Below are 219,752 nucleotides of genomic sequence, written 5' to 3'. Positions count from 1 at the left end.
CGATCGGCCAGCGCCGAAGCCGACCGGCGCTCCACCGCCTCGCCCAGGCTGTTCATGAATTCGTTGGCGCCGTCGGGGATGAAGAAAACCACGCTGAGGTCGCGCGACCGCGCCATCAGCGAGGCATTGAGGTCGCGCGAAAAGCCCAGCTGGGCAATGGCTTCCTCGACCTTTTCGGCCGTCGCGGCTCGCACGCCCGGGCGGCCATTGAGCACCCGGTCGACCGTTGCCAGCGACACGCCGGCCGCTCGCGCCACGTCATGGACAGTTGCCCGCCGCCGCATCGTCTCTTCCGTCAAACCGCTTCCCCCCGGTCACGTACCTCGCCTGCACACTCCCCATGCCCCGGCCAAAGGTCAAGTGCAGCGTTGCGGCTGGGGGGCGAATAGCGCTACAGCTCCGCCCGGAGTGAGAGAGGGACGGGGACCGATCATGGCCATTGCAGTTTCAACCTTCGGGGAATTTGCCGGCAAGCGGGTGGACCAGTTCCGCCTCGTGAGCAATACCGGCGTGAGCGTCGACATTATCGGCTATGGCGTGGTCGTCCGCGACTGGCGCGTGCCGGTTGCCGGCGGCGAACGGTCGGTCGTGCTCGGCTTTGACACATTCGACGCCTATCCCGCCCACAGTCCGCATTTCGGCTCGCTGGCCGGGCGCGTGGCCAACCGCATTTCCCACGCGCGGTTCGAGCTCGATGGCGTGACCTACCAGCTGCCGCCCAATGCCGGCGACCTGCAATTGCATGGCGGCGCCGAGGGTCTGGGGCGCCAGGTCTGGCAGGGTGAGGCCGACAGCGCCAACAATTGCGTGCGGTTCACCCATTTCTCGCCCGATGGCGCCATGGGCTATCCCGGCAATGTCAATTTCGCCGCGACCTATACGCTTGAGGGCAACCGCCTGCGCCTCGAACTGACGGCCACGACCGACCGGCCGACCCCGATCAGCCTCGTCCAGCACCAGTATTTCAACCTTGGCACCGCCGACACGGTTCTGGACCATAGCTATCAGGTCAATTCCTCGGCCTATACCGAGCTGGGCGGCAATTTGGCGCCCACCGGCGCCATCCTCCCCTCCAGGGGCACGCATTACGACCTGCGGACCCCGCGGACCATGCGCGACGCTGCTGGCGCGCCTGTCGACTACGACATCGGCATGGTGCTCGATACCGGCCGCCGCCATGCCGACCCGATTGCCACCGTGGTCTCGCCCGAGCGCGACCTGACCCTGAAACTGTGGAGCGACCGACCCGGCGTCCAGGTCTATAATGGTGTCTGGACCGACGTGCCGGTGCCGGGCCTCAATGGCAGGGCCTATGGCAAGCATGCCGGCTTCTGCCTCGAGGACCAGTCCTTTGCCGATGCCGTCAACAACCCGCATTTTCCCAATGTCATCCATTCGCCCGAGCGGCCCTATAGCCATTGGTGTGACATCGAGATCGCGTGACGCTTTCGACACGGTGTCATCAAGGCGACGCCCGGTGCGAACAGTCTGCTGACAAATTCCGGCAGAACGGGTCGGCAAGTTCACGCCCGTGTGAACGAAGCGGACGCGGCGGAGACAAAGCATGGACAAGACCGAAAGACTTTTTTCCATCATGGATGCGCTGCGGCGGCACCGCCGGCCGATCACGGCTGCAGCCCTGGCCGAAGAGCAGAATGTCTCGGTCCGCACGCTCTATCGCGATATCCAGACCCTGATCGGCCTCGGCGCGCCGATCGATGGCGAAGCCGGTGTCGGCTATATGCTGAAGCCCGGATTTTTCCTGCCGCCGCTGATGTTCAGTCCCGAGGAACTGGAAGCCCTGGTGCTCGGTGCGCGCTGGGTCGAGACCCAGCCGGATGATGGATTGGGCGCTGCCGCGCGCAATGCCCTGGCCAAGATCGCCACCGCCTCGCCCGAGGATCTGCGCGACCGGATCAGCGATACCGCGCTCTGGCCCGTGGCACTCTGGGGTCAGCGCAAGCCCATCCCGGTCCTGGGCGACATCCGCCTCGCCATGCGCCAGGAAAAGGCTGTGTCCATCGATTATGAGGACGAGCAGGGGCGCCCGACCACCCGCACGATCTGGCCGGTGGGCCTGGCTTTTTATGAGGGAAAACAGACAATTGCGGCCTGGTGCCTGTTGCGGCAGGATTTCCGCAATTTCCGCACCGACCGCATTGTCTGCCTCACCATAACCGAGGAACGCTATGGCAAGCGCCGGGCAACGCTGGAGCGGGAATGGCGCGCCAGCTGGGTCCATGACCGCCGCCACCAGGATAGCGAAGCCAGGGACACCGGCGCCTAACGCATTCGTGCGTAGAGGCTTTCCGGCCTGATCGCATCGTCGATGCGGAAGCGGTGATCGGCCGGCGGATGGGCCCGCTGTCCGCATTCCAGGCGCGGGCAGATGCGACAGCCGACCCCGATGGGCACCACCTGCTGGTCGCTGGAAAGGTCCATGCCATCGGAATAGATCATCTCCCTGGCGTGAGAAATGGCACAGCCGAGGCCGACAGACAGGTAGCGTCGCGGCGCGTTATGGCGGTAGCCGCCCTTGGTAATGGTCCGCGCAATGCAGAAAAACTTCTGTCCATCCGGCATCTGGCTCACCTGCACATTGATCCGCTCGGGCGCAAGAAAAGCCGCGTAGATATTCCAGCGCGGACAGGCGCCGGAATGGCGCGGAATGTGAATGCCCGAGAGCGAAAACCGCTTGGAAATGTTTCCGGCAATGTCGGTGCGCACCAGATGCAGCGGAATGCCGGAAGCGCCCTTCCTTTGCAGCGTCGTCATGCGGTGGCAGACCTGCTCGAAACTGGCGCCGAAACGCCGTCCGAGCCGCTCGATATCGTAGCGATAGTCGCGGCAGGCCTTCAAGAACGGCGCATAGGGCATGATCAGCGCCGCTGCGAAATATGCCGACAGCACATTGCGCGCCAAAGCCGGCGCATCGCCTTCGGCCAGGCCCGATTGCGCAATGATGTCAGCGATTTCGGCCTCGGCCGCCAATTGCCCAACGTGCTGGGCGAGCAGAAAGTTGGCGCTTTCGGCCGGCAGCAGGTCGGAAATCAGCAGCTGCCGCCCCACCGCATCGAGTTGCCGGGCAATGCCCTGAGGCAGGGAGGCCAGCCGCACGTCGAGCCCGAAAACATTGAACAGATAGGTGCGGATGCCAGTCTCGAAACTGTCGCCGGAATTGTCGATGTCGGCGCGGACGCGCTCGGCATTGTCCTCAAGGGCCGGAAAGTGGTTGGCATTGTTCTGGAGGAAATCGGAAATGGCATCGGTGGCAAGGTGGAAGGGCTCGGGCTCTCCGCCCGTCGGCGGGGGTGGATTGCCGGACACGGCCAGCCGGTAGCGATCATAGAGTTTGAGCACCGCCCGGGCCGCTGCCGGATTGGCCTGGGCGAGGTCGCGGATTTCGAAATTGGTGAGGTCGCTGTCGGCAAAGATGTCGTCGCCAAAGGCCTCCATCAGGTCGCCGGCCAGCCGCCCCTCATCGCCATCAACCAGTTCTCCCGGCTCGACACCAAAATAGCCGGCGATGGAAAACAGCAGCGGCACCGTCACCTTGCGGCGATTGTGCTCGATCAGATTGAGATAGCTGGCCGAAATGCCCAGGGCCTGGGCCAGATCCGCCTGGTTGAGATGGCGCTGGCGCCTGAGGCGCTTGATGCGCCCGCCGATCTGGCTCTCAGCAGTGTCCATTTCCTCCCCCTGATTTACAGAACTTTACAGAGACCACATGAAATCTTGACCGCCGATTGACAGCTTTACTGCCGACTCACGAGTTATTTCTTGCATATCGAGCGTTGTTGTCAAATCTTTACAGACACCAACGAGGAGTAATTCCGATGTCCCCCGCAACCGAGCAGCGCGACGAATACGTCACCATCATCGCCCCAACGGCCAATGAGGCCATGGCCCAGTTCAAGGCGCGGGGTCTGGCCGCGCAGGGCTTCGCCATAACCGGGCGGATCGGGCGGCACCAGTTCACCCTGGTGGGTGGCGAAGATGCGCAGGAGCTGTTCTCTGGCGCCGGCATGATCGCCGCCACCTTCAGCCGCAGGGTCCCTGTCTAGGCCACCTGAATCCGCGCCAACCATCGGCGACGGACTTCAAAATCCAAGAATGTTCCACGTGAATCCGTGCCGCGCCCTGGCGTGGACCGGCGCAGCCATGTCCAAATTTGAGGAGACCGACATGCTCGACAAACCCCACCAGCCCGAAAGCTTCCCGACGCCGGACTATGCGCCAGACCGGTGGCACAATATTGCCCGCTCCTATACGCCGGCCGATGTGCGGCGACTGGCCGGCTCATTGCCAATCCGCCATTCGTTGGCCGAAAGCGGCGCCAAGAAGCTCTGGCAATTGCTGCATTCGGAAGATTTCCTCCCGACCCTGGGCACGTTTACCGGCAATCAGGCGGTGCAGCAGGTCAAGGCCGGTTTGAAGGCCATCTATCTCTCCGGCTGGCAGGTGGCGGCCGACGCCAATTCCTCGGGCAATATGTATCCCGACCAGTCGCTCTACCCGGTGGACAGCGTGCCGTCGGTGGTCAAGCGCATCAACAAGGCCTTGCAGCGCGCCGACCAGATCCAGACCATGGAGCAGGCCGACGGCGTCGCCACCACCGATCTCGACTTTTTCGTCCCCATCATTGCCGATGCCGAAGCCGGTTTCGGCGGGGCGCTCAACGTCTTCGAATTGATGAAGGCAATGATCGAGGCCGGCGCTGCGGCCGTGCATTTCGAGGACCAGCTCGCCTCGGAGAAGAAATGCGGGCATCTGGGCGGCAAGGTTCTGGTGCCGACCAGCCAGTTCATCCGCACGCTCAATGCGGCGCGACTGGCGGCGGATGTCATGGGCGTGCCCACGCTCATCATGGCCCGCACCGATGCGGAAGCCGCGCGGCTCATCACCTCCGATATCGACGTCTATGACAGGCCCTTCGTCACCGGCGAGCGGACCGCCGAGGGGTTTTACCGGCTCAAAGGCGGGCTCGACTGCGCCATTGCCCGGGGCCTTGCCTATGCGCCCTATGCCGATCTCATCTGGTGCGAGACCTCAAGGCCGGACCTGGCCGAGGCGCGCCGCTTTGCCGAAGCCATCCGCGCGCAGTTCCCCCAGCAAATGCTGGCTTATAATTGCTCGCCCAGCTTCAACTGGGCCAAGCATATGGGTGAGGCCGACATGGCCAAGTTCCAGCGCGAGCTGGGCGCCATGGGTTATAAATACCAGTTCATCACCCTGGCGGGCTTTCACAATCTCAGCCTCAGCACGTTCGAATTGGCCCGCAGCTACAAGGAAAGCGGCATGGCCGGCTATTCGAGGCTGCAGCAGGCCGAATTTGCCGCCGAGGCCGATGGCTTTTCCGCCGTTCGGCACCAGCGAGAAGTGGGCACCAGCTATTTCGATGCCGTGTCGATGACGGTCAGCGACGGCCAGAGCGCCACCACCGCCATGGCGGAATCGACTGAGGCAGCGCAGTTCCATTGATGGGATGAGGTGGGGCGGCGAAGCTGTCCCACCGATTCACGTGAAACATTATCCACAGGCTTATCCACTGGAGGCACTGAGGCTTCGCGTCACGAGCCGGACGCGAATGATAGCGCAATGGCTACCTGGCGCCTTGCAACAGTGATGAGAATTCTGACCAGAGGGTCTGGGTATCGATAAGGCCGCTGGCAAAGGCAGCAAGCCAGAGCAGATGCGTCAGCACGATCAACAGAGTTGCCGTTATGAAGCTCTGCTTGCGGGTTTTGTGTCGAAAGAGGGCCTGGCCCAGAAGTCCGCCGATCAGCCCGAAAAACAGATCAAACCCCAGCAGCGTTGTTTCGCTGGTGCGCCACTGGCCGGTTGCGGCGAAACGCTTGTCCGAGCCATAGGCGATCAATGACACCACGCCCATGACGGCATAGAGAATGGCCAGCAGTTGCGGCAGGCGCCCAAGCAGCACATTGGCGACAACCAGACAAGCAATGACCAAGGCTGCCAGAAGACGCCAGTCGGCAAGTGCGGGGCTTCCAGCCGCGGCTGCCCCTCGACGCTGTGGCGTCGAAACCCTGGCACCGCCCAGGATCTGCGCCGATTTGGCCTCGATCCGTCCATCTGTTCCGAACCCGCGCACGAAGCGGATCGTGTCGCCCTCCAGCGGGCGGTTCCGAGCCGCCCGCAATGCGGAAACATGGACAAAGACGCGCTCGCCGTCGTCGGCAGCGATAAAGCCAAAGCCGCGCTCGTCATTCCAGTGAATCAGGCGACCCTCTTGCGCCATGCTTGCCCCCCGATTTGCCGGCAGACATGCTAGACGCCTTCTCCTAACAAGGCGTCTTCTGCACCGCCGCTAGAAGAGCGACTGTCGCAGCGGCAGCTTTATCGGCGCGGGAAAACCGGTTGCCAGCTCGTCCCAGAACCGGTCCCGCAGCACTTCCGGGAAGACATGCCCCTGGGGTAGCGCGTCGCGGGCGAACCAGCCCGCCTCGCTGATGGATTCGCCCTCGGCCGGATTGGCGGACACGTCGATCTCGCCCGAGACATAGTCGGCCAGGAACCAGAATTTGACGATGCGGCCGGAAGTGTCCACCAGTTCGTCGATATAGGCCATTGTTCGCGCGCGCACCCGCAGGCCGGTCTCTTCAAACGCTTCGCGCTCGGCCGCCGCGTGCAATTCCTCCGCCCCTTCGACGCCGCCGCCGGGACCAGCCCAGAAGTCGTGGACGCCGCGTCGAAAGTGGCGAACCAGCAGGATGCGGTTGTCGCGCAGCGCCAGCACGCCGGCGGAAATGCGATGCTTCATAAGAGGTCCGATCAGGCGGCGCCGAAATTCAGCCGATAGCTGAGGGCCTCGGCAATATGGGGTCGGGCGACCTTATCGGAGGCGGAGAGATCGGCAAGCGTGCGCGCCACCTTGAGCACACGGTGATAGGCACGGGCCGAAAGGTTGAATCGCTCGGCGGCCTGCAGCAGCAGGGACTGGCTTTCCCGATCCGGCTCGACCAGTTTTTCGATCAGCGCCGAGGGCGCAGCGGCATTGGTCAGCACCTGGGGCTGGCCGGCCGCGGCATAGCGCCGGGCCTGTTTTTCGCGCGCGGCCGCAACGCGAAGCGCGACTTCATGCGAGCTTTCTGCCGGGGCGGCGGGCGCGATCATGTCGGCGGCGGACACGGCGGGAACGTCGATGCGGATATCGATGCGATCAAGGAAGGGTCCGGAGAGCCGGGCCTGATAGTCCCCGGCACAGGCGGCGCCGCGCTTGCAGACGTGGCCGGGCGTGCCGGCAAGGCCGCATTTGCACGGGTTCATCGCCGCCACCAGCTGGAAGCGGCTGGGATAGGCGACGCGGGCATTGGCCCTGGCAATGACCGTCTCGCCGCTTTCAAGCGGCTGGCGGAGGCTGTCGAGCACATTGGGCGCGAATTCGGGCAATTCGTCGAGAAACAGCACGCCATTATGGGCCAGGCTCGCCTCGCCCGGCCGCACTTTCAGCCCGCCGCCCACCAGGGCTGCCATGGAGGCCGAATGATGCGGGGCGCGGAAGGGCCGGCGATCGGAAAGGGCACCACCTGCCAGTTCGCCGGCTATGGACTGGATCATGGACACATCGAGCAGTTCGCGCGGCGAGAGGGGCGGCAGGATGGAAGGCAGGCGCGCCGCCAGCATGGACTTTCCGGCGCCGGGCGGCCCCACCAGCAGCAGATTGTGTCCGCCGGCCGCGGCCACTTCCAGCGCCCGGCGCGCCACCGCCTGGCCGCGCACATCCATCAGGTCCGGCAGGTCATCAGGTGCAGCCAGATGCCGGCCCGGCCGGGGCCGCGCCTGCAATTGATGGCCGGTCAGGTGGTTGGCCAGAGCAATGAGGCTGTCGGCCGCGATGATGTCGACATCCTCGCCGGCCCAGGCCGCTTCCGGTCCGGAGGGCGAGGGGCAGACAATTCCCATGCCCCGGGCGCTGGCCGCCATGGCCGCGGGCAGCACGCCCCCGACATGGGCAATGCGACCATCAAGTCCCAGTTCGCCCAGCGCCAGATAACCGTCCAGGGCATCGCGGGGAATGGCTCCCAGAGCCCCCATCAGCGCCAGGGCGATGGGCAAATCATAGTGGCTGCCTTCCTTGGGCAGGTCGGCGGGCGCCAGATTGATGGTGATGCGCTTGGGCGGCAGGCCAAGACCGGAGGCGGTGAGGGCGGCCCGGACGCGTTCGCCACTCTCGCGCACCGCCTTGTCGGGCAGGCCCACCAGCACCAGACCGGGAAAGCCGGGACCGATATGCGCCTGCACATCGACGGTCACGGCCTCGATCCCCTGAAACGCCACAGTCGTCACCCGCGTGACCATCGTGTGAGCCCCCATTTGCAGCGGAGGCTAGCAGAGTGACCGCGGCTTAACAAGAACGTATGGCGAACAAAGAATGGAGTGTTAACCATAGGGGATGCCACATTGGTTACCCTAAATCTCCGTTAACCGCGCCATGTTGAATCAAATGCAGTTTCAGTTCTGCGTTTCGAGTGTCTTTGCCCATGGCCTTCTCTGCCCGCCGCTCCGTCTCCGCTGCTGTTCGCGGCGCCGTTCTGAGCCTGACCGTGCTGGCGCTGGTCGCCTGCGGCAGCGTGGGCGGCCTCTACAATGCCATTCCGGGCGATAACCGCCCCCATGCCAAGGTGGACCGTGCCCGGGGCATGCCCATTCAGGGCATCGACGTGGCCCGCTACCAGGAGAATGTCGATTTCGCCAAGGCCCGCGCCGCCGGCATCCATTTCGTCTTCATGAAGGCGACCGAAGGCAAGGACTATATCGATCCCGATTTCCGCGCCAACTGGATACGGGCCCGCGATGCCGGCATGCCGCGCGGCGCCTATCACTTCATGACCTGGTGCTCGCTGGCCTCCGAGCAGGCGACCTGGTTCGCCCAGAACGTGCCCTTCGACCCCAGCGCCCTGCCGCCGGTGCTCGACCTTGAGTGGAACAATCATTCGAGCTGCAAGGTGAAGCCGAGCAAGGCCGATGCGCTCGAAAAGATCCGTGTCATGCTCGATGCGATGGAGCGCCATACCGGCAAGCTGCCGATCATCTATACCGACATGAATTTCCACCGCGACATTCTTGAAGGCGAGTATTTCCCCAATGCCTTCTGGCTGCGCTCCACCGCTGCCGAGCCGCATGAGCGCTACAACAACCGCCCCTGGACCTTCTGGCAATATACCCAGACCGGCGTGGTGCCGGGCGTGCGCGGCGAAGTCGATCGCAATGTCTATTACGGCTCGACCGAGGACTGGCTGATGTTCCTCTATACCGGCTGCGACCCGCGTGCCGTGGCGGCCCTGCAGGCCACCGGACGGTGCCTGCCGGCCAAGTAGGCGCCAGGGCTGAATTTGGCGCTACCCAAGGCCGGACGTGCCGCATAAAGTTGCAGCGCGTATGGGCTAAAGGGACAAGGCCAATGAATTTTCTGGGTGATTTTGGACTGGACGGGCTCAGCGTGGTGCTGATCGGGCTGGGCATCCTGGCGGTCATGGTGCTGTTTGCCGGCGCCAAGACCGTACCGCAGGGCTATAATTACACCATCGAGCGCTTCGGCAAATATACCCGCACGCTGAAACCCGGCCTCAACCTGATCGTGCCCTTCATCGACACGATCGGCAAGAAGATGAACGTCATGGAGCAGGTGCTTGATGTGCCGCACCAGGAGGTCATCACCCGCGACAATGCCACGGTGACCGCCAATGGCGTCACCTTCTACCAGATCCTCGATGCCGCCTCGGCCGCCTACGAGGTGACCCATCTCGAGCACGCCATCCTCAACCTCACCATGACCAATATCCGCTCGGTGATGGGGTCGATGGATCTCGACGAGCTGCTCAGCCACCGCGACCAGATCAATGACAAGGTGCTGCGCGTCGTCGATACGGCGGTGGCGCCCTGGGGTATCAAGATCACCCGCATCGAGATCAAGGATATCGACCCGCCCAAGGACCTGGTGGATTCCATGGGCCGGCAGATGAAGGCAGAGCGCGAGAAGCGCGCCACCATTCTCGAAGCCGAGGGCCGGCGCCAGGCGGCCATTCTCAAGGCCGAGGGCGAAAAGCAGGCGCAGGTGCTGGAAGCCGAAGGCCGCCGCGAAGCCGCCTTCCGCGATGCCGAAGCGCGCGAACGCGCCGCAGAGGCCGAAGCCAAGGCCACCCAGCTGGTGTCGGATGCCATTGCCTCGGGCAATGTGCAGGCCATCAACTATTTCGTCGCCAACAATTACATCAAGGCGCTGGAAGGCATTGCCACGGCGCCGAACCAGAAACTGCTGATGCTGCCGGTCGAGGCCGCCAGCGTCATCGGCGCCATTGGCGGGATTGCCGAGATCGCCCGCGAGACTTTTGGGGGCGACAAGCCCAACCCGGCGCGACCGTCGAGCCGGCCGCCCAGCTCGACGCCATCGACCTGACGGGAGGCCGGCATGCAGATCATTGCCTATCTGGGCGAAAATGCCCCCTGGAGCTGGATCATTGCCGGCCTCGTCCTCTTGGCGCTGGAGCTGGTCCTGCCCGGCGGATACCTGCTCTGGATGGGAATTGCCGGCATCCTGACCGGACTGATCGTGCTGTTCCAGCCGCTCGACTGGCCCGTGCAATGGCTGATCTTCGGCCTGTTGTCGCTGGCCTCGATCCTGATCTGGATCCGGGTGACGCGCCGCCGTGGCACAAGGACGGATCGCCCGCTGCTCAACGAGCGGGCCGCCCATTTCATCGGCCGCGAAGTGGTGCTCGACCGTCCGATCGAGGGCGGTTTCGGGCGCCTGGCGCTGGGGGACACGGTCTGGCGCATTGCCGGACCGGACCTGCCACAGGGCCAGAAGGTGCGGATCATCGGGGCCGAGGGCGCCGTCCTGCTGGTCGAGGCCATCTAGGCGCGCCCCGGCGCGGGGCAAGGGTTCGTTAACCATAAACTGAAAGGATGGCGGCGTGGGCCCGAAAGGGCACGGCCAAGGTCCGCGTGCCCGCGGCGTAAGGTGCGGAGCGGTGCGTGGCCCGGCGAATTCTGACAGTGCTGAGTGTGGTTCTGGCAGCGACGACGCTGCCGGGGCCAGCCCATGCCGATCCTTTCGTCATCGACAAGACCGGGCTCGACAATGACCGGCTGGCGCCTGGCCTCTATCCATCCGCGCCGATGCCCGAGGGCTTTGCCGTGCCGCCCGAACCCGCCCATCCGCCGCTGGAAATCGACTGGTCGGTAGGCCTCAAGGGGAGCTACACCGCCGCGAGCGCCGGCAATGGCTTCGTCACCACGCTCAAACCCGCCTTTACCGCCACCCATCAGGGCGTCCGCACCGATCTGGTGCTCGATGGCAGCGCCGAACTGGCGCGTGCGCCCGAGGGCAGTGTCGTCATCGACGCGCTGGGCCTCAAGCTTGATGGCACGACCATGCTCGACCGCGATACGACGCTGTCGGGCGTGGCAAGCCTGCGCCTGTCCCAGGACCTGCCCGGCATGCCGGGCAGCAATCCGCTGGTGGTCATGCCGCCACAGGTCCTGACCGGCGCCCTGGGCGGTGGCATCGACCGCGATTTCGGGCGCTTCACCCTTGGTCTCAAGGGCAATCTTGAGCGCACTCTTTACGGGCCGACGCGGCGAACCGATACCGGGTTCACCGACAATGAAGACCAGAATGTCTGGCAGGCCGATACCACGCTGCGCGTGGGCTTCAAGGCGACGCCGATCATCGAGGTGTTCGGCGAGGCCGGTCTTGGCCGCGACTGGTTCGACACGGCAGGGGTGGGCGGCATCAAGGCCGACGCCAGCAGCAGGACGCTGCGCGCCGGGCTCGCCGGCAACTGGAACGGCATCTGGTCGGCCAGCGCGTCGCTGGGCGTCGGCCAGCACGATTTCGACGCTGCGGGCCTTAGCGACATCACCACGCGTCTCTATGACGCCAGCATCACCTATTCTCCCGATTCAACCATCAGCGTCACCGGCACGCTGGCAACGACCGTCACGCCTGCTGGAGCCGATGTCGGGGGCACGGCGCGCGTGGCCCATACGGCAGACGTCGATGCCAGCTATACCGTCAATTCCTGGCTGCGCCTGCGGGCCTCGGCCGACTGGGGCCAGTCGCGCGTCGAAGGCAGTGGCGAAACCGAGCGCTCGCATGGACTTGGCGCGGGCGCCGATTATCGGCTCAACTCCCGCACCGCCCTGTCGGCGGACTATGGCTATGTGCATCGCGACAACAGCGTGAGCGGCCAGTTCAGCAGCCATACGGTCAGTGTCGGGGTGACGCTCAGGCGCTAGGCGTTCTAGAGCTTGTCGCTCAGATCGAGTTTTTTCAGCTCCTCGATGAAGCCATTGCGGATATCCGGGCGATCGAGGGCAAAGACCACATTGGCGGTCAAGAAGCCGAGCTTCGAGCCGCAGTCATAGACCTTGCCTTCATATTTCACGCCGGTGAAGCGCTGCTGGCCCATCAGGGTCTGCATGGCGTCGGTCAGCTGGATCTCGTTGCCGGCACCGCGTGTCTGCTCGGCCAGGAGGGCAAAAATCTCAGGCTGCAGGATGTAGCGACCGGAAATGAAGAGATTGGACGGCGCTTCTTCGCGCTTGGGCTTTTCCACCATGCCATTGATGGCAAAGCCGGTATCGGGACCCTCGCCGCGCACCACCACGCCGTAGGAGGACACATCCTCCCAGGCGCATTCCTCGACGCCGATGACATTGCCCGCGGTTTCCTCATAGGCGTCCATCATCTGCTTGAGCACGCCCGGCTTGGCCTGGAAAATCATGTCGGGCAGCAGCAGGGCAAAGGGCTGATTGCCGACGATGTCGCGGGCGCACCAGACGGCGTGGCCCAGACCCAGCGGCTCCTGCTGGCGGGTGAAGCTGGTGCGGCCGGCCGAGGGCAGGTCCTTGCGCAGCTCGTCGAGCGCGGCGCTCTTGCCGCGGCTTTCAAGCGTCGCCTCAAGCTCGAACTGGCGGTCGAAGTGGTCTTCGATGACCGCCTTGTTGCGGCCGGTGACAAAGACAAAGTGCTCGATACCGGCTTCGCGCGCCTCGTCCACCGCATACTGGATCAGCGGTCGGTCCACCACGGTGAGCATTTCCTTGGGCATGGCCTTGGTGGCGGGCAGGAAACGGGTTCCCAGACCCGCAACTGGAAATACGGCGGTACGGACGCGTTTGGACACGAAGCTTTTCTCCTTTGTGGACGCTGATCAGCCATAAAGCTAAATCAACATCTGGCACATATCGTTGCCGGCAAATAGCATTTCCCAAACGGAGAGACAAAGCATGACCGTCCTGGTAACCGGCGGCGCCGGCTATATCGGCAGCCATATGGTGCTTGATCTGGCAGATGCCGGTGAAAAAGTGGTGGTGCTCGACAACCTGGTCACCGGCTTTGACTGGGCCATTGATGGGCGGGCCATCTTCGAGCCAGGCAATGCCGGCGATGTCGACCATGTGGTCGGGCTGATCGAAAAGCACGGCATCACCGAGATCATCCACTTCGCCGGCTCCATCGTGGTGCCGGAATCGGTGACCAATCCGCTCAAATACTATGGCAACAACACCGCCACGTCGCGCAACCTCATCGAGGCGGCCGTCAGGGGCGGGGTCAAGCACTTCATCTTTTCATCCACGGCGGCCGTCTATGGCATGACGGGTCTCGCGCCGGTCGTCGAGGAGACCCCGCTCAACCCCATGTCGCCCTATGGCCGGTCCAAGCTGATGACCGAATGGATGCTGGCCGATGTCGCCGCCGCCCATGCCATGACCTATGGCGTGCTGCGCTATTTCAACGTCGCCGGGGCCGATCCTGCAAAGCGTTCGGGCCAGTCGACGCCCGAAGCCACCCATCTCATCAAGGTCGCCTGTCAGACGGCGCTGGGCAAGCGCGAGAAGATGGACATTTTCGGCACCGATTATGAAACCCCCGACGGCACCTGCGTGCGCGACTATATCCATGTGACCGACCTGATCTCTGCCCATGCATTGCTGCTCAGGCATCTGCGCGCCGGCGGCGAGAGCACGACGCTCAACTGTGCCTATGGCAGGGGCTATTCGGTGCGCGAAGTGGTCGATACGGTCCGCAAGGTCTCGGGCATCAATCTGCGCGCCGACGAGGGTCCGCGCCGCGCCGGCGACCCGGCCTCGATCACGGCGACCGGCGAAAAGGTCCGGAACCTGCTCGGCTGGGTGCCCCGGCATGACGATCTCGATGAAATCGTCGAGACCGCCTATAACTGGGAGCGTCACCTTCTTACCCGCAACCGCTAGGAGGGGTGTTCATGCGGTGGATGGCCCTGATCTGGCTGGCTTTGGCGTCACCGGTCCTCGCCCAGCCGCAGGACAGCTTTTCCAGCTTTCTCGGCCAGATCCGGTCCGAGGCCATCGCTTCCGGCGTCAATGGCGCATTCTATGACGCCATAACAGCCGATCTCACGCCTGACCCATCGGTTCCCAACCTCGTCGAGACCCAGCCCGAGTTTACCACCCCGGTCTGGGACTATCTCGATACCAGGATCAATGCCTCCCGCATCGAGCGCGGCAAGACCGCCATGGCGCGCAATGCCGATCTCTTTGCCCGTGTCGGCCAGGCCTATGGGGTCGACCCCTATGTGCTGGGCGCCATCTGGGGCATGGAGACCGATTATGGCGCGGTGCTGGGAAACGACAATCTGATCCGTCCCATTGTCCGCTCGCTGGCGACCGTTGCCTGGCAGCGCCGCAGCCGCTTTGTCGAGGACAAGGCCGATTTCATCGCCGCGCTGAAACTGGCGGCCCAGAATGGCGGCGTTTCGCCCCGAGGCTCGTGGGCGGGGGCCATTGGCCACCTACAGGTCAATCCGTCCAATGTGCTGGCCCATGGCACCGATGGCGATGGCGACGGGCAGGTCGACCTGCATGCCTCGCTTCCCGATGCCCTCGCCACCAGCGCCGTCTATCTCCGGCGCCTGGGCTACCAGCCCGGCCTCGACTGGGGGTTTGAAGTCGATGTGCCACCGGGCTTTGACTATCTGCTCGCCACCCGCGAGCAGTTGCGCCCGGTGTCATTCTTTGTCGAACGCGGCATTGCGCGGGTCGCCGGCCGGCCCTTCGCCGATCTGTCGACGCCAGTCTTTCTCTATGTGCCGGCGGGCAAGGACGGGCCAAAATTCCTGATGACCGGCAATTACCTGGTCTTCAAGGGCTACAATTTTTCCGACAGCTATGCGGTTGCGATCGCCCACCTGACCGACCGGCTGAAGGGCGGGGGAGGCTTTGTCACCCCCTGGCCACGCCAGACGCAATTCCCCAATCTCGCGCAGCGGCGGGAAATCCAGCAGGCCCTGGTGGCGCTCCGCCTCTATGACGGGGTGGTCGACGGCCGCATCGGGCCGATCACCCAGGCCGCCTATGCGCGCTTCCAGGCCATGCAGGGGGAGGTGGCCGATGGCTTCGTGACCCGCGCCAGCCATGCAGCCTTGCTGGCGGCGACGCGATAACGCTGGCTTGAGCGGCGTGGCCTTGGCCGCGCACCGGTGGTAGAAGGCGGGACAAGCGGATGCGGAAATGGGTATGAAGCGGCTTCTTCTCGCTGTTCTCGTGGGTATTCTGGTGCTGGCCGAGGCCGGCCCGGCGCTGGCGCAGCCGGCTGCCGACGATACACTCGTCCTCGCCCAGGCCGAACCGCGCCGCCGCACGCTGTTCGATCTGCTTTTCGGCGAAGAACCCACCTCGGCGCCGCAGGTCCAGCAAAGCGCCCCGCGGGCCCAGCCGGCAGCGGCCCCGGCGGCACCGCCGCCACCTCCGACCCCCGCTGTGAACAAGGCGCCGGATGCCACGCGGCTTGCCGTGTTCGGCGATTCGCTGGCCATCGATCTCACCAAGGCGCTGGAGCGCTTTTATGCCGAGGATCCGAACCTGGTGGTCATCGGGCAGGGCGTCAATTCCTCGGGCTTTGTGCGCGACGACTTCTTCGACTGGAATGCCGCCATTGCCGAGCAGATCGCCGCCGACAGTTTTGACATTGCGGTGGTCACCATCGGCATCAATGACCGCCAGGAAATCAAGGCCAATGGGCAGACCTACGAGCCGCTGAGCGAGGGCTGGACCAATGTCTACCAGTCCCGCCTCAACAGCTTCCTCGGCCAGCTGCGGGCGGCCCGCAAGCCAGTGATCTGGATGGGCCTGCCGCCGATGTCGCGCAGCCAGTATTCGGCCGCCATCAACCAGATCAGTGCGCTTCATCGCATGGCCGCCTTCTCGGGCGGCGCTGAATTCATCGACATCTTTGATCGCTTTGCCGACCAGGAGGGCAAATACGCGGCCTATGGGCCGGACGTGAACGGGCAGAATGCGCTGATGCGCAAGGATGACGGCATCCACTATTCGGCTGCCGGGTCCGACAAGCTGGCCTTCTATATCAGCCAGTCGATGCGCACCTTCTATCGCGGTGGCCGGGTCACCGTGGCCATTGTCGATCCTCTGCAGGGCACCGATGCGGCCAGCATGCTGCGCCCACCCTATCAGGGCCTGGGGCAGATTCGCCTGTTGGAAGTGGCTGGCGCAGTCATGCCATTGAGCCGTGCGCCGGAGCGGGCCGGTGATCTTCTGGTCAGCACCGAAATGCCCGAGCTGGCGCCCGCCTTCCCGCTTGAACAGCTCGTGCAGGCGCCGGTTGGCCGTGTCGATGCGTTTGGCGTGGGCAGGCAGCCCGGCGCCCCGGTCGACGACGCCGAGAACGGCAGGCCGCTTCAGTAGGAAGAAAGGCCCTCGGCGACCGGCATCAGCATCTCGGAACGGGCCGCGCCGGTGCCGGCGACGCTTGTCGCCATGATGGCAAAAATCAGCAGGGTCAGCGCAGCGGCAAGACGCATAGGGAATTGTCCCGTTGTGATTGCTGCGTATTCCTTGCGCCCGATGGCGGGCCGGCGCAATGACAGCGTTAAGACTTGCTTAACGCATAAAGTTGCTCCCATTTTCAGGGGCGTCAGGGCCTAGAAGGCGAGCAGGCCGCTGGCCTTGATGCCATCGAAGACGAACTGCACGGCCAGTGCCGCAAGCAGGATACCAACCATTCGGGACACCACGGAGAGGCCCGTGAGGCCGAGCAGGCGCTGGATCGGGATGGCGATGAGCAGGGTCAGCCAGCAGAGCGCCAGGATGACGACGATGGCGGCCAGCACCAGCCAGAATTCGAGATCGGATTGAGCGCCGGTGGTCAGAAGCACAACGGCGGAAATCGCGCCGGGACCGGCCATCAGCGGCATGGCCAGGGGAAACACCGAAATATCCTGGCTCTGGCGCGCCTCGACTTCTTCCTCTGTCGTGGTGCCTGTGCCACCCGAATGACGGGCAAACACCATGTCGATGGCGATCAGCAGCAAGAGGATGCCGCCAGCCGTGCGCAGCGCCGGAATGGTGATGCCGAAGACGTCGAGGATGACATTGCCCAGCACGGCGAAGAACAGGAGGATGCCCAGCGCCACCAGCACGCCACGGGTGGCGAAGGTGCGGCGCTGCTCGGGGGTATTGTCCTTGGTCAGCGCCGCGAAGATGAAGGCGATGTCGGCGACACCGACCGTCGCGAACAGCGTGGCAAAGGCAACGAGAAAGGCGTTCATCTTGGGGGTCCTGGCTCAGGTCCCAGCACTAGGACACTTTCCCCCGCCCGCCAACCCCCATGACTAAGCCGCTCCGTCAGGCGCGGCGCTTTTCAATCGCGTCCCAGATCATCACGGCAATATCGGGCCCGCCGAAGCGCTTGATCTCCCGAATGCCGGTGGGCGAAGTCACATTGATTTCAGTCAGATAGCCGCCGATGACGTCGATGCCGACAAAGATCATGTCGCGTTCCTTCAGCGCCGGCCCGATGGCGGCGCAGATTTCCTGCTCCCGCTCGGTCAGCGGGCTGAGTTCGGGGCGCCCCCCCACATGCATATTGCTCCGCGCCTCGCCATCGGCCGGAATCCGGTTGAGGCCCATGACCGGCTCGCCATCCACGATGATGATGCGCTTGTCGCCCTTGCGGACATCCGGCAGGTATTTCTGGATCATGAAGGGTTCGCGGTAATTGGCCTCGAACAGTTCGAGCAGGCTCGCCAGATTATGGTCACCCTCCTGGATGAAGAAGACGCCGGCCCCGCCATTACCGTAGAGCGGCTTGACGATGATGTTGCCGTGCTCCTTGCGGAAGGCGTGGATTTCGGCCCGGTCGCGGGTCACAAGCGTCGGCGGCATCAAGTCAGGAAATTCCGTGACGAGGATTTTTTCGGGCGCGTTGCGCACGGCCGAGGGCGGATTGACCACCAGCGTCTTGGGATGGATGCGCTCGAGCAAATGGGTGAGCGTGATGTAGTTCATGTCGAAGGGCGGGTCCTGGCGCATCAGCACCACGTCCTGGGTGGAAAGATCCACGCGGCGCGCTTCTCCAAGGGTAAAATGCTGGCCCTTTTCGGCATCGGTGACCGTAATCGGCTGGGCCAGCGCACTGACCCTGTTGTCGCGCATGGAGAGGGTGTCGGGCGTATAGTGCAGCAGTTCATGTCCGCGGGCCTGGGCCTCGAGCATCATGGCGAAGGTCGAATCGCCGCGCGGATTGATGGTGGCGACATGGTCCATCTGGACGGCGACTTTGAGCGACATGCGAACTCTCAGATAGCGGAAAAGGCATTGATGAGATGGCGCGGCCAGCGGCCCGGCGCAAGCAGAATCACGTCAAATCGGAAATCCCGCCCCGCCTCCTTCGGGTTTCTGGCCAGCCAGACCTGCGCTGCCCTTGTGATCCGCTCGCGATTGATGGCGGCAAAGGTCAACGCCTCGTCGGCATTGCGGGCCCGCTGCTTGACCTCGATGAAGATGATGGTCCCGCCCTTTTCAGCGACCAGGTCGATCTCGCCGAGGCCGGTTTTGAAGCGCCGGTCGCGAATATGATAGAATTTCATCTGCAGCCACAGCGCCGCCAGCGCCTCGCCGAAATGGCCCCGCCGATAAGCGGCAATCCGCCTGTCGCTAGGCGTTCTTGAGGGCGAGCGCGGCATTGTAGACATCCTTGCGCTTGAGACCGAAGCGGTCCGCGATCTCGTCCACGGCGGCGCGCAGCGGCTGGTCGGCCATGGCCGCAAGCAGGGCTGCCTGCCAGTCCTCGGCCGCCGGCGCACTGGGCTCGTCTGCGCCGGCCACAGAAATGACTGCCTCGCCCTTGGTCTGTTCGCCGGCAAAGTGTTCGGCCAGCGTCGACAGGTTTCCCCGAAAGGTGCGCTCGAAGCGCTTGGTCAGTTCCAGACTGACCGCGGCCTGGCGGTCGCCCAGCACTTCAGCCATGGCGGCCAAGGTGTCGGCCAGGCGACGGGGCGACTCGTAAAAGACCAGTGTTTCACGTGAATCGACGTATCTTTTCAAGGCGTTAACCCGCGCCCCGGCCTTGGGCGGCAAAAAGCCGTGGAAGGCGAAGGCGTCGGTGGGCAGGCCCGCCACGACCAAAGCCGAGAGCAAGGCCGAGGCGCCGGGGATGGGAAAGACGGGCAGGTTCCGGGCTGCCAGTTCGCGAATCAGCGGGAAACCCGGATCGGAGAGCAGGGGTGTTCCGGCATCGGAAATCAGGGCAATGGCTGCGCCGCCGGCAATGCGGGAGGCGATGTATTCGGCTTTGTCGCGCTCATTATGCTCATGAAAAGCCTGCCGCTTTGCCGAAATGCCAAAGTGATCGAGGAGCTTGGCCGAGGTGCGCGTATCCTCGCACAGCACCAGTTCCACGGCCGCCAGGGTTTCGAGGGCGCGCAGGGTGATGTCGCGCAGATTGCCGATGGGGGTCGCCACGACATAAAGGCCAGGCGCCAGGGCCGGGGCGGCGAAACGGGTGCCGGCGATGAAATAGTCGGTGTTCTGGTCGCCCATCGCCGCGCCTTTCCGATCTCAACTCTTGGTTAATCAATTGGGGGGAATTTGTTAACAGACTGTGAGCGCCAGGGAGCGCATTCGGTGACAAAAGGTGAATTTGCGTCACGCCTGACACGCCGCTCGATCCTTCTCGGGCTGGCGGGATCGCTCGCGGCCTGTTCTCCGGGCGCGATGCAATGGGGATCGCGCTCGTTCTCCCTGCCCTGGACCAATGGCGACGCCCCGTCCGGCACCCAACCCATACCCATGGCAACGACGCCATCGGATCGGTTTGGACGGGGGCCGGTGACGGTGGCACTGCTCCTGCCCTTGTCGGGCCAGCCGGCGCTGGCCCAGCTGGGGACCGCTCTGGCCAATGCCGCAAAACTCGCCATCGCCTTTATCGAAGCCAATCCCAACATCGCGGAAAACATCACCGTCTCGCTGCGCGATACCGGAGACAGTGCGGCCGGCGCGGCCAGTGCCGCCCAGGCGGCCGTGGCGGAAGGCGCGAAACTGGTGCTCGGGCCGGTGACCGCGGAACAGATCACCGCCGCGGCGGGGGTCACAAGGGCGGCCAATATCCCGCTGATCGGCTTTGCCAATAATGGCAGCATCGCCGGATCAGGTGTCTACGTGCTCAATATCCTGCCCGAGACCGAGATGAAGCGGGCGCTGACCTGGCTGATGAGCCAGGGCCGGCGCGGCCCGGCGGGCATCTTTCCGTCGACGCCCTATGGCGAGGCCCTTGCCGCCGCCTTCCGCACCCAGGCCATAGCGGTGGGGTTCAATCCCAGCGCCGTCTACACGTTTTCCGATGTGAGCGAGGCGCAGTCGATCATCGCCCAGGCTAAGCCGATCGTGGATCGCGGCATGCTCGACGCGCTGTTCATCCCCGACCGCGCCAGCGCCGCAACCTTTGCAGGCCTGCTGGCCCAGTCCGGGGTGCGGCCGGACGATGTGCAGCTGGTGGGTTCGGCCGACTGGAGCAATGACGCGGCGCTTCTCGCCAATCCGGCACTGGTGGGGGCGATCTTCCCTGCCATCGACGATGTGGGCCTCAATGCCATCAGGGCGGACTACCAGGCCCGTTTCGGAGCCACGCCACCACAGATGGCAACCATTGCCTATACGGCGACGATCCTGGCCAATGTGAACACGCTCTCCATGGCGACGCCGCCTTACAATCCGCAAGTGCTCACCAACCCGTCGGGCTTTGCCGGCCGGGATGGTCTGTTTCGCTTCAACGGCAATGGCCGGAGTGACTATGCGCTGGTGATCAAGAAGATCGGGGCAGGGGGTGTGGTGAGCGTCGCGGACGCGGCGAAGCTTTAGGGTCTCACGGATCAACTGGACCAAGCTGCAGCTAAATGCCCACCGTCACTGCCGGGCTTGTCCCGGCAACCCAACTCCGCCCGCATGGACCACCGGGACAAGCCCGGTGGTGACGCAGGAGGGGATACACCTGTTGTAGACGGGCCTGCTAGGCCGCCAAGTCCGCCACGACGGCGTCAAGCACCGGAAAACCCTTGTCGGTGACGCGGATATTGCCGTTGGGCAGGGTTTCGACAAAGCCATAGCCCTTGAGCGCCATGATCTGTTGTTCGGAAATGCCACGGCCGGAAATGGCCATGAAGCGGGAGGGGGAAATGCCTTCCTTCAACCGCAGGCCCATGACCAGGTATTCGTCGCCCTGCTCTTCCCAGGTCAGCACATCGTCGGTGACCATGCCATGGCCCTGGCTGTTGACCAGGTTCAGCCAGTCAAAAGGCATTTTCTCTGTCGCGGTGGCGTGGCGCTGGTGATTGACCATCAGGCGGCCATGGGCGCCCGGACCGATGCCGGCATATTCGCCATAGCGCCAATAGAGCATGTTGTGCCGGCTTTCCTGGCCGGGCACGGCATGGTTTGAAATCTCGTAGGCCGGCATGCCCGCCTCACGCGTCAGCTCCGCGGTCAGCTCGTAGAAATCGGCCGCCAGATCCTCGTTCGGCATTTTCAGCTTGCCCGCCTGATGCAGGTCGAAATAGCGCGTGCCCTGCTCGATGGTCAGCATGTAGAGGCTGATATGGCCCTGGGCCAGCCAGAGGCCCTCCTTGAGCTCGTCTTCCCAATCCTCAAGCGTCTGCCTGGGGCGGCCATAGATGAGATCAAAACTGGAACGATCAAACACCGACTGGGCGATGCGCACGGCCGCCACGGCCTCTTCGACCGTGTGGCGGCGCCCCAGTTCGGCCAGGGGACCAGGGCGCAGCGACTGCACCCCGAGGGACACGCGATTGACGCCGGCGGACCGGAATCCCCGGAACCGATCGACCTCGACCGAGGTCGGATTGGCCTCGAGCGTGATCTCGGCATTGCGGTCGATCTGCCACTCATTGGCGATGGCATCGAGAATGGTCCCGACGGCCTTGGGGCTCATCAGCGAGGGCGTGCCGCCGCCGAAAAAAATGGACTGTACCAGACGGCCGGGCGAGAGCGCCGCCATATGGGCGATCTCTTTCTTGTAGCCCTCGACAAAAGCGTCCTCGTCAAAGGCGCCGCGATGGACGTGGCTGTTGAAATCGCAATAGGGACATTTGGAGGCGCAGAACGGCCAGTGGACATAAATGCCGAAGAGGTCGTTGGGATTCTGGGCCATGCTCAATCCGTCCCTTCCTTCGTCATCACCGGGCTTGTCCCGGTGATCCATGGCTCCCCAAGGTGGATTGCCGCGACAGACCCGGCAATGACGACAGCGGAGAGTTCAGCGCGTGGCATCGCTGTCACCCATGTTCGATCTGGTTTTCGACAAACTGCGCAAAGGCTCGGGCGCGGTGGCTGAGGCCCTGCTGGCCCGGCGACCAGGAATGCTTGGTCTCGGCGGCCATTTCGCCAAAGGTCTGGTCGTGGCCGTCAGGCATGAACATCGGATCATAACCGTGGCCGATATCGCCGCGCGGGGGCCAGACCAGGGTGCCGTCGCAGCGGCCGACAAACAGCATGTCGCGCCCGTCAGGGTGGGCGAGGCAGAGCGTGGCATTGAACGAGCCGCGGCGCTGGCCGGGCGAATTGGCGCCGGCCGCCTGCAGCGCATCCTCCACCCGCTTCATGGCCCGGTTGAAATCGCGCGGCACGCCGGCCCAGTCGGCGGTATAGACGCCGGGATCGCCATTGAGCGCATCGACGCAGAGGCCGGAATCGTCCGACAGGGCCAGCATATTGGCGCCAGTTGCGGCGGCATGAGCCTTGGTGCGGGCGTTTTCGGCAAAACTCGTGCCGGTTTCCTCGGGTTCGGGCAGGCCGAGTTCACCGGCCGAAACCAGTTCGAGGCCAAACGGCTCGAACAGCTCGCGGAATTCCCTGAGCTTGCCCGCATTGTGGGTGGCGATGCAGAGGCGATCACCGGCCTTGAGGCGGGGAATGGTGGTCATTTGGCCTCCAGCGCGCGGCTGATGTCGTTCCAGATGGCGCAGTGATCCTGATTGAAGGCCCCCTCACCCGCCGCTACGCGGCGACCTCTCCCCCCAGGGAGAGGTGGAGCAGAGCCCCTTATTTCGCGCAGCGACACCTCTCCCTTTGGGGGAGAGGTCGGCCGGAGGCCGGGTGAGGGGGCCTTGGTCCGGAAAAACATCATGCGCCCAGGGCCGCTTTCTGCATGACACTGAGTTCACCAATGCCCTGTTCGGCCAGCGCCATCAGGCTTTCGAGTTCTTCGCGGGAAAAGGGCGCGCCTTCGGCGGTGCCCTGGATTTCCACGAACTTGCCCGAGCCGGTCATGACGAAATTGGCGTCGGTTTCGGCTTCGACGTCTTCGAGATAGTCGAGATCGAGCACCGGGGTGCCGCGATAGATGCCGCAGGAGATGGCGGCGACCGAGTCCTTGAGCACCTGGCCCTTGGTCAGCTTGCGCTCTTCCATCCAGGCAATGGCGTCGGCGAGAGCGACATAAGCGCCAGTGATGGATGCCGTGCGGGTGCCGCCATCGGCTTCGAGCACATCACAATCGAGCGTGACCTGGACTTCGCCCAGGGCTTCCAGATCAACCACGGCGCGCAGGGACCGGCCGATGAGGCGCTGGATTTCCTGGGTGCGGCCCGACTGCTTGCCGGCCGTGGCTTCACGGCGGGTGCGCGACCCGGTGGCGCGGGGCAGCATGCCATATTCGGCGGTGACCCAGCCCTGGCCCTTGCCGCGCAGCCAGCCCGGCACGCTGGTCTCGACCGAGGCCGTGCACAGGACCTTGGTATTGCCGAAGGCGACCAGGCATGAGCCTTCCGCCTTCATGGCGACATTGCGCTCAAGGGTTACCGCCCGCATATCGCTTGGCTGCCGTCCGGATGGCCGCATCATGATTCCAGTAATTGTTGCAGTTAACCGCCTCTTAACGCTCAACGCCATCGCTCACAAGCGTCGGGCGCTTGGCGGATGGGGACGAAGGCCTTAAATGAAGGGGCAGGGTTAAAGTCGAAGAGTTTAATCAAACCACCATGACACGACCGGCCGAAGACTTCCTCTCGGTGCTCAATTCCCGCAGCCAGGAAATTTTCCGGCGGCTTGTCGAGCGTTACCTCGACACAGGCGTGCCGGTCGGCTCGCGCGATCTGAGCCGCCTCCTGCAGGTTGAGCTGTCGCCGGCCTCTGTCAGAAATGTGATGGCGGACCTTGAAGATCTGGGGCTGATCGCGGCGCCGCACACCTCGGCCGGCCGCGCGCCCACCCAGCAGGGCCTGCGGTTTTTCGTCGATTCCATGCTCGAAATCGGCACGGTCAACGAAAACGAGCGCAGCCACATCGCCCGGCATATCGAGGGCACGGCGGGACACGCGCAGGTGGAAGACGTACTGGCCGAGGCATCGTCGCTGCTGTCGGGTCTCAGCCACGGGGCCGGGGTGGTGATCGCCACCAAGGCCGACATGGTGCTCAAGCATATCGAGTTCGTGCGGCTCGACGCCGCGCGCGCCATGGCAATCCTGGTGGGCGATGATGGGCAGGTGGAAAACCGCATTCTCGACCTGCCGCCCGGCTATACGGCCAGCGCTTTGCAGCAGGCCGGCAATTACCTGGCGAACTATGTGGTGGGGCGCACCCTGTCCGAGGCGCGCAAAGTGCTCAATGAGCGGCGCGATGAGCAAAGGGCAGAACTGGATGAGCTGACGCAGAAGCTGGTCGATGCAGGCATTGCCACGCTCGCCGCGCCCGGCGGCAATAATGCGCCCACGGTGATCGTGCGCGGCCGCGCCAATCTCCTCAACGACACCATGGCCAGCGACGAACTGATGCGCATGCGCCAGCTGTTCGACGAGCTTGAGAGCAAGGAGGGTCTGCTGGAGCTGCTTGGTGACGCCGAGCGCGGGCAGGGGGTGCGCATCTTCATCGGCTCGGAGAACAAGCTGTTTTCGCTTTCGGGATCGTCGGTGATCCTCTCGCCCTACAAGGATGCCAATGACCGGATCGTCGGCGTTCTCGGGGTCATCGGCCCGACACGGCTCAATTATGCGCGGATCGTGCCGGTGGTGGATTATACCGCCAATGTCATCTCCTCGATGATGGCGCGCAAGCGTGGCAAATGACGGCAACCATCGTCCAAGGCTTGAATTGAAAGCCTTGTTGGCCGATATGGCGGGCAAGAGATTTACCCAATTGGGAAAGAAGACCAGATGAGCGACGAGAACGCCGCCCAGGGCGACAAGCCGGAAACCGAAATTCCCGCCACCGAGACGCCTGAAGTCGATCCTGTCGAGGCGCTGCAGGCCGAAAATGCCGAACTGCGCGATCGCGTGCTGCGCAGCCATGCCGAGATGGAAAATCTCCGGAAGCGCACCGAGCGCGACGTGGCCGATACCCGTTCCTATGCCATTGCCGGCTTCGCCCGCGACATGCTGACCGCCACCGACGCTCTCTCTCGCGCGCTGATGGTGATCCCGGCCGAGGTGCGCGAGACCGCTGATGGTTCCCTCAAGAGCCTCATCGACGGCATCGAGCTGGCCGACCGCGAAATGCAGCGCCTCTTGGCCAAGCATGGCGTCAAGCCGATCGAGGCGGCGGGCCAGAAATTCGACCCGCACAAGCATCAGGCCATGTTCGAAGTGGCCAACCCCAATGTGCCCGAGGGCACGGTGGTACAGGTGGTGCAGGAAGGCTTTGCCATTGGCGATCGCGTGCTGCGCCCGGCCATGGTGGGCGTCGCCAAGGGCGGCGCGGCTGCCCCCGCTGGCGATGAGGGCATCGACAAGAGCGCCTGAGCTTTTGGAATTTTGGGTTTGGAAAGGGGCGCTGCGAGGCGCCCTTTTTTGTTGGACGAAGGGCCTGGCCGCGCGCTGGATGCGGCATATCCCCTAGGCCGGGGAGGGATGGGGTGGGGTGGGCCACGCGCACTGTGCTGACTGCCCCCACCCTGGTTTCGCTGCGGCCTGGCGGCCTAGCTTCACTACCCTCCCCACAAGGGGGAGGGAGAAGAAGTGTTATTCCAGAATGTCCCGGCTCATCACCCGCGCCACGCCAGCCTCGTCCATATCGGCCCAGGCTGTTTCCAGCGAGCCATTGGCATTGATGGCCCGCGTCGCGTCCTCGATGACGGTGACGTCAAAGCCGCCGGCAGCGCCATCGAGCGCCGTCCAGGCGACGCAATAATCCGTCGCCAGCCCCACGACGAACAACCGGCCGACATCGCGCTCGCCCAGATAACCGGCAAGACCCGTCAGCGTCTCCCGGTCGGCTTCCTGGAAGCCGGAATAGGAATCGATGCCGCGCCGAAACCCCTTGCGGATGATCAGTTGCGCGTGCGGGATTTTCAGATCCCTAGAGATTTCAGCGCCGCGCGTCGCCCAGACGCAATGGTCGGGCCAGAGCACCTGGGTGCCATAGTCGAGCTCGATCGTCTCGAAGGGCGCCTTGCCCGCATGCTGGCTGGCAAAGGAGATATGGTCTGCCGGATGCCAGTCCTGAGTGAGAACCACGTGGGAGAACTTTTCGGCCAGCTTGTTGATCAGCGGCACGATCTCGTCGCCGCCGGATACGGCGAGGCTGCCGCCGGGCAGAAAGTCATACTGCAGGTCGACGACGACGAGGACGTCGTCGGGCGCGATGGCAATAGTCATGTGGTCTCCCGGTCTACCCATTCAGCGCGGATCAGGCCGCGCACGGAATTGCCAAGCCAGATTGCATCGGCCGAGCGCAGATCGGCAAGGGCCAGAACCCGCTCTTCTGCCTTGCCCTCAGCGACGAGCTCGGCCCGCAGCGTGCCGGGCAGGAGACCGGAGGTGAGGGGGGGTGTCAGGAGCTTGCCGCCGATCTCGACGAAGAGATTGGTGAAACTACCCTCGGTGAGCTCATCCCGCTCGTTGAGGAACACTACTTCATCGAGGCCGCGCTCATCATGCGCCTTTTGGCGTGGGGCGTCGTAGAAGGCACGATTGGTGGTCTTGTGCGCGAGCCAGATCGATGCCGAGCTGAGCCGTTCAGCCGCAATGGCGAAGCGGAAAGTTGCCGGGCCCGGAGGCAGGGGCACGGCGGTGAGGTCAAGGCCGGAGGTCGAGAGCGTGAGGCGGACGCGCATGGGCCCGGTCCAGTCGCGGGATTTTTCCGCGAGGAAGGCGGCAGCGGCGTCACGGGACACCGGCAGGGCAAAATAGCTGGCCGATTCGAGGAGCCGCTCGAGATGGCGCTCGTGAAGGACAAATCCCTCATCCGGCGTCCATTTGAAGGTCTCGATCAGGGTGACCGGCGGGGCGGGATCGGAGAGAAATTTCAGCTTCAGCAGCGCCTCGTCATATTCGTCGCGGGCCGTGCTGTCCGCGACAATGCCGCCGCCAATGCCGATGGTTCCCTTACCCTGGGCGTCGATGACAGCGGTGCGGATGGCGACATTGAAGGCAAAATCGCCCGAGGGCGCGATATAGCCGATCGAGCCGGTATAGAGGCCGCGCGGTTCGGTCTCGACGGCGTGGATGATTTCCATGGCCCGCAGCTTGGGCGCTCCCGTCACCGAGCCGCAGGGAAAGAGGTTTTCGAGCACATCGCCCATGCCGATTTCGGGGCGTTTGCGCGCCGTGATGCCCGAGGTCATGGTGTGGAGGCTGGCAAAGGTTTCCACGGTGAAGAGGTCAGTCACCTGCACCGAGCCGGTCTCGGCAATCCGCCCCAGATCGTTGCGCAGCAGGTCGACGATCATCAGGTTTTCGGCGCGGTTTTTTTCGTCCGAGGCGAGGGCGGCGCGACCGGCCTGGTCTTCGGCCAGGGTCCGGCCGCGTTTCAGCGTCCCCTTCATCGGGCGCGCCTTGAGCAGATCGCCAGTGCCGGAAACGAAGAGTTCGGGCGAGCGGGAGAGCACGTGGTGGTCGCCGGCATGGATATAGGCGCCATAGGCGACGCGCTGGCTCGACGCGAGGGTGCGATAGAGGCCGAGCGGATCGCCTTCGAGAGCGAATCGCGCCCGCAGGGTCAGGTTGACCTGATAGGTATCGCCGGCGGCGATCAGGTTTTTCACCTGGTCGAAGGCGGCCTCATAGGCGGCAAAGTCGAGCGCGGGCCCGATATTGGTGGCGCGTCCCTCACCTGCCGAGGCCAGCATTGCCGCGATTTCCGATGGTGCGGGGCGCAACGGGGCGTCGTAGAGGCCGAACCAGAGCAGCGGCGTCTGGCTGCGCGCCGGCAGGAGCGGGGTCAGGCGCTCCTCGAACAGAAAACCCAGCTCATAGGCGAGATAGCCAGCAGCCCAGAGACCGTCGTTCTTCGCCTGTTCGACGCGCTGCAAGGCGGTGCGGGCCCCGGCGGCGTCATGAGCCACCAGCACCTGGCGCGGCTGCGAAAACAGCAGGCTCTGGCCATCGGGGTCGAGATTGTCGTGCAGGAGCACGGTGCCTGAGGTGATCATGCCCGCTGTTTAGCGATTTTTGCGGGCGCGCGATATGGGAAGGCTTGGCGGCGCGTCGCGGCGCCTTTTTGGCCCGCGTGATAAACTCCCCATACACGCGCTTGAAGCGTCAAACACACCCCCCTATATACCCCCCGAGGCCCCGCAGGGGGCGATTTGAAACCTACGAGGGACCCCGGCCCCTTTTTGGGCCAGGAAGCTGCTTTCGCTGAGAGGGCTTCGTGGCGGGTTCGCTGAAAGAGAGGCAAGAGTTATGGCAAAAGTTATCGGTATTGACCTCGGTACAACCAATAGCTGCGTGGCCGTCATGGACGGCTCCAATCCCAAGGTGATCGAAAATGCGGAAGGCGCGCGCACCACGCCCTCCATGGTCGCTTTCTCCAAGGACGGCGAGCGCCTTGTTGGCCAGCCGGCCAAGCGTCAGGCCGTCACCAATCCGGAAAACACCCTGTTCGCGGTCAAGCGGCTGATCGGCCGCCGCTTCGACGACAAGGTCGTGGCCAAGGACAAGGACCTGGTCCCGTTCAAGATCGTCAAGGCGGACAATGGCGACGCCTGGGTCGAAGCCAATGGCGAAAAGTATTCGCCCAGCCAGGTTTCGGCCATGGTCCTGCAGAAGATGAAGGAAACCGCCGAGAGCTATCTGGGCGAGACCGTCACCCAGGCCGTGATCACCGTTCCCGCCTATTTCAACGACAGCCAGCGCCAGGCCACCAAGGATGCCGGCAAGATTGCCGGCCTTGAAGTGCTGCGCATCATCAACGAGCCAACCGCGGCCGCGCTTGCCTATGGCCTCGACAAGAAGAACTCGGGCACCATCGCGGTCTATGACCTTGGCGGCGGTACCTTCGACGTGTCGATCCTCGAGATCGGCGATGGCGTCTTCGAAGTGAAGTCGACCAATGGCGACACCTTCCTCGGCGGCGAAGACTTCGACATGCGCCTCGTCGATTACCTGGCCGACGAGTTCAAGAAGGAGCAGGGCATCGACCTCAGGTCGGACAAGCTCGCGCTGCAGCGCCTCAAGGAAGCTGCCGAAAAGGCCAAGATCGAGCTTTCGAGCGCCACGCAGACCGAAATCAACCTGCCCTTCATCACCGCCGATGCCTCGGGCCCGAAGCACCTGACCCTCAAGCTCAGCCGCTCCAAGCTCGAATCGCTGGTCGACGACCTGATCCAGCGCACCATCGAGCCGTGCAAGCAGGCGATGAAGGATGCCGGCGTGTCTGCTTCGCAGATCGACGAAGTCGTGCTGGTGGGCGGCATGAGCCGCATGCCCAAGGTGCAGGAAGCGGTCAAGCAGCTGTTCGGCAAGGACCCGCACAAGGGCGTCAACCCCGATGAAGTCGTGGCGCTCGGCGCTGCCATCCAGGGCGGTGTCCTGCAGGGCGACGTCAAGGACGTGCTGCTGCTCGACGTGACCCCGCTCTCGCTCGGCATCGAAACCCTCGGTGGCGTCTTCACCCGCCTGATCGATCGCAACACCACGATCCCGACCAAGAAGAGCCAGACCTTCTCGACCGCCGAAGACAACCAGAATGCGGTGACCATCCGCGTCTTCCAGGGCGAGCGTGAAATGGCGGCCGACAACAAGCTGCTCGGCAATTTCGACCTGGCCGGCATTCCGCCCGCCCCGCGTGGCGTGCCGCAGATCGAAGTGACCTTCGACATCGACGCCAACGGCATCGTCAACGTCTCGGCCAAGGACAAGGGCACCGGCAAGGAGCAGCAGATCCGCATCCAGGCCTCTGGTGGTCTTTCGGACGCCGACATCGAGAAGATGGTCAAGGACGCCGAAGCCAATGCCGAAGCCGACAAGCGCAAGCGCGAAGCGGTGGAAGCCCGGAACCAGGGCGAATCGCTGGTCCACTCGACCGAGAAGTCGCTCAAGGACTATGGCGACAAGGTTTCGGCCGAGGACAAGGCCGCCATCGAAGCCGCCATTGCCGACCTCAAGTCGGTGCTGGACGGCGACGATGCCGAAGCCATCAAGGAAAAGACCGCAACCCTTGCGGAAGCCTCGATGAAGCTCGGCGAAGCCATGTACAAGGCATCGCAGGCGGAAGCCGAAGCCAAGGCCAATGGCACCCGCGACGAGGATGAAGACGACGTCGTCGACGCCGACTTCGAAGAGGTCAAGGACGACGACGACAAGAAGTCGGCGTAAGCGTCGGACTGAGTGAATGCGAAGGCCCCGGTGGTGACGCCGGGGCCTTTTGTTTTTGTGGAGGCAAGGGAAGAAAGATGGATTGCCTGGTCCTCGGGTCAAGCCCGAGGATGGACGGGCAATGACGGTTGTTGTGAGATCGCGTCCTATCCACACCGTTACCACCCGGCTTGTCCGGGTGGTCCATTTCGCGGCATGCTCGACCCATGAAGGGGTACGTTTACATCCTCGCGTCCAAGAAGAACGGCACGCTCTATACGGGCGTGACGTCAAATCCCTCGCGACGCTGGTTTGAGCCCCAGCATAGTCTGACTCCCGGATTCACCTCGCGCCATGGCGTCAAAACCCTGGTCTGGATCGAGCAACACGATCTGATCGTGGCGGCCATCCGGCGCGAAAAGGCCATCAAGAAGTATCCGCCGCAGTGGAAGATCAATCTGATTGAGACGGTCAATCCTGAATGGAAAGATGTCTCGGACTGGCTCATGGATACCTGATGCATCGCATGGATTGCCCGGTCCTCGGGTCAAGCCCGAGGATGGCCGGGCAATGACGGGGGGCATGAGATCAAGTTTCTTCCAGACCGTCGCCATTCGAGCCTAGCGCTCATAGCCTTCTCGCCTCCAACTGCACCGCTGACGCAATTGGCCTTGCGGGACGTCTCGAAGTTTCACGTGAATCCAAGTTTTGTTGATCCCATCCGTTCCCCTTGCTAATACCCCCGCGCCTGCCCATATGCGGGTGAACGGGCCGGCCTAGCCGGCCTTTGCCTATTCCCTAAGCGCGACGACCAGACCGGCGCGGCGAATTTGAAAGAGTAGACCTTGTCCAAACGCGATTTCTACGAGGTGCTCGGCTGCCAGAAAGGCGCCGATGATGCCGCCCTCAAGAGCGCCTATCGCAAGCTCGCAATGCAGTACCATCCCGATCGCAATCCGGGAAATGCCGAGGCGGAAAGCAAGTTCAAGGAAATCAACGAGGCCTATGACACGCTCAAGGACGCCCAGAAGCGTTCGGCCTATGACCGCTTCGGCCATGCCGCCTTCGATGGCGGACGCGGGCAGGCCGGTGGCTTCGGCGCAGATTTCAATTCCTCGATGTCCGACATTTTCGAAGACATCTTCGGCGACTTCATGGGCGGCGGCCGTCGCGGCGGAGGCGGCGCCTCAAAACTGCGCGGCTCGGACCTGCGCTATAATCTGGAAATCGAGCTCGAAGAGAGCTTTGACGGCCGCACGGTCGAAATCGACGTGCCAACACTGGCCGGTTGCGAAACCTGCGAGGGCACAGGGGCCAAGCCGGGTACCGGCACCCATACCTGCCGGCAATGCAATGGCCATGGCAAGGTGCGCGCGGCCCAGGGCTTCTTCACCATCGAGCGCACCTGCCCGGTCTGCCAGGGCCGCGGCCAGATGATGGACCAGCCCTGCACCGATTGCGGTGGACAGGGCCGTCGCCAGCAGAACCGCAAGCTCAGTGTCGACGTGCCCAAGGGCATCGAGGACGGCACCCGCATTCGTCTGGCCAATGAGGGCGAGGCGGGCCTCCGCGGCGGACCGCCGGGCGATCTCTATATTTTCGTCTCGATCCGGCCGCACCAGCTGTTCCAGCGCGACGGCGCCGATCTTTACGCCCGCGTGCCCATTTCCATGACCACGGCGGCTCTGGGCGGCGAGTTCGAAGTGCCGACGCTCGACAATGCGCGCGCCAAGGTCAAGGTGCCGGCCGGCACCCAGCCGGGCCAGCGCGTGCGCTTGAAAGGCAAGGGCATGCCGGTGCTCAGATCCAAGGATGTCGGCGATCTCTATGTGCAGCTCGACATCGAGACGCCGCAGAATCTTTCCAAGCGCCAGCGCGAACTGCTGGAGGAATTCGCCAAGCTCGAAACCGAGGAAACCAGCCCGACCTCGGGTGGCTTCTTCGACAAACTCAAGAAAATGTTCGAGGCTTGAGCCCGGCGCTTCGCGCCAGATCACGCCGGTGGCGTGATCTGATGGCTCAAGGCCATGAAGCCTATGGCTGAATGGCGGGTAGGCGCAAAAATCGCCCCGGTGGGGCGATTTTTCGCGATCAAGGCTACGAGACCCAAGGTCGAGTGGCACGAAGGCGCGGCACACTCGGGGCTCCGCGCTGCAGGTCTGGGGACCACCGCCGTGCATGACATCGTCCTGACCTTTGACGACAATTTCTGGGGCCCGGGCTATGCGACCATGCGCTCGCTGTGCCTCACCAGCCGAGACGCCAGCACGCTGCGCTTTCATGTGTTCCACACCGGCCTCAAGCCCGAGAACCGTGCACCCATCGAGTCCATCGCCGCCGACTACGGCGCCGAAGTCACGCTGATCGATCTCAAGCAGAGCGATATTCTGGGAGCGCGAATTGCAGCCTTTCCGCGCATCCGCATGAAGCGGCTCAATCCCATCGTTTATGTGCGCCTGTTCCTCAGCGAATTGCTGCCAGCGGGCACCGAGCGGGTTCTCTATATCGACGCCGACACCTTCGTGCGCAATCCGATCGAGGACCTTTTCGCCACGGATATGCAGGGCAAGGTGATCGCGGCCGTGCTGCAGCCGGACCGGATGCACTGCATTGCCGGCAAGGACCTGAAGACGCGCTCGGTGTTTTCGATGGCCGAGCCCTATTACAATGCCGGGGTCATGCTGATCGATCTCGGGCGTTATGCCCAGGTCGACTTCATCGCCGGCATCAAGGACCTGCCGCAGACAGAACTCGAACAGTTCTATTACGACCAGGATATCCTCAATTTCGTGCTGAAGGGCCAGTTCCTCGAACTCGATACGCGCTGGAACATGCAGAATCCGGAGCCGGCGCATGAGGTCTTCGACCCGCATATCCTGCATTATTCATCGGACAGCCGGCCGTGGTGGCCGTGGTCGCGCGTTGCCTTCAAGCGCACCTACCGGCATTTGATGACCAATGACCATTTCTACCGCTACCAGCGCGAGCAATATAAGCGGCTGGTCCGGCGCTGGCTGAAGCTGGGCTAGGGCAGGCTGCGCTCGGCGCCCTGCAACTCGATGACGAGATCCCCGACCGCCTTTTCGGCAGCCGCCTCGATATCGGCGAGGTCAGTGCCGTAGGGCACTTCGAGCCCGAGGCGCTTGCCGGGATCATCGGCCCAGACGAAGGACACAAAACTCTTTTTCTGCACCAGATCGTGGCTGAGATGGGTGATGGTCATCTTCGTGGGCATGCGGGATCTCCCAAGGACGCACAGGGTGGGCGGCCTCCCCGAAAGGAGGCCGCCGGGGCTCGATTATTCGGTCGGGAACTGGCTCATGTCCATCCAGGTATATTCCCAGACATGGCCGTCGAGATCGGCAATGGCGCGGCCATACATGAAGCCATAGTCCTGCGCCTCGCGCTGCTCGGTGCCGCCGGCTTTCAGCGCGGCGTCGGCAATGCGATCGACGTCTTCGCGGCTGTCGCGCGTGAGGGCATAGAGCGCGGCGATCTGGGTCCTGGCATCGGGGACCGGCTTGCCGGAAAATTCGCTGAATTTCTCGTGGGTCAGCAGCATCACATAGATGGTGTCGCTGATGACGATGGAAGCGGCGGTCTCGTCGGTGAACTGGGGATTGTGATCAAAACCCAGCGCCTTGAAGTAGGCCTTGGAGGCCTCGAGATCGCGCACGGGTACGTTGATGAAAATCGACGTGGACATGATGGTTTCCTCAATGATCTGATGAGCCTAGCGTCGTGCAATCGCTCTGCCAAGGCGACGAGGGAGCGGCGCCGGTTTCGACAGTGATTTCGTTTGGAGGCAGTATGAAGACGGCACTCACCCTTTCGGGGTCCATCCGCAAGGGGTCCTACAACCGCATCCTGCAAAAGCATATGGGCCGCAAGCTCGGCGAAGCGGGCGTCGCAGTGACCGAAATCGACCTCGGCGATTTCGACATGCCGATCTTCAACGAGGATCTCGAACCCGACAATGTGCCCGAGGCGGCCGCGCGGCTGGCCGAGATGTGGCGCAGCCACGACATCGTCTTCATCGCCACGCCCGAATATAATGGCGGCGTGCCACCGCTCCTGGTCAATACCGTGACCTGGCTTTCCCGCCAGAAGCCCAGCCCCTTCCGCCATGCCGTATTCGGCATTGGGGGCGTGTCGTCAGGAAAGTATGGCACCATATGGTCCCTGAGCCACCTGCGCGACAGCCTCACCAAGGTTGGCACATTGATCGTTCCGACGCTGCTCGGCATCGGCCCGGCCGAAGCCGCCTTTGACGAGAAGGGCGACCCGGTGGAACCTGCCATCATCCGCAAAGTTGAGCAGATGGTGAGCGAGCTCACTCATTTCAGCCGGGGATAGGATTGCGCGCGCTCTACCTCACCCATCCGCAGGTCCGGATTGACGCGGGCGTTCCCGTGCCGCTCTGGGGCCTGTCGGCCGAGGGCAGGGCGCGGGCCGAGGCCTTTGCGGGACGCGGCGTGGTGCCGCCCGGGGCCTGGGTATTTTCGAGCCGTGAAACCAAGGCACTGGAACTGGCGGACCTGTTGGCCGCCGTCGCCGGGACCCCTGTCATGTCCGATCACCAGATGGGCGAGAATGACCGCTCATCGACCGGCTTCCTGCCGCCGGCCCTGTTCGAGGCCCATGCCGACCGCTTCTTTGCCCAGCCACAGCAAAGCGCCGATGGCTGGGAACGCGCCATCGATGCGCAGGCCCGCATCGTCTCCACCGTGCGCACCGCCCTGCTGGCGGTGCCATCGGGCGTACCGGTAATCTTTTGCGGCCATGGGGCGGTGGGAACGCTGCTCAAGTGCCGCATCGGCAACCGTCGCATTTCGCGCGAGGAAGACCAGGGCCGGATCGGCGCCCATGGCGGCGGCAATGGCTTTCTGTTTGATCTGGCCGCCAAGCAGTTGCTCACCGACTGGACGCCGATGGAAGAGATCGGACCCGACTGGTTCGCCTGAAATTCAGCGCCCCGTCCAGGCCTCGAGGCCAAAGAGCTCGAGCGCATCGCCGAGCGCCGGGGCGAGGCGATCGAGCCGCTCGGTCTCGCCCTCGACATCACGCAGGCGCATCGGGCCGGCCATGGGCATGGCGGCGACCAGAGCCGAGCCGGCCTCGGTGATGGAGACATTGCGGGCGCGGCGATCCTCGGGGTTCGTGCGCACCTGGCACAGGCCCTTGCGCCGCAAGTCGTCAATGGCCTGGCCAAGGGTCGCGGCATGGGCCAGCAGCGCCTTGCGCAGGGCCGCCAGCGGAATGTGCGGACGCTCCGACACGATATGCAGCACCGCCAGTTGCAGCGTGGTAATGTTGTGTCGGCGCTTGAGATCGGTCTCAAAAGCCTTCAGCGCATTATCGAGCCGCATCCAGGCCACCATGGCCTTCAACGCCTGCTGCTGCATGTCAAAATCCTGAAAACGCACACGAAAGCCGCCTGATATGACGCCATAGCAAGCCGGAGCAAGACCATTATGGCAGCATAGGACCCACGAGAAGGCTTGCCCTTGCGGGCAAATTGTGAGAGCGGAGAGCAAATCAGCAGAAGGATGAAGACTATGGCTGGCCAGTTGATCGTGGGCCTCGACGTTTCGTCACGCGCGCGCGCCGAGGAGATTGTGTCGCTGCTGGGCGACAGCGTCGACTTCTACAAGATCGGCTACCAGTGCTTCTACGGCGCCGATGGCTTTGCCCTGGGCAAGGCGCTGATCGCTGCGGGCAAGAAAGTGTTCTTCGACCTCAAACTGCTCGACATCGACAATACGGTCGAAAAGGGCGTCGCGGCCTTTGCCGAAACCGGCGCTGCCATGCTGACCGTCCACGCCTATCCCAAGACCATGCTCGCGGCGCAGAAGGCCGCGGAAGGCTCGGGCCTTTGCGTTCTGGGCGTCACTGTTCTTACATCGATGGACGACAATGACGTCAAGGATGCCGGCTATGCCCGCGACGCGGCGGGGCTCGTGGCGCTGCGCGCCCAGCAGGCCAAGGAAGCGGGCATTGGCGGCGTCGTCGCCTCGGCGCAGGAAGCGGAAATGGTGCGCACTATCGTGGGCTCCAAAATGGCCATCGTGACGCCGGGGATTCGTCCGGCGGGCGCTGAACTCGGCGACCAGAAGCGCGCCATGACCCCGGCGGACGCGCTCAATGCCGGCGCCAGCCACCTCGTCGTGGCCCGCCCGATCATCGGCGCAGCCGATCCGGCCGGAGCGGCAAGGGCGATTTTGGCGGAGATGGAGGGGAAAACGGGGCAGCGGGTGAGCGTGGCTTAGGGAGGGCTCCTCAAGCCAACTCCTCGACCGGAAAACGGGTCGGGTTCCACAGGTGCCCAACCTTCCAGCGCTCGGCCTGAAGCCGCTCACAATCGCGCAGCAGGGCGGCGACAGCATGATGGTCTCGACTGCGGACAGCCGCGAGCAGGCCGGTGTGGTAGGCGTGGCGTTCGACGCTGTCCGGTCCCAAATCAAACATCCGCGCTGGCAGGTTCGGATTGGCCGCCCGACGCGTCACGACATCGTCAGCCAGGTCCTGTGCGAGTAGAGGCTCGGCTTCGGCCAGGTGGCCTAGAGCGGCCAAGGTTCGACCATAGCGGCCATTATAGTTGGGCAATGAGCTGGGTCCGAAAAACCGCGAACTGACTTTGCTGGTTTCTGCGACAAACGCCTCGATCGACGTAATCGTACTTAGGCCTAAATGAAGACCATCTTCGAGTGCGATCTCGAACTGATCCTGGAAGGAGGGTTGGTCGGACAGCGGTACATCCAACCTCCTGCTCCAGAAAAATGCTGGCACATAATGCATTTCGTACAAGGGATCGGCAAAACAATAGACGATTGCCTTCTGTTTTATGCTGGTCCGATCTACGAAGAAGCCCCGGATGAAATGATCCACCACAGGCAGGACAATCAGCCTGTCGATCTGAGTGAAATCAGGGTGGTGCGCCAGAAACGGACGCGTCCAGCGCTTGACCTCAACGAGGGTGGTCATTGGGCTTGATCTCAATAATGTAGATGGTGGCTTGGGGATACCGTATCGCGAGTCTCATCGCCTGCCGCAAAAGTTGAACGCCTTGTAGAAGAGCGTCGCCCGTTTTGATCTCGTAGTTGCATACTATTTCTGGTTGATCAGAAGGAATTCGTTCAATTACGTCCAAGCGGGTAGATGATCGTGCTCCGTAGTGGGTGTCCCCGCCCTTGGGATCCACTGACACTTCTGCATCTACGCCTTCATAGGCCGCAGGAAGGGCCGCTTGCTCGGTAAGAAACTTCAGTTTGACTAGGTGGTGGAAGCGAGTGCCAAAAGCACGAGGGGTCATGCTTCCCGTCATGCCGGACAGTTCGCTGGCCGCTTCGTCAACCCAACGTTGCACGTTAGGAAGTTGTTTGCACTGCTGTCGAAGCTGCTCTTCCGACAATGAATCAACCCGGATCGGAAGGGCAGGAATGCCCTTCAATGGGGTCCATGCTCTGAATACCAGAACTGGCGCATCGCCTTCCCCCAACCCCTGACTTGCCGGAGCAGCTTGATGGGCTAGGTAGAGCGCAATGAAGGCGGCTCCGAGGAGGTCAAACGTCCCTGCGTCCGAAGAACCGAGCATGGGGTTTGCTGAAAATACCGGGATTTCGGGATCGCGAAATGGATCGTCGATATCCGTCCGAAAGTCAGGCTCAAGCAGCGTGTCCATATCGCCCATGAAGGCGAGGCGACGCTGCGTATGCGTGATGCGTGGGCCCTTGGGAGTCCACTCTGACTGGAACAAGGGGGTGGGGCTCTCACCTTGATAGACCTTTTGACGTCCCCCTTCGCTGACGACTCGCAGCGTGCCGCCACCGGCAAGGGTGACGGTGCGGTCGACCAAGGTGCGCGAGAAGCGGGAACGGACTTCTGTTCCATCGCTTAGGGTAATGACGCTTTCCGCCAGCGTGCCGTCCGGCCGGCGGAGACTTTCCAGATGAGTCCACAGCGCGGTGCTCGTTACCGGCACTTCGGATGTATGCGTCAGTGGCTGCAAGGTGTCCGGAAGGGCTGGGTCGCCGAAATATGGCTCGGCCCAACACCGGCAGTTGGGCTCGCTCCCAGGATGACCGCCAAAAGGGGGATTGTTCCAAGCAAATATCTGGCCGTTGCGGAGGTTGTGGGCTGCTCGAACCCGATCGTCTGATGCCGTCCGCCAGACATAAAATCGTGTCGGCTTATTCACGGGGCGCGCGTTGGGATCAATCGCCTTGCTCTCCTGCTGGTCTGCCGGTCGCGGCTCTGCGACTCGACCGAAGCGGAGATATGTTTCAAATGCACGGCGCTGGGCCGTTCCGATCAATTGCTGTTTGCGCGTGCCAGAAGACATGGATCACCCCGTTTGAGCGGGATGATCGCATTGCAGCTAGATGGGTGGATAAGTCGGCTACTTCGCTGATGGGACACGGCGACTGTTGTTCATCGGACTGCGGTCCTGGCGATCCGGACTCGGACCGGCAACGTGGGCAATCGCCTCGCGACGAACCATCGCTACCCCGTCAACCCATGCCTTTGCGTAAGCTCCGCCAGGTCGAGCTGCGGACGGGCGCCGATGTGGGAAATGACTTCCGAGGCGGCGAGGCACCCGGTCTTCAGCGCCGATTCCATGGTCTGGCCGCGAGCGAGGCCGAGAAGAAAGCCCGAAGCAAAAAGGTCGCCGGCGCCGGTGGCGTCCACCACCTTGTCCACCGGGAAGGCCGGGACCGATACCACTTCGCCGTTGAACACGGCCATGGCGCCATCGGCGCCCATGGTGATGGCGGCCACTTCCGCATCCTTGGCGATTTCGCGCACCGCAGTGCCCAGGTCGTCGGTCTGGTAGAGCGACTTCAGCTCATTCACATTGGCAAAGACATAATCGATGGTCTTGGACCGAATGAGATCGAGGAACTCGGCGCGATAGCGATCGACGCAGAACGGGTCGGAGAGGGTGAAGGCGGCGGCGCGCTCGTTCTTGTGGGCATAGTGGGCGGCCAGCACGAAGGCCTTCTTGGCCTCGACCGGATCCCACAAAAAGCCTTCCATATAGGTGATGGCCGCGCCGCCGATCTCGTCGGGACTGATGTCGCGCTCGGTCAGTTCGTGGCAGGCGCCGAGATAGGTGTTCATGGTGCGCTCGCCATCGGGTGAGACGAAGATCATCGAGCGGGCGGTCAGCGCGCCATTCTTGAGGCGCGAGGTGTTGTAGTGCACTCCGATCTGGGTGAGGTCGGCATCAAAGACATCGCCCAGCGGATCATCGGCCACCTTGCCCACGAAAGCGGCGCGGCCCCCGAGCGAGGCCACGCCCGCGGCGGTATTGGCGGCCGAACCGCCGGAAATCTGCTGCCGGCCCAGCGGCATTTTCCCGTAGAGTTCCTCGGCCCGATCGGTATCGATCAGGTGCATGATCCCCTCTTTCATGCCTTCGCGCTCGATGAAGCCCGGCTCCACCGGGGCGATGATGTCGACAATGGCATTGCCGATGGTCAGCACGTCGAAGCGGGTCTGGGTCATGGGGGGAACGGTCCGGGTTTCTGGGACAAAAGGCCGTGGGCCGGTTTAGAGCATGAACGGGCAGGGGGCAATTCTTTTGGGCTTCCGCTCCAAACCCTTCAGCAAACACCGGACCGCCCTCGGACCTGATCCGAGGGCCAACTGCACCCACAGCGATGTGGCAGGTGGTCCTCGGGTCAGGCCCGAGGACGGCGCGGTGGTAGGGAAAGGTACGGGTTACAGGCTCGACAGAATTTCCGAGATCAGCGCCTCGGTGTCTTCGCCGGCACGCAGGGCGATCTGGCCGTCGAGCAGCAGGACGGCGAGGCCGTGCACCTTGGCCCAGGCGGCCAGCGCCTTGATGCGGCCAGAGGCGACATCGCCACCAATGACATGGCGCAGCGTATCGAAGGCGGCATCCGCCGCCATGGCCAGGCCCGGGCGACCGTCCTTCTTCAGCTGGGGCGAGAACATCAGCCGGAAGAGATTGGCGTTCTGCAAGGCGAAGACAACATAGGTTTTGCCCATGGCCGTCATCGGATTTTCCGGCCTTGTCGCCGCCACGGCTTCCATGCGCGCCGAAAAGCGCTGGAAGCCGGTGACGGCCAAGGCTTCGAGCAGGGCCGCGCGGCTGTCGAAGTGCCGATAGGGCGCAGCCGGTGAGACGCCCACGGCGCGGGCAAGGTCGCGCAGGCCAAGGCCCGCTTCGCCCTGCTTTTCGAGAATGACCAGCGCGGCCTCAAGCAAAGCCTGGCGCAAATTGCCGTGATGGTAGGGGGAATTGGACAATGTTGACATTGATTACATCATGATTCAAAGTGTAAGCATTGTCAACATGGGAGAGTGGCAGTGGATTGGGACCTGATCCTGGCCTCGGCGCATCACCTGGCGGTGTTCACGCTGGTCGCATTGTTTGCGGCGGAATTCGCGCTGCTGCGCCCCGGCCTTGCCGGCAGGCGTGTCGGCCAGTTGGCCCGGGTCGACGCCGCCTATGGTGCGGTGGCGGGGATTGTCATCGTCGTCGGCATTGTCCGCGTCATCTTCGGCGCCGTCGGCTGGGAATATTACGTCGCCAACTTCGCCTTCTGGGGCAAGATGGCAGCCTTCCTCATCATGGGCCTGCTCACCATTCCACCCACAATGGCATTCCGGCGCTGGCAGAAGGCGGGAGAGGGGATCACCGACTTTGCGCCGCCCTCCGCCGAGATTTCGGGCAATCGGCGGTTCCTGCATCTGCAGGCCGGCGTGCTGGTGCTGATCCCGATCTTTGCCGCCATGATGGCCCGGGGTTATGGGGCCTAACCCCTCACCTTCAGAACGCCATCACCTCCTTCGTCATTGCCCGGCTTGACCGGGCAATCCATGGACCACCCGGTCAAGCCGGGTGGTGACGATGAACATATGAGCCTGCCCCTCTACCGCCCCACCGGCAGCGGCGTCTTGGGTTCGAACAGGCACCATTGCCGGATCGGGCAGCGCCAGCATTCGGGTTTGCGCGCCTTGCACAGATAGCGCCCATGCAGGATCAGCCAGTGATGCGCATGCAGCATGAAGCGCTCCGGCACCTGCCTGGTCAGCGCCTTTTCCACTTCGAGCGGGGTCTTGCCGGGTGCAAGACCGGTTCGATTGCCGACCCGGAACAGGTGCGTATCGACGGCGATGGTGGGCTGCTTGAAATAGATGTTGAGCACGACATTGGCGGTCTTGCGCCCGACGCCGGGCAGCGCCTCGAGCGCCTCGCGGTCATCTGGGACCTCGCCACCATGTTTTTCGATGAGGATCTGGGAGAGGGCGAAGACATTCTTCGCCTTGCCCCGATAGAGGCCGATGGTCTTGATGTGCTCCGTGATCTGCTCGACGCCCAGGGCCACCATGGACGCCGGATCCGGGGCCAGTTCGAAGAGGCGCTTGGTCGCCTTGTTGACGCCGACATCGGTCGCCTGGGCCGACAGCACCACGGCCACCAGCAGCGTATAGGCATTAACATAGTCGAGCTCGCCCTTGGGTTCGGGCTCGATTTCATGAAAGCGCTCGAAAATGGCTTCGGCATCCGCCTTGCCCAGCATTTTCACTTTTTTAACTCTTGGCATTCTCTCGGACCCGATTTTCTGGCAGTATTTCGGCCAAGAGGCGATGCGATGCAAGTCACCACAACCACCCCGCTGTTTGCAGCAACCCTTCGTCCGGACCGGTCCCTGCGCATGGCCGGCGGCTGGATTGCCATGGTGCTGGCGGCCATTGTCGGCACGCCCTTTCTCATTGCCATGCCCGAATTCATGCTGCCGGGCCTTGTCGCCTATGGCTTGGCGGCCGGCGGTCTCGTGGGTTTTGGCCTGCGCCAGTCCCGCCAGCGCCAGATCAGCCAGCAGGTGACCCTCTGGCCCGATCAGCTCGAGGTGACGATGTCGACGCCCGGGACAGACAAGCAATTGCAGCGCTTCGATCCGTCGCTGGTGCGGCTGCGCCTCAAGCGCGACAGCTTTGAGCGGACCACCGGCATTTTCCTCGCCAGCGACGGCATGGAGATCGAGCTGGGGGCATTCCTCTCCAGCGCCGACAAGTCCAGCTTCGCCAAGGCCTTTGGCGGTGCCCTGCGGCAGGCCCGCCGGAGCCACTGATCCTGCACGTCATAAGTCAAAACCGGGTCGCGGCGAATAGGCGCGGGCGCTAGACATGTCCGCAGACGCAAGACGAAAGGCCCGGACATGAACCAGATCAGGACGCTCGCGCCAGACAGCGACTATGACACGATCCGCGCCGCCATCCGCTATCTCAGCGAGAACGGCCCCGATGCCACCGATCTCTCGCGTTTTTCCCGTGCCCTCGGCCTGACCGAACGCCAGCTCACCGATCTCTTCCGGCGCTGGTGCGGTCTCAGCCCCAAGAGCTTTGCGCAGGCCGTGGCGCTCGACCATGCCAAGAGCCTGTTGCGCGATCAGGTGAGCGTGCTCGACACCACTTATGAAGTGGGCCTCTCCTCCACCTCGCGGCTGCATGACCTGTTCGTGACCTACGAGGCCATGCCGCCCGGCGTGTTTCGCGCCGGCGGGGCGGGAATCGACATGGTGTGGGGCGTGGCGCCCTCGCCCTTTGGCCTGGCTGTGGTGACCGCCACCGACTACGGCATTTCCGGCCTCGGCTTTGCCGACGCGGATACCAGCATCGAAGACGCCTTTGCCGACCTCGCCAATCGCTGGCCCAGGGCGCGGTTCAGCCGCGACGACGCCCGTATCGCACCGCTGGTATCGGGAATCTTCGAGCCCGCGCGCTGGTCGGCCGAACAGCCGGTCCGGGTCGTCCTGATCGGCACCGATTTCGAGGTCAAGGTCTGGGAGACGCTGCTGAAAATTCCGGTGGGCAAGGCGACGACCTATTCGGACGTTGCCCGCACTATCGGCAGGCCCAGCGCCTCACGCGCCGTCGGCGCCGCGGTGGGCAAGAACCCGATCAGCTTCGTCGTGCCCTGCCACCGCGTGGTGGGGACGTCAGGGGCCCTCACCGGCTATCACTGGGGGGTGCCGCGCAAGCGGGCGATCCTGGGCTGGGAAGCCGGCGTGATTTCGGCGGCGCATTGAGGCGATAATGACCGCCGCGAATTACATTCGGGCAGTTCGAGGTTTCACGTGAATCGACGTGTTACCACCGCTCTCAGGCCCGCCCTCGGACTTGATCCGAGGGCCATTCCCAACGCCCGCGCGGTCATGAGTGGTCCTCGGGTCAAGCCCGAGGACGGTACCGTGGGTGGGGACAATATCTCCACCCCAGCTCGCTACCGGGTGGTCATGGCTACAGCGTCACACGTTCCACCAGCTTGCCATCCGGCCCGATCCTGTAGGTCGTCGGCTCGCCGGTGCCGATTTCGCGGGCGAGGATTTCGTCGGGGCTGAGGCCTTCGATAGCCATGACCAGAGCGCGCAGCGAATTGCCATGGGCGGCGACGAGCACGGTCTTGCCGGCTTTCAGCTGCGGCAGGATTTCGGCTTCGTAATAGGGCAGGGTACGGGCCGCGGTGTCCTTGAGGGACTCGCCTCCCGGCGGGGGCACGTCAAAAGACCGGCGCCAGATATGGACCTGCTCCTCGCCCCACTTGTCGCGGGCGTCATCCTTGTTGAGGCCCGAAAGGTCGCCATAGTCGCGCTCGTTGAGGGCGACATTGCGGGTGATCGTCACATTGAGAATGCCCATTTCTTCGAGCATCAAGTCGAGCGTGTGCTGGGCGCGGCGCAAAGCCGAGGTGTAGTAGAGGTCGGGCACGATGCCGGCCGCCTTCAGGGCCTTGCCGGTGGCCCGGGCCTCGCCTTCACCCTTTTCGGTCAGGTTCGGATTGCGCCAGCCGGTAAAGAGATTCTTGAGATTCCATTCGCTCTGGCCATGGCGAACGAGAATGAGCGTGCCGGTCATATCTTTGGTCCTTGGATCGGAGGTTCGAGGGCCTTGATCGGGCCCCAAAGGTTCAGTCGGTGAGGCCGAGCACGTCGGCCATGGAATAAAGACCCTTCTGCTGCCCGGCGGCCCACAGCACCGCCTTGAGCGCGCCATTGGCATAGATGGTGCGGTCCTGCGCCCGGTGGTTGAGCTCGATCCGCTCGGAGGGGCCGGCGAGGATCACCATATGGTCGCCGATGACATTGCCGCCGCGCAAAGTGGCAAAGCCGATCGTGCCGGCCTCGCGGGGGCCGGTATGGCCATCGCGCACGCGCACCGACTTGTCCCTGAGCGAAATCTCGCGGCCCCTGGCAGCAGCCTCGCCCAGCATCAGTGCCGTGCCCGAGGGCGCGTCGACCTTCTTGTTGTGGTGCATTTCGAGGATTTCGACATCGTAGTCAGGGAGCGCCCGCGCGGCTTTTTCGACCAGCACCGCCAGCGCCACCATGCCGGGTGAGAAATTCCCCGACTTGACGATCCGCGCTCCGGCGGCGCCGGACGCCGCGATCTCGGCATCATCCGCTTCCGAGCAGCCGGTCGTGCCGATGATGTGGATCAGGCCCTTTTCTGCCGCGAGTCGGGACAGCGCGACGCTGGCGGCAGGGGCCGTAAAGTCGATGATGGCATCGGCCTGATCGAGCAGGGCAGACGCATCGTCACTGACCAAAACGCCCAGCGCCTCGATCCCCGCCAGCGTGCCGGCATCCTTGCCGATGGCCGACGAGCCGGGGCGATCAATGGCGCCCACCAGTTCGACGCCATCATGGGAAGCAACGGCCGCGATATTGGCGGCGCCCATGCGCCCGCCGGCTCCGGCCACGATGATACGCAGGTTGGTCAATGCGAACTCTCCTCGAACTCCCTCGCCTATAGCAGCGCCACGAAGCGCCGCCAACCGGGATGCCGCCCGGGCCGGCACTGTGCTACGATTCGGCAAAGACCAAGAGAAAAGATGGACCTATCCATGACTCTTACCAATGTGCTGGCCGGTGTCGCTGTGGAGGACCTCGGCCAATCCCTCATCTGGTACGAATATCTCTTCGGCCGTCCGGCCGATGCCCGCACCATGGTCGACGTGGCCGAATGGAAACTGCCCGGCGGCGGCTGGGTGCATGTGATGAGCGATGCCGACCGGGCCGGGGCGAGCGTGGTCATGCTCATCGTCGATGACATTGCCGAGGAACTGGCACGGCTCGAACTGCATGGCATCAAACCGGTAGCCAAGGCGATCGGAGACTTTTTCAAGACGGCAAAACTGCGGGACCCGGACGGGAACCTGATCATTCTCAGCCAGCCGCAGCAGGGGACGTATTAAGCGCTCTCCAAAACACCGCGCCGCCCTCGGACTTGATCCGAGGGCCATTCTCAACATCCACCACGTGGACAGTGGTCCTCGGGTCAGGCCCGAGGACGGTCCTGTGGTTGGCGTAAGGCCCGCCATTCGAGCGTAGCTCTCATGGCCTTTTCGCCGGAGATCGCTCCACTGGAGCGCTCTCTTTTCGGCTCAAAGCCGCTTCAGCTTCACTTCCTCAACCCGATGATCCTTCCCCTTCTTGAGGATCAGATCGGCCCGGCCGCGTGTCGGCAGCACGTTTTCGAGCAGGTTGGGCAGGTTGATGGTCTTCCACACATTGCGCCCGAAGATCCCGGCCTCTTCCTCGCTCATTTCCGAAAACTTGCGGAAGAAGGAAGTGGGGTCACGGAAGGCGGTTTCGCGCAGGCGGAAAAAGCGCGTCAGATACCAGTCGCGCAGGTCCTCGACATCGGCGTCGATATAGATCGAGAAATCGATGAAATCGGAGGCGAAGAGGATCGGCTTGCCGTCGCGCGGCAATTCGCCGGGCTGGAGAATGTTGAGCCCCTCGACGATGAGAATGTCGGGGCGGTCGATGATGACTTGCTCGCCCGCCACCACGTCATAGACGAGATGGGAATAGACCGGCACGGCGACCTTTTCCCTGCCTGACTTGATATCGGCCAGGAAGTTGACGAAGCGCGCCCGATCGTAGCTTTCGGGAAATCCCTTGCGATGCATGAGGCCGCGATCCTCCAGCACCCGGTTGGGGTGCAAAAAGCCGTCGGTCGTCACCAGGTCGACCTTGGGGCTCGAGGGCCAGCGGCTGAGCAGCGCCTGCAGGATGCGCGACGTCGTCGACTTGCCCACTGCCACCGAACCGGCGACGCCGATGATGAAGGGCACCTTGTCGCCCGGCGTATTGAGGAAGCGCGAGGACACGTCGTGCAGGCCCTGGATGGCTTCCACATAATAGGAGAGCAGGCGCGAGAGCGGCAGGTAGACTTCTTCGGCCTCGGCCAGCGAGATCGGATCGGTCAGCGCGCGCAGCCGCTCGATATCGGCGGCATTGAGCGTCATGGGCTGACCATTCCTGAGGTCGCTCCACTGCGCCTTGGTGAAGGTGCGATAGGGGTCGAGGGCAGGCAAACGCTTGGCCATCAGGATTGAGTCTCCCGGCCGGCCTTTTCGGCCAGGCCCGACTGGGCGGTGCGGGCATCGAGCTCGGCCATGACTTCGGCCAGCGGCACGCCTTCGGCCTTGAGCACGACCAGCAGATGGTAGAGCATGTCGGCGCTTTCCTTGACGAGGTCAGAGCGGTTGTGGGTGACCGCCGCGATCACCGCTTCGGTGGCTTCCTCACCCAGTTTCTGGGCGGCCTTTTCCACGCCACGGGCGATGAGCCTGGCGGTGTAGCTTTCATCGGGCGAGGCGGCGGCGCGCTGGGCGATCCGCGCTTCGAGGTCTTCAAGGGTCATTCTGGTCTTCCCCAATCGTTCCGAGAGTCATTCCGGCTAGGGCTGGAATCCATGCGCCAAATTTCGATGCAGGACCGAAAGACGCGGACATGGACCCCGGCCTTCGCCGGGGTGACATCGTGTGTTGGTATGGCTTAGAGCAAAAATCCGCTGCGCCGTCACTAAGACCTAAGCCGCTCTTCCGGCGACGGCATCCATTCGCATCTGGATCCCGTGCTCGGTCATATAGGCCTTGGCCTGGGGGATCGTGAAGGTGCCGAAATGGAAGATGGAGGCGGCCAGCACGGCGCTGGCATGGCCCTCGGTCACACCCTCGACCAGGTGCTGCAGCGTGCCGACGCCGCCCGAGGCGATGACCGGCACCTCGACACTGTCGGCAATGGTGCGGGTCAGCCTGAGGTCGAAGCCCGACTTGGTGCCGTCCCGGTCCATCGAGGTCACCAGCAATTCGCCGGCGCCGCGCTCGACCATTTTCGCGGCAAATTCCACCGCATCGATGCCAGTCGGCTTGCGCCCGCCATGGGTGTAGATTTCCCATTCGCTCCGATTGTCGCCACCAAGCCTGGCATCCAGCCTCTGCTTGGCATCGACGGAAACCACGATGCACTGATTGCCGAACTTGTCGGCAGCGCGGGCAATGAAATCGGGATCGTTCACTGCGGCCGAATTGATCGCCACCTTGTCGGCACCGGCCAAAAGGAGCTTCCTGATGTCCTCGATGGTCCGGACGCCGCCGCCGACCGTCACCGGCATGAAGCAGTGTTCGGCGGTGCGCGCCACGACGTCGAAAATCGTGTCGCGGCCTTCATGGCTCGCGGTGATGTCGAGGAAGGTCAATTCATCGGCGCCGGCCGCGTCATAGGCCATGGCAGCCTCGACGGGGTCACCGGCATCGACGAGGTCGACGAAGTTGACGCCTTTGACGACTCTGCCGCCCGCCACATCGAGGCACGGAATAATACGGGTCTTGAGGCTCATGGAGTTTCTGCCTTCTGCATCCGCCCCCAGGCGATGCGATGGATGATGAGAATAACCAGCCAGACGATCAAGGCGCCGCCGCCCAGCGGCAACGTAGCCAGCGCAAACCAGCCCAGGACGAAGAGCGTGTAGAGTGTCGGACCCAGGTCGGCGCCCGCTACCATGCAGGTATTGATACCACCCTCATGGAGCACGCAGCCATTGGCGTCCGCAATTCCTCCGGCCACGAAGATCGAGATGACAGGCGCCAGCGCAAAGAGCAGAATCACCACCAGCAACAGCCCGTAGGCCCACCAGGGAAAGCGCGGCGGCCGGCCCGTCGTCATGCGCCCCGCAGCCTCGCCAGTGCTTCACGTGAATCAATGCGCCCGTCATAGAGGGCGCGACCGGAAATGGCGCCTTCGAGCACCTGGTACTCGGGGCGCGTCATGCGTTCGATATCGTCCATCGAGGCAAGTCCGCCCGAGGCAATGACCGGAATGGAGGTGGCGCGCGCCAGCTCCAGCGTCGAGTCCCAGTTGATGCCGGCCAGAATGCCATCGCGATCGATATCGGTATAGATGATGGCCGCGACGCCGGCGCCTTCAAAGCGCTTGGCCAGTTCGATGATGCTCAGTTCTGACGTTTCGGCCCAGCCCTCCACCGCCACCATGCCCTGCTTCGCATCGGTGCCCACAGCGACCTGACCCGGCCACTTTTTCGCAGCTTCCCTGACCAGGTCCGGATTGCGGACCGCGACGGTGCCGAGAATGACGCGGGCCAGACCCTTGTCGAGCCAGCTCTCGATATGGTCGAGCGTGCGGATGCCGCCTCCCAGCTGCACCGGGAAATTCACCGATCTGAGGATGGCTTCCACCGCGGCGCCATTGACGCTTTCGCCGGCAAAGGCGCCATTGAGGTCGACGACGTGGAGATATTCAAAACCCTGGTCCTCAAAGCTCTTCGCCTGGGCAGCCGGATTGTCGTTGAAGACGGTGGCCTGATCCATGTCGCCGAGCTTGAGGCGCACGCACTGGCCGTCCTTGAGATCGATGGCGGGGAAGAGGATCATTGGGGGCTCCGACTATTCTTCTCCCCCTCGGGGAGAAGGTGGCGCGCAGCGCCGGATGAGGGTGATGGTTCGGCGCGAGTGGAGAGTTCCCCCTCACCCGTCCCGGCCTGCGGCCGGTCCACCCTCTCGCCGAGGGGGAGAGGAACAGGATCGGCGCCCGCCTGAATCACGGCGCCCACCCCAAAAAATTCTCGATCAGCTTCAGTCCCAGCGCCTGGCTTTTTTCCGGGTGGAACTGGGTCCCGAAGATGTTGTCGCGGCCGACACAGGCGGTCAGTGCGCCGCCATAATTGGTGGTGGCGACGAGGTCGGCCGGTTCGTCCGTCTTGAGGTGATAGGAATGGACGAAGTAGGCGTGCAGCCCGTTCGGCCCCAGCGCGATGCCGTCAAGCAGCGCATGGGGGCGGGTGGCCAGGATGGTGTTCCATCCCATATGCGGAATCTTCAGAGCCGGATCAGACGGCGTGATCTTTTCGACCGCGCCGGGAATCCAGCCGAGGCCCTCGGTGACCACTTTTTCGCGGCCTTCGCTGGCCAGAAGCTGCATGCCGACGCAGACGCCGAGGAAGGGCGTGCCGCCCCTGATGACGCGCTCGCTGAGCACCTCGACCATGCCGGGCACGGCATCGAGACCTGCCTTGCAATCGGCAAAGGCGCCGACGCCGGGCAGCATGATGCGATCGGCCCTGCGCACGACATCAGGGTCAGCGGTGACGGTGATGAGATCACCCTTGCCGCGTTCGGCGGCGACGCGCTCGAAGGCATTGGCGGCCGAGCGCAGATTGCCCGCGCCGTAATCGATGATGGCGACAGAGGTCACGAAACCGTCTCCATGGCAGAGAGGCGCGCCAGGTCGGCGTCCTCGGCAAAACGATAGCCCGCCTGCTGATAGCCGCGGCGCCGAAGGGCGCGGCGGCGCGCGCCCGGCGCGGCAAAGCCACAGGCCAGCGCCAGCGCGATATAGAGCCAGATCACGGCATCGCCACCGATCCAGCCCTCGGCGAAGACCAGAGCGACGAGGCCGATGAGAAAGAAGGCCAGCTGGTCCCAGAGACGGTGGACAAGGGCGTGCACTGGCGGCAGCAGGGTCGCGAACCAGGAGAACTTTTCGGGCACGGCCTCGGGCAGCAGAGCGCTTTCCGGCTTCGGCGTGAGAATGGCGTAGAGGGTCAAGGGGACACTCCAAGGGCTGGATGTGGTCCACTTAGTGCAAAATGCGCGACGGGGGAAGGGTAGTGGAGCCGCGACACACTCGGTGCGCCCCTCTCCCTTGGGGGAGAGGGTGGGGTGAGGGGACCTTTGGCAAACGCCGGATTGAGGGAGGCCCCCTCACCCGGCGCTTCGCGCCGACCTCTCCCCCAAAGGGAGAGGTGAAGGGACTACAGCGTGCCCTTGGTGCTGGGCACCCGATCGGCCGCGCGCGGATCGATTTCGACAGCGTCGCGCAGGGCGCGGGCCACGGCCTTGAACATGGACTCGGCCAGGTGATGGTTGTTGTCGAAGTAGAAGTTTTCGATATGCAGCGTGATGCCGGCATTTACGGCAAAAGCCTGGAAGAACTCGCGGAATAGCTCGGTGTCGATCTCGCCGATCTTGTCTTTGGAGAACTCGGCCTTGAACACGAGGAAGGCGCGGCCGGAGACGTCCAGCGCCGCGCGGGTCAGCGTACCATCCATGGGCAGGTCGCAGCTGGCATAGCGACGGATGCCCTTCTTGGCGCCGAGAGCCTCCCTGATGGCCTGGCCGAGGGCAATGCCGACATCCTCCACCGTGTGGTGGAAATCGATGTGCAGGTCACCCTTGCAGGCCACGTCGATGTCGATGAGCGAGTGGCGCGCCAGCTGGTCGAGCATGTGATCGAAGAAGCCGACGCCGGTCTGCATGGCATGCTTGCCGGTCCCGTCGAGATTGATCGAGACGGAAATCTCGGTCTCGTTGGTCTTGCGGGCGATTTTTGCTGTGCGCATGGCGTCTCTCCGATTTCGGCGGGTGAGTAGCAGATAGGCACAGCGGCGTGAAGATTGGGTTTCTTCACCTCTCCCTCTGGGGGAGAGGTCGGATTGCGTAGCAAGCCGGGTGAGGGGGCCTCACCGGCAGCCTTGGTCAAAGGCCCCCTCACCCGCCGCTTCGCGTCGACCTCTCCCCCAGAGGGAGGGGTGGGCTTCGCCCCGGTTGCAATCGCTTCATGCCGCCCTAAATATCACTCAACAGTTCGGAGTATCTCCCCCTATGAGTGACAGTAATTTTCCCGGCTGGCATGGCACGACCATCGTTTCCGTGCGCAAGGGCAACAAGGTCGTGGTGGCTGGCGATGGCCAGGTTTCCATGGGCCAGACCGTGATGAAGCATGGCGCCAAGAAAGTGCGGCGCCTGGCTGGCGGCAAGGTGATCGGCGGCTTTGCCGGATCGACCGCCGATGCCTTTACCCTGTTCGAGCGGCTCGAAGGCAAGCTTGAGCAATATCCCGACCAGCTGATGCGCGCCGCCGTGGAACTGGCCAAGGACTGGCGCACCGACCGGTATCTGCGCAAGCTCGAAGCCATGATGATCGTGGCCGACAAGACCGATACGCTGGTGCTGACCGGCAATGGCGACGTGCTGACCCCCGATCATGGCGTCATCGCTATCGGCTCGGGCGGCAATTATGCGCATTCGGCGGCGCTGGCTTTGCACCAGGCCACCGAGCTCGATGCCGAGGACATTGCCCGCCGTGCCATGAAGATCGCCGAGGAAATCTGCGTCTACACCAATGGCAATGTGACGGTGGAAAGCATCGAGCTCTGATCCCGTGACCTTCTCCATCCGACGCCTCGGCCCCGACGACCTCAACGCCTATCGTGCCATCCGCCACGAGGCGCTGGCCAATCATCCGGAAGCCTTCGTCTCGACAGCCGAAGGCTTTGCGCAAAAGAGTGATGCCGAAATCCTTCAGACGCTCGACGCTTTGACGGTTTTCGGGGCCGTGTTGCCCGACGGATCGCTGGGCGGCATCAACGCGTTTTTGCGCAATGAAGGCGCCAAGGAACAGCATCGGGGCTGGATGATCCAGGTCTATACACGACCCGAACATCGCGGCACCGGCCTCTCCCGGGCGCTGGTCGAGCATCTGGTCGAACATGCAAGGCATCACGTGATCCAGATCCATCTCGGCGTCTGGTCGGAAAATGTCCCGGCCATCAAGCTCTATGAAAAGCTCGGCTTTGAAACCTATGCCACCGAGCCCCGCTATCTCTTCGTGAACGGTCGATACATCGACGAACACCTGATGGTGCGCTTCCTGGACCGCTGAGGTCCGACAGCAAGGCACGATCCAGACGCGTTCCCGAACCGCAATCCGGTTCCCATCTTGCTGGGAACGCTCAAACGAGTACCAAAATGACAGAAACCAATTTCTCCCCACGCGAAATCGTCTCCGAGCTCGACCGCCACATCGTGGGTCAGGCCGATGCCAAGCGCGCCGTTGCCGTGGCCTTGCGCAATCGCTGGCGCCGGCAGCAGCTGCCGCCCGATCTTCGCCGCGAAGTCAGCCCCAAGAATATCCTGATGATCGGGCCCACCGGCGTCGGCAAGACCGAGATTTCGCGCCGTCTGGCGCGGCTCGCCCAGGCGCCATTCGTCAAGGTTGAAGCCACCAAGTTCACCGAGGTCGGTTATGTCGGCCGCGACGTCGAGCAGATCGTGCGCGACCTCGTCGAGGCCGGCATTACCGTCCTGCGCGACAAGCGCCGCCGCGACGTGCAGGCGCAGGCCCATCACAATGCCGAGGAGCGGGTGCTCGACGCGCTGGTCGGTACCTCGGCCACGCCCTCGACCCGCGACAGCTTTCGCAAGAAGCTGCGCGACAACGAGCTCGACGACAAGGAAATCGAGATCGAGATGACGCCGGCAACGCCGCAGGGAATGGATATTCCCGGCATGCAGGGCGGCATCGGCATGATCAACCTTTCCGACATGTTCAAGCAGGCCATGGGCGGGCGCGGGGTCAAGCGCAAGATCAAGGTCAAGGATGCGTATGATCCGCTGATCGCCGAAGAGGCCGACAAGCTGCTCGACCAGGATCAGCTCAAGGCCGAGGCCATCGAGCTCGTGGAAAACCACGGCATTGTCTTCATCGACGAGATCGACAAGGTGGCGGCCCGCGAGGGCGGGGTGCAGGGCGGGCCGTCGCGCGAAGGCGTGCAGCGCGATCTCCTGCCGCTGATCGAAGGCACGACCGTTGCCACCAAGTATGGACCGGTCAAGACCGACCATATCCTGTTCATCGCTTCGGGGGCTTTCCATGTCTCAAAGCCCAGTGACCTGCTGCCCGAATTGCAGGGCCGCCTGCCGATCCGCGTCGAATTGAAGGCCCTGACGCGCGAAGACTTCATCGGCATTCTCTCCGACACCGAGGCCAGCCTCATCAAGCAGTATGTGGCGCTGATGGGCACGGAAGGGGTGACGCTGACCGTCAGTCCGGACGCCATCGAGGCCATTGCCGACGCGGCGGTGAAGGTCAATTCCACGGTGGAGAATATCGGCGCGCGGCGCCTGCAGACAGTGATGGAACGGCTGGTCGAGGAAATCTCCTTCGACGCGCCCGACAGGGCCGGCCAGACCATCGCCATCGATGCCGCCTTTGTCCGCGACAAGGTGGGCGTGCTGGCCGGGGATACGGATCTCAGCAAGTTCGTGCTGTAACCTGACGCATTTCCGGTGGGGCGTGCCCCAACGCATGTCCCACCGGGATGACGTCGCGTCCGGGGTGATAGCTGAGCTAGCGCTTCCTGCCGGACCGCTTCACCAGCTCATCGCGGAGAAACCTCAGGTCCTCGGGGTCCAGGCGCTCGATATTGTCGCGCAGGCGATTGGCCAGTTCGGTCGCCTCAGGCACGAGGCCGCCGGTATCGATGGTGACCTTGGGGTCGGAGATTTCGGCGAGGCGCTGCAATTCCTCTGCTTCGTCCCAGATGACGTTGAAATAGGCGATCATGCGGTGGAGCAGGAAACTGGTCGGCTGCCCCCGCTTGCCATGCTCGAGCGCCGAAAGGTATGCCGAGGACACGTTGAGGGCCGCCGCCATTTCCTTGAGGGAAATGCCGCGCGCCTCGCGCAGGGATCGCAATTTCGCGCCGAGCGGGGTCATGGACGCCTGAGGCGCACATACCACGCCCCCTCTCCGCCATGGCCGCGGGCGGCCACGCTCCAGCCCGAGATCAGATGCGCCAGGCCCGGTTCGCTGAGCCAGATCGGCAGCATGGTGCGCAGAATGCCGCGCTCGGTCATGGCGGCGATATAGTCATTGTCGGTTTTGGCGCCCTTGCCGGTAATGACCAGGATGGTCCGGTCGCCCCGCGCCGCCCGCGCGCCGATGAAGCGGCGCAAGGTATCGCGGGCTTCGGCCTGGGTCATGCCATGCAGGTCGATCCGGCCATCGATGTCGATGCGGCCGCGGCGCACCTTTTTGTGGATGGCCGGGTCGACAGCCTTCTCCACGACCTGGGACGGGGCGGCGGGTGCCTGATAGGCGGGCAGGAAAGATTTTCCGGGCTTGAGTGGCCTGGGCGGCGCCTTGACCAGCGGTACCGGATCAGGCTCGGGCACCGGCAGGACGCCGGACCCCAGCTTCAGCAGGCCCTTGCGGCGCAAGGGTTCCACGGTCTCGGCAACCGTGGTCCACAGATGGAAGTCGTGCGGCAGGCGCTTCGAATGGCGCTTGGACATGGGCGGGCCTGCCGGAAGAAATCAGTCGAGCTGGCTGGTGGCCACGACTTTCCAGTTCGGATCGCGCGATCTGGGGTTGCGCGAGAACGTCCATTCATCGGCAATGGTCTGGACCTGATCGGCATTGCCCTCGACCAGATTGCCATCCTTATCGCGGGTGGCCGAAACCACTTCGGCATGGAAATCGACGGTGATGTTGACATCCTTCTTGTCGAACTCGGCATCGACAATGGCAATCTTGGGGAGGCCGACAAAGGTGAAGTCGACCTTCTGGCCCGCAGCCTCGCGATCGGCAATGGCGCGCTGGAAGCTTTCGAAAATCGGCTTGTCGAGCAGGTTTTTCAGAGTCTGGCGATCGCCTTCGGCAAAGGCGGTGACGATCATCTCATAGGCCTGCTTGGCGCCTTCGAGGAAGCTCTTGGGCGAGAAGGTCGGATCGGCCTCGACCACGGCGCGCAGGCCGGCGGCAAGATCGGCATTGCCGGCAGCGGCCTGTTCGATCTCGGCTTCTGTCTTGCGGGCACGACGCTCATCATCGAGATCGGGCTGGGCCGGGCGCGGACGCAGCGGCACAACGGTTTCTTCGGCGCTTTCGGCCTGCTTTTCGGTGGGCGTGGAGCGGGTGCGATCCACCGGCGGGCGTTCATTGCCGGTACGGCTGCCCAGCACCGAGCGCAGCCGGAACAGCACGAAGACAGCAACTGCGATGGCAATCAGCGTCGGCAGATCGAGGAAATCGTCCATGAAATGGGCACCTTGCGCGGGAGGCGTCGACAAAAAACTACTGGATGGCGCTCGTTCTGCGCCGCGGCTGTCCTATATATAGGAAAACCTTTAGCCCAAAACCAGTTCACGTTGGGGCGAGTTGCGTTTTTGCCGCGCCCCGTTTTGCCAAACAGACAAGGATAGGATCTTGGCCCGCCTTATTGCCCTTGGATTTCTGATCCTGCCGCTGATCGAAATCGCGCTGTTCATCGTGGTCGGCCGGGCCATCGGCCTCCTGCCGACGCTGGGCCTTGTGATCCTTGCCGCCATTGCCGGGCGGGCTGCTGCTGCGACAGCAGGGAATGCAGGCGGTCCAGCGGCTGCGCAGCAATATGAGCGCCGGCACCATTCCAGGCCGCACCATGTTCGATGCCATGCTGATCGGCCTTTCCGGCATTCTGCTGATCCTGCCCGGCTTTCTCACTGATCTCGTGGCGCTGGCTCTGCTGGTGCCACCGGTCCGGGAATGGCTGTTCACGGCTTTGGCCGGCCGGGTCCAGGTGGTGGAAACCACCACGACCTATCGGCGCTACGGTCCCGCCGGGTCCGGGGGGCCCTATGGCCAGGACACCGAGACCAAGGCGATCGATCTTAAGGATGATGACTGGCGCGAGGACCGCGATTAGGCGCTTGGCTTGTTCGCATCCGCCAAAAGTGCTAGCCACACCGCCACAATTGCCTGAACTCGCCATTGAGAAGGACCAGATATAATGGCCGATGAAACCCAGGGCGCCGCAGCGCCGCAGACCGGCACCGCGCCCAGCATGAATCTCGTGGGCCAATATATCCGCGATCTCTCCTTCGAGAATCCGGGCGCGCCCGCGACGCTGCTGAGCGGCGGCGCAAACCCGGCTTTCAACGTCTCGATCTCGGTCGGCGTGAAGAAGCAGAATGACGAAATCTACGCGGTCGAGCTGACCCTCAACGCCAAGGCCAATCGCGAAGAAACCGTGCTGTTCAATGTCGAGCTCGTCTATGGCGGCATTTTCCGTTTGAAGAACGTGCCGGAAAACCAGCTCTCGCCGCTCCTGATGATCGAATGCCCGCGCCTGATCTTCCCGTTTGCCCGGCAGGTCCTGGCCAGCGTCACCCAGCAGGGCGGCTTCCCGCCACTGATGATGGAGCCGGTCGATTTCTCCGCCATCTATCGGCAGAACCTGGCCAAGCTCGCCGCCCAGAACGGCACGCCTGCCGCTCCCGCGGATTCCGGCCTGCCGAACTGATCGTTTTTCGATCGATAGACTGCAAAACCCCGGTTCGCGCCGGGGTTTTTTGTTTGTCCCGCTGCCTCCACACTCACCGCAGTCATCCCGGCGCAGGCCGGGATCCATGTGCCGATGCAAGAATGGACTCCGGCCTTCGCCGGAGTGACACTGTGTGTTGTCGTATCGTGGACAGGGTCGATTGATCGCGCGAGGCGACTACTCCGCCGCCTCGGCATATTGCGCCCAGATGGCGCTTTCGCCCATCTTGGCTATAAAGGCGGCATGCGCCTCGGCTTCTGCGGCACTGATCCGGCCGGGCAGGGCCACCGGCCGTGGCGCCACGGCTATGCGGGCCACGGTGACACCCACGGCGGCGGTCTCGATTTCGGCCACCAGCGCCAGGCTCACCTGCTTTCCACCGATCAGTTCCAGATAGACCTCGGCGAGAATCTCGCTATCGAGCAGCGCGCCATGCAGGGTCCGGCGGGAATTGTCGATGCCGTAATGCTTGCACAGCGCATCGAGGCTGACGCGGGCGCCCGGATGCTTCTTCCGGGCGACCATCACGGTGTCGATCACCTCATTGCTCAGCGCCTTGTGGCCGCTGATCTCGAGCTGATGATTGAGAAACCCCATGTCGAAAGGGGCATTGTGGATCACCAGCGTGGCATCGCCGATGAACTCGAGAAATTCGGGGGCCACGTCCTTGAACAGCGGCTTGTCGGCAAGAAATTCCTCGCTGAGCCCGTGCACGCGAAACGCCTCTTCGGGCATGGAGCGCTGCGGATTGATATAGACGTGAAAATTCTTGCCGGTCGGAATGTGGTTGATCAGCTCGACGCAGCCGATTTCCACCAGGCGATCGCCGCCCGTCGGCGAGAGGCCCGTGGTTTCGGTATCGAGGACGATTTCCCTGATCATTGGCCCTGCCGTTCGAGTTGCGCCACGAGTTCGGCGACCTGTTCCTCGATTTCTTCGCGCGATTGCGCGGTATCGAAGGTCCAGGTGGCCCGGCTTTTCTTTTCGGCCTGTGGCATCTGCCGGGCAAGCAGGGTCTCCAGCTTTTCCACGGTCATGCCCGGTCGAGCCAGAACCCGCTGGCGCTGGATGGCCTCATCCACATGGGTGACGGCAACGGCATCGAAGCCATAATCATGGCCACTTTCGAACAGCAGCGGCACTTCCACGGCGGCGGCGACATGCCCTTGGCGCTCGGCCGCATCGAGGAATTCTGAAATCCTGTCGCGCACCAGGGGATGCACTACCGCCTCGAGACGGGCAAATCCGCCCGGCTCGGCCGCAAGGCGGCGAGACAATTCGGCGCGATCGATGACGCCGGCTTTGGCGACACCGGGAAACAGCGCCTCGACCGGCGCGACGGCGTCGCCGGCATAAAGCTCCGCCACCGCCTCGTCTGCTGAAAACACCGGCACGCCCGCGGCTGCAAACGCCTTGAGCAGGGTCGACTTGCCCGTCGCGATCGAGCCGGTAATGCCGATCCGCTGCATTTATCAGTGATCCAGCGTTGCTTCGACCAGCGCCCGCAATTGCGGGGTGACTGATGGGGTGACGCCGAACCAGGCGGCAAAACCCGGCACGGCCTGATGCAGCAGCATGCCCAGGCCATCCACTGTGCGCAGCCCATGGGCCCGCGCTTCGCCGAGGAGCGGGGTTTCGAGCGGCGTATAGACAATGTCGGTGACCAGCGTGGTCTTGGGCAGAAGGCTCATGTCGAGCCAATCAAACCTTGTCCCATGCATGCCGATGGAGCTGGTATTGACGACAAGGCCAATACGCGGCGCCAGTTCGTCAAAGGCCTCAAAACCATGGGCTTCGAAGGGCCCGTCGATTTCCTCGATCAGGGCCTGGGCATTGGCAAGGGTGCGGTTGAGCACATGGACCTGACCCCCATTGCGCCGCCGCAAAGCCACGAGCACGGCCCGGGCGGCACCGCCGGCGCCGATGATCAGCGCATCCCTGGGGCCGTCCGACCAGGTCGGGGCATTGGCGTCAAGATTGCCCAGAAACCCCAGATAATCGGTATTGGTGCCATGCACCTTGCCGTCGCGGACGACGAGCGTATTCACCGCGCCGATCTTTCGCGCCAGGTCATCGACACTGTCGCAAAGGGCAAAGACCGCTTCCTTGTGCGGAATGGTGACATTGCCGCCGGCAAATTCACCCGCCCGCAGCTGCCCGAAAAAGCCCGGCAGGTCATCAGGCGCGACGTCGATGGCGTCATAGGAGCCGTCTATGCCATGCTCTTTGAGCCAGGTGCCATGAATGAGCGGCGAACGTGAATGGGCGATCGGATGCCCGATAACAAAGGCCTTGGTGGTCACGTCTGGTCCTGGGAGTTGAGAAGCTCGGGAGCGATATCGCGCAAAGCCGCAAGCAAAGGAAGCAGCGGCAGGCCCAGAATGGTGAAATAGTCGCCGCTGACGGTTTCAAAGAGCCTGATGCTCGGGCCTTCCAGCCGGTAGCTGCCGACCGATCCAAGGATCGCATCGCCTTCAAGGGCCACGACCTGGTCGCGTTCACTGTCGGAAAAGTCCCGCATGGTGAGCTCGGCAGTCTGCAGGTCGGACCAGAGCAGGGCGCCGTCCCGCACCAGGGTGACAGCCGCATGCAGGCGATGGGTCTTGCCGCGCAGATGCGCCAGCTGGGCACGCGCTTCTTCGAGCGATCCCGGCTTGTGCAAAAGCTGCGGCCCCAAAGACAGGGTCTGGTCCGCGCCGATCACAATCGCGCCGCGATGCAGCCCCGAAACCGCCTCGGCCTTGCGCCGGGCGAGGAGCAAAGCAACATCACGGGCATCGCCGCCGGCCCCCAAAGCCGCCTCTTCGAGCGCCCGTTCGTCGATCTGGGCCGTGACCGCGTCAAAAGCCAATCCGGCCTTGTGCAGCAAGGCTTTGCGGGTGGCGCTGGCAGAAGCAAGGATCAGCATGGGATGCAGTTTTTCCACACTGTCATCCCCAGCTCAAGGCCGATCTGTGAACTGGTCGGGTAAGTTCTGGACCACGGCAGACTTGTTCGACCTGGCCTTCAAACTGTTAACAGTTCCTTTCCGAGAGGGGATTCGGGACCCTGTGGAAAGCTCTGGTGAAATCGGCTTTTCGAGCCTGATCTCGTTTCCACCGCGGATTCACAGGCGGAATCGAATCGTTGACTCGGCAAAGGCCGGGCGCCTCACTTCTTAACGAGATATTAATGGTTAAGTCTTCGTGAACGGAAAATTTACATTCACACCCTATTAACCATTGCCTGCGCGCAAGTGTCACCGAAGGCGCCGATTGTGGGTGACGCTGAATTCCAGCTAAACACCCCCATAAAGATAAAGAAGCGAAGCTAAGAAAGACTCTTTATTGGGTTTGGAAGGGATGAACACATGGCCCCGGTGACCGAAAAGCCGTTGCTCGCAACCGTTCTGGGACAGAAGCAGAGCCGTCCACCCATATGGATCATGCGCCAGGCCGGACGCTATCTGCCCGAGTACCGGGAGACGCGAAGCCAGGCCAAGGATTTCCTTGAGCTCTGCTACACGCCCGACCTTGCCGTCGAGGTTACGCTGCAACCCTTGCGACGCTTCGATCTCGATGCGGCCATCCTTTTTTCCGACATCCTCGTCATCCCGGACGCCCTTGGGCAGAAGGTTCGCTTTGCCACCGGTGAAGGCCCGCTGCTCGAGGCTTTGGATGAGAAGGGGATCGATGCGCTTGAACCCCAGGGGGCCATGACGCATCTTGCACCCGTGCTGGAGACCGTGCGCCGGCTTCGGGCAGCACTGCCCCCCGAAAAGACCCTGATCGGCTTCTGCGGCGCGCCCTGGACCGTGGCCACCTACATGCTGGGGGGGCGCGGCTCGTCTGACCAATGGGTGGCGCGAAAGTTTGCGCTGGAATATCCCGCGGCCTTCGACAAGCTGATGGACATCCTGGTCCAGACCTCGATCGACTATCTTGCCGCGCAGCTGGACGCCGGCGCCGATGTGGTGCAGATCTTTGAAAGCTGGGCGCTCAATCTCGATGATATGAGCTTTGCCCGCAATGTGATGGAGCCCAATCGCCGTATCGTCGAGGGCCTGCGCCAGCGCGTGCCCAATGCGCCCATTATCGGTTTCCCGCGCGGGGCTGCGGGCAATCTCCGGCGTTATGCCGAGACGACAGGGGTCAATGCGCTGGGGATCGATTTTGCCACCCCGCTCGATTTCGTGCGCACGCATCTGCCCCAGGGCCTCACCGTGCAGGGCAATCTCGACCCGCTGCGTCTCGTCGTCGGTGGCGAGGCCATGGAAAGCCAGGCCCGCGCAATTCTCGCGGCCTTTGCCGATCGCCCGCACATTTTCAATCTGGGGCATGGGATCGTGCCCGAAACCCCAATCGCCCATGTCGTACGCTTGATCGACCTGGTCAAGAACGGCTAGGCCGTCACCGAACTGTTGAGGAGTTCGCCATGTATGAATGGGTCAAGGCGCTGCATGTCATCTCGGTCATCGCCTGGATGGCGGGGATGATGTATCTGCCGCGCCTCTTCGTCTATCACGCCGGATGCGCGGTCGGCTCGGATCGCTCGGAGACCTTCAAGGTGATGGAGCGCAAGCTCTATCGCGGCATCATGACCCCCGCCATGATTGCCACCTGGATTTTTGGCCTGTGGCTGGCCTTTGGCTTTGGGATTGTCGATTTTTCGCAGGGCTGGATGTGGCTCAAGGCCATCATGGTCATTGCACTCAGCGGCATACACGGCTGGCTCGGCACGCTGCGGCGCGCCTTCCAGGAAGACAGGAATACCAGAAGCCACAAATTCTACCGCGCCATCAACGAAATCCCCTTCGTCATCGCCGTGGTCATCGTCATTGCGGTGATCGTGAAACCGTTCTGATCGACGCGGCTCAGGCCTTCGAGCTCAGCCTCATGGCCCGCTCGCCTCAAATCTCTCTGCCGGAGCGACTTGCCCTGTCGAGACGGTTCGCAGTTTCACGTGAATCCCGCTCATTCGGATGTGCATGCCTTCGGAATTTATTCCGGCTCCAGTGCTAAGTCTTGAAACCGGCGCCGGATCAGGCTACATGGATGCAACGGCATCCCCTGATTGCGCGACCGCCCGGTTGCTGCGCGGAGGCCGAACTCCCCACCTTTTTCGTCCAGACTTTCGATCTTCCCTCAAGGGTCACGTCGCATACATGCAGAATATCAAGCTCAGTGAGCTCAAGGCCAAATCCCCGGCTGAACTTTTGGCCTTTGCCGAGGAACTCGAGGTCGAAAACGCTTCGACCATGCGCAAGCAGGAGTTGATGTTCGCCATTCTCAAGGAATTGGCGGCCCAGGACATCAATATCGTTGGCGAAGGCGTGGTCGAAGTGCTCCCGGACGGGTTTGGCTTCCTGCGCTCCCCCGACGCGAATTACTTGCCCGGTCCCGATGACATCTATGTCAGTCCCAGCCAAATCCGTCGCTTTGGCCTACGAACAGGCGACACGGTCGAGGGCGAAATCCGCTCTCCCAAGGAAGGCGAGCGCTACTTTGCTCTCCTGAAAGTTTCGACCATCAATTTCGAAGATCCCGAGGCGGTCCGCCACAAGGTCAACTTCGACAATCTCACCCCGCTCTATCCCGAAGAACGGCTCCGTATGGAGCTGCCCGATCCCACGATCAAGGATCGCTCGGCGCGTCTGCTCGATCTCGTGGCCCCGCTCGGCAAGGGTCAACGCGCGCTGATCGTTGCGCCGCCGCGTACTGGTAAGACCGTATTGTTGCAGAACATTGCACAATCGATCGCGACCAATCACCCCGAATGCTATCTGATCGTGCTGCTGATCGACGAGCGCCCGGAAGAAGTGACCGACATGCAGCGCTCGGTGCGCGGCGAAGTCATTTCCTCCACCTTTGACGAGCCGGCCTCGCGCCACGTCCAGGTGGCCGAAATGGTGATCGAAAAGGCCAAGCGCCTTGTCGAACACAAGCGCGACGTCGTTATCCTGCTCGATTCCATCACCCGCCTCGGCCGCGCCTACAACACTGTCGTTCCGAGTTCCGGCAAGGTTCTGACCGGTGGTGTGGATGCGAACGCCCTGCAGCGCCCCAAGCGCTTCTTCGGTGCCGCCCGCAATATTGAGGATGGCGGCTCGCTGACCATCATCTCCACGGCGCTGATCGATACCGGCAGCCGCATGGACGAAGTGATCTTCGAAGAGTTCAAGGGTACCGGCAACTCGGAAATCATCCTCGACCGCAAGGTCGCCGACAAGCGCATCTTCCCGGCCCTCGACATCACCAAGTCGGGTACCCGCAAGGAAGAACTGCTGGTCGAGAATGACACGCTCAAGAAGATGTATGTGCTGCGCCGCATCCTGAACCCGATGGGCACGATCGACGCCATGGAATTCCTGGTCGACAAGGTCCGCCAGACCAAGACCAATTCCGATTTCTTTGACTCGATGAATACCTGACACACGCTGTCGGTTGAACTAAAAGAGCGGCACGCAGAACAGCGTGTCGCTCTTTTCTTTGGACGGATGGGCATGACAACTGCCGACACAATCGTGGCCTTGTCGTCTGGCGCACCCCCCTCGGGCGTGGCGGTTATTCGCCTGTCCGGCCCGCAAACGGCACGCCTGCTCAGCCAGGTGAGCGGTGCCCTGCCTGAGCCGCGGAAACTGGTTTTGCGTCCCATCGGACAAGACAGCCTGCTCGATCGCGGCCTCGTCGCGTGGTTCCCGGCTCCACACAGCTTTACCGGCGAGGACTGCGCCGAACTGCAGGTGCATGGCTCGCCGGCCGGGGTGCGGGCGATATTGCGGTTGCTGACCAGCAATGGCGCCCGCCTGGCACAAGCCGGTGAGTTCACCCGCCGGGCCTTCGAGAATGGCAAACTTGACCTCGTGGAGATCGAGGGCCTGGGTGACCTGCTCGAGGCCGAAACGGAAAATCAGCGCCGCCAGGCGCTGGCCAGGTTCGAAGGGGGACTGAGCCAGCGCATTGATGGCTGGCGCCATGCGCTGCTTGACCTGCGTGCCGAAATCGAGGCCAGGCTGGATTTTTCCGATGAAGGCGACGTGGACGAAGCCCTGCCGCCCGAATTTGGTGCCAGCATTGATGCGCTCTACAGCGACATTGACGCGGCGCTCGCCGGCTATGCACAGGGCCTCATCATTCGCGAGGGTATCCGCGTGGCGCTTGCCGGGCCGCCAAATGCCGGCAAATCGAGCCTCTTGAACGCCCTGGCCAAGTCCGACATTGCCATCGTCACCGATGAAGCCGGTACGACGCGGGACGTCCGCCAGGTGCCACTCGATATTGGCGGCCAGCTTTATATCCTTCTCGATCTCGCCGGATTGCGCGAGACCGAGAGCAAAGCCGAAGCAGAAGGCGTCCGGCGGGCCAAGCTCGCGATCGCCGATGCCGATATCGTCCTCTGGCTGAGTGCCCCCGATACTGCCAATGACCTGGTTCCCCCAGACAATGCCATAAGGGTGGGGACCAAGGCGGATCTCGGTGCCATGGCGGGAGTGGATCTCTCGATCTCCACACGGACAGGGCAGGGGATGGACGGGCTTCTGGATCGCATCACGGCACAAGGCAATGGCCGGATGGCGGGCGAGCCGAGCCTGCTCAGTCACGAACGCGATCGTGTTGCCCTCATGGAGGCGCTTGACGCACTTCATAGCGCCACCCGGCAATTGGCAAGGCCGGAACTGGCGGCGGAAAATCTGCGCATGGCCTCCCAGTCGCTCGAACGCCTTGTCGGACGGCTCGATGCGGAACGGGTCCTCGATCGGCTCTTTGCGAGTTTCTGTATTGGCAAGTGATTCACGTGAAACACTGCCGCCCCGCGCACAAAGTGATCCACGTGAAACACACTCAGCTACCCCAGGCGCACATCGACAATTGATTCACGTGAAACATTGGCCTATGTCAGGCGCCTTGGAGAAATTGCCATGACTGACTATGCCGTCATCGTTGTCGGCGGGGGCCATGCCGGCTCGGAAGCCGCCGCGGCTTCGGCCCGGCTGGGTGTCCCCACGGCGCTGGTCACCCATCGCTTCGCCACGATTGGCGAAATGAGCTGCAATCCTGCCATTGGTGGATTGGGCAAGGGTCATCTCGTGCGCGAGATCGATGCCTTGGACGGGTTGATGGGTCGCGTCGCCGACCAGGCCGGCATCCAGTTTCGCGTCCTCAACCGCCGCAAGGGTCCAGCCGTCCGCGGCCCACGCGCCCAGGCCGACCGGAAACTCTACCGCGAGGCCATGCAGGCGGCGATCAGTGCGCAGCCCAATCTCGACGTGATTGAGGGCGAGGTCGACGATCTGGAGGTCACCGATGGAGTGATTTCCGGCGTGCGCCTGCTTGATGGGCGCCGATATGGCTCCAAGGCCGTGGTCCTCACCACGGGCACGTTCCTGCGTGGCCTGATCCATCGCGGCGAGGAAACCGTGCCGGCCGGCCGCCTGGGCGAAAAGCCGGTGCTCGGTCTCTCGACCCGCCTTGAAAATCTCGGCCTGCAGTTGGGTCGTCTCAAGACCGGTACGCCGGCGCGGCTCGAAGGCAAGAGCATCGACTATGCGGTGCTGGAGGAACAGCCGGGGGATACGCCGCCCGAGCCGTTTTCAGCGCTGACCACAGCGATCACGACGCCGCAGATTTCCTGCCATATCACCCGCACCACGGCGGAAACGCACAAGATCATTGCCGACAATATCCATCGCTCGGCCATGTATTCGGGGCGGATCCAGTCGCGGGGACCGCGCTATTGCCCGTCCATCGAGGACAAGATCGTCCGCTTCGCCGACCGCGACAGTCATCAGATCTTCCTCGAGCCCGAGGGCCTTGATGACAGCACGGTCTATCCGAACGGTCTTTCCACGTCACTGCCCGCCGATGTGCAGGAGGCGTTTCTCAGGTCCATGCCGGGCCTCGAGCAGGTGGAGATCATCCGCCCCGGCTATGCCATCGAATACGACTATGTCGATCCGCGCGAATTGCGCCCGACGCTGGAAGTGAAGAAGCAGCCGGGCCTCTACCTGGCTGGTCAGATCAACGGTACGACGGGCTATGAAGAGGCCGGGGCCCAGGGCCTCCTCGCCGGCGCCAATGCCGCCCTGGCATCGAAGGGCGCCGACCCCATGATCCTCTCGCGCACTGAGAGCTATCTTGGCGTCATGGTCGACGATCTGGTGACCCGCGGGGTGAGCGAGCCCTATCGCATGTTTACCTCGCGCGCCGAATTCCGCCTCCATCTGCGCGCCGACAATGCCGATCAGCGCCTGACGGATCTCGGGCTCCAAAAAGGTCTCGTCGGTGAGGCGCGTGAAGCGGCCTATCGCAGCAGGTCGGCAGCTCTGAGGGCCGGTCGCACCCTGCTGGATACGCTTTCCGCGTCGCCCAATGAAGCACGCAAGGCTGGACTGACCGTCAATGAAGACGGCAAGCGCCGCACGGCCTTTGATCTCCTGTCCTATCCGGATATTGAAGTTACAGATCTGGTGCGCCTCTGGCCGGAGCTCGGTGAGATTGCTCCATCCATCATGGAGCAGGTCGCCATTGACGCCCAGTATGCCGTCTATCTGGATCGACAGAAGGCGGATATCGAGAGCGTGCGGCGCGATGAGCAACGGGCGATTCCCGATGGGATCGATTATCTCGCTATTCCCGGTCTTTCCATGGAATTGCGCCAGAAACTGAGCCAGCATCGCCCGCAGACCATTGCGCAAGCCCAGGCCATGGATGGCATGACGCCGGCGGCCATCACCCTGCTGCTGGCGGTCATCCGGCGCGGCGATCTGCGCAAGGCCGGGTGATGCCCGATCTCGCTGCAATTGCGCCGTATGAGGCCCACTTCTTGCGCCCGCTGGGTGACGTTGCTACCGATCTGGAATCCTATGCCAAATTGCTGACCAAATGGCAGGCGGTGCAGAATCTTGTTTCACGTGAAACATTGGGACAGGTCTGGACCCGGCATTTTGCCGACAGCCTGCAGGTCCTTGCCCTCACGCGGCCTGAAGACAGGTTGTTTCTCGATTTCGGCAGTGGCGGCGGCTTTCCGGCGCTGCCGATGGCCATCGGCTCCAAGGGCACTGACCGGCATTTCGTGCTGATCGAGCCAACGGCCCGCAAGGTCAGCTTCCTGCGCACCGTTGCCCGCGAGCTCGATCTCAACGTCACGGTGATCGGTCGGCGCAGCGACCAGACGGATTCACGTGAAACAGGCGTGCCCGATGTCATCACCTCGCGTGCTTTGGCGGCCATGCCGCAATTGTGTGCCTGGATGGCCCCGTTTTTCGGCCCCAATACGCGGGCCCTGCTGCATAAAGGGCGGGAACATGTTGAAGAGCTCACGGAATTGGGTGCGCAGTGGCATCACAACGTGTTAATAACCAAGAGTGATACCGATCCGGGCGGCGTGATCGTTGAGATTACGAATTTGCACGGAAAATCAATAAGTTAGCGGCAGACGGAGGCCAATTTGGCACCCCGGATTTTGACTTTGGCCAATCAGAAGGGTGGCGTGGGCAAGACCACGACGGCCATCAACCTGGCAACGGCGCTGGCAGCCATCGGCGAACGCGTGCTGATCGTCGACCTCGATCCGCAGGGCAATGCGTCAACGGGCTTGGGCATTTCGCGCACCGACCGTGCGCTCTCGGCCTATGACGTCCTCGTCGGGGAAGCCAGCGTGCCGCAGGCCGCCATCATGACATCAGTCCCCAATGTGGCCATCGTTCCCTCAACCATGGACCTGCTCGGCGTCGAGTTGACCATTGCCGGCCAGGCCGACCGCGCCTTTAAATTGCGTAACGCTTTCAAGCAGTTGGACGAGTTGCGCATCAACGATCAGCCCGTGAGCTATATTCTCATCGACTGTCCGCCCTCGCTCAACCTGCTGACGGTCAATTCGCTGGTGGCTGCTGACGCCGTGCTGGTGCCGCTGCAATGCGAATTCTTCGCGCTCGAAGGCCTCAGCCAGTTGCTGCAGACCATCGAGCAGATCCGCTCGACGCTCAATCCGCGCCTCTCGATCCAGGGCGTGGTGATGACCATGTTCGACAAGCGGAACAACCTTTCCGAGCAGGTCCTCCACGACGTGCGCAGTGAAATGGGCGATCTTGTCTACGAGACGGTCATCCCGCGCAACGTGCGTCTCTCCGAAGCCCCCTCTTATGGCAAGCCCGCCTTGCTCTACGATTTGAAATGTGCGGGAAGCCAGGCCTATCTGCGCCTCGCGACCGAAGTCATCCGCCGCGAACGGCGGCTGGCCGCTGCCTAGGAGCCCAGAATGACCGATAAACCGACACGTCTTGGACGCGGCCTCGCGGCATTGATCGGCGACATGGCGGCCATGGAAGGCGCCCGCGTCACCGAAACAGGCTCGGGCGGCAAAAAACTTCCCGTCGATTTCATTATCGCCAACCGCGCCAATCCACGTCGCACCTTCGATGCCGAGCAGCTCGAGGAGCTGACCAATTCGATCCGCGAAAAGGGCGTGATGTCGCCGCTGCTGGTGCGGCCCACCGACGATCCCAATATTTTCGAGCTGATCGCCGGTGAACGCCGCTGGCGTGCCGCGCAGAAGGCGGGTCTGCATGACGTGCCGGTCATCGTCCGCGATGTCGACGACAAGGAAGCCCTTGAACTCGCCATTATCGAGAATGTGCAGCGCGCCGATCTCAATCCGCTCGAAGAAGCCATGGGCTATGGCCAGCTGATCGAGCAGTTCGACTATACCCAGCAGGATCTGGCGCAGGTGATCGGCAAGTCCCGCTCGCATGTCGCCAATACATTGCGCCTGCTGCGGCTGCCGGAAGACGTGCGGTCCATGGTGTCGAGCGGCACACTGACCGCCGGCCACGCCCGTACCCTGATCACCGTCGAGGATCCGGCGGCGCTGGCGCGCCAGATCGTGGACAAGGGCCTGTCGGTACGCGAGGCCGAGGCGCTGAGCCAGCAGCGCGACCTGCCGCGGAAAAAGCCCGTGGTGGACGTCGAGGCGCGCGATGCCGACACGCTGGCGCTGGAACGCAAACTCGCCGATGCCCTCGGGCTTAGCGTGGCGCTCAGTCATTCCGAGCGCGGCGGCAAGCTGGAAATTCGTTACAAGACGCTCGAGCAGCTCGACGACATCTGCCTGAGGCTCACGGGCCGCAGCAGCTAAGCGCTTGTTTACAAAGCTGTTCCACGTGAAACCGCCCTTTTTGGGCGGTTTTGTTTGTGCGATGGCCATGATTGTCGCAATTGGCGGGCTGTCCTGGCAATCCAGCTTGCGGCGTCATGGACCACCGGGACAAGCCCGGTGGTGACGATCGCCGAGAGACCAGCGCGGATCGGGAAGATTGCTAATGCGTGGCGGCCATCATGCAGAGGGCCAGTGTCGTACGGCGCAGCACGGCGTCTGCCAGTTGCGGGCGTCGCCGTGTGTCAGAAACGGCCTGCAGAAGCCGTTCTGTGGCGGTGGCGAGGCTAGGGTCAGTCCAGAGCCGCAATTGCTGTTCAAGGGCCCCCAAGCGCGAGAAATGCGGCTTTGGCTTGAGGCCTTCCAGCACCGATCGTGGCGATTTGCCGGCATCAACGTCAACCCGCCAGCGGCGCAGGTTGGAAAAGTGGGTGTTGAGCATGGCGAGCAATTGCTGCGGATTAACATTGGCCGCGAGAGCCCGGTTGAGCGCCAGTTCGAGCTTTTCGGCATGGCCGCCACCGGTAGAATCGAGAATGGCGTCGATGGCCAAGGCGCCATTGTCGGCACACAGCAACAAGACGTCCTCGCGCGTCAATGTCTTGCTGGCCGCCGCGTAGAGGGTGAGTTTTTCCAGCTCCCGGCGGGTGATTTCCCGGTCATTGCCGAGGATTTCGCGCAGCGTCGGCACCACATCGGCATCGGTGCGGATGCCGGCCTGGTTGAACGTCTCGCGCATCAGCGCCATCAGTGTTTCGTCGGTATCAGGATAGCAGGGCAGGGCCCGACCGAGTTTGGCCGCCTCGACCAGGGCCCGAAGCGCGTCCCGTGGGGGCAGGTTGTCGGCCTCGAGCACGATCGCCGTGCCGCCGGGATCGTCTCGCAACTCGGTCAGCGGCATGACCAGGGCCTTGGTGGCGTTGCGCACCCGGATAATGCGCTTGCCGCCAAACAGCGACACCGAGCGGGCTTCGAGCACCAGCAGTGACGGGTCGGCCTGCAATTCCGGCCCGTCGAAAATGGTGACATTGGCCGAAGCCGGGTCGTCGCCGCCAAAGTGCCGGATCAGCCGCTGTGCGGTCTCCCGCACCAGGCCGCCGTCAGGCCCATAGGCGAGGAAAATCCCCTCGCTGAGATCGGGGCGTGCTGAAAAGCGCGCCACTTCATGGGCCTTGAGCGCGGTCATCAGATCACGATGTTGACGATGCGGTCCTGCACGACCACGACCTTCTTGGGGGCCTTGCCCTCAAGGGCCTTCTGGACCACGTCCAGCGACAGGACCAGCTTTTCAACCTCGGCCGCCGCCATGCCCTTGGGCACTGTGATTTCGCCGCGGCGCTTGCCGTTGATCTGGATCGGCAGCGTAACCTCGTCGTCGACCAGCAGCGCCGGATCGACTTCCGGCCACAGCGCGTCCGCGACAAGTCCTTGTTTTCCAAGCATTTCCCAGCAGGATTCGGCCAGATGCGGCATCATTGGGTTGATCAGCTGCACCAGGCGTTCAACGCCTTCGATCAGCGCTGCCACCAGCGTCGGACCAGGCTGGCCATCGCGGGCCTTGGCCAGGGCATTGGTCAGTTCATAAATGCGGGCAACGGCGCGGTTGAAGCCCAGGCCCTCGATATCGGTGGCCACGCCAGCCACGGCGCGATGCACGATCTTGCGCAATGCCTTTGCATCAGCATCGTCTGACGCAACAGTGCCGGGAGATTGTTTGGCAATTTCGACCGCATCATTGACCAGACGCCAGACGCGCTGCTGGAAGCGGCTGGCGCCTTCGACGCCCGATTCGGTCCATTGCACGTCGCGTTCCGGCGGGGAGTCCGAGAGCATGAACCAGCGGGCCGTATCGGCGCCATAGGTGGCGACGATCTGATCGGGATCGACGACGTTCTTCTTGGATTTGCTCATCTTTTCGACCGAACCGATGGCAATGGGCGCGCCGGTCTGGATGTGCCTTGCGCTGCGCAGGTCGCCATTGGTGTCGAAGACCACCTCAGTGGGCGGCACCCATTCCCCCTTGTCGCCCTTATAGGTCTCGTGGGTCACCATGCCTTGCGTGAACATGCCCTTGAAGGGTTCGTCAAGCCCCACATGGCCGGTGGCCTTCATGGCGCGGGTGAAGAAGCGCGAATAGAGCAGATGCAGAATCGCATGCTCGATGCCGCCGATATACTGATCCACCGGCAGCCAGCGATTGGCGACATCGGGAATGGTCGGTGTTGCGGCGTCCGGCGCGGTGAAGCGGGCGAAATACCATGAGGAGTCTACAAACGTATCCATGGTGTCGGTTTCGCGGCGGGCCGCGGCGCCACACTGCGGGCAGTGGACATGCTTCCAGGTGGGGTGATGGTCCAGCGCATTGCCGGGCTTGTCGAAGCTGACATCCTCGGGCAGCACCACCGGCAGGTCCTTTTTGGGCACGGGAATGGTGCCGCAGACCTCGCAATGGATCACCGGAATGGGGCAGCCCCAATAGCGCTGGCGCGAAATGCCCCAGTCGCGCAGGCGGTAGTTGGTTTCCACCGTGCCCTGCGGCTTGCCGTCGACTGTTCGGCCAGCAAAATGCTCGGCGATGGCCTTCTTGGCCTCGTCGATGGAAAGACCGTCCAGGAAACCGGAATTGAAGATGGTGCCAGCCTCGACATAGGCTTCATGGCCCACCACAAAGCTTGCCGGATCTGCGCCGGGCGGCCGCACGACCGGCTTGACGGAAAGACCGTATTTGCGGGCCAGGTCGAGGTCGCGCTGGTCATGGGCCGGGCAGCCGAAAATGGCGCCGGTGCCGTAATCCATGAGGATGAAATTGGCGACATAGACCGGCAGGGTTTCGCCCTCGATCACCGGGTGTTTCACGCGCAGCCCGGTGTCAAAACCCTGCTTTTCCGCCTTTTCCAGCGTTTCGGTGGCGGTGCCGTGGCGATGGCATTCGGCGACGAATTCAGCCAGAGCCGGATTGTCCCTGGCCAGTTCCGTGGTCAGTGGATGGTCGGGCGAGAGGCCGATGAAGGAGGCGCCAAAAATCGTGTCGGGGCGCGTGGTGAAGACCTCGATGCTGGTGGTATCGGTCTTGTCGCTGGGCGCCAGTTCGAACAGCAGCCGCAGGCCCTCGGACTTGCCGATCCAGTTGCGCTGCATGGTGCGCACCTTTTCCGGCCAGCCGGTGAGGCCATCGAGGGCCTCCAGCAGGTCCTCGGCAAAGTCGGAAATCTTGAAGAACCACTGGGTCAGCTCGCGCTGCTCGACCACGGCGCCCGAGCGCCAGCCCTTGCCGTCGATCACCTGCTCGTTGGCCAGCACGGTCATGTCGACCGGGTCCCAGTTGACCTTGGACGACTTGCGGGTGATCAGCCCGGCCGCCAGCATGTCGATGAACATGGCCTGCTGGTGCTGGTAATAATCGGGCGAGCAGGTGGCGATTTCGCGCGTCCAGTCGATGGAGAGACCCATCGATTTGAGCTGGGCCTTCATGGCCTCGATATTCTGGTAGGTCCAGGTGCCCGGATGGGTCTTGCGCTCGATGGCGGCATTCTCGGCCGGCAGGCCGAAAGCGTCCCAGCCCATGGGGTGCAGCACATTCTTGCCGCGGGCGCGGTGGTAGCGTGCCACCACGTCGCCCATGGCATAGTTGCGCACATGGCCCATATGGATGCGCCCGGAGGGATAGGGGAACATCTCGAGGACGTAGTAGGGCTCGCGCGGATCGTCATTGGAGGTGACAAAGCTCTGGCGCTCGGTCCAGACCTGCTGCCATTTCGGTTCGCTTTCGCGCGGATTGTAGCGTTCGCCGCTCACGGAATTGTCGTCCTTGCAAGATTTGACGCTGGCGTGCCGCAAGGGGCGGCGCAGCTTGCGTTTATGGGGGATTTTGGCTACCCGGACCATCACCAGAAATCCCCTGCAAGGTCAACAGAAACGGGGCGCCGATATGGCCGACACGCTCGCCACTGCCAAACAGGGGCTTGATTACATCCGCACCCGCATGGAAAAGGCGCGGCGCCGTTTCGGGCCGCCGCCTGACCATGTCGAGCTGGTGGCCGTCTCCAAGACCTTCGACGCAGCGGCGGTCGAGCCCTTCCTGATCGCCGGACAGCGGGTCTTCGGCGAAAACCGGGTGCAGGAGGCCAGGGACAAGTGGCCGGCCCTGCGTGCGCGCTATCCCGAGCTGCAACTGCACCTCATCGGGCCGCTGCAGACCAACAAGGCGCGCGAGGCCGTGGCCCTGTTCGATGTCATCGAGACCGTCGATCGCGACAGGCTCGCCGGGGTGCTGGCCGAGGAAATGGCGCGGGCCGGACGAAAGCTGCCCTGTTTCGTGCAGGTCAATATTGGCGGGGAGGCGCAGAAAGCCGGGATCCCGATCGCCGAGGCTGTGGATTTTGTCACCCGCTGCCGCCACGTGCATGGGCTCGATATCGTCGGTCTCATGTGCATTCCGCCCGACGGGCAGCCGGCGGGGCCCTATTTTGCCCTTTTGGCGCAGCTGGGCCGGGCGGCGGGCGTCGCAAAACTCTCCATGGGCATGAGTGGCGACTTCGAGACCGCCATCGCCATGGGCGCGACCCATGTGCGCGTGGGCTCAGCCCTTTTCGGCAGGCGCTGAGCGGCTTTGGCCTGCTGCCTCCGCCTTTTGATCGCCCCAATCAGGGGTTCTGCTCCCTGGTGGCCGACGCAACTATTTTGCGCCTTATACGTTGCTTGCGGTTGAATAACACCGTTGTGATTGGCTGACTAAAAATGGGTCGCAATACTGTGATCGAGGTCAGTCCGAACGGAAAAAAGACCGGAGAATACAATGAACAAGCGACGCATTCTGGTCGTAGATGACGACGCGGACCTGCGCCAAACCCTGGTGGACCAGCTGCAAGGCGAACCGGATTTCGACATTCTCCAGGCCGGCACCGCCAATGATGCCCTCACTGCGGTGCGCCAGAACAATGTCGAGCTGACCATTCTCGATGTGGGCCTGCCCGACATGGACGGCCGCGAGGCCGTCAAGCTGATGCGTCAGGAGGGCTACAAGAGCCCGGTCCTGATGCTGACCGGGCACGATACCGATGCCGACGAAATCAAGGGCCTCGAAGCGGGGGCCAATGACTATCTGACCAAGCCCTTCCGCTATCCGGTGCTGCTGGCCCGTATCAACGCCGCCCTCCGGCAGCGCGACCAGAGCGAGGATGCGGTCTTCACCATCGGCCAGTACAGCTTCCAGCCGGCCGCCAAGGTGCTCGAGACCAATGATGGCAACAAGGTCCGCCTGACCGACAAGGAAACCTCGATTCTGAAGTTTCTGTACCGGCAGGGCCCCAAGACCATCACCCGCGATGTGCTGCTCAAGGAGGTCTGGGGCTATAATAACCGGGTCACCACCCACACGCTCGAGACCCATATCTATCGCCTGCGGCAGAAGATCGAGCGCGATCCTTCCAATGCACGGTTGCTGGTGACCGAGGATGGCGGCTATCGGCTTGTGCCTTGAGGGTGCAAAGTCTTTCAATTCGGCATCGAACCAGACTATAGCTTGATCGAGCAAGGCCGCGCGCATCCTGCGGGCGGCCAAAATGCATGCAGTCGATCGACCGGGTCTGGTTCTCATGAGAATGGATGATGCGGCCGGGGTTCTGGCCCGGGCCGATTTCTTCGACATCTGCGACGAAGAACAGCTGCGCATGCTCGGCTTTGCCGGTGACCGCAAGCACTTTGACGCCGATGCCGTCATCTACAAGGCCGGCGACGTGCCCGCGGGCGCCTATGTGCTGATCGAGGGCACGGTCAAGGCCAAGCATGAGGGTGCTGAGGCGGGCAAACCCTATGCGCTTAGCGAGCCCGGCAGCGTCATTTCTCCCACCGCCCTCATCATCGAAAAGCCGCGCCCGGTGACCTTCACCGCCGTCACCGATTGCGAATTGCTGTTCGTGCCGCGCACTGCCTTCATGAAACTGGCGCGGCAATATCCGGACCTGGCCCAGCGCGCCGCCCAGCGCATCCAGCAGGACCTGGGGCGCTACATGCACGCGCTTGAGCCGCTCAAGGGTAAGATGAAGGGCGCGTGATGGGCGTCCACCGATCGTCTAACTATTCCGATGCCGTCCTCGGGCCTGACCCGAGGACCTGCCGCCAGGCCATCAGGCGTTGAGAGTGGCCCTCGGATCAAGTCCGAGGGCGGCACGGTGGTGGGGCAGGGTCAGTGGGTGGACGGCGCCCTCAGACCCCTGCAAACCGCGCAATCACCGGCACGTGGTCGCTGGGCTGCGGGTCATAGCCGCGATAGACCTTGATGATTTCCGCGCCCACCGAGCGTTCCGCCACATCGGATGTCGACCAGATATGGTCGAGCCGCCGGCCTTTGTCCGCCAGTTCCCAATTGGCGCTGCGATAGCTCCACCAGGAATAGAGCTTTTCCTCATAGGGCACGTGCTTGCGCACGAGGTCGGTCCAGCCATGGCCGCCATGGAGGATGGCATTGAGCGCATCGGTCTCGACCGGTGTGTGGCTGACGATCTTGAGAAGCTGCTTGTGGCTCCAGACGTCGTTTTCATGCGGCGCGATGTTGAAATCGCCGGCGATCAGGTGGCCGCGCTGGAATACCGGCTCGGTGAACCAGGTGGTCAGCTCGCTGAGGAAGCCCAGCTTGTGCTTGAATTTCGGGTTGATCTCGGGATCGGGTTCATCGCCACCGGCCGGGATGTAGAAATTGTGGAGGGTAAAGGGCCCGTGGCCCATGTCGACCAGCGCCGAGACATGGCGCGATTCCGGGATTTCACAAAAGACCTTGCTCGAGACGTCGGTCAGCGGGAATTTCGAGACGATGGCGACGCCGTGATAGCCCTTTTGCCCATGCACGGCCATGTGCGGATAGCCCGCCTCGATGAAGGCATTGCGCGGGAACTGGTCATTGGTGCACTTGATCTCCTGCAGCATCAGCACGTCGGGCTGATATTTTGCGAGGAAGTCCAGCACCATGGGAAGGCGCAGGCGAACCGAATTGATGTTCCAGGTGACGATGGATTGAGTCATTGGCGTCCGGGTAGGTTTCCAGCGGCGGGCAGGGCCTGTTATGGCCAAGCCCGGGTCGAGGGTAAAGCCGGAAATGGCGCTTTGGCGCGGTTGCTGACGTGGGGTGGCAGGAGGGCTGCGTGTCCGGCAGTCACCCCACCCTCGGTCCCTCCCCATCAAGGGGAGGGAGGCGCAGGTGGGAGGTGCCCGTGTTCATCGTCTCCCTCCCCCTTGTGGGGAGGGCAAGCAGAGCTTGGCGACGTGAGGCGCCTAGCGGCGCTAGGGTGGGGGTGCTGAGCGTGAGGTGTTCCACGTGAATCCATACAAAACAAAAAGCCCGACCTTGCGGCCGGGCTTTTCAAATTCTGCGATCCAGCAGCGCTTATTCGCTCTTGGCTTCGCCTTCAGCGGCAGCGGCCTGCTCGGCGGCGGCAGCAGCGGCTGCGGCTTCCGCATCCTTGGCGGCCTGCTCGGCTGCAAAAGCCTCGGCAGCGGCGATCTTCTCGGCTTCGCGGGCTTCCTTGGCAGCGATGGCTGCGGAGCGTTCGCTGGCTTCGATCTTCTTGGTGCGCGAATTGGTCGATTCGAAAATACGGGCCGACTTACCGCGACGATCGCGCAGGTAGTAGAGCTTGGCGCGACGGACCTTGCCGCGCTTGATCACTTCCACCGAAGCGATATTGGGCGAATAGATCGGGAACACGCGTTCCACGCCTTCGCCATAGGAAATCTTGCGGACGGTGAAGCTTTCCATGATGCCGCCGCCGGAGCGGGCGATCACGACGCCTTCATAGGCCTGGAGACGTTCCTTGTCGCCTTCGCGGATCTTGACCCACACCTTGACGGTATCGCCATGGGTGAATTCGGGAAGGTCGCGCTTGGCGGCGAGTTCGGCCACATGCTCGGCATTGAGCTGTTCGATAATGTTCATGTTAGATCCGTTCGATCTTTTCTGAGGGACGACTCTTTGCCGGGCCTGTCGGCCCCGTCATCCGGTCTTGGTTGGTAACGGAGGGTAGTCTTCTTGGTCTTGTCCGGTGCCGGTCCGATATGCCGGCAACACGAATGGGCGGCTCATAGGGGAATTTTGCCGGAGAGTCCAGTTGTTTTGGGCGGATTGTCCGACCCACGGACCCAACTCTCCAACGTCACCACCGGGCTTGTCCCGGTGGTCCACTTGCTCAAGTCTGGATTGCCGGGACAAGCCCGGCAATGACGAAGGGTGAGGCGTCGCTGTTCGACTTGCCTCAGCGCTTCAGCAGATCCGGCCGCCTCGCTTTGGTCAGCTCCACCGACTGCTCGTGCCGCCATCTGGCGATCTTGCCGTGATCGCCCGAGGTCAGCACGGCGGGAATGTCGATGCCTTCAAAACTCTGCGGGCGGGTATAGTGCGGATATTCGAGAAGGCCATTTTCAAAGCTTTCCTCGTCGCGGCTGTCGAGCGCCCCCAGAACGCCGGGGATAAGCCGCACCACGGCCTCCAGCAGCACCATGGCAGCAACTTCCCCGCCGGCCAGCACATAGTCGCCTATGGAAATCTCCTCCAGTCCACGGGCGTCTATGACGCGCTGGTCGACCCCCTCGAAGCGGCCACAGACGATCACGACCCCCGGCCCGGTGGCCAGTTCATGGGCGCGGGCCTGGGTCAGCGGATTTCCGCGCGGCGACATCAGGATGCGCGGGCGCGGATCGCCTTCGGGGGAGACCGTGTCGATGGCTTTCGCCAGGATATCGGGTTTCAGCACCATGCCGGCGCCACCGCCCGAAGGCGTGTCGTCAACGGTGCGGTGCCGGTCGGTGGCAAAATCCCGCAGATGAGTGGCCTTGAGGCTCCAAAGTCCGTCGGCCATGCCGCGGCCGAGCACCGAAGCCCCCAGCGGTCCGGGAAACAGCTCGGGAAACAGGGTGATGATATCGGCCGAAAACATCAGTCGGGCTCTTCCTCGCCCGGATCGGCGTCGAGCGGCGGGCTGATGACGATGAAACCGCCGGAAATGCTGATCGTGGGCACCACGGCCTTGGTGAACGGGTAGAGGAACGTGTCACCCGAGCGCGGGTCACGCACTTCCAGGATATCGCCCGCGCCGTGATTGTGGAGGGCGCTGACCGCGCCGATCGACACGCCGGTATCGAGACGCGCGTCGAGGCCGATGAGATCGGCGTGATAGAAATCGTCCTCGTCGTCGATTTCGGGCAGCTGGCTGCGCGCCACATAGAGTTCGACGCCATTGAGCAGTTCAGCGGCGTTGCGGTCGCGCACGCCCTTCAACCGCGCGACCAGCACGGTCTTTTGCAGGCGGGCGCTTTCGATGGTGACGACAAGGCCGGGCCGGTTGGTTTCGAGCGGGCCATAGTCGGCAATGGCCTCGGGGTCCTGGGTGTGCGACGCGATGCGCACCTCGCCCTTGATGCCATGCGCGGCGCCGATCGTGCCCATCAGGATGCGGGAAGTGTCTTTGCTCATGGCCTGCTCGTCTTTTTCCTCTGGCTCCATAGCAGCGCGCACGCAGCGCGCAAGCCCTCTTCACCCTGCCGGGACCAGTTCGATCACGTCGTGAGTGGATTCAAACTGTGGCAGGGGCAATTCGAGCCGATACCGCACGGGCCCCTCGCCCGGGACACGATAGATGCAGCCCACCTGGTTGCGCTCGGGGTCGGCATCATAGGCCTTTGGCTGTTCGTCGCCATAGTGCAGGGCACCGCGATAGAACACTGCCTCACCCGTAGGGGTCAGGTCCCCCGAAAAGCGCTGCGAGCCGCTGGTCTTGTCGATACGGGTGCCGTCCCGGGAAATGGTGCAGCCGAAAAACTCATAGGCGGTCAGCGGCAGGAGGCCGCCCAGCTTGATGGTGCGGCAGCGATATCTTCCGTCGGGAATGGCGTCGACAGAGCGATCGCCAGCGGCAAAGAGGCCGGCAACCAGCGCCCGGTCATCGGCCGAGGGGGAGAGCAGAGCTTCGGCCAGGCCCTGGGAGCGGGCGCGGAAAAAATCGAAGATCCGGTTCGAATCCGCTTCGCTGACGGTGACGCCCGACGGCGGGTCGCAGGCCAGGGTCGCTGCGGGCTGCAGGGCCAGCAGGCCCGCCATGGTCAAAGCCAGCATGCGTCTTGAGCGGGCAGACATGGGAAATCTCCGTTTTGCCATCTGGCAGGGAACCATGCACGTCCCTGCACCCTTACTCAAGCTCACCCAGTACGGAGGATGCCATGCCCGAAATTCTCACCGACCGAGAAGCCATTCGCCAGTGGGTGGCGGCGCGCGGCGGCAATCCGGTGCTCATGGATATTCCGGACGGCAGCAAGACGCGGACCGTGCTGCAACTGTCCTTCGGGCAGGATTCGCTCAATGCCGACAATAACCAGGGCCCTGACCGGGTCGGCGGCTTCCAGCTGGTGAGCTGGGAAGAATGGTTCACGGCGCTCGACCAGGGTCACCTGGCCCTCAAGGTTTCCGACGATCCCGCCGGCGGCAACGAAGCCGAATACGAATTCGTCGAGCGCGACTAATCCTTCGAAAAGGCCGCTATGCCCTCGGCATCGGCCGCCTCTTCGAGGGCTTCCATATCCTCGTCGGAAAAGCCGAAATGGTGCCCGAGTTCATGCACCAGCACATGGGTGACGATCTCGCCCAATGTGTTGTCGTCATGCTCAGCCCAGTAGTCGAGAATGGCGCGGCGGTAGAGATAGACCGTATTGGGCAACTGGCCAGTCTGGGGCACGGCCCCGTCTTCGGTCATGCCGACGCCGGAGAAGAGGCCCATGAGCTCGAAGGGGCTTTCCATGCCAAAGCCTTGAAGAATGTCATCCTCGGCGAATTCGGCCACCGAGCAGGTGACGTCGGCCGCCAGGGATTTGAAGGGCTCGGGCAGATTGGCCAGGGCGTCGATCGCCATGGCCTCGAAATCGTCGAGACTGGGGGCGTAGCGGTCGTGCCAGCCGTTATCTGAATGGCCCATCCAAAGCGTCTCCATACCATCGTCATTGCCCGGCTTGTCCGGGCAATCCATGTCTCCGCGAGCGCTAAAGGATGGATCACCGGGACAAGCCCGGTGATGACGTCAATCCAGGGGCGGCCCCTTTAGCGCCACTCGCGGATATCGACGAAGTGGCCGGCAATGGCGGCAGCAGCGGCCATGGCGGGCGACACGAGATGGGTGCGGCCCTTGAAGCCTTGGCGGCCTTCGAAATTGCGGTTCGAGGTCGAGGCGCAGCGCTCGCCCGGCGCCAGCTTGTCGGGGTTCATGGCCAGGCACATCGAGCAGCCCGGTTCGCGCCATTCGAAGCCGGCATTCTTGAAGATGACATCGAGGCCTTCGGCTTCCGCCTGCGCCTTCACGAGGCCCGAGCCGGGCACGATCATGGCCGAGACATGGCTGGCGACCTTGCGATCCTTGATCACGGCGGCGGCGGCGCGCAGGTCTTCGATGCGGCCATTGGTGCAGGAGCCGACAAAGACGCGATCGAGCTTGATGTCGGTGATCTTGGTGCCGGGTTTCAGACCCATATAGTCCAGGGCCCGCCACTTGGAGGCGCGCTTGGTCTCGTCCTGGATATCGTCAGGGTTGGGGACTTCGCCCTGCACCGAAATGACGTCCTCGGGCGAAGAGCCCCAGGAGACGATGGGCGGCAGCTTGGCGGCGTCGAGGATGACGACCTTGTCGTAATGCGCGCCTTCGTCGGTTTTGAGCGTCTTCCAGTAGTCCAGCGCCATATCCCAGGCGGCGCCCTTGGGGGCGCGCGGACGGTCCTTCACATAGGCAAAGGTGGTCTCGTCGGGGGCGATCAGGCCGGCGCGGGCGCCGCCCTCGATGGTCATGTTGCAGACCGTCATGCGGCCTTCCATCGACAGCGAGCGGATGGCTTCGCCGGCAAATTCGACGACGTGGCCATTGCCGCCGGCGGTGCCGATTTCACCGATAATGGCGAGGATGATGTCCTTGGCGGTGACGCCGGGCGGCAGCTGGCCATCGACACGCACCAGCATGTTCTTGGCCTTTTGCTGGATCAGCGTCTGCGTCGCGAGCACGTGCTCGACTTCCGACGTGCCGATACCATGCGCCAGGGCGCCGAAGGCACCGTGGGTGGAGGTGTGCGAGTCACCGCAAACGATGGTCATGCCCGGCAGTGTAAAACCCTGTTCGGGGCCGACGATGTGCACAACGCCCTGCCTGACGTCGAAGGGGTCGTAATATTCGATGCCGAAGTCACGGGTGTTTTCCGCCAGGGCGGCGATCTGGATGGCGCTTTCCGGGTCCGGATTGGGCAGCGAGCGGTCGGTGGTGGGCACGTTGTGGTCGACAACCGCCAGGGTGCGCTCGGGATGGCGGACCTTGCGGCCGTTCATGCGCAGGCCCTCGAAGGCCTGGGGGCTGGTCACTTCGTGCACCAGGTGCCGGTCGATATAGAGCAGGCTGGTGCCATCGGCATTGTTCTGGACCAGATGGTCGTCCCAGATCTTGTCGTAGAGCGTGCGGGCCTTGGTCATTACAGTCGGTTCCGGGGCAGGAATGAATATTGGACAGGTTCTAAGCCCAAGCCGGGGCAGGGGTCAAGCACAACCGTACTCACGGGTACGGCAACGCTCAGGTGGCCGGGGCGTCGCGCAGCGTGCCGATGGCGAACAGGCCCGCAAGGCTGGTATCGAGCCCGATGCGATAGCGGCACCACAGGGCAATGCCCAGCTGGGCGATGACGCGCGAGCCCATGTTGAGCGCCGCGGCGCCGACCAGACCCCAGACCGGGATGACGAGGATCTGCAGCAGGAAGCCGATGCCCATGACGGTGCCGAAAATGGCGACATAGGGGCGTTCGTGACCGGTCATCATCATGACGATCTTGGAGGGGCCGGTAATGGCGTCGAACAGAAGGCCGAAGGAGAGCAGCATCAGGATCAGCCGGCCATCGGCATAGGTGGGGCCGAACAGGCCCAGAATCTCGGTGCCGAACAGGCCGAAGACGGCGAAAATGCCGAGCGAGAACACGAACCCCGCCCAGGAGCACAGCGCGGTGATGGCCTGGGCCTTGCGCATGTTGCCGGCGTGAAACTGCTCGGCCACCATGGGGGCGATGACCAGTTCGATGGCGAAGGTGAACAGCGTCATCAGTCCGGCCGTGCGGAAGGCGTTGAAATAGAGGCCCGAGCTTTCAAGGTCGAGCATCAGGCCGACGAGGATCACATCGGCATTGAGGGTGAAGGTTTCGATGAGGGCGCCCAGCAGCAGCCATTTGCTGAGCCCGCCCCATTTGCGCCAATGCGTTGCGATCGGGGCGATGCGGGGCATGATGGCATAGCCGCGTCGGGTCGCCATCCACATCTGCAAGCCCAGAATCCCCAGCAGCAGCCCCGCCGACAGCGCCAGCGCGTCGGGGCCGCTGAGCACCACGCCGAGCGAAAACAGCGCCAGGACCAGCGCCGGCAGGGCCAGGCGCCAGAAAATGTCGCGCGGCAGCAGCGCCGTCCAGAGCGAGCCCTGGGCGCGCAGCGCCGAGGAATTGTATTCGGACAGGGCCAGCGGCAGGATCAGGAAGGCTGCGCCGATAAAGTGCATGGCGGTCACGCCGGGCGCGAGGAAGGGCATATAGGCCAGCGTACCGAGGCAAAGCAGTGCGGCGATGAAAAGGCTCGCGCCGATGGTGATGCCCGAGCCGGAAGCCAGCGCATCGACGGCCCCGAACGCGTCGCCCTTGCTGCGCTTCTCCGCCCAGAGCCGCAGAATGGCCGTGGGCTGGCCGGCGCCGGCCAGAATGGCCAGCACCGTGGCCAGCGACAGGCCGAAGGCGAAATGGCCGTATTCGTCAACGGTCTGGGTGCGCGAGAGCACCACATAGGTCAGGTAGGTGAGGCCCGCCGTCGCCACCTTGATGCCGAGAGACCCGACCGAACGCAGCAGCCCGGCTTGCAACAAGCCGCTGAGATCGCTGGGTATCCTGAAGCGCATCGTTTCGCTGTGTCCCTTGGCGCCGCATGGGAAGACGGTGCCGCCAAGTGCACTATGCCATGTCCGCCCTTAGGAAGCTCTTACCTGCCTCCCGGGCGGTTAATGACATTTTCGTAAGGTCGAACCCGCGGGCAAGCGCAAAGCAATACCGGCACGCTCAGTGCCGGAAATGGCGCATCCCGGTCATCACCATGGCAATGCCGGCGGCATCGGCAGCGGCAATCACCTCGTCGTCGCGCATCGAGCCACCCGGCTGGATGACGGCGGTGGCGCCGGCGGCGACCAGCGCTTCAAGACCATCGGCAAAGGGGAAGAAGGCGTCGGACGCAACCACCGACCCTTGGGTCAACGCGCCCTCGAGCCCGGCCGCCTGGGCCGCGTCGATGGACTTGCGATGGGCGACCCGGGCCGAATCCACCCTGGACATCTGCCCGGCGCCGATACCGGCCGTGGCACCATCCTTGACGTAGATGATGGCATTGGACTTGACGTGTTTTGCGACCTTGGCGGCGAGTTTGAGGTCCACCAGTTCCTGTTTGGTCGGCTGGCGCCGGGTGACTACCTTGAGGTCGCAATCGTCGACATTCTTGTTGTCGCGGCCCTGGACCAGCAGACCGCCGGCAACCGATTTCACCAGCAGACCCCCGGCCTTGGGATCGGCGAGGCCGCCGGTCAGCAGCAGGCGGAGATTCTTCTTGGCGGCAATGATGTCCTGCGCTTCCGGCGTGGCTGACGGCGCGACGATCACCTCGGTAAAGACCTTTACGATTTCCGTGGCGGTTTCGGCGTCGATCTCGCGGTTGGTGGCGACAATGCCGCCAAAAGCCGAGACCGGATCGGTGCGCAAGGCTTTGAGGTAGGCGATCTTGAGATCACCGGCCACGGCCACGCCGCAGGGATTGGCATGCTTGATGATGGCGACGGCGGCGGTTTCGGCGGGGTCGAATTCGCTGACCAGCTCGAAGGCCGCGTCGGTATCGTTGATATTGTTGTAGGAGAGCGTCTTTCCCTGCACCTGGGTGGCGGTAGCGACGCCCGGACGGTTTTCGCCGGTTTTGTAGAAGGCAGCCCACTGGTGCGGATTTTCGCCATAGCGCATGACTTCGCTCAAAGTGCCGGCAAAGCTGCGATAATTCACATCGGCAAAGTCGATCTCGCGCGCGAACCAGTTCGAAATGGCGCTGTCATAGGCGGCGGTGCGGGCATAGGCCTTGGCCGCGAGGCGCTGGCGCATGTCGTAGGGAATGCCGCCGGCCTTGATGGCCTCGAGAATGGCAGGATAGTCGGCCGGATCGACGACAACGGTCACAAAGGCATGGTTCTTGGCCGCCGAGCGCACCATGGCGGGGCCGCCAATATCGATGTTCTCGATGATCTCGTCATAGCTGGCGCCGGAGGCGACGGTCTTTTCGAACGGGTAGAGATTGACCGCGACCAGATCGATGGGGCCGATCTCGTGTTCGGCCATCGAGGCCTGGTGCTGCGGATTATCGCGCACCGAAAGCAGGCCCCCATGCACCTTGGGATGCAGCGTCTTGACCCGGCCGTCCATCATTTCCGGGAAACCGGTCAGGTCGGAAATGTCGCGTACCTTGAGGCCCGCTTCATGGATCAGCTTGTGCGTTCCCCCGGTCGAGACCAGCTCGACGCCGGCTTCGGAAAGCCCCCGCGCAAAATCGGTCATCCCCGATTTGTCGAATACCGAAAGCAGTGCCCGCCCGACTGTTACCGTCTTGCCCATGGGAATCTCGTCTCGCCGTCAATGGAGGAATTTCGCGCGCTCGCTAGCACGAGACGGCGCAAAGGCCAATCTTTTTGCGCGGGCTGTAGGCGATGCCTTCCCCCTCGTCACCACCCGGCTTGACCGGGTGGTCCAAGCCGCCGCGAGGTGGATTGCCCGGTCAAGCATGTCCTCGGGCGGGACCCGGGGGCCGGGCAATGACGAAAGGTGGGATAAGCCGGGGCCCAGAAAGACTACTGCTGTTCCAGCGTAAAGATCCAGGCGATCTCGGTGTCTTCGGCGATATTGGTTTCGAGCACCAGCTGGCGCGTGCGGTGGAAGCCGAGATAGGCCGACTGGCGGACGCTGTCCTCCTCGCGGCACTGCGCCCCTTCCCAGAGGAAACTCCAGATCGCGCCATTGGGCAGCACCAGGCGCACGATGCCATCCCCGGCATTGCGTTTGACGCTAATGCCCGGGGCCAGGTGGAAGCGCAGGGCCAGAAGTCCCTGCGGCTCTGCCGTGGCGATGATGCGGTCCTGTCCGACCAGGGTCGTGCCTTCCGACAGGAGGGTCAGCCGGCGCTCGACTTCCGCTCCGAAGCGGCCGGCATAGCCGGCGCTGGTCATGGTCAGCATATGCTCGCTGGTTTCGAGCGCCATCGGTCTTTTCGGCTGGCTCCGGCCGCGATGCTGGGCGGCGCCCTCGGCGTCGATGCTGGGTGCCGAATGGGCAATGGCCTGACGGAACAGGGCCTGGCTTTCCGGCAGGTCGGACGGCGCAGGGCCGCAGGAGCCGACGATCAGCTCGCTGCCATGGGCAAATTCGAAGGCGAGGGCCCCATCATGGGCTTCGGCATCAAAGCCCGGAGGCGGGCGCAGCCCGCTATCGCCGATGATGACCGCTTCGCCGGCCCGGACAATGCCGTAGCCACCCAGGAGTCGCGAGCGGCGCGAGGCCGAGGGACCATTGGCCTGCACCGCCACCAGCACGTCATGCGGCACCTGTCCGCAGCCGTTGAAATAGACCGGCTCCCCGCTGGACAGGGTCAGCGCATCGAGCGCTTCATGCATGCGGTCGATCCGGTTGGCCAGTTCTGACATGGCCGGACTGCCATGCCGGCCCACGGCACGCCGCAGGCTTGCCAGTTCCACCAGAAGCGCCAGTTGCAGCTTCGGATTGCGTGAGAGATGCAGGCCGTCGCTGTCGAGCTGCCGGCCCAGGAGGGCCTCGAGCCGGGCCACATGCGTATCGATGTCCGGCACGTCGCCAATGCTGCAGACCTCGGCCCCGAGCAGGCCGATGGCAGCGAACAGGGCTTCGACTGCATCTGTGGCCAGTGCGCCGCGCACGCGCAGGCTCTGCACCTGGGTGGAAAGGCTGCGCTGGATGGTGCGCGCCTGGTCGGGGGTGGCGCCGTCCATCACCAGGGTCAGGTGCCGGAGCCAGTTGAGCACCCGCTGGGCCGTCAGGGTCAGGGTCCAGCTATCGGCCTCGAACTGGCCCTCGCGGCCGATCCAGTCGAGCACCAGCGTCCGGGCAAACAGTTTCTCGCCGGGGTCGCGCACGTCGCGAAAATGCCGCAGCCAGGAAAAGCTGTGCAGGTTATTCCACCAGTCGGGGTGGTCCACATCGAGCGAAAAGGGCGAGGCGCCGCCGGTTTCGAAGAGTTTCGAAGCCAAGAGGTAGCGGCCCGACATCATGTCGCGCACCGCCTCGCGGTCGGCCGGGCGGAAGTCTGGCAGGTCACCGGCATAGGCATTGTCGGTCTGGCCGCGCCAGGTCCAGCGCAGCAGCGGCAGTGTCACTACCGAATCAGCCAGGCCCAGCGCGACGCGCCGCCCGGTCGAAACCAGTCGCTCGCTCACGCTTGCCCTCCCGCCAGCTGCGGAAGGGCGTTCGTCCCGCCCAAAGCTGAAGTCACCGCCACTCTACCTCGTCGGCCGTTCCTGTGCCGGCCCGCACTCGCTATTGCCCTTTAGCCTGTTCGCTTGAATCGCGCCACGAAGAACCCGTCCATCCCGCCATGGCCACCACCCGGCGTCATGCCCGGATGGGTGCGCACCAGGCCCGCAGGCGTCACTGCCTGTTCGAGACCGGGCAGTTCGCCCTTGGCAATCGGGCTGCGTTCGAGGCCCGGCAGGGCCTCCAGCGCCCAGCCGACCTGGTCTTCACCCTCGGCGGCCTCAAGCGAGCAGACGCAGTAGATCAGCGTGCCGCCCGGCGCGAGGCACCGGTAAGCATTGGCCAGAAGGGCGCGCTGCAGCCGCACCCGGCCGGCAATGTCGCTGGCCGAACGGCTCCAGAGCACTTCGGGATGGCGGCGGAAAGTGCCGGTGGCCGAGCAGGGGGCGTCAAGCAGCACGCCGTCGAACGCGGCGGTCGGGCTGAAAGTGGCGGCGTCGGCTTCCACCACGGCCGGGTCATAGCCCAGCCGCGCCATATTGGTTTTCAGCCGCTCCAGCCGGCCGGCATCGCTGTCGAGCGCGGTGACCTTGTAGCCTGCCTTGCTCAGCTGCGCGGTCTTGCCGCCGGGCGCGGCGCAGAGATCGAGCACGGCGCTGCCGGGTTTGAGACCGAGCAGGCGGGCCGGCAGGGCCGAGGCGGCATCCTGTACCCACCAGCGTCCCTCGTCAAAGCCGGGCAGGGCTTCCACCGGCCGGTCGCGGCTTTCAAGGCGCACGGTGTCGGCCATGAGGCGGTCCGCGCCCAGGGCGGCGACAAGGTCGTCATCGTCGTCACGCAAGGTCAGGTCGAGCGGCGCGCCTTCGACCAGCGCATCGGCAAAGCGGGAGACCGCTTCCGGGCCATAGGCGGCCGTCCATCCGGTGGCGAGGGTTTCGGGCAGCAGCAGGGCTTCGTCCATCAGTCCATAGCGGGCCGAATTGGCCTGGGCCCGGCGCAGCACGGCATTCATCAGGCCCGAGAGATGGCGGGCCTTGGTGTCGCGCTTGATGGCTTCGACGGCGAGGAACAGGGCGCTATGGGCGCCGAGGTCGGGCAGGAAGACCAGCTGCCCCAGCGACAGGCGCAGCACCGCTTCAAACGTGCCCGACTTGGCCGGCATGCCCTTGTCGAGCAGGTCGGTGAGCATGGCATTGATCTGGCCGTGCCGCCGGAGGGCGGTGGTGATCAGCCTATTGGCGAGGGCGCGGTCGCGCCCATCGGCCAGATCGGAACTTCCCAGCGGAGCGAAATGCTCCCCAGCCAGAACAGCCTTGAGCCGCTGGGCAGCGGCGAGGCGGAGCTTGAGCCCCGCCGGTTCGGTGCGTTGCGCCAATTCGTCAACTCAGTTGCGGCAGGGCGCCGGTGCGGCGATGCCTTCTTAACCCCAGGGGCCCCGGACATTCCCGTCATCTTCGGTGCGTCCGGCGGTCGGTACACGCCAGCCGCCGCCGCTGTCGCGGCCGCTCGAAGCGGGGCGCGGGCGGGGCTGGGGCCTGCGTCCCTTATCGTCCACGCTCATCTCGGCGGCAAGTCTTTGCAGGGCTTGAATGCGGTTGCCGGTGTCGGGATGGGTGGAAAACAAGTTGTCCATGCGCTGCCCGTTGAGCGGATTGACGATATACATATGGGCCATGGCCGGGTTGCGCTCGGCCGCCACATTGACCTGCCGCCCGGCCAGGGTGGCGATCTTGTTCAGCGCCGAGGCCAGCGCCAGCGGGTCGCCCGAGATTTCCGCGCCATCCTTGTCGGCCTCATATTCGCGGGTGCGGCTCACCGCCATCTGCACCAGCATGGCCGCGACGGGGGCGAGGAAAACCATCAAGAGCGCGCCGACACCGCCCAGCGGATTGTCGCGGTTGTTGCCGCCGCCAAAGAACAGGCCGAATTGCGCCAGTGCCGAGATCGCACCGGCCAGGGTCGCCGTCACCGTCATGGTCAGGGTGTCGCGATTCTTGATATGGGCCAGTTCGTGCGCCACCACGCCCGCCACCTCGCGCGGCTCGAGCTGGCGCAACAGGCCCGCGGATACGGCAACCGCGGCATTGTTGGGGTCGCGGCCGGTGGCAAAGGCGTTGGGCTGGTCGGTCTCGATCACATAGACCGCCGGGGTCGGCAGCCCGGCGCGCCGGGAGAGCACATCGACCATGTCATAAAGCTCGGGCGCGCGGGAGCGCTCCACCGGGACGGCATTCTGCATGCGCAGCACCATCTTGTCCGAATTCCAGTAGGCAAAGAGATTGGTCGCCGCGGCGAACAGGAAGGCAATCATCATGCCGCCGGTGCCGCCGATGAAATACCCCACTGCCATGAACAGCGCCGTCATCCCGGCCAGCAGGACAAAGGTGCGGAAGGCATTGAACATTGTCGAACCCCTTGGGTTGGATCTTATCGCCAACTATGTTGTGTGCACACAGGTTCCGCGCAAGCGGCATGACGAAATGGTAATGGAATGGGCGATGAGTGACGACACCGATCCTGTCGAGCCGATCAAGCCGAAAGTGCTGACCCCGGCGGCGCAGCGGGCGCTGGCCGAAGCCGAAGCGCGGCGCAATGAAATCGATGCGGCTACATCGATGGCGCCCAAAGAAAAGGGCGGCCGCGGCGGGCTGGAACCCGGCCGCTATGGCGACTGGGAGATCAAGGGCCTCACCAGCGATTTCTGATTTTTGGGCCGCAATCTCACCCCACCCACGCAGCCGTCCTCGCGCTCGACGCGAGGACCATACGTCACGGCGCAACGTTCATGTCGTTGTGGGAGGCTCCCGGGTCAGGCCCGGGGGCGGAACTGTGGTTTGGACAATCGTTTCGTTAGTCCAAGAGCTTCGGACCTCAGCCGGGGAAGAAGTCGGTGATATTGTAGCCGGCGGCCGAAACCGCAAAGGTGGTCGCGACGGTGATGATCGAGGCGAGCAGGGCATATTCGATCAGGGTGATCAGCCGCTGCTGGCGCAGGTGGGATAGAACGCGACGCAACATACAGGTCTCTTCCGGTCTACGAAGACGGCGTCACCATGCCGTCAACAAGATGAATACAAGCTGAACGCCATCAACCCTTGAGCGATTCAAGGGCTGGAAGCAATTCACTTTCAATGGCTTGCGGCGTCAGCGGACCGACATGCTTGTAGACGATGACCCCATCGGCATCGACGAGGAAGGTTTCCGGCACGCCATAGACGCCCCAGTCGAGGGAGACGCGGCGGTCGCGGTCGCTGCCCACGGCGTCGTAGGGATTGCCCAGTTCATCGAGGAAGGCGACGGCATTTTCCGGGGCGTCGGAATGGTTGATGCCAAAAAGGCGTACGCCGGTATCGGTCTTGAGCCCCTCGAGCAGCGGATGCTCGTCGCGGCAGGGAATGCACCAGGAGGCAAAGACGTTGACCACTGTGGGTTCGCCGTCGAGGGCTGCAGCGTCAAAGCCCGGCACGTCGAGCCCGGCCACGGCAGGCAGGGAAAATTGGGGCACCGGCTTGTCGATCAGCACCGAGCGGACGAGGCTCGAATCGCGGTCGATCGAGGTGGCGAAGACCGCGACCAGCGCCACCAGCAGGATCAGCGGCAGGGCAAAGAACAGGTAGCGCATCAGCCGCGTCTGTCCCCGAGCTCGGCAAGCCGCGCCTTGACCCGGCGGCTGTCGATGACGACCCAGAGCACGAGAGCGGCGAGCCCGAGAAACACCCCGGCATAGGCGGCGATGATGAACTGGGCATGCTGGCCGAGATCGATCATGCGCTCTCTCCCCGTGCGGCCTTGCGTTCCAGCGTCGTCACCCGGCGGCGGCGCACTTCGGTGCGCATGGCCACCAGCTGCAGCGTGATGAACAGGAAGGTGAAGGCAAAGAACATGACGAAGAGAGGGGTCAGGATCGAGCCGGGCATGGTGGGCCCGTCGGCGCGGAAAACGCTGGCCGGCTGGTGCAGCGTCGACCACCAATCCACCGAGAATTTGATGATCGGCACGTTGATGGCGCCGACCAGGGTAAAGATGGCGACGACGCGGGCGGCGCGCAGCTGGTCGTCAAAGGCGCGCCACAGCGCCACGATGCCGAGATAAATGAACAGCAGGATCAGGGTCGAGGTCATGCGCCCGTCCCATTCCCAGAACGTACCCCAGGTCGGCCGGCCCCACATCGAGCCGGTGAACAAGGCCATGGCGGTAAAGGCGGCGCCCAGCGGCGCGGCTGATTTCATCGACACATCGGCCATGGGATGGCGCCAGACCAGCGTGCCGAGGGCCGAAATCGTCATCGCCCCATAGACGAACTGGCTGAGCCAGGCCGTGGGCACATGCACATACATGATGCGCACCGTGTCGCCCATCTGGTAGTCGGCCGGCGAATTGAAGAAGGCGAACCAGAGGCCGGTCGCAAACAGGGCCGCGGTGATGGCCACCAGCGGCCAGATCAGCGGCGTGGTCCAGCTCACGAACTGGCCGGGATGGGCCAGCCGGTTCCACCAGCTCATTTTGGGTGTGTCTTGGATGCCGTCAGAATTCATGGGGGCGCTCTACTCTTCTCCCCAGTCTATCGCAAGCGCGGCCGCAAAGGGAGAGAGGGCCAGCGCTATGAGACTGAGTGCCGCAAGGAACAGCATGGCGGCGCCGGCCTGGTCCGGTCCACCCAGGGGCGCAATGGCGCCGACGCCAAAGATCAGGACCGGCACGCAGAGTGGGGCGATGAGGATGGGCGCCAGGAGCCCGCCGCGCGGGATCGCTACGGTCACGGCTGCGCCAAAGGTGCCGAACGCCGCCAGGGCCGGGGTGCCGAGCAGCAGCGACCAGATGGTCCGCCAGAAGGTCTGCATATCCATGGCAAGGATCAGCGCCAGAAAGGGTGAGGCCACGATCAGCGGCAGAGCGGAGGTCAGCCAGTGCGCGATCACTTTTGCGGCAACGACGCTCGCCATGGACATGTCGGCCAGCCGGTAAAGCGCCAGCGTGCCCTCGTCGCGGTCGGGGCGAAACAGCCGGTCGAGCCCCAGGAGCATGGCGAGGAAGGCGGCGATCCAGATGACGCCGGGGGCGATGCGGGCCAGCAGCTCCCGGTCGGGTCCCACCGCAAAGGGCACGATGGCCCCGACAATGATGAAGAACAGCAGCAGGGTGAGGATGTCGCCCCCCCCAGCGAGGGCCAGCCGCAGGTCCCGCCGCAGCACGCTCAGAAAACCGCTCATGCTGGCCTGCCCATGGCGAGCGTGGCGAGACCGTCGACTGCGATGGGGTCATGGGTGGCCATGATCGCCATGCCGCCCGCAGCGAGGTGCTCGGCGAGCAGGGTTTCGAGCAGGACCTGCCCTTCGCTGTCGAGGGCGGCCATGGGCTCGTCCAGCAGCCAGACCGGGCGGCGCGAGACCAGCAGCCGCGCCAGGACCAGCCGTCGCTGCTGGCCGGCCGAGAGATAGCCGGCATCGAGTTGGGCAATTCTGCCCAGCCCGACGCGGTCAAGGGCCGCCATCGGGGAGAGTCCGGTGCGACCATTGATATCGGCCCAGAAATCGAGCGTCCGGCCGACATTGAGGCGGGGACGCACGGCATTCCTGTGCCCGCAATGATGCAGAGCCGGCCCGTCATCGGGGTCGTGACCGGCCAGCGCGACGCCGCCCGAGAGCGGGGCGAGGAGGCCGGCCAGGGTCAGCAGCAGGGTGGATTTGCCCGCGCCATTGGGGCCGCGCAACAGGAGCCCGCTGCCTGCGGGCACGGCAAAGCTCAGACCGCTGGCCAGCACGGTCTCGCCATAGCCCACGGCAAGGCCTTCAGCCTCAAGAGTTAATCGGCGATGGACTTGCCCTTCGATCATGACCCCATCTCGTATTGGACCCATGGTGGAACTGGCAAGGGCTCTGGTGATTGACTATACAGGGTGAGCTTAGAGTCATTCCAGAAAAGCGCGGTCCTGCAGGCCCCGGAACCGGAAGCGGCCGCGCCCCCAGAGCAGCATGAAGGGCGGAGCATCGTGACCTCAATAGACAGCTTCAAGTCGAAATCGACCCTCACGGTCGGTGGCCGGACCTATACCTATTACTCCATCCTCGAGGCCGAGAAGAACGGCCTGACCGGTGTCTCGAAACTGCCCGGCTCGATGAAGGTGGTGCTCGAAAACCTGCTGCGCTTCGAGGATGACCGCACGGTCACCAAAGCCGATATCGAAGCGGTCGCCGCCTGGCTCGTCAGCCGCAGTTCCGAACACGAAATTTCCTATCGCCCGGCCCGGGTGCTGATGCAGGACTTCACCGGCGTGCCGGCGGTCGTTGACCTCGCCGCCATGCGCGACGCCACCGCCAAGCTCGGCGCCGATCCGCAAAAGATCAATCCGCTGGTGCCGGTCGATCTCGTCATCGACCACTCGGTGATGGTGGACAGCTTTGGCACGCCCCTGGCCTTCGCCCAGAATGTCGAGCTCGAATATGAGCGCAATGGCGAGCGCTACGAGTTCTTGCGCTGGGGCCAGTCGGCCTTCGACAATTTCCGCGTCGTGCCGCCCGGCACCGGCATCTGCCACCAGGTCAACCTCGAATACCTGGCCCAGACGGTCTGGACCCGCGAGGAAAACGGCGAAACCGTCGCCTATCCCGATACGCTTGTGGGCACCGACTCGCACACGACCATGGTCAATGGCCTCGCCGTGCTCGGCTGGGGCGTCGGCGGCATTGAGGCCGAGGCGGCCATGCTCGGCCAGCCGATCACCATGCTCATTCCCGAAGTCGTCGGCTTCAAGCTGACCGGCAAGATCAACGAAGGCATCACCGCCACCGACCTTGTGCTGACGGTCACCGAAATGCTGCGCAAGCAGGGCGTGGTCGGCAAGTTCGTCGAATTCTACGGGCCCGGCCTTGACTATCTCAGCCTCGAAGACCAGGCCACCATCGCCAATATGGCGCCCGAATATGGAGCCACCTGCGGCTATTTTCCTGTCGATGCCGATACGCTCAAATATCTGTCCACGACCGGCCGTGATCCCGATCGCGTGGCCCTGGTCGAGGCCTATTCGCGCGCCCAGGGCATGTTCCGCGAGACCGCGACGCCCGATCCGGTCTTTACCGCCACGCTCGAGCTCGACCTTTCGACGGTGGTCCCGTCGCTCTCGGGTCCGAAGCGCCCGCAGGACCGCGTGGCTTTGAAGGATGTGTCCGCGGCCTTTGCCGCTGCCCTGCCGGAACTGTCGGGCGGGCGCATCGAGCGCACGAAACTGCCCGAGGACAGGCCGGAAAGCCGCTATGTCGACGAGGGCGCCACGGGCGTGCACGACATTCCCGAAGAGGCGGCCTTCCCGGTCAGGGGCACGGACTATCACATCACCGATGGCTCGGTGGTGATCGCGGCCATCACCTCCTGCACCAATACGTCCAACCCTTCTGTCCTGGTCGCCGCCGGCCTCGTTGCCCGCAAGGCGCGGGCGCTGGGCCTCCAGTCGCAGCCCTGGGTCAAGACCTCGCTGGCACCGGGCTCGCAGGTGGTCACCGATTATCTGACGGCTTCGGGCCTGCAGGCCGACCTCGATGCCATGGGCTTCAACCTTGTGGGCTATGGCTGCACCACCTGCATCGGCAATTCGGGGCCGCTGCCCCAGGCCATTTCCGACACGATCAACGAGAACAAGCTGGTCGCCGCCTCGGTGCTGTCAGGCAATCGCAATTTCGAGGGCCGCGTGAACCCGGATGTGCGCGCCAACTATCTCGCCTCGCCCCCGCTGGTCGTCGCCTATGCGATCCTGGGCACGCTCAATGTCGACATCGCGACCCAGCCGCTCGGCATGTCGAAAGACGGCAAGCCCGTCTATTTGAAGGATATCTGGCCCTCCAACCACGAGATTGCTGAAATCGTGCGCCAGCACGTCCATGCCGACATGTTCCGCGCCCGCTATTCAGATGTCTTCAAGGGCGACAAGCACTGGCAGGGGATCGCGGTCGAAGGCGGCGAGACCTATGGGTGGAATTCTGCCTCCACCTATGTGCAGAACCCGCCCTATTTCGAGGACCTGACCATGGAGCCCAAGCCGGTGACCGACGTGGTCTCGGCGCGGGTGCTGGCGCTGTTCCTCGATTCGATCACCACCGACCACATTTCCCCGGCCGGCTCGTTCAAACCCGCAACCCCGGCCGGAAAATATCTCATCGAACGCCAGGTGGCGCCCAAGGATTTCAATTCCTACGGCGCCCGCCGCGGCAATCACGAGGTGATGATGCGCGGCACCTTCGCCAATATCCGCATCAGGAACATGATGCTCGATGGGGTCGAGGGTGGCTTTACCAAGGGGCCATCAGGCGAGCAGATGCCGATTTATGACGCGGCCATGGAATATCAGCGGGCCGGAACGCCGCTCGTCATCTTCGCCGGCAAGGAATATGGCACCGGCTCGTCGCGCGACTGGGCGGCCAAGGGCACCAACCTGCTCGGCGTCAAAGCCGTCATCGCCCAGAGTTTTGAGCGTATCCATCGCTCCAACCTGGTGGGCATGGGGGTCATTCCCCTGCAGTTCAACGACGGTGAAAGCTGGCAGAGCCTTGGTCTCGATGGTAGTGAAACCGTCGATATATCAGGGGTGGAAGGCATTGAGCCGCGCGCTACGGTGCCGGTCAGAATCACCCGCGCCAATGGCGACGTGCTCACGATCGAGACCCGTTGCCGCATCGATACGGCCAATGAGCTCGATTATTTCCGCAATGGCGGCATCCTGCACTATGTGTTGCGGAGCCTCGTCGCCGCGTAAGCACTGCTTACATTGTCTCTACTGGCGGCCCTCTGTGGCCGCCATCTGCTTTAAGTTTTCCTCAAGCACGATGTCATCCCGGCGCAGGCCGGGATCCAGGTCAGTGGCTTTCCACGAGCACCATCGTCGCGAATGGCCGGCGCATGGATTCCGGCTTTCGCCGCAATGACGCATTGGTTGAGGCAATGTCGTGCCCAGGCGCTGTGCCCTTGCCGCCACGCCGTTTACCGTTCAGCCAGCTTCACCCGTATTTGACTAGGCAAGCTTTGAAAGCCCGGCTTACAAAGACGGCCATGTTTCTTCGCCGTTTTTCCGGTCTCATCGCCGCGCCTCTGTTCGTCCTCACCCTTGCGGGAGGTGCGCTGGCCGAAGGCGTGTCCCAGCCCAGGGCCGTGGTCGAGCTGTTCACCAGCCAGGGCTGTGCCTCCTGCCCGCCGGCCGATGCGTTGCTCACCAGCCTTGCCGAACAGGGCGACGTGGTGGCGCTGGCCTATCATGTCGACTACTGGGACTATGTGGGCTGGGAAGATACCTTTGGCGACAAGGGCTTTTCCGACCTGCAGCGCGGCTATGCCCGCAATTGGGGATCATCGCGCATCTTCACCCCGCAAATGGTGGTCAATGGCGCCCAAGGCGTTGTCGGCTCCAAGCGCGCCAAGGTGCAGGCGGCGCTGGCTTCGGCCACCTTGCCGCTGGAGGTGGCCCTGTCGGTGCAGGGCGACATGCTCAAGATCGACATTGCCGCCGATGCCAGCCTCGAAGACGCCAGCATCTATCTCGTGCGCTATCTCGACCGGGCGGAAGTCAGTATCGAGAAGGGCGAGAATGCCGGCAAGTCCATGGTCTATACCCAGGTCGCGGTCGACCGGCAGGTCGTGGGCATGTGGGAAGCGTCCGAAGGCGCGCAGCTGAAACTGCCGCTCGACAGGCTGGCGCCGGATAGCGAGGGCGGTGTCGCCATCCTGATCCAGCAGGAGAAGAACGGCCTGCCGGGCCACATCCTGGGCGCGGCCACCTATTCCTTCTGAGATCTGCCGCTCAAGAAAGACGCCCGCTCCGGGGGCGGAAGCGGGCGTAAATGACTTTGGGTCAACTCAAATAAGGTGTGGCTGGCAGTCGCGCCTTCGGTTTGGGGGCTCGGACAGCCCGACTGCCAGCCACTGGAGGCAATGGTTGAAGATTGCTGAGGCAATGGGGCGCGGAGAGGGACAAATCATGGCCGAATTGGGGAATTTCGCGCAGGCTTGCCAAGGCCGGCGAATGGGCCGATCATGACCGCGTTATGACAAGGTAGAGCGCGTGCAGGGTCCCCCAGACGAGAGCCGAACCAATCTGGCGCTGGTGCATGTGGGCGAGCCCGCAAGCCAGCCAAACCGGCCCGTCCAGCCCATCGTCGCCTTCGATCGCCGCGAGCTGATGCAGATCCTTTCCGTCTATGGCCGCAAGGTCGGGACCGGCGAGTGGCGCGACTATGCCATGGACTTTCTCAAGGACCGGGCCATGTTCTCCATCTATGCCCGCGTCTCGGAACGCCCGCTCTACGTGGTCGAGAAAAACCCCAAGCTGCGCAACAAGCAGGGCCAGTACATGGTCACCAACCAGCAGGGCCGGATCCTCAAGCGCGGCCAGGACCTGGCGCAGGTGCTGCGCGTGCTTGATCCTGATCTGATGGTCGTGGGTTAGGTTTTTCACCCGCCGGACCCGATCAATGTTGTGACCGGATAGGCTCCATTTCTAGCCGCTCGATTGCGTCGCCCATCGTCATTGCCCGGCTTGACCGGGCAATCCATCTTGCCGGCGTCTCGTATGGACCACCCGGTCAAGCCGGGTGGTGACGATGCCCAGGAAGTCGGGACAAGTCGCTAGAGCGCCTTCTGCAGGTGCACGATGTCGTGCCAGCGGTCGAATTTGAGGCCGACCTGCCTGTAATAGCCGACATGCTCGAAGCCGAACTTTTCGTGGATGGCAATCGAATTGGCGGTGTCGGCGGTGATCACGGCCAGCATCTGCCTGAAGCCAAAAGCCTTCGATTGCGCGAGCAATTCGGTGAGCATCAGCCTGCCAAGGCCCCGCCCGGTTTCCGCGGGGTCGAGATAGATCGAATCCTCGCAGGTGAAGCGATAGGCGGCGCGGGGGCGGTAGAAGCTCGCATAGGCATAGCCCACGACCCTGCCTTCGCGCTCGGCGATGATGACCGGATGGCCGAGCTTTTTCAGCCCCGCATATTTTTCGGCCATCGCTTCTTCGCCCGGCGCTTCGGTATCGAAGGTGATGGCGGTGTGCTCGACATAGTGCCGGTAGATGGTGGTGATGGCCGGTATATCGGACCAGGCAAAGGGGCGCAGAAGCGTGTCGGACATGGCTGTAAACGAAAAGAAGGGACCGCAGCCCTTGTAGGCTGCGGTCCCCGATGTCGTCCAACCAATTTCCTTGATCGCGTGATCAAGGATTTCAGGGATGCTTACTCGCGATTGCCGAACAGGCGGAGCAGCATCATGAACAGGTTGATGAAGTCGAGATAGAGCGAGAGCGCGCCCATGATGGCATTCTTGGCCATCACGTCGGCACCGTAGTGCTCGGAATAGCTTTCCTTGATCTTCTGGGTGTCATAGGCGGTCAGGCCCGTGAAGATCAGCACGCCGACAACCGAGATCACGAAGTCCATCATCGAGGACTGCATGAAGATATTGACGATCGAGGCGATGATGATGCCGATCAGGCCCATCATCAGGAAGTTGCCCATGCCGGTCAGGTCACGCTTGGTGGTGTAGCCGTAAAGGCTCATCGCGCCGAACGTGGCGGCGGTGATGAAGAACACCTTGGCGATCGAAGCACCGGTATAGACCAGGAAGATCGACGAGAGCGACAGGCCCATAATGGCCGCGAAGGCCCAGAATACGGCCTGGGCAGCGCCCACGCTGAGCTTGTTGATACCGAAGCTGAGCACCAGCACGAAGGCCAGCGGGGCCAGCATGATCACCCAGGACAGCGGGCTGCCGAACAGCAGAGCGCCCCACTGGGTCACATAGGTGCCGTTCTCGAGCTGGCCGACAGCGGCGGACGGATCCGCGGTGATGGCAGCCTGCGCCGCGAAGAAAGCGACAAGACCAGTGATGACAAGGCCGAGGCCCATATAATTGTAGACGCGCAGCATATAGCTGCGAAGACCTTCGTCGATGGCTACGGCCGAGCCGGCCCGCGCACCGAGGGTCTGACGGTCATATTCAGCCATTTTCAGGTTCCCTTTCCCAAAGAACGAAACGCGGTCTGTCACCGCAGGTGGGCATTTGGCATAGCCACTTGCGAGGGAATATGGGGACCGCTCGGTTGATTGACAAGGATAATCGGTCCGGTGCGACACATGGACTGGCCGGATAAGGCGTTTGTGTTAGGGTCGGGGGACGAATCGACCGCCAGGGAGGCTCATCATGCCCCGGCTCTTTACCGGCCTCGAAATTCCCGCCGATGTGGCGTTTGCGCTCTCGCTCAAGCGCGGGGGCCTGACGGGAGCCCGCTGGATCGACCCGGAAAACTACCACATCACCCTGCGCTTCATCGGCGATGTCGATGGCCATGTGGCCGACGATGTGGTCGACAGCCTCGATCGGCTCAGCAATTCCCTGCAGTTTTCCATCCGCCTCACGCATCTGGGCAGTTTTGGCGGCGACAAGCCGCGCGCCCTCTATGCCGGCGTGGAGCCGTCGGAGGTGCTCACCCGCCTGCAGGCGGCGCAGGAGCGCATGCTGCAGAAGGCGGGCCTGCCGCCCGAAGGGCGCAAGTTCGTGCCGCATGTGAGCCTGGCGCGCCTGCGCGGCACTTCGGCCGAAGAGCTGGCGCGGTTCATGGCCGAGGCGGCGCGGTTCGAGCCCCTCTGTTTCGTCCCCGCCCGCTTCGTGCTGTTCTCAAGCCGGGATTCAGTGGGCGGCGGTCCCTATCTCGTCGAGCAGAGCTATCCCCTGGCGGCCTGACGCCGTCCCGCTGGCGGCATCACGATCACGCCCTTGTTAGGGCCCGGTTAACCCTTTGCCCGCCACATGCCCCCCGTCCGGGCATGGGGTGCCCCAATCCCGCCGCCTTTGGCTTTCATTTGAAGCAAATGCCTATCGGCGCAGCGGGACACGATGGGTTTTTGAGATTTGGTAACCATGTTCGGGGCACACTGGACGGGCAGAACGCCCCACGAACGGCAGCGAGACAAGAGGAAGAATTGGCGATGACGACGAAAACCTGCGGCCTTGCACTCGGGCTTGCGGTAGCGACGATCATGGCTCTGGCACCGGCCGCCCAGGCGCAGCAGGCAACCGAGCTCGGCACCTTCAACGCCTGGTCAGCCTATACGGCTTCCGACCAGAGCGGACAGATCTGCTTCATTATCAGCGAACCGACATCGAGCGAACCGGCCGGCGCCAATCGCGACCCGATCAAGTTCCTGATCGTGCACCGCAAGGGCATGGGCTCGAAGAACGAAGTCCAGACCCAGATCGGCTACCCCTATAACAGCACCGACGCCAAGGCTTCGGCCTCGATCGACGGCAAGAGCTATGTCATGGCGGCCCGCGACTCGACCGCATGGCTGGCTTCGAGCAGCGACGAGCCCGCTTTCGTTTCCGCCTTCAAGGCCGGCAACCAGCTGGTGGTGCGCGGCACCAGCCAGCGTGGAACCAATACGGTCGACACCTATTCTCTTTCGGGTGCGACTGCGGCCATGAACGCCATCGACGCGGCCTGCCAGTAAGGGCTTGCCCAAGCCTTGCGAACATCTGTAACTGGGCAGAAGGCCAAGGCCTGCTGCCCGGTTTGCCCAAGAGTCACGAGTACCCGATGATCCGTCCTACCGCCCTGCCGCTCGCCACGCTCCTCGTTCTGGCCGCGCTATCGCCAGCCCAGGCGCAGTCGGCGCGGGTGCTGGGGGATTTCCGCGACTGGTCGAGCTATGCGGCCGATGATGGGGGCGGCACGGTCTGCTTTGCCATGACCAAGCCCAAATCCACCGAGCCGACGCCAGAAGGCTTTGGCGAAGCCTATCTCTACATCACCAATCGCCCCGGCGAGGATGTGGTCAACGAGTTCAATGTGGTGGCCGGCTACACGTTCCAGACTGGCTCCATGGCGGTGGCCAGCGTCGGCGGCCAGGATTTTTCGCTCTTCACCCAGGGTGACGCCGCCTGGCTCGACGATGCCGGGCAGGCCGCCAATCTTGCCGCTGCCATCCGCTCCGGCTCGACCATCCTGGTGACCGGCACCTCGGCTGCCGGCACCGAGATCGTCCAGACCTATTCACTCTCCGGCGCCACTGCCGCCCAGCAGGCCATCGGCGCCGAGTGCTGATCGAGCGCGAGGTTTGGTGGTTCGCGACGGTTTCCGCCTCACGAAGCCGTCCTCGGGCTTGACCCGAGGACCACTTGAGGCTGCCGCGATCGTGGTAGCTGGCGCTCGGATCAAGTCCGAGGGCGGCGCGGTGTTATGGTCCGCCCCGCACCCATCGCAAACCCGCCTCCCGCCACCGTGACTTTGCCTTGGGCCCGGGTCTGTGCTACAGGCCCGCACTTCCTGCATTCTCCGAGCCCCCGGTGTGCCTGCCATGAGCCACGCGCTGAACCTTGATCATTCGACCGCCATCCGTCCGGCTTCGGCCGCGCGGCCGTCGCTGATCGGCCTTTCCAAGGCGGGCCTCGCCGAAGCCCTGGTCAGCAATGAAGTCGTCGCGGAAAAGGAAGGCCGCATGCGCGCCTCCCAGCTCTGGAACTGGCTCTATGTCAACGGTGTCACCGATTTCGACCGCATGACCAATGTGGCCAAGCCGGTCCGCCAGAAATTGAGCGAAACCTTCAATCTCGACCGCCCGGAAATCGTCACCGAGCAGGTGTCGATCGATGGCACCCGCAAGTGGCTGTTCCGCTTCCGCGATCCGCAGAACCCCAATATGCCGCCGGTCGAGGTGGAAACCGTCTACATTCCCGAAAGCGACCGCGGGACACTTTGTGTCTCCTCGCAGGTGGGCTGCACGCTCACCTGTTCCTTCTGCCATACCGGTACCCAGAAGCTCGTCCGCAATCTCACCGCGGGTGAAATCCTCGGGCAGATTCTGATGGCGCGTGAGCGCCTCGGTGATTTCCCCGGCGGTTCACGTCCCGATGACGGCGGCCTCGTCCCCGGCGGGGAAACCCGCGCCATCACCAATATCGTGATGATGGGCATGGGCGAGCCGCTCTACAATTACGACAACGTCAAGCAGGCTTTGCTGATTGCCTCGGCCGGCGACGGCATGTCGATTTCCAAGCGCCGCATCACCCTCTCCACTTCGGGCGTCGTGCCCTATATCGAGCCGACCGGCCGCGAGATCGACGTCATGCTGGCCATTTCGCTCCATGCCGTGCGCGACGAGTTGCGGGACGTGTTGGTGCCGATCAACAAGAAGTGGCCGCTCAAAGAGCTGCTGGAGGCCTGCAGGAATTATCCGGGCCTTTCCAATGCCCGCCGCATCACCTTCGAATATGTCATGCTCGACGGCATCAACGACAGTGACGCGGAAGCCCGCGAACTGGTGCGGCTCCTGGCCGGCATTCCCGCCAAGATCAACCTGATCCCGTTCAACCCCTGGCCGGGTTCGAACTACGGCACCTCGCCCAGCTCGCGCATCGAGCGCTTTGCCGACATCGTCAACAAGGCCGGCTATGCCTCGCCGGTGCGCACCCCGCGCGGCCGCGACATCTTTGCGGCCTGTGGGCAATTGAAGAGCGAAAGCGAACGGCTGACCAAGAAGGACCGGGACGCGCTGCTGGCGCTGTAAGCACCTTTGCTTCTTCAACCCGCTTTCCGTCCTCGGGCTTGACCCGAGGACCGCTCGACACCGCGCCAGATTCTGAGTGGCCCTCGGATCAAGTCCGAGGGCGGCACGGTGGGTGCAAGGAGCGGTAAGTTACTCCCCCGCCACCCATTGCAGCGCCCACCGGCCCTGTCCGCTTTCGCCCAGCACATCCGCCAGTACCGGCAGCAGCACCCGCATCTCCTCTTCCAGCACATAGGGTGGGTTGATCACCACCATGCCGGTGCCATAGAGCCGTGGTGGCTGCGATGAGGGGCGGATGGTCAGCTCGATGCGCAGGATTTTTGGAATGCCCGTGGCCTTGAGCGCCTTCACAAAAGCCTCGACCTCTTCCATTTCCTTGACCGGATACCAATAGGCATAGGTGCCGCCGGGCCAGCGCTTCTGCGCCTTTTCCAGGCTCTGCACCATGCGCCGGAATTCGCCCTTTTCCTCGAAGGGCGGATCGATAAGCACCAGGCCGCGCCTTTCCTTGGGTGGCAGGTGGGTGCCAAAAATATCCCAGGCATCGAGCTGGGTGACGCGAGTCTGGAAGTCGCCGGCGAAATTTTCCCTGAGGCGGTCGGCATCGATGGGATGCAGCTCGAAAGCCATCAGCCGGTCCTGCGGGCGCAGCATGTGCCGCGTGATGAAGGGCGAGCCGGGATAATAGCGCAGCTTTTCGTCGGGGTTCTGGGCCTGCACCGCATCGAGATAGGGCGTTAGCAGCTCTGCCACTTGACCGGGAAGTTTCACGTGAATCAGCCGGCCGATGCCGTCCTGCCATTCGCCGGTCTTTTCGGCCTGGTCGCCCCTGAGGTCATAGATGCCCAGGCCCGCATGGGTATCGATCACCCGGAAGGCGGCCTCCTTCTTCATCAGATAGGCAAGGATACGGGTGAGAATGGTGTGTTTGACGACGTCGGCAAAATTGCCGGCGTGGAAGGCGTGACGATAATTCATGGGAGCGTGACCAAGAAAAGTTGCAGACTTTTCTGGTTCGGGAGCGTGACAAACATTGCTAGTGCCGCGCCTGCGCGGTCAGGATGGTTGCCGCAAAGGCAGTGAAAATGGCGGCAAAGCTCCAGTTGAGCGCCCGCTCCACCCATTTGCTGGATTTGAAGGCGGCGGCCAGCCGTTCGGCCAGCAACACCGTGGCGATGCCCAGCGGGATCGACACGGCAACGAATTCGAGCCCGAGAAAGATCAGCTTGCCTGTAGCGAAGGGGTCATGGGCGTCGACGAACTGGGGCAGGAAGGTCACGAAAAACAGCACGACTTTTGGATTGAGCAGGTTGATGCCGATGCCGGTCATAAAACTCTGGCGAACAGTCGGGGGCTTGCGCGCCGCTTCGGCCAGCCGCAACCCGCCGCCATGAAACACGGCCTGATAGGCGAGATAGAGCAGATAGACCGCGCCAGCGATCTTGAGCGCCAGGAACAGCGGCGGCGCGGCGATGATCAGGATGGAAATGCCAAAAGCCACCAGCATGGTGTGGACCAGAATGCCGGCCATGGCCCCGAACATCGCTGCCAGCCCATGGGCGCGGCCATAGTTTATGGCGCGCGACATCTGCAATGCCATATCGGGCCCCGGCGTGATGGCGAGCACCATGGTGGCCAGGGCAAAGGCGAGAATGACAGGCAGGTCGGGGATGAAGGCGGGCATGGCGGTCTCGGTGAAACAGACCCGGACAATCGCACTATTCGCCGGGCGAGGGTAGGGCGCTCAAAACCCGTTCATGCATCGTTCATCCGATGGGTCCAGGACCTAGACCGGGAGTTCGCGGCTGGCCTTGATCGTTTCCATCGGCACATCGGTCTTGACGCTCTGCACGCTTGGAATGCGCATCAGATAATCGGACTGGAAGCGCCAATAGGCATGGAGGTCCGTGGTGACAATCCGCATGATCGCGTCGCATTCTCCCGTCGTCAGGTAACACTCGGCCACTTCAGGAAATTTCCGCACCGTCTCGGCGAAAAGGTTGGTGGTCTCGGCGTCCTGGGTCTTGAACCAGATGCGAGCAAAGACCGTTAGTCCAAGTCCTAGCTTGGGGCCATTCAGAACCGCAACATATTGGTCGATAACGCCTTTTTCCTCGAGCAGCTTGACGCGCCGAAGGCAGGGCGAGGGCGACAGGCCCACCGCATTGGCCAGTTCAACATTGGACATCCGGCCATTGCGCTGCAATGCTCGCAAGATCCGGCGATCAATGGCGTCAAGCGTTTCTGGCACTTTTGGTCCTTATTGGTGATGATGTTGGCAGAACGTGCCAATACATCCGCCAAACATGCGATAATCGCAAGAGAATTGCGCATCTGGCAGCGTATCGTGGCCGCATCAAACTTGGGACGACGTGCAAATGGCAAATGAAATAAGAAAGGTTGTGCTGGCCTATTCGGGCGGGCTCGACACCTCCATCATCCTGAAATGGCTGCAGGAAACCTACAATTGCGAAGTGGTGACCTTCACCGCTGATCTGGGCCAGGGCGAGGAGCTGGAGCCGGCGCGTAAGAAGGCCGAGATGTTCGGCATCAAGGATATCCGCATCGAGGACCTGCGCGAGGAATTCGTGCGCGACTTCGTCTTCCCGATGTTCCGCGCCAATACCGTTTATGAAGGCCAGTACCTGCTCGGCACCTCCATCGCCCGCCCGCTGATCGCCAAGCGCCTTGTTGAAATCGCCCAGGAAACCGGCGCCGACGCCATTTCCCATGGCGCCACCGGCAAGGGCAATGACCAGGTCCGGTTCGAATTGACCGCCAATGCGCTCGACCCCTCGATCAAGGTTATCGCCCCCTGGCGCGAATGGGATCTGCGCTCGCGCACCCAGCTTCTGGCCTATGCCGAGGCCAACCAGATCCCGATTGCCAAGGACAAGCGCGGCGAGGCCCCGTTCTCGGTCGACGCCAATCTGCTGCACACCTCTTCCGAGGGCATGGTGCTCGAAGATCCCGGCGTGCCGGCCCCCGATTACGTTGCCCAGCGCACCGTCGATCCGGAAAAGGCCCCCGACCAGGCCGAGATCATCACCATCGGCTACGAAAAGGGCGATCCGGTCTCGGTCAATGGCGTCAAGCTCTCGCCGGCGACTCTCCTCACCAAGCTCAATGAGCTGGGCGGCAAGCATGGCGTGGGGCGTCTCGACCTCGTCGAAAACCGCTTTGTCGGCATGAAGTCGCGTGGCCTCTACGAGACCCCGGGTGGCACGATCCTCCTCGTTGCGCATCGCGGCATTGAATCGATCACGCTCGATCGCGGCGAAGCGCATCTGAAGGATGAGCTCATGCCCAAATATGCCGAGCTCATCTACAATGGCTTCTGGTTCTCGCCCGAGCGCGACATGCTGCAGGCCCTGATCGACAGGAGCCAGCACTACGTGACCGGCGAAGTGACGGTGAAGCTCTACAAGGGCTCGGCGACTGTTATCGCCCGTACCTCGCCGCACTCGCTCTACAATATGGACCTCGTGACCTTCGAGGAAGGCGCGATTGCCTATGACCACAAGGATGCGGCCGGCTTCATTCGGCTGAACGGGTTGCGGCTCAAGACCTGGGCGGCGCGCAACAAGAAGGCGCAGGGCTAAATTTCCAGGGGCGGGTCGCAAGGCCCGCCCCTGATGTTGCGGGGGGCAGCAATGGCCGGTCGGATCGTCATCCTCAACGGCGCCCCGCGCTCGGGCAAGTCGACCCTGGCCCGGGCTTTCCAGGCAGAGGCGCCGGGCCGCTGGATCCACTGGGGTGTCGACGCGTTCAATGCCAGCCTGCCGCCAGCGCTGCTGCCCGGCATTGGTCTCAGGCCCGGCGGCGAGCGACCCGATCTCGAGCCCCTGGTGGGTCAGCTCTATGGGGCCCTCTTTGCCCATATGGCGCGGCTGGCGCGCGAGGGTTTTGACGTCGTGGCCGATCTGGGGCTTCACCGCGCCTATGCCACCAGGCTCGATCCGCTGAAGATTATGCAGCTCGAGCTTGCGGGCCTTAAACCGCTGGTGGTCGGGGTGGACTGCGCCATCGAAACCATCATGGCCCGCCGCAATGCCGATCCGCAGGGTGGGTTGTATGTGTCGGGCGAGGGCGTGCCGGAACCGGTGCGGCGCTGGCAGGTGGCCGTGCACGAGGGCATGGATTACGCAATGCGGCTCGATATGGGCGTGCTGACACCCGCACACGGCGCTGAGCTTCTCAAGCAGGTTCTTCACGAAATCGATTGAGAATGCCACATTTAATCCCGCGTTAAGCCGAGATCACTAGCTTTTCGCGAGCGTCGCGAATTGGCTCTTTGGGAATGGGGTTGAATGCGGTCCGATGACGTCGGCAAAATGGGGGAAGTTGCCGAGGCCCTGCTCCTGGATGCAGCGCTGGAAAGCATCCCATATGGCTTTTGTGTCTGGTCCCCGCAATTCCGCCTGTTGATGTGGAACAAGCACTATCGCGACTTCTACGGATTTTCCGAGGATGCCATCCATCGCGGCATGACCCTTGAGGATGTGGTGCATCTTTCGGCGCGGCTGGGCAATCATCCAGGCCAGAGCGCCGACCATTTTTACGAGCACTATACCAGCGAGCTCCTGGCCAACAGGGGCGGCGCGCGCCACAAGGCGCAGGAAGTGGTGGCCGGCGGCCGCATCATCGAGACCGCCCATGTCTATTCGGACAAGCTCGGCTGGGTCGTGACCCATGAGGACATTACCGACGAGATCGCCCGTTCAGAGAGCCAGCAGAAGCGCAAGCTCGAGCTGGAACGGCAGAACATCCGACTCGATGCGGCGGTCAACAATATCTCCATTGGCCTGTGCATGATGGATGCGCGGGGGCGCCTCGTCATCTGCAACGAGCCCTATGCCCGCATTTACAACCTGCCGATCCAGCTCCTGAAGCCCGGTAGCCAGCTGGAAGACATTCTGGCGCATCTGTTTGACATGGGCATGTCGACCGGTGGCACCAAGGACGAATACATTGCCTGGCGCCGAGAGGTCATTTCGCGCCGCGAATATGGCAAGAACATCCACGAGCTCAACAATCGCACCATCCTGATGCAGCACCATCCGATGAAGGATGGCGGCTGGGTCTCGACCCATGAGGACATTACTGAGCAGCGCCAGGCCGAGGCCCGCATCCAGCATCTGGCCCGCCACGACGCGCTGACCGACCTGCCCAACCGCATCGAGTTCCTCGAGCAGATGGCGCGCGCCGAAGCCGGGCTCAAGCGCGATGAAATGGCGGCGGTGCTCTATATCGATCTCGACCACTTCAAGGCGGTCAACGATACGCTTGGCCATGCCGTGGGCGACGAGGTGATCAAGCAGGCGGCCGTGCGCCTCTGGGGCACAACGCGTGAAACCGATCTTCTGGCGCGTCTGGGCGGCGACGAATTCGCCCTGCTGCTGCGTCCCATCGACGGGGTGGACATGGCGGCCAAGGTTGCGGACAGGATCGTCAGGGCCATGCGCGCGCCGATGAATATCGGGGGCCAGCAGATCGAGATCGGCGCCTCCGTAGGCATTGCCGTGGGCCCGGGGGATGGCACCACGACCGACCAGCTGGTCAAGAATGCCGATTTGGCGCTCTACAAGGCCAAGTCCGAAGGCCGCTCCACCTATCATTTCTTCGAAACCGGCATGGATGCCGAACTGCAGCAGCGCCGCTCGATCGAGGCAGGTCTACGCATGGCCATGCAGCGCGATGAATTGCGCCTGATGTTCCAGCCGCTGCTGGGCCTCCATGAAAACCGGGTCATCTGTGTCGAAGCACTGCTGCGCTGGGATCACGATGACCGCACCATCTCTCCGGTGGAATTCGTGCCGGTGGCCGAGGAAACTGGGCTGATCGTGCCGATCGGCGAATGGGTGCTGCACGAGGCCTGCCGAACGGCGGCGACCTGGCCGGGCGATGTGCGGGTCGCGGTCAACCTTTCGCCGGTGCAGTTCCGCCACAAGAACCTGGTGGCCCAGGTCAAGGCGGCGCTGGCCGAGTCAGGACTCGCGCCCACGCGGCTGGAACTCGAAATCACCGAAAGCCTGATCCTCACCGACAGTGAAAGCACGATTGCGGCGCTGCACGAATTGCGTGGCATGGGCGTGCGCATCTCGATGGATGATTTCGGCACCGGCTATTCTTCACTGAGCTATCTGCGCAGCTTCCCCTTCGACAAGATCAAGATCGACCGCAGCTTCATGCGCGATCTGACCACCCGCACCGACAGCCAGGCCATTATCAAGGCCGTGATCGGCCTGGGCCAGGCCCTGGGCATGTCGACGACGGCGGAGGGGATCGAAACCGAGGAACAACTCGCCATGGTGCGCGAGCACGGCGTGTCGGAAGTCCAGGGCTTCCTGTTCTCGCCGCCACTGAAGCCCAAGGCGCTGGCCAATCTCCTGCATTCCGAGGCCGCCAAGGTTCCGGGGCGACGCAAGGCATCGTGAAGACGCTGCTTGCCGCCCGGCTCTGTGCCTGACACGCTCGGTACCATGCGCTCACGTCTTTATGATCGATTGCTGGCCGTAGCCCGCCGCACCGCCGGACCGGGGCTCGCCGAGGATGTGGTGCAGGATGCCATGGTGATCGCCCTGGAGGCGGGGCGCATGGATTTCGGCGATCCCGAAACCGCCCGCTGGCTTGGTGGCGTGGTGCGCAACCGGGCCCGCATGGCGCTGCGGTCGGTGCGCCGGGGCCGGCAACGTGATCGCTCCTGGCAGGACGGCCGCGCCGAGCCGGCGCTGGGGCAGGGCGCCACCCTGGCTGAAACGCTCGAGGGCCTCTCGCCGTCCCTCCGAACTTTTGCCGCCCTGGTCCTGACCGGCCACAACAGGCGCGAGATCGCCTATCTGCTTGCTTTGCCTGACACGGCGCTGCGCCAGCGGGTCACGGCCCTGCGCCGGCACCTGGTCAAGAGGGGGCTGGCAGCGCCGCAGGATCTGAACGGGCTCTATCTCGACCTGGCCTATGGCCGCATCCGCGATTGCCTGCTGCCCGCGCTGATCCTCCATGGCGGGGCTTTTGCCAGCCACGACCCGGATGGGCATTTATTTGTGGTGCGGCGCTCACAAAATGGCCCGGCGCGGCAATAGGTTGATGTTGGAACGCGAAAGGAATTCGCCATGGGATTGAAACCGAAGAAAGTCAGCATCGTCTTCTATGTCGCCGACATTGCGCGCACGGAGGCCTTTTACAACGACACGCTCGGGCTCCAGCTCGAGCGCATGGAAGGGGCCGAGCCCTTCTGGCTGCAGGGCGCCATCGAGGATGGCCCCGATCTCATCTTCTTTGAAATGGACGGCGTGCGGGGCAATACCCCGGCCATCGTCTTTGACCTCGACGAGGGCGGCATTGACGATGTCGTGGCCGAGCTGGCGCAGAAGGGGGTCAATATCGTCACCCCGGTCTCCGAGGCGCCGGGTGGCTGGAGCGCCGATTTTCTGGATCCGGATGGCTTTGGCCTGGGGCTCTGGCAATCGGGTGACCTGCCCAGAAGCGTGAAGTAGGAGGCCGAGGCCTCGCCGAACACCGGGCCGCCCTCGGGACTGACCCGAGGGCCAGGTTCCGCGTCCACCTGGCGCCACGGCGTTGCCCGGTGCAGCCCTCGGGTCAGGCCCGAGGGCGGCACAGCGTGCCTGGAGTGCCCGTGCAACCCCGCCCTGCAGATTGAAACCTTGTGAAATCCGCCCCTATCCTGTAAGAGCCGCGCAAACTGCCGGTCCTCCTCCAATGAGCCCGGCACCATCATATCGCATGGTTTGTTCTGACCAGCCCACCCGAGGTCTCTCCCGTGGGGCGGTTTTGCGGATCGTGCCAACAAGGCTCTGTTCATGTCCCTGCGCAATATCGCCATCATCGCCCACGTTGACCACGGCAAGACCACGCTGATCGACGTGCTGCTCAAGCAGTCCGGCTCTTTCCGCGAGAACGAACGCGTCGAAGAGCGCGCCATGGACAGCAATGACATCGAGCGCGAGCGCGGCATCACCATTCTGGCCAAGGTCACCTCGCTGCTCTGGAAAGACACGCGCATCAATATCGTCGACACGCCCGGCCACGCCGACTTCGGCGGTGAAGTCGAGCGCATCCTCTCCATGGTCGACGGCGTGGTCATCCTCGTCGACGCCGCCGAAGGCCCGATGCCGCAGACCAAGTTCGTGCTCGGCAAGGCGCTGAAGCAGGGCCTGCGCCCGATCGTGGCGATCAACAAGATCGACAAGTCCGACGAGCGTCACCTTGAAGTGCTCGACGAAGTCTTCGACCTCTTCGTGGCGCTCGATGCCACCTCCGAACAGCTCGACTTCCCGGTGCTCTACGGCTCGGCCAAGCAGGGCTGGATGGCCGCCGACCCCACCGGTCCCAAGGAATCGCTGGCCCCGCTGCTCGACAAGGTCGTGGAACATGTTCCCCAGCCAGCGGTCGAAGAGGGCGCGTTCCGCATGCTGGTCACCACCATCGAGCGCAATCCGTTCCTCGGCCGCATCCTCACCGGCCGCATCACCTCCGGCTCGGTCAAGGCCAATGATCCGATCCACACGCTCAACCGCGAAGGCAAGGAAGTGGAAAAGGGCCGCGTGTCCAAGGTCCTGGCCTTCCGCGGCCTCGAGCGCACGCCGGTTGATGTCGGCGAAGCCGGTGACATCGTCGCCATTGCCGGTCTCGTGACCTCGACCGTGGCCGATACGCTTTGCGCCACCTCGGTCACCAAGCCGATCGCCGCCAAGCCGATCGATCCCCCGACCCTCTCCGTCACCTTCCGCATCAATGACGGCCCGCTGGCCGGCCGCGAGGGCGACAAGGTGCAGTCCCGCGTCATCCGCGAACGCCTGATGCGCGAAGCCGAAGGCAATGTGGCGATCCGCGTCACCCCCGGCGACGACAACGACAGCTATGACGTGGCTGGCCGCGGTGAACTTCAGCTCGCCGTGCTCATCGAAAACATGCGCCGCGAAGGTTTTGAGCTCACCATCGGCCGCCCGAAGGTGCTGATGCAGGATATCGACGGCGTCCGCCACGAGCCGATCGAAGAAGTCATCATCGACGTCGATGACGAGCATACCGGCACGGTCGTGCAGAAGCTGACCGAGCGCAAGGGCGAATTGACCGACATGCGCCCGTCCGGCGTTGGCCGTACCCGCATCCAGCTCCTGGTCCCGACCCGCTCGCTGATCGGCTACCAGCCGGAACTCTTGTCCGATACCCGCGGCACCGCCATCTTCAACCGCCTGTTCCATTCCTTCGTGCCGTATAAGGGCGAATTGCCGGGCCGTCGCACCGGCGTTCTGATCTCCAACGGCACCGGCCAGTCCGTAGCCTTTGCCCTGTGGAACCTCGAAGATCGCGGCCCGATCATGATCGATGCCGGCGTCGACATCTATGAAGGCATGATCATCGGCGAGCACAGCCGCGAGAACGACCTCGAAGTGAATGCGCTCAAGGGCAAGCAACTCACCAATATCCGCACCACGTCCAAGGACGAAGCGGTGCGCCTGACCACGCCGAAGAAGCTCACTCTCGAACAGTCGCTCGGCTATATCGCCGAGGACGAATATGTCGAAGTGACGCCCAAATCGATCCGCCTGCGCAAGATCTGGCTCGATCCGAACGACCGCAAGCGCATGAGCCGCGCCGCCAAGTCGGCCTGATCCGGGACTGAGCGGCCTAACGCGATGTTAGGCCGCACATAATATCGTCGCGACGTCATTGCCCGGCTTGTCCGGGCAATCCATTTTCAGGACCAGAATGGCCCGCCGGGACTGGCCCGGCGGTGACGACGAGCGGGAGGCACTGCACGCATGACTGACTGGATCATCCAGATCATCACCGATTTCGGCTATTTCGGCATCTTCCTCGTCATGCTGGCGGAATCGATTTTTCCGCCCATTCCGTCCGAGCTGATCATCCCCTTTGCCGGCTTTGCCGCCGCCAATGGCGATCTCAATCTCTTCGGCGTGCTCTTCACCGCCACGTTCGGCGCCGTGGTCGGCATGCTGCCCTGGTATTTTGCCGGCCGGCTTTTCGGGCTCGACCGGGTCAAATGGCTGGCCGACCGCTACGGGCGGCTCTTCACCATGAATGCCGAGGAAATCGACGTCGCCGTCGGCTATTTCCGGCGCTTTGGCCCCATCATCGTGCTGTTCGGCCGTCTCCTGCCGATCATCCGCACCCTTATCTCCATTCCGGCGGGCCTCGCCAAAATGCCCCTGGGCCTGTTCCTGCTCGCCTCCACGACCGGCGCGCTGATCTGGAACACCTTCCTCACCATGGCCGGCTATATCCTGCACGAACACTACGACCTGATCGAAGTGGTGCTCGATCCGCTGAGCTATCTGGTGCTCGCGGCGGTGGTACTGATCTATCTCTTCCGCGTCATCACCTGGAAGCCCGCGCAGTCGCGCGGCTAGGCGGCGCAGACGGGTACCGGCGAATAGACATAATGTCCTCGTCATTGCCGGGGCCTGTGCCGGCAATCCAGCTCGTGGCGGCATCGACCACCGGGACAGGCCCGGTGGTGACGGTGGGTGAGAGATGGCGCTTGCACCGTTGCATCCTGCAAGTCTCTTGCATTCTGCATCACCCTCTTCGCCGCAAAATGCAAAATTTTACAATAACTTAATCTCTGAGCCCCGGATTTCCGGGCCCACGGCTCTGGCACGCTTCCTGCATTGATGCTGGCACCCGGATGAAGAGTTTCGCGTACCGGGTCCAAAGTCATCAGGGGCCTGCACCGCGTAATCTGGTGCAGGCCCCTATGCTTCGAGCCGACTCGAAGGGCGGCCTTTTACCCTTCTTGCCACCCGGCCTTGCTCCAGGGGCACGCAACCACTAGATAATTCGCACCAGTTTCACCGGAGACGCAAATGCGCGCCGTGCTCGACATCATCCTCATCCTGCTCAACCTCTATTGGTGGGTGCTGCTCATCATGATCATCATGAGCTGGCTGATCTCGTTCAACGTCATCAATACGCGCAATCAGTTCGTCGCCATGGTCTGGCAGGTGATCAACCAGCTGACCGAGCCGGTCCTCAAGCCCATCCGCCGCTTCATGCCCAATTTCTCGGGCCTTGATCTCAGCCCGCTGGTGGCCTTCCTCATCATCTTCTTCATTCAGTCGATCATCGGCTACTATATCTATCCCGCGGTCGCCCGCGCCGGGATCTAGCCGGATTGACCGGTCTGCCCGGCTTTGCGCGTCTGGGCGAAGCCGGGATCATCCTCTATCTGCGCGTCACGCCCAATGCCGGGCGCGACGCCATTGACGGCGTTGAGACGCGCGACGACGGCACCACCGTCCTGCGCCTCCGCGTCGCCGCCGTGCCCGACAAGGGTCGCGCCAATGCCGCCGTCATTGCGCTCCTTGCCAAGGCGCTGCGCCTGCCCAAATCCAGTCTCGCCCTCATCAGCGGTGAAACCAGCCGCCTGAAAAGCGTTCTGGTTGCCGGTGTGCCGGACGACCTCATCGCCGATGTCGTCGCTTTGGCCGGCTGAGGCCGCGACAAAACATCGCAATCTCCATTGCTTAACCAATTATTCCCGCTAATCTCGCCTCTCGGAGGGGGCCCGATGGAGGGCGGGGATTGGACTGGGCTTGCAGACCCGGCCGGTGCCAGCGCGGGCCCTCGGAGGAAATTTTTCGAGGGACTTCTTATGGATTTGGCACTTTGGCTGATCGTTGCTTGCGGCGGCCTGTCTATCGTCTATGGCGTGGTGACCACCCAGGGCCTGCTCAAGGCCGATGCGGGTTCGGCGCGCATGCAGGAAATCTCGGCCGCCGTGCGGGAGGGCGCATCGGCCTATCTCAAGCGGCAATACACCACCATCGCCATTGTCGGCGCGGTCATTCTCGTCGCCGCCTATTTTCTTCTGGGCATCTATGCCGCCATCGGCTTCCTGATTGGCGCGGTCCTGTCGGGCGCAGCCGGCTTTATCGGCATGAATGTCTCGGTGCGCGCCAATGTACGCGTTGCCCAGGCCGCCGTCGGCTCGCTGAGCAAGGGGCTCGATCTCGCCTTCAAGTCGGGTGCGGTCACCGGCATGCTGGTGGCGGGGCTCGGGCTCCTGGGCATCACGCTCTATTTCATGATCCTGACCTCAATGGGCTTTGAACCAACCAGCCGTACCGTCATCGATGCGCTGGTGGCCCTCTCCTTCGGCGCGTCGCTGATTTCCATCTTCGCGCGTCTGGGCGGCGGCATCTTTACCAAGGGTGCTGATGTCGGCGGCGACATGGTGGGCAAGGTCGAGGCCGGCATTCCCGAGGATGATCCGCGCAACCCGGCCACCATTGCCGACAATGTCGGCGACAATGTCGGCGACTGCGCCGGCATGGCCGCGGACCTCTTTGAAACCTATGTGGTGACCATCGTCGCCACCATGGTTCTGGCCGCCATCATCCTGCCCGAGCAGTTCAAGCTGATCGGCATGGTCCTGCCGCTGGCCATTGGCGGTGCCTGCGTGGTGACGTCGATCATCGGCACCTACTTCGTCAAGCTCGGAAGCGACAACAACATCATGGGCGCGCTCTACAAGGGCGTCATCGCCTCGGGCGTCCTGTCGCTGGTCGCCCTGTTGCCGGTGCTGTGGCTGATGTTCGGCGACATGAATGTCGCCATCGAAACCGAAAGCAAGGTGTTCACGCCCTGGAGCCTGTTCTGGTGCGGCGTCACCGGCCTCGTCATCACCGGACTGATCATCGTCATCACCGAATATTATACGGGAACGGGTCGCCGCCCGGTGAACTCGATCGCCGAAGCCTCGGTTACCGGCCATGGCACCAATGTCATCCAGGGCCTCGCCGTGTCGCTGGAATCGACCGCCCTGCCAGCGCTGGTGATCATCGCCGGCATCATCGTCACCTACTCGCTGGCCGGTCTCTTCGGCATCGCCTTCGCCGTCGCCACCATGCTGGCTCTCGCCGGCATCATCGTGGCGCTCGACGCTTTCGGCCCGGTCACGGACAATGCGGGCGGGATCGCGGAAATGGCCGGCCTCGACAAGGAAGTGCGCCACAATACCGACGCACTCGACGCCGTGGGCAATACCACCAAGGCCGTCACCAAGGGCTATGCCATCGGTTCGGCCGGTCTGGGTGCCCTCGTGCTGTTCGCGGCCTATACCGAGGATCTCAAGCACTATTTCACGGACTTGACCGTGAGCTTCGACCTCGCCAACCCCTATGTGGTGGTGGGCCTGCTCTTCGGTGGTCTCCTGCCCTTCCTCTTTGGCGGCATGTCGATGACCGCCGTGGGCCGCGCCGCCCAGGCCGTCGTGGTGGAAGTGCGTCGCCAGTTCAAGGAAAAGCCGGGCATCATGGCCGGCACCGACAAGCCCGATTATGGCCGTGCCGTCGACATGCTGACCAAGGCGGCGATCAAGGAAATGATCGTTCCGTCCCTGCTGCCGGTGCTGAGCCCCATCGTGGTTTATTTCGTCATCCTCTGGATCGCGGGCCAGGCCAATGCCTTCTCGTCTCTCGGCGCCATGCTGATGGGCGTCATCGTTACCGGCCTCTTCGTCGCCATCTCGATGACGGCGGGTGGCGGTGCCTGGGACAATGCCAAGAAGAGCTTTGAGGACGGCTTTACCGACAGCCACGGCGTTACCCACTACAAGGGCGGCGACGCGCACAAGGCCTCGGTCACCGGCGACACCGTCGGCGACCCCTACAAGGACACGGCAGGCCCCGCCGTCAATCCGATGATCAAGATCACCAATATCGTGGCCCTGCTCTTGCTGGCGGTGCTGGCGAATTTTGGCATGTAGGGCTCGATCCCCTCACCACCGTCACCACCCGGCTTGACCGGGTGGTCCATGCCGCAACGCATTGGATTGCCCGGTCAAGCCGGGCAATGACGAAGGGGGGAAGATCGAAAGCTTGAAGAGGCCCGGGGCGCGCTCCCGGGCCTTTTGCATTTTGCTCGAGAAAAAATGTCGAACCGGTATCGGATGCCTCGTCGCCTTCCCGAAACGGGCGGTAATGTGCGGCCCGGACCCTGGGAGACAATAAATGCGTAAAGTGACAGCCGGGCTTTTTCATTCCGTCGATGGCGTGGTCGAGGATCCGTTCAAGTTCCAGTTCGACAGCTTTGACGACAAGCTCGGCGAAATGCTGGGCGGGACCATGAGCAAGGTCGATACCGTGCTGATGGGCCGCATCGGTTGGTCGGAATGGGCCGGCTACTGGCCCAAGGCCGAACAGGATCTCGATTTTGCCAGTTTCATCAATGGCGTGCCCAAATTCGTCGCCTCCAACACGCTGACATCAGAGGATATGGCCCAGTGGTCCAATTCCACGCTGATCGACGGCGATGTCATTGATTTCGTGCGTCAGCTGAAAAGCCAGCCCGGCGGCGAGATTGCGGCCATGGGCGGCATTTCGCTGGTCCGCGAGCTGCTGTTTGCCGGGCTGATGGATGAGCTTTCGCTGATCACCCATCCGGTGGTGGCGGGCGAGGGCCGGCACCTGTTCGAGCCCGGCGATCCAACCACGCGCCTTGAGCTGGTCCGTTGCGATGTGACGCCCAAGGGCAATGTGGTGCAGGTTTACGCCAAGAAGGCGGTGTAGATTCATCGGTGCCTTCCCCTTCTCCCCTTGCGGGAGAAGGGGCCCGAAGGGTCACCGAATTCGCGAACGCGAATTTCGGTTGGGATGAGGGGTCGAGGGTCTACCAGCCAATAGAGAGGGCGCGGAGAGGACCCCTCACCCGTCTCGGCCTGCGGCCGATCCACCCTCTCCCCCAAGGGGAGAGGGGCTAAGCTCCGTGGCCGCAGCGATCTCTCGCAGCCGCGCCACCACCCGGTCTTTTTCCTGCGTCAGCCCCTTGTAGTCGAACTGTTCCGGCGTCAGCGCCAGGATCTGCCCGGCCAGCGACGCCGCAATGTGGGCGCCGTCAACATGCGTCTCCAGCCGTTCGATCGGATCAACCGAAATGCGGATGGAAAAGGCAATTGCCCCGGTCTCGGGCAGTTTCCTCAGCGTCTGGCGCTCGACCCGCAGAAAGACCGGATCGGCGCGTTCGCCTGTGCCAAACCGCCATTCGCCCGGCCCAGACACGTCTGGGTGGAATAGCCTGTCATCGCCATAGAGCGAAAAATTCCAGCGTATAAGAGGGGTTTGCGGCCGCATGGCGTCGAACATGCGGGCCATGATTTCAGCCTGCCGCGTGCCCGGGCCAAAGCCAGGCACTGGTGCATGAATGTCGGCCAGCACTTTTCCCACTTTTTCCGCCAGCAGCCAGGAGGAGGGGAAGCAGAGGCTGCCCGCCGTCAGCCGCCAGCCCGCTTCCGTGCGCTGGAGCAACAGCAGGTCGTCCTGCACCAGTTTTGCCGCCGTCAGCAGCGGGCTCTCTTCACCCGACAGCGCCACCGTCTCGCCTCGGGGAATGATCTGCAATCCGGCGCTGCTATGGCGCCATAGGTCTGGAAAGCGCTCGGGCAGATGACGGGCCAGCAGGGCGAGCAGTTCCGCCTGTGCCGCCAGGCTTTGAGCCTCCTGGGCAAAAACCGCTTCCGGTCGCTCGACCCAAAGCCGCGCCTTTTCGGCCAATTGGCTGGCCATGGCACCATCGGGCTCCAGCCAGTCCCCGACATCGAGCGGCTTGGTGCCGATACGAAACAGCGGCGCCGAGCCGTCATAGGGCGTGGGCATGCTCATGCTTTTTTTGGTCCGTCCAGCGCCAGGAGGGCGTCGATGACCTTCTTGGTCAGCGCGATGAACTGCTCGCCGTCTTCCGGGCTCAGCTGGTCAAGCACGCTGGCATTGATCGCCCGCGCCGCTGCTTCCACCTGCGGCAGCTTTTCTCGCGCCGCCGGGGTCAGCGAGACCAGCTGCGAGCGTCCGTCGGCAGGGTTGGGGCGACGGGAAATGAGCCCGTCGCGCGCCATGCGGTTGAGCGTTGCCGTCATGGTTGCCTGTTCGACCCCGGCGCGTTCGGCAATCGTCTTCTGGCTGGCCTCGCCGGCTTCCAGTGCCAGCAGCACCGGCATATGCGCGGGACTGAGGCCGATTTCGGCGAGGTGCCGTTCAAGCTGCCGCACCAGCAGCCGCCCGGCCCAGTTGGTCAGATAGCCCAAAGATGTGTCGCGATTGAGCGCCATTTACATTGTATGCTCAGTAATTATATAGTGTGCTAATTATATCCCCTGAACCGCGCACAGCAAGGCAGGACCGACAATGGGACTGAAAAGCTCCACAACGCATTATGGCGTCATAGCAGCCAGCATCCACTGGGTCTCCGCGCTGGCAATCATCCTGCTCCTGATCTCCGGCCTGGTCATGGGCGAGGAGAAGGAGCTGGTCTCCACGATCCTGCCTTTCCATCTGTCCCTGGGGATTATGGTGGGCGTGCTCACGCTTTTCCGCATCCTGTGGTGGGGGGCCTTTGATCGCCATCCGCGGCCCGTGGCCGGCATGAGCAAGCCGCAGGAATGGGCTGCCCGCATCGTTCATGCGGGGCTCTATCTCGCCATCCTCGTCATGGTCGCTTCGGGCATTGCGACCCTCATTCTCAGCGGCGGTCCCGGCGTGGTTTTTTCCGGCGGTGACCTGCCCGATTTCGACGACGTGCCACCCTTTGAGGCCCATGAACTGGTGAGCCGCCTGCTCATCGGCCTCGTCCTCGCCCATATCGGCGCCGCGCTGTTTCACCAGTTCGTCAAGCGCGATGGCCTGATCGGGCGGATGCTTGGAGCCCGCCCGCCAGGGCAAGTCCCCCCGGTGGAGGGTTTTGAGGGGAGAAGGCCATAGGCGCGATGGCCGAATGGCGGGATAGGCCGGATGCACGGCGCTTGGTAACGCCGGTTGCCTGATCAGGTCTGCCCATGACGGCGTGGCGGTATCGCCTTCTCTCCACACCGTCACCACCGGGCTTGTCCCGGTGGTCCATGCGAAGCATCAGCAAGGTGGATTGCCGGGACAAGCCCGGTAATGACGATGGAAATGTCTTCTCCGCACAGGTGAGGAACTCTCGGTCGGCTGCGACACCATCGTCATGTGTGGGAAGGCAAGCAGTGCTTGGTGACGCAATCGCCTGTGACCTCGGAAGGGGTGTCTTCGGCCCCAGCGACTCACTCCACCTTCATCGCCGGCATCTGCTGGCCGTTCTGGAACAGCGTCAGCGACCTAGCCTGGCCGTCCACCACGTCAAACTCCACCTGCGCATCCACCACGCGATAGAAAAATTCCGTCTCGCTTTCGGGAAACAGCTCGAAGCGGTTTTGCCCGGTGATCTGGGCGAAGAGACGCTCATTCTCGGCGGTGACAGTCATGACCACGCCGGGCGCCAGGAGGTAGTCGCCTGCATATAGGGGCAGCACGGCGGGATCGATTTCAACCACTTCGCGCGTTTCCGGCTGTTCATTGAGCGGCATGGCCGGATCGATGAGGTGCATGCCGATATCTTCGATCCCTGATGGGGTCACCATATTGGACAGCACGACGACGCCGCGGCCGCTGTCGCGCTCAATACCGGCAAAGCTGCGGAAGCCGCCGGTAATGCCATTGTGCCAGACAATTTCGCCCGAGCCGGTCGGGGTAATGAACCACCCCAGTCCAATGGCTTCGTCGCCACCCGCCGGGCGGGTGCGGGCCAGCATGGTCTCGAAGGCCGGGGCGAGCGGGGTTTCGACCTGGCCGCTGGCGGCGGCGATGAACTTGGCGAGGTCGCTGCTGGTGGTGAGCAGGCCCCCCACGGGGGAGAAGGCGTCAAAATCCCAGTGCGGCACGGCGGTCCCGGTGACGTCATGGCCGGTGGCCATGTCAGGCGCTCCGGCGCCGGTCAGGGCAAGCCGGGTCTCGGTCATTTCGAGCGGATCGAGAATTTCGGTCTGCAGCAGGCTCGCATAGTCCTTGCCGCTCACATGCTCGATGGCCTGGGCCAGGAGCGCCGTACCAGCATTGGAATATTCGAACTCTTCGCCAATCGGGCGGGTCAGCGCATAGTCGGCCAGCCACTCCATCAGAGCGTCGCCATCATAGCCGGAATAGGGATTGTCCAGCGCCCGTTCCATCAGCTCCGGTGGCAGCGGTGGCAATGCGGCCGAGTGGGTCGCCAGGTCGAAGGCGGTGATCGCCCGGTCTTCCCATTTCGGCAGCACCGTGCCTTCGGGCAGATAGTCGGTCAGTGGTGCGTCGAGGTCGATTGTCCCCGCATTGACCAGCTGGGCCAGCAGCAGGTTGGTAAAAACCTTGCTGATCGAGCCGGCCTCGAACAGGGTGTGCTCATCCACGGGCCGCTCGTCATCGGCGCCCCATTGGCCATGCGAGACAAAACGTGTCTCGCCATCGGCAATCAGGGCCACTGCCATGCCGATATTGGCTTTGTCGCGGTCGATCCGGTCGGCGAGAATCCGTGCCACATCGGTCGTCGGCGGGGGCGCGGCTTCCTGCGCCAGGACGGGCAAGGCGAGGAGCGCCGAGGCGGCGAGGGCGGCGAAAAACTGCATAAAAAGGCCTCCGGCAGTGTAGGGTCATGTTCCTACAACGCCGGAGGCCACGATGGGATCAGTGCGACTTAAGCGCGCTTGGCCATTTCGATGGAGTCGAGAATGACCTTGCGGGCATCGGCGAGGTTGCCGATCCGGTCGATCTTGGCCCACTTGCCGGGCTCGAGATCCTTGTAGTGGGTGAAGAAGTGCTTCACGCGCTCGAGCTGGATTTCCGGGAAATCCTGGATGTCCTGGATATTGTCATACATGCGGGTGAGCTTGCTGACCGGCACGGCGATGATCTTTTCGTCCTGACCGCCATCGTCTTCCATGAACAGCACGCCGACCGGCCGCGAGCGCACCACCGCGCCTGGTACCAGCGGGCGCGAGTTCATGACGATGACGTCGAGCGGGTCGCCGTCGCCGCACAGGGTGTGGGGCACAAAGCCGTAATTTCCGGGGTAACGCATCGGCGTATAGAGGAAGCGGTCGACGAACAGCGCGCCCGATTCCTTGTCGATTTCATACTTGATGGGCTCGCCACCAAGCGGCACTTCGATGATGACGTTGAGGTCGTCGGGCGGGTTCTTGCCGGTCGGGATCGCGTCGATATTCATTTTCACAACTGCCGTGAGGAGGGGATGGTTGTCGCGGGCCGTTCTGCCCACAAACCCCTCCAAACGCAAGGCACAATAGCGCCGCAGCCGGTCTGCTATTTGACCACGAGCACGGCAATGCTGGACCGGGCCAGCACTTCGGCGACCTGGCTGCCCAACAGCAAGCGATTGAGCCCGCGCCGTCCATGCGAGCCCATGACGATCAGGTCGACACCCTTTTGGCCGGCAAGTTCGAGAATGCCGTCGGCGGGGCGGTGGCGCGGCAGGTGCAGGGTCTCGGGCGTGATGCCGGCCTCCTGTGCTCTGTGGCGCGCCTTGGCCAGGAGGTCGGCGGCCTCGCTGGCATAGGCCTCTTCGAGCCGCGCGACGATGGGACCGGCATCGATCGTGCCAAAGCCGCCCGAACCAATGCCTGTCGCCACCGGGTCGGTGGCCGTCAGGATGGTGAGACTGGCGCCATTGAGCCGGGCAAGCTCCAGCGCCGCATCGAGCGCCTTGCTGGCCTGGTCCGAGCCGTCAGTGGCAACGAGAATGGTCTTGAACATGGGTCCGGTCTCCTTGTTTGGCGCAATCTGGCATGGTCATCATGGCGGCAAATTGATCTGGATCATCCTTTTCTGACGCCAGATTAACGCGAGGAGGGTTTCGGTCGTGCCAAAGGTTAACAGTCTGCTAGCAAATTCGCTTCTGGCAACGGTCATTCTGAGCGTTCCGGCCATGGCCCAATCCGGTTTTGTCAGCGCCTATACCGACCTCAATCTCGACCTGGATTGCCTTGTGCTGGAGGCCGATGATTTCGGCGTGTCCTGGTCCTGCCCGGGCTATAAGGGTTTTCCCCTGATGGTGGAGGAGGGTGACCTGCGCTTCTCCTTGCGCTACGGTTTCGAGCCGAAGAAAAATAGCGCAGGATTTCAGACACTTCCGCCCTTCAACCGGCTGGGCGAAAAGCTCGAATGGCGGCTTTCCAATGCCTCGGGGCGCTGGTTTCCAGTGGCCACGATCGTGCGCTATCACACCGCCCATCCCGAGACCGGCGAGGATTTCGGCCAGGTTCTGGTGGTCAGCCAGATTGCCGAGGGCAATAGCTGTCACATCGCCTATGTCGATGCCCGCGCCAATGCCCATGCCAACGAACTGGCCCAGCAAGCCGCTGATAAGGCAGGCGAATTCGATTGCCTGACCGACGAGGTCGAGATCATCGGAGACTTCGAGGCGTACTAGTCCTCGGTCGAGCGGCCGCGAATCTGGTTGCGCAAAATGGTCCTGTCGCGGCTCGAAACGCCGATCAGTTCGGCAATGCGCCAGACCATGTTGTCTTCGAGCTCGTGGTTCTTGCCATCGGCAAAGACCACGGTCCACATCATGCGGATGATCTCGATCCGGTCACCCATGTCGAGCTGGGTCAAGCCACTGGTAAACTTGTAGAAATCTACTGCCTCGGCGTCGCGCCGCGCGGCTTCCCGCACCAGCTTGTCGACGGCGGTTTCGTCGAGGTCATAATGGTCCATGAGCGCGCCGCGGATGGCCTTGCGTTCATCGTCCTGCATGGAGCCATCCACCGCCGCCAGATGCACGAGCAGGACCGCGACGGCCAGTTTGGGGTCGTGCAGGTCGGCCGGCGCCTCGGGCTTTCCGAAAAGGCGGGTCAGGGCCTCGAACATGGCGTCAGCCTCCGTCGGGGTCGGGCGAAAATGATGGATGCAAGCCGGGAGGCAGGCACCATCAGACTTAGCGATAAGAGGCGGTTTCTCAATGGGTTTTGTGTCCCGGTCGCGCGATCTTGACCGGGGCTGATGCAGCCGGGCCACACCGAAGAGGCGCAAAAGGGACTCGACTCTTCCCGGATTCGGAGTCTAGATGTTCCCACTTTGTTCACGTAGTTGGTCGCCCCATGCAGCCCCCGAACCAGCAACAGCGCCTAGCCGCGCTGCGGGATGTCATTGCCGATATCGAGCGCAAGCCGGCTCTGGCCGAAGCGCGGGCCCGCGTCTCGGACGAGGGGGGCGGGTTCCCGCTTTTGCCGGGCGGCCTGCTGCAGGAGGTGTGCACCGATGCCGTGCGCAATGGCGCGGCGAGCCTGGGTTTTGCGCTGGCACAGGCCAAGGCGCTGCTGACGCCCAGGCGCATGGCCGTGCTCTACCTGCAGCTGGAGCAAGATGCCCAGTTCTTCGGCCTGCCCTATGGCCCGGGGCTTGCCAGCTTCGGTTTTGACCCGGCGCAACTGGTCATCGTGCGGGCGGCCGATATGCGCGACCTGCTCTGGGTTGCCGAGGAATCCCTGGCCTGCCGGGCTGTTGCCGGGATCGTGGCCGATATTGGCGGCGTGCCCGAGGCGCTCGATTTCACCGTCAGCCGGCGCCTCAGTCTCCGGGCGGTCGAAGGCGGCACGTCGCTGTTTCTGTTGCGCTACGGGTCGGACCGTCAGGCCAGTGCGGCGCATCTGCGCTGGCGGCTGATGCCCGAGAGCTCAGGCAAGAGACCCTTTGACGAGCGCGCACCAGGTCGGGCGCGCTGGGGGCTCAAACTCGAAAAGGGACATGCGGGGCAAAAGCACAGCGAGTGGATCCTGGAGTGGACAGGAAATGAGTTCAAAACCATACCAGGCCGGTCTTTTGACCGGCACCAGCCCCAGGCTGGAACGTCGCTATCTCTGTCTCCATCTGCCCTCCTGGCCAACAGATTATCTCAAACGGCGTGATGCCGGCCTGCAATCGCCCCTCGCTCTTTACGAAAGGATCAGGGGCGGATTGCGCCTTGCTGCGCTCGACCAAGAAGCCTCGGCACAAGGCCTGCGCATCGGTCAGGCGCTGGCCGATGCCAGGGCCATTGTGCCTGATCTGACCGTGCTCGAACAGGATAGGGACCTGCTGGTTGCCGCCTTCGCCGATTTTGCCGACTGGCATTCCAATGCCAGCCCGCTGGTCGCCGTCATGCAGGACATGGCCCCGTTCGGCGATCTGGTCCTCGACATTACCGGGGTAGCGCATCTGTTCGGCGGCGAAGCGGAGATGCTGCGCATGCTGCTCAAGCGTCTGCGCAACCTCAACTATTCCGTCTCCGGCGCGATTGCCTCAACCATTGGCGGCGCCTGGGCGGTCAGTCATTTCGCCCGCAGCACGGTGGTCGACCCGCGGCACTTGGGCGCGGTGCTCGATGACCTGCCGGTGGCGGCGCTGCGGCTCGAGGAGGCGCAGATCGGACTGTTGGCACAGATGGGCCTCAAAACCATTGGCGCGCTGCGCCAGCGCCCGCGAAAACCCCTTTTGGCGCGGTTCGGGGCGTCGCTGATCCTGCGCCTCGACCAGGCTTTTGGCGATATCGAGGAACGGCTGACTCCCCGCCTGCCAGCGGCTGAACATTTCGTCGAGCGCAAGTTCTTCGAACCGATCTCGACCCTTGACGACGTGATGCTGACAACCGAGGGGCTGGCGCTCGACCTCTCCCAGATGCTGGAACAGGAAGAGATGGGGGCCCAGAGCTTCCACCTCTTCCTCTATCGCGTCGATCACAAGGTCATGACGCTCTCGCTCAATGCCGCAAGGGTGACGCGCGATGCAGCCCATATTGCCAGCCTGTTCCGTCACCGTTCGCAGCGGCTCGAAGAGGAAAACTACGATCCCGGCTTTGGCATCGACATGGTCCGGCTGGCCGCCAGTTCGCTCGACCGGCTCGATGCAAGCCAGCTGGGCGCCTTTACCACCGAGACCGGCGCCGGCGATCTCGAGCAGCTGACCGACCGGCTGGCCAGCCGGCTGGGTGTGGTCAGCGTGCTCAGGACCGAGCTGGTGGAAAGCCATCTGCCCGAACGGGCGGCCCGGCTGGTCCCGGCCCTGGCCGGCGGCCCCAGGCCGGGGGCGCGCGGTATTGGCCAGGAGCGGCCGCTGCGACTGCTGCCGCAGCCTGAACACGTTGCCATCAATGCCGAAGTGCCCGATGGCTTGCCAGCCTCGATGATCTGGCGGCGCCAGCACTATCGCCTGGTCAAGGCTGCCGGACCCGAGCGGCTGAGCGATGAATGGTGGCGCCGGGGGCAGCGGCTCAAACTGGTGCCGGAGCCGGAACCCAAAAAGCCGGAACCGGGCGAAACCCCCAAGCCGCCACCCTATACGCCCGACCTGCCGCTGTTTGATCCGATCACCGGCATGCGGGATTACTATGTCGTCGAGGACCAGGGCGGGCATCGCTTCTGGGTGTTTCGGCTGGGCCTTTACGGCGGGCCCATCCTGCCGCGCTGGTACCTGCATGGGTTCTTCTCATGAGCCGGGTCATTGCGCTCAAGCCCAAATCAGGCTCCCGGCCGCCCATCGTCCACGCGGATGTGGCCTTTGCAGAACTGGTGACGACCAGCAACTTTTCGTTTCTGCGCTCCGGCTCGCATCCCGAGGAGCTGGTGGTGGGCGCCATGCATCTGGGGATGACGGCGCTGGGCCTGTGCGATCGCAACAGCTTTGCCGGTGTGGTTCGAGGCTATGTGGCGGCGCGGGACAATCCCGGGATCCGGCCCGGATTCCGCTATCTCGTAGGGGTGCGGCTCTGCTTTTCCGATGGCACGCCCGATATCGTGGCCTATCCCCGCGACCGGGTGGCCTATGGGCGGCTGTGCAAGCTGCTGACCATCGGCAACAGGCGCGGCGAGAAGGGCAGTCCGGACCTGCGGTTCGATGATCTGTTTGGCGCCAGCGCTTCGGCCTCGGCCGGGGAGCTGGGTCCAGCAGACAATTTTGCGCAGGGCCAGCTGTTCATTCTCGTTCCCGACGAAGGCGATTGGGGCCGTACGGAACAGACGCTGCAACGGCTTACCTTGGAAGCCCCGGATCGTGTCTGGGTCGCGGGGGTGGCGCGCCTGGATGGCACGGATCGGGCGCGACTCAACCGGGTCGATCTGCTGGCCCGGCGCCATGGGGCGCGGATGCTGGCCAGCAATGATGTGGCCTATCACGAACCCGACCGGCACATGGTGCTCGATGTGGTGACCTGTATCCGCGAGCACGTGACGCTGGACGAGGCGGGATACCTGCTCTCGGCCAATGCCGAGCGCCATCTCAAGGCGCCTGACGAAATGGCCCGGCTGTTCGCTTCCCATCCGCAAGCCATTGCCGAGACGCAGCGCTTCATCGGGGCCATCAGCTTTGCGCTCAATCAGCTTGAATACAATTATCCCGAAGAGACGATCGGCAATGGGGAAACCGCCCAGGAGACGCTGGAGCGCCTGACCTGGATCGGCGCCGAGAAGCGCTTTCCGGAGGGGTTGCCGGCGGGCACGCGCGAGCAGATCGAGACCGAATTGCGGCTGATCGATGAAAAGCGCTACGCGGCCTACTTCCTGACGGTTCAGGATATTGTCCGGCATGCGCGCCATGATCTGGGCATCCTCTGCCAGGGACGCGGCTCGGCTGCCAATTCCACCGTCTGCTACTGCCTCGAAATCACCGAGGTGGACCCGCGCAAGGCCAATCTGGTGTTTGGCCGATTCATTTCCACCGAGCGGGACGAGCCGCCCGATATCGATGTCGATTTCGAGCACGAGAGGCGCGAGGAGGTGATGCAATATGTCTATCAGAAATATGGTGGCAAGCGCACCGGGCTGACGGCCAATGTCATCACCTATCGCTCCAAGAGCGCCATCCGCGAGGCGGCCAAGGTCTTCGGCATTTCCGACGATGTGGTGACAGCCTTCAACCAGCTGCATTGGGGCTGGGGATCGGGGGTGGACCTGAGAAGCGTTGCCAGTCTCGGGCTCAACCCGGATGATCCGGTGCTGGCGCAGATGTTCGAGGTGGTCAAGGTCCTGCGCGGCTTTCCGCGCCATCTCAGCCAGCATGTGGGTGGCTTCGTCATCACCCGCGACAGCCTCGAAAGCCTGGTGCCGATCGGCAAGACCGCCATGGACAGCCGAACCATTATCGAATGGAACAAGGACGACATCGACGCGCTGAAAATCCTCAAGGTGGATATCCTGGCGCTGGGCATGCTGACCTGCCTGCAGCGCGCCTTCGGCCTCATGGAAAAACATTATGACCGCAAGGTGGAGCTGGCCGAGCTGCAGAACGAAGAGTTCCGTGATCCCGAGGCAGCCAAGCCGGTCTATGAGATGACCCATCGCGCCGACACGATCGGGGTATTCCAGATCGAAAGCCGGGCGCAGATGACCATGCTGCCGCGGTTGAAGCCGAAAGTCTTTTATGACCTCGTCATCGAGGTGGCCATTGTCCGGCCCGGCCCGATTCAGGGCAATATGGTCCATCCCTATCTGCGACGCCGGCAGGGGATCGAACAGGTCGAGTATCCCAGTGAAGCCCTCAAGGGCGTGCTGCATCGGACGCTGGGCGTGCCGCTGTTCCAGGAACAGGCCATGCAGATCGCCATTGTCGGGGCCGGCTTTACCCCCGGCAAGGCCGACCAGCTGCGAAGGGCGATGGCTGCCTGGCAGCGCACCGGCAAGCTGGCCCAGTTCAGCGACGATTTTATCGGCGGCATGATCGGCAATGGTTATACGCCCGAATTTGCCAGGCAGAGCTTTGCCCAGATCCAGGGCTTTGCCGAATATGGTTTTCCTGAAAGCCATGCCGCCAGCTTTGCACTCCTGGTCTATGCCTCGTGCTGGCTCAAATGCCACTATCCCGATGTCTTCGTCTGCGCGCTGCTCAATTCCCAGCCCATGGGCTTTTACGCCCCCAGCCAACTGGTGCGCGACGCGACCGAACATGGCGTGGAAATACGGGCGGTGGACATCAACACTTCGGAAGTGGACACCACGCTCGAAGAGAATGGCTGGAAGCCGGCTGCCCATATCTGGTCGCGCCACGCGGTCATGGCCGACCACATTTATACCGAAAAGGCCGTGCGGCTGGGCTTCTCCATGGTCGAGGGGCTGCCCAGCAAGGACAGCGAGCGCATCGTGGCCGCGCGAGGCGAAGGCTATAGCTCGGTCCGCGACCTGTGGCTGAGGACCGGCATGGCCATTTCCAGCCTCGAAAAGCTCGCCCGGGCCGATGCCTTTGCCTCGCTGGGGCTCAACCGGCGCGAGGCCCTGTGGGCGGTCAAGGGTCTGGTGGGTACCCATGGGGCCGAAACGCTGCCGCTGTTTGCCGCCACGCCGCCATTGGAGACGCCGCAGGAAGAGCCCGCCGGCCTGCCGCTGATGGCGCCGGGCGAGGAGGTGATCCACGACTATTCGACCCTTTCGCTGTCCCTCAAGGGGCATCCAGTGCAGTTCCTCAGGCCCATGCTGATGGCGCGCGGCACGACGCGGGCCGGCAATCTGGTTCATGTTGCCAACGATATCGTGGTCGAGGTGGCCGGGCTGGTGCTGGTGCGGCAGCGCCCGGGCACGGCCAGCGGCGTGATCTTCGCTACGCTCGAGGATGAAACCGGAGTGGCCAATGTGGTGATCTGGCCAAAGCTGTTTGAGGATGACCGGCTGCGCAAGGTGCTGCTGAGCAGCCGCATGCTGGCGGTGCGGGGCAAGGTGCAAGCGGCGCATGGGGTCATCCACATCATTGCCCAGGACATGGAGGACCTGACCCCGCAATTGCTCGATCTCTCGCATGGCAAGGACTTTGGCGATCGGATCGTAGCCAGGGCCGACGAGGGCAAATCCGGTCCGCCGGGCAGCCAGAGCCGGGATCGGCGGAGCCTCAGCGAAGAGGATCTGGCGCGTCGCCGCGCTTATTCTGCCATGCCCAAGGGCCGTAATTTCCACTAGGCGGGGATGGGCCCGCCGTCACTCAGCAATGGTCAGGGCGTCGATCTGCCTGGCCAGCGCAATATCCTTTTCGCTCAAACCGCCCGCATCGTGGGTGGTGAGCTTTATGGATACCTTGTTGTAGACATTGGACCATTCAGGGTGGTGCCCGGCCTTTTCGGCCAGCAGCGCCACGCGTGCCATGAAGCCGAAGGCCTCGGAAAAGTCCTTCAACTTGAAATGGCGCATGATGGCGTCGCCTCCGCCGTCATAGGTCCAGTTGTCCAAAGACGCCAATGCTGCCTGCCGTGCCGCTTCCGTCAACCTGTCTGCCATGACTGTCTCCTTGGCCTGATATCCTTCAACGAGCCAGCGCGCGCTTGGCTCCCCGGCCATGCATGCAGCGTATGCCGAAAAATTAACTCGCCGTTCAGCCTGCACGCTGAAACGTTTCCGCCGCCGCCGAGCCAGGCAAGGGCTTGTTAATGCCTCGCACGCCCAATGGCGGTGTAATAGGGATTTTTCCGTGCTGACCACATCGGCTCGAAAGACAATGCCAGCTCTGGACTACGTGTCCATCATCCGCTCGGTCTATGGCGACCGCGGCGCGATGCTGGCCGGCTCCCTGGCCAGCGCTTTCGCCGCCGGCCTGACGGCCTGGAAGGTGCAGTCGATCCCTCTCTATGTCGTGGCGGGCCTGTTCCTGGTGCTCGGCCTCGTGCGCGACGCCAATATGCGCGCCTTCTGGAAGGCCTCGATCAGCGCCGACGATGTGGAAGCGGCCGAATACTGGGAAAACCGCGCCGTGGTCCTGGGCGCCCTCCTGGCCCTGGTCTATGGGCTCTGGTGCCTGGTCGCCATGCTCATCGTGCGCGATCCCTATGCCGAGCTGGTCAGCGCCTCGCTGACCATCGCGGTCATGGTGGGCATCTGCGCCCGCAATTTCGGGCTCGACCGTCTGGTCACCATCCAGATGCTGATGGTGATCATCCCGCTGTCGCTGGGTCTGCTGCTGCGCGCCGACATGTTCCATCCGGTGCTGGCCATCCTGCTGATCATCATGCTGTCGAGCTTCCGCAAGCTGGCTGCCGATATCCGGGCCATCCTGCTCAGCGCCGTGCATGGGCGGGTAGAAGCCTCGCGCCTGGCCGCCGAACTCGATATGGCCATCACCACGCTCGACCATGGCCTGTGCCTGCTCGACGACAAGGGCGCGGTCAGCGTTGCCAATGAACAGGCCCTGAAATTCTTCGCCCTGATCGGTGCGCCCAACCTGTTGCGGGCGCCGCTGACATCCTTGTTGCACCAGCAGCGTGACGCAGGCCGCCTGCCCGTGGCTGCCGTCGACCGCCTGCTCGACCTGATCGAGCGCCGCGCTTCGGGCAAGGTCGTGCTCTGGCTGCCCGAAGGGGGCACCTACGAGGTGACGGTCAGTTCGGGGCGCGACCGCTGCGTGCTGCTGTTCGAAAATATCAGCGAGCGCGTTGCCGCCGAAGAGCGCATCAACTTCATGGCCCGGCACGACACGCTGACCGGCCTGCCCAACCGCGCCTATTTCGGCGAACTGGTGGCCGAGGACCTCACGGCCCGGCGTCCGCAGAACCCGCCCGCCACCCATTCGCTGATGATCATCGACATCGATGACTTCAAGCATGTGAACGACACATTCGGCCATATCATGGGCGACCAGCTCCTGGTGGAAGTGGCGCAGCGCCTGCGCAATGTATTGACCGAAGATGCAGTTCTGGCGCGCCTGGGCGGCGATGAATTCGTCATCTATGGCGGTGCTACCGGCGATCAGGCCTCGGCGCGCAGCGAGCGCGTGATGCAGGCCTTTGCCCGTCCGTTCAACCTCGAAGGCGTGACTCTCAATGTCAATGCCAGCCTTGGCCTCGTGACCAGCGCTATGGCCGAGGACAGCCTTGACGATCTCATGACCAAGGCCGACCTGGCGCTCTATAGTGCCAAGGCCGAAGGCAAGGCGACCAGCCAGATTTTCCATGCACAGATGGATGTCGACTATCACTACCGCCAGCGCCTCAAGGGCGACCTGCGCGAGGCGATCAGCAATGGCGGACTGACCCTGGCCTTCCAGCCGCTGCTCGATATCGGCACGCGCAAGGTGGTGTCCTGCGAAGCGCTGGCCCGCTGGGACCATCCCGAGCTCGGTCCGGTTCCACCCTCGACCTTCATTCCGCTGGCCGAGGAAATCGGTGTCATTTCCGACATTACCGAATGGGTGATCGCCGAGGCCGTGCAGCAATGCAGCCAGTGGCCAGGCCAGGTCGGGGTTGCCGTCAACGTCTCGGCGCGCGATTTCCGCGCCATCGACCTGCAGACCGTGGTCGAACAGGCGCTGGCCCGCACCGGCCTTACGGCAGAGCGGCTGGAGGTGGAGGTCACCGAGACCGCCGTCATCGAGGAGCGCGACATTGCCGTGGGCGTGCTGTCGGGCCTTGCCGCACGCGGCGTCGGCATCGCTCTCGACGATTTCGGCACCGGCTATTCGTCACTGAGCTATCTCAGCGCGCTGCCCTTCTCCAAGCTCAAGATCGATCGCTCCTTCGTCGCCGACATCGCCGAAAAGCCCCGCGCCTTGCGGCTCCTGACCAATGTCGCCCGGCTTGGCCGCGATCTCGACCTGGTCGTGGTCGCAGAGGGCGTCGAGACCGAGGAACAGCTCAACGCCATGGTGGAGAACACCACGATCCAGCAGGTGCAGGGCTACCTCTTCAGCCGGCCGCTGCCGCAGCGCGATATTGCCGAGCTGATCACGCGCCTCAACGCGGCACAGGCGCCGGAAACAAAACGCCGACTTGGTTAACGCGCGTTAACATTCTGACAGTGCTACGATTTTAGCTCCTGCCGGGGCGCGACATCACGGCGGGTGCAGTTTTTTGCCCGTGCAATTATGGCTAACGAAAGGTTAAGTACCACCGCGTACTGGGGACAGATTGCAATGAGTGCGGCAAGCCAATCCACGGCCAGTGTGTCGCGTTTTGCGACAACACTGATCGATCTGCTCGATCGGATCGAATATCGGCGCGTGACACCGTCGGATCAGCTCGATCCAGTCTATAAACTGCGCTACGAGGCCTATCGGCGCGAAGATTTCGTGCCGATCAATTCCCAGCAGGTCACCCGCGACGAGTATGATGACGCGGAAAACTGCTACTGCTTCGGGGTCTATATTGACGGGGAACTGGTCAGTTCCATCCGCTTCCACCACGTGACCGCGGAGAACCGGACCTCACCCAGCCGCACGATCTGGCCCGAAGTGCTCGAGCCGATTCTCGATCGCGGTCAGGGCTATATCGACCCGAGCCGTTTCACCGCCGATCACGATGCGTCCCTGGCCCTGCCGGCGCTGCCCTATATGACCCTGCGCATCATCGCCATGGCCAGCGAGTACTTTCCGGTGCGCTATACGATTTCCTCGGTGCGGGCCGAGCATGCGCCATTTTACCGCCGCATCTTCGGGTCGGAACGGCTGGCCGACGAGCGGTTCTGGGGCGAACTCAAATTTCCGGTCTGCCTCTATGCGGCCGAAGTGCCCACGATTCGCGACCGTGTTGCCGACCGCTTCCCGTTCTTCATGTCGACGGCTGAAGAGCGGGAGCATCTGTTCGGCAAGGCGGCGACTGGCCAAGGCGCCATTGCGCCGACGGCCCGCATGGCGCATCGCCTGCGTCTGCTCGAAGCCGCGCAGTAAAAGGGACTGGTCTGTGGAAGAAGTGGTGCCGCAGAAGGGAATCGAACCCCCGACCCCATCATTACGAATGATGTGCTCTACCGACTGAGCTACTGCGGCGCCCCGGGACAGTCAGGTCCCGTCCGGATGGGCGGTCTTTTACTGGGCGTTTTCAACCGATGCAAGGGGCAAGGGCGTTTCGGCTGCGGGTAAGGCCGGCGTCGGCTCGGAGGTGGCCGGGGGAAGCGGGGCGGGACGGGTATTGCTGGCCACCGGCACTTTCCACTCAAAGGCGTCCAGCCGCCCTGTGACCGGGGAAATCGGTTCCCATTCATCGCTGACAATGCCATCGGCGGTCCAGGCGGGGTCGCGCGGGGCGCGCACGGCGCGGGCCAGCCATTCGCGCGCCTTGCCGTGGTCGCCGGCCTGACCTTCCTCGATTTCGGCCATCAGGCTGCACACGCCCTGCGTCGCCTCGGTGCCGATAAAGCCATGCAGGGCCGCCCGGGCGCGGGGCCAGTCATAGGCATCGATGGCAGCGCGGGCCATTGCCATGGCCGCAGCACGGTGGGCGGGCGGCATTTCAATGATTTCTCCCAGGCGCTTCAGCCGGTCGACGGCGGAGGCTCCGGGCTGGGAATGGGCATAGAGCGTTGCAACATCGGGGTGGCCGGTGGCGCGCCAGATGCGGCGCAACAGGCTCTGGGCGCGCCTTGCCTCGCCACGATTGGAATAGATGCGCGCCGCAATAAGGGCGCCGGGGACGAAATCGGGCAGCAGTTTCAGCGCCGTCAGCGCGTGGTCCAGCGCCGAATTGGGCTGGCTGGTCTCGCTTTCGCGTGCGCGGGCGGTTTCGATCACCGCCTGGCGGCGACGTTTACGGGCCTTTTCCTCGCGGCTGGTCGCGTGTTCGGCATTGACCATGGCGACGGCCTCGGCCCATTGGCCGCGCCGCGCCAGATCATCGAACACGGCCTGGCCGGCCCAGCTGGTGTCGGGGGAGAGGGCTAGGGTCTTGCGGGCAAAGGTCAGTGCCGCCTCTGGCCGGTTCTGCGCCCGGGCCTGATCGTAAAGACCGGTCAGGGCGGCCACGGCGGTCTTCTCGCTGGCGATCAGCGCGCGATAGTGCTCACGGGCGGCAGGCATGTCGCCCAGCGCCAGGTCGGCGCGGGCTTCCAGGAGCCGCGCCGCGCCATTTTCAGGCAGCCGGGCCTGAGCTTCGCGCGCCATGATGCGGGCGCGGGCCGGATCGCCCGATTGCAGGGCGATGACGGCGTCTGAAAGCGCCTCCACACCCTGTTCCCGCCGCTTTGCGGCCCGCCGGCGCGCGATCGCCCTTGGAGCGCCGATAATGCGGCGCAGGATGGCCCAGACCAGGATAACGAAGGCCGCGGCGGCCAAGAGAATGACGACCGCCGTTCCGAGGCGCGGCTGGATGCGATAGCCGCCGACATCGAGGGTCAGCGTACCCGGCAGGGCGATGACCCAGGCCGCAAGACCGGCAATGAGCAGACTGCCGATGATCCAGGAGGCGAGGCGAATCATGCGCCGCTCTCCCCGTTGAGCGCGGTGGCCCGCAACTGGGTGAGAAAGTCCTGCGCCTCGGCGAGCGTCTCGATATCGCCGCCCACAGTGCCTGACGCATTGCGCATGGTTTCGGGCAGGGCGGCAAATTCGTTCCGGGCGGTCACGAAGTCGCGCCGTTCGACGGCCGCTTCAAGCCGCGCAATGGTGGCGTCGGGCCCGTCGCCTTCGACAGCACCGGCCGGGCGCAGGGCGATGAGGCCGCGGAACCAGTCGGCCGTTGCATCCTGCCAGCTCGCCTGGGCATCGGCGGGGCGGCCGGCAAGCATGGCGGGCAGGGCCGCAACCAGCTCGACCTGCACCATTTCTGGACGCGGCAGGCCACTGGCGGCATGAGCCGCCACCGGTTCGGGCACGATCGTGTCGGGCAGGGCCTGGCGCAGGGCGGCCAGTTCGCTTTCATAGGGGCGACCGCTAACGAAGGCGGCATCGAGGCCCGAGAAAATCAGCGGCAGGCGCAAGGTTGCCGCATTGGCTCCAGCCGTTTCGTCAGCCGATTGGCTGATCTGGGCCATGGCTTGCTCGGACTGGGCGAGTTGAGCCCGGGTATCGGCCACTTCGGCCTTGAGCGTCGCCAGTTCGGTCTGCAGCGCCGCAAGCTCGCCGCTGGAGACGGCAGTGCCGGCTGTGGCGGCCAGGTCATCGAGACGTGCCGACAGCGCCGCGACCTCTTCGGCCAGGGCCGAATCCGCGGCAGCGGGCGCCGCCGCAGCGGGGGGCGTCTCTGTCTGGCTGGTTTCGAGCGCACCAACACGGCTGGTCAGGGTTGCCAGTTCGTCCTGCACCGTGCCGGTCACGGTCTCAAGTTCGGGAATGGCCGTGGCGAACTGGGCAAGGCGCGGATCGGCCGGCGCAGGTGCCTGTTCCGGGCTGGGCCAGAGGTCGAACCAGGCCAGACCGTAGGCCGCGCCGAGACCGATAAGGCCCCCGACAATGCCGGCAAGCCAGGCGCCACCCCCCCCATTGCCGGTTTCCGGCGGATCACGCGGCTTGGGTGGCGGGGTGCTGGATGCAGGCTTGCCTGCCGGCGTGGATGCCGGTGTCGAGGTCGAAGCGGTGCCCGGCTTGTCGGACAATTTGGCACTCGATGTCGAATCAGCGGGCTTGCCCGTCGCGCTGGGACGAGCCGTGCCCTCCAGAACCGGCGGTTTGACCGGGCCGGTCTTGCCCACCACCGTGGGCTTGGGATCGGTTGCTGGCATGTCCTTGCCGGTCGTTTCTGCCATGGCGCTTCCTTTGCGTTTGTCCGATCATGACCCAGTTTGCTCGCGGGCAAAAGCCAGCGTTGTCGCCAGCATGGCCTCTTCGCTGGGATGGTCGGCGAGGAGAACCCGGCTGTAATGCGAGCGCAGCAGGGGCAGGGCGACATTCTCAGAGAGACAGATAACAGGCAGTTTGCGCCTGTCGTCGGGAGAGAGAATTTCGGCGGTCAGGGTGCTGAAAATTTCGGCGGTCCGCCGCGAATACAAGAGTACCGCGGCATAGCGTGCGGTCGCGAGACCCAAGCGGGTGGGATCAGACAACGTGGTCTCGGCCACCATCTCGTAGACCGGCACGGTCACCGCCATCAGGCCGTGGGGAGCCAGCGCATGCGCCAGGTCGCCGCTCAGATGCTTGCCCGCAGGATAGAGCACCGGGCCGCCAAGCCGCGCCAGGGCAATGGTGGTGACCAGCGAATCGAGGGTACCGTCGGCGGCCGTGACCGCGGTAAATCCGAGGAGCCGGGCCTCGTGGGCGGTCCGATCCCCTACCGCAAAGACGGGTATGTCGAGCAGGGTGTCGAGGGCGGTGAGATCGGCAAGCGCCCGCAGGGCATTGGTGCTGGTGAGCGCCAGCGCGGCAAAACCATCGGGGCCGGGCAGATTGGCCTTGAGCGTCTGGCGCGTCATCAGGGGCGCGATGTCCGCTGCGATATCCAGGGCCGCGAGCCGCTCCTGCGTGGCCTGCGCATCCGGTTCAGGGCGGGTAATCAGCATGCGCATCAGCGGTTCCAGCGCTGGAGGAAATCAGGGCCGGCCTGGGCCAGGAGGTCGCGGGCGACGCTCCCGCCCAGTTGCTCTGGGTCGCTGCCTTGAGCCGTGGCGCGATAGCTCACCTGTCCATCAAGGCTCAGGATTTCGCCCTTGAGCGTGAGCAGACCGCCGGCCTCGCCCGAGAGCGCCCCGACCGGGGTCCGGCAGGACCCGTCGAGCACGGCCAGCATAGCGCGTTCGGCGGCAATGGCTATATGGGTCGGGGCGTGATCGAGCGGCGCGACGATGTCGGCAAGGCGCTGGTCTCCCGCGCGAATGGCCATGCCGATCGCCCCCTGGGCCGGGGCGGGCATGAAATCCTCGGGATCGAGGATGGCTGTGGCGCGATGCGCTTCGCCCAGCCGGTTGAGCCCGGCCAGGGCGAGCAGCGTTGCGTCGGCAACGCCGTCAAGCAGCTTTTGCAGGCGCGTATGTACATTGCCGCGGAAGGGCACGATCTGGAGGTCAGGGCGCAGGCGCAGCGCCTGGGCGGCGCGCCGGATCGAGGAGGTCCCGAAGCGCGCGCCCTCGGGCAGATTGTCCAAGCCCCCGACCGAGACAGAGAGAAAGGCGTCGCGCACGTCTTCGCGCTCGAGGAAGGCCGCCAGCACCACGCCTGGTGGCAGGCCGGTGGCGACATCCTTGCTCGAATGCACGCCCAGGTCGATCCGTCCGGCCAGGAGCGCCTCGTCGATTTCCTTGGTGAAGACCCCTTTTCCGCCAATATCGGAGAGCGTGGTATTCTCGGCCTGGCTGCGGTCGCCGCCGGTCGAAAACACTTCGATTTCGATCCGCTCCTCGGCCACGCCATGCGCTTTGCTCAGCAGTTCACGCACCAGTTTCGCCTGGGCCAGCGCCAGCGGGCTGCCACGTGTTCCGATCCGGGCGAAGGGGGCGGGCGATTGCATATTCGGCCAGTCCTAGTGTAGGCGGTAAAGACAGTTTTTGGAGTAGACCAGATCGTCGTGACCGGGCAAGCGCAAGCCATCATTCTGGGTATTGAAACCAGCTGCGACGAAACCGCCGCCGCCATTGTCGTGCGGGATCAATCGGGTCACGGCACAATTCGTTCCAATGTGGTGCGCTCCCAGCTTGACGAGCATGCGGCCTTTGGCGGCGTTGTGCCCGAACTGGCGGCGCGCGCCCATGTCGAATGGCTCGACCACATCATCGCCCAGGCGGTGGATGAAGCGGGTATCGCGCTCGAGGATGTCGACGCCATTGCCGCCACGGCAGGTCCGGGGCTGATCGGCGGCGTGCTGGTGGGCCTCACCACGGCCAAGGCACTGGCCGCCTCGCTGGGCAAGCAGCTCATCGCCGTCAATCACCTCGAGGGCCATGCGCTGACGGCGCGGCTGACCGATTTCGTGGAATTCCCCTATCTGATGCTGCTGGTTTCGGGTGGACATAGCCAGTTCGTGCTGGTGCGCGGCGTGGGGCATTACGAGCGCTGGGGCGGCACCATTGACGACGCCCTGGGCGAGGCGTTCGACAAGGTGGCAAAGCTCTTGTCCCTTGGGCATCCGGGCGGGCCGGCAGTGGAGCGGATCGCCCGCGAGGGCGACGCAAAGCGGTTTAAATTCCCGCGCCCGCTGCTGCGGGAGCAGCGGCTGGATTTTTCCTTTTCCGGCCTCAAGACGGCAGTTCGCCTGCAGGCAGAGGCACTGGCGCCGCTGACCGACCAGGATGTGGCCGACATTGCCGCAGGCTTCCAGGCGGCCGTGACCGAGATCGTCGCAACCCGCTCGCGCCAGGCGCTGGAGCGGTTCAAGTCCGAATTGCCCGAGGCACGGCCGCAACTGGTAGTGGCGGGCGGCGTTGCTGCCAACAAGGCCATCGCGGCGGCACTGGCCGCGGTCGTGGCCGAGACGGGTGCGCGGCTTGTGGTGCCGCCCATTGCCCTTTGTACCGACAATGGCGCCATGGTGGCCTGGGCCGGTGCCGAACGGCTGGCGCTGGGCGCCAATGACGCGCTGGACGTTGCGGCGCGGCCGCGCTGGCCACTCGATACGCCCGACATGAGGGTTTCCGATGATGCCGTTTGACAGCGTCGCGGTGATTGGCGGGGGTGCCTGGGGCACGGCCCTGGCGCAGGCCGCCGCCATGGCCGGGCGTCCGACCACTCTGGTGGTCCGCACTTCGGCACAGGCCGACGCTATCAATGCCAGTCGCAGAAATGAAGCGGCCCTGCCCGGGCAGGCGCTGTTGCCGGGTCTTACCGCGGTGTCGCGCTTTGGCGGTGCCGACATCGTGGTCCTGGCTGTCCCGGCGCAGGCCACCCGCACCCTGCTGTCGGGGCTCGATCCCGCGCTTCTCGCCGGTCGGCCCGTCGTGCTCTCGGCCAAGGGCCTTGAGGCCGGCACCCTGGCGCGACAGAGCGAAATCCTCGCCGACATGGCGCCCGAGGCCATCGGCTACGTTCTCTCGGGCCCCAGCTTTGCCGCCGACGTCGCGGCAGGACGCCCCACCGCGGTCACCCTGGCCGGAGACGATGCCAGCCTGACCTCGGACCTGGCGACGGCGCTGGCCGGCCCCACCTTCCGCCCCTATGCGGCGGATGACCGGATCGGCGTCGAGATCGCGGGGGCACTGAAGAATGTCTATGCGCTGGCCTGTGGTGCGGTCGAGGGCGCGGATCTGGGAGCTTCGGCGCGCTCGGCCCTGATCGCGCGGGGCTATGCGGAAATGGCACGCATGGTAACGGCCATGGGCGGCTCGGCCCATACGCTGACAGGCCTCGCCGGGCTGGGCGACCTCACGCTGACCTGCACGTCAGTACAGTCGCGAAATTACCAGTTCGGCATGGCGCTCGGCGCCGGACGCCGCACGGAGGACATTCTGGCATCTGGCGCCAAGCTCGCCGAGGGCGTTGCCACCGCCCCGGTCGCGGCCGCGCTGGCCAGAAGTCTTTCGGTCGATGCACCGCTGATCGAGGCGGTGGATGCCGTGGTTGCCGGCAAGGCCGATATTGCCACTATCGTTGCGGGCCTGATGGCCCGCCCGCTCAAGAGGGAAGCCTGAAATGCTCTATGCCATGATTGCCAAGGATGCGCCCGGGGCGCTGCAGACGCGTCTCGATACCCGTCCGGTGCATCTGGAGCACCTCAAGTCGCTGGGCAACAAACTGGTCTTTGCCGGCGCCCTGCTCAATGCCGAGGAGCAGCCGGAGGGCTCGATCGTGGTGTTCGAGGCCGAAACACTGGCCGAGGCTGAAGCGATGGCCGCAGCCGATCCCTTCGTGCCGGCGGGCGTCTTTGCCAGCTACGAGGTCAAGCGCTGGCGCATCGCCATCAACAATTCGGGCGCGGAGATCTGAGACAATGGCCTATTGGCTGATGAAGTCCGAGCCGGATGTGTTCTCCTTCGATGACCTCGTGGCCAAGACCGGCCGTGGCGAAGTGGAGGAATGGCACGGCGTGCGCAATTATGCGGCGCGCAACAATATGCGGGCCATGTCCGTGGGCGATCAGGCCTTCTTCTACCACTCCAATATCGGCAAGGAGATCGTGGGCATCATGAAAGTGGTGGCCAAGGCGCATCCCGATTCCACTGCCGAGCTCAACGCCAAGGGCGAAGTGGTGTGGGAATGCGTCGACGTGCAGTCGGTCGAGCCATTCAAGCGCCCGGTGACGCTGGCCGAGATCAAGGCCACCGAAGCCCTTTCCGAGCTAGAACTGGTAAAGCTGTCGCGCCTTTCGGTATCCAAGGTTTCGGACGCCGAATGGAAGCTGCTTTGCAAGATGGGTGGCTTGTAAGCGACCCGCAGGGGCAAATCGCTCCGGTGGAGCGATTTGAGCTTACAAGGCCATGAGACCTCAGGTCGAATGGCGGGCAAGCCGCGCTATTCAGCACCGTAAAATCAGCCTAGATTTTCTTCGCGCAGCTCATGCGCTTGGGGGATTTCGAGATGAATTTTCTAGCCGTCAACTGGCTGGCCGTGGTGCTGGCCGCCGTGGCCGCCTATGTCTTTGGGGCCGTGTGGTACATGGCTCTATCGAAACAATGGCTTGCCGCGTTGGGCAAGACCAAGGACCAGCTCCAAGTCGGCTATGCGCCGTTTATCTGGTCCTTTGTCGTCGAGCTAGTCATGGCCTATGTCCTGGCCCAGCTGACGCCGATGGCGATGGGCGAAATCTCGATCGGGAGTGCCGTGCACGTTGCTGTGCTTGTCTGGTTTGGCTTCGTCATCACCACGCTGATCATGAACCATCGCTATGAAGGCATGAAATGGTCGCTGACCGTCATCGACGGCCTGCATGTCCTGGGCGTGCTGGTGATCCAGGGCGTGGTGATCGGGCTTCTAGGCTAGATCGCTGCCGCTCGCCACGGGCGGAACCGTCACCGGTTCCGCTGCCGGCGCATATCTGTTGAGGAGCGGCAGCTGCGTCATGGAGAAGACCACGGTCAGCGGCATGATGGCCCAGACCTTGAACGCCACCCAGAAATCGGTCGGAAAATTGCGCCACACGACTTCGTTGAGCACGGCGAGCACGACGAAAAACAGACCCCAGTTGAGCGTCAGCTTCCACCAGCCCTCGGGCTTGAGCTTGTAGACGTCGCCGAAGACGTATTTCAGCAGCGATTGCCCGAAGACGAGGCCGCCCAGCAGCACCGCGGCAAAGAGGGTGTTGGTGATGGTGGGCTTGACCTTGATGAAGGTGTCGTCCTGCAGCCACAGCGTCAGGCCGCCAAAGACCAGAACCACGACACCGGTGACCAGCGGCATGACCGCGATCTTCTTGAGGATCAGCCAGGAGAGCGCCAGTGACAGGGTCATGGCCGCCATGAACCAGGCCGTCGCGACAAAGATGTCGGCGCGGCCATTCATGATGAAGAAAACGACCAGCGGGCCGATTTCCAGCGCCAGCTTGATGAGCTGGGGACGCAATTCATCCCAGTTGACTTCGGGTTCGGCGGTCTTGTCGGTCATTTTTTGTTCCATCGGCTCAATCTGATGAGTCGAGCCACGCGATGCAAGGGTGCAATACGAGACAAGAGTGGTGAGAATTTGTCGCGGGTGCTGAAGGAAAATGGATTGCCCGGACAAGCCGGGCAATGACGGGACGAGATATCCAGTCCTTCGTCATCACCGGGCTTGTCCCGGTGATCCACCCTCAAATGCTATTCCCTTCCCGCAATCGCCCGCGCAAAATCCCGGGCCTCGAAGGGTTCGAGATCGGCAATGCCTTCGCCCACGCCGATGAAATGCACGGGCAGGCCGAATTTCCGGGCAATGGCGACGAGAATGCCGCCACGCGCGGTGCCGTCGAGCTTGGTCATGACGAGGCCCGTCACCCCGGCGCGCTGGCCGAAGATTTCCACCTGCTTCATGGCGTTCTGGCCGGTCGTGGCGTCGAGCGTCAACAGCGTTGCGTGTGGCGCCTCGGGCTCGACTTTCTTGATGACGCGGATGACCTTTTCGAGCTCGTTCATCAGCTCGTCGCGGTTCTGCAAGCGTCCGGCCGTGTCGATGATGAGGACGTCGCGGCCCTCGGCCCTGGCCTGGGTCACCGCATCGAAGGCGAGGCCCGAGGCATCGGCGCCGGCGGGCCGGGCGATGACGGGCGCGCCGGTGCGCTGGCCCCAGACCTGCAGCTGCTCGATGGCTGCGGCGCGGAACGTGTCGCCGGCCGCCAGCATGACCGACTTGCCCTCGGCGGTGAATTTCTGCGCCAGCTTGCCGATGGTCGTGGTCTTGCCCGATCCATTGACCCCGATCATCAGGATGATGAAGGGCTTTTTCGCCGTATCGATGGTGAGGGGCCGCGCGACCGGGCGAAGGACCTTCTCGACTTCGGCGGCCAGCACCGAGCGCACATCCTCGCCCGAGACGTCGCGATCAAAGCGGTCGCGGCGCAGCGTCTCGGTGATGGCCATGGCGGTGTCGATGCCGAGATCGGCCTGGATCAGGACGTCTTCCAGCTCATCGAGCGTTGCCGCGTCGAGCTTGCGCTTGGTGAAGACCGAGGTGATGGAGGTGGTGAGATTGTCCGACGAGCGTCTGAGGCCCGAGGCAAGGCGCTGGAACCAGCCCTGCTGGGGCGCTGCAGGTTCCGGCACGACGGGTGCGGGCGTGATCGCGGTGACTGGAAGAGGGCCCGGGGCGACAGGCGCGGCACTGGCGCGCTGGTCTTCGATCTCCTCGATATAGTCAGGCGTGGTTTCCGGCGGGCCGGGCGGGGGAAGGTCCTCCGGCACGGGCTCGGGCGCGGGCGGCGGCACCGGGTCAGGCTGCGGCTCCGGCTCCAGGGGAATGGCGTCCGGGGTGATCGGGGTTGGCTCGGAGACGGCAGGCTCGGGCGTCGCCGGAACCGGTTCGGCTGCGGGCGTGACCGGTTCGACCGGCGCCTCGGGCAAGGCTTCCGGCGGCGCGGGAACGGGCTCTGGCGCCGGCTGGCTCCGGGGCGCCGGTTCCGGTTGGGTGCCAAACAGGCGCTGGAAGAAGCCGGGTTTCTTTTCAGTCATAGGGGTCCTGCTTCCTTCACGCCGCCGCCAGCAGCGGCTCGCCGGTGAGACCGGTCCTCGACAGGCCGGTCATGCGCATGCTGAGCAGGCGGCCAGGCTCGATCCCGGCAACGTGCACGGGAATATACTGTTCCGTCCGGCCGATATTGTTGCGTTCCACCAGCACGGTTTCGGTGCCGCCGAGCCTGCTTTGGCACAAGGCGGCCAGCTGACGCGCGCCAGCTTCGCGCAATTCGGTTGTCCGCTTGCGGGCCACTGCCTTGTCGACCTGCGGCATGCGCGCCGCCGGGGTGCCTGGGCGGGGCGAATAGGGGAAGGCGTGGATATAGGTCAGGTTCGCCTCGCTGATGAAGCGCAGCGAATTGGCAAACATCTCGTCTGTTTCGGTGGGGAAGCCGGCGATGATGTCGGCGCCAAAGACCATGTCCGGCCGGAGGCTGCGGAAGCGCTCGACCACGGCCAGGGCGTCGTCCCGCAGGTGGCGCCGTTTCATGCGCTTGAGGATGAGATCGTCGCCCGATTGCAGCGACAGATGCAGATGCGGCATGAAGCGAAGGTCGCTTGCCGCGTCGTAGAGCGCCGGATCGGCCTCGATACTGTCGATGGACGAAATGCGCAGGCGCGGCAGGTCCGGCACATGCCGCAGGATCGCCTGGACGAGCTGCCCGAGCGTGGGGCTGCCGGGCAGGTCCGGGCCATAGGAGGTGATGTCGACGCCGGTCAGCACCACTTCGGAATGGCCGCCGGCAACGAGCTGCCTGATCTGGTCGACGACCAGGCCCATGGGCACCGAGCGGCTGGGGCCGCGGCCAAAGGGAATGATGCAGAAGGTGCAGCGGTGGTCGCAGCCATTCTGCACCTGGACGAAGGCGCGCGTGCGCCCGTCCATCCCCTCGATCAGGTGGCCTGCGGTTTCCCGCACGCTCATGATGTCGTTGACCTGGACCTTGTCGTTGAGCACATGGCCAAAGACCAAGGGACGATAACTGTCGGCCTTGAGCTTGTCCTCATTGCCGATGACGAGGTCGACCTCGTCCATCTCGCCAAAGGCGCGGGCCTCGGTCTGGGCGGCACAGCCGGTGACGATGATGCGGGCCTCGGGATGGTCGCGGCGGGCCTTGCGCACGGCTTGCCTCGCCTGTTTCACCGCCTCCGATGTCACCGCGCAGGTGTTGATGATGATGGCGTTGTCGAGCCCGGCCTTTTCGGCCTCCTTGCGCATCACCTCGCCCTCATAGGCGTTGAGGCGACAGCCGAAGGTCAAGGTCTCGACCGCCATCACGCGGCCTCGCTGCGCGTCCAGGCGCCGGTCACCGGGTCGAGGCGGCCGCGCCATTCGAACTCGGCCGGCCCTGTGAGCGTCACATGGTCGTCGGCAAGCCATTCGACCACGAGGTCGCCGCCGGGCACGGTCACGGTGGCCTTGCGGCCGGTGCGGCGGGTGCGCGCCGCATTGACCAGGGCGGCGCAGGCCGCCGTGCCACAGGCCTCGGTCAGGCCGGCGCCCCGTTCCCAGGTGCGCAGGATGATGCGGTCTGGCGCCACGACATTGGCGATGGAAATATTGGCGCGCTCCGGGAATATCGGATGGTTTTCCAGCATGGGCCCGAAGCGATCGAGCGCATAGGACCAGACGTCGTCCTTGACCCAGAAGGTGGCGTGCGGATTGCCGATCGACATGGCCGAGGGCGAATGCAGGACCGGATCATCGATCGGCCCGATCTGCAATTCGATCTGGCGGGTATCGGCGAATTCCTCGGCCAGGGGTATGTCGTACCAGGCGAATTTGGGCGTACCCATATCCACGGTGATCTGCCCGTCCCCGGCCTCTTCGCCAAACAGGATGCCGGCCACGGTCTCGAAGGTAAAGCGCTGGCGGCCCTGCTCGGCGCTCAGGGTCTGGACGACGCAGCGCATGCCATTGCCGCAGGCCTGGGCGCGGGAGCCGTCGGAATTGATGATCTCGATATAGTTGGCGGTGCCGGGCGTGCGCGGGTCATGAATGGCCATGATCTGGTCGAACCTGGTTTCGGCACGGGCATTGATGGCAATGGCGGCCTCGGGCGTGACGCGGGACGTCGTGCCGCGCAGGTCGGCGACGATGATCTGGTTGCCCAGTCCGTTCATTTTCAAAAAGGGGACGTCGCTCACGGCGCTATTTCCGAAATTCCCAGCTGAAACACAGCCTTGCCGACCTATATGGCGGAACTGGCATCAAATTGCCAGACCGGGCTTGCCGCAAGCCGTTTCCGCCGCGGGCATGGCGCGCGCGATCCTGCTGACAGGAACCGGCGCCGGCCTGTGCGATTGTCCTCACATGAGCCAGAACATGTCACCCCGGATTGCCCAGGCCATCGCCGCCCTGCCGCTGCGGTTCGACCTGCGCGTGCTTGAAGTGGGCTGCGGGCCGGGCGTGGCGGCGCGGGAAATCAGCCGCATGCTGACATCGGGCGCGATCGTCGCCATCGACCGCTCCGCCAAGGCCATCGCGCAGGCGGAAACGGGATCGGCGGCGGAGCTTGCAAGCGGCAGGCTCGAATTCCGGCGGTCCGCCGTGGAGGACTTTGTGCTGGAAAAGGGTGAGGCGCCATTCGATCTGGTCTTTGCCATGCGGGTGGGTGCGCTGGATGGCCGCCATCCCGAGATCGAGACGCTGGCGCTGTCCCGGATCAAGGCGGCGCTAAAACCCGACGGGTTTTTATGCATCGACGACCGGGCGCCGGTGCGGGGCCGGGATATTTCCGGCATTTCTTGACTCCCCTGCCGGTTTCCCCTAAAGCCACCCCGTTCATCAGGCTTTTGCACCTGACCAGCCCACCGGGACCCCATACGGGTACCACGATCCCGGAGGCCAACATCCGCCAGCGCGTTGCGCCCGCGGGTGGGTTTTGCGTTTGCCGCGATGTGCCCCATATCTCATCGGACAAGCCCGAAGAGACAAGGAAAAAAGATGTTTGAGAGCTTAAGCGACCGGCTTGGCAAAATTTTCGATGGTCTTCGCGGACGCGGCGCGCTCAACGCAGCCGATGTCGATGCGGCCATGCGCGAAATCCGCCGGGCGCTGATCGAAGCCGACGTCAGCCTCGAAGTCGTCCGTGCCTTTGTCGAACAGGTGCGCGAGCGCGCCGTCGGCGCCGAGGTTACCCGCTCGATCACGCCGGGCCAGCAGGTCGTCAAGATCGTCAATGACGAGCTTGTTTCCGTGCTTGGTTCCGATGCCGTCAGCATCGATCTCAATGCCCCGGCGCCGGTGACCCTGCTCATGGTCGGTCTGCAGGGTTCGGGCAAGACCACGACCACCGCCAAGATCGCCAAGCGCCTGAAGGACAAGCAGCGCAAGAAGGTGCTGCTCGCTTCGCTCGATACCCGCCGCCCCGCTGCCATGGAGCAGCTGCGCGTGCTCGGCGAACAGGTGGGCGTCGATACGCTCCCCATCGTTATGTCAGAAACGCCGGTCGAGATTGCCCGCCGCGCCGAGCGCGAAGGGCGTCTGGGTGGCTATGACGTGCTCATCCTCGACACCGCCGGCCGCACCCATATCGACGAAGAGCTGATGGCCGAGACGGTCTCCATCAAGGAGATCGCAAAGCCCCACGAAATCCTGCTCGTGGTCGACGCGCTGACCGGCCAGGACGCGATCAATGTCGCGCGCAGCTTCGATACGCGTCTCGACGTGACCGGCATCGTCATGACCCGTGTCGATGGCGATGGTCGCGGCGGCGCGGCGCTCTCCATGCGCGCTGCCACCGGCAAGCCGATCAAGCTGATCGGTGTGGGCGAAAAGATGGATGCGCTGGAGGATTTCCATCCCAGCCGCATCGCCGACCGGATCCTGGGCATGGGCGATATTGTCTCGCTCGTGGAAAAGGCCGCCGAGCATGTCACGGCCGAAGACGCGGCCAAGATGGCCAAGAAGCTCAAGAAGGGCTCCTTCGACCTCGACGACCTGCGCGCCCAGCTCATCCAGATGAAGAAGATGGGCGGCATGGGTGGCCTCATGGGCATGCTCCCCGGCGCGGGCCAGCTCAAGAAGGCCATGGCCGGGGCCAATGTCGACGAAAAGGTCTTCGACCGGCAGATCGCCATCATCAACTCGATGACGAAAAAGGAACGGGAAAACCCGGACCTGCTCAATGCTTCGCGCCGCAAGCGCATTGCCGCCGGCGCTGGCGTCGAAGTCTCGGAAATCAACAAGCTTTCCAAGCAGCACCGCCAGATGGCCGACATGATGAAAAAGGTCGGCAAGGGTGGCATGGGTGCGCTGGGCGGCATGTTCGGCGGCAAGATGGGCCAGATGATGGGCGGCATGCCCGATCTCTCGAAGATGGACCCCAAGCAGCTCGAACAGATGGCCCGCCAGGCCGGCATCAATCCCGAGCAATTGAAGGGCCTGCCCTCGGCCGACCTTCCTGCGCAGAAGGCGCTGCCCAGCGACGTCAATGCGCTTCTGAAATCCTCCGGTCCTCCGGCTCTGCCCGGTCTTGGCGGAGCGCCCCGTTTCCCCGGCCTTCCCGGCCTGGGCAAGAAGAAATAACCCGAATTCAACAACTCGACTTAAACTGACAGGACTGCAAAATGGCTCTCAAGATCCGCCTTGCCCGCGCCGGCACCAAGAAGCGCCCCTTCTACCACATCGTCATCGCCGACGCCCGTTCGCCGCGTGACGGCCGCTTCATCGAGAAGCTGGGCACCTTCAACCCGCTGCTGGCCAAGGATGCCGAGAACCGCGTCGTGCTCGACACCGAGCGCGCCAAGCACTGGCTGTCGCATGGCGCCCAGCCGACCGATCGTGTCGAGCGTTTCCTCGACGCTGCCGGCCTCGTCAAGCGCGAAGCCCGCAACAACCCGAACAAGGGTGTCCCGGGCGACAAGGCCAAGGAACGCGCCGAAGAGAAGGCCGCCAAGGCCGCTGCCGCCGCTGAAGGCGCTGCCGAGTAAGATTGGCGATCGCCAAGTGAAAAGCCCCGGTGGAGACACCGGGGCTTTTTGTTATGTGTCAATGTCGTTGCTCATCGTCATTGCCCGGCTCGTCCGGGCAATCCATGGACCACCGGGACAAGCCCGGTGGTGACGAAAGAGAGCAGGGGCCAGTGAGCGCCTACTGCTTCAGCTTGGCCAGAATGGCCGCGCCCATTTCTTCGGTGCCGACGGTCTTGCAATTGGCCTGGGCGATGTCGCCGGTGCGCAGGCCATCGCTCAGAACGGCGGAGATGGCGCCTTCGACCTGGTTGGCCAGCTCGCCCATGTTGAACGAATAGCGCAGCGCCATGGCGAAGGACGCGATCATGGCGATGGGGTTGGCAATGCCCTTGCCGGCAATGTCGGGGGCCGAGCCGTGGACGGGCTCGTAGAAGGCCTTGCGCTTGCCGGTGACCGGATCGGGCGCACCGAGCGAGGCGGAGGGCAGCATGCCGAGCGAGCCAGTCAGCATGGCCGCAACGTCGGACAGGATGTCGCCGAAGAGGTTGTCGGTGACCATGACGTCGAACTGCTTGGGGGTGCGCACCAGCTGCATGGCGGCGTTGTCGGCGAGGATGTGGTGCAGTTCCACATCGGGATAGTCCTTGGCGACATTCTTGACGACTTCATCCCAGAGCACGCCGGACTTCATGACATTCTTCTTGTCGGCCGAATGGACCTTGGAGCCACGGGTGCGGGCGAGGTCGAAGGCGACGCGGGCAATGCGGTCGATCTCATAGGTCTCGTAGACCTGGGTGTCCACGGCGCGCTTCTGGCCATCCCCGAGATCGGTGATGGTCTTGGGTTCGCCGAAATAGACGCCGCCGGTCAGCTCGCGGACGATGAGGATGTCGAGGCCTTCCACCAGTTCGCGCTTGAGCGAAGAGGCTTCGGCCAGGGCCGGGTAGCAGATGGCGGGGCGCAGGTTCGCGAAGACGGCCAGCTCCTTGCGCAGGCGCAGGAGGGCGGCCTCGGGGCGGTGCTCATAGGGAACATTGTCCCACTTGGGCCCGCCTACAGCGCCGAAGATCACGGCGTCGGCGGCCTTGGCCTTGGCGACGTCCTCATCGGTGATGGCGACGCCATGCGCGTCATAGGCCGCACCGCCAGCCAGGCCGCTATCGGTCGAGAAGTCGGTCAGGCCCTCGGCATTGGTCCAGGCGATGAGCTTTTCCACCTCGACCATGATCTCGGTGCCGATGCCGTCGCCGGGTAGAAGGAAAAGGGAATGGGTGGCCATGGTGGAACTGCTCCTCGCCGTACTGGTGGGTACACCTTGAAATTGGAGCCGACATACAAGGTTTTCGGCCCTTCACGCAAGGACGGCTGAGGCAGAATCGTCCGATGTTGCCCTCTCAACGCGCCGATGGACCTGAGTGCTGCCGCAATGGGCGCAGACTTGCTAGATTGATGCCCTCGATGAAGCCCGGTCTCGCATGACGGCGGCAGATTTCCCGACCGCCGGATTGCCTGGGCAACAGGGGGTCACCATGGGCAAATCCATTCCGATACTGCCGCAGCAGAGGGGCCAGATGTTCGTCACCGATGGCGGCATCGAGACCCACCTCATCTTCAATGTAGGCCACAGCTTTCCCCATTTCACCGTGTTCGAGCTCAATGACAGCGCAGCCGGCCGACAGGTGATGCGGGACTATTACGCGCCCTATGTCGAGATTGCCCGCCGCGCCGGACAGGGCTTCCTGTTCGACACCAATACCTGGCGCGCCAATCCCGACTGGGGCGCGCGGGTTGGTTATGACGCGGCGAGGCTGAGGGCCGTCGACATTGCTGCCGTTCAGCTCTGCCGAGAGGTCGCCGCGGCGTTTGAGGCAGCGGGCGTGCCAACCGTGGTCAGTGGCGCCATGGGTCCGAGGCGCGATGCCTGGCAATATGACGGAGCCATGAGCGTGGACGAGGCGCTGGACTACCACGCCGGGCAGATCGCGGCTTTTGCGGAGGCGGAGGCCGATCTCGTCACCGCACTGACGCTGACCAATGTCCCCGAGGCCATTGGCATAGCCCGCCTGGCCGAGGCAGCGGGGCTGCCCTGCGTGCTCTCCTTCACCCTTGAGACCGATGGCCGCCTGCCCGGCGGTAAGCCGTTGGGAGAGGCGATCGAGGCGGTGGAAGAGGCGACCAATGGCTCACCGGCCTATTACATGATCAATTGCGTCCATCCGATCCATTTTGCCAGCACGATAAGGCATGCCGGCACCTGGGTGGACCGGATTGGCGGCTTGCGCGTCAATGCCTCGATGAAGAGCCATGCCGAACTGGATGAGAGCCCCGTGCTCGATATAGGGGATTGGCAGGATCTGGCGCAGCGCTATCAGCGCCTCTTGCCGCTCTTGCCCAATATCAGGGTGATCGGCGGATGCTGTGGAACCGACCACAGGCACATCGATGCCATCTGCCAAACCTGTCTTCCGGGTGCGCCCTGACCGCCAGCCGATCGGGCGCCTTCAGACAAAACCGTTCCGGTCAAACAGCACCCAGAAGGCGACGACATTGGTGAGGCCGTGGGCCATGCTGGTGTAAAAGACCGAGCCAGTACGCCAGGCGACCCAGGCCCAGAAGAGGCCGAGCGCGAAGGCGCCGCCGACAAGGGGCCAGCGCGCCGCCATCGAAGGTGATGCCGGCGCTCAGCGCCAGCGGCACATGCCAGAGCGTGAAGAGCGCCCATCCAAGCCAGAAGCCCAGGCGCGGGCGATCGCGGAAAGTGCTGAGGAAGCCGCCGCGCCAGGCGATTTCCTCGACCGGGCCGTTGATGGCGGCGATCAGCAGGGCCAGATACATGCCGCTCTGGCTCAGGATCGAGGTATTGGGGACGAAATTGACCGTGGCGACGAGCCCGACCTGGATCACGAGCAGAGGCAGGATCCACCAGTCGCGCCAGGCGAGTTTTTCCGAGAAGAGGCGTCCGTCATTGCCGGCCAGAGCGTGCCAGCCGATGACCGGCAGGCAGAAGAACAGCCAGTAGAAGGTGAGCGAAAAGAGATAGCCGGCGCGGCTATCCCACTGGGTCAGGCCAGGGACGATGAAAAACAGCGCCCCGATGAGGAGCGCTGCATGAGCGATGAGGACAAGCTGCCGGCGGGTCATGTTCTATGCCAGGCGCTTCTGGAAGAAGATGCGGCGCGATCCGGAAGGGTGGTTTTCGATGGTGCCGAATTCGACGAAGCCGAGACTGCGGTAGAAGTCCGGCGCCTGGAAGGCGAATGTGTCGAGCCACATGCCCCCCAGGCCCTGCTCGCGGGCCCAGTCCTCGGCCTTTTGCATCAGCATCCTGCCCCATCCCTGGCCGCGCAATTCGGCGGCAACCGAGACGAACTGGATGAACATCCAGTCGTAGAGGACATATCCAGTCAACCCGCCCAGGATCGACCCCGCTTCATCCCTGAGAAGGAAGCCATAGTCGCGGTAATTGCCGCCGGGACGTTGGGCCTCGGCGGCGGCGCCCAGGATCCCCACGACCGCCTCGATCTCGGAGGCGCTGGGCGCGTCGATGAATTCGAGGCGGGGCGTGGCGGTCACGAGGTGGCGGCCCCGAGGCGGGCGGTGACTTCGATCTCGATCTTCATGCCTTCCTCGATCATCTGCACGATGAGCATGGAGGCGGCCGGGCGGATGTCCTTGAACACGGGGCCAACGGCAGCCACGACTTCGTCGACCAGGCTCCGGTCGCCGACATAATAGACCACGCGGACGGTGTCCTGGATGGAGGAGCCGGCTTCCCTCAACGCCTTGTCGATAGTGGCGAGGGCATTTTTCGCCTGCTCGCCGACGCTTTCGGGCATGGTCATGGTGGCATAGTCATAGCCGGTCGTGCCGGACACATAGACCGTGTCTTCGTGCCTGACGGCACGGGAATAGCCAAAGGTGGCTTCGAACGGGGAACCGGTGGAGACGCGCTGGACCATCTTGGATCAACTCAGGGTTTTATGAAGGAAATGCCGGGTGAATCCGGGTGGATAGTCGGCGAGGCTGCCGAATTCGGTATAGCCGAGCTTGTGGTAAAAGCCCGGCGCCTGGAAGGAAAAGGTATCGAGCCAGATGCCGGTGCAGCCCGCATCGCGCGCGGCTTTTTCGGCCTCGCCCATCAGTTGTGCGCCATAGCCCTGGCCGCGCAGATGCGCGGGGACATGGAGCAGCTCGACAAACATGCGGCTATAGCCGATGCGGGCCGTGAGGCCGCCCACGGCCTTGCCGGTGGAGGGGTCGCGCAGGGCGATGGCGATGTTGCGGGGCGGACCGAAGCGGTGTCCGGTCTGCTCCCCGTTATAGGCGATGAGGCCTTCGAGAATGACTGCGCGCGTTTCGGGCAGCACATCGGGCTCGAAGACGATCTCCATGGCGCGCCCTAGAGCCAGGGACGCTCGGCGGCCATCTTGCCTTCGAAGGCCGAGATGGACGGGTCGGATTTCAGCGTGCCGGCAATGTCGTCGAGGCCTTCGAGCAGGATCTGCTTGCGGCTCGGGTCGATGTCGAAATGCAGCGTGCCGCCATCGGGACCCTTGATGGTCTGGGCCTCGAGGTCGATCGAGAGCGTGGCATTGGAGCCGCGCTCGGCATCATCGAGCAGAAGTTTCAGCTGCTCCGGGGTGACCACCAGCGGCAGGATGCCGTTCTTGAAGCAGTTGTTGTAGAAAATGTCGGCAAAGCTGGTGGAAATGACGCAGCGGATGCCGAAGTCGAGCAGCGCCCAGGGGGCGTGCTCGCGGCTGGAGCCGCAGCCGAAATTGTCGCCGGCAATGATGATCTGCGCCTGGCGATAGGCGGGCTTGTTGAGGACGAAATCGGGGTTTTCCGAGCCATCCTCATTGTAGCGCATTTCCGAGAACAGCGCGGTGCCGAGGCCGGTGCGCTTGATGGTCTTCAGGTACTGCTTGGGGATGATCATATCGGTGTCGATATTGATGATCGGCAGGGGCGCCGCGACACCGGTCAGGCTTGTGAATTTTTCCATTGGGCTCTGGACCTCACGAGGGCATTTGGCGCTTCCCGGTCGGCACATTCAGACCCAAGCGCGCTGTTGCAAGCGTCATCGCGCGAAAGCGGGGTTTTGGTCAAGGCCAAACCGTACCGAAGCGTACGGTTCCCCTTCTCCCCTTGCGGGAGAAGGTGCCCGAAGGGCGGATGAGGGGTCTGCGATTGTGTCGAAGGCGCGCAGTGCGTGGGGAGAACCCCTCACCCGGTTTGTCCGCTGAACGCGGACGAAACCACCCTCTCCCTCAAGGGGAGAGGGAAGGCGTTGTGATCAACCCGCGAGGCTCTCCCGCGCATTGACCCCCAGCATGATGTTGAGGTTCTGCACGGCGGCCCCCGAGGCGCCCTTGCCCAGATTGTCATAGACCGCCGCGATGACGGCCTGGTTGATTGCGTCGTTGGCAAAGACATGCAGGGTCAGTGTATTGGTGCCGTTATGCGCCTGCGGATCGAGCGCGGCGGTCTTGCCAAGGCTCGGATCGTAGGGTGCGACTTTGACAAAGCTGTCCGGGATGGCGGCATAGAAATCGCTCAGGGCCTCGTGCAGCTGCTTGCCGGTGGGAATTTCGGCCGACATGTCGGTGTGAAGGGGCAGCGAGGTCGACATGCCCTGGGCAAAATTGCCGACCACCGGTTCGAACAGCGGGGCGCGGCCGAGCTTGGCGTAATGGGCCATTTCCGGCAGGTGCTTGTGCGCGAAGGTCAGGGCATAGGGCATATACTGGCTGGCCTTGTCGCCCTCAGCCTCATAATCCTCGATCATCTGTCGTCCGCCGCCGGAATAGCCGGAAACGCCGTGATAGGAGAGTGGATAATCGCCGGGCAGCAGCCGCGCCTCGACCAGCGGGCGGGCGGCGGCGATGAGGCCCTGGGGCCAGCAGCCGGGATTGGCCACGTAGCGCGCCCTGGCGATCTCGTCGGTCTGGTCGACAGCCATTTCGGCAAAGCCATAGGCCCAGCCATCGGCGACGCGATGGGCGGTCGAAGCGTCGATGACGCGGGTCGTATCGTTCTCGATCAGGCGCACGCTTTCCCTGGCGGCGTCATCGGGGAGGCACAGGATGGCGACATCGGCGGCATTGAGCAGGCGCTTGCGCTCGTCCTGATCCTTGCGCTTGTCGTGGGCAATGGAGAGGACTTCGAGGTCGTGGCGACCGGCCAGGCGCTCGCGGATCTGCAGACCCGTGGTTCCGGCTTCACCATCGATGAAAATCTTCGCGACCATTGTTCCCTTGCCTCCTTTGTGCGGCGGGCTCGTAAATGGGGCCGGCCGGCCCGCTCGTCAAGACATTAGCGTCTGGGGCGAAAGAGGGTTCCCGGTGGCGGGATTGTCATTGCCCGGCACGGGTGGCAAAGATCGGTTCAATAGCATCCGCCGGAGACAGAGAGATGACCACGCCGCACAATCACGCCAAGCCAAGTGACTATGCCGAGGCGGTGCTGCTGCCGGGCGATCCGCTGCGGGCCAAGTGGATTGCCGAGACGTTTTTCGAGGCACCCAAACTGGTCAATTCGGTGCGCAATTGCCTGGGCTATACCGGCACCTGGAAGGGCAAGCCGGTCTCGGTGCAGGCGAGCGGCATGGGCCAGCCGTCGCTGGCCATCTATGTGCATGAGTTGATCAATGTCTATGGCGCCCAATCGCTGATCCGCGTCGGCACCTGTGGCGGGCTCAATGCCAAGGTCAAGGTGCGCGATGTCATATTGGCGCAGGGCGCCTCGACGGATTCGTCCATTGTGAAAGGCCGGTTCGGCGCCTTCAATTTTGCGCCCATCGCCGATTTTGGCCTCTTGCGCTCGGCGGCCGACAAGGCCGATGCGAAGGGGCTGAAATATCACGCCGGCAATATGCTCTCGTCCGATATTTTCTATCATGCCGACGGCTTTGCCGGTTACGACAAGCTGCCCGAGCATGGGGTGATCGGGGTCGAGATGGAGGCCGCGGCGCTCTATACGCTGGCGGCGCGGTTCGGGGTGAAAGCGCTGACCATCTGCACCATGACCGATTGCCTCATCACCCATGAAGAGATCGATGCCGAGGCGCGGCAGACGTCCCTGAAGGATATGGTGGAGCTGGCGCTCGACGTCGCGGTCGACGCATGAGCATTGCCGATCGCCTGGCCGGGGCCCTGGACCGGCGGGATGAACAGCCCAATATTGAGCTGGCCGAAGCGATCTTTGCGGGCAAGGATCGCGCCGCGGTGGGCGAGCTGGTGGAGCTGGTGCGCTCGGGCACGGCGCGGCAGCGCAATGACGCGATGAAAGTGCTCTATGAGGTGGGCGCGCGCGACCCCGAACTGATCGGCGGGCATTGTCCCGTATTCCTTGAAGCGCTGGGCAGCAGCACCAATCGGCAGGTCTGGGGCGCGATGAGCGCGCTCGATTCCCTCGCCGAAGTGCGGGCGAGGGAGATTGCGGCGGAACTGCCCAAGATTATCGCGGCGGCGGATCGGGGTTCGGTCATTGCCAAGGATCGCTGCAATTCCTTGCTGACCAAGCTGGCCAAGGCCGGCTATGCCGACAAGGCGGTGCCGATCATCGTCAATCGCCTCAGAAATGCGGCGCCGAACCAGTTTCCCACCTATGCCGAGCAAGCGGCGAGCGTGGTGACGCCGGAGGAAAAGCCGGGGCTGATCGCCACCATTGTCGAGCGATTGGCCGGTATCACCCAGAAAGCCAAGCGCGAGCGGATGGAAAAGCTGCTGGCCAAGCTCAACGGTTAGCTAAGAAGGAGGCCGGTTTGGCCATAGTCGCATTCGTGCTGGTGGCGCTGGTGGCGCTTATCCATATCTATATCGTGCTGCTCGAAATGGTGTGGTGGACCACGCCCCGGGCCCACAAGGCTTTTGGCCTGACGCCCGAATTTGCCGAGCAGACCAAGGTGCTGGCGGGCAATCAGGGGCTTTATAACGGCTTTCTCGTTGCCGGCCTGATCTGGGGCCTCGTGCATCCCGACCCGGCCTTTGCCTGGCAGATCCAGCTGTTCTTCCTCGCCTGCGTGGCGGTGGCCGGGCTCTATGGCGCCGCGACGGCGTCAAGGAAGATCCTGTTCGTGCAGACGGTGCCGGCAGTGCTGGCGATCATTGCGGTGGTGCTGAGGTGATACCCCCACCCTAGCTCTGCTACGGCCCCTAGGGCCGAGCGACGCTACCCTCCCCACAAGGGGGAGGGAGGGAATGAACACTGGCATTCGCGCCTGCGCCTTCCTCCCCTCGATGGGGAGGGATTGAGGGTGGGGTGACTTGTAGAGAAACCTACTGCGCCAGCGCACCGAGCACACGCACCCACGAGCGAATCCCGCGGTGGTAGCTTTCGAGGTCGTATTTCTCGTTGGGCGAGTGGATCTGGTCGTCGATATGGGCAAAGCCGATCAGCAGCGTGTCGAGGCCGAGGATCTTCTTGAATTCGCCGACGACAGGGATTGAACCGCCGGCGCCTGTTATGACCGCCTGCTTGTTCCATTCGGCGGTGAGGCCGGACAGGGCCTGGCGCAAAAATTCGCCATCTGATGGCACGGTGATGGCCGGCGAGCCGCCATGGGCGGTGAATTTTACCGTGCAATCGGGCGGCAGCATGTTCTCGACATGGGCGCGGAAGGCGGCGCGGATTTTTTCGGGCTGCATGCCCGAGACGAGGCGGAAGGAAATCTTGGCCGATGCCTTGGAGGGGATGACGGTTTTAAAACCGTCGCCGGTATAACCGCCGCTCATGCCGTTGATCTCGCAGGTCGGGCGGGCCCAGAGCATTTCGAGCACCGAGCGGCCCGCCTCGCCGGCCGGGGTGTTGAGGCCCACATCGCCGAGGAAGGCCTTGTCGTCAAAGCCGAGGCCGGCCCACTGGGCTTTGAGTTCGGGCGAGATTTCGGCAACGTCATCGTAAAAGCCGGGCAGGGTGACCGAGCCATCGGGGGCGCGGAGGCTAGCGATGATTTCGGCGACCACCTGATTGGGGTTGCGCGCGGCATTGCCGAACATGCCGGAATGGAGGTCGAGGCTGGCCGCCGTCACCTCGATCTCGTCGGCCACGAGGCCGCGCAGCATGGTGGTGATCGAGGGCGTCTGGCGATCCCACATGTCGGTGTCGCAGACCAGCGCAATGTCGGCTTTCAGCTCGGCGGCATTGTCCTGCATGAAGGGCGGCAGGTTCTTGCCGCCGCTTTCCTCCTCGCCTTCGAGCATCAGCGAGACGCGGATGGGCAGCGATCCGGTGGCGGCCTTCCAGGCGCGGCAGGCCTCGATGAAGGTCAGCATCTGCCCCTTGTCGTCGGAGGCGCCGCGCGCCACGATGACTTTCCGACCGTCCTTTTCGACGATCTGCGGATCGAAGGGATCGGTATGCCAGAGGTTGAGCGGATCGACCGGCTGCACGTCATAATGGGCGTAGAACAGCACATGCGGGCCGGGCTGTTCGGGACCATGGGCAACGACCACGGGATGGCCGGGCGTGGGGCGGGCCGAAGCGTCAAAGCCCAGGGCATTGAGTTCGGCGGCGATCCAGTCGGCGGCCTTCTGACACTCAGCCGCATAGGCCGGGTCGGTGGAGATCGACTTGATGCGCAAAAGGTGAAACAGACGCTCAAGGCTCTGATCGAGCCCCGAATCGACCTCTGCAAGCACGGCGTCGATGGTTGCGGGGCTGGTCATGGCATTATTCCTTGGGTATCGAATCCGTCAAATCGGGTTGGCGCACAATGGCGCGGCGGCCGGCGCACTGTCCAGTCCGTGGCCCTGGTCGTTATTGTCATACTAATGCGCCTGTGATTAGGTCGAACGAACTGCAACGAGATGGAGTGGCAATGGATAGGTCCGGTGGACGCGCACGGCATTCGGGCGACCTCATTGCCGCGCTTTCGGGCCGCAATCCGGCGCGGAACCTGCATTCGGATGTGCTGTGGGAATTGGGCCTCGCCATCGTTTCGGGCACCTATGCCGAAGGGGCAATCCTGCCCTCGGACAGCGAATTGCTCGAGCGCTTCGGCGTGTCGCGCACGGTGCTGCGCGAGGCGCTCAAGACCCTTGCCGCCAAGGGGCTGATCGAGGCGCGGGCGCGCATCGGCACCCGCGTCCTGCCGCGCAACCGCTGGAACCTGTTCGATGCCGACGTTCTGGCCTGGTTCTTCGAGCTGGGTCCCGATGTCTCCTTCCTCAGGAGCCTGGCCGAGGTGCGCATCGGCATCGAAATCGAAGCGGCGGCCCTGGCGGCGGAACGCTGCGGGCCGGAAGAGGCCGCGGCGCTGATCGGCTGGGTCGACCGCATGGCCGGCTCGGAAACGCCGGCTGACTTTGCCCGCTACGATCTCGAATTCCACAAGGCGGTGGCCGAGGCCTCGGGCAATCCCTTCATGGCTTCCATCAGCGCGCTGGTGGAAATGGCGCTGACCGCGGCCTTCACCATTTCCTCGCCGGTCAACGACCCGGAAGCCCTGGCGGTAACGGTCGGCGTGCATCGGCGCATCGCGGAGGCCATTCGTGACGGCGATCCGGCCGCGGCGCGCCTCGCCATGCGGGACGCCATCTCGCAGGGCTTTGATCGCGCTGCCGGTCGCATGGAAGCGCCTCCGGCCTGAAAGCTGAGCGGGTCTGATGCCGAACCAGTCGTCGCCGCTGATTGCTCCAGTGCTCCATGCGCTGTGCGTGGGCAAGGCCTGGCTCGAGCCGCCGGCCGTTGAATTGCGGGCTATGACGTCCTTCTGGGCGCCCACTTTTCCTTAGCGCCGTCGCCTGTGTGACCGCCGCCCTACAGGCCTGGGGCTCCTGCACAGCCATGTGACAGTCCGACGGGCGCGGCATGACCTAGCTGCATGGCTCCCATGCAACAACTTTTCCATCTAGGCGGCGTTGCGAGTTTGCCCAAGAACGGGGCGATTTTTGCATGGGTACCGAACTTGACGCGTCATAACGACAGCCTCCCAAATCGCCGTTCTGTTCTGGTGGGGGTAGGGTTCTTTCTCTTTCTTGCGTCCACGACATCGCTGACACGTCCCCTCCTGGCTCAGGAAGCCACGGAATTCGCCTTCGATTTCGACAGCTTCAGCGCCCGCCTCAAGGCCATGGCCAGCCAGCCGCACGTGCCGGTCTCGATCGAGATGCCGGCGGCGTTCCAGAACCTGGATTATGATGCCTACAGGTTCATCCAGTATCGGGGCGATGCCAGCAAATGGGCTGACAGCCCGGCCGGTTATCGCCTGCAGGCCTTCCATCCGGGCTGGCTCTACAACGAGCCCGTCAAGGTCTACGAAATCGACGGGGGTACAGCCCGCCCGGTGGATTTCGGGCCTGCCGACTTCACCTATCACGATCAGGCCGTTGGCGCGGCTGCCGCTGCGGAGCCGTTTCCGGGCGTGGCCGGGTTGCGCGTGAACTATCCGCTCAACCGGCCCGAGTCCCTGGACGAACTGGTGACTTTCCTCGGCGCGAGCTATTTCCGGGCGCTGGGTCGCGACAACATCTATGGCGCCAGCGCACGCGGTCTGGCGCTCAATTCGTGGATCGACGTTCCCGAGGAGTTTCCGCGCTTTTCCGAGATCTATGTCGAAAAGCCGGCGGAGAATGGACCATTGGTCGTCTATGCCGCGCTCGAAAGCCCCAGCGTCACCGGTGCCTATCGCTTTGTCATCACCCCTGCCAGCGATGCGGCACAGGAAAGCGTGATGGATGTCACCGCGCGTCTCTTCTTCCGCACTGATGTCAAGGAACTGGGCATAGCGCCGCTGACCTCGATGTTCCTCTATGCCGAGGCCAATCGTGGCGGTTTTGACGACTACCGGCCGCAGGTCCATGACAGCAACGGGCTTCTGCTCGAGCGGGAAAGCGGCGAAGTCATGTGGCGGGCGCTCAACAACAGCGCCTGGCTGGGCAATTCCTATCTGGCCGAGGCCAATCCCAGGGCTTTCGGGCTCTATCAGCGCGGTCGCGACTTCGAAGCCTATCAGGATGCCGGAGCCCATTACGAGCGGCGGCCCTCGATCCGTGTCGAGCCGGTCGGCGCCTGGGGGCAGGGCATGGTCCGCCTCATCGAAATTCCGGCCAGACTCGAGGCCGACGACAATATCGTGGCCTACTGGATACCGGCCGAGCCGGCGCTGGCCGGGCAGGAGCGCGAGTACAATTATCGCCTGATCTGGGGAAATCTCGATCCCGATGCCAATCCCGACATAGCCTATGTGGCCGAAACGCGCGGCGGCGTGGGGGGTGTCTCGGGCGTCGAGAACGAAGCAAGCCTCAGGAAATTCGTGGTCGACTTCAAGGGCGGTGCACTCGATGCCCTGCCGGCAGGCACGCCCATCGACATCCTGGCGACGGTGGGCGGCGGGACCATGCGCAATTCCGTACTCTCGCGTATCAATGCCAATGGCGCCTGGCGCCTGGTCATGGATGTCGAGGCGGAACCGGGCGCGACGCTCGAGCTGAAGGCCTATCTCGTCGGCCTGGGCCGAAAGCTCACCGAAACCTGGCTCTTTCAGTGGAGGCCGGCGGCATGAATTATCAGACGGATTTTCCCTTGGAGGCCGGTCTCCCTCACGCACCGCTGCACATGCCCAAGCAGCGGCTGGAGCCCAGCCGGACGCTGATGCAGGCCATTCGCGCGACGCTATGGCCATTCGCAGGTCGCTGAACGGCCCCGGCATGTTTCGCACCTCCTTGCTTCGTTGCCTGGCTTTGCTTGCAGCGTCGGGCCTCAGCCTGGCGGGGGCGTGGCTGTTTGTGCGCTTTACCGGAGAGGGTGGGCTGAACCTTCTGGACCTCTTGCGCGCCGCCCTGGTCGCCGTCAGCGGCTTCTGGCTGGTCTGGGGCAGCATGGCGGCGATCTTCGGCGTGTTCTCGCCCGAACGCCGGACGCAGTCCGAAGGGGGGCCGCTTTCATCGCGCATTGTCGTCCTTGTGCCGATCTACAATGAAGACCCGGTCGCCACCTTTTCCCGGATTGCCGCCATGAACCGTAGTCTGGTCGGTCTTGGCGCAGCCGCGCAGGTGCATTTCGCCATCCTGTCCGACACGCAGGCGATGGAGATTGCCGCCGAGGAAGTGGTGCAGTTCGAGCGCTTGCTGCACGAGCCGCAGGCAGAGGGCCGCATTTTCTACCGGCGACGCGAGCGCAATATCGGGCGCAAAGCCGGCAATATCGAGGATTTCGTGTCCCGCTCGGGCGGGGCCTATGATTTTGCGCTGATCCTGGATGCCGACAGCCTGATGGAAGGCGAGACCATCCTCGCCATGGCGCGGCGTCTCGAGGCCGATCCCGAACTGGGCCTGCTTCAGAGCGTGCCCACCATCATCAATGCCCGGACGCTGTTCGGCCGCTCCATTCAGTTTTCGGCGGCCTATCTCTCGCCCACTTTCGCGCGGGGCGCCGCGCAGATGCAGGGACGCGAGGGACCCTATTGGGGCCACAACGCCATGGTGCGCCTGTCGGCCTTCGCCGCCAGTTGCGGTTTGCCCGAGCTCAGCGGAACGCCCCCCTTTGGCGGGCATATTCTCAGCCATGACTATGTCGAGGCGGCCCTCCTGTCCCGCGCCGGCTGGAAGGTCGAGGTCGATCCCTCGCTCCGGGGTTCCTATGAGGAAGCCCCGGACAATCTCATCGAATATGCCAAGCGCGACCGCCGCTGGTGCCAGGGTAATTTGCAGCATGGGCGGCTATTGGCGGCGCCCGGGCTCAAGATCTGGAGCCGCTTCACCTTTGTGCAGGGGATCATGGCCTATCTCGCCTCCCCGCTCTGGCTGCTGCTGATGGTTGCCAGTCTTGCCGGCGCCATACTGCCCAACCTGCCGCCGGTCCTTACCGGCGTCGAGCCCGCGCCCGTTGCCCTCTGGGTGCTGGGTGTGGGCGTGGCCGCGATCCTCGTCGTGCCCAAGCTGATGATCCTGCTGCGCGGCCTGTTCGACGGATGCAACCGGCGCTTTGGCGGCACGCCACTGGCGCTGCTGTCGGTGGTCGGGGAAATCCTGCTGTCGACTATCCTCGCGCCCACGATGCTGCTCATGCAGACCCGTTCGGTGCTGCAGGTCCTCTTGCGGCTTGATGGCGGCTGGCCGGCCACTGAGCGCGGGCAGACCCTGGTGCCGCTGAGCGATGCGCTGCGCGCCAGCTGGTGGATGGTGACGATTGCCACGCTTGCACTGGGCACGATGGTGGTGGTGTCACCCGGGGTGGCGTTGTGGCTGGCGCCGGCCGCACTTCCCGCCATGGTGGCGCCGCTCCTGATCTGGGCTACATCCAGGCCGACGCGCCAGCGGCTGCCGTGGCTGTTCCGCACCGAAATGGAGGCCGCGCCGTCACCGGTCATCCTCGAGCAACGCGCGATCCTGGCGACCTGGGCTGGCGCAGACCCCGCAATTGCAGGTCGCGCCGCGCCGGCCGCGACGAAGAGGCTTTCCCATGTCACTGCCTGACATCGCCTTCCGTTCAACCGCCATGGGCGCCTGGCAGGGCCTCCGCGATGCTCTGGTGCCGCAGTACGCCAGCCGCCAAGGCGTACCTGCGGGACGCGATCCGCGGCTCGACATGTTCCGGGGCCTCGCTCTGGTGATGATCTTCATCAATCACGTGCCGGGCACGCTCTACGAGCACTTCACCAATCGCAATTACGGCTTCTCTGACTCCGCCGAGGCCTTCGTCTTCATGTCCGGCATGGCGGCGGGCCTTGCCTATTCGAGCGGTTTTCGCAGCGGCAGCCTGTGGCTGGCGGTGGCGCGGGTCTGGGCCCGTGCGCGGCAGCTCTACTTCGTGCACATCGCCATTACCATGCTGTGCCTGGCCATCTTTGCGGGGGCGGCGCTGTGGTTCGACATGCCGGTCCTGCTGATGAAGAACAATGTCGAGCCGGTGCTGCGCTATCCGCTGCAATCGCTGATCGGGATCCCGTTGCTCACCCATCAGCTGGGTTATCTCAACATCCTGCCGCTCTACACCGTGCTGCTGCTGGCGGCGCCGGTCTTCATCCTCATCGGCCTCAAGCGCCCCTGGCTGATGCTGACCCTTTCCATTGCCCTCTGGGCCCTGGCCGGACAATTCCGCATCAACCTGCCGAACTTTCCCAATGCGGGCGGCTGGTTCTTCAATCCCCTCTCCTGGCAGATACTGTTTGTCATCGGCTTGCTCTCGGGCATGGCCATGAAGAACGGCTCGAGCTTCATCGGGTATAACCGGGTGCTCTATGCGCTGGCGGCGGTGTTCCTGGTCCTGGTGCTGTTCTGGGTGAAAATCCCCGAACTGGGCGCTGCCGGGCGCGATGTGCTGGCCATGATCGCCGATGCCGGCGCACCCTATTACATTACCTGGTTCGACAAGACCTTCCTGGCCTTGCCGCGGCTCCTTCATGCGCTGGCGCTGTTCTACGTCCTGGGCCACATGCCGCTGATGATGGGCTTTGCACGCTCAGGCCTGGCGTCTCCGCTGCGGGCCATGGGCAGGCAGGGCCTGGCCGTGTTTGCCACGGGCACGGTCATCAGCATTTTCCTGCAGGTGGTGAAAGCGCCCCGCGAACCCGATCCGCTCTTTGACGGGCTCATCCTGGGCGCCGGATTGCTCGTGCTGCTGGGCCTGGCCCTTGTGCTCAACCACACGGTTGCCCTGCGACAGCAAGCGGCCGCAAAGACCCGTCAGGGCTGACGACCTGCTCGTGGCAGGGCGGCCCGCGCGCTCGACGCGCTGATCATGTCGGGTATGAAATGGTGGAGCTGAGCGGGATCGAACCGCTGACCTCGTCATTGCGAACGACGCGCTCTCCCAACTGAGCTACAGCCCCTCACCAGGGGCGTATATGGACAAAATCGCGGACAAGGGCAAGGGGGAGCCCGGGCGGAAGTGATCGCTCCGGGCGTGGGTTGGGGTCACACGAGCCTATACTGGATGAGACTTGCTGCAGTGGCACGAATGGCTTCGTCGGCGGGGATCAGCTTGCGGCCGAGCAGGGTCTCGGAGGGGCCGGCATCGAGGCGCTTGGCATAGCCGAGCTCGCCCAGATTGTCGCGCACATCGCGATCGAAAAGGGCATAGAGGCGCACGGCGAGGTCGGGCATTTCGAAGCGCGGGATTTTTCTGTCGGGATATTTTTCCCGCAACAGGCGCGCCGCATCGGCAAAATAGAGCGGCGCCACGGCCATTGGATAGCGCTTGCCGCCGGCACCTTGCGTGGTCATGGCGGCGACATGGGCGGCGGCGACGTCGCGCACATCGACCGGAGTAACGGGAATGCGCGGGGCGGCCGGCACCGAGCCATCGAGCAGGCGCTTGACCAGGATGGCGGACGTGCCGGGATCGTCGTCGAGCAGCGGCCCGAATATGGCGCCCGGATTGATCGTGGCAAGGTCGTCATGGCGGCCCGCAGCGTCCACCAGTTCCCAGGCGCGGCGCTCGGCCCGGGTTTTGGATTCCACATAGGCATTGATCGGACGGCCATCGAGCCTGGTCCAGTCGCTGGCGGTAAATTGCGGGGCGCTGGTCTTGTCGTGGCCATAGGCAATGGCAGCCATGGACGAGGTCAGGACCATGCGCTCGACCCCGGCCTTGAGCGCCGCGCCGATGGCGCGTTCGGTGCCGGCGACGGCCGGGCCGATGAGCTCGTTGCGGTCCTCGGGCATTTTGAGCACGAAGGGCGAGGCAGTGTGCTGCAGGTAGCGCACGCCGTCCATGGCCGCATCCCAGCCCTGGTCCGATGCGAGATCGAGCGTCACGTAGTCGAGCCGCGACGTGTCGGCGCCGGCGCGTCCGAGCGTTGCAGTGACCTTGGCGGCCTTGTCGAGGCTGCGGACGCTGCCGCGCACAGTGAAGCCAGAATTGAGCAGGGCCAGGGCGACATGGCCGCCCAGAAACCCGGAAATGCCGGTGAGAAGGACGGTATCGGCCATGGTTCACTCCTTGATTTGAACGAAATATACGAATATCGTTCAAATAGTTCAATATGCGGAGCGAATTTGGTGTCGGGACACTCGAGGCAGGTGGTGGGCAAGCGCGAGCGCATTCTCAGCGCGGCGAAGGGCCTGTTCCTGCGTCAGGGTCTGCGGGCCACGACCATGGAGGCCATTGCGCGCGAGGCGCAGATCGCCAAGCCCACGCTCTATGCCCAGTTCGCCGACAAGCACGCCATCTTTGCGGCGCTGCTCGAACAGCTGGTCGCCGACAAGCATGCCGCCTTCGACGCAGCGCTGGCTCATGATGGGCCGGTGACCGAACGGATCGGACGCGCTCTGGCGGCAAAATTCGGGGTGATTTCCGCCGCCCTGGCGGGCTCCGCCCATGCCGAGGAACTGTTCGTGGCCCATCACGAGGGCGCTGCGCTGTTCGAGCGTTCCAACCGGCGGATTGCCGAAAAGCTCACAATAGTGCTGGACGCGGCGGGGATTGCCGGGGCAGGGCACCTGGCCGTGCTGCTGCTGGCCGCCGCCAAGGGCGTCGCCGAGGCGGGAATCACCAGCGCCGCCCTTTCCGACGATCTGATGCTGCTGGCCGAGCGGCTGGTGGGGCCGGAAGTGGCGTCCTGACCCGGACACAACCACAATAGTCACCCCGGCGAAGGCCGGGGTCCATTTTGAAATCTGCGCATGGATCCCGGCCTTCGCCGGGATGACATTTGTGGTGCTCGAAGATATCAGGGCAGTGGTTTAGACCTTTGCCCAGGCGCCGGTCTTCTCGCTTTCAAAGATGGCGTCGATGACCCGCATCGAGGCAATGGCATCCTCGACGCCCCAGGGGAGCGAGGCCTTGCCCAAGACGGCTTGGGCGAAGGCCTCGGCCTGTTCGGTATATTGATCGCAGGCGGCCATCACTTCGCGCCGCGCCAGCGAGCCGTCGAAGGGCGCGCCGATGTCGACGGTGATCGCCGTGCGCTCATTGGGCGGGGCGTTGAAGGGAATGGTTATTTCGGCCTTGGCCCGGGTGCCAAAGATCTGCACCCGTTGGTGCGGCGTGGCCTGGTTGGAGCAGGTAAAGCTCAGCTGCCGGCCGCCCCCGAAATCGGCCATGACGCTGGCCAGACGGTCGGTGCCGAAATTTGGATCGCGCTCGACCAGAGAGACGACGCGCTCGGGCTCGCCCTCGAAGAAATAGCGCGCCGCGGTGATCGGGTAGCAGCCGATATCCATGATGCCGCCGCCGCCGATATCGGCCTTGTTGCGCACATTGTCGGGGTCGACATTGTGATAGGTGAAGACCGCGTTGATCGAGCGGATCTCGCCCAGTTCGCCCGAGCGGATGATCTCGCGGACGCGGTGCCATTGCGGGTGGAAGCGCACCATGAAGGCTTCCATGAAGATGATGTCCGCGGGAATGGCGCGCAACTGTTCGGCCTCGGCGGCAGAGAGGGCGATGGGCTTTTCACACAGCACATGCTTGCCCGCTCTGGCCGCCGCCAGGGTCATGGGGACATGGAGGTGATTGGGCAGCGGATTGTAGATGGCGTCGATCTCGGGGGCGGCAAACAGCTCCTCATAGGAGCCATAGGCCCTGGCGATACCCAGGCTGTCAGCGGCGGCGCGGGCCCTGGCTCCATCGCGCGAGGCGATGGCGACCACTTCGGAGCTGGGCGAGCGCTGGATGGCGGGCGTCACCTTCTGCATGCCGATATTGGCGGTGGAGAGAATGCCCCAACGAATTTTCCTGGTCACAAGATGCCTCCTCTGTCGGTGTCAGAGGGGTAGCGCCCCCGCCGCTCCGACCGCAAGGGGGTGGGGACAAAAACCGTTCACCGCAATGTCATAGCGCCGGCATTAACCCTCTTGCTTTCTGCCTCGGTTCCGCCTGAAAGCTCATGCTAGCCTCGGCGCTCTGGCCCGGTGGCGGGCCGCATGCATCCGGGGGCTCCCATGCAGCTCAAGCCCAATGCCTTCCGCCTGCACGAAACCGTGCGCGGCGTCGAAACCATGAGCCGGTTCGCACTGGCGGTGCTGGCCCTGGCCTCGGGTGTCTATACCTATCTCGGGGTGCGCGGCCTGCTCGACGGTTCGGCCAGCTTCGTGTTCTTTGCCGCCATCATCTATTCGGCGGCCGTCTCGGTGGCCATCTACGCCTTCTGGACCTTCATGATGCGCTTCGTGCCGCTGGTGGTCAGCGGGGTGCAGCGCCTGGCGCTGTTCGGCACGATGCTGGTGGGCTGCGCCATGATCATCGCCATGAGCTCCTGGCTCAATGCGGCGGCGCTGGCCGGTTCGGCGGCGCTCGAGCAGCATATGGCGGTGACCCTTCAGGGCTATGCCGAGGATCTCGACCAGGCCCATGCCAATGCGCTGGCCAGCCAGAGCCTGCTGCCCGATGTCGAGCGCGCCGCCGCCCGTTTCGCCGCCCTGGCGCAGGACGAGCGCGAAAGCGGCGCGCTGACCGGTACCCAGGGTTCGGGGAGCGTCGTGCAGCTGCTCTCGCAGATGAGCACGCAGATGACGCAGCTGGCGGGCACCATTTCGGGCTCGCGCGATGAAGCGGCCACGCTGTTCACGCAGGGGTCCGAGCGCCTCGCCAGCATGCGCGAACTGGTCTCGACGCCGGGCCAGATCGAGCCGCGCTCCGATGCCTTCCAGGCCGAGGCGGTGCAGCTTTCGGCCATTGTCGCTGCCCTGCAGCAGACCGACATCGCCGCCTCGGTGCGGCGTGCCGCCACGGATCTGTCTGCCGGCTTCATCGCGCCGGTTGCCGATGGACAGGTGGGCGATCTGGCGCAGAGGCAGAACCAGGTCATGGAAACGGTGCGCACTTCGGTCGATGCCCAGTCGGCCGCGCTGGTGGCGGCCGCCGATGAAATCCTCATGACGCCGGCGGTCGAGCAGCGGCGCTTCGTGCCGCTCTCCTCGGCCGAGGCGGTGCTGCGCTACTGGGTGGATTTCATTCCCTCCTGGGCCGGTGCCATTTCCATCGACCTCTTGCCGGTGGTGCTGGTTCTGGTGCTGATGATCGTCAACGACGCCATGCGCCAGGAGGCCGAAACCCTCAAGGAAGCCGAGACCATAACGGCGGCCGAAATGCTGCGGGCCATGGCGCTCTACAAGCGCATGGAGGCCGAAGGGGCCGCCGAGGCCGCGGCGGCGCTGACGCCGGAGATCGAGGAATTCGAGGCCAGGCCAGCCCAGGCTGACGACCCCGCCGCGGAGCGCATGGTTGCCGAGGACGGCACGGTCACGCCCATTGACGCGGCCCAGCGCAAGCGCGGCGAGGGACCGCGCCCGGCATGACGCATCCATTCTGTTCATCTGGGGCCCGTCACCCCACCCTCATTCCTTCTCACCTCAGATCCCTCCACCGGAGCGATCTGCCCTGCGGGACGGCTCAAAGCCCATCGAGGGGAGGGAGGCGCAGGCATCAGTCGCCGGTGTTCATCATCTGCCTCCCCATTGTGGGGAGGAATCAAGCGTGGGGGTTCTTTTCGCCTCTGGCAGGTTCGGTGCCATGAAGACCGAGGCCAATGCTCGGGCCCGGACCGATGATGGGCCGTTCTATCGCCATGTGGTGGCGCGGCTGGCGCGCATCGAGGATGGCTCGATCCTGCGCTTTGCCTTTTTTGCCCTGCTCGCGGGAACCATGGGCGTGCTCTATGTCGATTATCGCGAGCTCAATGACAGCGCCCCTGCTGACCTCACCTTTACCCCTCAGCCCATCCTGCCGCCTGCCACGTCCGAGGATGGCGGGGGGCGGCCCCGCCCGGATCTGACCACGGCGCCCGAGGTGCTGGACGAGCCGCTGGCCATTGCGCTGGGTGCCGGTGGCGTGCTCAGCCTCACGGGCACGATCGATCCGGGTTCGGCCGACCGGTTCGCTGCGGAAATCGCCGCCCGGGGCGAATATGTGTCAACCGTGCTGCTGGATTCCCCTGGCGGATCGGTCAACGATGCCCTCGAAATCGGTCGGATCGTGCGGGAAAGGGCGCTGGTGACCGAGGTGCACGATGGCGGGCTGTGCGCGTCGTCCTGTCCCATCATCTTCGCCTCCGGCAGCGAGCGGATCGCCGGCGCGGAGGCGGCCATCGGGGTGCACCAGATCTATGCGGCGGCGCTCAGCGCCAATCCGGTTGACGCGCTCAGCGTTGCCGGCGTGGCCATGGCCGATGCGCAGCAGGTGACGGCAGAGGTCGTCCGGCACATTACCGATGCCGGGATCGACCCGGCTTTGTGGCTGCATGCGCTCGAGACGCCACCAGACCAGCTCTACTATCTCACCGTCGAGGAGATGGAGCGTTATCGGCTCGTCACCCAATGGTCCGATAGTTGAGGCGCGGGGCGGAACCGGTGGAGGACCGGGCCGTTTCCCCGCGATAACAACAAGAGGAGGTGACGATGACCGAAGGCCATCTTTTGACCCGGCACCGGGATATCCGGGACTGGGTGAGCGACCGACACGGGCGGCCGGCCATTGCCCGGGTGCGCAACCGGTTCGGCGACGTGCGATCCCAGCTCAAGCTGCGTTTCGCGCGGGTCGAGGAGGGCGCCGAGGACGCCGAGTTGAGCCCGTGCTCGTGGACGGCCTGGCTGGCCGAACTCGATCGCCAGCAGCTCGCTCTCAAGGTCGAACCGTCAGGCGATTGTACCCTTGTGGCCCGTCAGGTCATGAACTGACGGATTTGCGCCGGCGCGCCGAAGGCAGCGGCAGCGCCGGTTCGCTCATGGCCAGGCGCACGCAATCGCGGCCGTCGGTCTTGGCCTGGTAGAGCGCGGCGTCGGCCCGGCGCAGCAGGTCGGGCAGGTGGTCGAAGGGCATGAGCTGGGCGACCCCGAAGGAAGCGGTGGGTGGCCCGGCAAGACCGGTTTCGGCCTCGGGCAGGGCCCTGAAGCCATTGCGCACGGTTTCGGCAAAGAGCTTGCCGGTGGCCAGGTTGGCGCCGGGCAGGAAGGCGGCAAATTCCTCGCCACCCAGGCGCGCCAGCACGGCACCGGGCGGAGCGCAATCGCGCATCACCCCGGCAAAGGCCGCAATCACCGCGTCGCCGGTGGCATGGCCGAATGTGTCATTGATCTGCTTGAAATGATCGAGATCGGCCACCACCATCACCGCCGGAACGCCGGATCGGGCGGCCAGGGTCATGGCCTTGTCGCCGCGATCCTCGAAGCCGCGGCGGTTGAGCAGTTTCGACAGCGCGTCGGTTTCCGAGCGGGCGGTCATGTCGGCCATGACGTCGCGCACGATGACCAGCAGGAGCAGCAGGCCATTGGTGATCAGCAGCAGCGCGCCCAGGGTCTGCGAATAGGCGGCATAGCTGGAGGCGAGATAGCCTTGCGGTGCCGCGCCGGAGCCGAAGACCATGGCCATGAAGGGCTTGACCAGGAAGTGCAGCGCCGAGAGCGCGAACAGCACCAATAGGGCAATGTCGAGCGCCCGCTTGTTGCGGTGGGTGAGCACGACCGCTACGCCGACCGCCTGCACCAGGGCATAGGGCAGCTGATAGAGCAGGTTGCGTTCAAGGCTGACCCGGGGCCAGTCGAGAATCGAGAGGTTGAGCAGGAGCGAGGCGATGACCACCACGGCCAGCAGAAGATAGGGCGGGCGCAGGCGGTAGTGGTGGCTGAGGCCGATCACCCCGCTGGCCAGTGCCAGAAGGAAGATGGCAAAGATGCCGAAGCTGACCGGACGGTGGTCCTGCTGATAGGGCAGGACGAATTCGAGCACCATGTTGAAGGCGCCAAAGCCATAGGAAAAGGCGAGCCAGCGGGCGCCCAGCGCCGAGCGCTGATAGGCCGCAACGACACCAAACGCCGTGGCGAAGATGCCGGCGACAAACAGGTTGATGGCGAGCACGAAGGCTGCGGCGCTCATGGGCGTAGTCCGGGGTCAGAATGGTCCAATTCTAGACCCCGGGGAGACAACGACACGTTAATTGCGAACTATGCGGTACGCCGCGGGGGAATGCCGAGGGCACCGGCAAGGAGCGCGAAGGAGCGCCGGCGCAGGGCATAGGAATGGATGGTGGTGGTGATCATCACCTCGTCCGCGCCCGCCGCCCTGGCCTTTTCGCTGATCTCTTCGGCCATGCGCTCGGGACTGCCGACCATCCAGAGCGCCGACTGGTGCTCGATGATCTGCTGCTGCTGGGGCGAGAGCTTGAAGGCGGACGCCTCCTCTGGCGGCGTCAGGTGCCGCTGTTCGCCGGTGAGGAAGCGCGCCCAGTTGACCGATTGCGAGGTGGCAAGGAATTCTGCTTCTTCTTCCGATGGGGCGCAGATCACCGACAGGCAGAGAATGGTCTTGGGCTCGGGAAAATCGGCCGAGGGCTGGAAGGCGCTCCTGTAGGCCGCAAAGGCCGGCGCGGCCGGGGTGTGGCTGAAATGGGCGGCAAAGGCATAGCCGAAGCCGATCTGGCCGGCGGCCTGGGCGCTGGCGCCCGATGAGCCGAGCAGCCATTTGGGCGGCAGGCAGACGCCGCCGGGCGAAACCGGGACGCGCGAAAAGGGATGGTCGGGCGGAAACCCCTCCTCGTCAAAGGCCATCAATTCCGAGAGATAGGCGGAAAATTCCTCGCCGCCACCCGAGCGCAGGGCCCGCATGGCGTAGCCGTCGCCGCCCGGGGCGCGGCCGATGCCAAGATCGATGCGCCCCGGATGCAGGGCTTCGAGCGTGCGATAGGCCTCGGCAATGCGCAGCGGCGCATGGTTGAGCAGCATGACCCCGCCCGAGCCGACCCTGAGGTCACGGGTCGCGGCGGCGGCGCTGCCGATGAGGATTTCGGGCACGGACGAGGCGATGGAGGGCATGCCGTGATGCTCGGCATACCAGAGGCGCTCAAAGCCCAGCTGGTCGGCTTCCTGAGCCAGAAGGATGGTTTCGGCCATGGCCTGCTGCGTGCTGGTGCCTTGGGCAATGGGGGCAAGGTCCTGCACGGACAGGGCGAAGGATGCGGACATGACGGACTCCTGAAGTCTTTGCCCCTTATATCGGTAGCTGCCGATGAATTGCCAGAGTGGAACCAAGTGTGTTTTACTGACTTACCCGTGTTCGATCCTTGATCGGGGGCAAGTGGTGCGGCGCGTTGTAGGGACATTGTTCGGACTGATCGTGCTCGGGCTGCCGCCTGCGGCTGCGCAGGATCTGCTGAGCCCACACCCCCTGGCCGGTGTCGTCGACGAATTGCGGATCGGCATTCACGCCTATGACGTGTACTATACCATGCTGCCCGTGGGCATGACCGAGTGGCAGGTGCGCGGGGTCGAAAGCCTCAGTTTCGACGTCCTGTTCACCTCACCCCAGATCGACGCCTTTGCCTGGATCGGCTCGCCGCGCCCCGAGATCGGCGCCACGCTCAGTCTGCGGGGCAAGGAAAACCTCGTCCATGCGGGCCTCACCTGGCAATTGCCTGTCTTCGATACGCCGGTTTATCTCGAGGGCACCTTTGGCGCGGCCCTGCATGACGGCGCGCTTTCAGGCGCCCCGGAGGGGGCCAAGAATTTCGGTTGCCGGGTCAATTTCTATGAACGCTTCGGCATCGGCATCCATGCGACGGAAATCATCACCGCAACGCTGACCTACGAGCACATGTCCAACAACGAGTTTTGCGGCGACAATGACGGCCTCTCCAATTTCGGCCTGCGCATCGGCTGGAAGTTCTAGGCGGCCTGGCCGGCTGAAAAGCCCGAGGCCCAGGCCCACTGGAAATTGTAGCCCCCCAGCCATCCGGTGACATCGACCGCTTCGCCCACAAAGAACAGGCCCGGCACGGAGCGGGCCATCATGGTCTTGGCGTCGAGGTCGCGGGTGTCCACCCCGCCCAGCGTCACTTCGGCGGTTCGGTAGCCTTCCGAGCCGACCGGCTTCAAATTCCAGCGGGCGATCTTTTCAGCCGCCGCCATGAGCTTCTTGTCCGAAAAATCGCCGATCATGCCGGGCATGTCGATCAGCTCGCCGACGAGCTGTGCGAGGCGCTTCGGAAGGCGTTCGGCCAGCACGGTCTGGACGTGCAGTTTCGGGCTGGATTTGCGGGCGGCCTTGAGGAATTCGAGCGCATCCGCGCCGGGCAGGAGGTTGACGCTGATGGCATCGCCCTCGCGCCAATAGGAGGAAATCTGCAGGATGGCCGGGCCTGAAAGGCCGCGATGGGTGAAGAGGAGAGCCTCCTCGAAGCCGGTCTTGCCATGGCTGACCACGGCATGCGTGGAAACCCCGGCCAGCGGTGTCAGCTGCGCCAGAGCCCCCGGCTCGAAGGTCAGCGGCACGAGGGCGGGGCGGGTTTCGGTGAGGCGGAGGCCGAACTGGCGTGCCAGGTCATAGGCAAGGCCGGTGGCGCCCATCTTGGGAATGGACTTGCCGCCTGTCGCCACGACGAGGCTCGCGCTGGTGACGCGGCCGTCGCCGACCATGACGTCGAATCCATCATCAGTCTTTTCGATCGTTCCCACCTGCCGCCCGGTCCAGATCGCAGCGCCGGCCGCGCGCAGGTCATTGGTCAGCATGGTGACGATCTGGGTGGCCGGCCCGTCGCAAAAGAGCTGCCCCAGGGTCTTTTCGTGAAAGGCAATACCCTGCTTCCTGACCCGGTCGATGAACATGTCGGGCGTGTAGCGCGAGAGGGCGGAGAGCGCGAAGCGCGGATTATCGCTGAGAAAGCGTTCCCGCCCCAGAATGTGTGTGGCGTTCACATTGGTGAAATTGCAGCGTCCGCCGCCGGAAATGCGGATCTTTTCGCCGGGGTCGCGGGCATGGTCGACCACCAGCACCTTGCGGCCGCGCTTGCCCGCCTCGATGCCTGCCATCATGCCGGCAGCACCGGCACCAAGGATGATTACGTCGAAATCGGGCATGTCTGTACTTTCACAGCGTCATCGCGCAAAGGCGCAGATGAAGACGTGTGTTTAGTCGAAGTGCCAGACCGTGCCAACCGTCACCTTGCTGGTCGTCGGGCCCGTCGTGCCCTTGAGGCCCGGTTCGCCGTCCAGACGGCCAAGCAGCAGCGCCTCGCCGCGCACGGACGCATTGCCCCAGAGCGCATATTCGACGCCGCCGCCAAAGGCATAGGCCCCCTTGCCCTCGACCAGGCCGAGGCCTGCCGCCGCATAGGCATGCAGCCCGTCCATCGGCACGACACCCAGATGCCCCAGGGCCAGCGCATCGACACCCGCATCGCCAGATGTATCGAAATTGACGCCCAGTTGCGCTTCGCCGCCGACCCGGAAAAAGTCGTTGAGCGCAAAATTATAGCCGGCCAGCGTGCCCATTTCGAACCGGCTCAGGTGCCAGCCATAGCCATAATCGTCGTAAAAGTTGAATTCGCTGTCGGTCAGCCCGCCGATATTGAGGCCTGCATAAGCGCCGGCAAAATCGGTGACCGGACCGGAATTGAAGCTGGTGCTGGCCGGGGGGCCGTCGAGCTGCCAGAGGGCGGCACCGGTGATGCGCATGGCCGAAATGGCCGGGACATTGTTGCCATTGGGCACCGCGCCGAGCTGGCCGATGCCGGCCGCTTCGAGCCGCGCCGCGATGGTCTCGGTGACCATGACCTCGGCGCCGAGGCCCGCTTCGAAGGCCCAGCTCTCGCCCATGCGCCCGGCCCCACCCAGGATATAGATGAGGCTGTTATCGCCGGCGGCAAAGCCGAGCCGGGCTATGGCCATGGCGCGCAGGTAGTTCGAGCCGGAAAAATCGGTGGCGATGGTGGCCTGTACCTCGCCGCCCAGCACCACGCCATCGGCGACCGGCTGGTTCCAGCCGACGACACCGCCGAATTCGGGACGGATTTCGGCGCCGGGGACGTTGAAATTGCTCTTGCGGGCGGAAATGGGTCCGAAGACCACGCCGGCATAGAGGCCCTCGAAGGGCGTCGGGGCGGTGAAGTCGCCGGCAAGCTCAGGGTTGAAATAGATCGCCGTATCCGCAGCCAGTGCCGTGCTGGTCGCCAGAGCCGCAACCACCGCCGTCAATACCAGATGCCGAACGCTCATTCTGTCCACCCCTTGCGCATGACACGATTGCGCAACATACCGCCTAATGTGCCATCAATATCCAAGGTTAACAAATCCATAGACGTTCGGCTGTTGCCGTTCCGCACCACTTCTTCCCACGCTTCAGTTGCCGCTTGCATCACCCCATGCGGAACGGAGCGGAGGCGGCAAGGCGAACGGCCTATGCCGCTCCTGCGCTTTAGCGTCCGCCCGACCGGCGCGGTGCGATTTGAACGGGCCGGTTCTGCAAATTCATTGACTCTTTCCTATTTGAGAGTATGAGAAGTCCTGCTTTTCATAGGAAGCATTCAGTCGTCATGCGCATCCGCAGCTTTATTGCCGCTCCTGCCACCACCCGGCTCCCTGCCGGGGGCATGCTCGCCATGACCAAAACCACCAAAACCGTCTGACGCTTTTCCCCGGGTCGCTCTCCCGCCGGGGAGAGGCCTAGAGATCAAGACCGCGATGGCCAGTGCCGATCGCGCGGGGGCGGAAATGGTAAGGGACCGGAGTTCCAAAATGGGTTATCGCGTCGCTGTCGTCGGGGCCACGGGCAATGTGGGCCGCGAAGTTCTCAACATCCTGGCCGAGCGCAAGTTTCCGGCGGACGAGGTCTTTGCCCTCGCGTCCTCCCGCTCGATTGGCCGGGAACTGTCCTATGGCGACAAGATCCTCAAGGCCAGGGACCTGCAGCATTTCGATTTCTCGAGCGTCGATTTTGCCATCATGTCGGCGGGCGGGGCGATTTCCAAGGACTGGGGCCCGCGCATTGCCGCGGCCGGCGCCATCGTCATCGATAATTCGTCCTACTGGCGCTATCACTCCGACGTGCCGCTGGTGGTGCCGGAAGTGAACGGGCATGTGCTCGATCGCTGGCTGGCCGACCCCAAGCGCAACGGCATCATCGCCAACCCCAATTGCTCGACCGCGCAGCTGGTCGTGGCGCTGAAGCCGCTTCACGATGCGGCCACCATCAAGCGCGTCGTGGTCTCGACCTATCAATCGGTGTCGGGCGCCGGCAAGGAAGGCGTCGACGAGCTCTGGAACCAGACCAAGGGCATTTTCGTCAATGACAGCCCGACCCCGCAGAAGTTCACCAAGCAGATCGCCTTCAACGTCATCCCGCATATCGATGTGTTCATGGAAGACGGCTACACCAAGGAAGAGTGGAAGGTGCTGGCCGAAACCAAGAAGATCCTCGATCCCAAGATCAAGGTGACCTGCACCGCCGTGCGCGTGCCGGTCTTCGTGGGCCATTCGGAATCGGTCAATCTCGAATTCGCCAATCCGATCAGCGCCGACGAGGCCCGCGATATCCTGCGCGAAGCGCCGGGCATTTCGGTGCTCGACAAGCGCGAAGCCGGTGGCTACGCGACCCCGGTCGAGACGGTGGGCGAATATGACACCTATGTCAGCCGCATCCGCGAGGATGTGACGGTGGAAAATGGCCTGGCCATGTGGGTGGTCTCGGACAATCTGAGGAAGGGCGCGGCCCTCAACACCATCCAGATCGCCGAAACGCTGATCGAAAAGGGCTACAAGGCCCGGGCCCTGGCGGCCTGATCGACGCGGCAATGCGCTCCGTTCGGCCTCCCCTTGGGGAGGCCGTTTGCTTTGGTGCATGGACGGATTGTGGATTTGCGCCCTTGAGAGGGCCAGGACCCGCGCTTAGAAGCGATGGCCTACCGGACGTTACGCCATGCCCCCGCGCGATCTTTTTCTTGTTCTCCTCGTCGTTGCCATCTGGGGCATCAATTTCGTCTTCATCCGCTGGGGTGTCGAGGATGTGCCCCCGCTCTTCATGACCGGGCTGCGCTATGTGGCGGCGGCCCTGCCGGCGGTGTTCTTCGTGCGCCGGCCCGACGTGCGGCTGGGGACCCTTGTCGGCTACGGCCTGGCCATCGGCGTGGCGCAGTTCGGCCTGTTGTTCATGGCCATCAGCCTCGGCATGCCGTCGGGCCTGGCCTCGCTGGTCATGCAATTGCAGGCCTTCTTCACCTTTGCCCTGGCCTTTGTGTTTCTGGGGGAGCGAATCAACCGGTTCCAGCTCCTGGGCGCGGTGCTTGCCTTTGGCGGCATTGCCGTCATCGGGCTGGAACGGCTCGAATTCCACCTGCTGCTGCCGCTCCTGATGTGTGTCGCCTCGGCGTTTTTCTGGGGCCTCTCCAATATCGTCGTCAAGAAAGCCGGGCGCGTCGACATGTTCAGCTTCGTGGTCTGGTCGAGCCTCGTCCCGCCCCTGCCGCTCTTTGCCCTCTCCATGCTGATCGAAGGGCCTGATGCCGTGGCCACCGGGCTCACAGAGATCAGCGGACTGGGCCTGGCCTCCATTGCCTTTAACGGCTATGCGGCGACGCTGGTGGGTTTCGGGCTCTGGAGCGTGCTGCTCAGCCGCTATCCGGCCAATACCATTGCGCCTTTCTCGCTGCTGGTGCCGGTGGCCGGCATGATCAGCGCGGCATTGCTGCTCGGCGAAGTCGTGACCGGGCTCGAAGTCTGGGGCAGCGTGCTGGTCTTTGTCGGCCTCATGGTCAATGTCTTCGGACCCCGCCTTTTCGTTCAAATACGGGGCGCCTGATGCCGTTTCGCCATATCCTGCTGGCCCTGCTCGTCGTTGCCATCTGGGGCTTCAACTTCGTCGTCATCAAACTCAGCGTCGAGGCCATGCCGCCGATCCTGGCGGCGGCCCTGCGCTTTACCGCGGCGGCCTTTCCGCTGGTGCTGTTTATCAAGCCGCCCAAGGCGCCGGCCTGGATCGTCATCGGCTTCGGCCTCAGCTTCGGCTTTGCGCTCTACGGTTTTCTCAATCTGGGCCTCGCCTGGGGCATGCCGGCGGGTCTCTCTTCGCTGGTGCTGCAGACCCAGGCCTTCTTCACCATGGTCATGGCCTTTGTGCTTCTGGGTGAGCGGCCGAGCCGGTACCAGGTGATCGGGGCGGCCATTGCCTTTGGCGGCATTGCCGTCATCGCGTCCGAACGGCTGGGAATGACCAATCTCCTGCCGCTGCTCCTGGTTATCCTCGCGGCGATCAGCTGGGGCCTGGCCAATGTGCTGACCAAGAAGGCGGGCAAGGTCAATGCCGTGTCGTTCACGGTCTGGGGGGCGCTGGCGGCGCCACTGCCGCTGTTCGTCCTGTCCCTTGCCATGGAAGGCTGGCCGGCCATTGCGGCGGCGCTGACGGCATTCTCGTGGAGCGACGCGGCGCTGATCGCCTTCCTTGCCTATCCGGCGACGCTGCTGGGCGGGGCGATCTGGAGCTGGCTCTTGGGAAGGCATCCGGCCTCGGTGGTGGCGCCCTTCACCCTGCTTGTGCCGATCACCGGCCTGCTGTCGGGCTATCTGGTGCTGGGGGAGACCATTACCGGCATCGAGATCGTCGGCGGACTGCTGGTCATTGCCGGGCTGGTCGTCACCCTGCGCAAGGCGAAAAAGAGCGAACCGGCCATCCGCCTCGACTGATCGTCCCCTCAAAAAGCCGCAGCCACCCCGGAAGGGGTGGCTGGCTGGACTGCCAATGTGAGCTTCCGGCGCCTAGGGAGCGCCGGAGGGGGCGCGCTCACGCCAGCAGGTGGCCGCCTTACTGGGCTACAGGGGCGGTCGCTGCGACCAGAGCATCATACTCTTCCGCAGACAGTTCACCATTGCCGTCGGTATCGGCAGCGGTGAAGGCCTCTTCGGTCAGATCAGGCCAGGCCACCTGCGCCTCGACCAGCGAAACGCCACCATTGGCATCGGTATCAACCGAGACGAAATCGGTAGCGGCCTGGGCCATTGCGGCGCCAGAAAGGCCAAGGGCGAACAGCGAGGTCAGAACGATCTTCTTCATGGGTATTGCTCCATGTTGACTTTGGGAGGTGGCGGCAAGGGAGGATCCTTTGCCGACGGGTCGCTCTCCGGCGGCCCGTGGGACAGACAATCGCCGCCCATTGTGGCTGGTCATGGCCGGCGGATGGGCGGGCTTGGACAAATCTCGGGGCGATTTTCGGGCGTTGCCAGAGGCTTGGTTTCAGGGCGCCAGCAAGTCACCGGCGCGTGATCGCAGAATGCAGGCGCCCAGCGGATCACGCTCTAGTGATCACGATTGCGGCGGCGCGGGTACAAGTCTGTGGCCAAATCCGGGATCGCAGTCACGCGGCATGGCTTTGCTGGCCGGACAAAGAAAAACCCCGGCCAAAGCCGGGGTATTCCGCGATCAATTCATCGTTGCGGCGGTTCACAAGACCGGGCGAATGAAATCGCCATCGCCATCCATGATCCACAACTCTCCGGTCGAAATATCGAACCAGGCGCCATGCACAGCCAGCTTGCCCTCCGCCTCGAGCGCGGCGACATAGGGAAAGGTCCTGAGGTTGCGGATGGAATTGCGGATCGAGATGCGCTCCAGCGCCGTCTGCCGCTCGGCCGGGGTCATCAGCGTGTTCTGGCCCAGCTGGCCGGGCAATTCGCCCAGCATGCTCATCCATTTGCCGATGAAGTCACCACTATCGAGCGGGGTCATGGCGGGGTCGAGCGCCGCCTTGATACCACCGCAGCGGCCATGGCCCATGACCACGATATTGGAAATGTGCAGGCCCTTGATGGCAAATTCGATCGCCGCCGAAGTGCCGTGCTGGCCGCCATCGGGCGCATAGGTCGGCACCAGATTGGCGACGTTGCGCAGAACGAAGAGTTCGCCGGGTCCGGAATCGAAGATCATTTCCGGCGCCGCGCGGCTGTCGCAGCAGGCAATGATCAGGGTGGAGGGCGTCTGGCCGGTTTCGGCCAGATCGCGAATGCGTTCCTTTTCACGGGCATAGCGCCCGGCCATGAAATTGGCGTGGCCGTCGAGGAGATGCTGAGGAAAGCTGTGCATGATGCTTCGATTACCGCTAAGAGGCTGCAAGATCAATCTCCGGCGACGCAGCCGGGCCAAAGGGGGCATGCATGCTGATCTACCGTTTTCTCACCGGCGAGGATGACAGCGCCTTTTGCCACAAGGTGACCAAGGCGCTGTCCGAGGGCTGGCAGCTGCATGGCGGCCCCACCTATGCCTATGATGCGGTGAGCAAAAAAATGCGCTGCGGCCAGGCGGTGACCCGCGTCGCCAAGGATCAGCCCTATGATCCTGACAAGAAGCTCGTGGATTTCTAGCGCCGAAGGTCAGCGACGCTGCAACGCCACATGCTGGAGCAGCAAAATCGTCTTGGCGTCGATGATGCCGCCATTGCGGGTCATCGCCAGGGCCTCGGCAAAGCCGAGTTCGACCAGTTCGATCTCCTCGCCCTCGGCTTCGAGACCCCCGCCTTCATGGCGGAATGTCGTCGCATCATAGGTGCCGACAAAGAAGCTGACTTTCTCGGTGAGCGAGCCCGGGCTCATATAGGCGTCGCAGACATGGATGATGTCGCGCGGCGCATGACCCGCTTCTTCCAGCGCCTCGCGGGCCGCGGCGGTGGCGGCATCGTCGCCGTCCAGCAGGCCTGCACAGGCTTCGAGCACGTCCGGCTGGTCGCCGCCCAGAAGGGCGGGCAGGCGGAACTGACGCACCAGCAGCACCGTGTCGCGTGAGGGGTCGTGCAGCAGCAGGGCGGCGGCGTGGCCGTGGTCATAGACTTCGCGCTCGAGGCGCTGCACCGCGCCATCGCGCCTCCTATAGTCGACCGTGTAATTGGTCAGGCTTCCCCAGCTTTGGGCCAGCAGCTCCTGCGATACGATGGTCACCCGCCCGGTCATGCGCCTCTCCTTGCTGCCACCGGCCATAGCCTGCCCGCAGGCCGCGGGGAAGATTTTTGTCCGGCATTGCGGGGTCGGGAAAACTGAACGGCAGCTAAATGCCCAGTTCACGCCAGCGTGAACTGGCCTCCTTTAGAAGGTGCTCCATCAGCGGCGGCCAGAGAGCGCGCCGCACCACAAAGGAGAATGACAATGACCAAGACCAAGCTGATCCTGTCCGCCACCATCGCCCTTGCCACGCTGCTCGGTGCCGCTTCCGCCCAGGCCGCCAGTCGCGACGTGACCATCGGCATGGGCACCTTTGCCAATCGCTGCGTCGACCAGGGCGGCGTGTTCGAGGCGGCAGCGCCCCTCCTCGTCTGTCACACTGAAACGGTGCGGGTCGATTGCGCCTTCGCCACCAGCCACGACGCCTATTGCAGCTGGCCCGGCATCGACAACCGCATCGCCGTCAACCGCCTGCTCGGCATGGCCGATGCGGACTATAGCTCGACCGCCAGTATCGGCGGCGTGAAGAAATCCGGTGGCGGCGGCATCAATCTTCCCGACCTGCCGCTCGACAATGGTGGTGGCGGTGGCGGCATCCAGCTGCCCGACCTGCCGATCAAGAACAAGTAAGCCAGAACCGCCGGGCCCTGGGGTCCGGCGGTTTCGTTTGCGTCTAGAACTCGTTCCAGTCCTCGGCAGCGGCCCCGCCGAAATAGGCCCTTGCGACCTTTTTGGTGGCGGGGCTCAGCGACCGGGCTGCCGCGGCCGGGGTTACGGACCGGACCGGGGCCGCACCGGCCAGAACAAAGCGCTCGACCAGCCGGTCGACCATGCCGGCCTGGCCCTCGGTCTGCTCGATCGAGGCGTTCATTTCCTCGACCAGCGCCGCATTGTGCTGGGTCATCTCGTCCATCTGGCGCACCGCGACATTGACCTCGGCAATGCCCGAGGCCTGGGCCTGGCTGTCGCTGGCAATGGTTTCCATGACGCTGGCGGTCTGGCGCACCCCGGCAATGATCTCGCCCAGGCGCCCGGCCACGTCGGCCACCAGCCGCGTGCCGTTGCGCACTTCGCCGGCGCTCTGTTCGATCAGCACCTTCACGTCGCTCGAAGCCTGCGCCGCTGATTGCGCGAGGCGCCGCACTTCCACCGCCACCACGGCAAAGCCCTTGCCGGCCTCACCGGCCCGGGCGGCTTCCACCGAGGCGTTGAGGGCCAGGAGGTTGGTCTGAAAGGCAATGTCGTCGATGAGGCCAATGATGCTGGAAATCTTGGCCGAGGAGGTTTCGATGGCGCTCATGGCCGATGTCGCCTGGTCCATCACGCCGCTGCTGGCCTCCACCACATGGGTCACCCTGTCGGTGCTGGTGCTGGCCTCACGCGCCCGCTCGGCATTGAGCGCCACGCTCGAGGCCATCTGCTCCATGGCGGCCGAGGTCTGCTCGATCGTGGCCGCCTGGCGGGTGGTGCGCTCGGAGAGGTCATTGGCGCCGGCAAGGATTTCCGCCGTGGCGGTCTTGAGCGCGCGGGAGGTGTCGCGCAGCTCGCCCACCATGCCGGCCAGCGTGTCGGCGACATTGTTGGTCGAGGTCTTGAGCCGCTCGAAGGCGCCGGCATAGGAGCCCGCCATGCGCTGGCGCAGGTCGGCCCCGGCCAGGGCGCCGAGCACCGTGTCGGCCTCGCCCAGAGCCGCTTCGATCGAGGCCAGCATGGCATTGAGATTGGCGGCGATGCGGTCGATTTCGGCATCGTCATTGTCGGCGTCGAGACGGGCCGAGAAATCGCCATCCAGCGCCCGGGCGATAACGGCGTCGAAGGCGGCCTGGAAACGGGCCATGGTTTCGGCACGGGCGAGGGTGCGGCTGGCGTCGGCCTGTTTTGCGATCTCGGCCTCGGCCACCTGGCGGGCATTGTCGCGGAAGGTTTCGAGGGCGCGGGCCATCTCGCCCAGCTCGTTGCGGGCCTTCGTGCCGGAAATCATGACATCACGGTTCCCGCCCGAAAGGGCCTGCATGGTCTTTGTGAGACCGCCAATGGCGCGGCCCAGCCAGCGCGCGGTCACCGCCGCCAGGACAATGCCGCCGACCAGTCCGACCAGCCCGACAGCGACCAGAATGATGAACTGGCGCTGCTGCTGCTCGGCAATCTGCGGCCCTAGCGTGTTTTGCGCCTCTTTGGCCCGGTCGCTCATCGCATTGTAGAGCTCGCTCATAGCCTGACCCAACGCCTGCAAGTGGGGCGTCTCGGCCGCAGCTTCCGGCGCAGTGCCGGCGGCGATGGCCGCCATCAGCCTGGTGAAGGTCGCGTCATAGGTCTGGGATTGCAGCGTCACCGTGTCGATGGCGTCGAGCGAGACCGGGTCGTGCAGGAAGAAGGCCAGTCCGTCGGCGTCGGTTGTGCCTACATCGAGGATCATTTCGCGCACGCGCTCGGCGCGCTGCGGGCTGGGGTCCTGCAGGTAAGTCGAAAAATCCTGCCGCAGCGTTTCCACGTCGCGCACATAGTCATTGATTTCCAGCGACTGGCGCGCCGCTTCGCGATACTGGGCGAACAGGCCTTCGGCCGAATACATCATGGCGGCGGAGGTCGCCGCGATCGCAAGGATGATGGCGACCACACTGATGAAGGCAGCATAGATGCGGCCTTTGACACTGGATAGGAAAGACATGGGCTAGTCTCCGGGTAGAATCATATATTCCGCCGCGGAAGCTAAAATTTGTTTACCATGATGGCTCGTGCCGTGCCGAAAGCTGAGGCCCGTGCGCCGATCCGCTCCTGCCTACCGGGGGCGCGCCGGATAGGCGGGGGAGATGCGGCCTTCGACCTGCCGAGGCGGTGGGTCAGGCCCGGGGTATGCAGGTCCCGGATTTGCCCCGTCCCCGATTTCGCCAACTTGGAGGCCGCGCGACGGCCGGCACCATCAAAGCGTCCGTCCTGCCCGGTCGCGTTGGCTGCATCCTGTCACCTGGCACGCCGGTCTGGGCCGCGAGTGCCCATACGTCCAGTGCCCCAGCATATCGCTGCATTGCCCTTCATGTCCGGCCTCATCGTTCCGTCATCACCGCCGCTCCGCGAACAGTGTGTGCGCTATGCGAACAAAGTGCGGAAAGCGCCGAAAGTTGTCGCTCAGGGCCGGGCCGGGCTTTGATTTCGTAACCATTGGGCGCTAAACACTCGAACCATTCCAAACTGGACGCGGCATGGCGCCGCATCGCAAGGCCCCGGATACGCCCCATGTCGGTCAGAGCCCGCCCCACTTCCCCGCATCTGCAGATCTATCGCTGGTCCATCACCATGGCCATGTCGATCATCCATCGCGCGACCGGCATCGCCAATTATTTCGGCATGGCGCTGCTGGTGATCTGGCTGGGTGCCGCCGCCGTGGGACAGGATGCGCTGATGGCGGTCAATGTCGTCTATGGCAGCTGGTTCGGGCAGCTCGTGCTGTTCGGCTTCACCTGGAGCCTCGTGCACCACATGTGCGGCGGCCTCCGGCACTTTGTCTGGGATTTTGCCGTGATGCTCGAACCGGGCCGGCGCCAGCAGATGGCCTGGGCCACAATCATCGCCTCGGTGATCATCACTATCCTGATCTGGACCTTCTTTGTGTGGATGGCCTGAAATGCGTGAACCCGTCCTGACCACGGCGACCATCGCCAATCCCAAGTCCCATTACGGCGACGCCAAGGCCTCCACCCGGCATTTCATCACCCAGCGCATGACTGGCGCCATCAACATCGTGTTCCTGGGCTTTTTGCTCTTTGTGGTGGTGCGACTGGCCGGCCAGGACCGCGCCGATGTGGTGGCGCTGCTGGCCAATTGGTGGGTCGGCCTTCCCTTTGCCGTGCTGATCGCCATTGCCACGATCCACATGCGCAACGGCATGCGCGATACGCTCGAGGACTATGTTCACGGCGCCATGTATCGCCTGGCCATGCTGCTCAACACGCTGTTCTGTCTCGCCCTCGCCCTTCTGGGTGCCGGCGCCGTGCTCAAAATCGTCTTCTGGGGTTGATCAAGATGGCCAAGTACGAACTGATCGACCACGAATTCGACGTCGTCGTGGTGGGCGCGGGTGGTGCGGGTCTCCGCGCTACGCTGGGCATGGCCGAGCAGGGTTTTAATACCGCCTGCATCACCAAGGTCTTTCCCACCCGCTCGCACACTGTCGCGGCCCAGGGCGGCATTGCCGCATCGCTGCAGAATATGGGTCCCGACAGCTGGCAGTGGCACATGTACGACACCGTCAAGGGGTCGGACTGGCTGGGCGACAATGACGCCATGGAATATCTGGCGCGCGAGGCCCCGGCGGCGATCTACGAACTGGAACACTACGGCGTGCCATTCTCCCGCACGCAAGAGGGAAAAATCTATCAGCGCCCGTTTGGCGGGCACATGACCGAATTCGGCGACGGCCCGCCGGTGCAGCGCACCTGCGCCGCCGCCGACCGCACCGGCCACGCAATCCTGCACACGCTCTATGGCCAGTCGGTCAAGAATGACGCGCAGTTCTTCATCGAATATTTCGCGCTCGACCTGATCATGGGCGAGAATGGCGAATGCCAGGGCGTCATTGCCTGGAAGCTCGACGACGGCACGCTGCATCGCTTCCGCGCCAAGCTCGTGGTGCTGGCCACCGGCGGCTATGGCCGCTCCTACTTCTCGGCCACTTCGGCCCATACCTGCACCGGCGACGGCAATGGCATGGTGGCCCGCGCCGGCCTGCCGCTGCAGGACATGGAATTCGTGCAGTTCCACCCCACCGGCATCTATGGCGCCGGCGTGCTGATCACCGAAGGCGCGCGGGGCGAGGGCGGCTATCTCACCAATTCCGAGGGCGAGCGTTTCATGGAGCGCTATGCCCCGAATGCGAAAGACCTCGCCTCGCGCGATGTCGTTTCGCGCTGCATGACGCTGGAAATCCGCGAAGGCCGTGGCGTCGGTCCCAAGAAGGACCATATCTACCTGCATCTTGATCACCTCGATCCCAAGGTGCTGCACGAGCGCCTGCCGGGCATTACCGAGAGCGCGAAAATCTTCGCCGGCGTCGACCTCACCCGTGAGCCGATCCCGGTCCTGCCGACCGTGCACTACAATATGGGTGGCATTCCCGCCAATTATCACGGCGAGGTGCTCAACCCGACCGCCGAGGACCCGAACCGCATCGTGCCGGGCCTGATGGCCGTGGGCGAAGCCGCCTGTGCCTCGGTGCATGGCGCCAACCGGCTGGGCTCCAATTCCCTCACCGATCTTGTGGTCTTTGGCCGCGCCGCCGCCATCCGTGCCGGCAAGGTGGTCGACAAGGCGAGCCCGGTGCCTGGTATCAACGCGGCGCAGGATGAAAAAATCCTCGCCCGCTTCGATCGCCTCCGCAATGCCAATGGCTCCCAGCCGACGGCAAAACTGCGCGACGAGATGCAGCGCACCATGCAGGCCGATGCGGCCGTGTTCCGCACCGATGCCTCGCTCAAGAACGGCGTTGCGGCAATGAGCGAAATCTATGCGCGCCTGCCTGACGTCAAGGTCACCGACCGCTCGCTGATCTGGAATTCGGACCTCGTGGAAACGCTCGAGCTTGAAAACCTCATGACCTGCGCCATGGCGACGGTGGTGTCGGCCGAGGCCCGGCACGAAAGCCGCGGCGCCCATGCGCATGAGGATTTTCCGAACCGCGACGACGTGGAATGGCGCAAGCATACCCTGGCCACGGTCGATGTTTCGACCGGTGCCGTGGCGCTCTCCTATCGCCCGGTCATTACCGACCCGCTGACGCCCCAGGATCAGGGTGGCATCGATCTGAAGAAAATCGCACCCAAGGCACGAGTGTACTGATGCGCCTCATTCTCGCTTCTGCTGCCCTTCTGGCTCTCGCCATGCCGGCCTTCGCGGCGCCGACGGCCGAGCAGAAGGAAGAATTCTACAAGGTCTGCGTCGGTATCTCCCAGAATACCGAGCTTTGCAGCTGCAAGGCCGAGGCGGCGATGACGCTGATCGACGAGCGGTTCATGGGCGTGGTCATCGCCTCGATGAAGGGCGGCTCGACGGCGCCCGAGGACGCGGTGCCGTACAATACCTACGTCGCCAAGTCGAACCAGGTCTGCAAGCCGAACTACTGATTTTTCGGGCGACCCCCAAGCGCCCGCTGAGAGGAATGAGAACATGGCCGAACTGACTTTGCGCAAGGCCGATCAGCCGCAAAAGGGCAAGACCTGGCCCAAGCCGCAGGGCGCCACGCGTCTGCGGGAATTCCATATCTATCGCTATGATCCCGATACCGAGGACAATCCGCGCATCGACACCTATTTTGTCGATCTCGACAATTGCGGGCCGATGATCCTCGACGCCCTGCTCTATATCAAGAACAACACCGATCCGACCCTGACGCTGCGCCGGAGCTGCCGCGAGGGCATCTGCGGCTCCTGCTCGATGAATATCAACGGGCTCAACACCCTGGCCTGTACCAAGGGCATGGATGACAGCTCGGGCCCGATCAAGATCTACCCGCTGCCGCATATGCCCGTGGTCAAGGACCTTGTTCCCGACCTCACCAATTTCTACGCCCAGCACCGCGCCATTGAGCCCTGGCTCAAGACCACTTCGCCCACGCCCGAAAAGGAATGGACGCAGTCGGTCGAGGCCCGCTCCAAGCTCGACGGCTTGTATGAATGCATCCTGTGCGCCTGCTGCTCGACCTCCTGCCCGTCCTATTGGTGGAATGGCGAGAAGTATCTCGGGCCCGCAGCGCTGCTCCAGGCCTATCGCTGGCTGATCGATAGCCGCGACGAGACCACGCAGGAACGCCTCGACAATCTCGAGGACCCGTTCAAGCTCTATCGCTGCCACACGATCATGAACTGCTCCAATGCCTGCCCCAAGGGCCTCAACCCGGCCAAGGCCATTGCCCAGATCAAGAAGATGATGGTCGAGCGCAAGGCCGCCTGAGCGGCGCGGGCGGTCCATCGTTTACCGCTATGCCTCCCTCCATCGTCACCACCCGGCTTGACCGGGTGGTCCTTGCGATGGCTCGGCAGATGGATTGCCTGCACAAGCCCGGCAATGACGTTGAACAGTCAAGCTTCGATCACGTCTGACTGATCCTCGGGTCAAGCCCAGGACGGCTTTGATGCTGGGGGACTGACCAAAACAAAAACGGCGGGACAAAGTCCCGCCGTTTTCATGTTTATCTCCAAACCCCTCAGCGCAGGGTGATCTTGCCCGCTTCGAACAGGGCCTGGCAGTCGGCCGAGTCTTTTTCGAGATCGCTGTCGAGCAGGGTCGAGGCCACGCCCGGGCCTTCGAAGCGCGGGTCGTCGCAGATATTGTCATTGGCATAGTCCGAGGAATTGTCGCCGAATTCCACGCCCGAGGAATCATAGGGTGCGCCGAGGACATAGTCGGGCGTAAACACCGGCTTGATGGTGATGTCGCCGCTGTCCACCAGGGCCTGGCAGTCGGTGGCATCGCCCATGACGTCGTCGCTGGAGAGCTTCTTGGCCATGCCGGCACCGGCAAAGCGCCAGTCGTCGCACTGGCCGTCATTGGCCCATTCCGACGTGTCCGAGCCGAAGTCGAAGAAGCCGCCTATGTCATTGACGGACTTGAGGGATGCATTGCCCGACAGGAAGGCGGCGCGGCAATCGCTGGCATCCTTCATGCGCTCGGAGTCCGAGGGGGTGGCGGCAACGCCGGCGCCGACAAAATCGGGATCGTCGCATTCCCCGTCATTGGGCCAGGCGCCGCTGTCATCGCCGAAGTCGATGCGCGCGGCCAGCGCTTCGAGCACGCTGCCTGAAGCGAGGGTCATGGGCACTTCGTCCGAGCCTTCACCGGCCAGGGTAATGGTGCCATCCTCGAAGGCGGTGCGGCAGTCGCTGGCATCGCGCAGGATGTTCTCGTCATCGAGTTCCCCGGCCATGCCGGCACCGGTAAAGCGCGGATCGTCGCATTCGAGATCGTTGGCCCATTCGGAGCTGTCATCGCCAAAGTCGATAGCGTCTGGAGTGGCCGTATCGCCCTCTTCGGCAAGGGTAATGGTGCCCGCCTCAAAAGCGGCCTGGCAGTCGGTGGCGTCCTTGCCGATATCGGCGTCTTCCAGTTCCTCGGCCATGCCGGTCCCGGCAAAGCGCGGATCGTCGCATTCGCCGTCATTGGCCCAGTCCGAGCTGTCATCGCCGAAATCCACGGCCGAGGCGTCGGCGCTGTCGCCGCTATCGGGTTCGGCCAGGGTGATCGTGCCGGCTTCGAAGGCGGCCTGGCAGTCGGTGGCATCCTTGCCGACATCGACATCCTCGAGCTCGGCCGCCATGCCCTCGCCGGTGAAGCGCGGGTCATCGCATTCGCCATCCTTGGCCCATTCGGAGGTGTCGTCGCCGAAGTCGATCTCGTTGGTGGGACCCACCGGCGGATCGCCGGCGATCTCGCCCGTTTCCGCCAGGGTGATCGTGCCGGCCTCGAAGGCCGCACGGCAATCGGTGGCATCCTTGGCGGTATCGGCGTCTTCGAGTTCGCTGGCCATGCCCTCGCCGGTAAAGCGCGGATCGTCGCATTCGCCGTCATGGGCCCATTCGGACGTATCGTCGCCGAAATCTACCGCGTCCGATGTCTGCGCCTGGCTGGGTGCCATGAGGCCGGCAACCAGGATCAGTGCCAGGCCGGTTGCGCCCAGACCCCTGCTGAATGCACGCATAAGCTGTTCTCCCTCAACCCGAAATGCCATTCCCAATAGCGTCATCTTATAGCGGCTTTATGGCGGCCAGAAGGGGGGAAAGCTATTGATCACGGGTGCGGTTGCGGCTTTCGCGGCGCGCAAACAGCCAGGACCCGCACAGCACCATGGCGGTTCCCACGGCATGAACCAGGGTAAAGTCCTCGCCCAAGATGACCACGGCCAGCACGATGGTGATGATCGGCCCGAATGAGGCGGTGGACGAGGTGGCGCGCGGTCCAATGCGGGAAATCGCGCCATTGAGCAGGAATGAGGGGAGCACCGTGCCGAAGACGCCCAGCATCAGGCCGAGCGACCAGACATAGGGGGTGAAGCCGGCGTAGGTCTGGGGCCCGTCGACGACAAGGCTCTGGCCGATGGCCAGCACGGCGGCGGTCGACATGCCGATGCAGGTGAACAGCGCCGAGCCCAGCACCAGCATCTGCCGCCGCGCCAGGTGCTGGTAGAGCGCGAAGGTCAGCGCCGAGCCCAGGACCAGCAGTGTTCCGAGGAACAGCCCCTCGGGCTGCACGGTGAGGTTCCAGGCAAAGATTACGGCCAGCCCGCCATAGCTCAGCAGCATGGGCGGCACGAGGTTCCAGCTCATGCGGTCGCCAAAGAACCAGACGCCGAAGAGCAGGACGAAGAAGGGATAGGTGAACAGCACCAGCCGCTCATATTGGGCCGGGACGAAAGCCAGGCCCGCAAAGTCGAGATAGCTGGAGAGATAGTAGCCCAGTGCGCCCACGGCCATGCTGGCAGCCAGAGTTCTGGCGGTCAGCAGCGCCCGCAGCTGGCCGTTACGGCGCAGGATCGAGACGAGGATGACCAGATAGACCGGCAGGGCCACCAGCATGCGCAAGGCCAGCGCTGCCTCGGTGGAGACGCCTTCGGCAAAGGCGAGCTTGATGAAGACGCCCTTGGTGGAAAACAGGGCCGCCCCGCCAAGGGCGAGGAGATAGCCCATGGTGTCGATGCGGGTGACGGGGCTGTCGGTGGGGGTGCTGGTCATGCGGCAAAGGTCCTTTGCGCCAGCAATAGGCCCGATCGGACGCCGTTCAAAGCCAACTACGCGCAATTCCGTCCAGCGGCTGAAATGACCGGCCTCCCACGGTTCCGCCCTCGGGTTTGACCCGGGGGCCACTGTGCACGCCCACAAATCCAGGAAGGAAACGACTGGCCCTTGGGTCAGGCCCGAGGGCGGCAAGGTGTTTTGCGAAGCAGCTGTTTCAGGAACTCCCCCTCAGCCGCGCGGATGGGCCTGGGCATAGCTTTCCAGCAATCGCTCGGTATCGACCTGGGTATAGATCTGGGTGGAGGAGAGGCTGGCATGGCCCAGCAGTTCCTGAATGGCGCGCAGGTCGCCGCCCTTGCCCAGCAGATGGGTGGCAAAGGAGTGCCTGAGCGCATGCGGGGTTGCCGAGGGCGGCAGGCCGAGCGCCGAGCGCAACTGCACCAGGCGCATCTGGATGAGGCGGGGCGAGAGCACGCCGCCGCGCACGCCGCGAAACAGCTTGTCTTCGGGCCAGAGCTTGAACGGGGCCAGCGACAGATAGGTGTCGATGCTCTGCCGTACCGGGACGATCAGCGGCACCATGCGCACCTTGCCGCCCTTGCCGGTGACCCGCAGCGTCGCGCTGTCGAGGTCGGCCTTGGTGAGCGAAAGGGCTTCCGAGATACGCAGGCCTGCGCCATAGCAGAGCGAAATGACGGCCATGTCGCGGGCGGCGACCCAGGGCCGGTCTTCCATTTCGTCGGTGGCCGAAATTGTCGCCTTGGCTTCGACCACGGTCAGGGCCTTGGGCAGCGAGCGCGGTATCCTGGGGGTACGGACGACGTTGAGCGCCTCGGTCGTCAGCGTGCCCTCACGTTCGAGAAAGCCGAAAAAACTCTTGAGCGCGGAGAGCACCCGCGCCAGCGAGCGCGAGCCGAGACTTTCGCTGCGGCGCTGGGCCATGAAGGCGCGGATGTCGGCGCCGCGCAATTGCCGGAGCGAATCAAGGCTCACCGGTCCGCCCATATGGCCGGCCAGAAAACTTATGAACTGGCCGAGATCGCGACCATAGGCCTCCAGGGTCCTGGGGGCCAGCCGCCGCACCGAACCCAGATCACGCAGCCAGGCATCAATCCGGCTGCGGACGAAGTCATCGGTGGCAAAGGCTGAGTCGGTCATGGGTGAAGCCTAGACCGGATCGGTGAACAATTCTCTAGCCGAAGGGCCGCCAGCCGGACCAGTCGCGTGGCCGTTCGCGCGGGTCGAGGCCCAGATCGGCATGGAGATGGCCCGGCACAAGGTCGGGGCGACGGCGTGTCCTGCTGCGGTGGATCAGCCAGTCATAAAGGCTCGCCTCGCGGGCAATGGTCTCCACACTGGCGTGAGAGGGGTGATGCATGTGCGCGTTCATGGTCGTTCTCCTCATCCGTCCGTGACAAGAACACTAGGTGAACATAGCGACAGGACATGTCAGCATGTGCAGGGCTCAGAATCGCTTGCATTGAGGCGCCAGCGATGCGAACAGAACAGGCAAAGATGGTGGATCGTCCTGACATTGTCGCAGTTATGGTGGGGGTGGCCGTGGAGGGCCCCTACAGCTATCGCGTGCCCCAGGGCATGGCGGTGGAGCGCGGCTCGATCGTCGCCGTGCCGCTGGGGCCGCGATTGATCCTCGGCGTGGTCTGGGGCCCACCCAGGGACACGATCGCCCACAATCGCCTGCGCGATATTGCCCATGCCTATGATGTGCCGCCGCTCTCCGAAGAGCTGCTGAAACTCGTCGAATGGGTGGCGCGCTATACACTGACCGCGCCGGGCCAGGTGCTGCGCGGCGTGCTGCGTTCGCCCGAGGCGCTGGATGCGCCAAAGCCGGTCATTGCCTATCGCCGCACCGGGCACGAGCCGGAAAAGCTGACGCCGGCCCGGCTGCGGGTGCTCGACTGCCTCATGGATGACATGGCCTGGCCCAAGCCGGCCCTGATCGGGGCGAGCGGGGTATCTTCCTCGGTCATCGAGGGCCTCGAGCGGGCAGGGGCGGTGGAAAGGCTGGAAATCCCGGCGCCGCCGGTGGTGATGCCGCCCGATCCGGACGACAATCCGGCAAAGCTCAATCCCGAGCAGCAGAAGGCGCTGGACCAGATCCTGGCGCTCGACGTCCATGGCTTTGGCGTGGCCCTGCTCGATGGCGTCACCGGCGGGGGCAAGACAGAGGTCTTTTTCGAGGCGGTGGCCGATACGCTGCGGGCCGGGCGGCAGGCGCTGGTGCTGCTGCCAGAGATTGCCCTGACCAATACATTCATCGACCGCTTCACCCGTCGCTTCGGCACGCGCCCGGCCGAGTGGCATTCGGACATGACGCCGGTGCAGCGCGCAAAGGTGTGGCGCGGCGTACTGGATGGGTCGGTGCGGGCTGTGGTGGGCGCCCGCTCGGCCTTGTTCCTGCCGTTCCGCGAGCTGGGGCTGCTGGTGCTCGATGAGGAGCATGACGGCGCCTACAAGCAATCGGATGGCTTTACCTATCACGCCCGCGACATGGCCATTGTCCGGGCCAATCTGGCGCAGGCCCGGGTGGTCCTCTCGTCCGCCACCCCTTCGGTCGAGTCGCGCAACAATGCCAATGCCGGGCGCTATGCGCACGTGACGCTGGAAAGCCGCTTTGCCCAGGCCGCCATGCCCGATGTCACGGCGGTGGACATGCGCATCAACGGGCCGGAAAAGGGCGAATGGATCGCCCCGATCCTGGCGCGCGAGGTGTTTGCGGCACTCGACCGGGGCGAACAGGCGCTGCTGTTCCTCAACCGGCGCGGCTATGCCCCGCTCACCCTCTGCCGCTCCTGCGGACACCAATATCAATGCCCGGATTGCTCGAGCTGGATGGTCGAGCACCGGTTTCGCGGCGTGCTGATGTGCCACCATTGTGGGCATGAGCGGAAAACGCCCAAGGCGTGCGATGAATGCGGCGATACCGAGAGCCTCGTGGCCGTGGGGCCGGGCGTCGAGCGCGTCGCCGAAGAGGCCGCGATCCGCTTCCCGGATGCGCGCCGGGTGCTGCTCTCGACCGATATGGGCAGCCACGCGCAGCTGCGCGAACGCTTTGCCGAGATCGAACGGGGCGACTATGACCTCATCATCGGCACCCAGCTGGTTTCGAAGGGCCACCATTTCGAAAAGCTCTCAGTGGTGGGCGTGCTCGATGCCGATCTCGGTCTCGCCCATGGCGATCCACGCGCCGCGGAAAAGACCTTCCAGATCCTGACCCAGGTGGCCGGCCGGGCCGGCCGTGCCTCAAAGCATGGCAAGGCGTTCCTCCAGACCTATCACCCCGATCATCCGGTGATGAAGGCGATGGTCAGTGGCGATCGCGAGGCGTTTTATGCGCAGGAGCTGCTGGCGCGCGAGGCAGGCGGCATGCCGCCCTTCGGCCGGCTGGCGGCGCTGATCGTCTCGGCCAGTGAGCAGCAGACGGCCATGGCCTTTGCGAAGGCCTTGCTCTCGGCCGCGCCCATGGCCGAGGGGGTGCGCCTCTTCGGTCCGGCCGACGCGCCCATCGCCATGATCCGCGGCCGCCACCGGGTGCGGCTCCTCGCCCAATCGGGCAAGGATTTCGACCTCTCAGGCTATATGCGCTTCTGGCTGGGCAATGCCGAAAAGCCCAAGGGCGACCTCAAGGTACAGGTCGACATCGATCCGATGAGTTTTATGTAGCGGCTAAAGGTGACGATCCGGATCCATGCCCTGGTGCAGGATACGCACGATCTCGATGACATCAGGGGCTGTCCGATAGTAAATAATGTGCGCGCCCGAGGGTAGCTTGCGCAAATGCGGCCGAACCTCCACTCGCAAACCAAGTGCGGGATTGTCAGCGATGGAAGCCATCTTATCGCTCAGCAAACGGTAATACTCGTCCGCTTGATGTTCCGACCACTGCTCAAGTGAATAGAGCCAGATGGCGTCGATATCCTGTCGGGCCCTGTCGGAAATTCTCAGCCGCGTCATCGCGGCAGATATTTCCGATGCAGCTCGTCGAGAAAGGCGTCACGATCAAAGGGAGTGAACGGCCCCTTTTCGCCTTCGTCCAGCGCCTGTTGCAGGGCCTTTACCTTCGCGTCATGCTCGAGCAGCCGCAGGCCGGCGCTCACCACTTCCGTTGCGGATTGATAAGTGCCGCTGCCGATCTGCTCTTCGATAAACTCGGCGTCGTGGTCGCTCAGCGATATGGATGCGTGGCGGGTCATTGCGCTCTCCTGCTGGTGGCAATGTAACAATGCCCCGTGCCCCTCACAAGTTCGGACGCCTGGTGCGGCCCGCTTTGCCTGGCTGTCAACACGCCGAGCCATCCGAGCGAAGGGCTTCATTCGAGCAGAGCTCTCATGGCCGTCTCCGCTCTAGCCGCGCCCTTCGAGCCCAGCTCTCACGGCCTTCTCGCCTCAAATCATGCCGCCGGCATGATTTGCCCCGCCGGGGCGGCTTCCCGCCACTCAGGCATGGCCTTCGCGGCCTTCTCGGCTCCAAAGGCTCCACCGGAGCCTTTGGTCCTCCGGACCGCCTTCGAAGTGCGACACTTTCGACATGCTTGAATCACCCCGGGGAACCTTGCGTGGCCGGCTTGGCCTGTGTTAGAGCGGGCGCAAATTTCCAGGGGTCCGGCTCGCGGCCCGTTTCCGAGCACGTCCAATCGTTCATAACCCGCCCGGGTTCCGGTCCACGGAACCAATACAAGGGTCGGTCAAAGAGAGGGTGAAGCGGCATTGGCAGCGCAGAATTCAGTGCTTACCCAGATAGCGCGGCCTTACGCGTCGGCGCTGTTCGATCTCGCCCAGAGCGAGAATCAGCTGGCCCAGGTTGAGACCGGGCTTTCCGATATTTCCAGGCTGATTGGTGAAAGCGACGATTTCTCGCGCTATCTCCGTTCCCCGGTGATCTCGGCCGACGTCAAGGCATCGACACTGGAAACCATCCTGGCCAAGGCCAAGGTGAATGCCCTTCTGGGCAATTTCCTGCGTCTGGTGGCCAAGAACGGGCGCCTGTTCGCCCTGGATACGATCATTGCCGTCTTCCGCGAGCTGGCTGCCGCCGCCCGCGGTGAAGCCACGGCAGACGTCACATCCGCTTCCCCGCTGAGCGATGCGCAGGCCAAGGCCTTGGCCGAGACGCTCAAGCAGAAGCTGGGCAAGACCGTGACGCTCAACCAGTTCGTTGATCCCTCGCTGATCGGCGGCCTTCAGGTGAAGGTCGGCAGCCAGATGATCGACTCATCCCTCAAGACAAAACTCGCTGCGATGAAGATCGCCATGAAAGAGGTCGGATAATGGACATCAAAGCCGCGGAAATTTCTGCGATCCTCAAGGACCAGATCAAGAATTTCGGCCAGGAAGCCCAGGTTTCCGAAGTGGGTCAGGTGCTCTCCGTCGGTGACGGTATTGCCCGCGTCTATGGCCTCGACAATGTGCAGGCCGGTGAGCTCGTCGAGTTCCCGGGCGGCATCAAGGGCATGGCTCTCAATCTCGAATCCGACAATGTCGGCGTCGTGATCTTCGGCAATGACCGCTCGATCAAGGAAGGCGACGTCGTCAAGCGCACCGGCGCCATCGTGGCCACCCCCGTGGGTCCTGGCCTGCTCGGCCGCGTGGTCGACGGTCTCGGCAACCCGATCGACGGCAAGGGCCCGATCGTGCACACCGAACGTCGCCGTGTCGACGTCAAGGCGCCCGGCATTCTGCCGCGCAAGTCGGTGCACGAGCCGATGTCGACCGGCCTCAAGGCCATCGACGCGCTGATCCCGATCGGCCGCGGCCAGCGCGAGCTGGTCATCGGTGACCGCCAGACCGGCAAGACCGCCATCATTCTGGACACTTTCCTCAACCAGAAGCCGGCACATGACGCCAATGCTTCGGACACCGAGAAGCTGTTCTGCATCTACGTCGCCGTGGGTCAGAAGCGCTCCACCGTTGCCCAGTTCGTGCGTCAGCTCGAAGAATCGGGCGCGCTGCAGTATTCGATCGTCATCGCCGCGACCGCTTCGGACCCGGCTCCGCTGCAGTATATCGCGCCCTTCACCGGCTGCGCCATCGGCGAGTGGTTCCGCGACAATGGCAAGCATGCCGTGATCGCCTATGACGATCTGACCAAGCAGGCCGTTGCCTATCGTCAGATGTCGCTGCTGCTGCGCCGTCCGCCGGGCCGCGAAGCCTATCCGGGCGACGTTTTCTACCTGCACTCGCGCCTGCTCGAACGCGCCGCCAAGATGAACGAAGACCACGGTCTTGGTTCGCTGACCGCGCTGCCGGTCATCGAAACCCAGGCCAACGACGTGTCGGCCTATATTCCGACCAACGTGATCTCGATCACCGACGGCCAGATCTTCCTCGAAACCAACCTGTTCTTCCAGGGCATCCGCCCGGCCGTGAACGTTGGTCTCAGCGTGTCGCGTGTGGGTGGTTCGGCCCAGATCAAGGCGATGAAGCAGGTTGCCGGCTCGCTCAAGGGCGAACTCAGCCAGTATCGCGAAATGGCCGCTTTCGCCCAGTTCGGTTCGGACCTCGACGCTGCCACGCAGCGCCTGCTCAACCGTGGTGCGCGCCTCACCGAGCTGCTCAAGCAGCCGCAGTTTGCGCCGCTCAAGACGGAAGAACAGGTTGCGGTGATCTTCGCCGGTGGCCAGGGCTACCTGGACAGCGTTCCGGTCAGCAAGGTGCAGGATTTCGAAAAGCACATCCTGTCCAACCTGCGCTCCAAGCATGCCGACCTTCTGGCGACCATCGCGGCCGAAAAGCAGCTCAGCGACGATACCCGCGCCAAGCTCAAGTCGGCTCTCGACGAGATCAAGAAGACCTACGCGGCCTGAAGCCTGAAGGAGACGACAGGCCATGCCGTCGCTAAAGGACCTTAAGAACCGGATCGACTCGGTCAGATCGACCCAGAAGATCACCAAAGCCATGCAGATGGTCGCGGCGGCCAAGCTCCGTCGCGCCCAGGATGCTGCCGAAGCTGCCCGCCCCTATGCCGAGCGCATGGGCAAGGTGCTGTCGAGTCTGGCGGCCGTCTATGACGGCCAGTCGGACGCGCCGGTGCTGCTGGGCGGCAATGGCAGGGATCAGGTACATCTGCTGGTCGTGGCGACCGGCGAGCGTGGTCTGGCCGGCGGGTTCAACTCGTCGATCGCCCGTCTCGCCCGCGACCATGCCCAGAAGCTCATCGCCCAGGGCAAGACCGTCAAGATCCTGACCGTGGGCCGCAAGGGCCACGACATCCTGCGCCGTCAGTATCCGGAACTGATCGTTGATACGTTCAACTTCCGCGAGATCAAGCAGGTTGGCTTCACCCAGGCCCAGCAGGTCGCCGACAAGGTGCTTGCCATGTTTGCCGCCGGTGAATTCGACGTCGCGACGCTCTACTTTGCCAAGTTCGGCTCGGTGATTTCGCAGGTGCCGACGGCCCAGCAGATCATTCCGGCCAAGCTCGACAGGGTGGAAGCCGAAGGCACTGTCAGCGCCTCGACCGTGCCCTACGAATACGAGCCGAGCGAAGAAGCCATCGTCGAGGATCTGTTGCCCCGCAACATCTCGGTGCAGGTGCTGCGCGCGCTGCTCGAAAACTCAGCCTCGTTCTACGGTGCGCAGATGTCCGCCATGGACAACGCGACCCGCAATGCCGGGGAAATGATCGGCAAGCTGCAGCTGAGCTACAACCGCCAGCGCCAGGCCCAGATCACCAAAGAACTCATCGAAATCATTTCGGGCGCGGAAGCGCTCTAACCGCATAGCGAGGACGAACAAATGGCAGACAAAAAGGCCGGTCGCGTATCGCAGGTCATCGGCGCCGTCGTCGACGTCGTTTTCGACGATCACCTGCCCGCCATCCTGAACGCACTTGAAACCACCAACAATGGCCAGCGCCTGGTCCTGGAAGTGGCACAGCATCTCGGCGAAAACGCCGTGCGCACCATCGCCATGGACACGACCGAAGGTCTGGTTCGCGGCGCCGAAGTGGTCGACCTGGGCAGCGCCATCACCGTTCCGGTTGGTGAAGCGACCCTGGGCCGCATCATGAACGTCATCGGCGAGCCGATCGACGAAGCCGGTCCGATCGTGGGCGAAGCCAAGCGCGAAATCCACCAGGACGCGCCCGCTTTCGCCGAACAGAACCCGGAAAGCCAGGTTCTGGTCACCGGCATCAAGGTCGTCGACCTGATCGCGCCCTATGCCCGGGGCGGCAAGGTGGGCCTGATGGGCGGCGCCGGCGTCGGCAAGACCGTTCTGATCCAGGAACTGATCAACAACGTCGCCAAGGCGCATGGTGGTTATTCGGTGTTCGCGGGCGTGGGTGAACGTACCCGCGAAGGCAACGACCTTTACCACGAAATGATCGAATCGGGCGTGAACAAGGACCCCAAGGAACATGGTGGCTCGGCCGCCGGCTCCAAGTGCGCCCTGGTGTTCGGCCAGATGAACGAGCCCCCCGGCGCCCGTGCCCGCGTGGCTCTGACCGGTCTCACCGTCGCCGAGCAGTTCCGCGATCAGGGCCAGGACGTGCTGTTCTTCGTGGACAACATCTTCCGCTTCACCCAGGCCGGCGCCGAAATGTCGGCTCTGCTGGGTCGCATCCCCTCCGCCGTGGGCTACCAGCCGACGCTGGCTACCGACATGGGCGCGATGCAGGAACGCATCACCACCACCAACAAGGGTTCGATCACTTCGGTTCAGGCCGTGTACGTGCCCGCCGACGACTTGACCGACCCTGCACCGGCCACCTCCTTCGCCCACTTCGACGCCGTGACCGTGCTCAACCGCGCGATCTCGGAAAAGGGCATCTATCCGGCCGTTGACCCGCTGGCCTCCAATTCGCGTATTCTCGATCCGCTGACCGTGGGCCAGGAACACTATGAAGTGGCCCGCCAGGTCCAGGCGATCCTGCAGAAGTACAAGGCGCTGCAGGACATCATCGCCATCCTGGGCATGGACGAGCTCTCTGAAGAAGACAAGATGACCGTGGCCCGTGCCCGCAAGATCGAGCGCTTCATGAGCCAGCCCTTCGACGTGGCCGAAGTGTTCACCGGTTCGCCGGGCGTGTTCGTGCAGCTCGAAGACACGATCAAGGGCTTCAAGGGCCTGGTCAACGGTGACTACGACCACCTGCCGGAAGCCGCCTTCTACATGGTCGGCACCATCGAAAACGCTGTTGCCAAGGCCCAGAAGCTGGCTGCCCAGGCGGCCTAAGCCGTGCCCACTGGGTTCGCCGCCAGCGGCGGACCCACTGCCTGACCCGAACCAGCAGGTTCGCTCCGTTAAGGGACCAAAAGAATGGCTGAAGGCCTCAAGATCGAGATCGTGTCGCCCGAGCGGCTGGTGCTGTCCGAAACCGTGCATTCGGTCACCGTGCCGGGCAGCGAAGGCTATTTTACCGTCATGGAAGACCATGCGCCCTTCATGACCACGCTGCGCTCCGGCTTCATCACCGTCACCAAGGACGGCGGTGCTGCCGAGATCTATTTCGTCAAGGGCGGCTTTGCCGACGTCTCGACGACGGGCCTCACCATCCTGGCCGAACAGTCGGTGCCGTTCTCCGAATTCGACCACGCGGATCTGCAGACCCAGATCAAGGCGGCCGAGGACGAACTGCAGCGCGCCGAGACCCCCGAGGACAAGTCCTATACCCAGGAATTCCTCTCCGGCCTCCTGAACCTGGCCATCGAGGCCCAGCAGCTGAACGGCACGCATATCCACTAAGCGTCGCTTTTCTCCCCAAATTCATGCGCAAGGCCGTCCGCAAGGGCGGCCTTGTTGCTTGGAAAATGGGCATGCCGCATAGCAAATAAGCAAGTCATTGATATTGCTCGATATTTGAGGTGTATCAACCTGTGCTTAACTCTTGAGGCGCACCCTGCTTCTGGAATTTCTGATAGCCGGCCAATGGCGGTCGGATCCGGGGGCACATCATGGGTTCACTCCTGCGCAATATGCGCCTGACTTTTGCCATTTCCAGCATGACGATCGGGGCCATTACCCTGGCCATCCTGGCGGTGCTCGGCGGCCTCTATGTCAGTCTCAGCGGCTCGGTGGCGCGGGATGAAGCCAAGGCCCTGACCGACACGACCCGCATTGCCGCGCAGATCCTGCAGGTCAACCTGCCCAGCCTCGAAGTGGGCTTTGACGAGACCGGCAATGTCGCGACGCTGACGGCGCGCAGCATGCCGCGCTTCCGCACCCATGATGTCATCGACGCCGTGGCCCGCGTGGCCGGGCAGCAGGTGGCAGTCTATGTCTATGACACCGAGGTCAGCCCCGACATGGTGGTGGGCAGCACGAGCGTCACCGACGCGGCAGGGGAGCGCCGCCTCGACCTTGCCCTTGTCGCCGGCGATCCGATATTCGACGCGCTTGCCGCCAACCAGCCGATGCGCTCGGAAGCGCGCCTTGAGGGCACCACCTATCTCCTCGACTACCACCCGATCGCCACCAGCGATGGCGTGGTGATCGGCGCGCTGATGGTCGCCGTCGACCGGGGACCGATCGTCGCTGTGCTAGCGAGCACCATGACCGTGCTGGGCGCCACGGCGCTGCTCGGCCTGCTGGTCACCGGCGTCCTGGCGCTGCTGCTGGCCCGCATGCTGATGCGGCCCATTCCGCTGCTGGCCGGCGTCATGGAGAGCCTGGCCGAGGGCCAGATCGATGCCGATGTTCCCTATACGGAACAGCGCAACGAGGTTGGCGCCATGGCGCGGGCCGTGGAAGTGTTCCGCGCCAATGCAGTGGAGAAGGCGGCGCTCGATGCGCAGGCCCGCCAGCATCTGGCCGAGGCCGCCGATCATACCGGGCAGCTGCAGGCCATTTCACGCAGCCAGATCGTCGCCGAGTTTTCGCTCGAGGGCGTCGTGCTCGCCGCCAACGACAATTTCCTGGCGCTGCTCGGCTATCGCCTCGAGGACATTGTCGGGCGCCCCAATGCCCAGTTCCTGTTCGACGTGGATCCCTCCAGCCAGACCTATCTGCAGTTCTGGCAGGACCTGGCCGCGGGCGCCTTCAAGAGCGGCGAATATCGTCGCCGCACCAGCGGGGGCCAGGAGGTGTGGATCCAGAGCACCTTTACCCCGATCTTCGACGCCGACGGCAATCCCTACAAGGTGGTGCAGTTCGCGACCGATGTCTCGGCCCGCAAGGTCTCGGTCGCGGCCATCGGCGCCGGGCTCAAGCAACTGGCCGAAGGCGACCTCACCAGCACTATCACCACGCCCTTCCCGCCCGAATTCGAGGATCTGCGTCTTGCCCTCAACGGTACGGTGGAGCGTTTTGCCGATGTGGTGGGCCAGCTGCGGCTGACGACGCGCTCGCTGCGCACCGCCAGCGGCGAACTGCTTTCGGGCGCCAATGATCTTTCCGAACGCACCACGCGCCAGGCGGCAACGATCGAGGAAACCTCGGCCGCCATGGAAGAGCTGGCGGCCACGGTCGCCAGCAATGCCGGCATGGCCGAGGAAGCCGCCGGCAAGGCCGAAACGGTGTCGAAGGCCGCAGCCGAAAGTGGCGCAGTGATGGGCGAGGCCAATGGCGCCATGGAGCGCATCACCCAATCCTCGGCCAAGATCTCCAGCATTATCGGCATGATCGACGACATCGCCTTCCAGACTAACCTGCTGGCGCTCAATGCCTCGGTGGAAGCCGCAAGGGCGGGTGATGCCGGCAAGGGCTTTGCGGTGGTTGCGGTGGAAGTGCGCCGCCTCGCCCAAAGCGCGGCGCAGGCGTCCTCGGAAGTGAAAGCCCTGGTCGAAAAGAGCGCCGACGAGGTCAAGGGCGGGTCGAGCCTGGTCAGTGCCGCCGGCGACCGCCTCAGGGCCATGCTCGACGCGGTCAGGGAAAACAGCGATCTAGTGCGTGCCATTGCCCGTGCCAGCCGCGAGCAGGCGGCCTCCATCGAGGAGGTCAACACGGCCGTGCGCACGCTCGACCAGATGACCCAGCACAATGCCTCCCTGGTGGAAGAGACCAATGCCGTCATCGAGCAGACCGAGGGCCAGACCCAGACGCTCGACCGCATCATTGATGTGTTTACGCTGGCGGAAACGGATGCCGCGCCGGTGGTTGCGACGGGCCGCAAGGCGGCTTAGCTCCCAACTCACTCCCCCTACCACCGCGCCGCGGGGCGGCACGGGGAGTGGTGATGGATTCAAGCTAAAGCGTAGGAGCGCTGCGTCAGTCCTAGCCCAAAGCCGCCTCGACCAGCGCCACGGCATGCAAAGCCGTGGTGTCGTAGGTGGGGAGGGAGGAGCTGGCGTCGTCAATCAGCATGCCGATCTCGGTGCAGCCCAGGATCACCGCCTGGGCGCCGCGCGCCGCCATGCGGTCGATGGCCGCCTGATAGACCTTTCGGGACTCGTCCCGGACGATCCCCTTGCACAGCTCGTCATAGATGATGCCGTTGAGATTGGTGTGGTCCACCTCCGGCACCATGACCGTTAGCCCGTGACCGATGAGACGGGCCTTGTAAAAATCCATCTCCATGGTGAAGCGCGTGCCCAGCAGGCCCACCGTGTCGAAGCCGTCGGCGATCAGCGCGGCGGCGGTTGGATCGGCAATGTGGACAAAGGGGATGGAAATCCCCTCCAGCATGGTCTCGGCCACCATATGCATGGTGTTGGTGGCAAGGCCCAGCACCTCTGCGCCTGCTGCCTGCAGGGAAAGGGCCACTCCATTGAGTTGCCGGCCGGCCTTGTCCCAGTTCCCGGCCGCTTGCAGCGCTGCAATCGGGGCAAAATCCACTGAATGCAGGATCAGCGGGGCTGAATGCAGTCCGCCACGACGGCGCGCCGTTTCGCGGTTGATCGCGGCGTAATAGTGGGCACTCGATTCCCAGCTCATGCCGCCGATCAGCCCGATGGTCTTCATGCCGGGATCAGGCATTGGCGAAACGCTGCGGGATGTCGGCAAAGGCCTTGACCACCTGGTCATAGGCCGGGCGCTTGAAGGGTACGATCAGCCCCGGCACGCGGCTCAGCTTTTCCCAGCGCCAGGCATTGAATTCGGGCGCGTGCTTGCCGCCGCCGGGCGTCGCCACGTCGATCTCGGCCTCGTTGCCGGTGAAGGCAAAGGCGAACCAGCGCTGTCGCTGGCCGCGATACTTGCCCTTGAAGGCGACGCCCAGGAGCTCGTCGGGCAGGTCATAAAAAATCCATTCGGGTGCTTCGGCAAGCAGGCTCACCGAGCTGATACTGGTTTCCTCGACCAGTTCGCGCAGGGCGGCGCGCAGCGGGTCCTCGCCCTTGTCGATGCCGCCTTGCGGCATCTGCCAGGCAAAGCCGGACGCGGCGGACTGGTCGGGGTCGCCTTCGGACTTGCGATGGCCGACAAAGACCTCGCCCCGGGAATTGAACACGGCAATGCCCACGCAATCGCGGTAGGGAAGGGCTTCACGGTCAGGCCGCTCGGTCATGGCAAATCCAGTGTGTAGGCGCCGCAGGGCAGCTGTGTCCGGGGCGCTATTTCATCAGGGCACTGGCCGGAACCAGGGCAATGCCCTTGGCATCGAGTTCATGTGCCCATTCGGACACGGCCTGCACCGATATGGGCAGGGCGCTTACAATACCAATGGCGCTGCCGGTTTCCATGGCCTGGGCCTCAAGGCTGGCAAGCGCGGAGAGAATGGATGCGCGCGCCGGATTGGCGTCGATGACGGCGCTGGCGCGTGAAAACGGCACGCGGTTGGCGGCGGCCAGCTGCTGGGCCACCGAACGGTTGGACGAGCCATCATCGAGATAGGCCAGGCCCCGCGCGCCAAATTCTTCCATGACCGGCGCCATGTCGGCGGCCGAGGCGGTGAGGCGCGCGCCCATATTGTTGATGACGCCGAAATAGCCGCCGAAGCGGGCCATCAGCCAGAACAGTTTCTCGAGATTATCGCGCGGCGCCTCGCCGGTGAGGATGGTATGGGGCCCCGGATCGTTCTGCGGGTAGTCGAACGGCTCGAGCGGCACTTCGAGCATGACTTCATGGCCGGCCGTGCGGGCGGCGGCGACGCTGTTTTCGAGGCTCCGCCCATAGGGGGCGAAGGCCAGCGTCACGTCGTCGGGCAACTGGTCGATGGCATCAAGCGACCCCTGTTCGTTGATCCCGAGCCCGGTCACCACAATCGCGATCATCGGCCCACCGGCGGCAAGCGCCACGTCGGCGGGACGGCGATAGGCGGCAAAGGGCGTGAGCCCCGTACCCGATATGCGCGGGATGGTGCCGGCGGAGGTTTCCTCGCTGAGATCGGGCAGGGCGCCGAAGCGACCGGGAATCTGGCCCGGGGTGGTGCCGGGCGCCGGTGCGGAGGGCGGGGTGCTGCCGGAGGGAAATTGCTGGGGATCGGCGGTGATGGTGGCCGGGCGGCTCTGGGCCGAATTGGCCACACTGTTGTTGTCGCGGGTCGAGGTGATGGCCACGTCCTGGCTGGGGCGGCCGCCCTCGGGGTCTTCCACGAGGAACAGGCGCAGGGCGACGCCGCCGATGATCAGGAAGATGATGATGAACAGGAGGCGCGCCAGCGGGAAGTGCAGACGGCCGGGACGACCATCGGGGCGGCGGCGGCCGGTCAGCGGCTTGGACAGGTCATTGGCCATTGGCGATCTGTTCATTCCCCGGCAGGGTTCGTGCGCAACATACGAAAATGCGGCGCGAATCATTGCGCCGCATTTCCAGTCTATCATGACCCGGTGTGGATCCGGGCCGGGCGCCCTTACTCGGCGCTGGGCGGGAAGGCCGGGTTGGTCTCTTCGCCCTTGAGCAGGCCGATGGCATATTGCAGCTGGGTGTCCTCGGCCTTTTCGGCCGGCACATAGACCGACGAGCCGACGCTCGATTCTTCCTGGCCCTCGATGGTGATGTGGCCCTCAAGGCCGGCTTCACCGATGATCTCGTCGCGGCCCTGGAATTCCTCGGGCACGACCTGCTTGATCTCGATGTCGGGGGTGATGCCCAGCGCCTGGATCGAGCGGTTGTTCGGCGTGTAGTAGCGCGCCGTGGTCAGGCGCATGGCGCCATCGGGGCCCAGCGAGATGATCGACTGGACCGAGCCCTTGCCGAAGCTGCGGGTGCCGACCAGGGTGGCGCGCTTGTGATCCTGCAGGGCGCCGGCGACGATTTCCGAGGCCGAGGCGGAGCCGCCATTGATCAGCACCACGACCGGCACGTCGGCGATCTTGTCGTCGAGCGGGTCGGGCACGGCGTCATAGCGGGCGCTTTCGCTTTCGGTGCGGCCACGGGTCAGCACCACGGCACCGCGGTTGAGGAAGGCGTCGGCGACATAGACCGACTGGTCCACCAGGCCACCCGGATTGTTCCGGAGGTCCAGGATGATGCCCTCGGGCGCCACGCCGTCGCGGGCCTCGTAGATGTCCTCGATGGCGCGCTCGATGCCGACAAAGGCCTGTTCGGAGAAGCGGCTCAGGCGCAGCAGGGCAATGTCGCCCTCGCCTTCGGTCCCGCCGCCTTCCATGCTCCAGCGCACCGCGCGCATGGAGATGATGCCGCGCTGCAGGGTGAACTCGATCGGGTCGGTCACGCCTTCGCGCAACACGGTGATGGTCACGTCGGTGCCGACAGGGCCGCGCATCTTTTCGACGGCTTCGTCCTGGGTCATGCCGTCGACCGGCTGGCCGTCGATCTCGTAGATCAGGTCGTTGGACAAGATGCCGGCGCGGGCTGCGGGCGTATCGTCGATGGGCGAGACGACCTTGATCAGGCCCTCTTCCATGATGATCTCGACGCCGAGGCCGCCGAACTGGCCCGACGTATCTTCGCGCATGTCGTCATAATCCTGCGGCGGCAGGTAGCCCGAATGCGGGTCGAGCGAGGTCAGCATGCCCTGGATGGCGGCGCGGATCAGCTCTTCCTCATCGGGCGGATCGACATATTCGCTGCGGATGCGATCGAAGATGTCGCCGAACAAGTTGAGGTCGGCATAAATGTCCAGCGGATCGGTCTGTTCCGCAGCGGCGCGCTCGGCGGCAGTCGGCTCGGGTGCCTCGCCGCTCGGATTGGGCTCGACCTGTTCTTCCTGCGGCACGGGTTCGGGCGCGGGCTCGGCCGGGGTCTGGGCCTGGGCGATCAGCACGGTGGCGGGTACCAGCACTGCCGCAGCAAGGGCGGCAAGGCGGATAGAGTTGAAGCGCATGGATTGGTTATCCCGTCTGTTCATTATTCGCCCACCACCCGGCCGGGTCGAAAGGCTCGTTGTTCTGTCTCAATTCAATATAGAGGGTCGGCTGTTCGTTACCAGCATTGGTGGTGACGGTCCGTCCAATTGTGCGTGATCCCATGGTCCCCAGCGGTTCACCCATCTGCACGAATTGTCCGATTTCGGCTGAAATCGCGTTCAGCCCGGCAAGCAGGGCCGTGTACCCTCCGCCCGTATTAAGAATGACGATCTGGCCATAATTGAGGTAAGGGCCCTTGTAGAGCACCCAGCCATCGGCCGGAGCCACCACCTGGGCATCGGCGCGGGTCACGATGGACTGCCCCTGCGCGAGGCCGCCGCGGCCGTCATTGGCGCCGTAGTCGACCACGGTGACGCCATTGGTGGGCATCGAAAGATAGCCTCGGGTCAGCGCAAAGGGCACGGCCGGCTGGGTCCGCGCCGCATCGGCAAAGGCCAGCTGGATGGCCTCGGGCGAAAGCTGCGGCAGGTTGGGATCGACGGCGGGCGCCGTATTGGCGCCATTGCTGGCGCGGGCCGACAGCGCCCCGATCAGCTCGCGCAGCGAGGTGGCGCGTTCGGCCAGGTCGAGCGCCGCGGCCTCTTCGGCCAGGAGTTCGGCGCTCATCTGCGTGACGCCCTGCTTGCGCGCCGCGATCAGGGTGGCAATGCGCAGCTGTTCTTCCTCGAGCACATCGTAATTGGCCTTGAGGGTCTGTTCCTCTTCCATGGCCGCCCGCTTGATTTCGGTCAGGGCCAGAAGGTCGGCCGAGACGGTATCGGCCCTGTCCTTGAGCTGGGGCAGGATGGAAGCCATCAGCATGGCGCCGCGGGCCGAGCCCAGGGCATCGTCGGGGTCGACGATCAAAGCGGGGGGCGGGTTGAGGGAAATCCTCTCGAGAGCCGCCAGCACATTGGCGATTTCGCCATCGGCGCCGTCGAGCCGGCCGCGCACTTCGAGTTCGCGCACGATCAGCTCGGAAATGCGCTCCTCGACATCGGCCACCTCGATCTCGGCCAGTTTTACCCTCTGCGCCGCGGCAATCAGGGCAGCGTTCTGCTGGGCCGTATCGCCTTCCATGGCCGCGATTTCGGCCTTGAGGGCGTCGATCCGCTCGCGGCTGAGGGTCAGGGATGCTTCCACCTCTTCGAGGTCGATGGCATTGCGGTCGGCCGGTTCCAGCGCGGGATTGTCCGTCGCCTCCAGCGCGGCATCGTCCGTTGCCTGCGCTGCCTCGCCCGTCGTTTCGGCTTGCGGCACGGCCGGGGCGTCTCCGTCGGCCGGGGGTGCAGCCTCGGCGGCGGGTGCCGCAGGGGTGGCAGCGGTGGGATCGCCGGGCAGGGACGGACGCAGCTCGAGAGCCTCATTGGCCGGTGCCGTCTCGGTCTGCGCCAGCAGGGGCCAGGCGGCAAGGGCGGTGACGAGGCTCCCCGCCAGAAGGGCGATTGCAATGCGAGCCGGCCGCTTGGGCATGGCGTCTCCTTGGAGCATGCCTCCCCGAGGGGCGCCCGAGACCTCGGCGCGGCATGCGAAAAACACTCTCTGGGGACTGCAGGCCCCGAATCAATCTGCGGCACTTTAGCAAGCACGCGGCAAACCACCGGTTAACATTGCTTAACCATGACAGGCCTGACGATGGGCTGAAGTCCTCAATGGCGGCGGCGTATAGGGATACGGGCGGCCAAAAATGAGGCGGGCGGCACAAATGCCCGCTCCTCGCGCGATTGTGCGCGGGCGCGGGTCAATCGCCGCGATGATAGGGATGGCCGGAGAGGATGGTGGTGGCGCGATAGAGCTGTTCGGCCAGCATGATGCGCACCAGCTGGTGCGGCCAGACCATGGGCGAGAAGCTGACCGTCAGGTCGGCCGCGCGCAGGAAATCGGCATCGATGCCGTCCGCCCCACCGATGACGAAACCCACGGCGGGACGCCCATCATCGCGCCAGCGCGCCAACTGGCTGGCAAAGGCTTCCGAATTGAGCCCCTTGCCGCGTTCATCGAGCATGACGGTCATGCCCTCGGGCAGGGCCGCTCGCAGCGCCTTTGCTTCCTCGGCCTTGCGGGCGGCGGCAGAGCCGGCGCGGGATTCGCTGATTTCGGTGACGTCGAATCCAACAAGGGCCAGCGGCTTGCCGCTGCCCGAGGCCCGCTCAAGGTAACGGGCCACAAGCTCGCGCTCTGGCCCGTTCTTCATCCGGCCGATGGCCGCAATCGCTATCCGCACGGATCAGTGCTGGTCGGCCGCGAAATCGGCCTGCCACATCTTTTCGAGGCTGTAGAATTCGCGCACTTCCGGACGGAAGATGTGCAGGATCACGTCACCCGCATCCACCAGCACCCAGTCGCAATGGGGCAGGCCCTCGACGCGCGGCTTGCCATAGCCGTTGTCGCGGAGCGCGGTGATCACCTGGTCGGCGACGGCGCCGACATGGCGCTGCGAACGGCCGGAGGTGACGATCATGTGATCGGCCAGCGACGACTTGCCGGTAATGTCCACCGCAACCGTTTCTTCGGCCTTGGCGTCATCCAGCACATCGAGAATGAGGTCGATCAGGGGTTTTTGCGCGCCGGCCACGGAGGCGGGCGAAGCGGGCGTTGTGGTGTTGGGCTGGGCGGCCATCAGAAACGGCCTTCCGCCCATGCGCGGGCATGGGTCATGCGAAAGTTAAGCATCCTTGGTTGTTGATCGGAATGTTGCGGCGTCGACTGAACGGCAAGCCGTCTGTTCCTGTTCCGGTGACAATGATCACACTTGGTCCCGAATATGCGCCTTTTGCGCGATTTTCGCAAGGTCGGGCCGGTCACGAAGCTGAATGAGACTTTCGTGACGCCCTGATGGCACTCGACGAGAGGCTCGATTGGCGACCCTGGAGGTAGATCCAGGCCGGGGCCATGCAATCGGCCAGAAGCGCCGCATCGCTCTCGTCGATCTGGGCATAGTCGAGCGTGGTCGCGGCGCGCGAGGCCAGCGCCCGCCGCGCCGCGCCGGGGCGGACATAGACGGCGATGGGCAGGCGGTCGGCAATATCGCGCCAGCGTTGCCAGCGATGGAAATCGGCGAGGCTGTCGGCACCCATGATCCAGACGAAGCGCCGGTCCGGCATGGCGGTGGTGAGGAAGTCGACCGTCTGCCAGGAATAGGCAAAACCCTTGGCGGCCTCGAAGCCGGTGACGCGGATACGCGGATTGCGGATCATCGCCCGCGCCGCCTCGACCCTGGATTTGAGCGAGGGCAGGGCGGAATTGTCCTTGAGCGGGTTACCCGGCGTCACCAGCACCCAGAGCGCATCGAGCTGGAGCCGCTGCAGCGTCTCTTCCATGACCAGCAAGTGCCCCTCATGCATGGGGTTGAAACTGCCGCCAAACAGCCCGATCCGCATGCCCGATGCGGATGGCGGGATCTCGGTAATGCCGGGAATGCGCAGGGGTGGACGCAGGGTCATCAGCGCGGCGCTTCTCCCCCTCTCCCCTTGAGGGAGAGGGTGGATCGGCCAAAGGCCGAGATGGGTGAGGGGTGCTCACCGTGTACGCCATGGTTGTGGCGGGACCGATGACCCCTCATCCGCCCTTCGGGCACCTTCTCCCTCAAGGGGAGAAGGGAAGAGGCCGCGCCTGTTGGGTCGGCGTCGCTCAAGGCCGCAGCTGCCCATTGCCGCGGACGCGGTATTTGAAGCTGGTCAGCTGCTCGACGCCGACCGGCCCGCGCGCATGCATCTTGCCCGTGGCAATGCCGATCTCGCCGCCAAAGCCGAATTCGCCGCCATCGGCGAACTGGGTCGAGGCATTGTGTACGAGGATGGCCGAGTCGATCTCGTTGAAGAACTTTTCGACGGCCGCCGGGTCCTCGGCGATGATCGCCTCGGTGTGGTGGCTCGAATAGTGCTCGATATGGGTAATCGCCGCCTCGACGCTGTCCACCACCTTCACCGAGATGATCGCATCCTCATATTCGGTCTTCCAATCCTCTTCACTGGCCGGCTTGGCCGCAGGGATCATGGCGAGGACAGTGGCATCGCCGCGGATTTCGCAGCCTTTTGCCACCAGTGCGGCGATGATGGGCTGAAGGTGAGTGGCCACGACATCCTTGTGCACCAGAAGGGTCTCGGCCGCGCCGCAAATGCCCGTGCGGCGCATCTTGGCGTTGAGCGTCACGCTCACGGCCTTTTCGAGATCGGCCGAGCGGTCGATATAGACATGCACGAGGCCCTCGAGATGGGCAAAGACCGGCACCCGCGCTTCGGACTGTATGCGGGCCACCAGCGTCTTGCCGCCGCGCGGCACGATCACGTCAATATTGCCGTCGAGGCCCTTGAGCATTTCGCCCACGGCCTGGCGGTCGGTGGTGGGCACAAGCTGTACGCATTCGACCGGCAGGCCGGCGAGATGCAATCCGTCAAGCAGGCAATCGACAAGGGCGCGGGACGAATGAAAACTGTCCGAGCCGCCGCGCAGGATGACGGCATTGCCCGACTTGATGCAGAGCGCGCCGGCATCGGCGGTGACATTGGGGCGTGATTCAAAGATCACGCCGATGACGCCGAGCGGGGTGCGCACGCGCTCGATATGCAGGCCGTTGGGCCGGTCCCATTCGGCAATCACCGTGCCGACCGGATCGGGCAGTTCGGCAATGGTTTTGACGGCGTCAATAATGCCGTCGATGCGCGCATCGGTCAGCAGCAGCCGGTCGAGAAAGGCTTTTGAAATGCCCTTCTGCTCGGCCGCCTGCATGTCGAGTGCATTGGCGGCCAGGATCTGCTTGCGATGCGCGTTGATGGCACCCGCCGCAGTCAGCAGGGCCGTGCGCTTCTGCTCAGGCGTCGCGATCTTGAGGGCATTGGCGCCGATGCGCGCGTTGCGGCCGATCTCGGCCATGGTCGCCGCAATATCGGCCGTGTTCTGCGCCAAGCTCATGACGTCACCTCTTCCTTTGCGCCCAGCAGCACCAGATTGTCCCGATGCACCATTTCCGAGCGATTGCCGACGCCCAGCAAGTCGCCGATCATGTCGCTGCGCTTGCCCATGACCAGGCGCGCATCGTCGCTGTCGAGGCCGACAAGGCCACGGGCGATTTCGCGGCCATTGGGATCGAGCACGGCAATGGTGTCGCCGCGCTCGAATTCGCCGGTAATCCTGACAACGCCGATGGGCAGCAGCGACTTGCCCTGGCTCAGCGCCCGCGCCGCCCCGGCATCGACCTGCACCGTGCCTGCGACAGCCAGCGTACCCATGATCCAGCGTTTGCGCGACTGCGCCCTCGTCGTCACCGGCTTGAACAGCGTGTGCAATCCGCCGGCGGTCAACCGGCGCAGCGGATGGTCCTCGGTGCCCTTGGCAATCACCATGGCGGTGCCGGCCAGGGTGGCGATCTTGCCGGCCTCCACCTTTGTGGTCATGCCGCCGCGCGAGAGGTGGCTCGCCGCGCCCCCGGCCATGGCCTCGATGGCGGGCGTGATGGCCTCCACAACCGGCAGGTGGGTGGCATCGGGGTCCTTGGCGGGTGGCGCCGTATAGAGCCCGTCAATGTCGGAGAGGAGGACCAGCAGGTCCGCCTCGATCATGGTGGCGACGCGGGCCGAGAGCCGGTCATTGTCGCCATAGCGGATTTCAGCCGTGGCGACGCTGTCATTCTCGTTGATGATCGGAATGGCGCCGAGGCCGAGTAGCGTCTGGATCGTGGTGCGGGCATTGAGGAAGTAGCGCCGCTCCTCGGTGATATTGGGGGTAATGAGGATCTGCCCGGTGACAATGCCGTGCTTGCCCAGAGCGTCGGCCCAGGCCTGGCTGAGGGCAATCTGGCCGGCGCTGGCGGCCGCCTGCGACTGTTCCAGCGTCAGGGCAAGGGCCGAAAGGCCGAGCAGGCCGCGTCCCAGCGCAATGGCGCCCGAGGAGACGATGACCACGTCCCGCCCCTCGGCCTTCAAGGCCGCAATATCCTCGGCAAGGTCAGCCAGCCAGCTGGCGCGCAGCTTGCCCTGCTTGTCGACGAGAAGCGCCGAGCCGATCTTGATGGTGATGCGACGATAATTGGCGAGGGGATTCATCTGGAGGGCGCCTGCACGATTTCTGTGGTGGACAGGCAGGTAACCCCACCCTTGATCCCTGCCCACAAGGGGGAGGGAAACGATGAACACTGACGCCGTGGCCCTGCACCTCCCTCCCCTTGATGGCGCGGGATTGAGGGTGGGGTGAGCCCTGGCACGCAGACCGCGGTGCTCAAGGCGTCCATTTGCCTTCCACCTTCTTGCGCTCGGCTTCGGCCTTTTCGGCCTTGTCGGCGTCGAGGACGTTGAGCACGTCGTAGAGCACCTGTTCGACGCCCTGTCCGGTGGCGCCGGCAACGAGGCGCACCTCGGCCTTCGAGGCTTTCTTCAGCGCCTTGACCTTGGCCTTGATCTCCTCCGGCGTCAGCGCGTCCACCTTGTTGAGCACGACGATTTCGGGCTTGTCGGCCAGCACGTCGGCATAGGCCGCCAGTTCGTAGCGCACCGCCTCATAGATATGGGCGACATCGTCCTGGGTGCCGTCGATCAGGTGGATCAGCACATTGCAGCGCTCGATATGCCCCAGGAACCGGTCGCCGATGCCGATGCCTTCGCTGGCGCCCTCGATGAGGCCGGGAATGTCGGCCAGCACGAATTCGCGCTCACCTATGCGGACCACGCCGAGGTTAGGATGCAGCGTGGTGAAGGGATAGTCGGCAATCTTGGGCTTGGCAGCCGAGACCGCCGCGAGGAAGGTCGACTTGCCGGCATTGGGCTGGCCGACGAGACCGGCATCGGCGATCAGCTTCAGCCGCAGCCAGATGCCCTTTTCGACGCCTTCCTGGCCCGGATTGGCCCGGCGCGGCGCCTGGTTGGAGCTGGTCTTGAAATAGGCATTGCCAAAACCGCCATTGCCGCCCTCGAGCAGCACCACGCGCTGGCCCACTTCGGTAAAGTCGGCTATCAGGGTTTCCTGGTCTTCCTCGAAGATCTGGGTGCCGACGGGCACGCGCAGGATAACGGGCTCGGCATTGGCGCCGGTGCGGTTCTTGCCCATGCCATGCATGCCGGTATCGGCGCGGAAGTGCTGCTGGTAGCGGAAGTCGATCAGCGTATTGAGGCCGTCGGCGCATTCGGCGATGATGTCGCCACCCTTGCCGCCATTGCCGCCATCGGGGCCGCCGAATTCGACGAATTTTTCGCGCAGGAAGCTGACGGCGCCGGCGCCGCCGGAACCGGACTTGATATAGACCTTGGCCTGGTCGAGGAACTTCATTTGTCTCTGGCCTTCCAGACGCTACGCGTCAGTTTTGTGTCGATATGCTCCAGCTCGGCATTCCGCGCAAGGCAGAGCAGGGTGGATCGACCCGTCTCGGTAAATCCCAGCCGTCGCTGGATGGCCAGCGAGGCATGGTTGAAATGAAAGACGCCCGAATAGATGGCAGGCGCGTCGGTCGCGCCAAAATACCAGTCTATGACGGCCGCGGCGGCTTCGCTCATGATGCCGCGTCCCCAATGGGGCTTGCCCAGCCAATACCCGATTACCGCGTTTTCGCCTATGGGCTGATAGCCGATATGGCCAACATAGCCCACGCCCGCAAGCTCGATGGCGAAATTGGCTTCACTGGGCAGGAGGTCGGCGCGCTGGGCGCGCAACCAGGCCCGCGCATCTGTCAGAAAATAGGGAAACGGCACCCGCGCCAGATTGCCCGCCACCTCGATATCGTTGAGGTAGCGCGCAATGGGCTCGGCATCCCCCTGTTGCGGCGGCCGCAGGATCAGGCGCTGGGTGAGCAGAGTGGGGGTCATGGGCGGGCACCGTGCTGTAGACGCGCTCTGTTTTCCCCTCGCACCTTGGGGGAGAGGGTGGATCGCGCGCAGCGCGAGACGGGTGAGGGGTTCTTTCCATCCTCACCCAGTTTGTGAAAGGGACCCCTCATCCGCCCTTCGGGCACCTTCTCCCTCAAGGGGAGAAGGAAGGTCGAGGCCGGTATCGTCATCCGCGCCACTCCATCACCGTGAGGGGCTTGCCGAAATGGCGGTCCAGCGTGCTGGTCGTGTGGTCGACCACGACAAAACCGGTCTTTTCCAGCACGCGGATCGAGCGGGCATGCGCGCTCACCACCTTGGCGCGCAAGGGGGCAATGTCGCGCGCCACTGCGAGAAGGCCGGCAATGGCTTCGGGGGCAAAACCCTGGCCCCAATGGGCCTCGCCCAGCCAATAGCCCAGTTCCGTGGGCGCATCGGCATGGGCATAAAGGCCGATCACGCCCATCAGCCGGTCGCTCGCCTTGTCGGCGATGACATAGGGATGGTGGCTGCGACGCTCGGCCTTGCCGAGAAAGTCGCGGCCATGCTGCTCCCCATAGGGCAGGGGGAGACCCGTAAAGAACAGCACATTGGCATTGTTGGCCTGTCGGGCCAGATCGTCGAGATCGGACACATGCGGCGCGCGCAGCGTGAGGCGGGCGGTCTCGATGGTGTCCGGAAGGCGGTCTCTCAGGGTCATCAAGGGAGGTCCACGCTGTCCGAGGGTGACGGCCGGTGGGCGATGGGTGCAGGAGCAATCATGTCCATCATCTGCCCTCCCGCCCGAACCAATTTTCCCGCGTCAACTGCGTCAGCACATGGGGCACATTGTGCTGGAGCGCATGGGAGAACCGCATGTCGCGTCCGGTTTCGACAAAGCCGAGCTTGGCCTTCAGGCGCAGCGAGGCGCGATTGTCATGATGGGCGCTGGACAAGATGGCATCGCCATTGGAGCGGGCAAAGTGCCAATCGATGACGGCGCTGGCTGCCTCGGTGCCAAAGCCCCTCCCCCAATGGGTGCGCGCCAGCCAGAAACCCAGTTCCTGGCCGATGGCGACGCAGCCGATGAGGCCCTTGCCGGGCAGGTCGATGATGAACAGCGCCCGCTCCGGATGGCCCGGGGGTGGGCCGCGCAGCCAGTCGCTGGCCATGGCGAGAGTAAACGGAAAGGGCAGGGGCGTCAGCCAGCGGGCGACGGCAAAGTCGCTCACGCCCAGGGCAAAGCAGGGCGCATCATCGGGCCGGGCCGGACGCAGGACGAGGCGGGATGTGTGAAGCTCGCTCATCTCTCCGAAAACTCCAGCCGCATGAGGGTCATGGTCTGGCCCGCCAGATTGTTTGTGGCCTCGATCCCGGTACCGGTCTCTACAAATCCCGCCTTTTTGAGGACATTGCGCGAGCCGGTATTGGTTTCGAGGGCGCGCGACCGGAGCGTGGTCGCCCCCGCCGCTCGCGCGGCCGCGACCACGGCTCTGGCCGCCTCGGTCGCATAGCCAAGACCCCAATAGGGTTCGCCCAGCCAATAGCCGAGTTCGGGCAATTCGCCCTCGGCAAGGTGAAGGCCAACGATGCCCAGCAGGTCGTCATCGAGCGTTATCGCGTAGCAGCACTCGGCAGCGCTGGGTACGATCTCGTTGATGAAGAATTCCGCATCGCTCAGGGCGTAGGGGAAGGGCAGCCGGGCCATCCATTTGTGGACGTTGATATTGTTGCAGAGCTGCGCAATGGCCGGCGCGTGGACCAGGGTCGGGGTGACCAATACCAGGCGCTCGGTGCGGATGGTGGTGGGCAGGCGATCCTTGATCGAAGTCGTGACGCTGGTCAATTGCAAATGCTCCGGGAAGAAAAAAGGGGAACCGGCTGACCGGTTCCCCTTCGCATTTGCTGTATTTTGCCAAACGCCAAGCCGGGGAACAGGTCTCCGGCTGGGTTGTCAGGCCTGCCGGGTTATTCGGCGGCCTCTGCCGGGACGACAGACACGTGAACTTTATTGTTCGCGCGGGTGCGGAACGCGACGGTGCCGTCGATCAGGGCAAAAATGGTGTGATCCTTGCCCAGGCCGACGCCGGTGCCGGTCGCCCACTTGGTGCCGCGCTGGCGGATGATGATGTTGCCGGCGATGACGGCTTCGCCGCCGAACTTCTTGACGCCGAGACGACGGCCAGCGGTATCACGACCGTTGCGGGATGAACCGCCTGCTTTCTTATGTGCCATAGTCTAGCTCCTTATTCCTTGTCGGCCTTGTCGGCCTTCTTGGCCGGGGCCTTCTTCGCCGGCTTTTCAGCGGCGGTGTCGTCGGTCTTGGCGGCGGCCTTCTTGGCGGCCGGCTTCTTAGCCGGGGCGGCAGCTTCGGCCTTGGGGGCCGCAGCCTTCTTGGCCGGGGCCTTTTCGGCAACGGCTTCGGTCTTTTCGGCCTTGGCAGCGGCCTTGATCGTCGGCTTGGCGCCGCCGGTCAGGATCTCGGTGATGCGCACCGTGGTCAGCAGCTGGCGGTGACCGTTGCGACGGCGCGAATTGTGGCGGCGGCGCTTCTTGAAGATGATGACGGTCTTCTGCTTCCTGGTCTCGACCAGTTCTGCAGCGACCAGGGCGCCTTCCACCAGCGGAGCGCCGATGGTGTCGCCAACCATGAGGACCTGGTCGAAGGTGACGATGTCACCGGCCTCGGCCTCGAGCTTCTCGATCTTGATGACGTCGTTGGCAGCAACCTTGTACTGCTTCCCGCCCGTCTTGATAACGGCGAAAGTCATATTCATGCCGAGCGGTTTTCCCGACCGGTCCCTATCTGTCGCGCTCTGCGGCGCCGCGGATTTCGTGCCAGTTCCGCGGGCTTTTTGAATGATGAGGGCTGAAGAATTCAGCCGGCAGCCTCGAGCAGCGTTTTCAAACAAAACCAGCGCACCGGACGGACCGGTGCGCAGATTGGTGGGCTTATCGGGGGAAAGCCCCGCAGAGTCAAGCGCAATGCGTCACCATGTGACGGCTGGTGCTAGCAGTGTGCTCACAAATTCGTCGCCCGTCAGGCGTTGGGATACCAGTTGCGAATCCGCACTTCCACGGCATCATCCACATCGGTTTCGAGCGGGCCCAGATCACTGTCGCCATAGTGATAGGGGTAGACGATGCCCGGCTTGAAGGTATTGATCGCCTCGACCGCCTGCTCCACCGTCATCGTATAGGGCAGGTTCATGGGCAGGAAGGCCAGGCTGATGCCTTGCAATCCCAGCATGTCCTCGGTCGGTTCGGTATCGCCGGCAATGTAGACCTGCTGGTCGCCGAAGGTCAGCACATAGCCATTGCCGACGCCGACCGGATGATACTGCATGCGGTCTTCGGTGGTGTTGTGGGCAGCCACGGCGCGGATGGGAATGTCGACAACCGTCCCCTCATCGCCATTGGCCATTTCCGTCGCCTTGGCCTTGAGGGCTTCGGGCAGCTTGGAAAAGACATCGCCATTGGTGATGAGCACGGCGTCGCCGGCAATGGACTCGAGCGTTGGCACGTCGAAATGGTCGCCGTGGCCATGGGTAATCAGAATGGCCGAAGGGGCCGGCAGGCCTTCGTAAAGGGCTGCTCCACCAACGGGATCGACATAGATCACCTTGCCATCCCATTCGAGCACGAGGCTCGCATGGTCGATGGGGTGGATGGTGACGTCGCCGGCACTGGTGGCAAGCGTATCGGCCATTGATGGCTCCTGGGCCAAGGCTGGAAGGGCCGCGAGATTGGCCGCAAAGCCGGCAAAGGGCAAGCCGGCCATGCCGGCAACGACATATCGACGGGTAACCATGGGCATAAGTCTCCCTCTCCTGATCAGTTCAGGCAAAGCGCCTCCGGCGCTGTCCGGTTGCACGCGCACGCAAAAGTGAGACGGGCCATTGTGAAAATTGCACCTTCCGGGACGCATAAGGGGTGTTGCAGGCGGCAAGATGCTATGTCATAAGCCGCCCCGTATCGACCAGCCGCGTCCTTCCCGGGGCGCTTTCGATCTCGCGGAGAGATGGCAGAGCGGTTGAATGCACCGCACTCGAAATGCGGCATAGGGGCAACTCTATCGGGGGTTCGAATCCCTCTCTCTCCGCCACTTACACCCCTGTATTTCCTGGTTTTAATCGCTCGACCTTTCCGGACCCGGGTCAGATCGGGTTGTTCTGCGCCATGTCGCCGAGGGAAAAGATCAGGTTGACGACCAGCCAGATCGAGAGAATGGACAGCGTGGCGCCCACGGCTCCGATGGCGACGCCGCACACCACTGCGGCACCGTCGTGGTTGAGTATGCCCAGGCAGATGATGGCCAGGCCCGCCGAGGGCACAATGTTCATGAAGGGTATGGGCGAAATATTGAGGAAGCCCAGAACCACGCCAATCACGGCAATGGCCGGCATGGCATGGCTTTCGGTCAGGATGCGCCAACGGGGCGAGGAAATGCGCGCGCCCCAGCCGACGATCATGGCGAGTACGTCGAGCAGCTTGCGGACAATCTTGATGGGCAGGCGCAGATGGCCGAACCAATGGGCAAAGCGCATGGGGCGCCGGCGCAGCATGGCGATGCTGATCACGAACATCGCCACGCCCATCAGGGAGTTATAGCCCGGAGGTCCGGGCAGAAAATTGAGAAGCGCGAAGACCATGATCGCCAGCACATGTGAATGGCGCCCGACCATGTCGAGAAGCTCGTCGCAGGTCAGGGTGGCATCGGGCTTTGCCGCATGTGCGCGCAGCTGGGCCACGATGCCATCGACGATCGGCACGATCGGGTCGGGCGCTGCCTTGATGGCATCATCGCTCATCACGATCCTCCGGCCTCAGCTCAGCGCCTTGGCCTTGATACGGTCGAATTCGGCCTGGGAGATCGTGCCTTCCTTGAGCAGGGTGCTGGCGCGGGAGATCTGTTCGGCCGGCGAGGTTCCGGCCACATTGCGAATATAGGTTTCCGCCTCGGCCCTGGCCTCCTGTTCGGCCTGGTACTGGCGCCGTCCCATGCTGCCGCCGCGGGCGATGAGATAGACCAGCGCAGTCAGCAACGGGATGAAGATGAGCGCAATGACCCAGACGGCCTTGGCGAAACCGTTCATCTCGTGGTCGCGGAACAGATCGACGATGATCTGGAACAGTACGATCAGATAGGTGATCAGGAAGAAGCTGTAGATGATAAGCCACAGGAATTCCCAGAAATTGCTAGACATTTAACACCTCTGTTAAGCGTTCAGTTGGGCCGCATGGCAGGCGATTTCATCCAGATGGCAGAACGGGCATTGAGGGGGCGCCGCCTCGGCCCCGACCCATTGTGATCCGGAAGGCAGTGGTTGCCCCGGCGCCATTGCAGGCACGAAGGGCTTAGCGGGCGGACGAATAGGAAACGCCGGCCTGGCGTCCAAAGCTGGGTTTTGGGCAACCTCCATCGTCTGGTTCATGGGATGATCGTTCCGTTGCTGAGGCCCACAGCGCCGAGCCCGCCGGCCACCACGGTGACGGCGAAGGCGATCACTTCGCGCGGCGAGAACAGCGGAGCCTGCTGCTCGCTCCTGGCCCAGAAGTAGAGGATGACCGTGCCGGGAACGAAGAGAACGGCGACCAGCAGGACATTGTGCAGGCCGGCCGCGAAAAACAGGAACAGAATGTAGGCCAGGGCGATCCAGGCGACGATCTGGTCGAGGCCCCTCAGATCGTCGTCC

General features: G+C 63.8%; 234 protein-coding genes, 3 tRNA genes and 1 pseudogene (2 of these 238 running past the window's edge). 109 read left to right on the top strand and 129 right to left on the bottom strand.

Annotated features, from left to right (window positions below):
- A protein-coding gene (locus MQW79_RS13040) for a LacI family DNA-binding transcriptional regulator (RefSeq protein ID WP_476584903.1) crosses the window boundary here: on the bottom strand, positions 1 to 284 show its 5' portion. It extends 745 nt beyond the left edge of the window; only the first 284 of its 1,029 coding nucleotides appear in the window; it begins with the start codon at positions 282 to 284; the stop codon falls past the left edge of the window.
- A 148-nt stretch (positions 285 to 432) separates the two neighbouring features.
- Between MQW79_RS13040 and MQW79_RS13035 the strand changes: the two genes are divergently transcribed.
- Entirely contained in the window at positions 433 to 1,443 is a 1,011-nt protein-coding gene (locus MQW79_RS13035) for an aldose epimerase family protein (RefSeq protein WP_476584902.1), read from the top strand.
- Between the two features lie 121 nt (positions 1,444 to 1,564).
- On the top strand, positions 1,565 to 2,287 hold the full coding sequence (locus MQW79_RS13030) for a helix-turn-helix transcriptional regulator (RefSeq protein ID WP_476584901.1): 723 nt from the start codon (positions 1,565 to 1,567) through the stop codon (positions 2,285 to 2,287).
- Here the strand turns inward: MQW79_RS13030 and MQW79_RS13025 are convergent.
- Positions 2,284 to 3,690: a helix-turn-helix domain-containing protein gene (locus MQW79_RS13025; protein WP_476584900.1), complete on the bottom strand. Its 1,407-nt coding sequence runs from the start codon at positions 3,688 to 3,690 to the stop codon at positions 2,284 to 2,286. The two genes, MQW79_RS13030 and MQW79_RS13025, sit on opposite strands and share 4 nt — an antisense overlap.
- A gap of 146 nt (positions 3,691 to 3,836) precedes the next feature.
- On the opposite strand from MQW79_RS13025, the gene MQW79_RS13020 reads away from it, so the two are divergent.
- Positions 3,837 to 4,064 (top strand): hypothetical protein, encoded by a 228-nt coding sequence (locus tag MQW79_RS13020; protein WP_476584899.1) that lies wholly within the window; start codon positions 3,837 to 3,839, stop codon positions 4,062 to 4,064.
- Between the two features lie 121 nt (positions 4,065 to 4,185).
- The gene (aceA, locus tag MQW79_RS13015; protein WP_476584898.1) at positions 4,186 to 5,481 is read left to right on the top strand and encodes an isocitrate lyase; all 1,296 of its coding nucleotides are present in this window, start codon (positions 4,186 to 4,188) and stop codon (positions 5,479 to 5,481) included.
- Between the two features lie 121 nt (positions 5,482 to 5,602).
- Here the strand turns inward: aceA and MQW79_RS13010 are convergent, their stop codons facing one another.
- The 3 genes from MQW79_RS13010 to MQW79_RS13000 all read right to left on the bottom strand — a co-directional run bounded on the left by MQW79_RS13010 (position 5,603) and on the right by MQW79_RS13000 (position 8,319).
- Positions 5,603 to 6,259 carry a DUF1294 domain-containing protein gene (locus MQW79_RS13010; RefSeq protein ID WP_476584897.1) on the bottom strand — a complete coding sequence of 219 codons (657 nt, stop codon included), beginning with the start codon at positions 6,257 to 6,259 and terminating at the stop codon, positions 5,603 to 5,605.
- Positions 6,260 to 6,328: 69 nt separating this feature from the next.
- Complete coding sequence (locus MQW79_RS13005; protein WP_476584896.1) at positions 6,329 to 6,781, bottom strand: NUDIX domain-containing protein; 453 nt, start codon at positions 6,779 to 6,781, stop codon at positions 6,329 to 6,331.
- An 11-nt stretch (positions 6,782 to 6,792) separates the two neighbouring features.
- Positions 6,793 to 8,319, bottom strand: a complete 1,527-nt coding sequence (locus MQW79_RS13000) for a YifB family Mg chelatase-like AAA ATPase (RefSeq protein ID WP_476584895.1) — start codon at positions 8,317 to 8,319, stop codon at positions 6,793 to 6,795.
- Between the two features lie 182 nt (positions 8,320 to 8,501).
- Here MQW79_RS13000 and MQW79_RS12995 point away from each other — a divergent pair, with 182 nt between their 5' ends.
- From MQW79_RS12995 to MQW79_RS12980, 4 genes are all read left to right on the top strand, one after another.
- On the top strand, positions 8,502 to 9,338 hold the full coding sequence (locus tag MQW79_RS12995) for a glycoside hydrolase family 25 protein (protein WP_476584894.1): 837 nt from the start codon (positions 8,502 to 8,504) through the stop codon (positions 9,336 to 9,338).
- 83 nt (positions 9,339 to 9,421) lie between these two features.
- Positions 9,422 to 10,417 (top strand): SPFH domain-containing protein, encoded by a 996-nt coding sequence (locus MQW79_RS12990; RefSeq protein WP_476584893.1) that lies wholly within the window; start codon positions 9,422 to 9,424, stop codon positions 10,415 to 10,417.
- A 12-nt stretch (positions 10,418 to 10,429) separates the two neighbouring features.
- On the top strand, positions 10,430 to 10,879 hold the full coding sequence (locus tag MQW79_RS12985; RefSeq protein WP_476584892.1) for an NfeD family protein: 450 nt from the start codon (positions 10,430 to 10,432) through the stop codon (positions 10,877 to 10,879).
- A gap of 116 nt (positions 10,880 to 10,995) precedes the next feature.
- Entirely contained in the window at positions 10,996 to 12,261 is a 1,266-nt protein-coding gene (locus tag MQW79_RS12980; RefSeq protein ID WP_476584891.1) for an outer membrane beta-barrel protein, read from the top strand.
- 5 nt (positions 12,262 to 12,266) lie between these two features.
- Here MQW79_RS12980 and galU read toward each other — a convergent pair whose 3' ends face one another.
- Positions 12,267 to 13,151: a UTP--glucose-1-phosphate uridylyltransferase GalU gene (galU, locus tag MQW79_RS12975; protein WP_476584890.1), complete on the bottom strand. Its 885-nt coding sequence runs from the start codon at positions 13,149 to 13,151 to the stop codon at positions 12,267 to 12,269.
- A gap of 103 nt (positions 13,152 to 13,254) precedes the next feature.
- Here galU and galE point away from each other — a divergent pair, with 103 nt between their 5' ends.
- The 3 genes from galE to MQW79_RS12960 all read left to right on the top strand — a co-directional run bounded on the left by galE (position 13,255) and on the right by MQW79_RS12960 (position 16,707).
- A complete protein-coding gene (gene galE, locus MQW79_RS12970; RefSeq protein ID WP_476584889.1) occupies positions 13,255 to 14,241 on the top strand; it encodes a UDP-glucose 4-epimerase GalE in 987 nt (328 codons plus the stop codon).
- An 11-nt stretch (positions 14,242 to 14,252) separates the two neighbouring features.
- Positions 14,253 to 15,449, top strand: coding sequence for a lytic murein transglycosylase (locus MQW79_RS12965; protein WP_476584888.1), 1,197 nt, complete (start codon positions 14,253 to 14,255; stop codon positions 15,447 to 15,449).
- Positions 15,450 to 15,522: 73 nt separating this feature from the next.
- Positions 15,523 to 16,707 carry an SGNH/GDSL hydrolase family protein gene (locus MQW79_RS12960; protein WP_476584887.1) on the top strand — a complete coding sequence of 395 codons (1,185 nt, stop codon included), beginning with the start codon at positions 15,523 to 15,525 and terminating at the stop codon, positions 16,705 to 16,707.
- On the opposite strand, the gene MQW79_RS12955 is transcribed toward MQW79_RS12960, so the two are convergent.
- From MQW79_RS12955 to rsmI, 5 genes are all read right to left on the bottom strand, one after another.
- Positions 16,701 to 16,823, bottom strand: coding sequence for a hypothetical protein (locus MQW79_RS12955; protein WP_476584886.1), 123 nt, complete (start codon positions 16,821 to 16,823; stop codon positions 16,701 to 16,703). The genes MQW79_RS12960 and MQW79_RS12955 overlap by 7 nt on opposite strands.
- Positions 16,824 to 16,943: 120 nt before the next feature.
- Entirely contained in the window at positions 16,944 to 17,570 is a 627-nt protein-coding gene (locus MQW79_RS12950) for a MarC family protein (RefSeq protein ID WP_476584885.1), read from the bottom strand.
- A gap of 76 nt (positions 17,571 to 17,646) precedes the next feature.
- Complete coding sequence (gene gshB, locus MQW79_RS12945; protein WP_476584884.1) at positions 17,647 to 18,591, bottom strand: glutathione synthase; 945 nt, start codon at positions 18,589 to 18,591, stop codon at positions 17,647 to 17,649.
- Between the two features lie 8 nt (positions 18,592 to 18,599).
- Entirely contained in the window at positions 18,600 to 18,986 is a 387-nt protein-coding gene (locus MQW79_RS12940; RefSeq protein ID WP_476584883.1) for a YraN family protein, read from the bottom strand.
- The gene (gene rsmI, locus MQW79_RS12935; RefSeq protein WP_476584882.1) at positions 18,958 to 19,842 is read right to left on the bottom strand and encodes a 16S rRNA (cytidine(1402)-2'-O)-methyltransferase; all 885 of its coding nucleotides are present in this window, start codon (positions 19,840 to 19,842) and stop codon (positions 18,958 to 18,960) included. The genes MQW79_RS12940 and rsmI overlap by 29 nt, the downstream gene beginning before the upstream one ends.
- Before the next feature lie 84 nt (positions 19,843 to 19,926).
- Between rsmI and MQW79_RS12930 the strand changes: the two genes are divergently transcribed.
- A complete protein-coding gene (locus MQW79_RS12930) occupies positions 19,927 to 21,159 on the top strand; it encodes a penicillin-binding protein activator (protein WP_476584881.1) in 1,233 nt (410 codons plus the stop codon).
- Positions 21,160 to 21,307: 148 nt separating this feature from the next.
- Here MQW79_RS12930 and hemW read toward each other — a convergent pair whose 3' ends face one another.
- The 3 genes from hemW to rph form a co-directional block, all read right to left on the bottom strand.
- Entirely contained in the window at positions 21,308 to 22,465 is a 1,158-nt protein-coding gene (hemW, locus tag MQW79_RS12925) for a radical SAM family heme chaperone HemW (RefSeq protein WP_476584880.1), read from the bottom strand.
- Between the two features lie 124 nt (positions 22,466 to 22,589).
- Positions 22,590 to 23,237, bottom strand: a complete 648-nt coding sequence (locus tag MQW79_RS12920) for a non-canonical purine NTP pyrophosphatase (RefSeq protein ID WP_476584879.1) — start codon at positions 23,235 to 23,237, stop codon at positions 22,590 to 22,592.
- 199 nt (positions 23,238 to 23,436) lie between these two features.
- Positions 23,437 to 24,153, bottom strand: a complete 717-nt coding sequence (gene rph, locus MQW79_RS12915; RefSeq protein WP_476588234.1) for a ribonuclease PH — start codon at positions 24,151 to 24,153, stop codon at positions 23,437 to 23,439.
- Positions 24,154 to 24,293: 140 nt separating this feature from the next.
- Between rph and hrcA the strand changes: the two genes are divergently transcribed.
- The gene (hrcA, locus tag MQW79_RS12910; protein ID WP_476584878.1) at positions 24,294 to 25,376 is read left to right on the top strand and encodes a heat-inducible transcriptional repressor HrcA; all 1,083 of its coding nucleotides are present in this window, start codon (positions 24,294 to 24,296) and stop codon (positions 25,374 to 25,376) included.
- A gap of 87 nt (positions 25,377 to 25,463) precedes the next feature.
- Complete coding sequence (grpE, locus tag MQW79_RS12905) at positions 25,464 to 26,048, top strand: nucleotide exchange factor GrpE (RefSeq protein WP_476584877.1); 585 nt, start codon at positions 25,464 to 25,466, stop codon at positions 26,046 to 26,048.
- Positions 26,049 to 26,267: 219 nt separating this feature from the next.
- Here the strand turns inward: grpE and pncA are convergent, their stop codons facing one another.
- Both pncA and MQW79_RS12895 read right to left on the bottom strand, forming a co-directional pair.
- A complete protein-coding gene (gene pncA, locus MQW79_RS12900; RefSeq protein ID WP_476584876.1) occupies positions 26,268 to 26,903 on the bottom strand; it encodes a bifunctional nicotinamidase/pyrazinamidase in 636 nt (211 codons plus the stop codon).
- Positions 26,900 to 28,678, bottom strand: a complete 1,779-nt coding sequence (locus tag MQW79_RS12895) for an aminodeoxychorismate synthase component I (protein WP_476584875.1) — start codon at positions 28,676 to 28,678, stop codon at positions 26,900 to 26,902. Before MQW79_RS12895 ends, pncA begins: the two co-directional genes overlap by 4 nt.
- Before the next feature lie 253 nt (positions 28,679 to 28,931).
- Between MQW79_RS12895 and dnaK the strand changes: the two genes are divergently transcribed.
- The 4 genes from dnaK (at position 28,932) to MQW79_RS12875 (ending at position 33,853) form a co-directional block, all read left to right on the top strand.
- On the top strand, positions 28,932 to 30,845 hold the full coding sequence (gene dnaK / locus MQW79_RS12890; protein WP_476584874.1) for a molecular chaperone DnaK: 1,914 nt from the start codon (positions 28,932 to 28,934) through the stop codon (positions 30,843 to 30,845).
- Between the two features lie 206 nt (positions 30,846 to 31,051).
- Entirely contained in the window at positions 31,052 to 31,342 is a 291-nt protein-coding gene (locus MQW79_RS12885; protein WP_476584873.1) for a GIY-YIG nuclease family protein, read from the top strand.
- Positions 31,343 to 31,669: 327 nt separating this feature from the next.
- Positions 31,670 to 32,797, top strand: coding sequence for a molecular chaperone DnaJ (gene dnaJ / locus MQW79_RS12880; protein ID WP_476584872.1), 1,128 nt, complete (start codon positions 31,670 to 31,672; stop codon positions 32,795 to 32,797).
- 54 nt (positions 32,798 to 32,851) lie between these two features.
- Complete coding sequence (locus MQW79_RS12875; protein WP_476584871.1) at positions 32,852 to 33,853, top strand: glycosyltransferase family 8 protein; 1,002 nt, start codon at positions 32,852 to 32,854, stop codon at positions 33,851 to 33,853.
- Here the strand turns inward: MQW79_RS12875 and MQW79_RS12870 are convergent.
- Both MQW79_RS12870 and MQW79_RS12865 read right to left on the bottom strand, forming a co-directional pair.
- Entirely contained in the window at positions 33,850 to 34,059 is a 210-nt protein-coding gene (locus MQW79_RS12870; protein ID WP_476584870.1) for a hypothetical protein, read from the bottom strand. The two genes, MQW79_RS12875 and MQW79_RS12870, sit on opposite strands and share 4 nt — an antisense overlap.
- Positions 34,060 to 34,122: 63 nt before the next feature.
- Entirely contained in the window at positions 34,123 to 34,530 is a 408-nt protein-coding gene (locus tag MQW79_RS12865) for a VOC family protein (RefSeq protein ID WP_476584869.1), read from the bottom strand.
- Between the two features lie 104 nt (positions 34,531 to 34,634).
- Between MQW79_RS12865 and MQW79_RS12860 the strand changes: the two genes are divergently transcribed.
- Positions 34,635 to 35,180: an NADPH-dependent FMN reductase gene (locus tag MQW79_RS12860; protein WP_476584868.1), complete on the top strand. Its 546-nt coding sequence runs from the start codon at positions 34,635 to 34,637 to the stop codon at positions 35,178 to 35,180.
- A 2-nt stretch (positions 35,181 to 35,182) separates the two neighbouring features.
- Positions 35,183 to 35,788, top strand: coding sequence for a histidine phosphatase family protein (locus MQW79_RS12855; protein ID WP_476584867.1), 606 nt, complete (start codon positions 35,183 to 35,185; stop codon positions 35,786 to 35,788).
- Between the two features lie 3 nt (positions 35,789 to 35,791).
- Here MQW79_RS12855 and MQW79_RS12850 read toward each other — a convergent pair whose 3' ends face one another.
- Positions 35,792 to 36,229, bottom strand: coding sequence for a MarR family winged helix-turn-helix transcriptional regulator (locus MQW79_RS12850; protein WP_476584866.1), 438 nt, complete (start codon positions 36,227 to 36,229; stop codon positions 35,792 to 35,794).
- 144 nt (positions 36,230 to 36,373) lie between these two features.
- Between MQW79_RS12850 and pyrF the strand changes: the two genes are divergently transcribed.
- On the top strand, positions 36,374 to 37,093 hold the full coding sequence (pyrF, locus tag MQW79_RS12845; RefSeq protein WP_476584865.1) for an orotidine-5'-phosphate decarboxylase: 720 nt from the start codon (positions 36,374 to 36,376) through the stop codon (positions 37,091 to 37,093).
- A gap of 10 nt (positions 37,094 to 37,103) precedes the next feature.
- On the opposite strand, the gene MQW79_RS12840 is transcribed toward pyrF, so the two are convergent.
- The 4 genes from MQW79_RS12840 to MQW79_RS12825 all read right to left on the bottom strand — a co-directional run bounded on the left by MQW79_RS12840 (position 37,104) and on the right by MQW79_RS12825 (position 41,108).
- Complete coding sequence (locus tag MQW79_RS12840) at positions 37,104 to 37,808, bottom strand: hypothetical protein (protein ID WP_476584864.1); 705 nt, start codon at positions 37,806 to 37,808, stop codon at positions 37,104 to 37,106.
- Positions 37,792 to 39,165: a phage minor head protein gene (locus MQW79_RS12835; protein WP_476584863.1), complete on the bottom strand. Its 1,374-nt coding sequence runs from the start codon at positions 39,163 to 39,165 to the stop codon at positions 37,792 to 37,794. The genes MQW79_RS12840 and MQW79_RS12835 overlap by 17 nt, the downstream gene beginning before the upstream one ends.
- Positions 39,166 to 39,326: 161 nt before the next feature.
- Complete coding sequence (locus tag MQW79_RS12830) at positions 39,327 to 40,331, bottom strand: adenosine kinase (RefSeq protein ID WP_476584862.1); 1,005 nt, start codon at positions 40,329 to 40,331, stop codon at positions 39,327 to 39,329.
- Between the two features lie 216 nt (positions 40,332 to 40,547).
- Positions 40,548 to 41,108: a TetR/AcrR family transcriptional regulator gene (locus tag MQW79_RS12825; protein WP_476584861.1), complete on the bottom strand. Its 561-nt coding sequence runs from the start codon at positions 41,106 to 41,108 to the stop codon at positions 40,548 to 40,550.
- A gap of 51 nt (positions 41,109 to 41,159) precedes the next feature.
- Between MQW79_RS12825 and MQW79_RS12820 the strand changes: the two genes are divergently transcribed.
- Positions 41,160 to 41,612: a DUF2214 family protein gene (locus MQW79_RS12820; RefSeq protein WP_476584860.1), complete on the top strand. Its 453-nt coding sequence runs from the start codon at positions 41,160 to 41,162 to the stop codon at positions 41,610 to 41,612.
- 113 nt (positions 41,613 to 41,725) lie between these two features.
- On the opposite strand, the gene nth is transcribed toward MQW79_RS12820, so the two are convergent.
- Positions 41,726 to 42,400, bottom strand: a complete 675-nt coding sequence (gene nth, locus MQW79_RS12815; protein WP_476584859.1) for an endonuclease III — start codon at positions 42,398 to 42,400, stop codon at positions 41,726 to 41,728.
- A gap of 48 nt (positions 42,401 to 42,448) precedes the next feature.
- Between nth and MQW79_RS12810 the strand changes: the two genes are divergently transcribed.
- Both MQW79_RS12810 and MQW79_RS12805 read left to right on the top strand, forming a co-directional pair.
- Complete coding sequence (locus tag MQW79_RS12810) at positions 42,449 to 42,928, top strand: DUF2244 domain-containing protein (protein ID WP_476584858.1); 480 nt, start codon at positions 42,449 to 42,451, stop codon at positions 42,926 to 42,928.
- A gap of 87 nt (positions 42,929 to 43,015) precedes the next feature.
- Positions 43,016 to 43,885, top strand: coding sequence for a methylated-DNA--[protein]-cysteine S-methyltransferase (locus MQW79_RS12805; RefSeq protein WP_476584857.1), 870 nt, complete (start codon positions 43,016 to 43,018; stop codon positions 43,883 to 43,885).
- A gap of 211 nt (positions 43,886 to 44,096) precedes the next feature.
- Here MQW79_RS12805 and MQW79_RS12800 read toward each other — a convergent pair whose 3' ends face one another.
- Together MQW79_RS12800 and dapB are read right to left on the bottom strand one after the other, a co-directional pair.
- A complete protein-coding gene (locus MQW79_RS12800) occupies positions 44,097 to 44,711 on the bottom strand; it encodes a 2,3-bisphosphoglycerate-dependent phosphoglycerate mutase (protein WP_476584856.1) in 615 nt (204 codons plus the stop codon).
- A gap of 52 nt (positions 44,712 to 44,763) precedes the next feature.
- Positions 44,764 to 45,606, bottom strand: coding sequence for a 4-hydroxy-tetrahydrodipicolinate reductase (gene dapB / locus MQW79_RS12795; RefSeq protein ID WP_476588233.1), 843 nt, complete (start codon positions 45,604 to 45,606; stop codon positions 44,764 to 44,766).
- Between the two features lie 93 nt (positions 45,607 to 45,699).
- On the opposite strand from dapB, the gene MQW79_RS12790 reads away from it, so the two are divergent.
- Positions 45,700 to 46,050: a VOC family protein gene (locus MQW79_RS12790; protein WP_476584855.1), complete on the top strand. Its 351-nt coding sequence runs from the start codon at positions 45,700 to 45,702 to the stop codon at positions 46,048 to 46,050.
- Between the two features lie 189 nt (positions 46,051 to 46,239).
- Here MQW79_RS12790 and coaA read toward each other — a convergent pair whose 3' ends face one another.
- From coaA to hisB, 8 genes are all read right to left on the bottom strand, one after another.
- Complete coding sequence (gene coaA / locus MQW79_RS12785) at positions 46,240 to 47,190, bottom strand: type I pantothenate kinase (RefSeq protein WP_476584854.1); 951 nt, start codon at positions 47,188 to 47,190, stop codon at positions 46,240 to 46,242.
- Positions 47,190 to 47,507, bottom strand: coding sequence for a phosphoribosyl-ATP diphosphatase (locus MQW79_RS12780; protein ID WP_476584853.1), 318 nt, complete (start codon positions 47,505 to 47,507; stop codon positions 47,190 to 47,192). The genes coaA and MQW79_RS12780 overlap by 1 nt, the downstream gene beginning before the upstream one ends.
- A gap of 168 nt (positions 47,508 to 47,675) precedes the next feature.
- Entirely contained in the window at positions 47,676 to 48,485 is an 810-nt protein-coding gene (gene hisF, locus MQW79_RS12775; protein ID WP_476584852.1) for an imidazole glycerol phosphate synthase subunit HisF, read from the bottom strand.
- Positions 48,482 to 48,811, bottom strand: coding sequence for a hypothetical protein (locus tag MQW79_RS12770; RefSeq protein ID WP_476584851.1), 330 nt, complete (start codon positions 48,809 to 48,811; stop codon positions 48,482 to 48,484). Before MQW79_RS12770 ends, hisF begins: the two co-directional genes overlap by 4 nt.
- Complete coding sequence (gene hisA, locus MQW79_RS12765) at positions 48,808 to 49,536, bottom strand: 1-(5-phosphoribosyl)-5-[(5-phosphoribosylamino)methylideneamino]imidazole-4-carboxamide isomerase (protein ID WP_476584850.1); 729 nt, start codon at positions 49,534 to 49,536, stop codon at positions 48,808 to 48,810. The genes MQW79_RS12770 and hisA overlap by 4 nt, the downstream gene beginning before the upstream one ends.
- 166 nt (positions 49,537 to 49,702) lie before the next feature.
- The gene (gene hisH / locus MQW79_RS12760) at positions 49,703 to 50,356 is read right to left on the bottom strand and encodes an imidazole glycerol phosphate synthase subunit HisH (RefSeq protein ID WP_476584849.1); all 654 of its coding nucleotides are present in this window, start codon (positions 50,354 to 50,356) and stop codon (positions 49,703 to 49,705) included.
- Positions 50,353 to 50,709, bottom strand: a complete 357-nt coding sequence (locus MQW79_RS12755) for a hypothetical protein (RefSeq protein WP_476584848.1) — start codon at positions 50,707 to 50,709, stop codon at positions 50,353 to 50,355. The genes hisH and MQW79_RS12755 overlap by 4 nt, the downstream gene beginning before the upstream one ends.
- A gap of 206 nt (positions 50,710 to 50,915) precedes the next feature.
- Positions 50,916 to 51,503 (bottom strand): imidazoleglycerol-phosphate dehydratase HisB, encoded by a 588-nt coding sequence (hisB, locus tag MQW79_RS12750; protein ID WP_476584847.1) that lies wholly within the window; start codon positions 51,501 to 51,503, stop codon positions 50,916 to 50,918.
- A gap of 262 nt (positions 51,504 to 51,765) precedes the next feature.
- On the opposite strand from hisB, the gene hslV reads away from it, so the two are divergent.
- The 3 genes from hslV to hslU all read left to right on the top strand — a co-directional run bounded on the left by hslV (position 51,766) and on the right by hslU (position 54,216).
- Positions 51,766 to 52,320, top strand: coding sequence for an ATP-dependent protease subunit HslV (gene hslV / locus MQW79_RS12745; RefSeq protein ID WP_476584846.1), 555 nt, complete (start codon positions 51,766 to 51,768; stop codon positions 52,318 to 52,320).
- A 4-nt stretch (positions 52,321 to 52,324) separates the two neighbouring features.
- Positions 52,325 to 52,825 (top strand): N-acetyltransferase family protein, encoded by a 501-nt coding sequence (locus MQW79_RS12740; RefSeq protein ID WP_476584845.1) that lies wholly within the window; start codon positions 52,325 to 52,327, stop codon positions 52,823 to 52,825.
- An 86-nt stretch (positions 52,826 to 52,911) separates the two neighbouring features.
- On the top strand, positions 52,912 to 54,216 hold the full coding sequence (hslU, locus tag MQW79_RS12735; protein ID WP_476584844.1) for an ATP-dependent protease ATPase subunit HslU: 1,305 nt from the start codon (positions 52,912 to 52,914) through the stop codon (positions 54,214 to 54,216).
- Positions 54,217 to 54,292: 76 nt separating this feature from the next.
- On the opposite strand, the gene MQW79_RS12730 is transcribed toward hslU, so the two are convergent.
- The 3 genes from MQW79_RS12730 to MQW79_RS12720 are packed head-to-tail and all read right to left on the bottom strand — an operon-like array spanning position 54,293 to position 55,983.
- The gene (locus tag MQW79_RS12730) at positions 54,293 to 54,661 is read right to left on the bottom strand and encodes a helix-turn-helix domain-containing protein (protein WP_476584843.1); all 369 of its coding nucleotides are present in this window, start codon (positions 54,659 to 54,661) and stop codon (positions 54,293 to 54,295) included.
- Positions 54,658 to 55,239: a Smr/MutS family protein gene (locus MQW79_RS12725; protein ID WP_476584842.1), complete on the bottom strand. Its 582-nt coding sequence runs from the start codon at positions 55,237 to 55,239 to the stop codon at positions 54,658 to 54,660. Before MQW79_RS12725 ends, MQW79_RS12730 begins: the two co-directional genes overlap by 4 nt.
- 21 nt (positions 55,240 to 55,260) lie before the next feature.
- A complete protein-coding gene (locus MQW79_RS12720; protein ID WP_476584841.1) occupies positions 55,261 to 55,983 on the bottom strand; it encodes a Tim44/TimA family putative adaptor protein in 723 nt (240 codons plus the stop codon).
- Positions 55,984 to 56,215: 232 nt separating this feature from the next.
- Between MQW79_RS12720 and MQW79_RS12715 the strand changes: the two genes are divergently transcribed.
- The 3 genes from MQW79_RS12715 (at position 56,216) to secB (ending at position 57,227) form a co-directional block, all read left to right on the top strand.
- The gene (locus MQW79_RS12715) at positions 56,216 to 56,431 is read left to right on the top strand and encodes a hypothetical protein (RefSeq protein WP_476588232.1); all 216 of its coding nucleotides are present in this window, start codon (positions 56,216 to 56,218) and stop codon (positions 56,429 to 56,431) included.
- Positions 56,337 to 56,630 (top strand): FxsA family protein, encoded by a 294-nt coding sequence (locus MQW79_RS12710; protein WP_476584840.1) that lies wholly within the window; start codon positions 56,337 to 56,339, stop codon positions 56,628 to 56,630. Before MQW79_RS12715 ends, MQW79_RS12710 begins: the two co-directional genes overlap by 95 nt.
- Positions 56,631 to 56,714: 84 nt before the next feature.
- Positions 56,715 to 57,227, top strand: coding sequence for a protein-export chaperone SecB (secB, locus tag MQW79_RS12705; RefSeq protein WP_476584839.1), 513 nt, complete (start codon positions 56,715 to 56,717; stop codon positions 57,225 to 57,227).
- Positions 57,228 to 57,425: 198 nt separating this feature from the next.
- Here the strand turns inward: secB and dnaQ are convergent, their stop codons facing one another.
- From dnaQ to MQW79_RS12685, 4 genes are read right to left on the bottom strand one after another with little or no spacing between them, the layout of a single operon-like run.
- On the bottom strand, positions 57,426 to 58,127 hold the full coding sequence (gene dnaQ / locus MQW79_RS12700) for a DNA polymerase III subunit epsilon (protein ID WP_476588231.1): 702 nt from the start codon (positions 58,125 to 58,127) through the stop codon (positions 57,426 to 57,428).
- Positions 58,127 to 58,717 (bottom strand): dephospho-CoA kinase, encoded by a 591-nt coding sequence (gene coaE, locus MQW79_RS12695; RefSeq protein WP_476584838.1) that lies wholly within the window; start codon positions 58,715 to 58,717, stop codon positions 58,127 to 58,129. Before coaE ends, dnaQ begins: the two co-directional genes overlap by 1 nt.
- 3 nt (positions 58,718 to 58,720) lie before the next feature.
- Positions 58,721 to 59,551, bottom strand: a complete 831-nt coding sequence (locus MQW79_RS12690) for a shikimate dehydrogenase (RefSeq protein ID WP_476584837.1) — start codon at positions 59,549 to 59,551, stop codon at positions 58,721 to 58,723.
- On the bottom strand, positions 59,548 to 60,156 hold the full coding sequence (locus tag MQW79_RS12685) for a Maf family protein (protein ID WP_476588230.1): 609 nt from the start codon (positions 60,154 to 60,156) through the stop codon (positions 59,548 to 59,550). Before MQW79_RS12685 ends, MQW79_RS12690 begins: the two co-directional genes overlap by 4 nt.
- A 441-nt stretch (positions 60,157 to 60,597) precedes the next feature.
- Between MQW79_RS12685 and hemE the strand changes: the two genes are divergently transcribed.
- The 8 genes from hemE to MQW79_RS12645 all read left to right on the top strand — a co-directional run bounded on the left by hemE (position 60,598) and on the right by MQW79_RS12645 (position 69,359).
- Positions 60,598 to 61,632 carry a uroporphyrinogen decarboxylase gene (gene hemE, locus MQW79_RS12680; RefSeq protein ID WP_476584836.1) on the top strand — a complete coding sequence of 345 codons (1,035 nt, stop codon included), beginning with the start codon at positions 60,598 to 60,600 and terminating at the stop codon, positions 61,630 to 61,632.
- A 29-nt stretch (positions 61,633 to 61,661) separates the two neighbouring features.
- Positions 61,662 to 62,090, top strand: coding sequence for a protoporphyrinogen oxidase HemJ (hemJ, locus tag MQW79_RS12675; protein ID WP_476584835.1), 429 nt, complete (start codon positions 61,662 to 61,664; stop codon positions 62,088 to 62,090).
- A gap of 301 nt (positions 62,091 to 62,391) precedes the next feature.
- A complete protein-coding gene (gene rho / locus MQW79_RS12670) occupies positions 62,392 to 63,657 on the top strand; it encodes a transcription termination factor Rho (RefSeq protein ID WP_476584834.1) in 1,266 nt (421 codons plus the stop codon).
- 72 nt (positions 63,658 to 63,729) lie between these two features.
- Positions 63,730 to 65,016: a tRNA uridine-5-carboxymethylaminomethyl(34) synthesis GTPase MnmE gene (mnmE, locus tag MQW79_RS12665; protein ID WP_476584833.1), complete on the top strand. Its 1,287-nt coding sequence runs from the start codon at positions 63,730 to 63,732 to the stop codon at positions 65,014 to 65,016.
- 129 nt (positions 65,017 to 65,145) lie between these two features.
- On the top strand, positions 65,146 to 67,008 hold the full coding sequence (mnmG, locus tag MQW79_RS12660; RefSeq protein WP_476584832.1) for a tRNA uridine-5-carboxymethylaminomethyl(34) synthesis enzyme MnmG: 1,863 nt from the start codon (positions 65,146 to 65,148) through the stop codon (positions 67,006 to 67,008).
- Positions 67,008 to 67,655 carry a 16S rRNA (guanine(527)-N(7))-methyltransferase RsmG gene (rsmG, locus tag MQW79_RS12655; RefSeq protein WP_476584831.1) on the top strand — a complete coding sequence of 216 codons (648 nt, stop codon included), beginning with the start codon at positions 67,008 to 67,010 and terminating at the stop codon, positions 67,653 to 67,655. The genes mnmG and rsmG overlap by 1 nt, the downstream gene beginning before the upstream one ends.
- Before the next feature lie 18 nt (positions 67,656 to 67,673).
- A complete protein-coding gene (locus tag MQW79_RS12650; protein ID WP_476584830.1) occupies positions 67,674 to 68,474 on the top strand; it encodes a ParA family protein in 801 nt (266 codons plus the stop codon).
- Positions 68,475 to 68,483: 9 nt separating this feature from the next.
- Positions 68,484 to 69,359, top strand: coding sequence for a ParB/RepB/Spo0J family partition protein (locus MQW79_RS12645; RefSeq protein WP_476584829.1), 876 nt, complete (start codon positions 68,484 to 68,486; stop codon positions 69,357 to 69,359).
- A gap of 181 nt (positions 69,360 to 69,540) precedes the next feature.
- Here MQW79_RS12645 and holA read toward each other — a convergent pair whose 3' ends face one another.
- Together holA and leuS are read right to left on the bottom strand one after the other, a co-directional pair.
- Positions 69,541 to 70,563 (bottom strand): DNA polymerase III subunit delta, encoded by a 1,023-nt coding sequence (holA, locus tag MQW79_RS12640; RefSeq protein ID WP_476584828.1) that lies wholly within the window; start codon positions 70,561 to 70,563, stop codon positions 69,541 to 69,543.
- Positions 70,563 to 73,172, bottom strand: a complete 2,610-nt coding sequence (gene leuS, locus MQW79_RS12635) for a leucine--tRNA ligase (RefSeq protein ID WP_476584827.1) — start codon at positions 73,170 to 73,172, stop codon at positions 70,563 to 70,565. Before leuS ends, holA begins: the two co-directional genes overlap by 1 nt.
- 133 nt (positions 73,173 to 73,305) lie before the next feature.
- Between leuS and MQW79_RS12630 the strand changes: the two genes are divergently transcribed.
- From MQW79_RS12630 to MQW79_RS12620, 3 genes are all read left to right on the top strand, one after another.
- Positions 73,306 to 73,980 carry a YggS family pyridoxal phosphate-dependent enzyme gene (locus MQW79_RS12630; protein ID WP_476584826.1) on the top strand — a complete coding sequence of 225 codons (675 nt, stop codon included), beginning with the start codon at positions 73,306 to 73,308 and terminating at the stop codon, positions 73,978 to 73,980.
- Positions 73,981 to 74,172: 192 nt separating this feature from the next.
- Entirely contained in the window at positions 74,173 to 74,856 is a 684-nt protein-coding gene (locus MQW79_RS12625) for a response regulator transcription factor (protein ID WP_476584825.1), read from the top strand.
- An 82-nt stretch (positions 74,857 to 74,938) separates the two neighbouring features.
- Positions 74,939 to 75,430 (top strand): Crp/Fnr family transcriptional regulator, encoded by a 492-nt coding sequence (locus tag MQW79_RS12620; RefSeq protein ID WP_476584824.1) that lies wholly within the window; start codon positions 74,939 to 74,941, stop codon positions 75,428 to 75,430.
- Between the two features lie 151 nt (positions 75,431 to 75,581).
- Here the strand turns inward: MQW79_RS12620 and MQW79_RS12615 are convergent, their stop codons facing one another.
- From MQW79_RS12615 to MQW79_RS12595, 5 genes are all read right to left on the bottom strand, one after another.
- On the bottom strand, positions 75,582 to 76,394 hold the full coding sequence (locus MQW79_RS12615; protein ID WP_476584823.1) for an exodeoxyribonuclease III: 813 nt from the start codon (positions 76,392 to 76,394) through the stop codon (positions 75,582 to 75,584).
- A gap of 361 nt (positions 76,395 to 76,755) precedes the next feature.
- On the bottom strand, positions 76,756 to 77,304 hold the full coding sequence (rplS, locus tag MQW79_RS12610; protein WP_476584822.1) for a 50S ribosomal protein L19: 549 nt from the start codon (positions 77,302 to 77,304) through the stop codon (positions 76,756 to 76,758).
- Positions 77,305 to 77,620: 316 nt separating this feature from the next.
- On the bottom strand, positions 77,621 to 78,301 hold the full coding sequence (gene trmD, locus MQW79_RS12605) for a tRNA (guanosine(37)-N1)-methyltransferase TrmD (protein WP_476584821.1): 681 nt from the start codon (positions 78,299 to 78,301) through the stop codon (positions 77,621 to 77,623).
- Positions 78,301 to 78,837 carry a ribosome maturation factor RimM gene (rimM, locus tag MQW79_RS12600; protein ID WP_476584820.1) on the bottom strand — a complete coding sequence of 179 codons (537 nt, stop codon included), beginning with the start codon at positions 78,835 to 78,837 and terminating at the stop codon, positions 78,301 to 78,303. The genes trmD and rimM overlap by 1 nt, the downstream gene beginning before the upstream one ends.
- Before the next feature lie 60 nt (positions 78,838 to 78,897).
- Positions 78,898 to 79,497, bottom strand: a complete 600-nt coding sequence (locus MQW79_RS12595; protein WP_476584819.1) for a DUF4893 domain-containing protein — start codon at positions 79,495 to 79,497, stop codon at positions 78,898 to 78,900.
- Positions 79,498 to 79,580: 83 nt separating this feature from the next.
- On the opposite strand from MQW79_RS12595, the gene MQW79_RS12590 reads away from it, so the two are divergent.
- Entirely contained in the window at positions 79,581 to 79,880 is a 300-nt protein-coding gene (locus MQW79_RS12590) for a hypothetical protein (protein ID WP_476584818.1), read from the top strand.
- Here the strand turns inward: MQW79_RS12590 and MQW79_RS12585 are convergent.
- From MQW79_RS12585 to htpX, 7 genes are all read right to left on the bottom strand, one after another.
- Entirely contained in the window at positions 79,877 to 80,329 is a 453-nt protein-coding gene (locus MQW79_RS12585) for a metallopeptidase family protein (protein ID WP_476584817.1), read from the bottom strand. The two genes, MQW79_RS12590 and MQW79_RS12585, sit on opposite strands and share 4 nt — an antisense overlap.
- 122 nt (positions 80,330 to 80,451) lie before the next feature.
- On the bottom strand, positions 80,452 to 81,858 hold the full coding sequence (gene leuC / locus MQW79_RS12580) for a 3-isopropylmalate dehydratase large subunit (protein WP_476584816.1): 1,407 nt from the start codon (positions 81,856 to 81,858) through the stop codon (positions 80,452 to 80,454).
- Between the two features lie 97 nt (positions 81,859 to 81,955).
- A complete protein-coding gene (locus MQW79_RS12575; protein WP_476584815.1) occupies positions 81,956 to 83,311 on the bottom strand; it encodes a lipopolysaccharide biosynthesis protein in 1,356 nt (451 codons plus the stop codon).
- Positions 83,312 to 83,468: 157 nt separating this feature from the next.
- A complete protein-coding gene (gene purH, locus MQW79_RS12570; RefSeq protein ID WP_476584814.1) occupies positions 83,469 to 85,052 on the bottom strand; it encodes a bifunctional phosphoribosylaminoimidazolecarboxamide formyltransferase/IMP cyclohydrolase in 1,584 nt (527 codons plus the stop codon).
- A gap of 233 nt (positions 85,053 to 85,285) precedes the next feature.
- The gene (locus MQW79_RS12565) at positions 85,286 to 86,899 is read right to left on the bottom strand and encodes a heparinase II/III family protein (RefSeq protein WP_476584813.1); all 1,614 of its coding nucleotides are present in this window, start codon (positions 86,897 to 86,899) and stop codon (positions 85,286 to 85,288) included.
- 110 nt (positions 86,900 to 87,009) lie between these two features.
- On the bottom strand, positions 87,010 to 88,311 hold the full coding sequence (locus MQW79_RS12560; protein WP_476584812.1) for an RsmB/NOP family class I SAM-dependent RNA methyltransferase: 1,302 nt from the start codon (positions 88,309 to 88,311) through the stop codon (positions 87,010 to 87,012).
- Between the two features lie 45 nt (positions 88,312 to 88,356).
- On the bottom strand, positions 88,357 to 89,340 hold the full coding sequence (gene htpX, locus MQW79_RS12555; RefSeq protein WP_476584811.1) for a zinc metalloprotease HtpX: 984 nt from the start codon (positions 89,338 to 89,340) through the stop codon (positions 88,357 to 88,359).
- Between the two features lie 94 nt (positions 89,341 to 89,434).
- Between htpX and MQW79_RS12550 the strand changes: the two genes are divergently transcribed.
- Positions 89,435 to 89,641 (top strand): DUF1674 domain-containing protein, encoded by a 207-nt coding sequence (locus MQW79_RS12550; RefSeq protein WP_476584810.1) that lies wholly within the window; start codon positions 89,435 to 89,437, stop codon positions 89,639 to 89,641.
- 166 nt (positions 89,642 to 89,807) lie between these two features.
- Here MQW79_RS12550 and MQW79_RS12545 read toward each other — a convergent pair whose 3' ends face one another.
- The 6 genes from MQW79_RS12545 to ccmA form a co-directional block, all read right to left on the bottom strand.
- On the bottom strand, positions 89,808 to 89,954 hold the full coding sequence (locus MQW79_RS12545) for a Flp family type IVb pilin (protein ID WP_476584809.1): 147 nt from the start codon (positions 89,952 to 89,954) through the stop codon (positions 89,808 to 89,810).
- 70 nt (positions 89,955 to 90,024) lie between these two features.
- Complete coding sequence (locus tag MQW79_RS12540; RefSeq protein ID WP_476584808.1) at positions 90,025 to 90,558, bottom strand: DsbE family thiol:disulfide interchange protein; 534 nt, start codon at positions 90,556 to 90,558, stop codon at positions 90,025 to 90,027.
- Positions 90,558 to 90,704 (bottom strand): heme exporter protein CcmD, encoded by a 147-nt coding sequence (ccmD, locus tag MQW79_RS12535; protein ID WP_476584807.1) that lies wholly within the window; start codon positions 90,702 to 90,704, stop codon positions 90,558 to 90,560. The genes MQW79_RS12540 and ccmD overlap by 1 nt, the downstream gene beginning before the upstream one ends.
- Entirely contained in the window at positions 90,701 to 91,471 is a 771-nt protein-coding gene (locus MQW79_RS12530; protein WP_476584806.1) for a heme ABC transporter permease, read from the bottom strand. Before MQW79_RS12530 ends, ccmD begins: the two co-directional genes overlap by 4 nt.
- Before the next feature lie 9 nt (positions 91,472 to 91,480).
- Positions 91,481 to 92,146, bottom strand: coding sequence for a heme exporter protein CcmB (ccmB, locus tag MQW79_RS12525; RefSeq protein ID WP_476584805.1), 666 nt, complete (start codon positions 92,144 to 92,146; stop codon positions 91,481 to 91,483).
- Positions 92,143 to 92,769: a heme ABC exporter ATP-binding protein CcmA gene (gene ccmA, locus MQW79_RS12520; protein ID WP_476584804.1), complete on the bottom strand. Its 627-nt coding sequence runs from the start codon at positions 92,767 to 92,769 to the stop codon at positions 92,143 to 92,145. The genes ccmB and ccmA overlap by 4 nt, the downstream gene beginning before the upstream one ends.
- A gap of 153 nt (positions 92,770 to 92,922) precedes the next feature.
- On the opposite strand from ccmA, the gene acnA reads away from it, so the two are divergent.
- The 3 genes from acnA (at position 92,923) to MQW79_RS12505 (ending at position 97,362) form a co-directional block, all read left to right on the top strand.
- Entirely contained in the window at positions 92,923 to 95,679 is a 2,757-nt protein-coding gene (gene acnA, locus MQW79_RS12515; RefSeq protein ID WP_476588229.1) for an aconitate hydratase AcnA, read from the top strand.
- 293 nt (positions 95,680 to 95,972) lie between these two features.
- Entirely contained in the window at positions 95,973 to 96,707 is a 735-nt protein-coding gene (locus MQW79_RS12510) for a DUF1223 domain-containing protein (RefSeq protein ID WP_476584803.1), read from the top strand.
- A gap of 271 nt (positions 96,708 to 96,978) precedes the next feature.
- Positions 96,979 to 97,362: a DUF2794 domain-containing protein gene (locus tag MQW79_RS12505; protein WP_476584802.1), complete on the top strand. Its 384-nt coding sequence runs from the start codon at positions 96,979 to 96,981 to the stop codon at positions 97,360 to 97,362.
- A gap of 179 nt (positions 97,363 to 97,541) precedes the next feature.
- Here MQW79_RS12505 and MQW79_RS12500 read toward each other — a convergent pair whose 3' ends face one another.
- Positions 97,542 to 98,039, bottom strand: coding sequence for an N-acetyltransferase family protein (locus MQW79_RS12500; protein WP_476584801.1), 498 nt, complete (start codon positions 98,037 to 98,039; stop codon positions 97,542 to 97,544).
- A 101-nt stretch (positions 98,040 to 98,140) separates the two neighbouring features.
- On the bottom strand, positions 98,141 to 98,911 hold the full coding sequence (locus MQW79_RS12495; RefSeq protein ID WP_476584800.1) for a Bax inhibitor-1/YccA family protein: 771 nt from the start codon (positions 98,909 to 98,911) through the stop codon (positions 98,141 to 98,143).
- Between the two features lie 196 nt (positions 98,912 to 99,107).
- Here MQW79_RS12495 and thpR point away from each other — a divergent pair, with 196 nt between their 5' ends.
- The 4 genes from thpR (at position 99,108) to rlmN (ending at position 102,469) form a co-directional block, all read left to right on the top strand.
- Entirely contained in the window at positions 99,108 to 99,647 is a 540-nt protein-coding gene (thpR, locus tag MQW79_RS12490; protein ID WP_476584799.1) for an RNA 2',3'-cyclic phosphodiesterase, read from the top strand.
- 245 nt (positions 99,648 to 99,892) lie between these two features.
- The gene (locus MQW79_RS12485) at positions 99,893 to 100,414 is read left to right on the top strand and encodes an invasion associated locus B family protein (RefSeq protein ID WP_476584798.1); all 522 of its coding nucleotides are present in this window, start codon (positions 99,893 to 99,895) and stop codon (positions 100,412 to 100,414) included.
- A gap of 86 nt (positions 100,415 to 100,500) precedes the next feature.
- Positions 100,501 to 101,007 (top strand): invasion associated locus B family protein, encoded by a 507-nt coding sequence (locus tag MQW79_RS12480; RefSeq protein ID WP_476584797.1) that lies wholly within the window; start codon positions 100,501 to 100,503, stop codon positions 101,005 to 101,007.
- A 253-nt stretch (positions 101,008 to 101,260) separates the two neighbouring features.
- Entirely contained in the window at positions 101,261 to 102,469 is a 1,209-nt protein-coding gene (gene rlmN, locus MQW79_RS12475; RefSeq protein WP_476584796.1) for a dual-specificity RNA methyltransferase RlmN, read from the top strand.
- A gap of 129 nt (positions 102,470 to 102,598) precedes the next feature.
- Here the strand turns inward: rlmN and MQW79_RS12470 are convergent, their stop codons facing one another.
- The 3 genes from MQW79_RS12470 to MQW79_RS12460 all read right to left on the bottom strand — a co-directional run bounded on the left by MQW79_RS12470 (position 102,599) and on the right by MQW79_RS12460 (position 104,720).
- Positions 102,599 to 103,447, bottom strand: a complete 849-nt coding sequence (locus MQW79_RS12470) for a 23S rRNA (adenine(2030)-N(6))-methyltransferase RlmJ (RefSeq protein WP_476584795.1) — start codon at positions 103,445 to 103,447, stop codon at positions 102,599 to 102,601.
- A 58-nt stretch (positions 103,448 to 103,505) separates the two neighbouring features.
- Positions 103,506 to 104,153 (bottom strand): LysE family translocator, encoded by a 648-nt coding sequence (locus tag MQW79_RS12465; protein WP_476584794.1) that lies wholly within the window; start codon positions 104,151 to 104,153, stop codon positions 103,506 to 103,508.
- 102 nt (positions 104,154 to 104,255) lie between these two features.
- On the bottom strand, positions 104,256 to 104,720 hold the full coding sequence (locus MQW79_RS12460; RefSeq protein ID WP_476584793.1) for an Lrp/AsnC family transcriptional regulator: 465 nt from the start codon (positions 104,718 to 104,720) through the stop codon (positions 104,256 to 104,258).
- Positions 104,721 to 104,847: 127 nt separating this feature from the next.
- Here MQW79_RS12460 and MQW79_RS12455 point away from each other — a divergent pair, with 127 nt between their 5' ends.
- From MQW79_RS12455 to MQW79_RS12405, 11 genes are all read left to right on the top strand, one after another.
- On the top strand, positions 104,848 to 106,071 hold the full coding sequence (locus MQW79_RS12455; RefSeq protein ID WP_476584792.1) for an argininosuccinate synthase: 1,224 nt from the start codon (positions 104,848 to 104,850) through the stop codon (positions 106,069 to 106,071).
- A 51-nt stretch (positions 106,072 to 106,122) separates the two neighbouring features.
- Positions 106,123 to 106,695: a phosphotransferase-like protein gene (locus MQW79_RS12450; protein ID WP_476584791.1), complete on the top strand. Its 573-nt coding sequence runs from the start codon at positions 106,123 to 106,125 to the stop codon at positions 106,693 to 106,695.
- Positions 106,696 to 106,779: 84 nt separating this feature from the next.
- On the top strand, positions 106,780 to 108,906 hold the full coding sequence (locus MQW79_RS12445; protein WP_476584790.1) for a putative bifunctional diguanylate cyclase/phosphodiesterase: 2,127 nt from the start codon (positions 106,780 to 106,782) through the stop codon (positions 108,904 to 108,906).
- A gap of 9 nt (positions 108,907 to 108,915) precedes the next feature.
- Positions 108,916 to 109,551, top strand: coding sequence for an RNA polymerase sigma factor (locus MQW79_RS12440; protein ID WP_476584789.1), 636 nt, complete (start codon positions 108,916 to 108,918; stop codon positions 109,549 to 109,551).
- A gap of 30 nt (positions 109,552 to 109,581) precedes the next feature.
- Positions 109,582 to 109,965, top strand: coding sequence for a VOC family protein (locus tag MQW79_RS12435; protein ID WP_476584788.1), 384 nt, complete (start codon positions 109,582 to 109,584; stop codon positions 109,963 to 109,965).
- 324 nt (positions 109,966 to 110,289) lie between these two features.
- The gene (gene typA / locus MQW79_RS12430; RefSeq protein WP_476584787.1) at positions 110,290 to 112,104 is read left to right on the top strand and encodes a translational GTPase TypA; all 1,815 of its coding nucleotides are present in this window, start codon (positions 110,290 to 110,292) and stop codon (positions 112,102 to 112,104) included.
- A 150-nt stretch (positions 112,105 to 112,254) separates the two neighbouring features.
- Positions 112,255 to 112,863: a DedA family protein gene (locus MQW79_RS12425; protein WP_476584786.1), complete on the top strand. Its 609-nt coding sequence runs from the start codon at positions 112,255 to 112,257 to the stop codon at positions 112,861 to 112,863.
- A gap of 456 nt (positions 112,864 to 113,319) precedes the next feature.
- A complete protein-coding gene (locus MQW79_RS12420; RefSeq protein WP_476584785.1) occupies positions 113,320 to 113,622 on the top strand; it encodes a YggT family protein in 303 nt (100 codons plus the stop codon).
- 14 nt (positions 113,623 to 113,636) lie between these two features.
- Complete coding sequence (locus MQW79_RS12415; protein ID WP_476588228.1) at positions 113,637 to 113,948, top strand: DUF167 family protein; 312 nt, start codon at positions 113,637 to 113,639, stop codon at positions 113,946 to 113,948.
- A gap of 159 nt (positions 113,949 to 114,107) precedes the next feature.
- A complete protein-coding gene (locus tag MQW79_RS12410) occupies positions 114,108 to 116,222 on the top strand; it encodes a sodium-translocating pyrophosphatase (protein ID WP_476584784.1) in 2,115 nt (704 codons plus the stop codon).
- A gap of 244 nt (positions 116,223 to 116,466) precedes the next feature.
- Positions 116,467 to 117,024 carry a dihydrofolate reductase family protein gene (locus MQW79_RS12405; RefSeq protein WP_476584783.1) on the top strand — a complete coding sequence of 186 codons (558 nt, stop codon included), beginning with the start codon at positions 116,467 to 116,469 and terminating at the stop codon, positions 117,022 to 117,024.
- A 135-nt stretch (positions 117,025 to 117,159) separates the two neighbouring features.
- On the opposite strand, the gene MQW79_RS12400 is transcribed toward MQW79_RS12405, so the two are convergent.
- A complete protein-coding gene (locus tag MQW79_RS12400) occupies positions 117,160 to 118,113 on the bottom strand; it encodes a heme-dependent oxidative N-demethylase family protein (protein WP_476584782.1) in 954 nt (317 codons plus the stop codon).
- On the bottom strand, positions 118,110 to 118,556 hold the full coding sequence (locus MQW79_RS12395) for a MarR family winged helix-turn-helix transcriptional regulator (RefSeq protein ID WP_476584781.1): 447 nt from the start codon (positions 118,554 to 118,556) through the stop codon (positions 118,110 to 118,112). The genes MQW79_RS12400 and MQW79_RS12395 overlap by 4 nt, the downstream gene beginning before the upstream one ends.
- 76 nt (positions 118,557 to 118,632) lie before the next feature.
- On the opposite strand from MQW79_RS12395, the gene MQW79_RS12390 reads away from it, so the two are divergent.
- Entirely contained in the window at positions 118,633 to 119,205 is a 573-nt protein-coding gene (locus tag MQW79_RS12390; protein ID WP_476584780.1) for a cytochrome b, read from the top strand.
- Positions 119,206 to 119,525: 320 nt separating this feature from the next.
- Here MQW79_RS12390 and MQW79_RS12385 read toward each other — a convergent pair whose 3' ends face one another.
- The 3 genes from MQW79_RS12385 to MQW79_RS12375 all read right to left on the bottom strand — a co-directional run bounded on the left by MQW79_RS12385 (position 119,526) and on the right by MQW79_RS12375 (position 122,046).
- Positions 119,526 to 120,902 (bottom strand): serine hydrolase, encoded by a 1,377-nt coding sequence (locus MQW79_RS12385; RefSeq protein ID WP_476584779.1) that lies wholly within the window; start codon positions 120,900 to 120,902, stop codon positions 119,526 to 119,528.
- Positions 120,903 to 120,970: 68 nt separating this feature from the next.
- On the bottom strand, positions 120,971 to 121,501 hold the full coding sequence (ppa, locus tag MQW79_RS12380) for an inorganic diphosphatase (RefSeq protein WP_476584778.1): 531 nt from the start codon (positions 121,499 to 121,501) through the stop codon (positions 120,971 to 120,973).
- A 95-nt stretch (positions 121,502 to 121,596) separates the two neighbouring features.
- Positions 121,597 to 122,046, bottom strand: coding sequence for a universal stress protein (locus MQW79_RS12375; protein WP_476584777.1), 450 nt, complete (start codon positions 122,044 to 122,046; stop codon positions 121,597 to 121,599).
- Between the two features lie 106 nt (positions 122,047 to 122,152).
- On the opposite strand from MQW79_RS12375, the gene MQW79_RS12370 reads away from it, so the two are divergent.
- Entirely contained in the window at positions 122,153 to 122,722 is a 570-nt protein-coding gene (locus tag MQW79_RS12370; protein WP_476584776.1) for a hypothetical protein, read from the top strand.
- Here MQW79_RS12370 and MQW79_RS12365 read toward each other — a convergent pair.
- Positions 122,719 to 123,162: a tellurite resistance TerB family protein gene (locus tag MQW79_RS12365; RefSeq protein WP_476584775.1), complete on the bottom strand. Its 444-nt coding sequence runs from the start codon at positions 123,160 to 123,162 to the stop codon at positions 122,719 to 122,721. The two genes, MQW79_RS12370 and MQW79_RS12365, sit on opposite strands and share 4 nt — an antisense overlap.
- Positions 123,163 to 123,392: 230 nt before the next feature.
- Between MQW79_RS12365 and MQW79_RS12360 the strand changes: the two genes are divergently transcribed.
- From MQW79_RS12360 to MQW79_RS12350, 3 genes are read left to right on the top strand one after another with little or no spacing between them, the layout of a single operon-like run.
- Entirely contained in the window at positions 123,393 to 124,199 is an 807-nt protein-coding gene (locus tag MQW79_RS12360) for an ImuA family protein (protein WP_476584774.1), read from the top strand.
- Complete coding sequence (locus tag MQW79_RS12355; protein WP_476584773.1) at positions 124,084 to 125,760, top strand: Y-family DNA polymerase; 1,677 nt, start codon at positions 124,084 to 124,086, stop codon at positions 125,758 to 125,760. Before MQW79_RS12360 ends, MQW79_RS12355 begins: the two co-directional genes overlap by 116 nt.
- Positions 125,757 to 129,206 (top strand): error-prone DNA polymerase, encoded by a 3,450-nt coding sequence (locus MQW79_RS12350; RefSeq protein WP_476584772.1) that lies wholly within the window; start codon positions 125,757 to 125,759, stop codon positions 129,204 to 129,206. Before MQW79_RS12355 ends, MQW79_RS12350 begins: the two co-directional genes overlap by 4 nt.
- A gap of 18 nt (positions 129,207 to 129,224) precedes the next feature.
- Here the strand turns inward: MQW79_RS12350 and MQW79_RS12345 are convergent, their stop codons facing one another.
- Complete coding sequence (locus tag MQW79_RS12345; protein ID WP_476584771.1) at positions 129,225 to 129,521, bottom strand: 4a-hydroxytetrahydrobiopterin dehydratase; 297 nt, start codon at positions 129,519 to 129,521, stop codon at positions 129,225 to 129,227.
- A 217-nt stretch (positions 129,522 to 129,738) separates the two neighbouring features.
- Between MQW79_RS12345 and MQW79_RS12340 the strand changes: the two genes are divergently transcribed.
- Together MQW79_RS12340 and MQW79_RS12335 are read left to right on the top strand one after the other, a co-directional pair.
- A complete protein-coding gene (locus MQW79_RS12340) occupies positions 129,739 to 132,009 on the top strand; it encodes a putative bifunctional diguanylate cyclase/phosphodiesterase (protein ID WP_476584770.1) in 2,271 nt (756 codons plus the stop codon).
- A 135-nt stretch (positions 132,010 to 132,144) separates the two neighbouring features.
- Positions 132,145 to 132,897, top strand: a complete 753-nt coding sequence (locus MQW79_RS12335) for an N-acyl amino acid synthase FeeM domain-containing protein (protein ID WP_476584769.1) — start codon at positions 132,145 to 132,147, stop codon at positions 132,895 to 132,897.
- A 23-nt stretch (positions 132,898 to 132,920) separates the two neighbouring features.
- Here the strand turns inward: MQW79_RS12335 and MQW79_RS12330 are convergent.
- The 5 genes from MQW79_RS12330 to hemC form a co-directional block, all read right to left on the bottom strand.
- Positions 132,921 to 132,996 (bottom strand) — tRNA-Thr (locus MQW79_RS12330).
- A 39-nt stretch (positions 132,997 to 133,035) separates the two neighbouring features.
- On the bottom strand, positions 133,036 to 134,421 hold the full coding sequence (locus MQW79_RS12325; RefSeq protein ID WP_476584768.1) for a heme biosynthesis HemY N-terminal domain-containing protein: 1,386 nt from the start codon (positions 134,419 to 134,421) through the stop codon (positions 133,036 to 133,038).
- Complete coding sequence (locus MQW79_RS12320; protein WP_476584767.1) at positions 134,418 to 135,686, bottom strand: COG4223 family protein; 1,269 nt, start codon at positions 135,684 to 135,686, stop codon at positions 134,418 to 134,420. The genes MQW79_RS12325 and MQW79_RS12320 overlap by 4 nt, the downstream gene beginning before the upstream one ends.
- Before the next feature lie 24 nt (positions 135,687 to 135,710).
- On the bottom strand, positions 135,711 to 136,442 hold the full coding sequence (locus MQW79_RS12315; protein ID WP_476584766.1) for a uroporphyrinogen-III synthase: 732 nt from the start codon (positions 136,440 to 136,442) through the stop codon (positions 135,711 to 135,713).
- Positions 136,442 to 137,380 carry a hydroxymethylbilane synthase gene (hemC, locus tag MQW79_RS12310; protein ID WP_476584765.1) on the bottom strand — a complete coding sequence of 313 codons (939 nt, stop codon included), beginning with the start codon at positions 137,378 to 137,380 and terminating at the stop codon, positions 136,442 to 136,444. Before hemC ends, MQW79_RS12315 begins: the two co-directional genes overlap by 1 nt.
- A gap of 78 nt (positions 137,381 to 137,458) precedes the next feature.
- Between hemC and tsaD the strand changes: the two genes are divergently transcribed.
- The 5 genes from tsaD to MQW79_RS12285 all read left to right on the top strand — a co-directional run bounded on the left by tsaD (position 137,459) and on the right by MQW79_RS12285 (position 140,781).
- Entirely contained in the window at positions 137,459 to 138,517 is a 1,059-nt protein-coding gene (gene tsaD, locus MQW79_RS12305) for a tRNA (adenosine(37)-N6)-threonylcarbamoyltransferase complex transferase subunit TsaD (RefSeq protein WP_476588227.1), read from the top strand.
- Positions 138,504 to 139,493, top strand: coding sequence for an NAD(P)H-dependent glycerol-3-phosphate dehydrogenase (locus MQW79_RS12300; RefSeq protein ID WP_476584764.1), 990 nt, complete (start codon positions 138,504 to 138,506; stop codon positions 139,491 to 139,493). The genes tsaD and MQW79_RS12300 overlap by 14 nt, the downstream gene beginning before the upstream one ends.
- A gap of 1 nt (position 139,494) precedes the next feature.
- The gene (locus tag MQW79_RS12295) at positions 139,495 to 139,788 is read left to right on the top strand and encodes a YciI family protein (RefSeq protein ID WP_476584763.1); all 294 of its coding nucleotides are present in this window, start codon (positions 139,495 to 139,497) and stop codon (positions 139,786 to 139,788) included.
- A 4-nt stretch (positions 139,789 to 139,792) separates the two neighbouring features.
- Entirely contained in the window at positions 139,793 to 140,227 is a 435-nt protein-coding gene (locus MQW79_RS12290; RefSeq protein ID WP_476584762.1) for an EVE domain-containing protein, read from the top strand.
- A 152-nt stretch (positions 140,228 to 140,379) separates the two neighbouring features.
- The gene (locus MQW79_RS12285; protein WP_476584761.1) at positions 140,380 to 140,781 is read left to right on the top strand and encodes a DUF1761 domain-containing protein; all 402 of its coding nucleotides are present in this window, start codon (positions 140,380 to 140,382) and stop codon (positions 140,779 to 140,781) included.
- Here the strand turns inward: MQW79_RS12285 and MQW79_RS12280 are convergent.
- From MQW79_RS12280 to dapF, 4 genes are all read right to left on the bottom strand, one after another.
- Entirely contained in the window at positions 140,773 to 141,402 is a 630-nt protein-coding gene (locus MQW79_RS12280) for a septation protein A (RefSeq protein WP_476584760.1), read from the bottom strand. The two genes, MQW79_RS12285 and MQW79_RS12280, sit on opposite strands and share 9 nt — an antisense overlap.
- 191 nt (positions 141,403 to 141,593) lie before the next feature.
- A complete protein-coding gene (gene ftsY, locus MQW79_RS12275; RefSeq protein WP_476584759.1) occupies positions 141,594 to 142,937 on the bottom strand; it encodes a signal recognition particle-docking protein FtsY in 1,344 nt (447 codons plus the stop codon).
- Positions 142,938 to 142,953: 16 nt separating this feature from the next.
- A complete protein-coding gene (gene mtaB, locus MQW79_RS12270; protein ID WP_476584758.1) occupies positions 142,954 to 144,216 on the bottom strand; it encodes a tRNA (N(6)-L-threonylcarbamoyladenosine(37)-C(2))-methylthiotransferase MtaB in 1,263 nt (420 codons plus the stop codon).
- Entirely contained in the window at positions 144,216 to 145,064 is an 849-nt protein-coding gene (dapF, locus tag MQW79_RS12265) for a diaminopimelate epimerase (protein ID WP_476588226.1), read from the bottom strand. Before dapF ends, mtaB begins: the two co-directional genes overlap by 1 nt.
- A gap of 202 nt (positions 145,065 to 145,266) precedes the next feature.
- Here dapF and MQW79_RS12260 point away from each other — a divergent pair, with 202 nt between their 5' ends.
- The 3 genes from MQW79_RS12260 to rpsP all read left to right on the top strand — a co-directional run bounded on the left by MQW79_RS12260 (position 145,267) and on the right by rpsP (position 147,875).
- Positions 145,267 to 145,692 carry a class I SAM-dependent methyltransferase gene (locus tag MQW79_RS12260; RefSeq protein WP_476584757.1) on the top strand — a complete coding sequence of 142 codons (426 nt, stop codon included), beginning with the start codon at positions 145,267 to 145,269 and terminating at the stop codon, positions 145,690 to 145,692.
- Positions 145,693 to 145,887: 195 nt separating this feature from the next.
- A complete protein-coding gene (gene ffh, locus MQW79_RS12255; protein ID WP_476584756.1) occupies positions 145,888 to 147,471 on the top strand; it encodes a signal recognition particle protein in 1,584 nt (527 codons plus the stop codon).
- Between the two features lie 41 nt (positions 147,472 to 147,512).
- A complete protein-coding gene (gene rpsP / locus MQW79_RS12250) occupies positions 147,513 to 147,875 on the top strand; it encodes a 30S ribosomal protein S16 (protein WP_476584755.1) in 363 nt (120 codons plus the stop codon).
- Between the two features lie 160 nt (positions 147,876 to 148,035).
- On the opposite strand, the gene leuB is transcribed toward rpsP, so the two are convergent.
- A complete protein-coding gene (gene leuB / locus MQW79_RS12245) occupies positions 148,036 to 149,136 on the bottom strand; it encodes a 3-isopropylmalate dehydrogenase (protein ID WP_476584754.1) in 1,101 nt (366 codons plus the stop codon).
- A gap of 250 nt (positions 149,137 to 149,386) precedes the next feature.
- On the opposite strand from leuB, the gene MQW79_RS12240 reads away from it, so the two are divergent.
- Positions 149,387 to 150,337 carry a homocysteine S-methyltransferase family protein gene (locus MQW79_RS12240; RefSeq protein WP_476584753.1) on the top strand — a complete coding sequence of 317 codons (951 nt, stop codon included), beginning with the start codon at positions 149,387 to 149,389 and terminating at the stop codon, positions 150,335 to 150,337.
- 21 nt (positions 150,338 to 150,358) lie between these two features.
- On the opposite strand, the gene MQW79_RS12235 is transcribed toward MQW79_RS12240, so the two are convergent.
- The 7 genes and pseudogenes from MQW79_RS12235 to argC form a co-directional block, all read right to left on the bottom strand.
- Positions 150,359 to 150,520 carry a CPBP family glutamic-type intramembrane protease gene (locus tag MQW79_RS12235; RefSeq protein WP_476584752.1) on the bottom strand — a complete coding sequence of 54 codons (162 nt, stop codon included), beginning with the start codon at positions 150,518 to 150,520 and terminating at the stop codon, positions 150,359 to 150,361.
- 37 nt (positions 150,521 to 150,557) lie between these two features.
- Positions 150,558 to 150,692: pseudogene (locus MQW79_RS12230) on the bottom strand (CPBP family glutamic-type intramembrane protease); the annotation flags it as partial.
- A gap of 309 nt (positions 150,693 to 151,001) precedes the next feature.
- On the bottom strand, positions 151,002 to 151,430 hold the full coding sequence (locus MQW79_RS12225) for a GNAT family N-acetyltransferase (protein ID WP_476584751.1): 429 nt from the start codon (positions 151,428 to 151,430) through the stop codon (positions 151,002 to 151,004).
- Positions 151,427 to 151,816: a RidA family protein gene (locus tag MQW79_RS12220; RefSeq protein WP_476584750.1), complete on the bottom strand. Its 390-nt coding sequence runs from the start codon at positions 151,814 to 151,816 to the stop codon at positions 151,427 to 151,429. The genes MQW79_RS12225 and MQW79_RS12220 overlap by 4 nt, the downstream gene beginning before the upstream one ends.
- A 6-nt stretch (positions 151,817 to 151,822) precedes the next feature.
- A complete protein-coding gene (locus MQW79_RS12215; RefSeq protein ID WP_476584749.1) occupies positions 151,823 to 152,248 on the bottom strand; it encodes a GNAT family N-acetyltransferase in 426 nt (141 codons plus the stop codon).
- An 8-nt stretch (positions 152,249 to 152,256) separates the two neighbouring features.
- Positions 152,257 to 152,862, bottom strand: coding sequence for a 3-isopropylmalate dehydratase small subunit (gene leuD / locus MQW79_RS12210; RefSeq protein ID WP_476584748.1), 606 nt, complete (start codon positions 152,860 to 152,862; stop codon positions 152,257 to 152,259).
- 291 nt (positions 152,863 to 153,153) lie between these two features.
- On the bottom strand, positions 153,154 to 154,107 hold the full coding sequence (gene argC / locus MQW79_RS12205; protein WP_476584747.1) for an N-acetyl-gamma-glutamyl-phosphate reductase: 954 nt from the start codon (positions 154,105 to 154,107) through the stop codon (positions 153,154 to 153,156).
- 164 nt (positions 154,108 to 154,271) lie between these two features.
- On the opposite strand from argC, the gene deoD reads away from it, so the two are divergent.
- Genes deoD through MQW79_RS12190 form a run of 3 tightly spaced genes read left to right on the top strand, consistent with a single transcriptional unit; the run spans position 154,272 to position 155,985 of the window.
- Entirely contained in the window at positions 154,272 to 154,985 is a 714-nt protein-coding gene (gene deoD, locus MQW79_RS12200; protein ID WP_476584746.1) for a purine-nucleoside phosphorylase, read from the top strand.
- Positions 154,982 to 155,605: a hypothetical protein gene (locus MQW79_RS12195; RefSeq protein ID WP_476584745.1), complete on the top strand. Its 624-nt coding sequence runs from the start codon at positions 154,982 to 154,984 to the stop codon at positions 155,603 to 155,605. The genes deoD and MQW79_RS12195 overlap by 4 nt, the downstream gene beginning before the upstream one ends.
- 23 nt (positions 155,606 to 155,628) lie before the next feature.
- A complete protein-coding gene (locus MQW79_RS12190; RefSeq protein ID WP_476588225.1) occupies positions 155,629 to 155,985 on the top strand; it encodes a DUF1304 domain-containing protein in 357 nt (118 codons plus the stop codon).
- A gap of 151 nt (positions 155,986 to 156,136) precedes the next feature.
- Here MQW79_RS12190 and MQW79_RS12185 read toward each other — a convergent pair whose 3' ends face one another.
- Positions 156,137 to 157,525, bottom strand: coding sequence for a M20/M25/M40 family metallo-hydrolase (locus tag MQW79_RS12185; RefSeq protein ID WP_476584744.1), 1,389 nt, complete (start codon positions 157,523 to 157,525; stop codon positions 156,137 to 156,139).
- Between the two features lie 152 nt (positions 157,526 to 157,677).
- Here MQW79_RS12185 and MQW79_RS12180 point away from each other — a divergent pair, with 152 nt between their 5' ends.
- From MQW79_RS12180 to MQW79_RS12160, 5 genes are all read left to right on the top strand, one after another.
- Positions 157,678 to 158,448 (top strand): FadR/GntR family transcriptional regulator, encoded by a 771-nt coding sequence (locus tag MQW79_RS12180; protein WP_476584743.1) that lies wholly within the window; start codon positions 157,678 to 157,680, stop codon positions 158,446 to 158,448.
- A gap of 318 nt (positions 158,449 to 158,766) precedes the next feature.
- The gene (locus MQW79_RS12175) at positions 158,767 to 160,362 is read left to right on the top strand and encodes an OpgD/OpgG family glucan biosynthesis protein (protein WP_476584742.1); all 1,596 of its coding nucleotides are present in this window, start codon (positions 158,767 to 158,769) and stop codon (positions 160,360 to 160,362) included.
- The gene (locus MQW79_RS12170) at positions 160,359 to 160,496 is read left to right on the top strand and encodes a hypothetical protein (protein WP_476584741.1); all 138 of its coding nucleotides are present in this window, start codon (positions 160,359 to 160,361) and stop codon (positions 160,494 to 160,496) included. The genes MQW79_RS12175 and MQW79_RS12170 overlap by 4 nt, the downstream gene beginning before the upstream one ends.
- Before the next feature lie 11 nt (positions 160,497 to 160,507).
- Positions 160,508 to 162,274, top strand: a complete 1,767-nt coding sequence (mdoH, locus tag MQW79_RS12165) for a glucans biosynthesis glucosyltransferase MdoH (protein WP_476584740.1) — start codon at positions 160,508 to 160,510, stop codon at positions 162,272 to 162,274.
- Positions 162,261 to 163,493, top strand: coding sequence for an OpgC family protein (locus MQW79_RS12160; protein WP_476584739.1), 1,233 nt, complete (start codon positions 162,261 to 162,263; stop codon positions 163,491 to 163,493). The genes mdoH and MQW79_RS12160 overlap by 14 nt, the downstream gene beginning before the upstream one ends.
- A gap of 60 nt (positions 163,494 to 163,553) precedes the next feature.
- On the opposite strand, the gene MQW79_RS12155 is transcribed toward MQW79_RS12160, so the two are convergent.
- Positions 163,554 to 163,629 (bottom strand) — tRNA-Ala (locus MQW79_RS12155).
- A gap of 85 nt (positions 163,630 to 163,714) precedes the next feature.
- The gene (locus MQW79_RS12150) at positions 163,715 to 164,731 is read right to left on the bottom strand and encodes an NAD-dependent epimerase/dehydratase family protein (protein ID WP_476584738.1); all 1,017 of its coding nucleotides are present in this window, start codon (positions 164,729 to 164,731) and stop codon (positions 163,715 to 163,717) included.
- Positions 164,732 to 164,800: 69 nt separating this feature from the next.
- Between MQW79_RS12150 and MQW79_RS12145 the strand changes: the two genes are divergently transcribed.
- Positions 164,801 to 165,364: a TetR/AcrR family transcriptional regulator gene (locus tag MQW79_RS12145; protein WP_476584737.1), complete on the top strand. Its 564-nt coding sequence runs from the start codon at positions 164,801 to 164,803 to the stop codon at positions 165,362 to 165,364.
- A gap of 120 nt (positions 165,365 to 165,484) precedes the next feature.
- Here the strand turns inward: MQW79_RS12145 and MQW79_RS12140 are convergent, their stop codons facing one another.
- Positions 165,485 to 166,486: a Gfo/Idh/MocA family protein gene (locus tag MQW79_RS12140; protein WP_476584736.1), complete on the bottom strand. Its 1,002-nt coding sequence runs from the start codon at positions 166,484 to 166,486 to the stop codon at positions 165,485 to 165,487.
- A 198-nt stretch (positions 166,487 to 166,684) separates the two neighbouring features.
- Here MQW79_RS12140 and MQW79_RS12135 point away from each other — a divergent pair, with 198 nt between their 5' ends.
- The 3 genes from MQW79_RS12135 to MQW79_RS12125 all read left to right on the top strand — a co-directional run bounded on the left by MQW79_RS12135 (position 166,685) and on the right by MQW79_RS12125 (position 169,417).
- A complete protein-coding gene (locus tag MQW79_RS12135; RefSeq protein WP_476584735.1) occupies positions 166,685 to 168,040 on the top strand; it encodes a hypothetical protein in 1,356 nt (451 codons plus the stop codon).
- A 214-nt stretch (positions 168,041 to 168,254) separates the two neighbouring features.
- Positions 168,255 to 169,073 carry a COG3904 family protein gene (locus tag MQW79_RS12130; protein WP_476584734.1) on the top strand — a complete coding sequence of 273 codons (819 nt, stop codon included), beginning with the start codon at positions 168,255 to 168,257 and terminating at the stop codon, positions 169,071 to 169,073.
- A gap of 65 nt (positions 169,074 to 169,138) precedes the next feature.
- Entirely contained in the window at positions 169,139 to 169,417 is a 279-nt protein-coding gene (locus tag MQW79_RS12125; RefSeq protein ID WP_476584733.1) for a hypothetical protein, read from the top strand.
- Here the strand turns inward: MQW79_RS12125 and MQW79_RS12120 are convergent.
- Together MQW79_RS12120 and MQW79_RS12115 are read right to left on the bottom strand one after the other, a co-directional pair.
- A complete protein-coding gene (locus MQW79_RS12120; protein WP_476584732.1) occupies positions 169,407 to 170,612 on the bottom strand; it encodes a GGDEF domain-containing protein in 1,206 nt (401 codons plus the stop codon). The genes MQW79_RS12125 and MQW79_RS12120 overlap by 11 nt on opposite strands.
- A 68-nt stretch (positions 170,613 to 170,680) precedes the next feature.
- A complete protein-coding gene (locus MQW79_RS12115) occupies positions 170,681 to 171,697 on the bottom strand; it encodes an LLM class flavin-dependent oxidoreductase (protein WP_476584731.1) in 1,017 nt (338 codons plus the stop codon).
- Positions 171,698 to 171,812: 115 nt separating this feature from the next.
- On the opposite strand from MQW79_RS12115, the gene MQW79_RS12110 reads away from it, so the two are divergent.
- Positions 171,813 to 172,400: an acyloxyacyl hydrolase gene (locus tag MQW79_RS12110; protein WP_476584730.1), complete on the top strand. Its 588-nt coding sequence runs from the start codon at positions 171,813 to 171,815 to the stop codon at positions 172,398 to 172,400.
- Here the strand turns inward: MQW79_RS12110 and MQW79_RS12105 are convergent.
- Together MQW79_RS12105 and MQW79_RS12100 are read right to left on the bottom strand one after the other, a co-directional pair.
- Positions 172,397 to 173,587, bottom strand: a complete 1,191-nt coding sequence (locus MQW79_RS12105; protein WP_476584729.1) for a BaiN/RdsA family NAD(P)/FAD-dependent oxidoreductase — start codon at positions 173,585 to 173,587, stop codon at positions 172,397 to 172,399. The genes MQW79_RS12110 and MQW79_RS12105 overlap by 4 nt on opposite strands.
- A 51-nt stretch (positions 173,588 to 173,638) precedes the next feature.
- The gene (locus MQW79_RS12100) at positions 173,639 to 174,724 is read right to left on the bottom strand and encodes an outer membrane protein (protein WP_476584728.1); all 1,086 of its coding nucleotides are present in this window, start codon (positions 174,722 to 174,724) and stop codon (positions 173,639 to 173,641) included.
- 519 nt (positions 174,725 to 175,243) lie between these two features.
- Between MQW79_RS12100 and MQW79_RS12095 the strand changes: the two genes are divergently transcribed.
- The 3 genes from MQW79_RS12095 to MQW79_RS12085 all read left to right on the top strand — a co-directional run bounded on the left by MQW79_RS12095 (position 175,244) and on the right by MQW79_RS12085 (position 178,183).
- Positions 175,244 to 176,287 carry an aspartate-semialdehyde dehydrogenase gene (locus MQW79_RS12095; RefSeq protein WP_476584727.1) on the top strand — a complete coding sequence of 348 codons (1,044 nt, stop codon included), beginning with the start codon at positions 175,244 to 175,246 and terminating at the stop codon, positions 176,285 to 176,287.
- Between the two features lie 136 nt (positions 176,288 to 176,423).
- On the top strand, positions 176,424 to 177,302 hold the full coding sequence (locus MQW79_RS12090; RefSeq protein ID WP_476584726.1) for an EamA family transporter: 879 nt from the start codon (positions 176,424 to 176,426) through the stop codon (positions 177,300 to 177,302).
- Complete coding sequence (locus MQW79_RS12085; RefSeq protein ID WP_476584725.1) at positions 177,302 to 178,183, top strand: EamA family transporter; 882 nt, start codon at positions 177,302 to 177,304, stop codon at positions 178,181 to 178,183. The genes MQW79_RS12090 and MQW79_RS12085 overlap by 1 nt, the downstream gene beginning before the upstream one ends.
- Positions 178,184 to 178,301: 118 nt before the next feature.
- On the opposite strand, the gene MQW79_RS12080 is transcribed toward MQW79_RS12085, so the two are convergent.
- Together MQW79_RS12080 and MQW79_RS12075 are read right to left on the bottom strand one after the other, a co-directional pair.
- Positions 178,302 to 178,550 carry an EF-hand domain-containing protein gene (locus tag MQW79_RS12080; protein ID WP_476584724.1) on the bottom strand — a complete coding sequence of 83 codons (249 nt, stop codon included), beginning with the start codon at positions 178,548 to 178,550 and terminating at the stop codon, positions 178,302 to 178,304.
- Positions 178,551 to 178,937: 387 nt separating this feature from the next.
- The gene (locus MQW79_RS12075) at positions 178,938 to 179,576 is read right to left on the bottom strand and encodes a carbonic anhydrase (RefSeq protein WP_476584723.1); all 639 of its coding nucleotides are present in this window, start codon (positions 179,574 to 179,576) and stop codon (positions 178,938 to 178,940) included.
- A 71-nt stretch (positions 179,577 to 179,647) separates the two neighbouring features.
- Between MQW79_RS12075 and MQW79_RS12070 the strand changes: the two genes are divergently transcribed.
- Positions 179,648 to 179,854: a DUF1737 domain-containing protein gene (locus MQW79_RS12070; protein WP_476584722.1), complete on the top strand. Its 207-nt coding sequence runs from the start codon at positions 179,648 to 179,650 to the stop codon at positions 179,852 to 179,854.
- A gap of 9 nt (positions 179,855 to 179,863) precedes the next feature.
- On the opposite strand, the gene MQW79_RS12065 is transcribed toward MQW79_RS12070, so the two are convergent.
- The gene (locus MQW79_RS12065) at positions 179,864 to 180,436 is read right to left on the bottom strand and encodes an NUDIX domain-containing protein (protein WP_476584721.1); all 573 of its coding nucleotides are present in this window, start codon (positions 180,434 to 180,436) and stop codon (positions 179,864 to 179,866) included.
- 192 nt (positions 180,437 to 180,628) lie between these two features.
- On the opposite strand from MQW79_RS12065, the gene MQW79_RS12060 reads away from it, so the two are divergent.
- Positions 180,629 to 181,054 carry a hypothetical protein gene (locus MQW79_RS12060; RefSeq protein ID WP_476584720.1) on the top strand — a complete coding sequence of 142 codons (426 nt, stop codon included), beginning with the start codon at positions 180,629 to 180,631 and terminating at the stop codon, positions 181,052 to 181,054.
- A 43-nt stretch (positions 181,055 to 181,097) separates the two neighbouring features.
- On the opposite strand, the gene MQW79_RS12055 is transcribed toward MQW79_RS12060, so the two are convergent.
- The gene (locus MQW79_RS12055) at positions 181,098 to 183,092 is read right to left on the bottom strand and encodes a methyl-accepting chemotaxis protein (protein ID WP_476584719.1); all 1,995 of its coding nucleotides are present in this window, start codon (positions 183,090 to 183,092) and stop codon (positions 181,098 to 181,100) included.
- A gap of 566 nt (positions 183,093 to 183,658) precedes the next feature.
- Between MQW79_RS12055 and sdhC the strand changes: the two genes are divergently transcribed.
- The 5 genes from sdhC to MQW79_RS12030 are packed head-to-tail and all read left to right on the top strand — an operon-like array spanning position 183,659 to position 187,366.
- A complete protein-coding gene (gene sdhC, locus MQW79_RS12050) occupies positions 183,659 to 184,045 on the top strand; it encodes a succinate dehydrogenase, cytochrome b556 subunit (protein ID WP_476584718.1) in 387 nt (128 codons plus the stop codon).
- A 1-nt stretch (position 184,046) separates the two neighbouring features.
- Positions 184,047 to 184,439 carry a succinate dehydrogenase, hydrophobic membrane anchor protein gene (gene sdhD, locus MQW79_RS12045; RefSeq protein ID WP_476584717.1) on the top strand — a complete coding sequence of 131 codons (393 nt, stop codon included), beginning with the start codon at positions 184,047 to 184,049 and terminating at the stop codon, positions 184,437 to 184,439.
- A 5-nt stretch (positions 184,440 to 184,444) separates the two neighbouring features.
- On the top strand, positions 184,445 to 186,256 hold the full coding sequence (gene sdhA, locus MQW79_RS12040) for a succinate dehydrogenase flavoprotein subunit (protein ID WP_476584716.1): 1,812 nt from the start codon (positions 184,445 to 184,447) through the stop codon (positions 186,254 to 186,256).
- Positions 186,256 to 186,540: a hypothetical protein gene (locus MQW79_RS12035; RefSeq protein ID WP_476584715.1), complete on the top strand. Its 285-nt coding sequence runs from the start codon at positions 186,256 to 186,258 to the stop codon at positions 186,538 to 186,540. The genes sdhA and MQW79_RS12035 overlap by 1 nt, the downstream gene beginning before the upstream one ends.
- Before the next feature lie 43 nt (positions 186,541 to 186,583).
- The gene (locus MQW79_RS12030) at positions 186,584 to 187,366 is read left to right on the top strand and encodes a succinate dehydrogenase iron-sulfur subunit (RefSeq protein WP_476584714.1); all 783 of its coding nucleotides are present in this window, start codon (positions 186,584 to 186,586) and stop codon (positions 187,364 to 187,366) included.
- A gap of 253 nt (positions 187,367 to 187,619) precedes the next feature.
- On the opposite strand, the gene MQW79_RS12025 is transcribed toward MQW79_RS12030, so the two are convergent.
- The 4 genes from MQW79_RS12025 to MQW79_RS12010 all read right to left on the bottom strand — a co-directional run bounded on the left by MQW79_RS12025 (position 187,620) and on the right by MQW79_RS12010 (position 191,533).
- A complete protein-coding gene (locus tag MQW79_RS12025) occupies positions 187,620 to 189,110 on the bottom strand; it encodes a hypothetical protein (RefSeq protein ID WP_476584713.1) in 1,491 nt (496 codons plus the stop codon).
- 82 nt (positions 189,111 to 189,192) lie between these two features.
- A complete protein-coding gene (locus MQW79_RS12020) occupies positions 189,193 to 190,140 on the bottom strand; it encodes a DMT family transporter (RefSeq protein ID WP_476584712.1) in 948 nt (315 codons plus the stop codon).
- Positions 190,141 to 190,371: 231 nt separating this feature from the next.
- Positions 190,372 to 191,301, bottom strand: coding sequence for a tyrosine recombinase XerC (locus tag MQW79_RS12015; RefSeq protein WP_476584711.1), 930 nt, complete (start codon positions 191,299 to 191,301; stop codon positions 190,372 to 190,374).
- Positions 191,302 to 191,335: 34 nt separating this feature from the next.
- On the bottom strand, positions 191,336 to 191,533 hold the full coding sequence (locus MQW79_RS12010) for a hypothetical protein (RefSeq protein ID WP_476584710.1): 198 nt from the start codon (positions 191,531 to 191,533) through the stop codon (positions 191,336 to 191,338).
- A 125-nt stretch (positions 191,534 to 191,658) separates the two neighbouring features.
- On the opposite strand from MQW79_RS12010, the gene MQW79_RS12005 reads away from it, so the two are divergent.
- Positions 191,659 to 193,827 carry a primosomal protein N' gene (locus tag MQW79_RS12005; protein WP_476584709.1) on the top strand — a complete coding sequence of 723 codons (2,169 nt, stop codon included), beginning with the start codon at positions 191,659 to 191,661 and terminating at the stop codon, positions 193,825 to 193,827.
- Positions 193,828 to 193,830: 3 nt separating this feature from the next.
- Here MQW79_RS12005 and MQW79_RS12000 read toward each other — a convergent pair whose 3' ends face one another.
- Positions 193,831 to 194,118, bottom strand: coding sequence for a type II toxin-antitoxin system RelE/ParE family toxin (locus MQW79_RS12000; protein WP_476584708.1), 288 nt, complete (start codon positions 194,116 to 194,118; stop codon positions 193,831 to 193,833).
- Positions 194,115 to 194,357 (bottom strand): type II toxin-antitoxin system ParD family antitoxin, encoded by a 243-nt coding sequence (locus MQW79_RS11995; protein WP_476584707.1) that lies wholly within the window; start codon positions 194,355 to 194,357, stop codon positions 194,115 to 194,117. The genes MQW79_RS12000 and MQW79_RS11995 overlap by 4 nt, the downstream gene beginning before the upstream one ends.
- 513 nt (positions 194,358 to 194,870) lie before the next feature.
- Between MQW79_RS11995 and MQW79_RS11990 the strand changes: the two genes are divergently transcribed.
- The 6 genes from MQW79_RS11990 (at position 194,871) to MQW79_RS11965 (ending at position 202,222) form a co-directional block, all read left to right on the top strand.
- Positions 194,871 to 195,431, top strand: coding sequence for a F0F1 ATP synthase subunit delta (locus MQW79_RS11990; RefSeq protein WP_476584706.1), 561 nt, complete (start codon positions 194,871 to 194,873; stop codon positions 195,429 to 195,431).
- On the top strand, positions 195,431 to 196,966 hold the full coding sequence (gene atpA, locus MQW79_RS11985; RefSeq protein WP_476584705.1) for a F0F1 ATP synthase subunit alpha: 1,536 nt from the start codon (positions 195,431 to 195,433) through the stop codon (positions 196,964 to 196,966). Before MQW79_RS11990 ends, atpA begins: the two co-directional genes overlap by 1 nt.
- Positions 196,967 to 196,988: 22 nt before the next feature.
- Positions 196,989 to 197,876, top strand: coding sequence for a F0F1 ATP synthase subunit gamma (locus tag MQW79_RS11980; protein ID WP_476584704.1), 888 nt, complete (start codon positions 196,989 to 196,991; stop codon positions 197,874 to 197,876).
- A gap of 21 nt (positions 197,877 to 197,897) precedes the next feature.
- Positions 197,898 to 199,337, top strand: a complete 1,440-nt coding sequence (gene atpD / locus MQW79_RS11975; protein WP_476584703.1) for a F0F1 ATP synthase subunit beta — start codon at positions 197,898 to 197,900, stop codon at positions 199,335 to 199,337.
- An 84-nt stretch (positions 199,338 to 199,421) separates the two neighbouring features.
- Positions 199,422 to 199,847 carry a F0F1 ATP synthase subunit epsilon gene (locus MQW79_RS11970; protein ID WP_476584702.1) on the top strand — a complete coding sequence of 142 codons (426 nt, stop codon included), beginning with the start codon at positions 199,422 to 199,424 and terminating at the stop codon, positions 199,845 to 199,847.
- Positions 199,848 to 200,056: 209 nt separating this feature from the next.
- Positions 200,057 to 202,222: a methyl-accepting chemotaxis protein gene (locus MQW79_RS11965; protein ID WP_476584701.1), complete on the top strand. Its 2,166-nt coding sequence runs from the start codon at positions 200,057 to 200,059 to the stop codon at positions 202,220 to 202,222.
- A gap of 91 nt (positions 202,223 to 202,313) precedes the next feature.
- On the opposite strand, the gene MQW79_RS11960 is transcribed toward MQW79_RS11965, so the two are convergent.
- The 18 genes from MQW79_RS11960 to MQW79_RS11875 all read right to left on the bottom strand — a co-directional run bounded on the left by MQW79_RS11960 (position 202,314) and on the right by MQW79_RS11875 (position 217,873).
- Positions 202,314 to 203,000 carry an aspartate/glutamate racemase family protein gene (locus MQW79_RS11960; RefSeq protein WP_476588224.1) on the bottom strand — a complete coding sequence of 229 codons (687 nt, stop codon included), beginning with the start codon at positions 202,998 to 203,000 and terminating at the stop codon, positions 202,314 to 202,316.
- A 7-nt stretch (positions 203,001 to 203,007) separates the two neighbouring features.
- Entirely contained in the window at positions 203,008 to 203,544 is a 537-nt protein-coding gene (locus MQW79_RS11955) for an RNA pyrophosphohydrolase (RefSeq protein WP_476584700.1), read from the bottom strand.
- Between the two features lie 46 nt (positions 203,545 to 203,590).
- A complete protein-coding gene (locus MQW79_RS11950; protein ID WP_476584699.1) occupies positions 203,591 to 204,727 on the bottom strand; it encodes a divergent polysaccharide deacetylase family protein in 1,137 nt (378 codons plus the stop codon).
- 101 nt (positions 204,728 to 204,828) lie between these two features.
- Positions 204,829 to 206,265 carry a S41 family peptidase gene (locus tag MQW79_RS11945; protein ID WP_476584698.1) on the bottom strand — a complete coding sequence of 479 codons (1,437 nt, stop codon included), beginning with the start codon at positions 206,263 to 206,265 and terminating at the stop codon, positions 204,829 to 204,831.
- A 7-nt stretch (positions 206,266 to 206,272) separates the two neighbouring features.
- The gene (locus MQW79_RS11940) at positions 206,273 to 207,760 is read right to left on the bottom strand and encodes a murein hydrolase activator EnvC family protein (protein ID WP_476584697.1); all 1,488 of its coding nucleotides are present in this window, start codon (positions 207,758 to 207,760) and stop codon (positions 206,273 to 206,275) included.
- A 268-nt stretch (positions 207,761 to 208,028) separates the two neighbouring features.
- Positions 208,029 to 208,511 carry a 23S rRNA (pseudouridine(1915)-N(3))-methyltransferase RlmH gene (rlmH, locus tag MQW79_RS11935; protein ID WP_476584696.1) on the bottom strand — a complete coding sequence of 161 codons (483 nt, stop codon included), beginning with the start codon at positions 208,509 to 208,511 and terminating at the stop codon, positions 208,029 to 208,031.
- A 3-nt stretch (positions 208,512 to 208,514) separates the two neighbouring features.
- On the bottom strand, positions 208,515 to 208,907 hold the full coding sequence (rsfS, locus tag MQW79_RS11930; RefSeq protein WP_476584695.1) for a ribosome silencing factor: 393 nt from the start codon (positions 208,905 to 208,907) through the stop codon (positions 208,515 to 208,517).
- Between the two features lie 181 nt (positions 208,908 to 209,088).
- Positions 209,089 to 209,730, bottom strand: a complete 642-nt coding sequence (locus MQW79_RS11925) for a nicotinate-nucleotide adenylyltransferase (protein WP_476584694.1) — start codon at positions 209,728 to 209,730, stop codon at positions 209,089 to 209,091.
- Between the two features lie 187 nt (positions 209,731 to 209,917).
- Positions 209,918 to 211,198 carry a glutamate-5-semialdehyde dehydrogenase gene (locus tag MQW79_RS11920; RefSeq protein ID WP_476584693.1) on the bottom strand — a complete coding sequence of 427 codons (1,281 nt, stop codon included), beginning with the start codon at positions 211,196 to 211,198 and terminating at the stop codon, positions 209,918 to 209,920.
- A complete protein-coding gene (gene proB, locus MQW79_RS11915; protein WP_476584692.1) occupies positions 211,195 to 212,328 on the bottom strand; it encodes a glutamate 5-kinase in 1,134 nt (377 codons plus the stop codon). The genes MQW79_RS11920 and proB overlap by 4 nt, the downstream gene beginning before the upstream one ends.
- Before the next feature lie 172 nt (positions 212,329 to 212,500).
- A complete protein-coding gene (obgE, locus tag MQW79_RS11910; RefSeq protein ID WP_476584691.1) occupies positions 212,501 to 213,544 on the bottom strand; it encodes a GTPase ObgE in 1,044 nt (347 codons plus the stop codon).
- Positions 213,541 to 214,077 carry a GNAT family N-acetyltransferase gene (locus MQW79_RS11905; RefSeq protein ID WP_476584690.1) on the bottom strand — a complete coding sequence of 179 codons (537 nt, stop codon included), beginning with the start codon at positions 214,075 to 214,077 and terminating at the stop codon, positions 213,541 to 213,543. Before MQW79_RS11905 ends, obgE begins: the two co-directional genes overlap by 4 nt.
- Positions 214,078 to 214,264: 187 nt before the next feature.
- The gene (locus MQW79_RS11900) at positions 214,265 to 214,777 is read right to left on the bottom strand and encodes a GNAT family N-acetyltransferase (RefSeq protein ID WP_476584689.1); all 513 of its coding nucleotides are present in this window, start codon (positions 214,775 to 214,777) and stop codon (positions 214,265 to 214,267) included.
- 67 nt (positions 214,778 to 214,844) lie between these two features.
- Positions 214,845 to 215,363: a GNAT family N-acetyltransferase gene (locus MQW79_RS11895; RefSeq protein ID WP_476584688.1), complete on the bottom strand. Its 519-nt coding sequence runs from the start codon at positions 215,361 to 215,363 to the stop codon at positions 214,845 to 214,847.
- On the bottom strand, positions 215,360 to 215,902 hold the full coding sequence (locus MQW79_RS11890) for a GNAT family N-acetyltransferase (protein ID WP_476584687.1): 543 nt from the start codon (positions 215,900 to 215,902) through the stop codon (positions 215,360 to 215,362). Before MQW79_RS11890 ends, MQW79_RS11895 begins: the two co-directional genes overlap by 4 nt.
- A gap of 122 nt (positions 215,903 to 216,024) precedes the next feature.
- Positions 216,025 to 216,291 (bottom strand): 50S ribosomal protein L27, encoded by a 267-nt coding sequence (gene rpmA / locus MQW79_RS11885; protein ID WP_198877601.1) that lies wholly within the window; start codon positions 216,289 to 216,291, stop codon positions 216,025 to 216,027.
- 11 nt (positions 216,292 to 216,302) lie between these two features.
- On the bottom strand, positions 216,303 to 216,827 hold the full coding sequence (rplU, locus tag MQW79_RS11880; protein ID WP_476588223.1) for a 50S ribosomal protein L21: 525 nt from the start codon (positions 216,825 to 216,827) through the stop codon (positions 216,303 to 216,305).
- Between the two features lie 269 nt (positions 216,828 to 217,096).
- Positions 217,097 to 217,873, bottom strand: a complete 777-nt coding sequence (locus tag MQW79_RS11875; protein WP_476584686.1) for an MBL fold metallo-hydrolase — start codon at positions 217,871 to 217,873, stop codon at positions 217,097 to 217,099.
- A 198-nt stretch (positions 217,874 to 218,071) separates the two neighbouring features.
- Between MQW79_RS11875 and MQW79_RS11870 the strand changes: the two genes are divergently transcribed.
- Positions 218,072 to 218,161: transfer RNA gene (locus MQW79_RS11870), tRNA-Ser, on the top strand.
- Between the two features lie 52 nt (positions 218,162 to 218,213).
- Here the strand turns inward: MQW79_RS11870 and MQW79_RS11865 are convergent.
- The 3 genes from MQW79_RS11865 to MQW79_RS11855 form a co-directional block, all read right to left on the bottom strand.
- Positions 218,214 to 218,867 carry an exopolysaccharide biosynthesis protein gene (locus tag MQW79_RS11865; RefSeq protein ID WP_476584685.1) on the bottom strand — a complete coding sequence of 218 codons (654 nt, stop codon included), beginning with the start codon at positions 218,865 to 218,867 and terminating at the stop codon, positions 218,214 to 218,216.
- 15 nt (positions 218,868 to 218,882) lie between these two features.
- Entirely contained in the window at positions 218,883 to 219,263 is a 381-nt protein-coding gene (locus MQW79_RS11860) for a PLDc N-terminal domain-containing protein (RefSeq protein WP_476584684.1), read from the bottom strand.
- Positions 219,264 to 219,487: 224 nt separating this feature from the next.
- Positions 219,488 to 219,752: the end of a basic amino acid/polyamine antiporter gene (locus MQW79_RS11855; protein ID WP_476584683.1), read on the bottom strand. The gene runs 1,172 nt beyond the window's last position; only the last 265 of its 1,437 coding nucleotides appear in the window; its start codon lies beyond the right edge, outside the window — the gene reads right to left on this strand; its stop codon occupies positions 219,488 to 219,490.

The sequence above is a fragment of the Devosia sp. Micro-HW1 genome, from assembly GCF_056341075.1.
This window is presented reverse-complemented; position numbering and strand designations above follow the sequence as displayed.

Bases quoted from the DNA above. Each gene is read 5' to 3' on its own strand.
- MQW79_RS13035 (WP_476584902.1), top strand. From the start codon at position 433: ATGGCCATTGCAGTTTCAACCTTCGGGGAATTTGCCGGCAAGCGGGTG.
- MQW79_RS13030 (WP_476584901.1), top strand. From the start codon at position 1,565: ATGGACAAGACCGAAAGACTTTTTTCCATCATGGATGCGCTGCGGCGG.
- MQW79_RS13025 (WP_476584900.1), bottom strand. From the start codon at position 3,690: ATGGACACTGCTGAGAGCCAGATCGGCGGGCGCATCAAGCGCCTCAGG.
- MQW79_RS13020 (WP_476584899.1), top strand. From the start codon at position 3,837: ATGTCCCCCGCAACCGAGCAGCGCGACGAATACGTCACCATCATCGCC.
- aceA (WP_476584898.1), top strand. From the start codon at position 4,186: ATGCTCGACAAACCCCACCAGCCCGAAAGCTTCCCGACGCCGGACTAT.
- MQW79_RS13010 (WP_476584897.1), bottom strand. From the start codon at position 6,259: ATGGCGCAAGAGGGTCGCCTGATTCACTGGAATGACGAGCGCGGCTTT.
- MQW79_RS13005 (WP_476584896.1), bottom strand. From the start codon at position 6,781: ATGAAGCATCGCATTTCCGCCGGCGTGCTGGCGCTGCGCGACAACCGC.
- MQW79_RS13000 (WP_476584895.1), bottom strand. From the start codon at position 8,319: ATGGTCACGCGGGTGACGACTGTGGCGTTTCAGGGGATCGAGGCCGTG.
- MQW79_RS12995 (WP_476584894.1), top strand. From the start codon at position 8,502: ATGGCCTTCTCTGCCCGCCGCTCCGTCTCCGCTGCTGTTCGCGGCGCC.
- MQW79_RS12990 (WP_476584893.1), top strand. From the start codon at position 9,422: ATGAATTTTCTGGGTGATTTTGGACTGGACGGGCTCAGCGTGGTGCTG.
- MQW79_RS12985 (WP_476584892.1), top strand. From the start codon at position 10,430: ATGCAGATCATTGCCTATCTGGGCGAAAATGCCCCCTGGAGCTGGATC.
- galE (WP_476584889.1), top strand. From the start codon at position 13,255: ATGACCGTCCTGGTAACCGGCGGCGCCGGCTATATCGGCAGCCATATG.
- MQW79_RS12965 (WP_476584888.1), top strand. From the start codon at position 14,253: ATGCGGTGGATGGCCCTGATCTGGCTGGCTTTGGCGTCACCGGTCCTC.
- MQW79_RS12960 (WP_476584887.1), top strand. From the start codon at position 15,523: ATGAAGCGGCTTCTTCTCGCTGTTCTCGTGGGTATTCTGGTGCTGGCC.
- MQW79_RS12955 (WP_476584886.1), bottom strand. From the start codon at position 16,823: ATGCGTCTTGCCGCTGCGCTGACCCTGCTGATTTTTGCCATCATGGCG.
- MQW79_RS12950 (WP_476584885.1), bottom strand. From the start codon at position 17,570: ATGAACGCCTTTCTCGTTGCCTTTGCCACGCTGTTCGCGACGGTCGGT.
- gshB (WP_476584884.1), bottom strand. From the start codon at position 18,591: ATGTCGCTCAAAGTCGCCGTCCAGATGGACCATGTCGCCACCATCAAT.
- MQW79_RS12940 (WP_476584883.1), bottom strand. From the start codon at position 18,986: ATGCCGCGCTCGCCCTCAAGAACGCCTAGCGACAGGCGGATTGCCGCT.
- rsmI (WP_476584882.1), bottom strand. From the start codon at position 19,842: ATGGGCGACCAGAACACCGACTATTTCATCGCCGGCACCCGTTTCGCC.
- hemW (WP_476584880.1), bottom strand. From the start codon at position 22,465: ATGGCCCAGAATCCCAACGACCTCTTCGGCATTTATGTCCACTGGCCG.
- MQW79_RS12920 (WP_476584879.1), bottom strand. From the start codon at position 23,237: ATGACCACCATTCCCCGCCTCAAGGCCGGTGATCGCCTCTGCATCGCC.
- rph (WP_476588234.1), bottom strand. From the start codon at position 24,153: ATGCGGCCATCCGGACGGCAGCCAAGCGATATGCGGGCGGTAACCCTT.
- hrcA (WP_476584878.1), top strand. From the start codon at position 24,294: ATGACACGACCGGCCGAAGACTTCCTCTCGGTGCTCAATTCCCGCAGC.
- grpE (WP_476584877.1), top strand. From the start codon at position 25,464: ATGAGCGACGAGAACGCCGCCCAGGGCGACAAGCCGGAAACCGAAATT.
- pncA (WP_476584876.1), bottom strand. From the start codon at position 26,903: ATGACTATTGCCATCGCGCCCGACGACGTCCTCGTCGTCGTCGACCTG.
- MQW79_RS12895 (WP_476584875.1), bottom strand. From the start codon at position 28,678: ATGATCACCTCAGGCACCGTGCTCCTGCACGACAATCTCGACCCCGAT.
- dnaK (WP_476584874.1), top strand. From the start codon at position 28,932: ATGGCAAAAGTTATCGGTATTGACCTCGGTACAACCAATAGCTGCGTG.
- MQW79_RS12885 (WP_476584873.1), top strand. From the start codon at position 31,052: ATGAAGGGGTACGTTTACATCCTCGCGTCCAAGAAGAACGGCACGCTC.
- MQW79_RS12875 (WP_476584871.1), top strand. From the start codon at position 32,852: ATGAAGCCTATGGCTGAATGGCGGGTAGGCGCAAAAATCGCCCCGGTG.
- MQW79_RS12870 (WP_476584870.1), bottom strand. From the start codon at position 34,059: ATGCCCACGAAGATGACCATCACCCATCTCAGCCACGATCTGGTGCAG.
- MQW79_RS12865 (WP_476584869.1), bottom strand. From the start codon at position 34,530: ATGTCCACGTCGATTTTCATCAACGTACCCGTGCGCGATCTCGAGGCC.
- MQW79_RS12860 (WP_476584868.1), top strand. From the start codon at position 34,635: ATGAAGACGGCACTCACCCTTTCGGGGTCCATCCGCAAGGGGTCCTAC.
- MQW79_RS12850 (WP_476584866.1), bottom strand. From the start codon at position 36,229: ATGCAGCAGCAGGCGTTGAAGGCCATGGTGGCCTGGATGCGGCTCGAT.
- pyrF (WP_476584865.1), top strand. From the start codon at position 36,374: ATGAAGACTATGGCTGGCCAGTTGATCGTGGGCCTCGACGTTTCGTCA.
- MQW79_RS12840 (WP_476584864.1), bottom strand. From the start codon at position 37,808: ATGACCACCCTCGTTGAGGTCAAGCGCTGGACGCGTCCGTTTCTGGCG.
- MQW79_RS12835 (WP_476584863.1), bottom strand. From the start codon at position 39,165: ATGTCTTCTGGCACGCGCAAACAGCAATTGATCGGAACGGCCCAGCGC.
- MQW79_RS12830 (WP_476584862.1), bottom strand. From the start codon at position 40,331: ATGACCCAGACCCGCTTCGACGTGCTGACCATCGGCAATGCCATTGTC.
- MQW79_RS12825 (WP_476584861.1), bottom strand. From the start codon at position 41,108: ATGTCAACATTGTCCAATTCCCCCTACCATCACGGCAATTTGCGCCAG.
- nth (WP_476584859.1), bottom strand. From the start codon at position 42,400: ATGCCAAGAGTTAAAAAAGTGAAAATGCTGGGCAAGGCGGATGCCGAA.
- MQW79_RS12810 (WP_476584858.1), top strand. From the start codon at position 42,449: ATGCAAGTCACCACAACCACCCCGCTGTTTGCAGCAACCCTTCGTCCG.
- MQW79_RS12805 (WP_476584857.1), top strand. From the start codon at position 43,016: ATGAACCAGATCAGGACGCTCGCGCCAGACAGCGACTATGACACGATC.
- MQW79_RS12800 (WP_476584856.1), bottom strand. From the start codon at position 44,711: ATGACCGGCACGCTCATTCTCGTTCGCCATGGCCAGAGCGAATGGAAT.
- MQW79_RS12790 (WP_476584855.1), top strand. From the start codon at position 45,700: ATGACTCTTACCAATGTGCTGGCCGGTGTCGCTGTGGAGGACCTCGGC.
- coaA (WP_476584854.1), bottom strand. From the start codon at position 47,190: ATGGCCAAGCGTTTGCCTGCCCTCGACCCCTATCGCACCTTCACCAAG.
- MQW79_RS12780 (WP_476584853.1), bottom strand. From the start codon at position 47,507: ATGACCCTTGAAGACCTCGAAGCGCGGATCGCCCAGCGCGCCGCCGCC.
- hisF (WP_476584852.1), bottom strand. From the start codon at position 48,485: ATGAGCCTCAAGACCCGTATTATTCCGTGCCTCGATGTGGCGGGCGGC.
- MQW79_RS12770 (WP_476584851.1), bottom strand. From the start codon at position 48,811: ATGACGACGGGCCGGCCGCCGCGCTTTCCCTGGTGGGCCTACGGGCTG.
- hisA (WP_476584850.1), bottom strand. From the start codon at position 49,536: ATGATCCTCTTCCCCGCCATCGATCTCAAGGACGGCCAGTGCGTGCGC.
- hisB (WP_476584847.1), bottom strand. From the start codon at position 51,503: ATGCGCACAGCAAAAATCGCCCGCAAGACCAACGAGACCGAGATTTCC.
- hslV (WP_476584846.1), top strand. From the start codon at position 51,766: ATGAGTGACAGTAATTTTCCCGGCTGGCATGGCACGACCATCGTTTCC.
- hslU (WP_476584844.1), top strand. From the start codon at position 52,912: ATGACAGAAACCAATTTCTCCCCACGCGAAATCGTCTCCGAGCTCGAC.
- MQW79_RS12730 (WP_476584843.1), bottom strand. From the start codon at position 54,661: ATGACCCCGCTCGGCGCGAAATTGCGATCCCTGCGCGAGGCGCGCGGC.
- MQW79_RS12725 (WP_476584842.1), bottom strand. From the start codon at position 55,239: ATGTCCAAGCGCCATTCGAAGCGCCTGCCGCACGACTTCCATCTGTGG.
- MQW79_RS12720 (WP_476584841.1), bottom strand. From the start codon at position 55,983: ATGGACGATTTCCTCGATCTGCCGACGCTGATTGCCATCGCAGTTGCT.
- MQW79_RS12710 (WP_476584840.1), top strand. From the start codon at position 56,337: ATGAGCGCCGGCACCATTCCAGGCCGCACCATGTTCGATGCCATGCTG.
- secB (WP_476584839.1), top strand. From the start codon at position 56,715: ATGGCCGATGAAACCCAGGGCGCCGCAGCGCCGCAGACCGGCACCGCG.
- coaE (WP_476584838.1), bottom strand. From the start codon at position 58,717: ATGCAGCGGATCGGCATTACCGGCTCGATCGCGACGGGCAAGTCGACC.
- MQW79_RS12685 (WP_476588230.1), bottom strand. From the start codon at position 60,156: ATGCTGATCCTTGCTTCTGCCAGCGCCACCCGCAAAGCCTTGCTGCAC.
- hemE (WP_476584836.1), top strand. From the start codon at position 60,598: ATGGCCCCGGTGACCGAAAAGCCGTTGCTCGCAACCGTTCTGGGACAG.
- hemJ (WP_476584835.1), top strand. From the start codon at position 61,662: ATGTATGAATGGGTCAAGGCGCTGCATGTCATCTCGGTCATCGCCTGG.
- rho (WP_476584834.1), top strand. From the start codon at position 62,392: ATGCAGAATATCAAGCTCAGTGAGCTCAAGGCCAAATCCCCGGCTGAA.
- mnmE (WP_476584833.1), top strand. From the start codon at position 63,730: ATGACAACTGCCGACACAATCGTGGCCTTGTCGTCTGGCGCACCCCCC.
- mnmG (WP_476584832.1), top strand. From the start codon at position 65,146: ATGACTGACTATGCCGTCATCGTTGTCGGCGGGGGCCATGCCGGCTCG.
- rsmG (WP_476584831.1), top strand. From the start codon at position 67,008: ATGCCCGATCTCGCTGCAATTGCGCCGTATGAGGCCCACTTCTTGCGC.
- MQW79_RS12645 (WP_476584829.1), top strand. From the start codon at position 68,484: ATGACCGATAAACCGACACGTCTTGGACGCGGCCTCGCGGCATTGATC.
- holA (WP_476584828.1), bottom strand. From the start codon at position 70,563: ATGACCGCGCTCAAGGCCCATGAAGTGGCGCGCTTTTCAGCACGCCCC.
- MQW79_RS12630 (WP_476584826.1), top strand. From the start codon at position 73,306: ATGGCCGACACGCTCGCCACTGCCAAACAGGGGCTTGATTACATCCGC.
- MQW79_RS12625 (WP_476584825.1), top strand. From the start codon at position 74,173: ATGAACAAGCGACGCATTCTGGTCGTAGATGACGACGCGGACCTGCGC.
- MQW79_RS12620 (WP_476584824.1), top strand. From the start codon at position 74,939: ATGCATGCAGTCGATCGACCGGGTCTGGTTCTCATGAGAATGGATGAT.
- MQW79_RS12615 (WP_476584823.1), bottom strand. From the start codon at position 76,394: ATGACTCAATCCATCGTCACCTGGAACATCAATTCGGTTCGCCTGCGC.
- rplS (WP_476584822.1), bottom strand. From the start codon at position 77,304: ATGAACATTATCGAACAGCTCAATGCCGAGCATGTGGCCGAACTCGCC.
- trmD (WP_476584821.1), bottom strand. From the start codon at position 78,301: ATGTTTTCGGCCGATATCATCACCCTGTTTCCCGAGCTGTTTCCCGGA.
- rimM (WP_476584820.1), bottom strand. From the start codon at position 78,837: ATGAGCAAAGACACTTCCCGCATCCTGATGGGCACGATCGGCGCCGCG.
- MQW79_RS12595 (WP_476584819.1), bottom strand. From the start codon at position 79,497: ATGTCTGCCCGCTCAAGACGCATGCTGGCTTTGACCATGGCGGGCCTG.
- MQW79_RS12590 (WP_476584818.1), top strand. From the start codon at position 79,581: ATGCCCGAAATTCTCACCGACCGAGAAGCCATTCGCCAGTGGGTGGCG.
- MQW79_RS12585 (WP_476584817.1), bottom strand. From the start codon at position 80,329: ATGGGCCATTCAGATAACGGCTGGCACGACCGCTACGCCCCCAGTCTC.
- leuC (WP_476584816.1), bottom strand. From the start codon at position 81,858: ATGACCAAGGCCCGCACGCTCTACGACAAGATCTGGGACGACCATCTG.
- MQW79_RS12575 (WP_476584815.1), bottom strand. From the start codon at position 83,311: ATGCGCTTCAGGATACCCAGCGATCTCAGCGGCTTGTTGCAAGCCGGG.
- purH (WP_476584814.1), bottom strand. From the start codon at position 85,052: ATGGGCAAGACGGTAACAGTCGGGCGGGCACTGCTTTCGGTATTCGAC.
- htpX (WP_476584811.1), bottom strand. From the start codon at position 89,340: ATGTTCAATGCCTTCCGCACCTTTGTCCTGCTGGCCGGGATGACGGCG.
- MQW79_RS12550 (WP_476584810.1), top strand. From the start codon at position 89,435: ATGAGTGACGACACCGATCCTGTCGAGCCGATCAAGCCGAAAGTGCTG.
- MQW79_RS12545 (WP_476584809.1), bottom strand. From the start codon at position 89,954: ATGTTGCGTCGCGTTCTATCCCACCTGCGCCAGCAGCGGCTGATCACC.
- MQW79_RS12540 (WP_476584808.1), bottom strand. From the start codon at position 90,558: ATGCGCTACCTGTTCTTTGCCCTGCCGCTGATCCTGCTGGTGGCGCTG.
- ccmD (WP_476584807.1), bottom strand. From the start codon at position 90,704: ATGATCGATCTCGGCCAGCATGCCCAGTTCATCATCGCCGCCTATGCC.
- MQW79_RS12530 (WP_476584806.1), bottom strand. From the start codon at position 91,471: ATGAATTCTGACGGCATCCAAGACACACCCAAAATGAGCTGGTGGAAC.
- ccmB (WP_476584805.1), bottom strand. From the start codon at position 92,146: ATGAGCGGTTTTCTGAGCGTGCTGCGGCGGGACCTGCGGCTGGCCCTC.
- ccmA (WP_476584804.1), bottom strand. From the start codon at position 92,769: ATGATCGAAGGGCAAGTCCATCGCCGATTAACTCTTGAGGCTGAAGGC.
- MQW79_RS12510 (WP_476584803.1), top strand. From the start codon at position 95,973: ATGTTTCTTCGCCGTTTTTCCGGTCTCATCGCCGCGCCTCTGTTCGTC.
- MQW79_RS12500 (WP_476584801.1), bottom strand. From the start codon at position 98,039: ATGTCCGACACGCTTCTGCGCCCCTTTGCCTGGTCCGATATACCGGCC.
- MQW79_RS12495 (WP_476584800.1), bottom strand. From the start codon at position 98,911: ATGGCTGAATATGACCGTCAGACCCTCGGTGCGCGGGCCGGCTCGGCC.
- thpR (WP_476584799.1), top strand. From the start codon at position 99,108: ATGCCCCGGCTCTTTACCGGCCTCGAAATTCCCGCCGATGTGGCGTTT.
- MQW79_RS12485 (WP_476584798.1), top strand. From the start codon at position 99,893: ATGACGACGAAAACCTGCGGCCTTGCACTCGGGCTTGCGGTAGCGACG.
- MQW79_RS12480 (WP_476584797.1), top strand. From the start codon at position 100,501: ATGATCCGTCCTACCGCCCTGCCGCTCGCCACGCTCCTCGTTCTGGCC.
- rlmN (WP_476584796.1), top strand. From the start codon at position 101,261: ATGAGCCACGCGCTGAACCTTGATCATTCGACCGCCATCCGTCCGGCT.
- MQW79_RS12470 (WP_476584795.1), bottom strand. From the start codon at position 103,447: ATGAATTATCGTCACGCCTTCCACGCCGGCAATTTTGCCGACGTCGTC.
- MQW79_RS12465 (WP_476584794.1), bottom strand. From the start codon at position 104,153: ATGCCCGCCTTCATCCCCGACCTGCCTGTCATTCTCGCCTTTGCCCTG.
- MQW79_RS12455 (WP_476584792.1), top strand. From the start codon at position 104,848: ATGGCAAATGAAATAAGAAAGGTTGTGCTGGCCTATTCGGGCGGGCTC.
- MQW79_RS12450 (WP_476584791.1), top strand. From the start codon at position 106,123: ATGGCCGGTCGGATCGTCATCCTCAACGGCGCCCCGCGCTCGGGCAAG.
- MQW79_RS12445 (WP_476584790.1), top strand. From the start codon at position 106,780: ATGCGGTCCGATGACGTCGGCAAAATGGGGGAAGTTGCCGAGGCCCTG.
- MQW79_RS12435 (WP_476584788.1), top strand. From the start codon at position 109,582: ATGGGATTGAAACCGAAGAAAGTCAGCATCGTCTTCTATGTCGCCGAC.
- typA (WP_476584787.1), top strand. From the start codon at position 110,290: ATGTCCCTGCGCAATATCGCCATCATCGCCCACGTTGACCACGGCAAG.
- MQW79_RS12425 (WP_476584786.1), top strand. From the start codon at position 112,255: ATGACTGACTGGATCATCCAGATCATCACCGATTTCGGCTATTTCGGC.
- MQW79_RS12420 (WP_476584785.1), top strand. From the start codon at position 113,320: ATGCGCGCCGTGCTCGACATCATCCTCATCCTGCTCAACCTCTATTGG.
- MQW79_RS12410 (WP_476584784.1), top strand. From the start codon at position 114,108: ATGGATTTGGCACTTTGGCTGATCGTTGCTTGCGGCGGCCTGTCTATC.
- MQW79_RS12405 (WP_476584783.1), top strand. From the start codon at position 116,467: ATGCGTAAAGTGACAGCCGGGCTTTTTCATTCCGTCGATGGCGTGGTC.
- MQW79_RS12400 (WP_476584782.1), bottom strand. From the start codon at position 118,113: ATGAGCATGCCCACGCCCTATGACGGCTCGGCGCCGCTGTTTCGTATC.
- MQW79_RS12395 (WP_476584781.1), bottom strand. From the start codon at position 118,556: ATGGCGCTCAATCGCGACACATCTTTGGGCTATCTGACCAACTGGGCC.
- MQW79_RS12390 (WP_476584780.1), top strand. From the start codon at position 118,633: ATGGGACTGAAAAGCTCCACAACGCATTATGGCGTCATAGCAGCCAGC.
- MQW79_RS12385 (WP_476584779.1), bottom strand. From the start codon at position 120,902: ATGCAGTTTTTCGCCGCCCTCGCCGCCTCGGCGCTCCTCGCCTTGCCC.
- ppa (WP_476584778.1), bottom strand. From the start codon at position 121,501: ATGAATATCGACGCGATCCCGACCGGCAAGAACCCGCCCGACGACCTC.
- MQW79_RS12375 (WP_476584777.1), bottom strand. From the start codon at position 122,046: ATGTTCAAGACCATTCTCGTTGCCACTGACGGCTCGGACCAGGCCAGC.
- MQW79_RS12365 (WP_476584775.1), bottom strand. From the start codon at position 123,162: ATGTTCGAGGCCCTGACCCGCCTTTTCGGAAAGCCCGAGGCGCCGGCC.
- MQW79_RS12360 (WP_476584774.1), top strand. From the start codon at position 123,393: ATGCAGCCCCCGAACCAGCAACAGCGCCTAGCCGCGCTGCGGGATGTC.
- MQW79_RS12355 (WP_476584773.1), top strand. From the start codon at position 124,084: ATGAGTTCAAAACCATACCAGGCCGGTCTTTTGACCGGCACCAGCCCC.
- MQW79_RS12350 (WP_476584772.1), top strand. From the start codon at position 125,757: ATGAGCCGGGTCATTGCGCTCAAGCCCAAATCAGGCTCCCGGCCGCCC.
- MQW79_RS12345 (WP_476584771.1), bottom strand. From the start codon at position 129,521: ATGGCAGACAGGTTGACGGAAGCGGCACGGCAGGCAGCATTGGCGTCT.
- MQW79_RS12340 (WP_476584770.1), top strand. From the start codon at position 129,739: ATGCCAGCTCTGGACTACGTGTCCATCATCCGCTCGGTCTATGGCGAC.
- MQW79_RS12335 (WP_476584769.1), top strand. From the start codon at position 132,145: ATGAGTGCGGCAAGCCAATCCACGGCCAGTGTGTCGCGTTTTGCGACA.
- MQW79_RS12325 (WP_476584768.1), bottom strand. From the start codon at position 134,421: ATGATTCGCCTCGCCTCCTGGATCATCGGCAGTCTGCTCATTGCCGGT.
- MQW79_RS12320 (WP_476584767.1), bottom strand. From the start codon at position 135,686: ATGGCAGAAACGACCGGCAAGGACATGCCAGCAACCGATCCCAAGCCC.
- MQW79_RS12315 (WP_476584766.1), bottom strand. From the start codon at position 136,442: ATGCGCATGCTGATTACCCGCCCTGAACCGGATGCGCAGGCCACGCAG.
- hemC (WP_476584765.1), bottom strand. From the start codon at position 137,380: ATGCAATCGCCCGCCCCCTTCGCCCGGATCGGAACACGTGGCAGCCCG.
- MQW79_RS12300 (WP_476584764.1), top strand. From the start codon at position 138,504: ATGATGCCGTTTGACAGCGTCGCGGTGATTGGCGGGGGTGCCTGGGGC.
- MQW79_RS12295 (WP_476584763.1), top strand. From the start codon at position 139,495: ATGCTCTATGCCATGATTGCCAAGGATGCGCCCGGGGCGCTGCAGACG.
- MQW79_RS12290 (WP_476584762.1), top strand. From the start codon at position 139,793: ATGGCCTATTGGCTGATGAAGTCCGAGCCGGATGTGTTCTCCTTCGAT.
- MQW79_RS12285 (WP_476584761.1), top strand. From the start codon at position 140,380: ATGAATTTTCTAGCCGTCAACTGGCTGGCCGTGGTGCTGGCCGCCGTG.
- MQW79_RS12280 (WP_476584760.1), bottom strand. From the start codon at position 141,402: ATGACCGACAAGACCGCCGAACCCGAAGTCAACTGGGATGAATTGCGT.
- ftsY (WP_476584759.1), bottom strand. From the start codon at position 142,937: ATGACTGAAAAGAAACCCGGCTTCTTCCAGCGCCTGTTTGGCACCCAA.
- mtaB (WP_476584758.1), bottom strand. From the start codon at position 144,216: ATGGCGGTCGAGACCTTGACCTTCGGCTGTCGCCTCAACGCCTATGAG.
- dapF (WP_476588226.1), bottom strand. From the start codon at position 145,064: ATGAACGGACTGGGCAACCAGATCATCGTCGCCGACCTGCGCGGCACG.
- MQW79_RS12260 (WP_476584757.1), top strand. From the start codon at position 145,267: ATGTCACCCCGGATTGCCCAGGCCATCGCCGCCCTGCCGCTGCGGTTC.
- ffh (WP_476584756.1), top strand. From the start codon at position 145,888: ATGTTTGAGAGCTTAAGCGACCGGCTTGGCAAAATTTTCGATGGTCTT.
- rpsP (WP_476584755.1), top strand. From the start codon at position 147,513: ATGGCTCTCAAGATCCGCCTTGCCCGCGCCGGCACCAAGAAGCGCCCC.
- leuB (WP_476584754.1), bottom strand. From the start codon at position 149,136: ATGGCCACCCATTCCCTTTTCCTTCTACCCGGCGACGGCATCGGCACC.
- MQW79_RS12240 (WP_476584753.1), top strand. From the start codon at position 149,387: ATGGGCAAATCCATTCCGATACTGCCGCAGCAGAGGGGCCAGATGTTC.
- MQW79_RS12235 (WP_476584752.1), bottom strand. From the start codon at position 150,520: ATGGCGGCGCGCTGGCCCCTTGTCGGCGGCGCCTTCGCGCTCGGCCTC.
- MQW79_RS12220 (WP_476584750.1), bottom strand. From the start codon at position 151,816: ATGGTCCAGCGCGTCTCCACCGGTTCCCCGTTCGAAGCCACCTTTGGC.
- MQW79_RS12215 (WP_476584749.1), bottom strand. From the start codon at position 152,248: ATGGAGATCGTCTTCGAGCCCGATGTGCTGCCCGAAACGCGCGCAGTC.
- leuD (WP_476584748.1), bottom strand. From the start codon at position 152,862: ATGGAAAAATTCACAAGCCTGACCGGTGTCGCGGCGCCCCTGCCGATC.
- argC (WP_476584747.1), bottom strand. From the start codon at position 154,107: ATGGTCGCGAAGATTTTCATCGATGGTGAAGCCGGAACCACGGGTCTG.
- deoD (WP_476584746.1), top strand. From the start codon at position 154,272: ATGACCACGCCGCACAATCACGCCAAGCCAAGTGACTATGCCGAGGCG.
- MQW79_RS12195 (WP_476584745.1), top strand. From the start codon at position 154,982: ATGAGCATTGCCGATCGCCTGGCCGGGGCCCTGGACCGGCGGGATGAA.
- MQW79_RS12185 (WP_476584744.1), bottom strand. From the start codon at position 157,525: ATGACCAGCCCCGCAACCATCGACGCCGTGCTTGCAGAGGTCGATTCG.
- MQW79_RS12180 (WP_476584743.1), top strand. From the start codon at position 157,678: ATGGATAGGTCCGGTGGACGCGCACGGCATTCGGGCGACCTCATTGCC.
- MQW79_RS12170 (WP_476584741.1), top strand. From the start codon at position 160,359: ATGAATTATCAGACGGATTTTCCCTTGGAGGCCGGTCTCCCTCACGCA.
- mdoH (WP_476584740.1), top strand. From the start codon at position 160,508: ATGTTTCGCACCTCCTTGCTTCGTTGCCTGGCTTTGCTTGCAGCGTCG.
- MQW79_RS12160 (WP_476584739.1), top strand. From the start codon at position 162,261: ATGTCACTGCCTGACATCGCCTTCCGTTCAACCGCCATGGGCGCCTGG.
- MQW79_RS12150 (WP_476584738.1), bottom strand. From the start codon at position 164,731: ATGGCCGATACCGTCCTTCTCACCGGCATTTCCGGGTTTCTGGGCGGC.
- MQW79_RS12135 (WP_476584735.1), top strand. From the start codon at position 166,685: ATGCAGCTCAAGCCCAATGCCTTCCGCCTGCACGAAACCGTGCGCGGC.
- MQW79_RS12130 (WP_476584734.1), top strand. From the start codon at position 168,255: ATGAAGACCGAGGCCAATGCTCGGGCCCGGACCGATGATGGGCCGTTC.
- MQW79_RS12125 (WP_476584733.1), top strand. From the start codon at position 169,139: ATGACCGAAGGCCATCTTTTGACCCGGCACCGGGATATCCGGGACTGG.
- MQW79_RS12120 (WP_476584732.1), bottom strand. From the start codon at position 170,612: ATGAGCGCCGCAGCCTTCGTGCTCGCCATCAACCTGTTTGTCGCCGGC.
- MQW79_RS12115 (WP_476584731.1), bottom strand. From the start codon at position 171,697: ATGTCCGCATCCTTCGCCCTGTCCGTGCAGGACCTTGCCCCCATTGCC.
- MQW79_RS12105 (WP_476584729.1), bottom strand. From the start codon at position 173,587: ATGCCCGATTTCGACGTAATCATCCTTGGTGCCGGTGCTGCCGGCATG.
- MQW79_RS12100 (WP_476584728.1), bottom strand. From the start codon at position 174,724: ATGAGCGTTCGGCATCTGGTATTGACGGCGGTGGTTGCGGCTCTGGCG.
- MQW79_RS12095 (WP_476584727.1), top strand. From the start codon at position 175,244: ATGGGTTATCGCGTCGCTGTCGTCGGGGCCACGGGCAATGTGGGCCGC.
- MQW79_RS12090 (WP_476584726.1), top strand. From the start codon at position 176,424: ATGCCCCCGCGCGATCTTTTTCTTGTTCTCCTCGTCGTTGCCATCTGG.
- MQW79_RS12085 (WP_476584725.1), top strand. From the start codon at position 177,302: ATGCCGTTTCGCCATATCCTGCTGGCCCTGCTCGTCGTTGCCATCTGG.
- MQW79_RS12080 (WP_476584724.1), bottom strand. From the start codon at position 178,550: ATGAAGAAGATCGTTCTGACCTCGCTGTTCGCCCTTGGCCTTTCTGGC.
- MQW79_RS12075 (WP_476584723.1), bottom strand. From the start codon at position 179,576: ATGCACAGCTTTCCTCAGCATCTCCTCGACGGCCACGCCAATTTCATG.
- MQW79_RS12070 (WP_476584722.1), top strand. From the start codon at position 179,648: ATGCTGATCTACCGTTTTCTCACCGGCGAGGATGACAGCGCCTTTTGC.
- MQW79_RS12065 (WP_476584721.1), bottom strand. From the start codon at position 180,436: ATGACCGGGCGGGTGACCATCGTATCGCAGGAGCTGCTGGCCCAAAGC.
- MQW79_RS12060 (WP_476584720.1), top strand. From the start codon at position 180,629: ATGACCAAGACCAAGCTGATCCTGTCCGCCACCATCGCCCTTGCCACG.
- MQW79_RS12055 (WP_476584719.1), bottom strand. From the start codon at position 183,092: ATGTCTTTCCTATCCAGTGTCAAAGGCCGCATCTATGCTGCCTTCATC.
- sdhC (WP_476584718.1), top strand. From the start codon at position 183,659: ATGTCGGTCAGAGCCCGCCCCACTTCCCCGCATCTGCAGATCTATCGC.
- sdhD (WP_476584717.1), top strand. From the start codon at position 184,047: ATGCGTGAACCCGTCCTGACCACGGCGACCATCGCCAATCCCAAGTCC.
- sdhA (WP_476584716.1), top strand. From the start codon at position 184,445: ATGGCCAAGTACGAACTGATCGACCACGAATTCGACGTCGTCGTGGTG.
- MQW79_RS12035 (WP_476584715.1), top strand. From the start codon at position 186,256: ATGCGCCTCATTCTCGCTTCTGCTGCCCTTCTGGCTCTCGCCATGCCG.
- MQW79_RS12030 (WP_476584714.1), top strand. From the start codon at position 186,584: ATGGCCGAACTGACTTTGCGCAAGGCCGATCAGCCGCAAAAGGGCAAG.
- MQW79_RS12025 (WP_476584713.1), bottom strand. From the start codon at position 189,110: ATGCGTGCATTCAGCAGGGGTCTGGGCGCAACCGGCCTGGCACTGATC.
- MQW79_RS12020 (WP_476584712.1), bottom strand. From the start codon at position 190,140: ATGACCAGCACCCCCACCGACAGCCCCGTCACCCGCATCGACACCATG.
- MQW79_RS12015 (WP_476584711.1), bottom strand. From the start codon at position 191,301: ATGACCGACTCAGCCTTTGCCACCGATGACTTCGTCCGCAGCCGGATT.
- MQW79_RS12010 (WP_476584710.1), bottom strand. From the start codon at position 191,533: ATGAACGCGCACATGCATCACCCCTCTCACGCCAGTGTGGAGACCATT.
- MQW79_RS12005 (WP_476584709.1), top strand. From the start codon at position 191,659: ATGGTGGATCGTCCTGACATTGTCGCAGTTATGGTGGGGGTGGCCGTG.
- MQW79_RS12000 (WP_476584708.1), bottom strand. From the start codon at position 194,118: ATGACGCGGCTGAGAATTTCCGACAGGGCCCGACAGGATATCGACGCC.
- MQW79_RS11995 (WP_476584707.1), bottom strand. From the start codon at position 194,357: ATGACCCGCCACGCATCCATATCGCTGAGCGACCACGACGCCGAGTTT.
- atpA (WP_476584705.1), top strand. From the start codon at position 195,431: ATGGACATCAAAGCCGCGGAAATTTCTGCGATCCTCAAGGACCAGATC.
- MQW79_RS11980 (WP_476584704.1), top strand. From the start codon at position 196,989: ATGCCGTCGCTAAAGGACCTTAAGAACCGGATCGACTCGGTCAGATCG.
- atpD (WP_476584703.1), top strand. From the start codon at position 197,898: ATGGCAGACAAAAAGGCCGGTCGCGTATCGCAGGTCATCGGCGCCGTC.
- MQW79_RS11970 (WP_476584702.1), top strand. From the start codon at position 199,422: ATGGCTGAAGGCCTCAAGATCGAGATCGTGTCGCCCGAGCGGCTGGTG.
- MQW79_RS11965 (WP_476584701.1), top strand. From the start codon at position 200,057: ATGGGTTCACTCCTGCGCAATATGCGCCTGACTTTTGCCATTTCCAGC.
- MQW79_RS11960 (WP_476588224.1), bottom strand. From the start codon at position 203,000: ATGAAGACCATCGGGCTGATCGGCGGCATGAGCTGGGAATCGAGTGCC.
- MQW79_RS11955 (WP_476584700.1), bottom strand. From the start codon at position 203,544: ATGACCGAGCGGCCTGACCGTGAAGCCCTTCCCTACCGCGATTGCGTG.
- MQW79_RS11950 (WP_476584699.1), bottom strand. From the start codon at position 204,727: ATGAACAGATCGCCAATGGCCAATGACCTGTCCAAGCCGCTGACCGGC.
- MQW79_RS11945 (WP_476584698.1), bottom strand. From the start codon at position 206,265: ATGCGCTTCAACTCTATCCGCCTTGCCGCCCTTGCTGCGGCAGTGCTG.
- MQW79_RS11940 (WP_476584697.1), bottom strand. From the start codon at position 207,760: ATGCCCAAGCGGCCGGCTCGCATTGCAATCGCCCTTCTGGCGGGGAGC.
- rsfS (WP_476584695.1), bottom strand. From the start codon at position 208,907: ATGGCCGCCCAGCCCAACACCACAACGCCCGCTTCGCCCGCCTCCGTG.
- MQW79_RS11925 (WP_476584694.1), bottom strand. From the start codon at position 209,730: ATGACCCTGCGTCCACCCCTGCGCATTCCCGGCATTACCGAGATCCCG.
- MQW79_RS11920 (WP_476584693.1), bottom strand. From the start codon at position 211,198: ATGAGCTTGGCGCAGAACACGGCCGATATTGCGGCGACCATGGCCGAG.
- proB (WP_476584692.1), bottom strand. From the start codon at position 212,328: ATGAATCCCCTCGCCAATTATCGTCGCATCACCATCAAGATCGGCTCG.
- obgE (WP_476584691.1), bottom strand. From the start codon at position 213,544: ATGAAGTTCCTCGACCAGGCCAAGGTCTATATCAAGTCCGGTTCCGGC.
- MQW79_RS11905 (WP_476584690.1), bottom strand. From the start codon at position 214,077: ATGACCCCCACTCTGCTCACCCAGCGCCTGATCCTGCGGCCGCCGCAA.
- MQW79_RS11900 (WP_476584689.1), bottom strand. From the start codon at position 214,777: ATGACCCTGAGAGACCGCCTTCCGGACACCATCGAGACCGCCCGCCTC.
- MQW79_RS11895 (WP_476584688.1), bottom strand. From the start codon at position 215,363: ATGAGCGAGCTTCACACATCCCGCCTCGTCCTGCGTCCGGCCCGGCCC.
- rpmA (WP_198877601.1), bottom strand. From the start codon at position 216,291: ATGGCACATAAGAAAGCAGGCGGTTCATCCCGCAACGGTCGTGATACC.
- rplU (WP_476588223.1), bottom strand. From the start codon at position 216,827: ATGACTTTCGCCGTTATCAAGACGGGCGGGAAGCAGTACAAGGTTGCT.
- MQW79_RS11875 (WP_476584686.1), bottom strand. From the start codon at position 217,873: ATGCCCATGGTTACCCGTCGATATGTCGTTGCCGGCATGGCCGGCTTG.
- MQW79_RS11865 (WP_476584685.1), bottom strand. From the start codon at position 218,867: ATGAGCGATGATGCCATCAAGGCAGCGCCCGACCCGATCGTGCCGATC.
- MQW79_RS11860 (WP_476584684.1), bottom strand. From the start codon at position 219,263: ATGTCTAGCAATTTCTGGGAATTCCTGTGGCTTATCATCTACAGCTTC.